The sequence below is a fragment of the Desulfopila sp. IMCC35008 genome, assembly GCF_010646885.2.
Lineage (GTDB): Bacteria > Desulfobacterota > Desulfobulbia > Desulfobulbales > Desulfocapsaceae > Desulfopila.
Genome location: NZ_CP050700.1, coordinates 3,031,272 through 3,261,957, shown reverse-complemented (window position 1 = coordinate 3,261,957; position 230,686 = coordinate 3,031,272). Strand labels below are relative to the sequence as shown.

Here is a 230,686-nt window from a genome sequence, read left to right as displayed (position 1 = left end):
ATTTTGTTGCATTTGAAATGTAATCCTTACCCTCTACTGCTCCGAAGCCACCGTCTGAAGCATAATCTTCAACACTCTCGACGGCATATGTTTTTCCTGGACTAAAGAATTTGCCTACTTCCAGGCAGAAAGTTATATAATCGTAATCTATATTTTCCGTTGAGTTTGTTCCCTTTAATATGAATTCACCACCATTATTGCTGCCATCTCGATTAACTCCTAATGTTAGTGTTATTTCGTCACTGCCAGTAGGTGTAGCATAAAGATTGGTCACAAATAAAGATGATACGAGTAGGCTAGTTGCAACAATATTGAATGTATTAAACTTGATCTTTTTCATTTCCCCTTTCCCCTATTAAATTTAATGCTCCGGGAAGCCCCCACTTCCCGAAGCCCCTCGTTTCTGATTGCAACCCTTGGTGGGTATGGATCGGTGTATCACATCAGAAACGGCCGTACTATTCCAGCGGAAGTTTTTAAGTATTATAAAACTAATGCGAATATGTTCTCTGAACAATAGGTGAAAATACCTAGTTGATACTGGAAGGTTACTGGTTTATGAATAGGATGTGTTGTGTTATCAGAGGCTTTGGCTGTTTAATAATTTTTCACTTTTTGGTTTTTTCTTTCATTTTACTCCCAGTAGTATCCTGCTGAAGGCCTGATAAGTGATTTTTCCATGTTCTGCACTGTGCGAGTTGGTCCCGTGACGGTACTTCTGCTGTTTGAAAATGTTGCGGGGCAGGAAAAATAGTTCTCGGAATTCTCCAACACTGGATGTAGACTTCCTGGGTGAAGAGACTATTTGTTTGATATTCTATTCCTTATTACGACAAGAGGAGAAACGATATGAAAAAATGGAAATGTGCGGTCTGCGGTTATATTCATGAGGGAGATTCCCTGCCGGAAGAATGTCCGCTCTGTAAGGCATCCTCGGATAAGTTTGATGAGGTTGTGGAGGACACCGTATCATCCGATTCATCTACCCGTTACTGGAAGTGCACGGTGTGTGGTTATATACATGAGGGGGCCAGTCCTCCTGACGAGTGTCCTCTATGCAAGGCCTCTTCCGACAAATTTGTGGAGGTGGATGCAGAGGGGAAGGAGATTACCGGGGCAAAACCGGTCTCGAAACCGCTACCACCGAAGAAGGATACTGCGAAAACTGGTGCAAAGAAATCATCGATCATCGCCCGGCTGAATTCAAAATTTCACCTTCACCCCATCTCTGTCCATACCCCGAACGGTGTGTTGCCGCTGGCGGTGCTCCTGCTGGCTGGGGCAATTTTCCTGCGATTGGAGACGTTCGAAAAGGCTGCCTACTATAATATGCTTTTTACCCTGGCGGTTATGCCGGTGGTTATTGGTACAGGTTTTCTGGAGTGGAGGGAGAGGTTTAACAGCACGAAGAGTTTTCTCTTTATAACCAAGATTTTCTGTGCCAGTGTGGTCACCCTGAGTTTAAGTATTCTGGTGCTGTGGCGCTTTGTTAATCCGGGTGTTGCAAGTGCTGAGTCGCCTTACAAATGGATTTATATGGGATTGGCGGTTGTTATGGTAGGGGCGGCAGGTATCGCCGGGCACCTGGGCGGGAAGTTGGTGTTCGGTTCAAGGTAAAGGACCCCTTGATTTGTGTCGATGAACCGGAAGCGGCCGCTATGGAGGCGGTCGCCATGGGGTCAGGCTTAAGCCTGACCCCGAATAGGTCGACCACGAATACCTAAACTGTTTGTTGCCTAACGGGTAGAGACAGGAAAACCATTTTTATCAAATGTCCAGTCAGCAAAGCCGAACATGTACGGATGGTCCGTTGTGCGCATCCGCCACATGTTTTTATGGTTCATCTGCAGGACCCGGCTCATGGTCGCGAAATCGAGCATCCAGCCATTTTCCCCGTGTTGAAAGAAAAAGGGGGAGTGGGCCCTGGCAGAGATGGGGTAGCGGATGATCCCAAAGGTCCCGCTGGTGAAGGTTTCATGGGGCTGTGCTTCTTGAAGTGAGCGGTATTCGTTTTCCTGCTGCGCGTCAGTAACCACCCAGTTGGCGAAGAATGTTCGGGTAGCCGGGGTGAACAGCGGCAACTCAGGGTCCTTGATATGGAGATGCAAGACCTTCAGGTAGTGCTGCAATGTAGCCTCCGGAGTGTCCTGAGGCTGGAAGAGCTCTCGGTATTCTGATTTTTCCTTGTGAACAGGCCCTGTACCTATGTCTGCTTTGATTTTTGCGCCACCCCCACCAGAGAAATATGCGAGATCCGGTAGTTCCTGTTCGGCACTAAAACTTTCCCCCTCCTTGTCCTTTTCAAGTCGTGTGATAAACAGCTCTGTTGCCGCTTCAATTCCGGCAGCTACCTTGCCAGCGCTCAGAAATGGAATCATCTGCCGCCGTTCGATATAGCCCACAAAGATATCGGGGAACACTCCCTCAAGGTCATACCCAACCTCGATACGTACTTGCTTTCCGATCGGGTCCACCAGAAATAACAACCCTTTGGCACCACCTGTTTTTTTCCCGAGATCACCGAAGATCCTGGCTGCCTCCCTGTCAATATCCACCAACTCATGGTCCGAGATGATCAACTTGAAATGGATATCAAGGTCGCGTAACAGTGCCTGGTTAAAACCTACCAGGTGTTGCCGTTCTCTCTGATTGAGCAACTTTTGCTGATCTTCCAGAAAGTCGCTTTCATTATTCTGATAACAACCTGGCAGAATCAGAAGCAGCAGGAGAAGAACAATCCGTAACAGATTCCAAAAATGGAGACGAAACATATCTCTACTCCTGCAACAAAATATACCGATTATTTCCGGGCGAGCGATTTCACCAGCACTTTGGAGTTACGCTGTAGATTATACATTTTCTTCCTGCTGGCAGGCAGCGCCTCAACCTCACTTTCCCTGAATCCCTGGCCAATAAACCAGTGGGCGGTCTGGGTGGTGAGGGTAAAGATATTCTTCATTTTCAGCTCTATACCTTTTTTTACTACATGGTGCAGCAGGGTGGCAGCGCGACCGCTCTTCCTGTACTCAGGGAGGATCGCCATACAGGCGAGTTCACCGCTGTCGGAACCATTAATCGGGTAAAGAGCGGCACAGCCGATAATCATGCTGTCTTTTTCCATGACGATAAAATGGTCGATCTCAGTTTCCAGCAATTCACGCGATCGTTTGACCAGTATCCCTTTTTGTTCAAGAGGTGAGATAAGGTTCAGTATGCCCGCCACATCCTCCACCTCTCCCTTGCGAACAAGCTCGTAGTCGTCACTATAGACCATGGTGCCGGAACCATCGCGGGTAAACAGCTCCTTTAATAATGTGCCATCTTCGGTTGATGATATGATGTGGGCACGGGGTACCCCTTTTTTGCACGCGCCATATCCGGCACGCAGGGAAAAATATGTATTGGTAGGGGCGTGGCGGTCTTCGCCTTCCAGAAACTCTTTACACTGATGGAGAGTGAGGTCACGGTAATGTGTGCCGTTTTTATCATAGATGGGGCCGTCATCGTTAAACAGGATAACTTTATCTGCACCAATCGCGGTTGCCACAGCCGTACCGATTTCGGCAAAGGAGAGGTTGAACACCTCACCGGTTATTGAGTAACCCAGCGGGGAGAGCAGGGCCAGACAGTGCGAGTTGATAATTTCTCGTATAGCTTCTCTGTCGACGGATCGTACCTTGCCGGTCATCTGGTGATCCACGCCGTCCAGAATGCCCCGGGGCATGGCGGTGATGAAATTTCCACCCCTGATCTTGATCTTGGCCCCATACATCGGCGAGTCGGGGAGGCCACTGGAAAAAAGCGCTTCCAGCTGCCACCTTGCTCCACCGATGGCTTTTAGTACATGGGGGAGATGCGCCCGTTCAGTGATTCGGGCACCCTGGTGAAATTGCGAATGGATTCCTGCAGCATTTAACTCCTGCTCGATCTGCAGACGGGCGCCATGCACCACCACCAGGCGGATACCGAGACCAATCAGCACCGCGATATCGCTTATGATGTTATCGAATCCAGGCTGGCCGAAACAGTCGCCGGGGATCATGATCACAAAGGTCTTGCCGCGATGGTCGTGGATATACGGCGTCACATTGCGGAACCATTTCAGGAAATATTCATCGTTTGTATTCACGCGAAAATATGGGTTGAGATTAATAAATCGGAAATTGCTGTAACTGTCTGATCTTATCTGGTTTCAGGTGGCTTTTCAATCGCTATCAGGAAATCCTCAAAGCAAGAGCCGGGGAAGGGGAGAAAGTTTATGGGTGGCTGAGGTAGATGGAGATCTTTTCTGACAGGAGAGGGACACTCTTTTCCCGACAGTTCTGCAGCCCTAATGGCTGCAGAACTGTGACTGGATGGGGTGACGGCATACTGATGAAAAAGTCTGCCTGCCCTTGAACCGGGAAAACTAAGCTGCAATGAGAGCTTTATGCATCAGTGTACTCATCCACAGGAAGATACGGTGTAATATCCTTCACGTAGCTTGTTTTTACATTGTAGCCGCCTTCCCGCAGGGCATTTACCGCCATTAAACCGTCCCTGGAGCCGACCCGGATCACCAACTGGGTGACACCCGGATACTCTTTTTCCGGCCAGCTCAGGATGCTCAGGATGTTGACCTTTGCATCCCGCAGGATGGCGGTAACATCGGCCAGAACCCCCATGGAGTCTTTTACCAGCACGCCGAGACGAACAGCATCATCGCTCATGCCAATTGCTTCAAGCAGGACCCTGTTGACATCCGTTGAGGTGATGATACCCGCCAGTTCATCGTTTTCCATTACGGGCAGTGAGTTAATGTTATGCTGCATCATGATATAAGCGGCCCTCTCGATAGTCGTATCGACAGATACCGTGACAACCGTTTTTATCATGATCATCTGTACAACAACCTTGTCGAGAAGGTAGTTCAATTCGTGGGTGGAAAGAGATGTGGCAGGCGAGGCCCAGGCCTGTTTCAGATCCTTATCGGAGAGTACACCGACAAGTTTGCCCTTTTTATCAACAACAAGAAGGTGGTCGACGTCTTTTGACTCAATGATATTACGGGCCTCAACCAGGCTTGTTTCCGGCAGGACCGTTACCAAGTCCGTTTTCATTATTCTGCCTATATACATGTGGAACCCTCCGGTAGGTATTTTGTTGCTGTACTTGGGTGGCAGACCGCAGGTCTGATCCCGGCAAGCCTCGGACCATATACTTTTATAGTTCTATTTTCCTATATTATAGGTGAAAACATGCAGTTGTCAAAGTAAACGAAGAGGTGCCGAAGGTTTCAGACCCTGGTGACGGGAAAGCCACCGTGTAATGGAGGTTAATTTTGTTAATCGCTAATGGGCAGAGGCCTATGAAAATTTGAAAAATACTTGCCTGAGCCCTGCTTTTCAGAGTAATCTCCTCAGGCTCTTCAAAAGAGTTTACTATATGCGAAAAAAGGCTCTCTTTAAATATGGTCCGGGCCTGTTCGGAATACAAAAAACCACCAGGAGATATTGTGACAAAGATACGTGAAAAAACAGTGTGGATGTCAGGCAATGAAGCCATAGCCCTGGGGGCCTGGGAAGCTGGCGTGAAGGTTGCTTCCGGCTATCCCGGAACTCCCTCGACGGAGATCATGGAGAACCTCTCTGGATATGAAGGCGTCTATACGGAATGGGCACCGAATGAGAAGGTGGGGCTTGAAGTTGCCATCGGAGCCTCTTTCGGTGGTGCGCGGGCGCTGGCCACCATGAAGCATGTGGGGGTTAATGTTGCTGCCGATCCGCTTTTTACAGCTGCTTATACAGGTGTTGTCGGTGGGCTGGTACTGATCAGTGCCGACGACCCGGAGATGCACTCCTCCCAGAATGAACAGGATAACAGGAATTACGCCTTTGCTGCCAAGCTGCCGATGCTGGAACCGTCGGAGCCGGGAGAAGCAAAAGAGATGATGAAAACCGCTTACCAGTTAAGCGAGGAGCTGGATACGCCGGTTATCGTTCGCATTACCACCCGGGTAGCCCATGTAAAAGGGGTGGTGGAGGAGGGGGAGAAATTACCCCCTGCCACTGAGTGCGCAGTACCCGAGGCCCCTCAGAAGACTGTCATGTTGCCTGCCCTGGCTCGGCAGCGCCGAGTGGTTGTCGAGGAGCGGATGACTCGGTGCATGGAGATGGCGGAAACCGCATCTTTTAACCGGATCGAGCAAGGGGATACCACCAAGGGATATATCACAGCCGGTGTCTCCTATCTCTATGTAAAAGAAGCGTTTCCCGAAGCGGCTGTCCTTAAGCTCGGCATGTGTTGGCCGTTGCCTGAAAAGTTGATTCGCAAGTTTGCTGACTCTGTGGATGAGCTCTATATCGTAGAGGAACTTGATCCCTTCCTGGAAAATCATATCAAGGCTATGGGGATCGAATGTAAGGGCAAGGAGGTAATTCCAAATCAGGGTGAGCTGAACACGGATATTGTCCGGCATGCAATTGCACCTGAGAAAGATCGATCATTATTTGAGTCGGTGGAGCTGCCGAACAGGCCGCCGAACATGTGTGCCGGTTGTCCCCATCGCGGCATCTTCTTTAACCTCTCACGCATGAAGGTGTTTGTGTCCGGCGATATCGGCTGCTATACCCTTGGGTTCCTGCCACCCCTCTCCGCTATGGACTCCTGTGTCTGTATGGGCGCCTCGGTAACGATCGCCCATGGAATGGTCAAGGCATTGGGTGATGAAGGACATAAAAAGGTTGTCTCTGTTCTTGGAGATTCCACCTTTGTACATTCCGGTGTGACCGGTCTTATTAACAGCGTCTATAACAACAGTGGCGCCACAACCATTATCCTCGATAACCGTATCACCGCCATGACCGGGCAGCAGAACAACCCGACCAGTGGCTACTCCATCAAGGGTGAAGCGGCCCATGAGCTTGATATCGAAGGATTGTGCCGAGCTGTTGGCGTCAAACATATTTTCGTGGTGAACCCGCACAATGTGGTCGAAACCCGAAAAGTGCTGAAAGAGGCTGTGGAGCTTGAAGAGCCTTCTGTTGTCATCAGTAAGGCCCCTTGCGTGCTGCTCCCTGAGATGAAGGAACGCAAACCGGTCAGTTACTTTACCAACCAGGAAAACTGTGTTGGCTGCATGAGCTGTATCAGACTTGGTTGCCCGGCAATCAGCTGGACAAGCTTTAAGGAAGGTGAGGCCGAGGCCAAAGGGTTCAAAAAGAAACAGAAAGGTGTATCAAAGATCGACGAGATACTCTGTAACGATTGTGGTCAGTGCGCATCACTGTGTAAGTTCGATGCTATAACCAGAAAGGAGGAAAAGTAATGGAAGCAACGGGAAATATCCTCTTTTCAGGGGTTGGTGGCCAGGGGATCCTGCTGGCAAGCGAGGTAACGGCTTTGGGATTGTTGGCCAAAGGGTATGATGTAAAGAAGAGCGAGGTGCATGGAATGGCCCAGCGCGGTGGCTCTGTCACCGCCCAGTTGCGCTATGGATCCAAGGTCTACTCGCCGCTGATTGAACCGGGGTGCGCCGATATCCAGGTCGCCTTTGAGATGATGGAAGCGGTTCGTTACCTGCCGTACCTGCACAAAGGCTCGACGGTGATCGTCAATACCCAGATGATCCTGCCGCCTGCAGTTGCCACAGGCCAGACAGAATATCCTGAAAACGTACTGGATGAGCTGACCAAAAGAGACATCAATGTGGTGCCGGTTGATGCTTTTGATATCGCCAAGGATGTTGGCGAGGTACGAACCGCCAATGTGGTGATGGTCGGGGCAATGTCGGCCTTTTTACCGATCGATGCGGATGTGTTCGAGCAGGTTATCCACAACCGTGTACCTGAAAAATTCAGGGATGTAAATGTGAAGGCGTACCATGCCGGGCGTGAAGTCGGAAACGGTTAAGCAGGGAGAGAAGAGATGAGCACCATATATTGGGAAGAGGAGATGGAAACGCTGCCGCGGGTCGGTCTGGAGTCGATTCAGCTGAAAAGGCTGCAGCGGCTTGTTCACCGGATGTATGAAAAGGTGAAACCGTACCGGGAGAAGATGGATGTGGCAGGGGTAAAACCAGCTGACATCCAGACCCTGACTGATTTAGCCAAGTTGCCGTTTACTTATAAAGATGATCTGCGCGACAATTACCCGTTCGGCCTGTTCACCGTACCGATGGACGAGTTAGTCCGGGTACACGCCTCCTCGGGAACTACGGGGAAGTCGACCGTTGTTGGTTACACTAAAGATGATGTGAAACTGTGGTCAGGCGTGATGGCCAGAGCCTATTGCTGTGCCGGTGTGACCAGTGGTGATATGGTACATAATGCCTATGGTTATGGCCTCTTTACCGGTGGTCTCGGCGCACATTACGGGGCCGAGCGACTGGGGGCAACGGTAATACCCATTTCCGGCGGCAACACCAAACGTCAGATCGGCATTATGCGTGATTTCAAGTCCACCGTTTTGATGGCTACTCCGTCCTATGCGCTGAACCTGGCGGATGCTATGGCAGAACTGGACGTTGACCCTGCCTCTCTTTCCCTGAAGGTGGGGATCTTCGGTGCTGAGCCGTGGAGTGAGAACATGCGCGAAGAGGTGGAACGAAAACTCAACCTCAAGGCTGTTGATATCTATGGGCTCTCTGAGATTATCGGCCCTGGCGTTGCCATGGAGTGTCTGACCAGCGATGGTGGTATGCATATCTTTGAGGATCATTTCCTGCCGGAGATCATCGATCCCGAAACAGGTGAAGTATTGCCGCCAGGCGAGAAGGGCGAGCTGGTCTTTACCACTCTTACCAAGGAGGCCTTCCCGCTTATCCGCTACCGCACAAAGGATATCTCACGCTTGATGTATGAAACCTGCTCCTGCGGTCGGACTTTGGTTCGTATGGAGAAGGTGACAGGACGTACCGACGATATGCTTATCATCCGCGGTGTCAACGTCTTTCCGTCGCAGGTAGAGCATGTTCTGATGGGTGTGGAGGGCGTTGAACCTCATTATCAGATCGTGGTGGAGCGTGATGGTAATCTCGATACCATGCAGGTGCTGGTCGAAGTCAGTGAGAGCCTGTTCTCCGATGAGATCAGGAGACTTGAGAAGACGTCCCAAAAGATCCAGATGGATATCAAGGATTATCTAGGTGTTACCTGCACGGTTAAGCTGGTGGAACCAAAGACCATTCAGCGCTCCGAAGGAAAGGCACAGAGGGTAATCGACAAACGGAAATTGTAGGAAAAGGTTTACGACAGCCCTGCTGTTTACTAGCTGGTTGTTCCGCATATCTCCAATATTGCGGAATAACCAGCTTGCAAACAACTGGACCACTGCAAATCTTTTCGAGAACACGACTAACTGGTAATTTTACATACTATTTTTCGTTTCATTGGTGATATACTTCGTGGAAGGCCCATACCCGATAGAAATGGGTGTGGAAACGAGGGTTAGCTGAATCAATTATAAGGAGAAGGGCAATGCGTGTAGAACAAATTGCTGTTTTTTTAGAGAATAAATCTGGGCGATTGGCGGAGATTACGTCGATTATTGCGGCAGAAAATGTAAATATCCGGGCCTTGTCGGTGGCTGATACCGCTGATTTCGGGATTTTGCGGTTGATCGTCGATGATGTTGAGAAGGCAAAAGATATCTTGAAGAGTAATGGCTTTACCGTAGGCATTACCAACGTCCTGGCGGTGGAGGTAGCCGATCAGGTGGGTGGTCTTGCCACCGTCCTGAAATCCATTGAGCAGGCAGGCTTGAATGTCGAGTACATGTATGCCTTTGTCAATAAGAGCAGTGAAAATGCTGTTCTCATTTTCCGTTTTGAGGATATGGATAAAGCGATCGATTCTTTGCAAAAAGAAGGCTATAAACTGTTGAGTGGGGCGCAGATCTGTTCCCTGTAATTACAACGTAACTCCCAAATCATCTTCATTACGGCAAACAGACTATGTACTGGCAACAGCAGGAAGAGTGCATGGAGCGTGGAGATCTGCAAAAACTCCAGCTCGAACGATTACAAAAGACCCTGACCAGAGTCTCGACTCATGTCCCGTTTTATCGCAACAGGTTCAAAGAGCTGAACCTGGATGCCACTAAAGTTACCTCTATCGAGCATCTGCGTGATTTTCCCTTTACCCTGAAGCAGGATCTGCGGGATAATTACCCGTACGGACTTTTTGCCGTGCCTCTGCGGGATGTGGTGCGGGTACACTCCTCTTCCGGGACCACCGGTATGGCCACCGTGGTGGGCTATAGCCAGGGGGATATCAAAACCTGGTCGAACCTGGTTGCCAGAGTCTTATGTGCTGCAGGGGTGACCCCTGACGATGTTATCCAGATCGCCTTTGGCTACGGACTGTTTACCGGTGGTTTTGGCCTCCATTATGGGGCAGAACGGCTTGGTGCCTCTGTTATTCCTATCTCAGCTGGTAATACCAAGCGACAGATCCAGATAATGCAGGATTTCAAGACCACTGCCCTGGTCTGCACACCGTCCTATGCGCTGAAAATGGCCGATGTGATGATGGATTTGGGGATGAACCCGAACGGTCTCTCTCTCAGGTACGGACTGTTTGGGGCTGAACCATGGTCCGAGGCGATGCGCAACGAAATTAATGATCGGTTAGGCATTATCGCCACCGATAACTATGGGCTCTCCGAGATCATGGGGCCTGGTGTTGCCGGTGAGTGCCAGGAGTGCAATGGACTGCACATTAATGAAGATCACTTCCTGGTCGAGGTGCTGGATCCTGATACCCTGCAGCCGGTTGAACCGGGCGAGATAGGTGAACTGGTTATTACAACCCTAACAAAAGAGGCCTTCCCGGTTATTCGCTACCGGACCCGTGACTTGACCCGCCTGATGACCGAACCCTGTCCCTGTGGCAGAACACTCACCCGCATGCATCGTGTTATGGGACGCTCTGACGATATGCTAATTATCAAGGGTGTCAATGTGTTCCCGACCCAGATCGAATCAGTGCTGTTTGATATCGAAGGCACGGAACCCCATTATCGGCTTATTGTGGATCGCGTCAATAATGAGGATAAATTGACGGTGATGGTGGAGGTTGTTGAGTCGATGTTTTTCGATGCCATGAAGAAACAGCGCACCCTGGTAGATACGATTAAGAAACGGCTCGCCTCTGAGCTCGGCATCGGAGTCGATGTTAAACTGGTCGAGGAGCGAACCCTCGAACGTTTTGAGGGGAAAGGAAACCGGGTCATCGATAATCGGGAGTTTTGACTGGATTCACATTTGGCGAGGGTTGAAACTTCGATATGTGCTTGTAAACAAAGGGGAAATGTATTTTTGTGCATTTCCCCTTTTGTAGTGTGAGGATAACTCTTGCCGATTGTTTTAAGGCTGCAAGCTTTCAAGATATTTAGGACATTGCTCTTCCTGGTTTTGATGTGGTTTACGAACAGTTTTACCGATTCACGGTTTTATTCCTATTTGTTGTGCTTTCCACGTCAGTAGGGTTTGAGGCGGTAGGAAAATAATGGACAGGTGGGTGTTTTACTCTGATTGGCATCTGATCTTTCAAGTTGCATAATTACTCTATTTTCAGTCTATGTTGTCTCCGCATTTTTATCGTATCCGTCATGGTCAGCTGGCAAAGTCACCAGATGACAGCTCTCAAGCCAGCAACTGGTTGCCAGCTATGCAAATGTTATGGTGGTCGTGTGGTTTGTTAAATTTTATGAGGAGCCTTTACTGCTGGAGGAAAAGTAACAGGACCTGATTGAGGCCAGTGGTTCTTTTCCTGCCGAGATATTATTGATTTTCTGCCACGTTTCCAGGGACATAAAGTTTTGCAGAGGCTGGGGTACCGTCTTGATTTTTGGAAATGTATTTTGCAACGCTACATCCCAGAGATCTGAGTAACGAAGCAGGTCGTCTGGGTAGACCACACTTCGTTCAGTTCCTTCAGGCAATGCTTCGAAAGGCTCAATAATATTGAGGAAGCCATAGTCATCTGTGAGCTCTTCTCCTTTCTCGATATTCCTAATGGCGATCTCTATTTCGTATGGCGTTGAGCAGCAGTTTGAGGCGAAACTGTGGTTGATATAGCGTCCGTTATCCCAACAAAAAATATAGTTCCCCTTATTATTACGGAAAGAGTAGGTTAATAGAATCTCTCGGAAGACCGGGGTGTAATTATCCATCTCCAAAGGTGATATTTCCCTGTCCAGTGGGTCCCTGCACCAGACGATGGTTCCGGCTGGGATCGCTTTTGATGCAAAGAGGCCCCTGCCTTTTTCCAGGCTGATGAATCTGACTTCTGTGTCTGGATGAATCATGGTTTTCTTAGTTGTCGATATTTTTCTGGAGAACGAGAGCGTTGCCGCCATCGCTGTAATAGGCCGAACGGGTGGTGGAATATTTGAAACCCATATCGTGATAGAGATTCAAGGCTGGCTGATTATGTTCCTGGACTTCCAGGGTAATGATACTGCAGTTATAGTTTTTTGCGATTGATTCTGAGCAGATAAGCAGGTTGCGGCCCAGGCCATTTTTACGGGATGAAGGGCTTACACCTATTGAATAAACGCGCATTCTATTACTGTTTTTACGCCATAAGAGAGCTATGTAACCAGCAATCTTGCTGTCTAGTTCGGCTTTTATAATCAAACCGTTTGCTTTGGTGAGCAGATACTTGAATTGTTTTTTGGTTATCCGGTCATAGGTGAACAACTCTGCTTCAAGTTCTGTCAGGCTGTTCAGATCGTCTGCCTGTGCTATTGAAAGTTCCATATCCGTTTAGCCTCTTCGCTTGGTGGCTAGGCGTCTGGTAAATTCCCGCAGTATCATGCGGTATAATTCCCGGCCAAGTATTTTGTCTTCAACCCCGTGGTCGATAGAGGGATTGTCATTTACTTCGATAACTAAAGCCTGATCTCCCACGACTTTTATATCTACCCCATAGAGACCGCGGCCTATTGGAGTTGTTGCTTTGTTGGCAACACGAATTATCTGCCTGGGCACGGTATGCACAGGAACCGTCTCCACCCCTCCGGATTTTGTTAGAAGCCCTGTCTTGTGGTGGTAGATTTGCCAGTGTCCTCTTGCCATGAAATATTTGCAGGCATAGATGCATTCCCCATTAAGCAGGCCGATACGCCAATCATAGTCAGTGGGGATAAACTCCTGAGCAAGCAGGATAGAAGAGTGACGAAACAGGTTTTCCAACTCGTTGCCATATTCTTCAGCATTGGATATTTTTTCCACCCCCACTGAGAATGACCCGTCGGGTATTTTTAAAACCATGGTGTTGCCGAGGGTCTCAGCTATTTGAGGATAGCTATAAGGTTTATTACGAAAAATGAGTTTTGAACGTGGTGCGGGAATCGAAGAATTTTCCAGAAATTCCTTAAGATACACTTTATTTGTGCAGCGAATTATTGAAGACGGATCGTCAATTACCACCATGTCAGCCTGTTCCGCCTTATGCGCCAATTTATAGGTGATGTTGTTTACAGCTGTTGTCTGCCTGATAAAAAGGGCATCGAATTCCATCAATCGACTGGAATCATCTTCGGTAATAAGTTCGGCATTGATTCCCATCTTTTTTGCTTCGTTGAGAAACATATTAATTGCTTTCTTGTTACTCGGCGGAAACTGTTCTTCAGGGTTATGGAGTATGGCTAAATCATACCGAGTTGGCTTTTTGGTACGTGGTTTTCGCCAGACCTTTTTATTGAAACCATCAAGGTGTTGCGCAAAAATATCCTGCTGATGATTATCAAGTTCATCAAGCGAGAGATTACGAATTTTAGTTATATGGAATGGCTGAGATCCTTTAATATTGACACGTAAGAGAGGGACAGTGTAGTGGTCAAAAATAAATCTACCGAGTTTTTGCAGTTTTGGGTCTTCACATTTGCCGAAAAACAGGTCGAAACTATATTCTTTATCTTCTGGGGAAGAGGATGCAATCGCCTGGCATGTACAACGCGGGAGCAGGGATTGATCAATTTTTATCATGATATTGTCGTCCAGCCGGTTGAGCGCTTCTATACTCGGTAATATCTTATGGTTACGTGCCTGAGCGAGAAGAGAGCAATAGTACCCTTCTGATTGATAGCTGAGATCAGAACAGAGGTTGATTACCATGTGCGAGTGTTGATCGAAGCCATCATGCTGTAAATAGTGATCGGCGGTAATGATGCTTTCCGAACGATAATATGGCGTCCATTTTTCGAGTGAATCGATGATAATCAGTAATGATTTCATTTTTATTGTGTTTTTATGATGAGGGTCTTGAAACGGTTGCCATATGAGCAAAAGACACGTCAGGCCCGGTCATTCATGTCGCGATATTCAAGATTTTCCCTGCCACAGTATTCTGCTCTGGGTCGAATAAGCCGGTTGTCTGACCACTGCTCAAGTATGTGAGAGGTCCAGCCGACAACTCTGCTGACGGCAAAGACAGGGGTGAATAATTCCCGGGGAAGCTCTATCGCATCGTATAGCGAGGCGGTATAGAGATCGACATTGGGGAAAACCTTGGTCTTTTCAAGAACAATCCTTTCTATCTCCTGAGTAATTTCAAAGGTATTTTTCTTGCCGGTCCAGTCTGTAACCTTTTGGGCATAATCTCTCAGTATTCCTACCCGGGGATCTTCACATCTGTAGACGCGATGGCCAAAACCCGGCACTTTTATCCCTCTGGAGAGCTTGTCGAGAATTATTTTCTCTGCATTCTCAGGTCTGTCTATCTCTTCTATCAGCTGCATCACCTCCATGTTGGCACCTCCGTGAAGAGGGCCCTTCAAGGTACCGATAGCGGAGGTTATGGTAGAGTACACATCAGACATCGTCGCCGCAGTCACTCTTGCTGCGAAGGTAGAGGCGTTGAGCTCGTGATCCGCATGTAGAATGAGGGCAGCATCAAACGCACGTTCAATGAGCGGGTCAGGTTTCTTGGCGAGCAGGGTATAAAGAAAATTGAAGGCAATTCCATGCCCGGAAATTGGTTGGACAGGTTCCAGACCTTCTCTGAGTCTTTGATGGGCTGAGATCAGTAATGGTATTCGCAGGGTAAGGCGCTGGGCTTTACGCATACAGGCGTCGAGGCGAGTGTTACCGCTATCTGGATCCCAGTGTCCCAGTGATGATACGGCGGTTCTGATGACCTCCATGGGAGTGGCAGCTTTTGGAAACATTCTCATTATCATCACGGTTTCCATGGGAAGAGACATCGAGCCGGTAAAACCATCAAGAAATGCTTGGTATTCTCTCTTTCTTGGCAGACAGCCATACCAGAGGAGGTAGGCGACTTCTTCAAATGTCGACTTTCTGGCAAGTTCCAGTGCGTCATATCCCCGGTAAACCAATTTTCCGGTCGCACCGTCTATAAAGCAGATTTCAGATTCACAGGCCACAATATCTGCAAGACCTGCCTCGGCCTGGATTGTATTCGAAAACTTCTTGTCATTTGTCAAAATGTTCTCCAGTCAGTTTGAATTTATTGGTCTGAATCGTTTGAGTAATCAAAATATGTGCCATAATGAAATCTCAGATATGTGGCTGAAGTATCGTTATAATAATGAAGTCATATAGACCGTAGATCCATAAAGAGAAACCTGTTTCTTGTATGCTGGAATATGTTGTAATATCAAAATCTTATTGTTGTGTATTATGTGGTCGAAATTTTTAGAAAATTAATTATAATTGGAATTGCAGTGAGTTGTTCGGTGGCTCTATCGCTCGTTCCCGCCGTGCTACATGTCAAGCTGCAAAAAAAAGTGGAAAAATGATTCTCTTATCTCTTGAGAAGCGGGTTTTCCGGGCAGGAAAAGAGAAAATTAATTCCTGAAAAGGTTGAATAATGTTGATACGAATGGTTCTAGCGCTGAAAGATCTGTCTCTGGAGCAGATACTTGAAGAGAGGATCTCGATTACTGACATAGAAATCGAAGGGATCCGCAATCAGGGAAATGTCTGGCGAAGGGTCGTTCAGAGTTGTGCTGATATCATTGTTATCAGCGACTCGGTCATTCCTGAACCTGTTGAATCAAGCCTCGGAGTACTGAACGCTCTGCCGGAAAACCCAAGTACTGTGATTTTACATGATATTGACTCTACTGAACTCCAGGCCGGTTTTATCGCGGCGGGGGCGCATTCTGCTCTTTATTCCGGTATTCCAGAGCATAGTCTGTTCAGTGCTCTGGAATCAACGGTGGAGGCCCGTCGTCAGCTTATGCAGCTGAAGTGGAATCAACGCCGGGTGAAGATCAAGCCTAAGATGGCAGATTTTTCGTCAAGCAGTGAGATCATGCAGCTTTTTATGGAAGAGGTTGGTCAGGTGGCCACCAGTGAGTCTCTGCTTCTGATCACCGGCGAGACAGGGGTAGGCAAGGAGCATCTGGCCAAAGTTATCCATGCTGAGAGTCCCCGGTCAGCCGGACCTTTTGTCGCGGTCAATACGGCTGCGCTCCCTGAACAGTTGTTGGAGAGCGAACTTTTTGGCCACAAACAGGGGGCGTTCACAGGAGCAACCAGATCAAGGCGCGGAGCATTTGAACAGGCCCATGGGGGCACTATATTCCTCGATGAGATTGGTGAAATGCCGCTTCATCTGCAAACAAAACTGCTACGGGTCCTGCAGGACTATGAAATTCACCCCGTTGGGGCCGAAAAACCATCCTGGGTGGATGTCCGTGTCATTGCGGCAACCAACCGTGATCTAGAGGAAGCCGTTCAAAACGGTACGTTCCGTAAGGATCTGTATTACCGACTGAGTGTGGTTCATTTACAGATTCCACCACTACGTCTCAGGATTGATGATGTCCCACACCTCACTCGCAGGTTTGTTACTGATTTTCGCCATAAAATCGGTCGTGATGTCCACCATGTTTCGGAGCAGGCCATGGAGGCCTTGTGCAAGTATGAGTGGCCGGGAAATATCAGGGAGTTGATGAATGTCATTGAACGCTCTATGCTATTATGTCGAACTGGTACGATTACTCCAGATGACCTGCCCAGTGGTATTCAAAAACGGAAAACTCATGATGAAGAAGGATTTATCAAGGGGCCGCAGGAAACATCTGAGTGGCTTGAGAAAAGCCTTATGGAAGTGGTGGGAGACGTGGTCGTTCAGACCGAGATCCGTTATCTCGACATGGTGCTGAAAAGTACCAGGGGACGTGTTAAGGAGGCTGCTGAGAAGGCAGGGATAACCTCCAGAAGTCTCTATAATAAAATGCAGAAGTACAATTTGAGAAAAGAGCTATATAAAAAATGATCTGTCATCCTGCTGCCTCAACCCCGGGAAAATAGGGATGAGGCTTTTACTGGTGCAGACTGATATATACCACTCACTGACTGGACGGGTGATAACGTCTATTTCCTTCAATGATGAACCTTTAAAAATGGAAATCAACTTCCGAGTCTATTCTTTCGATTCATCATTCAACCATCGTAATTTATAAAGATCGTTCCGCCGGCTTTCGATATTGCGGACACTGCCTTGAGAGCGCAGTTCTTTAATGAGGTCCATGTCCAGGTCGGTAATGAGGGTGGTTTCAATACCTGGCGTGGCCTCTGAGGCGATGGCATCGTGCGGATATGAGAAATCAGAAGGGGTAAAAATGGCGGATTGCGAATACTGAATACCCATCGTTTCAACTTTAGGTATGTTTCCAACACTGCCTGAGATCGCCACAAAGCACTCATTCTCAATAGCCCGGGCCTGGGCGCACCGTCGTACCCGAAGGTAGCCTGTTTTGGTATCAGTCCAGAAAGGAACCAGGAGCATTTTCATTCCTTTGAGAGTCTGTATTCTGGCGAGTTCCGGGAACTCGATATCATAACAGATCAGGATGCCGATTTTTCCTACGTCTGTGTCGAAGACCTTGAGATCATGACCTCCTGAAAATTTCCAGGAGACATCTTCATCGGGTGTAATGTGTATTTTTGTCTGGCTGTCCCATGTTCCGTCTCTTCGGCAGAGAAAACTGACGTTATACAATTTACCGTCTTCACGGAGTTGCGGAACACTTCCCGTTACAATGTTGATATTGTAACTCAGAGCCATCTCGGTCATGGCTTGACGCAGGTCTTCAGTAAACCCTGCCAGCATGCGCATGGCTTCTGCCGGATTATTTCCCTCATAGGTATGGATGAGGGGGGCGTTAAACAGCTCGGGAAAAAGGATTATATCCGCTTTGTAGTTGCTCACTGTGTTGACAAAAAACTCAACCTGCTGCATGAAGTCGCTGAATGAATCAAAACGCCGCATCTGCCACTGAACAACCCCGAGTCTGGCAATAGATTTTGTTCTGCCAATTAACTTGGTTTTTTTCTGGTAATAAATATTTATCCATTCCAAAAGCACTGCATTACCACGGGACTGGTGATCTCCCGGCCAATAATCATCAAGCAGGTTGCGGACATGAAAGTCGTTTGAGAGTTGAAAGGAGAGAACAGGGTCGTATAATTCCTTGTTCTTAACTTTTTGAATGTATTGCTGGGCGGACATTTTTTTTGCATATTTGTGATAACCCGATATCCGTCCGCCAAGCAGGATTCCCTTGAGGTTCAGGTTTTCGGCCAGCTCACGCCGTGCGTCGTACAGACGGCGTCCGAGACGCATTCCCTGATACTCGGGGTCTACAGAAACATCTATACCATAGAGATAATCACCTTCAGCGTCGTGGGACTTGAACGTGCCGTCACTGACAATCTGGTTGTAAGAGTGTTGGTCTCCGTAGAGACTGAAGTCGATGATGAGGGACAGGGCAATGGCCACCGCTGTTCCATTATCTTCAATACATATCTGGCCTTCCGGAAACTTATCGATAAGGTATTCGAGTTCCTTTTCTGTCCAGGGTGGAGCGACGCCTTTATACACTCGCTTTGATATCTCACGTAATGCATTATAATCTTCAATGCGGAGATGTCTGGTTTTCAGCTTGTGTTCAATTTCATCGATCATTGCTTTTCATGCCCCTGCGTAGAGTTCAAAATAACAATTTATCTATTTATCAGTCGTCATGTATATAGAGTACTATCTGACTTAGCATGTAATTCTGAAAGATGGAAATACAAGAGGAAAGTTTGATGCAGGCGACAATTCACCGTGTCTGGATTCGCTCTCATCTGGAATTGAATGCTATATAACGGGTTAGGACCTCTTTTCTTGTTGAATGGTAAGAACATTTCGTTAAGGTGGTTGGGCAAAAGGAGCTCGATGTCATTGATTTAATTGGAGCATAGAAGATGTTCATAAAGGAGGCTAACCAAACCTACATCTCTATTGTTCTGTTATTTTATCCGACATTTGTATTGACTTTGTCCCTCTTATCATTTAAACGCAAAACTCTCATTATTATAGATAAAAGGTGGGTAAAACTATCACCTCTTCTCGCTTACAGGTATACGAGGTGTTTGACATGACACAGGATTTTTTTAACAAAAATGAATGGAGCATAAAGAGTGCAACCGAGTATTACGGAATTGCCAAATGGGGAGCAGGTTATTTCTCCATAAGCAGTTCCGGTGATGTGGTTGTCAACCCTTCAGGAGCAGACCACGGCCCCAGTGTAAGTCTAAAGGAAGTGGCTATGGAGGTTGAAGCACGGGGGCTCTCCATGCCTGTACTTTTAAGAATTGAAAACATCCTTGGTTCACAGATTAAACTCTTGCACGAAACATTTCGCAAAGTCATACGAGAAAACAACTATCGTGGAGTATACAAGGGTGTCTTTCCCATTAAGGTGAATCAGCAGGAACAGGTTATAGAGGCTATTTGCCAGTTCGGTAAAGAGTACAACCACGGTCTTGAGGCAGGTAGTAAGTCGGAACTGATTGCTGCCATCTCCATGCTGCAAAACCGTAGTGCCTGTCTCATATGCAATGGCTACAAAGATGAAGAATTTATAGATCTCGGGCTGCATGCTATCAGAATGGGTTTTAAAGTTTTTTTCGTGGTTGAGGTTCCTGGCGAGGTTGATCTTATCATTGAACGAGCTAAGCTTCATAAGCTCAAACCAGCACTTGGTTTACGAATAAAACTGTCGACCCAGGCAGAAGGGCAATGGTCTGAATCCGGTGGTGACGCCAGCGTATTCGGCCTCTCAATGAGCCATACTATCGATGTCATAGAACGGCTTAAGGCAGTAGATATGCTCGACTGCCTGCAGTTGCTGCACTACCATATCGGTTCGCAGATTCCTAATATCAGTGATATCCGGGCCGGTGCCATGGAGGCCAGCCGTATCTATGAAGAACTGGTGTTTGAAGGTGCTCCCATGGGATATCTTGATCTCGGTGGAGGGCTTGCTGTTGATTACGACGGCTCAAACACCAATTCCCACTCCAGTCGTAATTACACCATGGAAGAATACTGCTGCGATATTGTTGAATCGATCATCACCGTACTCGATAAAAATGATATTCCTCATCCAACTATTATTACCGAATCTGGTCGGGCCATCGTTGCCTACTATTCAGTACTGTTGTTCAATGTTCTGGATATCAGTTCATTTGAACCGCCACCAATCCCCGACAAACTGCCGGTTTTTGACAACGACCTGATTGAAAACCTGATGCTTATCTACAACATGGTTTCTGAAAAAAACATTCAGGAATGTTGCAACGATGCCCTGTTCTATCGAACCCAGGCGCGGCAGCTGTTTAAGCATGGCCAGATATCCATTCGTGAACGTGCCCTTGCTGAGAACCTTGTGCAGCACACCTTGGTTAAAATATCCAGGGTATCACGGCAACTTGATCACATCCCCAGAGATGCACAGAAAATCAACAATCTTATCTACGATATATATTATGGAAACTTCAGTCTGTTTCAGTCGCTTCCTGATGTCTGGGCCATAGACCAGATATTGCCGGTCATGCCCATTCACAGGTTAAATGATGTTCCGACCCGACAGGCGATAATCTCCGATATTACCTGTGATTGCGACGGAAAGATTGATAAGTTTCCTGATATTTCAAATGAAAACAAGAGATTGATGCTTCACCCGTTAAGAGACAACGAGGAGTATTATCTTGGTGTATTTCTGGTGGGCGCGTATCAGGAAACACTCGGGGATTTGCATAATCTCTTCGGTGACACTAATGTTGTTTCAATCCATGTAAACGACGATGGCAGCTACAAGTTTATTCGCGAGCTTGAGGGAGACTCGGTTGCCGACGTACTGACCTATGTGGAATATGATCTTTCTGCCATGAAAAACAGATTGAAAGATCTGGCTGAAAATGCTATCCAGGGCGGCTTCATAACCGCCAGGGAACGTAAATCGATCCTCGCCAGTTTTGAGGAAGGATTACGGGGTTACACCTATTTCGAAAAAGAATAACAGAATGTCACTACAGACCCATTACATTTTGAGGAGAGATTATGTCACGAGTACTCATTATCGGAGCCGGCGGGGTCGGCAATGTTGTGGCCCAAAAATGTGCACTACACAAAGATGTCTTCACCGACATCTGGCTGGCAAGCCGTACCGTCACTAAATGCGATGAGATTGCAGCAAGAATTAAAGCACTTTGCAATATCGAGGTTAAAACAGCACAAGTTGATGCAGATAAAGTACCTGAGCTTGTTACACTTATCAACAAGGTCGCGCCGGTATTAGTTATAAACGTAGCCCTGCCTTATCAGGATTTGTCCATCATGGATGCCTGTCTAGAGTGCGGAGTTAACTATCTGGACACTGCAAACTATGAACCGGAGGATACCGCTCATTTTGAATATAGCTGGCAGTGGGCATATCAGGAAAAGTTTAAAGAAAAAGGATTAATGGCAGTTCTTGGCTGCGGTTTTGACCCAGGTGTCACCAATATCTTCTGCGCCTGGGCCCAAAAGCATCTGTATGATTCGATTGAGGCTATAGACATACTCGACTGCAATGCCGGGGATCACGGCCACCCCTTTGCTACCAATTTCAATCCGGAAATCAATATACGGGAAGTGACACAGGAAGTTCGTCACTGGCGAGATGGTGAGTGGATAAAAACTCCCGCAATTCTTAACGATGACTGCGTTCATTTTACCTTCGATTACCCGGAGGCCGGACCGCGTGAGAGTTATCTGCTTTACCATGAGGAGATGGAATCTTTGGTTAAGCACATCCACGGCCTTAAACAAATCCGTTTCTGGATGACTTTTGGGCAGCCCTACATCACGCACCTTAAAGTGCTCGAAAATGTTGGGATGACCCGCATTGATGAGGTGGAGTATGAAGGTAATAAGATTGTACCAATCCGCTTTTTAAAGGCTTTGCTTCCCGATCCCGGTTCTCTGGGGAGCAATTATACCGGTAAAACAGTTATCGGCTGTGTCTTCAAGGGAGAAAAGGATGGCAAAGAACTGAAAAAATATATCTACAATGTCTGCGATCACGCCGAGTGCTACAAGGAAGTGCAGGCCCAGGCCGTCTCCTACACTACAGGCGTTCCCACCATGATTGGAGCCATGATGATGCTGAAAGGGATTTGGAAAGGCAGAGGAGTTTTTAATGTGGAACAACTTGATCCGGACGTTTTCATGGAAGAACTAAATGCCAACGGCCTGCCATGGCAGGTTGTCGATTTTGACGGCAAACTTCCAGAATAGGTACCTGAAGTGACAAGCAGCAGAACAACAGTGTTTGACCGTCAGACCCTGGCTGATTTTCCTCTTGAGATCATCGGCCAGGTGCGGACACCATGCTATCTTGTGAGTGAAGACGTGCTGCACCGCAACTGTAAACTGCTCGACAGTATCCAGAAGCGGACGGGAGCCAAAATTCTATTGGCCTTAAAGGCTTTCGCTCTGCCTGCTGTTTTTCCATTGATTCGTAACTACCTGCATGGGGTCTGCGCCAGCGGTCCAATTGAGGCACGGCTCGGGCGTGAAGAATTCGGCAGGGAAGTACATACTTACGCTCCGGCCTATACATCGGCTCAGATGGAGCGCGTAATCCGGTATTCAGATCATATCCTTTTTAACACCATCAGCCAGTGGCAAACTCATCGTGATGCAATTCATCGGGCTGGAGCTGACGTCGAAGTCGGTTTGCGTGTCAACCCTGGTCATGCAGAGGTGGAAATAGATCTTTACAATCCTTGTCTTCCAGGTTCTCGCTTTGGTCTTGGACCTGAAGATTTGGAAGATGTTGATCTCGCGGGGATCTCAGGCTTGCACTTTCATGCCCTTTGTGAGCAGAATGCGGATGTCCTGGTGAGGGTTCTTGAACATTTCGAAAATCGTTTTGCCAACTATATCGACCAAATGCAGTGGATCAATTTCGGCGGAGGTCACCATATCACCCGAGCCGACTACGACGTGGATCTGCTCTGTGAAACTATCACCGCCTTTCGTAAGCGGCACAATAACATACCGGTCTACCTGGAGCCCGGAGAAGCTGTGGTGCTTAATGGTGGAGTATTCGTGGCCAGTGTTATTGATACCATGTACAATGGAATGGATATCGCTATTCTTGACTCTTCGGTCGAAACCCATATGCCTGACGTATTGGCCATGCCGTACCGACCCCACGTGGTGGGGAGTGGTGAACCCGGCGATTTTCTGCACACCTACAGATTAGGAGGGGTCTCCTGCCTGGCTGGAGATATTGTTGGGGATTATTCTTTTCCGGCTCCCCTGGAACCGGGACAACGACTTGTGCTCACTGACATGGCCCTCTATTCGTTTGTGAAAAACAACACCTTTAATGGAGTGGAACTCCCCTCGATCTACACCTGCTCCCTCACAGAAAGCACACCTAAGCTGGTTAGACATTTTGGGTATGAGGATTACAGGAGCCGAATCGCATGACACTACAGCAGTTGAACTTCCATGGTGAAGATGTTGTACCGGCCATGCCGGAAGATGCTCTGTTTCACATTATCCCAGTGCCTTTTGAAATATCTGTATCTTATGGGCGCGGCACAGCTTATGGACCAGCGGCTATCCTCGAGGCATCCCGGCAGCTTGAGCTATTCACTGGACGTAATATCCCGGCAGAACACGGCATCTATACAGTCCCTCCGGTCAATTGTAGTGGTTCCTGTGAGGATACGTTGAGGCGTATTGAAGAACAGGTAGCAACAACATTATCGCTCAAGAAAATCCCGGTAGTCCTCGGCGGCGAGCACACTGTTACCTGTGGGGTTATTGAGGCCTTCAGAAAACAACATGAAGATTTTGGAGTTATCCAGTTTGATGCCCACGCAGATCTGCGCGACAGCTATGAAGGGTCTTCTTATAGCCATGCCTGCGTAATGCGCCGCATTCATGAGAAGAATATCCCAATCTACCAACTTGGTACCCGTAGTTATTCTGTTGAAGAGCATCGTTACCGTGAAGAACACAATGTTCCATATCGCGATAGTGAAGATATTTGGAAAAATGGAACGGATCTGCTTCTTCCTGAAGATTTTCCCAACAAGGTCTTTATCACTTTTGATATTGATGGGCTTGACGGATCTGTCATACCTGCAACCGGTACCCCCGTTCCCGGGGGACTCGACTGGTATCAGGCGATGTGGTTGATTGAGGCTATTATGCAGAGTCGGGTTTGCATCGGTTTTGATGTGGTGGAACTCGCCCCTGTTGACAATCTACATGGCCCCAACTTTGCCGCAGCACAACTGGTGTATAACATGATGAGTTATCTGACCGACAGTAAGCTTAATCGGGATTATTGGCAACTCACCAGGTAATACCTTTACGTCTGGGTAGAGTTTTTCTCTTTTTACTACTTGTTTTGATTAGATATTCAAATAACGTGACTCGATTTGCGAAGGTAACATTTGCTCTTTTTTGTCTGGGTTGGACAGTCTCGTGCACTGTAGGGACGGTACAGGCCCCAAAGTCAATAGCCAAGGGGGAATGTGTCGTCTTGTTGCATGGTATGGGGCGAACCTATCGCTCGATGCAACGTTTAGAACAGGCGCTTCAAAATCAAGGGTATCATGTGGTAAACATCGACTACCCATCAACTGAATATGGAATAGAATATCTGGCTGATATGGCCGTTAGCAATGGAATTTCGGTTTGTGAAGAAAAAGGTGCAAATGTAGTCCATTTTGTTACCCACTCACTTGGTGGAATCCTGACTCGTTATTATCTCGAAAAGAACCGGTTGGATAAGCTTGGGAGGATCGTGATGCTTGGGCCGCCAAATCAGGGGAGTGAGGTAACAGATGCCCTGGAAGACCAACTGCTATATCGTTATTTTTTTGGACCGGCAGGGCAGCAGCTTGGTACAGATCCTGATAGTTTTGTAAACTCTCTTGGACCTGTTTCTTACCCCGTTGGAGTTATCGTTGGTAGTGAGGCAGCTTTCTTCGACAGGTATTTCAGTGATATTATTCCGGGGAAGGACGATGGAAAGGTTTCTGTTGAGCGAGCTAAAGTGAAAGGAATGTCAGATTTCCTTATTCTGCCTTATGCACACCCTTATATCATGGAAGAGGATGAAGTGATTTCCCAGACACTCCATTTTCTAAAACATGGCAGTTTCCTCCATCAGCGTGATTCAGATTTTGCCGGGTCTGACAACGGAGAACAGTAAGTCAGTTACTTGTTTGTCTGTTGCCCTGTTGTGAGAAGCACTCCTTTTTAGATATTGAATATAGAAAGAGCCTGTTTTAGTTGGCAAGAACCCAATTGACTGTTTGTTCTTCAAGGTGGTCATAGAAAGGGTTATAGCGAAGACGCATCAGGTTTTCTATAGGTGTTTTCAACAGATTTTTTTCTCCTCGTGGTTCAAGTTTTCCAAGTGTAAATGAGTTGCTGTCATTCTCATCCGGAATTCCATATACCGGATCATCAGAGGGGAAAGGGAGAGAAACGTGGGATAACGCATATATATCTCTGGGCCAATGATAAGGGATCGGGACTGTTTGTGTTGTCATCGACATTTGCGCCCTGTTTCTGCTCACGAGCGCACGTGTTTGAGGGGATACATTGGTTATCAGGGAAAAATTGAAAGGGAGCGGTCTTGTTTCTAGATGTGCAAATTGCGCGCTTGGATCATTTGTCAGGAAGAAGCCGGTGTCAGCTTCACGGTTTATGTCAAAAAGGACCATCTTGTGATTATTGGGGGCCAGGTGGAGCATCAGGTCGTCAGCAAGCGACTTGGGGGGGATTGTTGAATCTGCTGCTGATATGAAGGCAAGTGTTTTGGGGAAGTTTTCGATACCTTCCCCGGTATCAAGGCGGCTTATCTGGTTGGCGATCTTCCTGGTAAGCCGGTAAATTTGTACACCTGCATTTACGGCAAATGAATTATACTTATACGGATCATATTCCGGCTCAACGGAAAGCCAGGCGAGTTGCTCAAGGCCAGGTATCCTCGATAAAAGTTGTTTCCACTTTGCCAGTACCGCAAGAGGGCTGACAGATATCGCCGGAGAGATGAGGACAAGTCCAGACGGTACAGGGACGTTTTCCCCCTCTAAAGCTGACAAGGTATATTCAAGAGCTAATGCGGCACCGTTTGAATAGCCTATGATGTAAAGAGGGACATCTTTGTTGATTTCCTTTTTTAGAGATTGCATGGCGAGTCGTACAGATGCGGTGAAATCCTCCATTTCCACGTGGACGAGGCCACCAGGCGCTGTTCCATGGCCAGGAAGGCGTAATCCTAAAACGTAAACCTGTTCACGGTGAAGCTTAAGGGCAAGTGCCCGAAGGCTATAGGGCGAATCCGACAGCCCATGGAGCATCAGTACAGCGGCACGTGGCTGTTGAGTTGTAAGCTCGAATGTTGTATTCCAGTTCTTTGAAAAGGTTTGCGGGTCACTCCAGCTGCCGGATGAATATCTGTTGAGGTAGGTATGCTCTTGTTTTGGGTATTTGGACGTGATTCGAGAGCTGAGTTGGCTGAAAAGCTCTTTTTCTGATAATCTGTATTCATCTAAATTCTTTATGCGCTCCTTCCTGCCAGCAGAAAAATCAGCGTCAAGCATCTCTGTATGCCATAATTCCAGATCCGGTCGTTTGGTTTCTCGAAAAATGAGCAGACATAAGGTAACGATACAAAATCCTGAAAGCATATAAAAAAGAATGACGAATAGTTTTTTCATATTCCAGTTACCTTTTATTCAAGAGGGAAAGTATGTTTTGATGCCAGTGGAGGGCACTGAGATGGGTCCGGGGACCTCTCATAGTGTTATATAATTGATGGTGGGCCATTAAGCAAATTATCAGAATTGATTGCATATCTATTGACTTGCGACGGATCAGCTCAGTATCCAGTGGCGATTTTTCGGTGCAGGGATTCAATAGAAAACAATTTTATCTTGATCTGTTATACACATATGTAATCTGGATATGATATAGATAAATTCGTATGTACCTCACTTAATTAACATAGTATACCATCGTAGTGGTGCAATATGGTTTTGGAAAGATACCTGATTCTTGTTTTTCTTTTTGTTGTGGTCTCAATTGGCGCTGGCTGTCAGCCAAAGGTATATCTTATGCCTTCTCCCGTCGGGCTTGATCCCAGCAGTGAACTTTTCCACAATCGTGAAGATAACAAGGATGACAACCTTCTGTATACCCTCTACGCAACAAACAGGTTACCTTTTACAAAAAATAAGAAGGGTGATTTATATTCAATATTTCCATCAGATACACTGAAGTTGGGTTGGGTTGTTCACCGTGTAGGCGATGAACCAATGAGCTGGGAAGAAATCTATCAGCAGTCGCTTGCCAGAGAACGGGAAAAAGAGCTTGTTCTTACCAGTGAACATATTCGGGAAGTGGTGAATCTTGATATTGAAGATGATTTGTTCAATCTGTCGCCACAGGCCGATGGACTTTTCGATCAGATAGATGAATGGTTGGATAGATCCTTTGATAAGGACATCCTTATCTACGTTCATGGGGCAAACTGCAACTTTTATCGCGCCACTGCCCAGGGGGCACAATTCTTTCATTTTACCGGGCATAACTCTGTTGTTATTACTTTTTCATGGCCATCGGCCGAGAATATTCTCCGGTATAAAACGGATGTTGCTCACGCCAGGAAAACGATACCTGCCTTTACCAGACTGATTGAGTTGTTGGCGACGCATACCCAAGCCAGAAATATTAATATCCTGGCATATAGTGCCGGTGCTCAGGTAGTAGCTCCGGGGCTTGCAGCGTTAAGAGATCAGTATATGGATGAGCCCAGCGAGGCAGTCAAACGCCGGCTTCGTATCGGTGAAGTGTATTTTGCTGCGCCGGATACGGCATTTAAACCGTTTATTTCAAGGTATATGAAGTTTAAAGACTTGGTTTCCCGCACTACGATTAATCTTAACTCAAACGATTCTGTCCTCAAGTGGTCTACTTTTCAGAATGGTGTTTCACGACTTGGTCGACCAAAGCTTTCAGAGTTGAGTGACAATGAAATAGCCCTGCTGCTTGAGGCGATGAAAAGCACACAGCTGAATGTCATTGACGTTGGTGGATCTGAATCGCTGGAAATCGGGAGCGCTCACGATTCCTGGTATAATCATCCATGGGTAAGTATGGACGTATTGCTTCTTCTGCTTTTTAACGCCAACCCGGAGGAGAGAGGACTCCGCGAATACTGGGCGGGTGATGAAGCAAAATTGTATCGCTTTCCTGAAAACTATGATCGTGACCTTCACGATGTATTGCGTGATAATCAGGAAAGTCTTGGTGAGAAACTGCGCCTGAAAGGGCAGGGGCCGCAACAGGATTGACGGGATCGGCAGCATCCGCACGTTGGAACTGGGAGAGAAAAAACATGACTCATACATGCAGTAACAACGATAGATGGAGAAAGCCGCTCTCCATCTATCGTTGTTACCTTGTTTAGGCGCTGCTATTTAGTTCCCGTCCTAAAACGACCCTTCTGCCCAATCTCAGTGTTCCGGCTCAATTATTTATCCTCCGAATATCGTACATATGCGTGCGGTAAATAATTAACCCACGCCTCGATATTGAGCAGAATACTGAGTTTTAGGATGGGAACTATTTATTATTCAATGGCTAAATAGTAATACCTGTTAAGATCAACCAGCCCAGAATTTTTCTTGTCTGACGCGGTAAATGCGTTTTGAAACCAGTCATATACCTCCCAGAAGTTTTCATCTGCCCGGTTAACGCCGTACTTGGCAAGCCTTTTTACCAATGCATCACTCCCGTCATATGTGTCAAGAATATCGAATAAATCCGGTAGATCATTATAGTCGACAATGAGAAAATAGTTAGGATATGAACCTATAAATCCAGGAAAAAAATCAGCCCTGTCTTTGCTTGGATCAAGGAAGTGCTCTTCCCGAAACAGAAACCTGACGTTGTCGTGCCATCTGTCAATAACTGATGAGATGACGACATCACCTCTTTCAGGGACATTGGTAATTCGTATCCAGGCCACGTTGGCGTTATGGTTGGCAACGTGCCTGAAAAAAGAAATACCCGGTGCGGATACCGCAATAAACCCTGTGATTATGTCATCCAGAGAATTATACTGTGTGGGGATGTCAGGATATGATTTGCCTGCTTCCAGATAATTCAGCCCAAATACTATATCTTTCGAAATGATATGATCCTGTACCACCTTTTCAATGAACTCACGATTCGGCTCAACAGTTGCGAAAGTAGTAGCCGCTGGCATGGGGGAGGGATAGTAATGCGTTTTCTCCAGGTTAATACCGGTATACCACTTTGACATCATTGGGCGTCGAAGGTCTTCAGGGAGGAAGTCGAGGAAATAGCTTTCCCCTTCGATCCGAAGTGCATCCATATACAGCCTGGTCGCAAGTTGATGCCCTGCTGTTCCATACACATCAAAACCGGCTACCAGAGAGTAGTAGATTCGTTCAAATAGGGGATAGTCAACAACCCAGAGAGTATTGGGGAGATTGCCCAATACACCCTTCTGTACAGACGCACTGTCAAAGTGCCTGAAAACCGTGAGAACAGGAGTGTCATCAGGCTGATTACCTTTCCATATGGCCTCTACTCCCAGCCCCTTCGGATATATGGCGGCATAGAAATCCTGCCTTGCCTTATAGTAGGTTGTCGCCTTCTTATAGTGCACATTGTTTATGAGGGTTTTATACAGCTTATTGTTACTGCCATTTTCTCCGGGCATCCTCAGGTTGTCGGACTGGAGTTTGATAAACCCGGGATGCTTAACGGATAAATCATATTCCGGATCAAGAAACATGATCCAGAAATGATCATTGATAACATTTAAGGCAATCTGCCCCTTGCAGACCGGGCCGCGTATAAATGTCATGATTGTATAATGGGCATTGTCCAGCAGCCATTGATATCTGGAGCGAATTGGTATCTGTTCGTATGTTTCAAAAGGATTGGCACTTGTTGTCTTATTGTAACTTACGATGTGGGGCGGTTCTACCCAGTCTGGTGAGATAAACAATTCGTTGATGCGACTCAACTGCCCCTTTCCAAGGGGGAAAACCATATGTGTTTTGTGGACAATCGTTGAATAAATTTTCCGAAATCGATAGTAAAATGTTTCTATCCCCGGATCATCATAAGGCCGAACGGTGGCAATAATGTCAATTGCTTCTCCGGACCCTGTTCTTGAACGGACCAGTTCGAAAAACTCATTACTTCCGGTCTCAAAGGTGATGTGCGCCAGAAACAGGTGATCGTATAAATATCTCGCTGTCATCCGGTATTTGGGAGCCGGATTATTGAGAAAATCTTCCCATGTATTCAGCATTTCCTGGTCTTTCACGGAGATTGTCTTGAGTTCTTCCTGCTGTTCAGCTGTTGGTCCATGTGCCCCCTGTATCATCCAGCCGGCTATGGTATTGAACTCTTCCTGTTTGAGGGGCGGAAAACCAAATGGCATGCCACGGTTCGGGTGTTTCTTCAAAAACTTCTTGATTTCAGTACCACTTTCGCCACAGGTTAAATCGCTAGCCTCAGGAAAGTACTCTCCACTTACATCAGGTGAGACTCTTTTATGCTCAAGAAGCATATACATGGCAGATTCGTCATACGACTGTTCTCCTTCGGGCAGGACACTGAAAAAGTTTTTCTTGCGCCACTCCTGTTCGGAATGCGCATCCACCAGCAATCTGCTGGGGTCCATGGTTTTTAATCGTCCGCCATTATAAATGCTCTCTTTGCTGGCCCCGCGCTCCAGGCCATCCCACGAACTCAGTTTAAGTTGACAAGGAGAATTATAGCAGGAGTGACATACAACGCATCGCTTGACGAGAATTGGTTCTACGTCTGTAAGATAATCAATTTGACGACTGGGCGGTTCAAACTGGTAAGCGGGATGTTGCGGTGTAGGTGCGACACAACCAGCGAGAAAAAAATATAGCAATATGCTGACAGGGAACAATAAATACCGCATAATATCTCCTTGGAATGCAAATAGAGTTACGTTTCAGGTTTTCTTTTTGGCTATCAATAACTTTTTCATGTGAAAACGTAAAGTACTTGGTTGTATCTCCGGTAATCCCGTTACTCCCCCCACCGTCTCTCTTCAATCTTTCCGTGCTGGTTATAATGGGCAAGGGCGCCGTGAATGCCCATGATCCCGTTACGACCAAAATGAGCATCTGAGCCCACATCAGGGTATCGTTTCCAGTACACTTCAGCCAGTAGCCGGGTCTCTTTGAGGTCCGGTGCATTGTTTTGGATATAGTGGTTCAGGTAGAGGCGTTGCTGCCTGGTTTGGGGTGAAGTGCCGGGTGAGGTTAACAATCCCAGCAGCCAGAGGGTAGCCGCCATGACCATGACACCTGTCACCAGGATAACTTTCCAGTTTGTAATAACCAGTTTCATGGTTTGATCTCCAGGTGGAGCCATTCGCTCCAAAGAGAGCTTCCTGTCTGTCGTACGCGAACCCTGATCGGGCTCTTGGCTACCAGCCAAGTCTGCCAGTAGCGACGACTGATCGTACCGAAATCCTTTTTGTTCCCCTTTACGTCCAGTCTGCCGGTTATCTGTGACACGCCTTCGCCAGCCTGGTATTCGAGGACATAATTTTCATTTACTGATCCGCTCCATTCCAGGGTGAATCTATCCTGCATGTCGTTATAGCCATATTCTTTTCCAGTTGCAGGATAGAGCCAGTATGGTTGTTCCCCGGTTTCCGCCAAGGCTGTTTCAGACTGCCTGGCCGGCATGTGGGTACGGCTTTTAATGAGAGGGCGAAGGATGTCAGTCATTTCCCGAACACGTTCCGGATGTCTGGAGGATATATCAGTTTTTTCGTTCGGATCCTGCTGAAGATCGAATAAACGGGCCGATTCTTTACCTTCCTTCGTGATTTTCAGCAGTAGTTTATGATGTTTTATTTTCGTCGCATATTCGAAATACCTGATATTGTCCGTGTCTTCTTCGGCAAATCCGCCACTGCTGGTCATCGCTTTCCAGGGGGAGGGGCTGGGATCACGAAAAAGATCTCTGCCGGCGCACGATTTTTCGGCCTTGATGTTTAGTAAACCGAAGATAGTTGGCATAATATCTTCGTGGTTTGAATCAAGTGAAGTGTTTACCTCTTGATTCTTTACCTGAACATCCGGAGGAAGCCAGACAAAGAGAGGGAGGCGCACAATTTCTTCGTGGAGATGGCCGAGCTGGGTTGTTGAGGCATGGCCGACCAGACCACGTTCTCCATGTTCGTCACCGTGATCGGCGGTGACCACAAGTATTGTGTTATCCCTGAGGCCGCTCTTGTTCAAAAATCTCCAGAAGTCTGCAAACCAGTCGTCGAATTCCCGAATAGTACTTGCCTGGAGCTGGTGGACGAGTGGAATATCTTCCTTCTGGAAGGTTATCGACTTATAGTGGACAGCACTTTGCTTCAGAACCTGTTCCAGTCGTTGGTGTTGGTCGGCGGGAAGCCGTTTATCACGAAGATCGTCGAAGATCCCCGTTTCATATTTCTGGGGGCTGGAGTAGGGCAGGTGTGTGTGAACGTAATGGTACCAGAAAAAAAATGGCTCTTGTTCTTTTTTTCTTAACGCCAGCCAGTAAAGCGGGTTGTCTGTTTGCGGACGGACGGTCAGACCGGTATTTTTGTAAATATCCATGCCCATGAAGCCTTGGATGCCTTCTACCCTGTAGCCGAGATCCTGCATTTTCATCAGGGGCGTCTGGCGCTCTGGTGAAAGGGATTGGCCTCTTGTGTGAACCCCTGTTTCGTATGGGGAGAGTCCGGTGAGGATCGAGATGATATTGGATCCCGTCCAACCTGAAATGGCCCGGTGATTTGTGAACCGGTACCCCTCTTGGGCGATGGTGAGAAGGTTAGGTGTCATACCTGTTCCAATCCGGTCATCCCTGAGGCTTTCAACAGTGAGTATAATGACATTGCAGGGTTTGGGGGACATCAGCTCCCTGTATGCATACCAGCCAGCTGTCGCAAAGAGAGTAAACGACAGAGTAATGACGAAAAGTCTCATCCTGCTGTATGTGTGTCTGCGTGTCATCAAGGTGAGTTGCCGATTAGAAAAAGGTGTATGCTGATACCCGGGGAACGGCTACATAAAAAAGCAGGCAGAATGCTGTACCGCTGACAGCGGTAATACCATGCTTCCAATCATGCCTGAACTGATCAACATATGACGAATAAAAAACCAGTGAACCAAATAGAATCATGGATGGCCAGAGAGGAATGAAATGGCTAGCTTTATAGAACATCATGGGTATAACAAGGGCGAGCACGCCTGTCAGCAGACAGAGCAGGTAGAGGAGCGAAACAGTTGTACCTGTCCCCTTTTCACTGGAAGCTGTTTGAGGGGGCAAACTAAAAATTCCAAGACCATGCCAGATGAGCGCCCCTCCCCATGCCCCAAGAGTGTTAACACTCATGTCTCTTAAACCGTAGGTCCTTGAGGGGTGCAGCCCCTGCAGGAATTCATCATGAATGCCAAGTATAGAGGCAAAACACGCTGAGAAAAAGAGGAGCCGAATTCCGTTCAGTTTCTGAGACATGGCATAGCGAACGATAAGTGCGAGTATCATGTATTCGGCAACATGGATACGCTTTACCGGATAGTTTGGGTCAGGCAGGGCGAGTGCAGTCATGCAGATGATGATACCTGCTAACAGGAATGGTCTGCAGAGAATCTTTTTGTTCTTCTTCTGTTCCCGCAGAAAATATAAAAAACTGAAAACCGCCAGCACCAGTGTGGCGCATATCGGCAGGAGCAGCATGACCAGTGGGGGGAACAGGCCGTTGAGTGTTTTCCAGAGAGAAAACAGGTTCACATAGATCGGGATAAGCAGAATTGAGAGCGCGTATCCACCAATGGATTTCATAATGAGATAATAGTAATGCCTTTTGCGGGAACCTTTAAAAGAGCAAGACCGGGCAACTCACATTATGCAGCACATGGTTGGCCACAGAACCGAATATGACATCCCGGATCTCTCCGCCTCCTTCATGCCGGCCGATAACGAGCAGCTGGAACTCCTGCTTATTTGCAATTTTCGTGATGATTTTTCTCGGATCTCCGGTCTCCAGTATCAGCTCACAGGTAAAACCGACCTCGTGGAGTTGGGCGTGATACTTGTCGAGTAATGCTTTTCCTGATTTCATGGCATTTTTCTTGACCATATCCAGCTGAAAATCAGGAATCATCCTGTAGGCAAGTTGGTCCTGGTTGATAACGTAGAGCAGGGTAAGGTTGCGGGAAAATCGTTTGCGCAGTTCGATTATATGCTCAATAGTCTTCTGGGCAGTTGGTGAATCATCAACGGGGATAAGAATCTTTGGATCCATTTAGTCCTCCTTGGTGAATGACGAAAACTACAGGAGATATTGTTACTCTCACATAGAAAAGATTACTGTTATGTCTGTTAACTATAGCACGATTATACAACTCCTTAACCACTATTACCAAATTGGGTTATACAAAAAACGCTTTACCCTCCATATCCATAGATGAGGCGCGGCAGCAACAGCACGATGTCGGGCCAGAATGTTAAAACCAGCAGTATCGCAATCTGGATAAAAAGAAAAGGCATAACTGCCTTGGATACATAAATGATATTCCTGTCAACCGTGGCACCGGTGATATAGAGGCTGACTCCCAGCGGCGGTGTGCAGTAGCCGATACCGAGGTTGATGGTCATCAACAATCCGAAGTGCATGGTATCAATGCCAAACTTTGACAAGAGCGGCAGGAAGATCGGAGTTAGGATAAGGGTAGCCGAGATGATATCCATAAACATACCGATGAATAGCAGCAGGATGTTGACGGATAACAGGAACACCCATGGAGAAGAAATGTTCTCCACTACTACAGTGGCAATTTTGCCGGGAATTTGCTCGAAAGTGAGATATTCGCCAAATACTGAGGCTCCTGCAACGATTACCAGCAGGGTGGCGGATGTGACGGCCGAAGAGACAATGACCTTTTTGATATGGCTCACCTTCATGTCACGGTGAATGGCGATTTCCACAAAGAACGCATAAAAACAGGCAACAACGGCGGCTTCGTTAGCAGTGAACAGACCGGAATATATGCCGCCAAAGATCAGTATCGGCAAAAACAGAGCCCAGATGGATTCCTTAAGGACACTCAATGTTTCCTTTGATGAAGGGCGTTCACGCTTGGTCATGCCCATTTTTTTACATACAAAATAGGAGTAGGCAGACATGGCCAGTATGATAAACAGACCGGGAATGAAACCGGTAAGAAAGAGCGCCTCCAACTGGTCGTTGCTTACCATCGCATAGAGGATCATGGCAATGGAGGGCGGGATAATGACACCGAGAATGGGGGCTGTTGTCATCAGGCCTACGGAAAATTTTTCGTCGTATTTATTATCGATAAGGGCCGGGATCATAAAGCCGCCAATGGCAACCACTGTGGCTACGGTTGAGCCGGAAATGGCACCGAAAAATCCGCAGGCGAGTACTCCGGCCATCGCCAGTCCGCCAGGTAAGTGACCGACAAGCACGTTGGCCGTCTTGATGAGTTTCTCGACGATGGAACCGGTGGTCATGATATTGCCGCATAAAACAAAAAACATCACCACAACCAGGGCGAATTTGTCCATACTGCGATAGAGCACCTCGACAACTATCTGCGGGTCTATACCAACCAGGTAAACAAGACCGACAGTGCCCGTGAAAAAAAGAGCCATGAAAACAGGCATGGTGGATGCGAGGCAACCGAGAAGCAGGGCGAATATAAGCAGGTAGCTATTATCCATTATGCGCCGCCTCCTGTGATATCGTTTGTATCAAGCCAGTCTTCACGCATTACGATCAGGGTCCTGATAAACATCATTCCACCCATAAGGGGAAGGATGGCGTAAAATAACCATTCCGGTATCCGCAGGGTGGCTGTCAGGGCGTATTCGTCGCCGTACATCATGAGGGTCATCTGGGTACCCAGGTAGATCATCACCCCGGAGAAGATGAGCACCGCTATATGGGAGAACAGAGTGAGTGGTTTTTTCAGCACCGGTAACATCTGCGGCAGGGCGTCAATCCGTATAAGGGAACGGTTTCGGATGGCAGCAATACAACCGATATAAGTCGAGAAGTAAATAACTTTACGGACCACCTCGTCAGACCAGTAAAGGCTGTAATCGTTGGTGGCCTTTCTGAGGATGACGTTAGCCATTGCTGTTAACAGGGCGGTGGCGACTGCACAAAACAGTGACCACTCCTCTATAAAGAGAAATGTTCGGTCAATTCTGATAAAAATATTTTTCAACATACCAGTTCCGGGCGATAAAAAACAAAAAAGGGCCGATGATGCTAATCGTCATCGACCCTTGAGTATCTGTAATGCAATTTCGCAAAAACGGCTGAAAGACCCAGCCATTTCCAGGTTTGCTCTACTTGAGTGCCTCCCGTACCTTGGTCAGGTATTCAGGTCCGATCTTTTTGCTCCATTCTTCCAGGATCGGTTCGGCCTGCTTCTTCAGTTCGTCGATATCCGCATCGCTGAGCTTGTGGAATTCGACTCCTGCCTCTTTCGCTTTGGCAACCTGTGCGTCATGCTGTTTTCGGGTCAGAGCGCGTGTATTCTCACTCTCTTCCTTGATAACATTGAGGAATGTTTCCTGCAAGTCTTTTGGCAGTTTGTTCAGCCAACGCTTATTAACCAGATGCACAAAAAGTCCCTGGGCGTAATTGAGCTCGGTGAAGTTTTTGGCGATGGTGAATTTCTTGGTGATGTTACAGACAATCGCGGTGTGGTCGAGACCGGTTATAACACCTGTCTGCAGGGCTTGCGGCACATCCGGCCAGGGCATGACTGTAAACTTGAGCCCCCACGCCTTGTAGGAATCGGTATTGACCGGAGCTTCCGCAATTCTGAAATTGACATTCTTGGCATCGGCGATGGTTTTAACCGGTGTGGTGGTGGCCCAACCGTAAGGGCCATAACCGGTTACGTCGGCAACGAGCAATCCCTGCTTCTGGGCACCGTTCGCAAAAGGTTCCCACAGTTCAGGTGTGTTACGGAACGTGTCGAGCTTATCAAAGGTGTCGATGACATACGGCAGGTTGACGATTCCCAGTTTGTCAGAGACATTGGCAGCTGCAACAGAGGAGGAGAGCATACCCTGGACAGCACCGATCTTCAGTTTGGAGATAACGTCTTTTTCACCACCCAACTGGGCAAGCGGCCTGAAGTCCACATAGATACGACCGTTTGTTTGCTCCCATACCGCATCACGGATTCTATAACCCGCAGCAACACCCTCAATAACCGGGTGGGAAATGTTTGAGAGGATATAGGTGAATTCCGCTCCGCTCGGATCGAATTTCGGTTTCCAGGCGGCAAGCGGATCCTTTTTGGCTGCCGCTGTTGCCAGGGCAGGAATTGAGAGGGCCAGCAGAACAAGGGCGATAAACTTCTTCATTAACGAAATCTCCTTTTCAGGTTGTTTCCTGCTTAACTTTTTGCAATCCGAAAAGTAGCGGGAAATGGGGTAGTAAAAAGCGGTTTTCTGACCTCTATACGTGGAAATCATTACCATGATTAGTTTTGCATATCAATATTTTTAAATAAAAAAATACGGTAAAAACGGGCGTTCGGTGAATAAAATTAACCTGCAACTGTGCAGTTCTTAATCCTGTCCGAATAGTGGTGTTAACTGGCGCCAGGTCTAACAAAGATGTATCCTTATCTTTTTACGATATATTGGGTGGTTACAAACTGGTTGGTGGTAAAATAATAGTTGCGTTTACCCGGCACAGTTCAGTAGGTTGAATCGGTGATAAGTGATCTATTCAAGAACATTTGAGGAGGGAGTGATGGGTTCAATGCGAAAGATTTGGAAAACGTTCATCGTTGTCATGTGCTGTTTCTTCTTTACTGCCGGATTGGGTCAGGGGGCGGATCCTCTCGCCAAATGGCAGCCTGATTTTGATCCGAGTGGAGCGAAGTTCACCTACCTGTTGTCCTGTGTAGGGCATCCGGCAATTGAGGGTGTGGCGGTCGGTTACAAAATCCGTGACAGGGTGTGGAAGGAAACAGGCGGTCAGCTCTATGTTGATTTCAGGCCGCTCAGTCAGCTTGGTGGGGAAAAGGATGTTATCAATAAACTCAAATTTGGTGCCGTCCAGGGGATGATGAGTTCCTCTGTTGCAGCGGCCAATATCGCTCCCACATTGGGTATCGTGAATTTACCGTACGTTGTCGATACATTTGAAAAACTCGATGCGTTCCGGGCTAACAGTGAGACCTGGGAGCCGTTTCGTGATGCAGCACTGTCCAAGAATATACAGGTGCTCGACTTTACCGGTTATGGGAGTTATGGCTGGGCCACTACGAAGCCGGTTAAAAGTATGGCAGATGCAGCCGGGGTGAATTTTAGAATTGCCCAGGCACCTGTCAATATCGACTCCTACAAGGCGTGGGGGCTGAAGTTTGCTGTACTGCCCTGGCCGGATGTACCCCAAGCACTGCAGACAGGTGTAATTGATGGGCTGGATCACACTCCCATTGTCTGTAATATCTCCAAGAAATTTACCGTTGCACACTATTACACTGAGCTGAACTATGCACAGGGGCTCTACGTTCACCTGATCAATAAAAAATGGTTGAGCAGCCTGCCCGAAGATATCCGGACAACACTACTCAAGGTGGTTGCTGAAGAGAGTGAGGCGGCGAGGAAAAAGACTAAGGAGCAGCAGGAACTGCAGATTGCAGCTGCTAAAGAGGCTGGAGTCACCTTTATGACCCTGAGTGAGGCCGACGTGGATATCATGAAGGACGGCGCAGAGAAGGTGTATGCTCAATGGGCCAAGCGGATCGGCCCTGACTATCTGGGTAAAGTGCGTACTATCTTGAAATAAGGATAAATAGTCGCAAGAGAAATCCCTGGCAAAGTCTGTTTTCCGGGGTATAATTCAAAGGTCTGGTGTGCTCCTGAGTAGAGCATGTCAGACCTTTTTTTATAAATGAATTCGGGATGATCGATAGTGGTACCTCATTCCGATACAATATCTATCCGTATATCCGGAGAAAAATAATGAGAGACCATAACAGGGGAGCCGACGAACTACGACCGGTTACCATAGAAAGAGGCATACAGTTGCAGGCCGATGCATCGGTTCTGATCAAAATGGGTAACACCCATGTAATCTGTGGTGTGAGTATTGAGGAACAGGTACCCCCATTTCTGATTGGCAAGCAGCAGGGCTGGATTACAGCGGAGTACGGGATGCTCCCTTGTGCGACCAACAGCAGGTACCGTCGGGAGACCAACGGCAGATCGGGTCGTACATACGAGATCCAACGGTTGATCGGCAGAAGCCTGCGGATGATGGTTGATCTTCGGGCTCTTGGCGAGCGCACCCTGCGGGTGGATTGTGATGTGTTGAACGCCGATGGCGGCACCCGAACCGCATCGATCACCGGTGCGGCTTTGGCGATAAGGGATGCTGTTGATAAGCTTGTCCGGGATGGGCGGCTTGCCGAGAGGGTTGAAGTGGTGCCTGTTGCCGCCATTTCTGCCGGCATTGTAGATGGTACTCCCTTTCTGGATCTGGACTACAGTGAAGATTCCCAGGCAGAAACAGATGCCAATTTTGTTATGGCAGGCAACGGTAATTGGATTGAGATCCAATCGACGGCAGAAGGACAACCCTTTGCTGAAGACAAGTTTATCCAGGTGATGGGGCTTGCACGAAAAGGGATTTCCGAGCTGTTTACCCATTGGTAAGAATGACACTCTAACGTTGTTATGTCATCAGAAGAGAAGACAATTATACGCGGGACCCGTGAATGGGCTGTTGCAAATATCGACTGTTGCACCGGCTGCCCTCACGACTGCAGGTACTGTTATGCTCGTTACGATGCTGTCGTCAGAAAAAGGCAGATACCTGCTGAGTCCTGGCGGCAGTGTGTCGTGCGCCAGGAAGACGTGAACCGGACTTATCCTCTCTATGATGGGCAGGTTATGTTTCCGGCAACACACGATATCGTGCCGGAAATACTAGATGATTGCATAACGGTTATCGCACGTTTGTTGCAAGCCGGCAACAGGGTACTGATTGTCACAAAACCCCATAAGGTGTGCATCGAGCGGGTATGCAGTGAATTTTCCTCTCAAAAAAAACAGATCCTGTTTCGGCTTACCATTACCGCCAGGAATAATGAGTTGCTACAATTCTGGGAGCCGGGCGCGCCAGGTTATGAAGAGCGAAAAGAGTGTCTTCATATCGCCTGGAGCCGTGGGTATGAAACCTCTGTGAGTGTGGAGCCAATGCTGGACAGTGAGGATGTTGTTGACATGTTTCATGATCTGGCCCCGTTTGTGACGCATTCCATCTGGATCGGCAAGATGAACCGTATCGACACGAGGGTACAGGTGGCGACGGCAGAGGAGCGGGAGCAGGTAAACAGGGTATCTGCCGGACAGGATGACGCAAGAATCCGGAAAATATATGACAGATTGAAAATGGAGCCGCTGGTGCGTTGGAAAGAATCGATTAAATCGGTGGTCGGCCTGGAACTTCCGCGGGAAGCAGGGCTGGATACCTGAAGATGATTTCGGCAATATTCGATCGTAAAAAGCCTCATTAATATATGGTGTTATGGTAAAGAATATCCTTCAACGCTCAGAAGACAGCAGGAGGACACGTGCTCTCCACCGATTGACGGTGGCGCTTCTTTTTGCCGTAAGTCTGCTGAGCCTGTTTATCATCCACGAGAATGTTTCGGCAGTGTTTTGTGCTCTGGCAGGGGCTCTGCTCTATAAGGTCGGTACTGACAGGTCAGCCGGGCTGACACGTCTGCTTGGCTTGGCCCTGCAGCTTGCCGGTTCGTATGTGTTTCTTGATATTGTTTTTTATCCTTTTCAGGCGGCTTCGTTTGCCAATTATTATTTTTACGGTTGCCTGCTCATCGGCTGTTCCGCTGTTTATACTGGCTTTTGTATCGATCGATTGCAAAGTTCCCCGAAAAAATGGGAGGGGGCCTTGTCCTCCTTCATTATTTTCTGGGGTATGTGCTGGCTGTATTATGGTGGGATTCGTGAAATCAGTACGCACTCGCTTGGGGTGGGGAAGTATAATATGCTGCTTCTCTATTTTTGTGCCGTAACCATCGTCATGACTATCGTTTCAGAAAAACTGCATTGGCTGCGTCTGTCTCTTGCGCAGATTATTCTGTTACCCGCCGCTTTTGTTTGTGGTTTGTGGGGGCTGGTTGAAGTTTCCGGGTTCTATCATTTATTCGGGTCCAGAGGATGGATTGCCTGGATGGTTACATTTTTTTGTCTTTACAGGCTGTTGCATCATTACGATGGAATCTGGCCTGCAAGGCTGGTCGGTTTCTGGCATATTGGTTGTCTCTGGCTGGTCGTAATTGTTTTTGCTCATGAAGTGGGCTGGTTCTGTTTTACGAGTCTGGACCTTCCATTTTTTCTCTGTCTGTCAGTTCGTTTCGGGTTGACCATGCTTGCAGGCCTGTTTGTTCTCCTACTGAGAAATATGAAGGTCTGGCCGGTAACAGGGTACCGTAAATATTATATCTGGGGAGGGATACTCCTGCCGGCTGTGGGAATTGTAGTTCATGAGTTGGTTTTGATTCTCGGGGGATGATTGTGAACGATGTTACGTGAAAAAAGATATTTCGAGACGCATCTGAGCCGCACTTTCCATATCATATTGTTGCTGGTCCTTGTCGTTCTTCCTTTTTCGGTATATGCATCGGAACCGGAGGCGCAGATTTCCTGGGAAGATCTTTTTTTTGGACTTTTTGGTGGCCTGGCCCTATTCCTTTTCGGTCTGGATCAACTCTCGGAAGGATTGAAAAAAGCAGCAGGAAAATCACTGCAACGTTTGTTGTCAAAGCTGACAACAAACAGGGTGTCGGGGGCGCTTACCGGCGCCCTGGTCACCGGGATTCTCAACTCCTCATCTGTTACCACAGTGCTGGTAGTTGGTTTTATTTCTGCCGGGGTGATGAGTCTGCAGCAATCTGTCGGGGTTATAATGGGGGCCAATATCGGTTCGACGGTTACTGCCCAGATTCTTGCCTTCAATATTGCCAAGTACGCGCTGCTGCCTGTCGCTGTGGGTTTTTTCATGTTGTTTAACAGCAATTTGCGCGATCAGGTCCGGCATTGGGGGCTGATGATACTGGGCCTTGGCCTTGTTTTTTTCGGGATGTCGCTGATGAGCGACGCCATGTACCCGCTACGCAGTTATGAACCGTTTCTTGACGTATTACAGCGCATGGAGCAACCGATGTTGGCTATTCTTGCCGGGGCATTGTTTACGGGCCTGGTTCAGTCGTCTGCGGCTACGGTTGGTATTTCCATCGCCATGGCTGCGGGTGGATTACTGAGTTTAAACAGCGGCATCGGTCTTGCATTGGGAGCTAATATTGGTACCTGTGTTACTGCCCTTATGGCAGCCATGGGAAAACCGCCTGAGGCGGTTCGGTCAGCGGTGGTACATGTCGCTTTTAATGTTGCAGGGGTGCTGATCTGGTTGCCATTTATCCAAAAACTTGCGGAGTTGGCCATAACCATTTCGCCGAACAGTGTGGATTTGGCAGGTGCAGCAAAAATGGCTGCTGAGGTTCCTCGCCAGATAGCCAATGCAAATACTATTTTTAATGTTATTAATACTATTCTTTTTCTTCCGTTTACCGCCTTTTTTGCCTGGTTGGCCAATAAGCTGGTCAAGGATCTGCCGGAACCGGCCGCACCGATCACACCTGTCTATCTTGACGAAGCTCTGCTCGAGGTCCCTGCGATGGCTCTTGGCGCAGTTCGCAATGAGCTGACTCGAACCGCTGAGGTAGTGCAGGAAATGCTGGAGCGGTTCCGAAAAACTTTTGCCAATGCAGGTGATGCCGAACTTAAGGCCTTAATTCAAATGGATGACAAGGTCGATATCCTGGAGCTGGCTTGTGTAGAGTATCTTGGCAAGGTAAGACATTATTCTCTCACAGAGAAGGAAAGTGCTGAGCATCAGAAATTGATGACCAGTGCGGTAACCATGGAAACCCTGGCAGATGTCATTGAAACTGATTTGGTTAAATTGGTCGAAAGGGCTCGGGGAATCAATTATAAGAGAAGCGAGAGAACACGGGAACTTTTGAAGGGACTGTACTCTCATGTGTATGAGGCATTGAACCTGGTGATTGTCGCAGTTCGGGACAATGACGTAGAGGCGGCACGTGGGGTACTGGCTCTGCAATCCGGTATAAACAGGTTACAGCAGGACTTACTCATGCGAAAGTCGGAAAGGCTTGGAATGGGGATCGATATGCCCGATGCATTGACGATTGCCCGGTTGGAGGTATCGGCGGCAGATAAACTGGTCCGCATGTATAGCCTTTGCAAGAGGATTGCCAAAGCGCATCTTGATACAGAAGGGTAGTTTAATCGGATAATTGGCAGTGGCTATATGACTGTTGACAAAATTGTATGCTTCGTTAACCTTTATATGAATTAATTCATTTCCAATAATCGGTGATTGTATGACAGCACGACGGGTAGTAGTAACCGGACTTGGGCTTGTTACTCCACAGGGTACAGGGGTTGCGAAAGCATGGAAAAACATCTGTGACGGGGTCAGCGGGATCGATACCATAAACGGTTTTGACGCTTCTGAGTTTCCAGTTCGCATTGCGGGCGAGGTGAAGGATTTTGTAACCGAGGAGCATTTTGATAAAAAAGCGGCCAGGATTCTTGATCCTTTTGTCCAATTTGGCATTGCCGCTGCTCGTGAAGCGGTTGCTGAGAGCGGTTTGCAGATGACGGACGAGAACAGCCTGCGGATTGGGGCCATTATCGGTTGCGGTATGGGCGGTCTGCCGACTATCGCCCAGCAGCATGAAATGGCACTTGCCAAGGGGTACAAACGAATTTCCCCCTTCTTTATCACGCGGGCAATACCCAATATGCCATCCGGCCATATTTCTATGGATATTGGCACCAGGGGACCGAACCTGACCATAACCACAGCCTGCGCGGCTGGCACAAATGCGGTCGGAGAGGCCTATCGGCATGTGAAATATGGTATGTGTGATGCGGTTATCGCCGGGGGCACGGAAGCGGTTATCTGCCCGCTTGGGTTGGGTGGTTTCACCTCCATGAAAGCCTTGTCCAGACGAAATGACAGTCCTGCCCAGGCATCCCGGCCTTTTGACCGTGATCGGGACGGTTTTGTAATGGCGGAGGGGGCCGGTATGCTGGTAATGGAAGAGTATGAACATGCCCGGGCCAGAGGCGCAAACATTATCGCAGAAATAGTTGGTTATGGTTTAAGCAGTGATGCCTATCACGTCGCCGCTCCACCTGAGAATGGTGAAGGGGCTGTTGAGGCGATGAAGGCCGCTTTGGCAGATGGCAGCATTGAGGTGGGTATGGTCGATTATATCAATGCCCATGGTACCTCGACCCCCTTAAACGACAGGTGCGAGACCATGGCCATCAAGACAGTATTCGGTGAAGCAGCCGGAAAACTTGCTATCAGTTCGACCAAATCAATGACGGGTCATCTCCTTGGAGGTGCTGGCGGAGTGGAGTCTGTCTTCACCGCTCTTGCTGTCAGGGATCAGGTTGCCCCGCCGACCATTAATCTCAATAATCCAAGCCCTGAGTGTGATCTTGACTATGTGCCGCATACTGCGCGGGAGATGACCATAAAGGTGGCTATTTCCAATTCGTTTGGGTTTGGTGGGACAAACGGAGTTATTGCCATACAGCGATTTGATGAGTAGGCGACCAGCTTAAACACGGAGATCCCCGACACCCGTCTCGCCTATCGTGTCGTTGGAAGTCTCAGGCGTTTGCTGGTCCTTCGTATGAGAGGATCTTGCCCGGGCCAGATTTTCAAATAATCCGCTTTCCTCATTGCTGGATCCGCCGCCGATGATGGTGGATCAGGTTTCGTTCGATATCGGCAAAAGTGCAGCAGAACTGCTGCTTATACAGATTGGTATGGGTTGTGATAAAGGCAGACCGGTGGTGTCGGCCGGAAAGACACGGCTCATTGTCAGGGAGTCCACATGAACATGCAGCATGATGCAAAACCCCATCGAAGGCGTAATCCGCTGACTGGCGAATGGTTGTTGCTTTCACCCCAGAGAACCCAACGGCCCTGGCAGGGGAAGGTGGAAGATGGCACAGTGCGGTTGCGCCCGGAACATGATGAGGGATGTTACCTCTGTCCGGGCAATACCAGGATGCAGGGGCAGGTCAACCCAGACTATCCATACACTTATGTGTTTGATAATGATTTCAGTGCGCTGAATGACTGTGCAAAATACTGGAAGTGTGATGAGGACGGATTGTTCCAGTCGGAATCGTCAGACGGTACGTGCCGGGTTATCTGTTTTTCCAGGCGGCACGACCTGACACTTGCGGAGATGGATCATCTTGCCTTGACGAAAGTTGTGGAGGTTTGGAAATCACAAACCGCTGAGCTTGAGCAAAAGTATCGATGGGTACAGGTTTTTGAGAATAAGGGGGAAATAATGGGTTGCTCCAACCCGCACCCCCACGGTCAGATCTGGGCCAGTGATTTTATCCCCCAGGAACCTGCCAAGGAAGAGAAGTGCCAGGCAGAATATCTTCAACAGTATGGACGCAATCTGCTGCTCACCTATATAGAGAAGGAGTTGGAGAAAGACGAACGGATCGTGGCGGTAAACGAACAGTGGGTCTGTCTTGTACCCTATTGGGCGATCTGGCCTTTTGAGACTCTGCTTGTTCCCAGACGGCATACCTTGAGGATGAGTGGGATTGATGCAGCCCAGCGGGATGGACTGGCAGCGATCATGAAAGAACTGCTTGTTCGGTACGATAACCTGTTTAATACTTCATTCCCTTATTCGATGGGCTGGCATGGTGCACCGATGGGAGATGGCGATAGCGATCACTGGCAGCTGCATGCCCACTATTACCCTCCTTTGCTTCGCTCTGCCGATATCAAAAAATTCATGGTCGGTTACGAGATGCTTGGCTGTCCGCAGCGGGATATCCTGCCGGAGCAGGCTGCTGAGATGATTCGTTCGCAATCTCTCATCCATTACAAGCAGTTAAAGGAGTAACTCATATATGCAGCAGAGTTTAAACGTAATGGAGCTTCAATTATGCGAGAGATTCGTTCGTGAATTTGACGCGCCACCCGAACAGATCGTCACCTCTCCCGGCAGGGTCAATATCATTGGAGAACATACCGATTACAACAATGGCTTTGTCCTGCCCATGGCCATAGACCGTTGCCTGATGATGGCGGTTTCGAAGAGGCCGGATGAACTGGTGAGAATTGTCACTACCGATTTCAAGGAGAGTATTGAGTTTTCCTTATCGCACCTTGAAAAAGGCATATTCACCTGGGGTGAGTATATCACCGGATGTATTTGGGTGCTGCAGGAGAAAGGTCTTCAGCTTAAGGGGTTCGATATGGTGATAACCGGTAATATCCCGGTTGGGGCGAGTCTTTCATCATCAGCGGCCCTGGAGGTAGGGATCCTTAAAGCAGCTTCGTATAGTTCCGGCTTTAACTGGGATCCCGTTGACATGGCCAGGCTGGCACAGCGCGCGGAAAACGAATGGGTTGGCATGAATTGCGGGTTGATGGACCAGATGATCTGTGCCTGCGGTCAGCAAGGTCATGCGATCTTGATCGATTTTGCTGACCTGAGCCTTCACCCCTGCCCGCTGCCGGAAAACAGTTCCATCGTCATACTCGATACAACTACCAGGCGCGGGCTTATCGATTCGGCCTACAACGAACGACGGCAACAGTGTGACAATGCGGCAGCGGTCATGGGCGTCGCAACTCTGCGCGAGGCAGATGAGCCACTGCTGGCTGAATATAAAGGACGTCTCTCGACCCTGGAGTATGCGCGGGCAAGACATATCATCTCGGAAAATGTCCGGGTTAAGCAGGCGACGCTGGCTATGAGCAAGGGGGCCGGCAAGGAACTTGGAGAGCTCATGTACCAGAGCCATTGCAGTCTGCGGGATGATTTCGATGTGTCTGGTGAGGCGCTGAACATGATGGTTGAGTGTGCCATGGAACATCCTGCCTGTTATGGTGCCCGCATGACAGGGGCTGGTTTTGCCGGTTGCGCAGTTGCCCTTGTTGCCAAAGGGGATGAACAGGGATTTGTGCAGGAAGTTGCAACTGAGTATGAAAAACGGACGGGTGATGAACCGCGGATTTATGTGTGTGTGGCATCCGATGGTACCTCCATTAAGAAAGTGTAGAAAAAAGACATTTTTTACTGCACTTCATCATCATTGATGACCAGGAGTCGATAACAGGTTTTATAGGGCTCAGTAATCATTTCCTCTTGCCTTCCTGAAGCGGTGCGGCTTGCGAATATTCTTAATGGGGATGGTGTCCCATCGAATTCTGAAAAATTCCTGATGAATTGATGAAAAATCCGGGCTATTAACGTTAAGGAGGAAAGGATTATGCAACTGGTTATCGGCAATAAAAATTATTCATCCTGGTCCCTGAGGGCGTGGCTGCTCCCAGCCGTACATAATATTGCGTTTGAGGAAATTCGTATACCACTCGGGACCAAGGTTACCAAATCTGAAATACTTCGGTATAGCAAGGCGGGCAAAGTCCCGGTTCTTTATGACGGTGATGTGGTCGTCTGGGATTCGCTTGCCATACTTGAGTATATCTCGGAACAATACCTTGACGGCAAGGGGTGGCCGGATGATGTCTCAATGAGAGCTGAGGCCCGCTCATGCTGTGCAGAGATGCACTCCGGGTTCTTCACCTTACGTGAGGATATGCCGATGAACTGCCGGGCGAAAGGACGACAGGTACTGATATCGGAAAACCTGCAAAAAGATATAACGCGCGTCGATGATATCTGGTCTGCCCTACGGGAAAAGTATAGTGAAAAAGGTCCCTGGTTGTTCGGTTTGTTTTCCATAGCGGATTGCATGTTCGCCCCGGTTGTTTTCCGGTTTCAAACCTATGGCGTGACTGTATCTGAAACGTCTAGGATGTATATGGAAACTGTGCTCAGCGAACAACGGGTCAAGGACTGGTTGCGAGCTGGTGAGGAAGAAACTGAAAAGATAGAGGTTGCGGAAGTTGGATAGTAAGCGAAGGTAACTCAATGGATATGAGAGCCGTACTCCATGCCTTCCTGTCCGTTTTCCAGGTAGGGGTGACAGGAGTTTTCTCCAAACTTACCCTGAAAAACGAATAGTTAGGTGATGATGGTTCATGCAAAGGGGGGGGCAGGGGCAAATAGCTACATCTCAAAGTCCCATTTTTTTCTCAAGTTCAGCTATCTGCTGCTCGAGTTCCTTTCTTTCCTCTGGGCTGAGATCTTTCCTGTTGAGGGCGCGTTGCAGTCCTGCAAGTATCATTTCTTCACGATACTCTGCGCATGTGTATCTGTTGGCCTTGGGTGGTGTTTTATCATTGTCCACTTTATAACTCAATCTCCTTTGCCGTCATCCTTACCATGCAATTCCATAATTTTTTCTTTTGTTCCTCGTCAAGATCGATGTACTGGACGGCGAAAGATCCTTCTTCAGACCGGACAACCCGGCAGGAGACGGGTAATGTCGTAATCTCGTCACTGTCTTCTTCGAACGTCAGGTTGAGAGTGAGTTCATCATCAAGGGAAACGGGAGCGGAAGCATCCTGGACTGCGCAGCCACTGATCGAAATGTCGGCCAGGGTTGCTGTACCATTCGTAGTTTCAGAGTTATAGCTTATAGGCTTCAGGTTGAGGGTGAGTCGAACACCATCTCTGCGGACTGCATTTTCCAGGGTTTCCTCAGCCTCTTCGAGCGTTGAGACGGTAATCGTTTCATATCCTTGGAATTTTTCGGCAAAGTTGATTATCTGTCTAAAGATAAGGTGTCCGTCTTCAACAACTCTTACTACATACCCAACCTCGTTGGTTATAAGGTAATTCGCTATCTTCATGAAAGTCGGCAACCCGCTCAATGAGGATAAGCTGCATTTGGTAAGGTCAGTGATGACATCAAAACCGGGTTTCAGGTCGGCAACACAGAAACGTACATCGGTGTACAGGCTGTCCAGTTTCTTTTTAGTCAAACGGCCTTCGATGGTGAAGTAGAGTCTGTTCTTTTTTATGTCAGCTTTTACCGTTGCTTTTTGCATAAGTGGGTTGAGGAAACAAGGAATAAAAATATATAGTAACGGCGTCTCAATACAAGGATGTAGAACACCACCTGTTTGATTATATAGAATTATCAGCAGCAGTACAAAATATGATTTTGTTTAAGTTGGAAATGTTTTTATATGCTGTAATTACGAGTGAATGTGACCTTGTCGCTGTGGCACGAGGTCATCTTTCCGGAAGATAATGGAGAAGGTCGGCAGGAGAATCTGGAAGGAAGCTCGTGATCTCATCCGGTGAAAAATCAAGCCTGGTAAAGAGGTAATGCTCGACTTCCTGGCACTGTTCAAAGTTTTTACGAATATAGTCTTCCCTGATTGCTTCGTTGTTGCTGTACTTATCGATGATGTATTCGAGCCGTTCACGTAGTGGGACGACCTGGTCATGTTTTACCCGCTTGTCCGCATAAAAAACGAGTTCTATGGCACTGAAATAACCTTCTTTATAGGCTTTTCTGTTGAATTCGGACAGCACAACGTGGTTGGCGACAATTTCCCCGATTGTCTCGAAACCTAGTTCCCTGCACATATCTCTGCCGATATCAGCATGTTTGCAGCCTTCCCTGATGCATTTTGTTTTGGCAATATCATGCATCAGGGCACCGGCTACAACCAGAGATCTTGATGGGGGCGCAGGAGCTGATGATGCCGCATGGAGTCCTTGAAGAATAATATCGGCCACGCGGGCTACCATGAAGGAGTGCCTGCGGATATTCTCATACATGGAAAATTCTTCCATGTAAGTCAGGCAGTCGTGTATTGAGGGAATCGGTGTATTCATGACGGGAAGTGCGGGCAGGATGACGCCCTGCCCGCAGGGAACTACCTGCCGCTCAGTTCGTGGACGAACTCGACGGCATATTTTGCCTGTTCGGGTGGGGTAAACTGGTGAATACCGTGTCCCAGGTTGAAAATGTGACCATGGGCATCACGCGCATCATCAAGCAATTTTCCGATACGTTGTTTTAGTTCGTCTTTTGGAAGCAGCAGGGCGAACGGATCAATATTACCCTGAACCGCTTTTTTGCCAACTTTATAGATTGCATCCCTGATGTTAATCCTCCAGTCGAGACCGACGACATCGGCACCGGAACGGGCAGAATATTCGAGCAGGGTAGCTCCGTTATTGGCAAAATAAATAAGCGGTATTTCAAAGAGTCTCAGGCTTTCCAGGATTCTTTGTACATAGGGAAATACAAACTTTTCATAATCACAGGGCGCGAGTATACCGGCCCAGCTGTCAAACAGTTGCAACGCCTGGGCTCCGGCTTTGGCCTGGGCCTGCAGGTAGATGGTTGTTGCCGCAGTGATCTTCTCCATTAACAGGTGGAAAAGATGGGGCTGTGTATACATCATCTTCTTGGTGTCCCAGAAAACCTTGGAGCTCCCGCCTTCCACCAGGTAGGTGAGACAAGTAAAAGGCGCTCCGGCAAAACCGATAAGGGGCACCTTGAGCTCTTTCCTCAATAACCGGATTGTTTCCATGACAAAACCTGTCTCTTCATCCGGGTCCGGCAGGGCCAGGCTGTCAATAGATTCCTGGTCACGATAGGTTTTTGCAAAGACGGGGCCTTTGCCTTCATGGAAGTCGAGTGGGGCTCCCATCGCTTCCATCAGGATCAGGATGTCGGAGAAGAGGATGGCCGCGTCCATATTGAGTATATCAATAGGCTGCAGGGTTACCTCGACACAGAGCTCCGGCGATTTGCACAGTTCCAGGAAGGTGACGTTGCCTCGCACTTTCTGGTATTCGGGCAGATAGCGTCCGGCCTGGCGCATCATCCAGATGGGGGTGTAATCCGTTTTTTCACCTCGGCAGGCTTTCAAGAAGGTATCGTTCATAGTTATATATTAGATGAAATTGTGGACCCTTACGGGTTTTTCAGCATCTTTGCCGGAGTATAGCTGCAGAACGGTTCCTGTGCAAGATAATCTCCATGTATGGCGTATGATCTGGCCCGGCAGCCACCGCATACATTCACATACTCACACTGACCGCAGCTTCCCTTGTAGCTCTTGAAATCCCTCAGGTTGAGGAAAAGCTCAGACTCTTCCCATATTTTTTTGAACCGAGTGGTTTTAATATTCCCTGCGGATTTTGGGAAGTAACTGCACGGAAGCACCTCGCCGTCCACATCTATCAGACAGATTAATTGTCCGGCGAGGCAGCCCTTGGAGCCGCCAGTGGAAAACTTGAGGTTGCGTCGTTCGAACTTCTCACCTTCTTCCTTGGCTTTCTGGCGTACAATCCGGTAATAGTGGGGCGCACAGGTCGGGCGCATCAATAATTCGTTTTCCTCTTTCTCAACCTGGTAGTGCCATTCAAGGATTTCGTCATATAAGTTTTCAGGGATCAGCTCTTCCATGATGTCTTCACCGCGGCCGGTTGGGACGATCATGAACATATACCAGGCGGTAGCGCCCAGCCCTTTCACCAATTTATAAATCTCAGGAATTTCATCTTTGTTGCGGACTGTAAAAGAGGAGTTTATAAGAAACGGGATCTGATATTTGTTAAACAGCTCGATAGCGTTCATGGTCCCTGCGAACGCCCCCTTTTCATTACGAAAATCGTCGTGTGTTTCAGCTTTTGCTCCGTCAAGGCTCAACGATACCATCTTAATGTCGGCCGCCTTGATACTTTGACAGGTGTCCTCTGTTACCAGGGTGCCGTTGGTGGCCAGGCACATCCTGAAGCCGAGATCGGTCCCGTAGCGGGCGATATCGAAAACATCCTTACGAAGCAGAGGTTCGCCGCCAGATAGTACGATAACAGGGCTGGCGTAGGATGCGATGTCATCAAGAATCGCTTTTGCTTCTGTAAAGCTGAAGTCTGGATGTCCCTTAACTTCCTCTTCAGATGAGGAGCGGCAGTGGACGCATTTGAGGTTGCACCTTCTGGTTATTTCCCAGGCTATCCACTTCGGTTCAAAATCCATATACTTTCCTTATATAATGGGTGTTTCAGGGCATGCTGGTTGTTTCTGAAATAAATCAATTCAAAGATAAACATCTTATCAGGAAAAGAAAGTTGAGGACACCGGAATATACAATTCAGGGTTTGCCGACAAGAATATATTTGTTTCCTTTGTGTTTTTTCTTTGTAAATTCGGGTCGGGCGACTATATTCGGGCGGTTTCTATTCGCTGTAAACCTTTATTATTGGATTCAAATGGCGTATAGTATCTGCCCACCACCAAGACCGTGTCCATTTAAATCAAGGGATGAGTTGAACGACTGTCCCGAAATTGAATAGAAGAACCATGATTATACAACCCGTATCGAATACCTCGTCGGAAGGTGAAAAGATCATAGAAAATCTGTTAAACAGGTTTCAGGATGCTGATACCTCCTGCCAGCACGCCGTGGAAGAGATTTTACAGCAGGTGAAGGAGAATGGCGATGAGGCAGTTGCTGAGTTCAGTCGCAAGTTTGATTCGCCAAACCTGACCGTGGATCAGCTTCAGGTATCCACGGATGAACTTAAAATGGCTTATGAGCAGGTGGATGAGGACTTCCTTGCCTCCCTGGCTCTTGCTGTCGAACGCATCCAGTCCTTTCATGAGCGGGAGATGGAGGATTCGTGGCTGCAGACACGGGAGGATGGTACCATTGTCGGTCGTTTGGTGCGACCTGTCGATTGTGCCGGCCTTTATGTCCCTGGCGGGAAGGGTGGATCCACTCCTCTGGTCTCCTCGGTATTGATGAACGGAATTCCGGCAGGTATTGCCGGGGTACCACGACGGGTTATGGTCACCCCGCCGGATGAAAATGGAGGCGTCAGTCCACATCTTCTGGTGGCAGCCCAGGAAATCGGTATCACCGAGGTATTCAAGGCCGGGTCTGCCTGGGGGATTGCGGCCCTTGCTTACGGTACTGAGCAGATTCCCAAGGTGGATGTGATCGTGGGGCCGGGTAACCAGTTTGTCACCGAGGCCAAAAGGCTGGTCTCCGGCATGGTCCGGATCGATATGATAGCCGGTCCCTCAGAGGTGCTGGTGGTGACGGATGATTCAGCCAGCGTTGAGAGCGTTGCGGCTGATATGCTGGCACAGGCCGAACACGACACGCAGGCTTTGGCGGTTGTGGTGACCACTTCGCAACGGGTGGCCGATGGATTACCTGCAGAGTTGCAAAAGCAACTTACTGCACTTGGGCGAAAAGAAATTGCGGAGCAGTCACTGCGTGACAGGGGCGTAATCCTCGTCGTTGAAGAGCTGGAAGAGGCCATTGAGCTTGCTAATGACATTGCCATAGAGCATCTCGAGCTGATTATTGAGGATCCATGGGCCCAGGTGCCGTTTATCCGCCATGCCGGAGCTATTTTTCTGGGGGGCCATACTCCGGAGGCTGCTGGAGACTATATAGCCGGACCCAACCACGTCTTACCGACCATGGGCACGGCCCGGTTCGCATCGGCGCTCGGGGTGGAGACATTCCTGAAAAAGAGTTCTATCATCAGCTACTCTAAGGCTGCGCTCAAGGCGGACAGTGAGCATATTCAAAGACTGGCAAAACTTGAAGGGCTGACGGCGCACGCCAATTCTGTGGCGGTTCGGGTGAAATAGGTCGTATCGTTGAAACAGGATTTATTTACATCAACCATAGCGGATGGACTCTCCCGGCTGGAACTTTCTCTGGATAGTGCAGGTATAGGGAGACTCTACACATATTATGTGGAGCTGAAAAAGTGGAGTCGCCGGGTAAACCTGATCGCAAAAGGGACAGCTGATAAAGAAATCATAGAAAATCATTTTCTTGATTCCCTCACCCTGTTACCACTATTGCATGATGACGACCACTTGCTGGATATCGGCACCGGGGCGGGCTTTCCCGGTCTGGTACTGAAAGCTGCTATGCCCGGGTTGCATGTCACCCTGGTCGAGCCGCGACGAAAGAGGGTTACTTTTTTGAATCATATTATCCGGACAGTTGGCGTCGGGGATGTGGGCGTTTTTGAATGCAGGGCTGAAGATGACACACTACTCCCTGCTGACATGGGGGTTACCCATGTAACCAGTCGGGCGGTAACAGAGATCAGTGGCTTTCTTGACATGACGGCACGTTTTGCACAGTCCGGTGCATGTGTAATCTGTATGAAAGGCCCACGCTGGCAGGAAGAATTGGAAAATGCTGCAGAGCATATAAAAAATGGTGGTTTCAATTGTTGTGAAAAGAGGATTTTCCATTTACCCAACTCCGGTGCAGAAAGGGCACTTGTGTTGTTCACCAAGGAAAATCAAGACCATAGTGGTAGCTAAATCGGTATTGTGCTGGTATAGTTGCAAGTGGGTTAAATTAAAAGATAAATCCAGCAATATTGTGCATGTGTGTTGTGCGGGCTGGGCGTAACGAGGTAGGTTCGATGAAGAAGATAGCGGTTCTTGCAGGTGATGGTATTGGTCCGGAAGTGATGGCCGAGGCGATTAAAGTGCTCGATGCAGCACAGAAGAAATTTTCGTTTGAGCTTTCCTACACTTATGCCGATGTGGGTGGTATTGCTATTGACAATCATGGCGAAGCGCTGCCGCCTGAGACTCTCGAACTCTGTGAAAACAGCGATGCCATCCTTTTTGGTTCCGTTGGCGGGCCGAAATGGGAAAGTCTTCCTCCGGAGAAGCAGCCGGAACGGGCTGCCCTGTTGCCCCTGCGTAAACATTTCGACCTGTTCTGCAACCTGCGTCCGGCTAAGGTTTTCAAATCCCTTACTGCGGCCTGTCCGTTGCGCCCCGATATTGTCGGTGAGGGCTTTGATGTACTGTGTATGCGTGAACTCACTTCCGATATCTATTTCGGTACCCCGAAAGGCAGGGAAGGAGAGGGCGACGGTGAACGAGCTTATGATACCATGGCTTACACCCGTGGTGAGATAAGTCGCATTGCCAGGATGGCATTTGAGGCGGCCAGGATCAGAAAGAACAAGGTGACCTCAGTAGACAAAGCAAATGTGCTGACCACCATGGTTCTGTGGCGTGAGGTGGTGATGGAGATTCACAAGGAATATCCGGATGTCGAGCTGAATCACATCTATGTTGATAATGCCACCATGCAGCTTGTTCGGGATCCCCATCAGTTTGACGTTCTTTTATGCGGCAACATGTTTGGTGATATAATTTCCGATGAGGCAGCAATGCTTACCGGTTCCATGGGGCTTCTTGCTTCGGCTTCGCTGAATGCTGATAAGTTCGGGCTCTACGAACCGGCCGGTGGATCTGCTCCAGATATAGCCGGACAGGGAATTGCCAATCCAATCGCCGAAATTTTGTCTGCTGCCATGATGCTGCGTTACAGCTTCGGGCTGGATGAAGCGGCCGATGCCATTGAACGGGCGGTTGAAGCGACCCTGGAAAAGGATATCTGCACCGCTGATATCGCTGTGGATAAATCAAAGGCTGTATCAACTGCTGCCATGGGTGATGCCATAGTGGCGGCCCTGTAAAAAGAGGTCAGTACAACGATGAATTCCGCTGCAAGTGGGCTCATGCTCGTGGCCAACAGGGCATCCCGAAAGCTGGGATATAAAGTTGCCGCCCAACTCGGAATAGGTTTTAGCGAGATGGTGACCAAGGTCTTCGCCGATGGCGAGTGTTATCATGCTTTTCCGGAAGCTGTTGCCGGAAAGGATCTGGTAATTATCGGGGCGACCCATAATGAGAACTCTTTCCAGGAACTGCTCGACCTGATCCAGGGCGGCCGGTTCTGGAATGCGGCCTCCATCAACGTTATTATCCCCTATCTCGGGTACTCCACCATGGAGAGGGCCAAACCCTTCTCTTTTGAGATTCCGAAAGGAATTACCCGAGCCAGGCAGATTTTCAGGTCCCGCCCTGATTTCGTGGCCTTTGTCGATCTTCATTCCGAAGCGATAATGCATGCCCATGCGGGTGAGGTTCGGACCCAGCATGTTTGGACCGATACCCTGGTCGTGGACAAGATCAGCAGTCTCGGGTTGGCGGATTTTGTATTGGTGTCACCCGATTACGGGTTTTCCAAACGTGTCGCCCGGCTGGCCAGCTTGCTCGATTGCCCGCACACAGCTGCTGATAAGGACCGGTACGATACAGATAAAACGATTGTCAGCCAGGTTTCGAGCGTGGTGAGGGGCAAGACCGCGGTTATCTGCGACGATATGATCCGCACCGGCGGTTCAATCCTGCAGACAGCGGAGCGCTGCCTGCACGCAGGGGCTGTCGATGTGGTCGTATTGGCAACGCACCTGGTTCTGGCAGGTGAGGCGATGGAGAAGTTTCAAAAAAGTCCGGTAACCCGGGTGATTGGCTCTGACAGTTATCCGGGCCGGGAAAGTGATGATCTTATAAGTGTGTATTCGGTTGCACCTTTGTTGACAGAAGTGTTGCAGAGACACCTTCATCTTGTTTGAAGGAGAAACGGCTTATTAACCGTTCTCCGGTTTGCCTTCCAGGAATCTTTTGATGAGGATTCCTGGCCGGTCTGAAGGAAGTAATGAAGAAAGATCTCATCGCAGATCACCTGAAACATTCGCTCTTGTTTCAGGAGGTCAGTCAGGCCAACCTTGAGAAGTTTGCTGACTCCTGCCGGGTGCAGATAGTCCCTGAAGGGGACTATGTGTATCGCCAGGGGGACGTCAGTGAGGCGTTCTATGTGATCGCCCAGGGGGAGGTCGAGCTGATCATGGAGCGCGAGGACGGCAGCTCCAAGGTCGTGGGGCGTATCTCCCAGGGCGGGCACCTGGGTGAAACGGGGTTGCTCACCAAAAAAACACGTTCCGTCAGTGCCAAGGCACTTTTTGATCTGGTCCTGATCACATATGAGAGACGAATTTTTCGCTCGGTCCTGCTTGGTAATCCCCTGATCCATAAACAGCTGGTCGCTGTACTTTCCGAGAGATTGCGTGTCGCCTGGCTCGATCAGGCCGAGAGTGCGAACTCCGGGGGGAGTCAGGACCGGTCCAGTATTGATGATGTTATCCTGTTCAAGGATAAAAATATCTCCCAGATAAAACTGCGTCGACTCGAAAAGAGGCGTAAGAACATTATTAATGAGTCTCGGACGGCACTGGAAGCGCAGAATGTCATCTCAAAATTTTCGCAGAACAACGATCCTTTTATCCTGACGGGTGAATCAGGAACCGGAAAACAGATCATTGCCCGGCAGATACACGCTGAAAGTGATCGAAGCGGTGGTCCATATGTCGAGATAGACCTGCGGGAGCACGACCCGATCCTGCTCGAGAAGATGCTGTTTGGTACCGAGCAGTCCAATTATCCCTATGCCCAGGTACGGCAGGCAGGCATCTTTGAGAGGGCCTGCGGCGGGACCATTGTTTTTCTGCACATTCGACTCATGCCCCACGATCTGCAGCGCAAGATCGTGCGGGTCATCCAGTCGAGTACCTATACCCATGTGGATAGTGATCGTCCCATCGGTATGCAGTCGAGGATCGGTTTTATCTCCGTTTTTGATCTTGATCATCTGGAGAATTCAGAGAGAATTGTACCGGAATTGATGGACCTGTTCCGTCTGCAGACCTTCAGGGTGCCGTCGGTCAGGGAACGCAAAAGAGATCTCCCCCGCCTGATTGAACATTACCTGAATCGCTTTAACAGGGAGTTCGGTAAGTCCATTAAATCCGTATCGCCGGAGACCCTCGGCAACCTGATGAACTACGATTGGCCGGGGAACCTCACCGAGCTTTCCGGGGTAATGAGAAGAGCGGTGATGCTGGCTATGAAAGATGAGATCCTTGCAGATCATATCATGCTCGGATTACCTAAATCGGAAGGGAAATGGGAGTTTAACATTTTGCGGTTCCCCCTGGTGAAAAAGTTTTTCACCAGTAAATATTTTCCCGGCATCCCCCAGGCCTTTGTCGGTTTCGTACTGGCGGTCACTTTACTCGCCCTTTTTATCGGTCCCAATGAACCGGATAAAAACTTCGGTGTCATTATGAGTTGGTCCATTGGCTGGCCGCTTATGTTTTTCTCCTTCTTTTTCCTGGCGCGTACCTGGTGTTCCGTCTGTACCCTGGCAATGCCGGGTAAACATCTGCAGAACCTGGTTAAACCAAAGCGTAATACCCCTGCCTTTATTAAACGTAATTCAGGTTGGCTGATGGCCATCTTGTGTATTGCTGTGATGTGGGTGGAGATCGTCTGGGATGCCTATCGAAACCCGTACCTGACCGCCTGGATAATTCTGGCTGTGAGTATCGGTTCCTGTATTTGCAGTGTGCTCTATTCCAGGCGCGCCTGGTGCCGCTATCTCTGCCCACTGGGTGCGGTGAATGCGATATTCTCAATGCCTTCGGTGCTTGAGCTCCGCTCGAACAGGCATGTCTGCCTCAACAGGTGCCAGGAGCATAGTTGTTTTGGTGGTGGCGAGGTGAAGGGCGGCTGCCCTATGTTTCGTCACCCTTATCTCGTCGATAATAATAGAGATTGTATAATCTGTGGCGACTGTATTAAGAACTGCACCAACAGCTCTATTCATCTTAACCTCAGGCTGGCACCGCAGGAACTCTGGTCACTTGAAACCCCGCGGAGGGCGGATAGTTTCCTGATAGTTGCCCTCGGGGCGATGTTCTTCCCCTTTGCCCTCCATGAGACATTTGGCGATATCTCTCTATCGTTGACGGAGAAAATTGCCGGTTATGGCGTCGGAGTCCCTGTCTGGTTATCGGCAACTCTCATTTTCTTTGCCCTCATTCTTATTTTCCAGGCTGGATATTACCTGATGGTGCATGTTCAGGCCTGGCGTGCGAAGATGGATCAGGAATTCCTGCTGCCAATGCTGGGGTATGGATTCATACCCCTGATACTCGGTGGCTATCTTGCCGTGCATTTTGAGATGTTTGTTGATGGCGCCTGGCGGATAGTGCCTGTTATCAAGCAGTCTCTTGAATTCGAGGCCAATTTTCAGGGGAGCAGACTCCTCAGCCACGACAGTACCTATGTACTGCAGCTCTTTTCGGTTGTGGGCGGACTGCTCGCATCCATGTATGCCACCTACCGTATCATCGACCGTATCCAGACCGATGGGCCAGTCAACCCTCGTTCGCTTATCGTTCCGATGAGTTTCCTGGTTGGTATGGGTGCCCTTTTCGTCTTTATGGTGTAACTTTTCATATCTATTCTCTATTGTTACTACATATTCAGCCTGTCAAGATGAGTATGTTATATCCGCTATTTTTATCTTCCCCTCCGTTTCATAGGTCTTGGCAGCAAACTGTCTACCGCGAACGTCTCATATCCATTGTGTCGATTTGATGATAATCCATGTCTTTCCTGGCATCTATTAATCGAGTACCTTCACCACATCATACATACTGCTCACTAAAATTCAGTTCCTATGGCATTGCTTGAACTGGTGAAAATAAGGGTTAACCCTCAGTTACCAGTCCCTTTTTTTATATCTTTTCAGGAAAATATAGTGTCAGGGCTCATTTTCCCATAACCATATGATATACTTCGATGAGAAAGATTCTAAAGGTGAAAAGGGAATGTGAATTTAACAATTCAAGTAAATGGAATTATAAGAGATTAAGAGAAAACCTTCAGCAAGTGCCCGATTTTCATTTTAAATAAAGCGGGTTCTGGGAAGAGCCATTACATGAGACAACAGAGTTTATTGGTTCCTTGCATCTTCATAATGATTTTATTCGCGGTTCGTTTTGCTTCCATACCATGCCACGCTGAGGATTTGGTCCATATCGGACTTAATTACCCGGAGACTGGTGCTTACCAAGTGCAGGGGCTCGATCAGCTGCGGGCCGCCACTCTTGCTGTAGAGGAGATAAACGGCGCCGGAGGGATTCTGGGTAAAAAGGTGAAGCTGATTGTCCGTGATTCCCAATCAATGGTCGATGTGACCTATCGGAACGTGACGGAGATGATCGAAGAGGAGAATGTTTCTATGGTATTCGGCGGTTCCGCGAGCAGTGTTGCCATTGCGGCTGCCGATGTCTGTCGTCGGAAGGGAGTCATATTTTTTGGCACACTTACTTATTCCACGGCAACAACCGGGGCTGAAGGTAACAAGTACACTTTCAGGGAGTGCTATAATTCCTGGATGGGGGCAAAAACACTGGCATCCTATCTCAACGATCACTTTCCGGCGGACAAAAACAAGTATTTTTACATAACTGCAGATTATACCTGGGGACATACCACTGAAGCATCGATGCGTCATTTTACTGGTACCGATAACAGTAAAGATCATAAGAGGATAACGACACCTTTTCCAGGAGCAACAGATAAGGATTTTCGAAAGGTTATCTCGTTTGCCAAAATAATCGATCCTGATGTCCTGGTTCTTGTACTGTTTGGTAAGGACATGAGTACGGCAATCCGCCAGGCGACCATCCAGGGACTGAAGGCGAGGATGCAGATTGTGGTGCCTAACCTCACCCTGGGCATGGCCGAGAGCGGCGGCCCGAAGGTTATGGAGGGAGTGATCGGTACGCTGCCTTGGACCTGGATTGTTCCTTATAAGTATGAGTATCCCGAGGGGCAGTCCTTTGTCGAAAAATTCACGGAACGATTCGGGAGATATCCGAGTACGTCCGGTGCCTCAGCGTATACCATCCTCTATGAATACAAGGCTGCAGTTGAGCGAGCCGGTACGCTCCGCTCCGAAGACGTCATCAGTGAGCTGGAGGGACACACCTACCGGAGGCTGAAAGATGATCAGACCTGGCGAGAGTTTGACCACCAGTCTGTGCAGACAGTTTATGCGGTCAAATGCCGACCCGCCACAGAAGTGATGAAAGACAAGTACAGGCTTGACTATTTTGAGATTATCGATTTGCTGCCGGGTGAAGAGGCTGTCAGAACGCGGGAGGAGTGGAACAGCGACAGGGTTAAGGCCGACAGGCCCCTTCAGCTGGAGTAGCCAGGATTTCCCATAAACCTTGTATCGAATTGGGTTTACCCGGGCATTGCCTGGCACTTAGTATAGTCGTGTCAGTTACCAGATCATGCAGATTGTTCACCAAAGGCCAGCCCATGCTGAGTGGTCTTCAGCCGTGTTATAGACGTAAATATAGCAGATTGTGATCTGTTGCCCAAAACGTTGAAGTCAGCATCGCCTGAACTGGTGGGACATTAGGGTTAGCCTGGAGAACAATCCGGAATCAGGAAGAGCAGTTGATCACCATGCAGGAAATAACCAGACGAGGTTTTAAGACCATGTATTCAGTGAGTTTGCGATACAAGATACTTGTAGGATTTCTGTTTTCCATCATTCCTATGCTGGTCATTGTGGCTATTACCTACTTTCCCGCCAAAAAAAGTGCTCTTTTGAGCAGTCACCGGCAAATAGCCTTGATCGGAAGCAACGGTGCTGAGCAAAGCGAACTTTTCTTTAAAAGCGGGACAGCCACCTTCGCTTCCTGGATCGCGGAAGACGTGTATGGGATGGCGATTGAATTTGAAGCGATAAACGATATGGAGAAACATTTTCCGACAATGCTTGCGGAAAATCCAGAATTTCAGCTTCTTCTGTTGGCCGATGACCAGGGGCAGATAATGGGAGAGGGGGCAAGAGCGAACGGCAGTGACAAAGTCTCCCTGTCAGGAAGGGGACTGCGGAATATTAAGATCCTTAAAGACAATCCGGGAACTCCGGTTTTTATCGTCCCCGGCACGCCTTACGAGAAGGAAAATCAGGCTGGGCCGACGTTTCTCTATAAATTCAGGACAGCTGATTCCGATGGAAACCAGAATGGGTATTTTCTGGCTTATCTGAGTACTGATACGTTACGTGAAATTACTGCCTCGATCAATAGCGAACTGACAAAGAGTGGTTTTCCGAGGAGCCGGGTTGAGGTGGTTGATGTGGCAACCGGTGACGGTGTTGCCTTCGCCGGTACGCCTCTTTCGGAGGAACAAAAACAGTTCCAACCGTCTTTACGCAACATTATGAAGAGTGAGGTCGCCGGTGATATCGGCGTATATAAAACAGGTAATCGTGTGGAACATATCGTCTACTATCCGCTTGAGATACTTGTTGATTCACTTGAATCCGGGATTTTTGACCGAAATCGATTGAACCTTTGCCTGGTGGTCACTGTACAGGGTGAAGAGATTATGGCAGGAGTAAAGAGAACCTTATTCATCTCAGTCACAGTGGCCGGCCTGGGATTGCTGGCCACCGTAATACTCGGTCTGTTGACCCAGAAAACTATCACAAACCCGATTAGTAATCTGGTCAGCGTGCTACAGCAATATGCCGGGGGCAATACCGATGTACGCGCGGAAGTGAAAAGTAACGATGAGATAGGATTTTTCACCAGCGAGTTCAATTCTATGTTGGAGGAGGTCAACAACTCCGGAAAAGCTCTACAGGAAAGTGAGTCCCGTTTCAGGCAACTTTTCGATGATTTGCAGGATGCCGTTGGCAGTAAAAATTATGCTTTCCGATTTTCCTCGCAATCCCGGGATGACGATCTGGTTGCTTCCCTTAATCATATGTTGAAGACGCTTGAGGAAGCATCGCAGAGGTCTGAGGATGAGGATTGGCTTAAAACAGGAGTGACCCACCTCAGTGAAAAGGTTAGCGGGGAGCATGACCTGAGAAGTATGTGTCAAAATGTTATCACTTATATTGCCGGTTATACAAAGGCGCAGGTTGGGACCATTTTTACGAGATGCCAGGATGATGAGCAGGCTGAGAATGTCTTTGAGCTCATGGCCTCCTACGCCTATCGCAGCAGGAAGGGGTTGGCAAACAGGTTTAAAGCCGGCGAGGGGCTGGTGGGCCAGGCGGCACTTGAGAAAAAGGTGATTCTTTTTACCGATGTTCCTGAAGATTATGTCTGGATAGAATCGTCATTAGGGCAGTCGATTCCGAGGACTATCATTGTTATCCCGCTGATTCATGAGGAGGAGGTTCAGGGGGTCATTGAGCTGGGAGGCGATTTTGCCGTTGATAGCAGATTGTTAACTTTTGCCGAACAGGTCAACAGCGTTATTGGAGTTGCCATCAATGGAACTATTGCCAACGACCGGTTAAAGGTTCTCCTGGAGCAGACGAGGAAGCAATCTGAGAGATTGAAGAGCCAGCAGGAGGAATTGCAGAAAGCGAATCAGGAACTCGAGGAGCAGACCGAGACCTTGAGGGAGTCGGAAGCAAGGCTCCAGCTTCAGCAGGAAGAACTGCAAACCAGTAATGAAGAAATGGAGGAGAAAAACCAGCTGCTTGAGGAACAAAAAAGTGTGAACGAGGAAAAGAATCGAAATCTGCAAGAAAAGCAGCGTGAGATAGAGGAGAAGGCGAGACAACTCGAGCTCGCGACAAAATACAAATCGGAGTTCCTGTCTAATATGTCCCATGAGCTGAGGACACCTCTGAATTCAATCCTGCTGTTGGCGAAAATGCTGGCTGACAACGATGAGAAGAACCTCAGTGAGGACCAGATTGAGTCGGCGGCATCTATCCACAGAGGCGGACAGACGCTGCTCCATCTGATAAACGATATCCTTGATCTCTCAAAAATCGAGGCGGGACGTGTGGAACTCAACATTTCAGCCATCAGGCCAGCGACTATCAAGGCCGACTTTGAGATGGAGTTTAATCATCTGGCTAAAGAGAAAGGGCTCGATTTTAAAACAGAGATTGGCGATAATCTTCCCGATACGATAATTACAGACGTGTACAGGCTGGAACAGATAATACGCAATCTGCTTGGCAATGCCTTTAAGTTTACTGAACATGGGGGTGTTACCCTGAAAATTACCCGACCGGATTCAGCAAGTGAAATCAGCCGGGTCGACCTTGACCCCGGGAACACAGTACGTATATCGGTAACCGACACCGGTCCGGGTATTCCCGCCGATAAACGGGACCAGATCTTCGAAGCGTTCAGGCAGGTTGACGGCTCAATCAGCAGACGTCATGGCGGTACCGGCCTTGGACTTTCCATCTCAAGGGAGCTTGCCGACCTGTTGGGGGGCGAAATTACAGTTGAGAGTGAGACAGATAACGGAGCAACCTTTACCCTCTATATCCCTCAGATACTGACTGTTGTGGAGGGTGGATCGGAACCCTTCGAGGTGCCATTACCAGCTCCGGCAAAAAGGATCCCTAAAACCGAGGAGACCACGCCAGAGACCGATGCGGCCACGCCAGTGAGACCCGAGAGTCCTACAGCAATGGCACCTGAGCTGGAGGTGAAAGAGATAAATCCGTCGGAAAAACGCATGCTGATAGTTGAGGATGATCCAGAGTTCTCCTCGATACTGGCCAATTTTTTCAGGAAGAGCGGATACGAGTCCATTATTGCCCCGACTGGTGAAAAGGGGGTGAAGTATGCCATTGAATATCAACCTACGGCGATCATCCTGGATATCGGGCTGCCCGGTATTGACGGCTGGACCGTTCTTGGCGAGTTGAAAAACAATTCAGATACCAGACATATCCCCGTACATATAATGTCCGCCTATGACGATTCGCAGGAAGGGTTGAAGAAGGGCGCGGTCGGGTATCTCACAAAGCCCGTCAGTATTGATGGGTTGCGGGCTGCTCTGGGGAAGATTGAGCACGTCCTTGATAATGATGTAAAGGAGCTTCTGGTCGTGGAAGATGACAGAGATTTACGCAACAACATCCTGAAGCTGATGAGTACCCGGGATATCCATGCAACCACAGCCGAGACGGGACAGCAGGCGATGGAACTCCTTCGGGCAAACATGTTTGACTGTATGATCCTGGACCTCGGACTACCTGATATCTCCGGTTTCACCCTGCTCGATGAAATTGAGCGGGACACTTCCATTGGCCGGTTACCTGTCATCATTTATACCGGTCGCGACCTGACCATGGAGGAAACGGATAAACTTCAGAAGTATTCATCGAGTATCGTCCTTAAAAACGCACGTTCTATGGACCGACTATTAGACGAAACGGCCTTGTTTATGCACCGGGTTGAACAGGAGATGCCGGAATCTCACAGGAAAATTATCCAGGAGATAAGGGAGAAGGACAGCGGCATTAGTGGCAAAAGGGTTCTGCTTGTTGATGACGATATGCGAAATGCCTTTGCACTGAGTAAATTTCTCAAGAGCAAGGGGGTGGAGGTATCCATTGCCGATAATGGTCAAAAGGCACTCGGTCTACTCGAGAGCGAGCCTGTGCCGGACATTGTCCTCATGGATATAATGATGCCGGTAATGGACGGTTTTGAGGCGATGAAGGCCATCAGAAGCAGGCCTGAGTTCAAGGATCTTCCGATTCTCGCACTAACCGCCAAGGCGATGGATACGGACCGGGAGGAGTGTTTACGGTGTGGGGCAAACGATTATCTTTCCAAGCCCATTGACACCAAGAAACTGCTCTCAATGTTAAGAATATGGATGTATTAGCTAACAGGTTTTGTGTCGATTAGGCGGGGCTGGTGACAACTATCCTGAGCATTTTCTGTTCATCAATTGAAAGGGTGTCTGATGGATGTCGAAGAACTTGAAATTGATCTGCTGCTTGAAGCGATGCTCAAACGATACGGCTACGATTTCAGGGGCTATGCACGGGCTTCACTGACCCGGAGGATACAAAAGGGGCTTGAGGAAGCACAACTTGGCAGGATCTCGGAATTGATTCCATATATCATCCATGATCGGGAGTTTACGAAAAGATTTGTACGGAATCTCTCGGTACATGTTACGGAAATGTTCAGGGACCCACTTTTTTTCAGGTCTTTGCGGGAAAGAGTCCTGCCCTATCTGGAGACATTCCCCTTTCTCAAGATTTGGTCGGCGGGTGTGGCGACAGGGGAGGAGGTCTACTCCCTTGCTATCCTCCTCAAAGAGGAGAGGTTGTACGACAGGACGACGATCTATGCCACAGATTTCAGTGACACTGTGCTTGAAAAGGCAGAAAAGGGCATCTACTCTGCGGAACTCATAAAGAAAAGCACGCGTAATTATCAGGCTTCAAATGGGAAAGGGTCTTTTGGAGACTACTATTATGCAGAATATAAATCGGCAATTTTCGACGGTTCACTCAGGGAAAATATTGTTTTCGCCAACCATAATATTGTCACGGATGGTGTTTTTGGAGAAATGCACCTGATACTTTGTCGAAATGTTCTCATCTATTTTGACAACAAATTGCAGAACCGGGTTCTGAGGCTCTTTACCGATAGTCTGAGGGCAAACGGTTTTCTCTGTTTGGGCAGCAAAGAAACAATAGAGTTTTCTGAAGTGAAGGACTCTTTCGAACACTTCACTGAGGGGCAGAGAATCTACCAGAAAAAGAGGGGCTAGAAGGTTAAGGATGCAAGATTATGAGGCGGTGGTGATAGGTGTTTCAGCCGGAGGAATGAAGGCCTTGCGGGTTGTGCTGGCAGGGCTCGATCCCCGTTTTGATGCACCGCTGATCATTGTGCAGCACCGTATGGAATCATCAGACAATTACTTCATTACCTATCTTGATCAGCGTTGTCGTCTCAAGGTCAAGGAAGCGGAGGAAAAAGAAAAGATTACCAGGGGGATCATCTACATTGCTCCCGCTAATTACCATCTTCTGATTGAAAAAGGCGGTACATTTTCACTCACCGTTGACGAACCGGTTAAATATTCCAGACCATCCGTAGATGTTCTGTTTGAGACTGCGGCTCGCGCCTATAAAAATAGATTGATCGCCGTTATCCTGACCGGAGCCAATTCGGATGGGAGTGCGGGGATTGTTAAGGTGAAAGCTGCAGGCGGGTTGACCATTGCCCAGAATCCGGAGACTGCGCTATCACCTGTCATGCCACAGGCAGCTATAGCAACCGGGGCCATCGATTTTATTTTGGAACTTAACGATATTCCAGTTTTTTTAACTGATTTACTAGGGAGTAAATATGGTGTCAGGGATTGAAAAGACCAAGGTTCTTATTGTCGACGACATACCGGAGAATATCAAAGTCCTGGAGAACGCCCTCGCGGATCTTGATCTGGAAATTGTTTCTGCCTCCTCTGGAAATGAGGCATTAAAGGCCACTTTATACAATGATTTTTCTCTCATAATTCTCGATATCCTGATGCCGGGAATGAACGGATTGGAGGTCGCCGATATGCTCAAACAGGATGAGGCGACCTCCGATATCCCTATTATCTTTGTTACGGCAATGGACAGGGATGAGGACTATGAACTAAAGGCGTACAGTAAGGGAGCGATCGATTTCATTTATAAACCGCTTAACTTGGTCGTCCTGATCAGTAAGGTCAAGGCCTTGCTTTACCTCTACTCAATGAAGAAAGATGTTGAAAGGGCGTTTATAAGGCATGAAACAGGGAAACCCAAGATACTCATTGTCGATGATACACCGGAAAATCTCCTCGTTCTCAGGAAGCTGCTGGCCAAGCTCGAGGTGGAGGTGATTGAAGCCCGCTCAGGAAATGATGCTCTCACAAAGACCCTCTACAATGATTTTGCTGTTATTTTTCTTGATGTCCAGATGCCGGAAATGGACGGATACGAAGTTGCTGAGATCCTGAAGTCGGAGGATAAGACCTCCGGAATTCCAATAATCTTCATTACCGCCATTGACCGTGACGATACCAAAGAAATCAAGGGGTACGATAAGGGAGCTGTCGACTTCATCTTCAAACCGTTCAACGAGTTTATTCTGCTCAGCAAGGCGCGGGTATTTCTCGATATATATAAAATGCGGGCAGGACTTGAAGGGTTGGTAGCAGAAAGAACTTCTGCACTGGAAGAGACGAACAGAAAATTAAAGGACCAGATTCAAAGCAAGGAGATCGTCGAACAGGAACTACTCAAAACACGTACCTATCTTACCAGCGTGGTGAACTCAATATCGTCAATCCTGATCGGGGTAGACAATAAGGGTGTAATCATTGAGATGAACACTCAGGCGGAGAGGTGTTCTGTCCTGTCCCGGGTCGAGGCTCTGGGGAAGTCGGTTGAAGACGCGTTCCCGTTTCTTGCCCAACCGCTGCTGGAGTTGATGGAGCTGGTCGGCAACAATGAGCCGGTGGAGAAAACCAGTGTGGTGGTGGAGGTTGATAACAGGAAGATGATATACAACCTCGCAGCATTTCCCCTTGTCGGAGCAGGCAGTGAACAGGTCGTAATCCGTATCGATGATATCACGGATACAAAGGAAATGGAAAACGAGCTGAATCAGCGGCGGCATATGGAATCGCTTGGCCAGCTTGCAGGTGGGGTCGCACATGATTTCAATAATATGCTGAGTGCTATTATGGGCGCGACGGAACTGCTCGGGATTAAGATCAATGAGAATCCTGATAATGCGAAATTGATAAACAGCATAATGACATCAGTTGAGCGTGCAGCTGACCTGACGGGGAAATTGCTCAGTTTCGCAAGAAACAAGGGTGGGGAAAAGAGTTTTGTAGATATGCATCGTATTATAAAAGATACCGTAAGTATCCTGCAACGAAGTATTGATAAGCGAATTCGTTTAGTTGAGAAGCTCGACGCCTCCAAACCCACAATCATGGGGGATGATTCTGAACTGTCAAACGCGCTATTGAATCTAGCGATCAATGCCAGAGATGCTATGCCAGACGGGGGAGATTTGACTATTTCCACCATGAACATGGAAATTCATGACCTGCCTAGGAGTGAAAGGGGAGAGTTGGAGGCGGGGCAATATATCAGGATCAGTGTACTGGATACTGGAACAGGGATGACTGAAGAAGTGAAGAGCAGGGCTTTTGAACCGTTTTATACCACCAAGGAACCTGGGCAGGGTACGGGATTGGGCCTGGCAAGCGTTTACGGTACCATTAAGGCTCACTCCGGGTTAATCAGGATGGAAAGTACTCTGGGCGAAGGAAGCATTTTCACGATTCTGCTGCCCGTATGTGAGGCGGTTGAGTCCGAAAAGAAGCCAGCTGTGCAGGACGACACTGAGGTGAAACTCCAGGGAACAGCATTACTGGTTGATGATGAAGAAGTTATCAGGGCTGTAGGGGTAGATCTTCTCAGGGAGATTGGCATGAAGGTACTTACCGCTGAAAACGGTCCCAAGGCAATAGACATCATGAGGGAGAAAGGAGATGAAATCACCGTGATTCTTTTGGATATGATAATGCCGGTGATGAACGGTCCTGACTGTTACCGGGAAATCAGACGGATCAAACCGGACGCGAAGATCATCATCTGCTCGGGATATGCTCCTGAAGAGATGATTTCCAAACTTCGTCTGGAAGGACTTGAAGGTTTTATCCAGAAGCCTTTCCGACTCGACCGGCTCCGAATGGCCCTGTCTGCTTGCCTGGGAGCGCGTGGGAGAAAACCCTTTTGACCCATTTCTTCGTTATTTGCAGAAAATATATGCTTGCAATATCACTTCTATGCCTGTGCTGAATTTTCTGCAATTGTCTCGATCTGAGCCAAAATGGCAATTCTCCGACATGCTCCTAGGTAAGTATTGATTCCGATGTTCCGGGTGACCATGAGGACATGCGGGGGGGAGGGGGGGGATGAGCCCTGAAGTGCCTTGATTGCGCGTCTGGGCGATTTTGATTCTGAGCCACTATATGATTTGCTCCTGTTTCTCTCATTTGCTGTGGGGATTTTCACTTTCGCGCCACATGATATGTATCACACTCAAACAGAGTGATCTTTTTTAAAAATTATCAAAAATTACTGACTCTATTGTCATACACCTTCTTCTGAAGGTAATAACGGCAAAGGTCTCTTACGATTTCATCTAGTAGTGCAATCCCGCAAACCAGGCATTCTTGACAAGTGAGAATCGTGGAACTATATTAGCTTTACCTAATTATGTAAGGACCATATGAATTAATGGGTAATGTTAAGATACGTCACGGGCTTTACACAACAGGAAGGAGATCACATGAAACCGTCCCGAATACTTTTATGTTCAGGCACATCAAAACAAGATATTACAAGAAGAGAAGCCCTCGCTAAACTTGGTTTAGCTGTGGCGGCAATCTATATTGCTCCGACGCTTCTAACTCTAAGTGAAGCATATGCTAAATCAGGCAGTTCCGGTGGCTCTAGTGGTTCCGGTGGCAGCTCTGGTGGTTCCGGTGACAGTTCCGGTGGTTCGAGTGGTTCCGGTGACAGTTCCGGTGGTTCGAGTGGTTCCGGTGACAGCTCCGGTGGTTCGAGTGGTTCCGGTGGCAGCTCCGGTGGTTCAAGTGGTTCCGGTGACAGCTCCGGTGGTTCGAGTGGTTCCGGTGACAGCTCCGGTGGTTCGAGTGGTTCCGGTGGCAGCTCCGGTGGTTCAAGTGGTTCCGGTGACAGATCTGGTGGTTCGAGTGGTTCCGGTGACAGCTCAGGAGAATCACTTGGTTCAGATGATCGGGACAGCTTGTTCGAGGATTCATCAGACAGTGGTAATCTTTTTAATGTATTTAATGTCGAGGCAAGTTCATCGAATGACAATATTTAGCCAGTAGCTGGTTCCTCTGGAAACCTAAAGAAGCGAGATAACCTGCTTGAGTGTACAGATGAACGGGTCCATATATCTACAGTATGGCAATCTATTACAACCCGTATTTTTTAAGGGATGTGCAAATATTACTGAACTGTTGGAAGAAATCTCCCGTGGTGTCGACATTCAACGTATCGAATTAGTTCAACCAATTGTTCCTCAAATTATAATCAGCCGGGCTGCCTATTCTTATATTCGTGAATCAGCTTGGTTAGCGGCACCAGTAGTGTTCAAAGACCCAATAGATGCTGTTTGCGATCTTACTGTTGATCTAATGCACGGGCTGGTTGGGTCAATTCCCGGTGCCCTCTGCTTTCACTGCGCGGCGGTGGAGTTTGGTGATGGGTTATATATTCTGCCGGTGACTTACAGGGGAGGGAAATCGTTACTGTCAGCGTACCTTTGCTATCTTGGAGCTTGCCTTTACACAGATGACGCCCTGCTCATCACTCCTGATCAGAACGCTGGTATGGCAACCGGTTTACTTCCAAGAATCAGGCTACCTTTGCCAGACAACCTAAATGAATCGTTCAGAAATTTTGTGCGAGATCGTAGCTCTATCAGAAACATGCGGTACTGTTACCTGAAGCTTAATGACTCCGAATTGGTACCTTACGGAACAATTTCTCCCATTAAGGGCATTATCATGCTCAAAAGAGAATCGACTTGCGATCCTGTGCTGAAACCGGCTCAGCGAAAAACAGTGATTAAAGAAATAATTCTTAGGAATTTCGCCAGGGAAACGAGTCCAACAGACATCGTGGACAGGGTTACTTCATTAGTTGACAATTCCGATTGCTACCACCTCACCTACCAAGACGTGGAATCCGGAGCAAACCTCCTCATGAAAAGATTTGGTAGCCCATGAACGTGAATAAATTTAACCGGTTCCAATGGTCAAAATGAAACTCGATGATGTAACAATAATCACAAAAAGGACTCTTGATGTCAAAGAACGGTGCATAGATGACGAACTCTTACTCATGGATGAACAGGCTGGAACCATCTTCAATCTGAACTCCATCGGGGCTGCAGTTTGGCGTTTACTTGAACAACCGAAATCCCCTGTGGAGATCATACAAGTGTTGGCAGCAGCCTTTCCCGGCGTTGCAAAGAAACAAGTCGAAAAAGATGTGTACGAACTGATCGGAAAACTTAACGATATGGGGCTTGTTTTCTTACAAGCTGAACGGTAATCGCTTCAGTTGAAGGCGTTGCCTGTTCGTGTTTTAACATCCTTAACCAACTCTAGAGGGACTAATCATGTTCAGAAAAGGTCAAATCTTAAACAAGGCTATTCGTGGCCTGATTATATTTCTTATCGCAGGGTCTGGTGTCATGGCGGGCTGCACCAATCCTGTGGCTACTACTCGGTCAGTGCAAGATGCAGCTCCCCAGGGGATTCTGGACTTACCTACCTATATTCCAGGAACTGTATTTGTTTATGCAAGTGGCAGGTGGGACACTGTGGAAAATGTAGATAAAGACTCTGTGCAATGGCTGAATCACCGGGGGGATCGATCTGTCGGGAGCCACGATTTTACCTTCAGGCCCTTAAGTTGGGAATCCAAAACTCACGAAGGTACGAGGACTTTTGAACACGCTCAATTCGTTTTCGGCCGAAAGGCCTATTCCCTTTGGCCTCTTTCAGTTGGAAAAACTTCAGGATATTTCGAAATCAACAAATGGCATCCTAAAGGAGGACCGTTTAGAACTTACCGTGCATACTGGTCATGCGAAGTTGAAGGCGATGCCAAGGTGACAGTGCCAGCTGGCAAGTTCGACACATTGAAGGTGGCTTGTGCACGGTTTTCAGGGAAAAATTCAAGCAGTACGGCATTTGCACGTGAATACCGTGCCTGGTACTATGCCCCCGAGATTAACCATTGGGTTGCGTATGAAAGGGAATATCGCGGGGAGGACAGACGGGTGACAAGAAAACGCTTGGCAGCTATACTACCTGTGCTTGAAAGGGATGGTATATCAGACTCGGATAGAGTTGAAATGGATCGTTTTTTTCAGAACAGTTTACAGACTAGTCAGGAGGGTGTAACGCATGCCTGGCATTCCGGCTCCGGAGTTGTACAAATGGATATGACTCAGATGCAGACATTTCAGAGGAACGATCGAACCACTTGCCGACAATATCAACAGACCTTGATCATAGAAGGAAAAAGAGAAAAATATTATGGAGTAGCATGCAAGGGTGTCGAAAATAAATGGAATGTCCCACAGATTTAGAATTCCCGATTATCCTACACGTTATCTTGCCAAATTGAACATTTTAACGTTCTGTAATTCTTGAAACAGTACCATTTTCCCATTAAGGTGTCGGTTCAATTCTATGACAGGCATATTGGGACTATTGCCGGGAGTATGGGTGAAAATGTTGCCGTCTTGATCTTGATAGGTTTGGGTAGGCGTGTGCTGACCGGAGGATTGGACCTGGAAGACTCCTATTTCAGAGTTGTCTGAAAAAGTGAATTCTAATCACCAATCACCTGCAGGCATTCACTCCCATGGCCATAATTCACTGCCACTACGGTTTATATACTTTTTAACAAGTTCGGATGAGAGGGTTGAATCAATGCTCGCGACGAATTTGCTCAGCTTTGTTACATATATTTCCCTTATCTCAGGACTATGCTCGTACGTAAGATTTTTTAACATCTCAGCAACCTCGGCCCTTTCTCGTAAAACTGTGGCACTGTTGAAAAGCCAGTCACAAAATGCAATGGCCACATCCGGCTGGTGCGCAAATGAGGGACACTTTTGTCGTGGATGACAGCCTGTTGCTGAGGCGTGGTCTTGTGACGGTCTCATCCGGTAGAAGAGGTATATGAAACGTGGTTATCAGCAATGTGTCCATGTAAGAATCTAGCCCTTTCCTTTGATGGCCCATTGACAAGGTAGCAGTCGCAGGGGGAACTTTCTAAATTGTTCATATAGTTACAAATATCTGTAGTATGTAGATCGACTGATTTCTCAGTGTAGTAGGTACGACGTGATCTGACAAGTACCTGTTTTGAGGCAAAATAGATTTGAAATTCCTACTGTTCAGGTATTACGAGCTGGTAGCGAGTACTCACATTACAAAAAAGGGACAGATTCAGTTTAGAGCTGTTGCCCTCAATTGAAATTGGACAGTTTTTTGTTATGACAAGACCTTTGCGAATAGAAGATCCTGAGGCCTGGTATCAATTGATGAACGGTGGAAGGCGAGAGGGAAATACTTTTTTTGAGGCAGTAGAATTTGAGATGTTTATCTCCCCTCTGCAGGAGACATCTGAGATGTTTAGTCTCAGAGTCCCTGCTTATTACCTGATGTCCAACCACTACCATCTTCTTGTACAGACGCCTCTGGGCAATCTGGTTCGAGTGATGAGGCTTTTTAATGGCCTGTACGCAAACGCTTCAATCGACGAATGAATCTCGATGGTCAATTGTTTAGAGCTCAATATATGACAGCTGACCGTCAATGCATAGAATGCAAACCGATCACGTTGCCGTCAGGATCAATAACCATAGCAATAAAGCCATGTTCCCCGATGGAGAATTTCTCTTTTAAAATTTGCCCGCCATGCTCTTTGGCTCGGGCCGCTTCAACTGCACAGTCGTCACAGGCAAAATAGACCTGAGTACTGTTACCGCCTGAGGGACAGCCCTCCATCTTCGCCAGGGCACCCATAGCCCCCGGGCCGTCTTCAAGCATTGGAAACGTGAACATTTCCATGCCCTCGTTCGGCAACTCTGTCAATTCCAGATTCAACATTTTTTCGTAGAAAGATTTTGCTCTCGGCATATCCTGAACATAAATTTCAAACCAGACAACGGGATTAGTCTTCATTGCTTGCTCCTGTTTGAGAATGATATAGCAACGCGAATCACATCGCTACACTTTGCATTCGGAAAGTATTCCCGAATCCCTTGCCGTAAGGATAAACATGGCCCGTGACAACAGTATGTCAAGTTTCGTAAAGATTTTTCATTTTAGCGAGATTTTCTTTTACAGCTTGTCGCCAGCTGTCCGGTTCAATAATTTCTGCATCAGCGCCCAACCCCAGGATAAAAGCAAGGATCCAGGGATCATCGGGCAATTCGAGACGAGCAGTGATATAACCGTCTTCACCACAATCCAGCTCAGCACCTGGAAAAGAATCTTCAACCCTGGTGCGTACCGCTGGAGAAAAGCGTAGAACAACAGCCTGTGAAGGGCCATAATTAAATTGAAAAAAACGATGGATATCACCAGGGTCGCGGACGAGGAACGAGCCCTCGGCAAGGCGAGGGCCTGAAATGCGTGAGAGACGAAAAACTCTAAAATCACCTCGTAGCCTGCAGTAAGCGAGGAGGTACCAGGCGTAGCCTTTATAAATCAGTGTATGGGGTTCCACTATGCGACTGGTGCTTCTGCCGGAAGCATCTTTGTAGCTGAAAGCCAACAGGTGTGTATCGTCGACAGCCCGCTGCACTATTTGCATAGTCTGATTAGGGGTTTCCATTGGACCCCAGGGGGTGAGATCGACAACAAAAGAAGGCTGTCGCCTGGGTAGTCTCGCGTCGTCGTCTTTAGGCAGGAGACTGACAAGCATCTCAATGATCCGCTGCAAATCCTTGTGCACCATTCCCTGATTGACACCCTGCAAGGTAGAGATCATAGCCTCCAGATCCCGCGGGGTGAGAAGCTGCCGGCTCAATTTGTAGCTTTCAGGGATTGCGAGACCACCCTCATACCCTTGACTGGTGATAATTGGAATACCCGCTCCGTTCAGGGAGGCAATATCGCGATAAATTGTGCGGATCGACACCTCGAAACGCTCTGCCAGCTCCTTGGCTGTTATCCTCCGACGATTGAGAAGGAGGACAATAATCGCCAGTAATCGTTCTATCTTCATAAGACAATCTTCTACGGAAAAAAATATGAGGGGTATGTAGTAAACCAGATGTGAAAACCTTTCATATAGTCCATAATTGCGGAAAATTCATCGCTAAGAAGATCTGTAAGGAAGAGAAGGTGGCGAACTACTGTACAATTTTCGCGTTAAATCTATAATTCCTCAGTATGAGCACTGCAAAGCACCAATGGGAGCTATCTTTAGGGACACACGCTGTTGTTATAAAAATCTGTGAATTGTGCAGCTTCACGTGCATTGTCCTGAATAGTCTCGTTGGCCAAGTCAGTAAAAATTTCGCTCTGATCTCCGACTGGCCCCGTGATACCTTCTTTACTCGCGTAAAACACACCGCTTTTATACGACTGATCCAGTAAACCATCGACAAATTGTTTTGCTCCGACTTCCACTTTGTGCATTTTTCCAACCAGACACATCACTCTTATCACCAGTTTGAACATGAGCGATTTAAATGACGAAGTAGAATTCGTGACTTCTGTACCTGCTGTTCCTCCCGGACTCATAGTAATGAGTCTCACATCCGGATATTGACGGGCAAGTGAAGACATCCACAGGGCACCCATGTATTTGACCGGAGCATACGGTTTTATTGAATCCGAATGCGATGTAAAAAAGAACCCGTCTGCGATAGTTGCAAATTCATTCACTGATGAAGTGGTTAAAATCGGGCGTTCATCCATTCCTGGAATTCCCCTTGCTGCTTCTGAGCTGACATACAGCCCAACTTTGGTCAACATCTTCTGTTTCAGCAATTTTTCCGCCAGCAGGACATGCCCCAACACATTGCCTGTTTATCCAGCCTGTTCCCAGCACCAAATGAGACTGTTATTGACATAGCGACAAATTAGGACTAAATTGTGGCATAATGCATCACTTTGATGCTTGCTGCATCAAAAACAGGAGGTCATTATGGGCACTGTATCATTAAGAATAGACCAGGACTTGGCACTTCAGGCAGAGCGTGAAGCCAGAATTCAGAATAGATCAAAGGCTAAGCAACTTGAATATTGGGCAAAATTAGGGAAAGCGATTTCGTCCAAATTAGATATTACAGATGCTTATGCCGTCTCTCAAGGCATAAAAACGATCAAACTCGAAATCCCGGCAGTAGGTCAGTCAATTCCCATTGATGCCGATGCTCTGTTCAACAATCTCGAAAACGACAGACGTAATGGTCTCCTTGCTGAAAAAGTTACAGGTGCGAAAGTGTACTATGAGGCAAGTCTTGAACATCCGGGTTACCTTGATCGCGTAGATTCCATCACTAAAGAGAGACAGACAGGTTCATTTAAAAATGGTGAATTCAAGGCAATCTAATGACGAACCCGAGACAACTCTGGGTGTTAGCTGGCGGAAATGGTGCGGGTAAGTCAACATTTTACAACCTGTATCTCGCCCGATATGGCATCAGGTTTGTCAATGCGGATCTTATAGCTCAGGATTTAGATACGAAAAATCAGGAAGCCATAAGTTACCAGGCCGCAACCCTCGCTGCAAAAATCAGAGAAGATCTACTCTCTCAGGGAATTTCATTTTGTTTTGAGACTGTCTTCTCCCATCCCTCCAAGATAGATTTTCTTGCCCAGGCAAAAGCCAATGGCTATCAAATCACTCTGGTGTATATCCATTTAGTGGACTCAAGTCTGAATGAGGCTCGAGTTCGGCAGCGTGTCTCTGAAGGGGGGCACAGCGTTCCGCCAGAGAAAATTCATTCGCGGATACCAAGAACGTTGCAACACGTCAAAACCGCCCTGTCACTCGTTGAAGAAGCAAGAATAATGGATAATTCATCCCGGGATAATCCATTTCAGCAGATCATAGTGATGAAATCCGGAACCTTTGAGCTTAAAACAAATCCTCTTCCTGAATGGGCGAAAGATTTGCTCCCCACGTAAAATCAGGGGACAAATTACTTTTTTGCCAGTGAGGCTTTTCACCATGGGCAATGCCAGCTTTGCCAATATGGTCAGGTCATCTCATCAAGGGAGAGCAGTTCATCCGGCTCTTCCTCCTTCAGGGCTCGTTTATCGATAGTTTTTTCCGGAGCCCTTATCATATCGTTTGCCAGTACCTCATGGAGCTGCTCTTTGATCAGCTTTTTCAAATAGCCGTCTTTTTCCTTGTCGGACAGATACCAGCCTTTATCCTGGGGCAGGTGTCATGCCAGATCTACAGAACCTGTACTGTTTATCGTGAGGACTCTCTCAACGATATTTTTCAATTCCCTGATATTGCCCGGCCAGGAGTATTGTTCCAGCCTGGTCAACGAACTGCTGTCAATGTTGATCTCGCGGGAGAGTTTCATATGCTTTGCATATTCATGGATGAAGGCATGAACCAGGAGAGGAATGTCCTCTTTTCTTTCCCGCAGTGGCGGAAGCTTAATGGGGAAGACATTCAGCCTGTAGAAAAGGTCCTCACGAAAGTCCCCATCTTGCAGCATGTTTTCCAGAGGACGATTGGTCGCAGCGATTATTCTGACATCGACGGGGATAGACTTATTTCCGCACACCCGTTCCACCACAAGCTCTTGGAGCACCCTGGGTAAGCGGACCTGTGCCTGGGCTGACAATTCACCCACTTCATCAAGGAAAAGGGTGCCTCCATCACCCCGCCGAAGGGCCAAACCTTTTGAAGTAATAGAGATCTTATATGCTCTGCCATGCGATGAACACGACCGGGGGAGCAATGAGGCAGGCGCGATGTAGGACATATCTCTATATCAGGCATCAATGGTATGATAATGTAGTTTTGTAAGCTATAAGATAAGAGATTGTTAAAAAATGCTTACGTGTTATGGCACCTGGTTTTCTTAATGAGGATCGGTCTGGTGAAGCACCATATGAACGCTTTCTGCAAGGCTGTTGAGGGTGTATGGTTTTTTAATGTGGCTGTCCAGGCCGAGTTCCTTCATTTGCTTTACCCGTGAGACGTCTGCATAGCCAGATACAAGTATCACTTTCTGGTCCGGTTGTCTGGTGATAATTCGGCGAAATGTTTCCAGGCCGTCAATTCCCGGCTCCATTATCATGTCCAGAAGGACCAGGTCGAATTTCTTGGTTTCAAGAAGGTCTACAGCCGCCTCACCGTTCATTGCGGTCTGGACAATATAGCCGAGGTAGGTGAGAAGGGAGGAGGCAATTTCACGCTGGACATTGAGGTCATCTACTACCAGTATTGCCTGACCGTTTCCTCTTTTCAGATCGGCTGCATCATACTCGCTCTCGGAAATAATCTCTCTCTGGGTGGCTGGGAAGTATATTTTAAACTCGGTGCCTTCCCCTTCCGCGCTGTTGACCTGGATATATCCGTCGTGTTCCTTGACGGTAGACCAGACGACCGGCATGCCGAGGCCGGAACCGCTCTGCCCCATTACCTTGTTGGTGTAGAACGGTTCGAATATCTTCCCGATATTTTCTGCCGGAATACCGATCCCGTCATCCCGGACGATAAGCATGGCGTATTCTCCTTCATTTACTGAGTCGTAGCCCGGGATGGGCAGGTCCAGATATTTATTTTCCAACAGAATCTCTACAAAACCTTTTTTGGAGATTGCCTCAGCACTGTTTGTGATAAGGTTCATCAACATCTTGCCCAAATGTACTGCTGAACCTTCAATTGCAAATGGCTTTTCCTTTTCGATAAGTCGAAATGTAACGTCAGGGTAACGATTGCAGAGATGGGCGTATTCCAGGCTGTTCATATAGTCCCCGACAATAGTCGAGAGGTTAACAACCTCTTTGATCGCAACATTCTGCCGGGCCAGGGTGAGAAGATCCTGGACAATCACTGCTGCTCGCTGACCTGATTTTTTTATCGTCTCAAGTGGTTTACACATTGGATCTGACCTATCAAGATTCGTCAGCATGAGTTCCGGATAATTAATAACCCCTGAGAGAATGTTATTGAGATCATGGGCTACACTTCCAGCCAGGGTGCCGATAACTTCCATGCGCTGTGCCCGTTGTAGTTTGTCTTCCAGGTGTTTGATCTCAGAGATATCGATAAATGCTTCAAGATACTGCTGTTTTCCTTCAAGGTATATTTTGCTGACCGTTTTGAGAATCGGTTTTTGGGTACCGTCCTCGCAGATGAGGCACTGTTCATCTTGGTAGATGTCTTTGCCGGACAACCGCATGGGGCAGCTTTTTATATCTGCGCTTCTTATAAACGAGTGGCATGGTTGCCCGATTATACGTTCCCTTGTTGTGCCTATCATCGATACAGCAGACGGGTTGATATCGTGCACCGTGTATTGCTCTGAGTCGATGATTATAATACCGATGGGTAACGAGGACATGATCTGTTGGATTCGGGCTTCTCGTTCAAGCGCCTTGGTTTCGGCCTGTTCCCGTTCAATAATTTCTTTTTCCAGTAATTTATTGGTGGTAATGAGCTTTTCCTGTTCGGCCCGGAGGGCATCGGTGGACTCTTCGGCCATTATGTATCGCTTTCTGAGCATGGCACTCATGGACATCTGGAGACGGACACCGAGAAGAACAAAAATGGCTCCTAAAAAGAATATAAGAGCAACAAACAGGTCTCCAATAACGTCGGTTCCAGTATAAATTGCCAGGGATACGGCCAGGTAACCAAGCAGGAAAAAGAATGTGAGTATGTGGTGTATCCTGTTGAACCAGCTAAGGGTTCGGGCCTCACGGCTGTCGAACCCTTTCAGGAAGCGGGATGATTTCAGAGCAAAGGTAAGGCTGATGGCCATGATGATGGCACCGGCCAGGATAAGGATGACTGAAGTTGTGGAAGAAGAACTCATAAAATAAGCCGATTGTCGGTGCCTTAGTCGGATAATTGACAGTACAAGTCCTGTAAAGCAAAAAATGTGCTGTATTGAGAGTATTTACCCTTAGCTTACTTTAGATCAGTTGGCTTTTTCCAATAATTATCCAAATATTTGCCAAATACTTATCTCCTGGCACTTGCTGTATCTTCGAAGGATTTACAGACGCAACCTGAGACCGGTAGCTGAACATCAAAAGAAATCAGTTCAGCTTTTACCGGCATGGAATAGGGTTGTTAGATATTCAGTAGGTTGTTGACCCTCTTAACAGCGCAAAAATCACCGCACATGGTACAAACCTCCTGCTCCTCCGGCTGGGAGGAATTTCTGTATTCCCTGGCCTTTTCAGGATCAAGCGAGTTCATGAATTGCCCTTCCCAGTCAAGCTTGCTCCTCGACTGACTCATCTTGTGGTCGATGGTGGCTGAACCTGCCAGTCCCTTTGCGATATCTCCAGCATGGGCGGCAATTTTTGAGGCCATGATTCCCTCCTTTACATCTTCAGCAGAGGGCAGTCGTAAATGTTCTGCCGGAGTGACATAACAGAGAAAATCTGCACCATGCATGGCAGCCACCGCTCCTCCAATAGCGGAGGTTATATGATCGTAACCCGGTGCGATATCAGTAACCAGGGGGCCGAGAACATAGAAGGGAGCATTGTGGCAGAGTTTTTTCTGTAACTGCACATTCATTTCGATCTCATGCAGCGGGACATGTCCGGGGCCTTCGATCATGACCTGTACATTTCTCCGCCAGGCCCTGCGGGTGAGTTCGCCGAGGGTAATTAATTCCTGGATCTGGGGAGCATCGGTGGAGTCCTTGATAGCCCCGGGGCGGAGCCCGTCTCCGAGGCTTATGCAGACATCATGTGCTTCGCAGATGTCCAGAAGTCTGTCGAAATGGGTATAAAATGGATTTTCCTTAGCATTTTTTTCCATCCACTCAAACAGGATGGCTCCGCCGCGGCTAACCATGCCACAGAGTCTCTCATTGGTTTTCAGGCTGGTTATGCATTTGGAGGTGAGGCCTGCATGGATGGTGATAAAGTCGACTCCGTTGGCGGCATGAATCTCAACAGTTTCGAACCATTCGTCGATGGTTATCTGTTCGGTGGGTTTGCCTGTACGGGTGAGGGTGTCATAAATGGGTACCGTACCGATCATCAAAGGGATTTCCTTAACTAACCGCTTGCGGAATCCTTTAGTGTCACCAGAAACACTAAGGTCCATGATTGCATCTGCTTGATATTTCATGGCAAGATGGGCCTTGCTTAACTCTGCCTCAAAGGAGCAGGCGTCCTTTGAAACGCCAAGATTGACATTAATCTTGGTCTTTAATCCCTGACCGACACCGACAGCTTTCAGGCAGTGATGATGCTTATTTGCCGGTATAGCAATCCGACCGGCGGCCACATGTGCCAGTAACTCTTCACGGCTGATAGTTTCGTTTTCCAGGACCTGTACCATCTGGGGGGTGACAAGCCCCTTACGGGCGGCATCCATCTGGGTAGTATAGGCAGTGTTCATTATCTTTCTCCTGACTCAATTGACCATTTTGAATGAAGGAGGTGCGTATTGTATGCCCTTGAATGAACCTGTGCAGAGCGAACGGAAAGGGAAAAGAATAGAAAAGGGGAGAAGACAATAATCCTGTTTTGAACACTTTCCCTACGCCGGTGCTAACCGAATCAGGTTCCAAGGGTTGAAGCGTTCCGCTTCTCTCAGCTATAAAAGCACCCCCAGTGATTTAAACTGAGTCTATTTATTTAGAATCGACCATGTTTGTCAACGCCTATTTTATAAGGCGTTTAAAAAGGATACAGATGGTAGTTGTAACGTGAAGAGGCATAAAAAAGAAATCGGGCAAACCGTACTTCCGCTGGCTTACCCGATGGGGGGGGGCTGAGTCATGTTTTGAAAGTGTGCTTGGGGTCACACACTTTATTTATTGCATATAATGTGCCATATTGAAGTGATTGCAAAGTTCATGATAGTGTGTTTCGGGAAAAGTACATATATTCAAGATGATGTGACATAGTGGTATATCTTCACAGTGAATAAGATCAGGTGCTTTTCGATGATTCAGACATTGAATTACATAATTGAATTACTGATAAGTAACCCCGATTACGTATTTGTTGATCGGGCCTTTGTTATTGTTCGACGCAGAGTGAAGGGCGGAACCCAGTTTTCATCGGATTATTGATTTTTCTTTGCCAATTCAGGCGTCAGCCCCTATCATTTAAAAAATAGTGAACTGTTCGAAAAGGGGAGTGACTGCATGAAAAAATTACTGAAAATTGCCGGATTTCTATTTCTTGGTATTGCCGTTCTTGGCGTCGTGGCCGTCGTGGTCGTATCCAAGCTGATTGATGTGGAACAATACAAACCCCAGATTGAAGCCAAACTGGCTGAGGCAAGCGGTGTACCTGTACATCTTGGCGGCAATCTGCAACTTTCCTTTTTTCCCTGGGTGGGTCTCTCTTTTTCAGACTTGCGTATAGGAAACCCGGAGGGGTTCAGTGCTGGGGATATGGTTACACTGGCTTTATTTGAAGCGCATCTCAAGGTGATGCCGCTGCTCTCAAAAGAAGTCGTGATAGACCGTATAGTTCTCGACAGTCCCGAAATCCATTTGGAGACGACAAAGCAGGGGATAGGGAACTGGATGTCTGTGGGGAACTCATCGGGGCAGGAAGAAGTACAGGAGAGAACGGAGGAACCTAAAAGTACAGCGGATGGTTTCGGATTGAAATCACTGGTGGTCGGTGAAGTCTCCATCGTCAACGGTGCTGTAACCTTTACTGACAATGCGGCTGGAATTACCAAGAAAGTGTCGGATATCACCTTGCGGTTGACCGATATAAGTTTTGATAAGCAGATTACCATGGAGTTCAACGTGGCATTTGATGGTCAACCGTTCGGTTTGCAGGGGCAGTTCGGTCCATTGGGGGCAAATCCGGGACAGGAAGATGTTCCATTTGACATTTCTCTGCATGCGGTCGAGGAGCTAGAAGTCCAGGTGAAAGGGGTATTGAGTAATCTGTTCACAGAGCTGGGATTTAAGGTGCAGATGGAAGTTAAACAATTTTCTCCCCGGACCCTGATTGGGAAAATTGATCCTGCACTGATACCTGAAACCAGTGACCCATCTGCTCTTGGTGCTCTGGCGTTGAAACTGGATATTTCGGGCTCCAAACAGCAATTGGCAATCAACAGCGGTGAGATGAAACTCGATGATTCTACGGTTTCCTTCACTGGTGGCCTGCCTTCGGTTTCACCGCCTCATCTGGTGTTTAAAGGCCAAATGGACACCCTCGATCTCGACAGGTATCTCCCACCCAAAGGTGAAGAACAAGCTGTGGGAGAAGAAGAACAGGCTGGGACAACACCGAAGGTGGTCGATTACGGCCCCTTTCGGACACTGGTTCTTGAAAGTGCATTTAAGGTGGGTAGTTTGAAAGTGCATGGGGGACGTATTGAAAACATAGATCTCTCGCTAACAGGTCGAGACGGGCTTTTCAACCTTGAACCTCTTACCTTTGATCTCTATCAGGGTAAAGTGGAAACTATGGTGCACGTGAACGTTCAGGGGGACAAACCGAAAACAAAGCTCGACGTAAATACATCCGGAATCATGGTCGGCCCTTTGTTAAAGGATTTTGTCGATAAAGATTTACTGGAGGGTGTCCTGGAATCAAGTGTATCACTTGACCTGGTGGGCGATACACCTGAGGAGATTAAAAAGAGTTTAAACGGGTCTGGAAATCTCATGTTTCGGGACGGGGCCATCGTGGGCATTGATCTTGCGGGAATGGTGAGAAATATCCAGACAGCTTTTATCGGAAGTGGTGCACAACAAAAACCCAAAACAGATTTCGCAGAACTGCAAGCCCCTTTTGTGCTGACAGACGGCCTGTTTTCTACGGAAAATATCTCCCTAAAATCCCCGTTATTACGGATTACGGTCAAGGGCTCTGCTGACCTCGTTGAGGAAAAACTGGATATGCGTATCCACCCGAAGTTTGTGGCAACACTCGTTGGCCAGGGAGATACCTTGAAGAGGTCGGGTTTGATGATCCCGGTGATCGTCGACGGAACGTTTCAGGAGCCGGAATTCAGTCCGGATGTTGAGGAGATGGTCAAAAGCCAGGTGGTTGACGAAGGGCTGGACAAAGTACTTGAAGAGAGTGGCCTGACGGAAAAAATCGTTCCCAAAGAGCAGGTCGACACGCTCAAAAAAGGGTTGAAAAGTCTGCTGCCTAAATTCTAGACCTGATATTTCGCGAATCGGGTTAGTTACCAACCTGGAACCAGGTGGCTTGCTCGATATCGAGGCAGGTGGAAAATAATCCCACAGGTATATGGTAGATATCTTGGAGTATTGTTTCTTACTTATCGGAGAATGGAATTCTGAGCATAACGAAGGTCTCGACCAAAAGGGAAGTTTTTTAGGATGGGACGAGATAGATTGCTCGTCAAGGCGTACAGGGTGATAGAGAGAGAAAAAAGGAACGACTCTTATTTCATCCTGTGAGCTTCCCATCCTGGAGCCGATACGTTCGATCCATTCGATTGGCCAGTTCAATATTGTGGGTGACCATGATGACAGCCAGGGACCTCTTGCGGCAAAGGTCTTGCAGGAGATTAAATACCAGGTTGCCTGCGCGGGCGTCGAGGTTACCTGTCGGTTCATCTGCAAGGAGCAGGGACGGGTTCATGATAAGTGCCCGTGCAAGAGCTGTTCGCTGTTGCTCTCCCCCGGAAAGCTCCCCAACCCTATGACTGGCACGATTACCTAATTCAACCTGATCGAGCAGGCCAAGAGCACCGGCTTCTATCTCACTCCCTTTTTTACCCGCTATCAGGGCGGGCATCATCACATTTTCGAGAGCACTGAATTCCGGCAACAGGTGGTGAAACTGGAAAATGAAACCGATTGACTTGTTTCTGAATTTGGCGAGCTGTTTCTCTTCGAGCTCCGATACTGATTTTCCCTCAAAAAACAATTCGCCGGACGATGGTTCTGCGAGAGTCCCGAGGATTTGCAGAAGGGTGGTCTTGCCGGAGCCGGATGCGCCCATGATGGCTGCCATCTCCCCGGCTTTTACGGAAATATCCAGGCCGTCAAGGACTGTGAGATCCGTTGCGCCACCGGTATATACCTTTGTGAGGGCACGGGCTTCATAGAGGGCGGTCATGACAGCACCTCCGCAGGTTTGACCTTTGAAGCTTTCCAGGATGGATAGAGTGTTGCGGTCAGGGTGATGATGATGGAACTCACAGCGACGATTGTCACATCGAGCGGCAGGACCTTGATTGGTAAGGTGGTCATCGGATAAACGTTGGAGGGGAGCTCGATAAACTTGTACCTGGAGAGGATCTCACATAAGCCAAGACCTCCGAGGACCCCGAAAATAGTGCCTGATATGCCAATGACCAGACCCTGCAGAAAAAAGATCTTCATAATAGAGCCGGAGGTGGCTCCCATTGATTTAAGTATGGCAATATCCCTCCCCTTTTCCATGACTACCATGATGAGTGCACTGATGATGTTGAGTGCGGCGACGAGGATGATAAGGGTCAGGCATATGAACATGCCTATTTTTTCAAGTTTAAAGGCGGCGAAGAGATTCTGGTTCATCGACATCCAGTCCTTGATGACAAATCCTGGCCCGAGATGTTCGCCTATGACTCTGCCGACAACATCCGCCTTGTTGAGGAGGTCATATTTGATTGTCACCTCAATGCCGTGGGCAATGTCGCCTTCACCGAGGAATTTCTGAACATCCTTAATGGCCATATAGGCAAGGGTGGCATCATACTCATACATCCCTGTTTCAAAAATACCGCTTACCCGGCAGGTCTTTACCTTGGGAATAACACCCATTGGCGTCAGTGGTCCGGAAGGAGATATCAAGCGAATCCTGCTGCCGGTGGTAACCCGCAGTTCACTTGCCAGGACTTTGCCCAGGATGATGGAGGGTACCCTGGTATCCTCAACCTGATCAAGGTCGTGGATGGATCCGGAAATCATCTGCTTTGAAAGACCGAGCACGTTTTCTGCGGTTGCCGGATCGATGCCACGCAACTGGACACCGTTTCCCCCTGCACTCGAACTGACAAGCGTCTGGGCATAAAGGTAGGGTGTTGCGCCGGTTACCTCCTTTACGGTCAGGATCTGTTCACGCACCTCGTGGTACCGGGGGATGGCTCCTCCGAATTGCTGAACAATGATATGAGAATTGATACCGAGGATCTGGTTGCGCAGCCCTTCGGTGAAGCCGGAATAGACAGACAATACCACTATCAGGGCGATGACTCCGACGGTTATGCCAACCACGGAGAGGAACGATATCAGTGAGATAAAGCCCTGTTTATGTTTGGCGCGAAGATACCTCCGGCTGATAAACCATTCATACATATCAGGAGTCCTGTTCTGCTGTCTCGGACTCCGTCTGTTTTTCCTGGGTTCCTGCTTCCGGTTTAAGATGCGGGAACAGAATAACGTCGCGGATTGAGGGCGCGTCAGTGAGCAGCATGACGAGCCGGTCGATACCTATACCTTCACCTGCGGCGGAAGGCATGCCGTATTCAAGAGCACGGACATAATCTTTATCCAGCTCTGGATGGATCTCATCATCTTCACCACGTTCTGCAATCTGTTTTTCAAAACGCCCGAGCTGGTCAACCGGGTCGTTGAGCTCGCTGAAGGCGTTGGCCAGTTCCCTGCCGGTAATAAACAACTCAAAACGGTCAGTCACCGCTGGATCCTCTTCATTACGGCGGGCAAGGGGTGAAACCTCTGTCGGGTAGGAGGTGATAAAGGTCGGATCAATGAGTTTTTCCTCTACCAGCAATTCGAAAAGCTCTGTTTTGGCCTTGCCTGGTCCTGCCTGGTTTTCCAGTTTGATACCTTTTTCCTTGGCCAGGGCGATAATCGCCTCGTTGTCCTGTAGCAATTCAGCATCAAGACCACCCACTTCGATCAGGGCTTCATCCATGGTCAGTCGTTTCCAGGGAGGTGCCAGATTGACCTCTGTACCCTGATAGTTGATCTGCATAGTGCCGTTGACTTGCTCACAAATTGAGGAGATCATGTCTTCCGTCAGGTCCATCAGGTCGTGGTAGGTGGCGTAGGCTTGATAGAACTCCAGCATGGTGAATTCAGGGTTGTGGCGGGTTGAGAGCCCTTCGTTCCGAAAGTTGCGGTTGATTTCAAAGACTCTCTCGAAACCGCCGACCAACAGCCTTTTGAGATACAGTTCTGGGGCAATACGAAGGAACAGGTCCATACTGAGGGCGTTATGGTGTGTCCTGAATGGTTTTGCGGTGGCACCACCGGGTACGGGCTGCATCATCGGGGTCTCTACCTCCATGAAATCCAAACCGTTGAGGTATTCCCGAACCAGTCTGATAATCTCCACCCTTTTCCTGAATGTCTCCCGGGATTCGGGAGTAACAATAAGGTCTACATAGCGCTGACGATAGCGTGTTTCCACATCGGTGAGACCATGCCATTTCTCGGGGAGGGGCCGTACCGATTTGGCAATCATGGTGATGGAGCTTGCCTGGATTGATAACTCGCCCATCTTGGTTTTGAAAAGTGTTCCTTCAACACCAACTACATCACCCACATCCCATTTCTTGAACTGGGCGAAAAGTTCATCACCAAGTTGATCCTTTTTAACATATATTTGTATCTGACCGCTTTTGTCAGAGATATGGAAAAAGGCAGCCTTGCCGAATTTACGCATGGACATGACTCGCCCGGCAACGGAGTAGGATGTGCCTTCCTCGTCGTGTTGCTGGGCTTCAAGAGTCTGACCCTTAGGCAGGAGTTCCGCCGCTTTGTTTTCGGGCTTGAAGCTGTTACTGTATAATTTAACGCCTAGTTCGGCGAGGGCTTCGGCTTTTTCCTTTCTCTGCTGTATGGTCTGGTTGTCTTTGGTCATTACGGCTTACATCCTTGAGATATCTTCTTTCTGCACGCAGGAAAACGAGGCAGTGTCGCCCCGCCTGAAAATATCCGCTTTGCAGAATCAGGTGATTCGATAAAAAAAGCGGCAGGAATCTGCCGCGATAAAAACAAAACTCTACGTAACATTTAAGCTACCCTTAACGGGAAAAGCACATGATGTCAATTCTTTTCAAGAAGAACAAGGGTCTCAATATGGTGTGTCTGAGGAAACATATCCACAGGCTGGATTTGGCGGATGGCAAAATCGTTTTTACAGAGACCATCAAGATCCCTGCAGAGGGTTGCAGGATCGCAGGAGATGTATACCATCCTTTTTCTGCAAAGGGCGGAGAGCTCGGCGGCGAGGCCCGGAACTCCCTGGCGTGGCGGGTCGATAATGAGGCAGTCGAAACATTGTTGTTCTGCTACCAGTTTCTCACAGATCTTGTGGATGGGGCTTTTTATAAATGTGGTGTTTGACAGTTCTGCCTTCTTACTATTCTTTCTGGCGCTGCGAATAGCCGATCCCTGCCCTTCGACACCTATGAGTGATTTTCCCTGTCCGGCCAGGAAAAGAGAGAAATTTCCCATGCCGCAGTACAGGTCGAGAATGGTGTCTTCTTTTTGAATATCCGCAAAATCTACAACTTTCTCGATGAGGTGCTGGTTTTGCTCCAGGTTCACCTGGCAGAAGCCATTTAACTCCCATTCGAGTCGGTACGGCATTCCACCGATCTGAAGTTTCGGATATTCGACGGCCATATCAACAGCACATTCTTTTGGAGAGGCGGGGGTTAAGGGGAAATCATCCCCTGAGAAAAAGATTCTGTCCAGATTTGGTATGGAGAGTCGAAGCATATCGCTTTTCGCGAAATCAGCCGGCCGTGGTTTGCGGGTTTTCTTCAGCAGCAGTGTGACCATGCCGCTTTCCGGGTTCCAGCATAATTCCAGTTCCCGGCAGGTCGCAAGTAGTTTGTCCATGTCTTCCGACTCCACAAGGCGTCCCAGTACTTGATTGATTTCGGGCCGGGCAATTGGGCAGGCTGATACTGCGACAAGTCGGTGGCTATTGTGCTGCAGGTAGCCGATCATCTTTTCTTCGTTTACCTGCAGCCGGATTCTCTGCCTATAATATAAGGGGTGTGGTGCGGGCAAAGTTGGTTGAATCATGGTTTCGACCCCGGTTCCCCGGTCTCGAAATTGTCGCTTCATGAGGTCGATCAGTACCTTACGTTTAAGTTGTAACTGCAGTTCGTAGGAGGCATGTTGCAGGTCGCATCCGCCACAGGTCCCATAGTGTTTACAGGCAGGTTCGATCCTTCCCGCTGAGGGGAGTTCCGGTTCCTCCAGTTCACCAATAAGGAAGTTTTTCTTTTCCTTCTTGATTTTGGCGGTAACTCTTTCACCAGGCAAGGCATGGCGGACCATAATTTTGCGACCGTCGGGTAATTGTCCAAGTCCATATCCTTTATTGATAAAATCGGTTATTTCTATTGACTGGTGAATCATCTTTAAAATCGAGTCAGGTTGTGTAAAATGCCGCAATTATGTAAACCCTTTTTGCTATAGGGTGTGAGAAATTGTTAAACCTCTGGATATCAGTACTAATAAATTGAACGTGTATTGTCGAATCCTTTTCATATGTCTCTTTATGCTTGTACCCGCCGGAGTATTCGGTGCGGTCGGCGTTGATATCACTGTTACCGGTGTGGAGGGTGGGTTGTATGAAAACGTTCTTGCCCACCTTTCCATTTATCGGCATCGTGAAAGTGCACGTCTGACAACGGCAGATGTCAGACGGCTGCATAAAAAAGCGAAGGGTGAAATTGCTTCGGCACTTGCCCCTTTTGGTTATTACCAACCGCAGGTTGTGGGTCGTATGGAGAGGGATGGTGATACATTCACCGTTTTATATGAGGTGGATAAAGGTGAACCTGTTCGGGTGAGGAAGGTCGATATTGTTGTTGAAGGTGACGATGAGGCCAAGGATCTGCTCTTTGCCGTGCGTGAGCAGTTTCCTTTGCAGTCAGGTGATATACTTAATCAGTCCATTTATGAAAGAGGGAAAAAATCCATAATACGTACCGCCTTTAACAATGGTTATCTGGAGGCTGCATACCGGGATCAGGAACTGCGTATTGACCGAAAGAACAAGGAAGCGGATATTGTACTCAATCTGAGGATGGGGGCGCAGTTTGTCTTTGGTGAGACAATATTTGAGGAGAGCGGTGTACAATCGGAACTCCTTCGTGAATATATTCCCTATAAGAAAGGCGATCCGTATAAAACTTCGGAGCTGATTGAGTTCCAGAAGATACTCTACAGGACGGAATATTTCAGTAAGGTGATCGTTGAAGGCAGGGTCCAGGATAGACGTGAACTCGTAGTGCCGGTAAGGGTCTATTTTTCGACTCCTGAAAAATTAAATCTGTATTCCATTGGGTTAGGGTATGCCACAGATACAGGCCCAAGAGCCAGGTTTGAATGGCGAAACAAACTGTTAAATGAAAAAGGGCATACCCTGCTCGGAACAGTCCAGGTAAGTGAAACGGATTCGATGTTGGGATTTGATTACAAGGTGCCCTGGGGGAACCCTAATAACGACAAGATTGCTTTCAGTTCTTCCTACACCGATCAGATCTGGGACGATACGGAGACACGCCTGATCTCTCTTGGTATCGGACTCGAACACAATACCCGGTTTATGAGTCATGGCGGCTCTCTTGAATATCGTGATGAGGATTACAGTGTGGGACTGACCGAAGGCCATGTACGCCTGGTTGTACCAGGTTTTACCACAAACATGATTATGGCTGACAACCTGCACATCACTAAATATGGTATCCAGATATCGACGAGTGTCAGTGGGGCTGTAGAGGGTGCTGGGTCTGACGTTACCTTTGTTAAAGGCATTATCGGCGGGAAGGTCATTCTCTCACCGTTTGATGGCTGGCGGTTCATTGGACGGGGCAGTATCGGGGCAACGGTTGTTGATTCCATAGACGACTTGCCGCCGTCACTGCGATTTTATGCTGGTGGCGACCAGAGTGTACGCGGCTATGGCTACAAGGCAATCGGCCCTGAAGATGAGTCTGGTGCTGTGGTGGGGGGCAGGTATCTTGCTGTTGGCAGCATTGAGGCGGAAAAGGAGTGGAAGCAGGATTGGAGCATTGCCGCCTTTTGGGATGTGGGGAATGCCACAGATGATCTCAGCCTTGATTTCAAGCAGGGTGCGGGTGTTGGTGTCCGGTATCGACTTCCGTTCGGGCAGGTTCGGCTGGATATGGCCTGTGCCTTTCTCGAGGACGACCTGCCAGTGCGTCTGCATCTGACTGCGGGAGCAGATCTGTGAAAAAAGTTCTTGTAATAATTGTGCTCCTGGCCGTTCTGTTTTTTGGTGCAGCCGGCTTTCTGCTGACCACCGAGAGAGGCACGCGGTTTATGGTTGGTTTTGTTGACGGGATAAGCGGTGGAGCTGTTAGTGTACAACGCGTTGAGGGCAGTGTGCTCTCCGGTTGGGTCCTGGGAAATGTCTCCATAAATATTCCCTCTTTGAAGGTGGATATTTTTGAGCTGCAGATGAAGTGGCAACCAGGCCGTCTGAAAGAGAGGGAACTGGTAACCGATAGACTGGGAATTCAAGGGCTCTCCATCCGACTGCAAAAAAGTGGTGAAAGTACGTATCCGAAAAAAATCCCTTCTCTGCCGAAACCCGAGAAGCTACTGCTGCCGGTTACTCTTGTGATTGATACGATTGAGATCAACAATATGACCGTTTGGGATACAGACGGTTCTCAGTTGGCTGCCGTTGAGCACGTTCAATTCGGTGGTGGGTATCATGACGGGCGGCTGGAAGTGCAGGAATTATCCCTGTCCTCTGCCGGCAACAGCCTGGACATGAAAGGAGTGCTTGATACAGACAGGTCCTGGCAGCTTGATTTTTCCGGGAGTTGGGCCTCGGTGATACCTGATACGATCCCTACGGCCGGTTCCTTTACGGTTACCGGCACGGTTGAAAATCCTGTCATTAAGGCAGACCTGGTACAGCCCTCATCCGTTCATTTCGAGGCACGGCTCAAGAATCTTTTGGAAAAACCGCAATGGAGCGCTCAGGCCCAAGCCAATGAATTGCAGCTCGGTTCTTTTTTTTCGCCGCAGCAGGATATCGTTATCCACTCAGATGTTGATTTCAGAGGTGATCTGCAAACGTGGTCCGGAAAGGTGTCAGGGGAGCTCAGTGGCCCCGATATAGAGCGTGCGGATATTTCCCTTGATGTCGAGGGAACCAGGGAGTCCATGAAACTTGTCCGGGGAATGGTTGATACTCCGTACGGAAAGATAGAACGTTTAGAAGGGTCCCTGGAGTGGCAGGATGAACTGCGTTGGCAGGCAAGCATAGACCTGGCGGAGCTGACCCCCGGCATATTTGGTAAAAAATACGATGCGCAATTGTCTGCAAAACTCCATTCCTCAGGTGTCTATCGCCGTGACAACCCTCTTGTCGCTGAAATGCGCATTGAATCATTTAAGGGCATTATACACGGCCACCCGCTTCACGGTGAAGGAACACTCAAGGTCGCTGGTCACCAGGTAGAGCTGACTCATCTGGATATCTATAACGGTCCGGCGCATATCGCGCTTACCGGCGCGCTGGGCTACAGTCTGACCGAGTCGGCCATGCCCCTGCTCGATTGGACTGTTGGTTTGCAGCTTGCCGAATTCGACCCATCCCTGTTCCTTGATGAATATCCCGGAGTAATAGACCTGAGGGTCATGAGTCGTGGCACAATTGCACAGGGTGCGATTCAGGCTGATATCGACCTTCAGGAGTTGAGTGGTGAAGTCAGGGGCTTCCCTCTTTCCGGTAGTGGAATCGGCACGATTCGTAACGACAGTCTCGAACTGGAAGAACTGCATTTTACCAGCGGCCGTTCGGAGATCCGAATGAGTGGCAGGGTGGACGATACTCTCGGTATGTCTGTTCGTGTCCTTTCACCGGATATCGGAGAGGTCATTGCGGGGGCCGGCGGAGAGGTGAGCCTGCAGGGCACTATTCAGGGTTCCCGTGCTCTTCCTTTGGTTGATATGGAACTGCGCGGTAGCGGGTTGTATATCGAAGGCGGCCGTATCGAATCTATTATAGGAACCATGAAAGGCAGTCCTGATTTCGGGAGTGATCTTGTGTTTTCCCTTTATGCCCGGGATATCACGTCTGGTGATACTGTGATTAATGATATGGGCATACGACTCTCGGGCTCCGCTCAAAATCATGCTCTTCAGGTTACGGTCAAAAGCGGACTCCTTACTATGGTGACTGAAGGCGACGGGACATTTGACGAAGAACTGGTGTGGAACGGGATCCTGAAAAAGAGTGACTTGAAAATCAGAAACGGAGGTCACTGGAATTTGATCCGAAAGGCCAGGCTGACTGTTTCCTCTTCCGGACTATCCATGGAGGATTTCTGTTATTCCGGTACGGGTCAGCAGGAGGATATCTGCCTGCAGGGGGGATGGCAGAGTGAGAGTCAGCAATGGCAGGGGAAACTCAGGTGGAATGGGCTTAATCTTTCCAGATTTGACACCGAGCCATTTTTATCCGAACAGCTCTATGGCCGGACGGAAGGCGCGATATCTGCTGAGGGAAATTTGGAAGAGGTGTCCCTGGCCCAGGCGCATATTGGTCTTTTCGATAGCTCAATAGGCAGGAAGGGAGATAATGGTGACTGGGAGTTGGCAGATGTGGAGAGCCTGATGCTGGATGCAACCCTCTACAATGGTAAACTTCAGGGGGGACTGACAGTGCATATGGCTGATAGCAATAGCGCGGATGCAACCGTTTCCATTGTTGATTTCGGACGATTCGGCCAGGATATTCGGTTCACTGAAATTTCCGGAGCGATCAATCTCTCAGCCAATAATCTTGATTTTGTAGCTCCGTTAACGGAGTATTATGTCTATCCCTCGGGTGCCCTGACCGGCAAAATAGATCTGTTCGGAACCCTACTGGATCCGCAGGCTGCCGGTACGTTGGTGTTGCATGACGGTGTAATCGATTTCCCCACGTTTGGAGTACAGCTTGAGGATGTGGTTTTTAATGTTGTTGGCGAGAGCAATGTGCTGACTATCAGCGCGCAAGGGACATCTGGTCCCGGCAGGCTTTATGCAGATGGCAGCCTTACCTTCGGGCTCAATGATCTGTTGGGGGAATTTAATTTCGGCGGAGAAAATATCGATACCTTTCGTCTACCGGAATATGAGATCCGCGCCAATCCGGACTTACGGCTTGTTTTCGATACCGATGGCGGAGCTCTTTTTGGGACATTGTTTATTCCATATGCCTTGTTGACCCCGGAAAAGATGACCAATTCGCTCTCTGAATCAGATGATGTCGTGTTCCTTGACGACGAAGATGACAGGACGGACACCGGCTGGTTTTTTAAGACCTTGCTCGATGTCGAGTTGGGAGATGATGTGCGGCTCGACGGTTACGGCATCGCAGGATACCTGCATGGGGAGTTGCAGGTGGAGAAACTATCGGGTTCTTTTGTTACCGGCACTGGGGTGCTCACCATGCAGGATGGCCAGTTCTCAGTCTATGGCAGAACACTTGATATTGAAAGGGGACGCGTCTTCTTTGGAGGAGGCCACATTGATGATCCCGGTGTTGACGTCCGCGCCCAGAAGGTTGTCGCCGATCAGCAAGCGGGACCCAACGGTATAACCGTTGGGGTTGATGTGAGCGGGACCGCTGAGAACCTTGACTTCAAGCTTTTTTCCGACCCCTATATGGATGAAAGTGATATCCTGGCCTATATGGTAGTTGGCCGCTCCATGTCCGATACCTCCTCCGGTGATGAAAATATTCTCAGCTCTGCCGCCATGGCGCTTGGCATAAACCAGGGGACAGGACTCATTCAGGGGCTGACCTCTATCCTGCCGGTGGATGATGTCTATTTTGAGGGAGCCACATCCGGGGAACGGTTGTCGCTGGTTGTGGGGAAGAGATTGACGGATGAAATCTTTATCGGGTATGACCATAATTTTTTCGATCAGCTGGGTGAGGTAACCATCCGATATGAGCTGGGTCGGGGTTTTTATGTAGAATCGAGAACATCTGCCGATGCGACGGGCGCTGATCTGCTTTTTTCTTTTGAAAGATAACCTGTTTGGTTTTTGGGAGATAATAAGGTGACAAAACGAAACGGAAAACCGACGGTTCTGATAGTAGATGACGAGCAGGTTCATCGATTTATGCTCTCTTCCATGATCAAGGAGTGGGGGTGGCGCTGTGTTGAAGCCGACGATGGAACTACCGCAGTGGCCGCTGTGGAACAAAATAGTTATGAAGCCGTACTTATGGACATCCGGATGGCCAGAATGGATGGCCGGGAGGCATTTTCCCGGATAAAGGCGATGCAGCCAGCCTTACCGGTCATTCTGATGACGGCCTATTCCTCTGTAGATGATGCTGTTGAGATTATTAAAGACGGTGCTCACGATTACCTGACCAAACCTCTCGATTTTGACCGGCTCAGGCTGGCACTTGAAAGGGCAGTGGATCATCGGCAGGTCACAGAAAAAAAACAACAGGTGGCGCAAACCCCCCAAGAAGAGGGATTGCAAACCTCAATTATTGGTGAATCACCGGTCATGCTCGAACTGCTTGATATGATCAGCTATGTTGCGCCGACCGAAGCGACTGTTCTCATTTATGGCGAATCAGGCACAGGTAAAGAGCTGGTTGCAGAAGCCCTGCACACCAACAGTGAGAGAAAAGACGGGCCATTTGTTAAGGTCAACTGTGCGGCACTGGCTGAGAGTTTGCTCGAATCAGAGCTGTTCGGTCATGAAAAGGGAGCCTTCACCGGTGCAGAGAAGCAGAGGGAGGGCAAGTTCGTCCAGGCCGATGGCGGGACCTTGTTTCTTGATGAGATTGGTGAGACATCCCAGGCCATGCAGGTCAAATTACTGCGGGTCCTGCAGGAGCAGGAACTGCAGCGAGTGGGAGGAGAAGAAACCATCCGGGTTGATGTCCGTATCGTGGCGGCGACAAATCGTGATCTTGAGGAGGAGGTGAAGAAAGGAACCTTCAGGGAAGACCTCTATTACAGGTTAAATGTGGTGATGTTGGCCGTACCGGCACTACAAAACAGGCAAGGTGATATTCCCCTGCTCGTCGATTATTTTGTTGAAAAATTTGCCACGAAGAACAGGCGAAACGTTACGGGCATAACAAGCGAATGCATGAAGAAGCTGTCCTCTTATCCATGGCCGGGTAATGTGCGTGAACTGGAAAACGCCATTGAGCGTGGAATTATCCTTATGCGGGGTGAGGAATTGACGGAAAAAAGCCTGCCGCTTTCCATCCAGAAATACCAGGCACAGACGGAAACAACGTCTGTCAGTCAGCCGTCCTCCATCTATGAATCAGAAAAGATATTAATCCTTGGGACGATGAAAGAGACTGGGGGCAATAAGAGTGAGGCCGCCCGCAGGCTAGGTATAACACGGAAAACCCTCCAGAATAAACTCAACAAATATGACCAGGAGAGGGAAAGGTGATTTCCTTCTATATCTTTCTTCCTGATTCCCCCCTGCTGCACTGTACCCTAGCCGGAGATGGAGCAAACGTTTCAACGACCTCTATAAACCGATTCAGGCTTCCGAGGCGCTGCAAACCAGTAGTGCAGGCCCTCCACGGATAAAGTGGTTGAGCTGCAGGCTGAATCAAGTTTTTCTTTACTCTAAAGGCCGGAGCTTTCAGGATAATATAAAATTCTGAATTCCACGACTCCAAATCTTGACAATCTTTTCCGGCTACTTATTGTTCGCACAGGTTATGAAAATAGGCCGCAAACCAACAGGAATGCGGCTTTCCTGATTGATGAACATAATTCGCTGACAGTGGAGGACTGGGTGAGTAAAGAGAAGAAAAACAATGATCTTGAAGACGAGAAAACCACAATCGAGGAGAGTGTGGATTCTGAAGCAACGGTAGAGTCGCCTTCAGAGAGTGTTGCAGAAGAAGTGCAGGAGGAGGCCCAGACTCCTGAAGACGAGCTTGAGGCCGCCCGCAAGGAAGTCGCTGAGCTTCGCGACCAGTTATTGAGAACGGTCGCCGAATCTGAAAACTTCAAGAAACGGATGGAACGGGAACGTATGACCGCCCTGAAATATTCAGGTGAACAGATTTTCAGAGAGATCCTGCCGGCGGTGGACAATCTTGAGCGGGCCATTGGTCAGGGTGTGGTGGAAGGAGCTTCTGCCGAGAAGAACCTGGCCGGACTTTTGGAAGGTGTTCAGCTTACCTTGAAGAGCCTCAATTTGACTTTGGAAAAGTTTGAGGTCAAACCTGTTGAGGCGGTGGGCAAACCCTTTGATCCCAACCATCAGGAAGCACTTACCATGGAACCAAGTGATACCATTCCTGCAAACAGTGTCGTAACTGAGTTTGAGAAGGGATATTACTACAAAGACAGACTCTTGCGGGCTGCCAAGGTTGTTGTTTCCTCGGGTAAGCCAGAATAACTGCTTACAGACGCGAAAATTCAAATTGCGTTACTTGACAAATCATGGAAGATGACCACTTTAGAAGTGGTCAAACGCTATAGGTTTTTTATAAAAAAATAGGATTCTCGGAAACACATTATCCGATTTAGATTGATACAAGGAGAAAGAAGTCATGGGTAAAATTATCGGTATTGATTTGGGAACCACCAACTCATGTGTGGCAATTATGGAAGGCGGTGAACCGAAAGTTATCGCCAATGCTGAGGGCAACAGGACCACTCCGTCGGTCGTTGCGTTCGCGGATAACAGCGAGCGGCTGGTAGGGCAGATCGCTAAGCGTCAGGCGGTGACCAATCCTGAAAAAACCCTCTATGCAATCAAGCGTCTCATCGGTCGTAAGTTTACCGATGCAGAGGTAAAACGTTCCACCGACATCAGTCCTTTCAAAATTGTTGAAGGAACAAACGGCTCCGTATCCGTTGAGGTGGATGGCAAGGTGTATCGTCCTGCCGAGATCTCTGCCATGGTACTGGCCAAGATGAAGCAGACTGCCGAGGAGTATCTTGGTGAGGAAGTGACAGACGCGGTTGTTACGGTTCCCGCCTACTTTAACGATTCCCAGCGACAGGCGACAAAAGACGCCGGTAAGATTGCGGGCCTGAACGTTCAGAGGATTATTAACGAGCCGACTGCTGCATCACTTGCTTATGGTCTCGATAAAAAAGGCGAGGAGAAAATCGCCGTATTCGATCTCGGTGGCGGTACTTTCGATGTTTCCATCCTGGAGATCGGTGATGGCGTATTCGAGGTAAAGTCTACAAATGGAGACACGTTCCTCGGTGGTGAAGATTTCGATATGCGTATCGTGAACTGGCTTGCGGATGAGTTCAAGCGCGAGCAGGGCATTGATCTGCGTGGCGATAAAATGGCCCTCCAGCGTCTGAAAGAAGAGGCGGAAAAGGCCAAGATGGAGCTTTCCACAACTGTTGAGACCGATATCAACCTGCCGTTTATCACTGCAGATGCTACCGGCCCCAAACACTTGAATCTGAAACTGAGCCGTGCTAAGTACGAAAGCCTGGTCGATGATCTGGTCGAGCGTACAGCTGAGCCGTGTCGTGTGGCGTTAAAAGATGCTGGTCTTTCCCCGTCAGATATCGACGAGGTGATTCTGGTTGGTGGTATGACCCGTATGCCGAAGGTGCAGGCGAAGGTGCAGGAGATTTTCGGCAAGGCTCCGAACAAGGGGGTAAACCCGGATGAGGTTGTAGCCGTTGGTGCAGCAATCCAGGGTGGTGTTCTGCAGGGTGATGTTAAAGACGTCCTGCTGCTCGATGTGACCCCGCTTTCTTTAGGTATCGAGACTCTTGGCGGCATTACCACCAAGCTGATCGAGAAAAATACCACTGTTCCGACCAAGAAGAGTCAGGTCTTTTCGACTGCCGCCGACAATCAGCCTGCTGTTTCCATCCATGTTCTGCAGGGTGAGCGCGAGATGGCACAGGATAATAAAACCATCGGCCGTTTTGAACTGACCGATATTCCTTCAGCACCACGAGGCGTGCCCCAGATCGAGGTGACCTTTGATCTTGATGCCAATGGTATTCTTCATGTTTCTGCAAAGGATCTTGGTACAGGGAAAGAACAGTCGATCCGTATTACAGCGTCTTCCGGTCTCACTGAAGAAGAGATCGAGAAAATGACAAAGGACGCAGAGCTGCACGCTGAAGAGGACAAGAAGCGTAAGGAACTGGTTGAGGTGCGTAACCAGGCGGACTCTATCGTACATGCGACCGAGAAAAGCCTTAAGGATCTCGGTGACAAGGTTGATGATGAGACCCGGTCCAATGTTGAGAAAGAGGTTGAAAACGTTAAGGGTGTGATGGACAGTGAAGATGTTGATACCATCAAGAGCGCTATCGACGCACTCACTGCAGCATCCCATAAGCTGGCGGAATTGATGTATGCCCAGGCTTCACAGGAGAATCCTGATGCGGCTGGAGCAGAAAAAGCATCTGGAGCCGATGCTAAGAAAAAGAAAGATGACGATGATGTAGTTGACGCCGATTTCGAGGAAGTGAAGTAGTCTCGATTTCTCAACAGTTTCGTTAGCGAGCAATATGGGAGTAAGGGGATTCGTTTTCCTTACTCCCTTTTTATTTGTTTTTGCTGTATGGTATTCCAGTTACATATCTAACCTGAATTTCTCATATAGAGTGTGCTTTTGATTCTTGTTCAGTATTGCATGGCTCTCGGTATATGAGCTGTTTCAGGTCACATTTTCATGCTTAAAGTCATTTCATAGTGTGCCGTATCTTTAGAAATACTCTGGCAGTAGAAATTGTATACGATGATTACTCATCAGAAGATGAGAAAGCGACATAGCCAGAACTGAAGATGAAGTCGGGATAATTTCTTATTAACCAAAAAATCATTACGAGACAGATGAAAGTATTATCAGGTATTCAACCATCGGGGCAGCTGCATATCGGAAACTACTTCGGCATGATGCAGCCAATGATTACACAAATGAAGAGTTCGGAATTGTATGTCTTTATTGTAGACCTGCATGCCCTGACCTCCGTGCAGGATCGGGAAAAATTATCTACAGGTACCCTTGAGGCCGCTGCAGACTTCCTGGCATTGGGACTGGATCCGGATCGTTGTATTTTCTGGGTACAGTCAGACGTCCCTGAAGTGTGCGAATTAACATGGATTCTGTCAACGCTTGCACCGATGGGTCTGATCGAACGGTGTCACTCCTACAAGGATAAGGTATCCAAGGGTATAATGCCAAGTCATGGGCTGTTTTCTTATCCTGTATTGATGGCTGCCGATATCCTTCTTTTCCAGGCAGACCTTGTACCTGTCGGCAAGGATCAGAAGCAGCATTTAGAAGTAGCACGGGATATTGCCCAGAAATTCAATAACCAATTTGGTGATACATTCACAGTGCCTGAACCGGCGATAAGTGAGACAACAGCCATAGTTCCCGGTCTGGATGGCCAGAAAATGTCAAAGTCTTATGGCAATACCATTCCGATTTTTCTCAGTGGAAAACCTCTGAAGAAACGGGTTATGGCCATCGAGACAGATGCTACGCCGGTGGAAGATCCAAAAGATCCCGATGCATGTAACCTCTACCAGCTGTTGAAGCTATTTGCCACACCCCAGAGAATGTCTGAAATTAACGACCTGTATGTAAACGGTGGTGCGGCTTACGGCTATCTGAAACTTGAACTGCTGGAATTGCTGGAAGACAAATTTGCCGATGCCCGTTTAAAGAAAACTGAATTCCTTTCCGACCCAGCAGAACTCAGGTCAATCCTGGCCAAGGGAGCGGAAAAGGCTCGTGCAAAAGCGACTGTAACACTCGACCTGGTGAGGGAAAGGGTTGGCTTGAAATATTAATGCTTCCTCAGTTAATCCGACCATGGATCGCGTATTGGTTTTTTAAGTATTCTGGAGTATTTCAAAATAAGTTCCTGCAAGATTGTTAGTCTTGCAGGGTTCTCTGAATATTAGGTACAGGTCTTACTCTGCTATGTGGAAACCACTTGAATGTGTTAAGAGAGAACGGTTCTGCTATACCTGGTGAAATGCTCTTTTGTTTACAGTCTTGTTAATAAAGACGAGGTGGAATAAGTAACCCTGCAGTCTATCGAAGAGACTATGAACCGTCCATATATTCAGCTCGAAACAAAATTCAGGCAACTCGCTCAGCTTGAACACGCCCTTACCTTCCTGCAATGGGATCAACAGGTGATGATGCCGCCAAAGGGTAATGATAGCAGGGCGGCTTCTATTGCAGAATTGGTTGCTTTACATCATAAGTTGTTGACGACCAAGGAGACTGCCGATCTCATTATAGAGGCACGTGAAGAGGAGACGACACCTGAGATTTGCCGCTCACTTACAGAGATGGAGCGGACATATCGACAGTCAGCCTGTCTCCCTGAAGATCTGGTGAAGGCTCAATCGCTTGCCGGTTCGCGTTGTGAACATGGTTGGCGGAAGCAGCGCATGGGAAACGATTGGGTGGGGTTTCTCGCAAATTTCGCTGAGGTTGTTAACCTGTCCCGCCAGGAAGCGCAGGCTCGCCAGGATGACGGAGGGGATACATTCGGCACACCGTACGATGCCTTGCTCGATCTTTACTGTACAGGTGACAGCAGCGATTTTATCAACCAGGTTTTTCTTGAGTTGAAAGAGCAGTTGCCTCGTCTTTTGAACCAGGTCCTTGACCATCAGGGGCAAGATGGTGTGAAGCTGCAAGGCGATTTTCCCATTGATGCCCAGCTGGAGCTGAATAAAAAGCTGATGGCATCTCTCGGGTTTGATTTTGAAGGTGGAAGGATCGATGTGTCCATGCATCCGTTTAGCACAGGTGGGCGTGGAGACCAACGAATCACCACCCGCTTTCGGCAGACCGAATTCATGGAAGCACTCCTGGCAACAGCTCATGAAACGGGCCATTCAAGTTATGAAGGAGGTTTGCCCGAGAGGTGGGACGGGCTTCCTGTTGGGCAATCGCGGAATATGTGTATCCACGAAAGCCAGTCTCTCCTGTTTGAAAAACAACTCTTTCTCTCCAAGGCGTTCCTCGGATATTTTACCGGACAGATCCATGCTGTTCTGCCAGCTGCTACATCCTTTACTGCTGAACAGATTTGGGCGGCAAGCAGCAGGGTTAAGCCCAGCCTGATTCGAGTGGAAGCGGATGAAGTGACCTACCCGCTCCATGTTATCCTTCGCTTTGAAATAGAACGAGACTTGATCAACGGCTCTATCGAAGCTGCCGACATACCGGACCTCTGGGATGAAAAAATGAGTAGCTACCTGGGACTTTCAACGGCAGGGAATTATCGTGATGGCTGTCTCCAGGATATTCATTGGACGGATGGGTCATTCGGCTATTTTCCTTCTTACACTCTTGGCGCACTTAACAGCGCCCAGATTTTTGATGCAATCAAAAAAGCCCATCCCGACTGGCAGGAACTTCTTGGCGGTGGAGAGGTCTTGTTTGTACGTGAGTGGCTGCATGAGAAGATATGGCTGCAGGCAAGCACGATGGAATCCCAGGAGTTGATGAAGTCAGCCACGGGACAGGGAACGAATCCGGTTTTTTTCCTGGATCATTTACGTCAGAGATATCTCTCTTTGTAATTGTAAGAGATCTTCAGGGCCGGCCAGGTTTATAAACAGGGCTTTTTTATTACCGAGTTGCAAGATCAGGACTTCTTCCTTAACTCATTTAAGCAGTAAGAAAAAATATCAGAGAGCTATTGTATTGTGTACATCGTCTGTTCGATGGCAGGTGATGTTGATTGATCTGTATGTTGGTGTTCAAATACAGAAGTCCGGGTGGTGCGACTGAACTGTTTATTATTCTTAGTGATTTGAAGTTGAGTGTAGCCATGGGTTTTGATGAAAATGGATTTGTAAACTACCTGCTCTATGATGTTCTGGTTCGTAAAGGCACAGAGGTGTATTATACATACTGGGTGAAACAGTTCCTGCGGGAATATGACGCCGATGGGCTGGGATGGCAGCAGCAACTCGACAGTTTTCTTAAAAAGTTGAGAGTAGCCGGGGATTTCCAGGAGTGGCAGGCCGGGCAGGCTGAGAAGGCTGTCCGGACTTATTTCACCGGATTTAAAAATCAGCCGGAGGGCGAATCCAATCAGGGGGATCCTGGTAAACCGGTTGAAGGGAGGGTGCTGGAGGTTGATACCCTCCTGAGTAGTTTTAGAAAGATGCTGCGGAAGCAGAATTGCGGGGCCAGTACTGAGAAAATGTACCTTGGCTGGATTGAAGAGTATCTACGGTTTCAATTGAAAATTGATCCAGAAAAAGCAACATTTTCGAAAAAGGAACTTGAACAGGGGGTGTCCAGCTATATACGTTTTCTGGAAACCGAGAGGCAGGTTTCATCCTCTGTTCGGAAACAGGCCTTTACAGCTATTTTAATCTTTTTCAGCCTGGTCCTGAACCAGGATATCTCGAAGCTTAAATATCTGCTGGAACAGTAGTTGAGCTGAAGCTCTTTTCACGCCGAAAGAACTTAAAGGGGGTGACTGCTTTGCGGCAGCCACCCCCTTTAAAGCTTATGGTGTATGAGAAGTCCGGGTTAGAAGTCTACCAGCTCAACGTCAAATACCATGTAGGCATTTGGTGGAATCGGACCGCGTCCGGAGGGGCCGTATCCCAGATCCGGCGGGATAATCAGAACCCGCTTTTCGCCTTTTTTCATACCGAGAAATGCCTCATCCCAACCCTTGATGACGCGCCCCTGTCCCACAGGAAAATCAATCGGCGTGCCTCTGTCGTAGGAAGAATCAAATTTGGTACCGTCGAGCAGTTTGCCGGTGTAATGGGCTTTTACCATAACGCCGCTGGACGGTGTGGCATCTCCTTCACCTTCTGTAACGACAACGTATTTAAGACCGGAAGGAGTGGTAACGGCATCAGGCCAGTTGGTATCGATGAGGTTTAACTCTTTTTCCATGGCCTGAAGGGCTTTTTCCTTTTGATGTTTTTCGAAGCCGTCGAGCAATACGTCAAAAGCAGCCTGGTCAGACTTGAAGGCTTCTGCTTTTTTACCGACTCGGATGATTTCAACAGAGTCTATGGTATCTCCCTGTTTGATTTTGTCCACAACATCCTGGCCACTTACAACATGGCCGAAAACGGTGTGTTTGCCATCAAGCCACGGGGTGGGGACGTGAGTGATGAAGAATTGGCTGCCGTTAGTTCCCGGTCCGGCGTTGGCCATGGAGAGAACTCCTGGTTTTTCATGTTTGAGGCTCGGATCAATCTCATCGGGGAAGGTGTAGCCGGGACCGCCTGTACCGCTTCCGAGCGGGCAACCACCCTGAACCATGAAGTCTGGAATGACTCTATGGAAGGTGAGGCCATCGTAATATTTTTCACCCTTGGATTTTGCGCCGCCGCCGAGGTCTTTTGTCCCTTCTGCAAGGCCGACGAAGTTGGTAACCGTCAGGGGCGTTTTTTCAAATTCGAGAGCACAGACGATCTCTCCTTTTGAGGTGTTGAATTTGGCATACAGGCCGTCTTCCAGTTTTGATTTTGCCATCGATGATTCTCCAAAAAAGATGAATGTAAGTAGTGTGAGTACAGTCAGAAGTGACACTCTACGCATGGTTGCTCCATTTGAAAAGTGATAATCTCGCAAAATGTGGGGTTATAACCTGTCCGTGAAAATGTCTCCGGTACAGGAATTACCACCCTGCATGGTGCGAGTACGATAAAAATAAATCGTGGGAAAACAACCTGATCACGAATCTTCTGCAACAATAGTCGGTGGAATTGCTACCTGAAATGGCAAACCATTGCCGGTTGACTATCCTGATCTTTCCGGGTTAATTGACCGCGTACGGTAAGGAATTCATATGATGTCTTTAACCCTAACCAAATACCAATCTGGCCTGCCGGAGAGAAAGTTGTATATCGTTTATCAGTTATTATTGATCCTGTTGTTGTATCCCGCCCTGGTGCTGCTACTCGTTTATGTGCTGATTACGGGTAACCATCGTGAAGGCATTCGTCAACGGTTTTCACTCTATAAGCGTGTCGTTGGGAAGAAGAGCGGGAAAAGGGTTTGGTTTCACGCCGCTTCAGTTGGAGAGGTCCAGGCGGCCTCTCTGCTTATTGACGAGTTACGAAGAGTTGATGATTCGATTGATATAATTCTTACTACCATGACTATTCATGGCCGTATTTTCGCCGAATCGCAGCTGGATGATGTTACATGTCTGCTAGCACCCCTTGATCTGCCCGGCATGGTGGGGCGAGCGGTTCGTTTACTTGACCCTGACGTGTATGTCTGTCTTGAAACAGAGTTATGGCCGCTGCTGTTGCGCAAATTACATAAACAAGAAATCCCTGTTTTGATGGTGAATGGCAGGATGTCACTCAGGTCTGTACAAACGTATCATAAATACTCATGGTTCTTTAAGACAGTGCTGGCCAATTTTTCCAGGTTGTGCCTTATCAGCGAAACGGATCGTGAGCGCTTTCTGGGAGCCGGTGTCGCTGCTGAGAGTATTGAAGTGACTGGAAATATCAAGTTTGACAGGTATCTTCCCGATAATGTCAATGAATTGCAGGATAGGTATCGCAGGTTACTTGCTGTTTCCCGGGAAGAGGAGGTCTTTGTCGCCGGTTCTACTCATGATGACGAGGAAGAGCAGTTGCTGACAGTTTTCAGGGCTCTCAAAAAACGTAATAATATCATTTGGTTGCTTGCTCCGCGGCATCTGCAGCGGGTAAGCTCTATCCTGGAGATGTTTCGGCGAAATGATTGTGGTGTCGATCTGTTCAGTGATTTACAGGGTGGCAAAAAACGACAGTATCCAATTGTTCTGATTGATACCTTTGGCGATTTGTCAAAGATGTACTCTATTGCCACCTACGTGTTTTGTGGTGGCAGCCTGGTTGATAAGCGAGGGCATAATATCCTGGAACCTGCGCTCTGGGGGAAACCTGTGTTTTATGGCCCGTCGATGGATGATTTCAGGGATGGGGTAGAGTTACTTGAAAAGGCTGGCTGTGGATATACGGTGTACAATACAACCGATTTAGTGGAGAAAATAGAGCACTTCAGGGATAATCAAGGTGATTATCATCAGGTATGCCGACAGGCAGAGAAAACAGCAGGGTCTCAGCAGGGGGCAGCTGCGAGGCAGGCTGAAGTGGTTTTATCCTTTCTTTCAGGTGGGCAGGAAGATAATTAGGTCCCTTTAAGGGCCTTATCAACTACACCCTCCTCATTATGGATGGCCAGATGGTTTCGGGCCAATCAGTTCAACCTTGGTGCTGATCCTCGATGATATCCCGGGGCGGCGCGCCGTAATAGTAACAAAGTCTCCGGGTTGCGCGTCGAGCATCGCAATCCTTATATCTTCCATAGAGGATAGTGGCACGTCATTGATAGATATGATTGTATCTCCTTGCTTTAACCCGGCCTCGCCTGCTTTTGATGCGTGAGTTATCTGCTCAATCCGAATGTAGTTGCCTCCTTCCTGCTGGTATGATTCAAGCACAATTCCCATTTTTCCGGCAGTGGGAAGTTCATAGGGGCGTGACAGAAAATAATAGTCGGCCACCTGATCCATGTTGGCGGGGATGGACTCGCCGGAAAGGTTGAGTACTGAGGCTTGGTCGACATTGATTCTGCGTGCGACCCGTGGTGGAATACCGGAGTCTTTTCGGGTGTGCTGGGTACCTGCCAGAACGACCATCATTGTACCGGGATGGTTTTTGAGATAATCGGCAATATTTTTTGCCATCGTTTCATCCCAGAGTGCCTGAGCCTGAATAAAACCGGAACGTGTGCCCATACCATGGTTCCCGGCATCGTGGACCGCATAGACTTGAGACAGCCTTTCGCCGTATCCGGGTAGGTCTAAATCCCTCTCAAGTGGCAGTGCTTTTTGTAATTCTTTGCCGATCTGGTCTGTATTTCCTGTCCTGAAGACGGTGGAGACAATTCTTCTTTCCAGGTTAAGTCCGATCACTGGAATTTTCTTTTGCCGCGCCAGGGTGAAGATCTCCCGAAAGTATCGGTAATCGTAACTCCAGACAGCAAAATAGTCAGACTCTTTCAGAAAGGATTGTTCTGACATGGTGCCGTCGCCAAGTGTGTAGTTGTCCAGGGCCGGTTGACTTGATGTGGGGAACATCTCCATACCAATGGCCAGTTGCGGCACTTTTGCTGAAAGAGCTTCAATAAGCCGGAGCTGGAGTCTGTGGTCGCTGGCCGAAGTATGACTTTCACCAATATATATGACCTTCTTTTTACTGAGTTCTATGATCAGTTGATCAAAACTGTTTGAGGTCGGGACGGCCGCTCCCCGTGGACGTTCCTCAAAATGGAATGTTATTCCCTTGTCACCTGTGGCAATTTTCTTTTCCAGGATCTTGCCATTTTCAAAATAGAGTGAACTGTATTTGCCATAGTGGCCGAGCCGGTAGGCAACCGCTTTGCTTTCATGCAAATCGGTTGTATTCATGAGGACAGCGACACGATTGGGGTTGAGCGGATTGGTACGTACCTCAAGTGAAAACCCCTTTGTATTGGGGTCGTGACCACCAAAGAGGGAGCGATAGCTTTTCTGGTCTGTACCGAGAAACAGCAGGTCATGGTGGGCGAGCTCTTCGTTTGATACTTCGCTATCATGTTTGACAGTCCAGTCTCGGTGAGCAAGGTGGGATAGTATCGGCTCATATGCTGCCCTGGTTTCTGCTGATTCAGTTATGGTAAGTTTTTTTCCCGAGCCGAGAAAGCGAGACCATGAAGGTATTATTTCCGAATCTGAGAGAGTGCGCAACATGGAGTACTCCGGATCTATAGTAAAACTCATAGGGAGTTCGGGCAGTTTGAGCTCGATCCTCGTAGTTTTGTTGACGATATCTCGTTTAAAATAGTAATAACCCGTTCCGGTTGTTACCTGAATCGGTAATTGCAGGCTGTAAGGGGATTCTGTGGCTTGCAGAATAGTAAAGAGGAGCGAGGTGCCATCCACATTGACTTTCAGTTCTGCATCATGGATGAGAAGATCCGGTATATCAAGCCTGGAAAGTCTTTGGTTGAAAAAGGAGCGCAGGTTTCGGTTCGAAACATTTTCAAAAACATTTTCCAGATCATACCAGGATGCACTTTTTCCTTTGAAATCAGTATAGAATGTTTTGATGCCATCAGAAAATATTTCTGAGCCCAACAGTGAGCGAAGCTCGTGAAACAGTAACATGGACCTGGAGTAACCGACGGCACGATTACTTTTATCTCTGTCACCGGCATGGTTGGCGGAAATGAAGTTGGCCAGGGGTATGACGTTTTCCGGGTTTATATAACTAAGATAATTGATGATGTTTTCTTTCCTGTAGTTCTCTCCTTCATTTATATCCTGACGAAAGGCATGGTCTGCGAGGTAGGAAGTCAGTCCCTCGCACCAGTTACCTGCCTGCTGGTCAACACCAACTGCGTTTCCGAACCAGGCATGGACTATTTCATGACCAAGAGAGCTGTCGACGATAAACGGTAATCTCAATACGTTTTGACCAAACAGGCTAAAGGAGCCCATACTGAGTCCTGTCGGTAGTTTATTGGCCGCCACGATATAGTGATTGTATGGAAATGGGCCGATTTCCTTTTCATAGCGAAGGATGAGATCACGGCATTTTTCAAGATAGCTGTCTGCCAGCGTATCATCTTCAGAATAAAAGAGGGTATAGACAGAGAGACCGTCACGGATTTGTTTTTCCTTGATCACATAGGGTGCGGCCACAAAATGGATGGCGTCTCGTGGTGTTGAGAGGGAAGTGTATACCGTGTCGTCTATTCGCTTCAGAGGGAAGGAGTCAGTTTGGCTGATGGCATTGAAATTGATGGGTAAGCGTGCTGCAAGACGATACATTACAGGTTGGTCAGGCTGTGGATACCAGCTTGAAAGAAGGGTGATGCCGTCTCCGGCTATTCGATTGGTATGGTCATTTTGGATATTTTTCGAATAAGAAATATAAATCGTCCTGGCTGAATGATCTGCCGGTATTTCCAGAAAAACGCTGTTAAGTTGGTGCGCTTCTCTGGTTATACCGTTCTCTTGTTCGATGACGATTCCTGTAATGTCGAGCCCCCTGGTGTTGAGCCGCAGTGGTTGGTCAGCTGGCAGGCTGATCTGCGCGGTTCCGGTGAGTAGAGCCTGCTCAAGGTTGAAGGAGACCGCTAGCTGGTAGTCAGGGGGGTCAGGGCGGGCCGTGACAAATTCGGCCTGAATAAGCAGTAAAGAGGTGAGGAATATATAAAGGACGCGGTATATTGGCTTGTGGACAGTTTTCATGGCAAATAGGTTGTTGTCAGATAGTAGCGGTTGCTGTAAAAGTGTTTAACACTGGCAGACTCATCGGGCCCGCCCCAGACCTCTCTATGGAAGAGAAGATTACGTTACAGAGTAATAATGCAAGATCCTTTACGCCAAAAAAATATCGCATTGGGCAACGGCCCTGTGAAGCTGATAGCGATTAACTCACGCTATATTCATTCCTGTCTTGCCCTCTTTTACCTGAGGAATTGCCTGGAGCAAAACGGGGTATGCCGGGATCCTGAAATTTTCCAGGCGACCATCAACGATAATTATTATGAAACACTGCTCAGAATAGGTTCAGGGAAACCCCGCGTTGTTTTCTTTTCCGCTAATATCTGGAATTCGGGCCGGATCGAAAGACTTGTTCGTGATCTGCACCGATCATTAGTCAATTGTGTCTTTATCATCGGTGGTCCCCAGGCTGTTGTTTTAAGAAGCAAATTAGCCGATTCGGTATGTACGGTGGTTATCGGCGAGATAGAAGTTGTACCTGAAGAGTTCTATGAAGACCTTGCAAGGGGGAAACTGAAACCGCTATACAGACCAGCCCCTGGCAGGAAACGGATAAAACAGTTGGCATTCCCTTTTCGTGATGACGATTTCAGGGACCATTTGAAAAACAGGTATATCTATTATGAGACATCAAGGGGATGTCCCCACGGTTGCAGTTATTGTCAGTCTGCCTCTGAGAAAGGATTGTTTCATAAAGACCGGGAACAGGTAGAGCAGGAACTGACCCGGTTATTACATTATAAACCTAAAGTTGTCCGCTTTGTTGACCGTACCTTTAACGACCTGCCGGAGAGGAGCCTCGGAATTTGGCAGTTTCTTGCCGCGCAGAAAAGTGAAACCCTCTTTCATTTTGAGATTGCTCCCGATCGGTTTACCGAGGAGATGTTTACTTTTCTTGAGGGCGTTGAGTCTGGCCGGTTCCAGTTTGAAATTGGTATTCAAACGACACACGATAAAACGTTGCAGGCAATAAACAGGAGCATGGATCTTCACCATGTCCATGACATAATTGCCCGCCTGGTATCCTTGGAAACAATCCACCTGCATGTGGACCTGATACTCGGACTTCCCTATGAGACAGGCGAGACCTTTGCGGACTCTTTTCGTCATGTCTTTGCAATGGGTGCTCACTATGTCCAGATGGGATTACTGAAAATATTACCGAATACACCACTTTCGGAACAGGTTGGTGAGTTCGGATACAAGTATTGTGAAGCGCCCCCTTATTCTGTTTTGGAGAATAAATGGCTTACCCATGCTGAGATGTCGGAGTTGTACTGGTTTTGTGAATGTGTTGAAAAGTTCCACAATAACAGATATTTTGTCAGTCTGTGGGCGTACCTTAGAAAAGTGGATGAAGATATCTACTTGTTTTTTAATGAGTTATTAGGGGTGTGTCGTGGGGAGATGTTTTTTGAGCGGGCTCCCACACAGGCTTTTTTGACTGATTTGTTAATGGTGTATTGTAAAGATCGTGATGACTATGAAACCGTGGCTGATCTTCTCCGTTACGACTGGCTTCGGTGTGGTTTCCGCAAATTACCTCCAAGCCTGGTTGTTGGTGCAGGAGAAGAGGGCTCGGATGAAACCCGGAATATTCTTTATTCCGGGTTGCCGGAAAACCTGAACGGTGTTTTTACCAGCCGGGAAAGGAATAATTTCTTTAAAAAATCCGTTTTTCTTCAATTGAAGGACAATACCTGCAAAATACTTGGTATAGAATGTTGTGGAACAGGGAGGCGAATTGGGGTATTGACGGAACGTGAAGAGTCTCTGTATCGCCATAACAAGGTTGTTGTCCTGCCAGATATAGTCGCGAATATAGGTGTGTGTGAACAGTGAGGTAGCCCTGGCTTGTTAAAGACGGTTTTGGCCCGGCAAGGGGCAGTCAGACAATTTTAAAGAGAATGAGAGAACGGGATGAAGACATATAGTGTAAAGAAGATGAATGCGATTGCTGAAGAGGGATTGTCCCTTTTTACCGATCGGTTCGAGGTCTCCGAAAATGAACAGAACCCTCACGGGATAATTGTTCGAAGTTCACCTGTCGATGTTGATCTTTTTCCCTCCCTGCTTGCTGTTGCGCGGGCCGGGGCCGGAGTGAATAATATTAATGTCGAGAGGGCGACTGAAGAGGGAGTTTGTGTTTTTAATACTCCCGGTGCTAATGCCAATGCGGTTGTCGACCTTGTCTTTCCCATGCTTGGAGTATGGAAGCGTAATATCTACAGGGGAATTACCTTCTGCCAGTCGCTTAAGGATCTGAACCCTGAAGAGGTCAGTGGGGTAGTCGAACAGCGGAAATCCGCCTTCCGTGGTGAGGAAATTGCCGGAAAGAGTCTTGCGGTGGTTGGCCTGGGGCAGATAGGCATGCGGCTGGCGAACGGCGGAATTCACAGGAATATGGTGGTGCTGGGGTATGATCCGTCGCCTGCAGTTGAGAATATTCATAAACTTTTACCAGAGGTGAAAATCTGCAGTTCTTTAAAAGATGCAGTTGGCACTGCTGATGTGGTCAGTCTCCATTTGCCGCTTACGGATCGTACCAGGAATATCGTAAACACTGAATTCATAAAAAAGATCAAACCCGGTGCTGTCCTGGTCAACTATTCACGGGAGCAGATTGTTGATGAAGAAGCGGTGCTGGCGGCACTCGATAATGGGCACCTTGAAGCCTACCTTACTGATTTTCCCACTTCAGCCAATATCGGTAATGAAAAGGTTTTGACCACTCCTCACCTTGGGGCCTCGACTTCTGAATCGGAAGAGAACTGTGCACGGATGGCGGTTAAGGAGTTGTCTGCCTATCTTGAATACGGGAATGTAGTTCATAGTGTCAATTTCCCCAATATCGAGTCCACACCTTCTGACGATATACATACCCGGCTTATTGTAATTAACCGTGATGTTCCGGGGATGATCGCTTTTGTGTCCAATGTGTTTGGCACCTATGGTGTCAATATCGCCGGCTATCGCAATCAGTCGAACGGGAAGGTTGGATATAATATCATCGATGTGGAGACTCCGGTTCCGGCAGAACTCATTTCAGAGGTTGAGGCGAACAACGACGTAATCAGAACAAGAGAGATTGTGTTTAAATAATTTGAACTTTGCAGGTGTTGGGTGTTCCGTGTTTTTGGCTAGGTGATATTGGTTCTTATTTGCCGTAGTATAAAAAACATGACAGATAAGGTTATGTTATTGCATTACTATTTGCTGATTCAGCGGAAACTGTGAGTGTATGTACAAATATTTGTATGAAAAAGGGTCTTGGAATCCTCCTCCTGCTTTCTTTTGTTTAGTGTAACGTGTTGATAATATACGAACATGTATATAAAAGGCCTTTTGGCACGTGAAGTGCAATAAGAATTATGCTTTTATCTCTTCTCTCCTTTCTCCTTGAAAAGCCGATCTTGCCCCCGCATGATCGGCTTTTCATCTTTTATAGTTCCTGAATAACCCCAACTTGTTTCTTTCTTCTGCATGTTGTGTATTTGAACTTGCCCGACACTGTATATGACTTATTGTCTCGGTCATGTTGGAAAATGATCACAATAGACCGGTGTATCTATATCCTTGCCGTGATTACAGCAGTCAGCAGCTCGATCCTGCTATCGACCTGCTGATAAAAGGTATACTTGGAAATTACAATTACCGTGGGTGCACCGTACTGCTGAAACCGAATCTCATCAGTTCACGAGGGCCGGCACTTGCTTGCACCTCAAGAGAATTTATTGCCGGTGTGGCCCGGTGGTTCCTCGAACACGGGTGCCATGTGAAACTGGGTGATTCTCCGGCATTTGGCTCAGTCAGGTCGGTACTTGAGAGGCACGGTATACACGAGACACTTAAACCTCTGGATGTCGAAATCGTTTCCTTCAAAACCGTTATCACCAGAGATCTCGTTTCAGGTGCATCAGTGGAAATCGCAGCTGAGGCAATGGAATGTGATTTTCTGGTGAACCTGCCACGATTGAAGGCACACAATCAGGTGTACCTGACATGTGCGGTAAAAAATTATTTTGGTACAGTGGTTGGAATGAGGAAGGCGATGATGCATATGCGGCATGGCTCTGATCATAGTGAGTTCTCAGATATTCTGGTTCGCATCCCTGACCTGTTTCCGTCGTCTATTACCATTATGGACGCTGTGGAGGTTATGCATCGGAGCGGGCCATTGGATGGTGACCCGTTGCGGTTACAGGTGGTGGGTGCATCGCAATGTCCTATAGCACTTGATACAGCTGTTCTTCGTATGCTTGGACTTGCATCTGATGATAGTCCTTTATGGCGTGCAGCCCGCGATATGAATCATCCTGGCTGTTTTCTTGATAACATTGTATATCCGGCCCGAAACCCGGACGAGGTTGGTGAAGGAAGGTTTATACCTCCTGATACTCTTAATCCGATTCGGTTTAATCCATTGAGGCTTCTGAGTGGATTGATGAGGCGATTATCGCTTGCCTTTCATTCTTAAATATGCTGGAATAGGCGCCGGATTGTGAATCCTCAGTCCTTCCAGCTAATCTAAAGTTTAAAAATCAATAAAGTGACAATAAAGATAAGGAGTTTATTTCGTGATGTTTAACCTCAACGGTAAAGTTGCTCTTATAACCGGTGGATCCCGTGGGATTGGACGTGCCATCGCTCTTCGGCTTGCTGAAAACGGTGCAGATGTTGTTGTGAATTATGTCCGTCATAAAAAGGATGCTGCAGAAACCGCAGACCTTGTTGAAAAGTTTGGTAGAAAATGTCTTGTGGTAAAGGCGAATGTAGCGAAGCAGGATGATGTTGAAGCTATGTTCGCCGTTATAGAGAATGAGTTTGGCCAGCTTGATTATCTTGTGAGCAACGCCGCATCCGGCGTCCTCAAACCGGCAATGGAGTTGACCGAGAGGCACTGGAACTGGGCCATGGATATAAATGCTCGCGCCTTGCTTACCCTGGTCCAGCAAGGAGTGCGCATGATGCAGTCCGGTTCAAGGGTCATCGCAGTATCAAGTCTTGGGGCTATCCGGGCAATAGAAAATTATACAACTGTAGGGGCTTCTAAAGCGGCGCTTGAGTCTCTTGTCCGCCACCTGGCGGTGGAACTTGGTCCCAAGGGTATAAATATCAATACCGTTAGCGCAGGTGCGGTGGATACCGATGCGCTCAAGCATTTTCCCAACAGGGACCAGATCCTGGGCACTGCACTTGAGCGGACACCGCTGGGGCGTTTGACCACTCCGGATGATGTCGCCGATATCTCACTTTTTCTCTGTTCGGATCTCTCAGCCATGATCCAGGGGCAGGTCATTACCGTCGATGGCGGATATGCAATTCGCGGTTGAAAGAGCAGTGATCTATTCAGCGGTCAAACCGCTTGTTCTGGGATCGAATTCACCGAGGCGCAAGGAGTTCCTTGAACAACTCGGACTTGTCTTCACGGTTTACGGTCCGGAGATAGACGAGTCCGTGACTCCCGGAGAGTCTCCGGCTGCTTATGTTGAGCGTATGGCAGCTGAAAAGGTAAAAAAGGTCATGGGAATATATCCCGATCATTATATTATTGGTGCTGATACGTCTGTTTGCCTGGGAGATCGGATTCTGGGAAAGCCTGAAAGTGCCAGAGAGGCTGTACAGATGCTTATGGATCTGTCAGGCAGGGATCATGTTGTGTGCAGCGGTATCTCTATTGGCTGTCACCGGGAGCAGGTGCAGGCGGTTCTGTCGGTGTCCACCTCCGTTGTCTTTGCACCTTTTGACGAATCCGTAGCACGGGCCTATGTGGCATCAGGCGAGTCGTTGGATAAGGCCGGCGGCTACGGGATTCAAGGGAAGGGTACTTTTATGGTGGAGCGTATCAACGGCTCGTATTCGAATGTAGTCGGTCTTCCTTTGATGGAAACAGTTTCCCTGCTTACATCTCACGGTGTAATCGCTGTGAACGATACGGATGGGCCATGATGTCCAGTTGTTTGGTAATTCTTGCATAATTCCTTTTTCTCTTCTCCTTTAGATCTCTTCCGGTAACATCGACAAAACTTGACATTTATGGTTCTTGAGGGTAACAATCATTGGGGAAGCCTTTTATATTTTTAGGTTTTTTATAAATATACAAGTGTGTCAGGAAGTGGTTGCATGAGGCCACACCGCAAGGCGGAACGCCCTATATTACAAGAATAATCCATGCGCTTCCCATCAATCCAGGTTGTGAAAGGAGTGTTTTTTTGTCCGGAGTTCACCATATCTTGGATTTTGGAACAATTTTCAGTAAGATAGTAGTTGCAGACACACGCCTGTCAGGGAAATGTGACGGTGAGAGTTGCAGCTTATGAAAATGATCAGGAGTAACCATAGTCAGGAGCCTGTTACATGATTGAGGCATCTCATCAGCAGGAGTTGTTTGATACGCTGAAAGCGGTAAACAACGCCAGTGTTTCCATTCGCCTTTATCCGGCCAATTCACCGCAGATAACCAACGCTATTGAGCGCGGTTATAAGCAGTTGAAACAATTTCTGCGTAATCGCGGGACTTTTTTTCTCGCAATTGGTAGGGAGGGACCGGAAATAGGAGGGATGAATATTCCTGAAGAGACCTTGAAATCATTTGCCAATCTCACCATGTACAGGCAACTCGAGTTGCTTGGTCAGAATTGTCTTGCCATCGGTTCCGGTATAGACCGCACGACGTTCAGGAAAATTCTCGACCTTTTTGCAGCCAAAGTCGACCGCATAAAAGAAGAAGGGGGAGGAGCACGTTTTATTGCTCGTCTTGGATTAGGTAAATATTTTCCGGATGATGTTGAACAGGTTGGGGTCGCAGGTTCGGGTGGAGAACGACCCGCTCTTGCCCAGCAGGGCAAGGAGCATGCAAGAATCCCAGCTGAATATCTTAATGTGTTGTTGGGGATAGGCAGTGATTCAGATGTAATCTCCCGTGTCGGACAACTCATGTTTTCTGTCGAGAAAGGCAGTTCAATGTTGGCAGGCGCAGTGTGTGCTGTTATTGAAGATATCCTGAAAAAAGGGATCTTTGGTGCGGTGCCTGCTCTTGCTGACCTGTTGAGTAACTCAAGTCGATTCATCCCCGATGAGAACCGGGAGGCTATGGCCGAACAGACCGCGGCCAATCTCCTGAAGAGATTGAGCAATACGGGTACGGTACTTTTTTTCGCTCACCGCTTCCAGGATCGGTTTGGGGAGAGTGTCTCCTCTAAAGTGATTAATCAGGCGTCGTTTGAAGTTTTTGAAAGGGTAGTTGGGGTTTTACGGAGTAAAAGCGAAAAGTTGCGTGAGACCCAGACCAGTGAATCACCACAGTTGGTGTTTATTTCAGCTGCTCTTTCCCATTTGATGTCAACTGGGAAAGGGAAGCAGTTTCTCGGCCAGGAGAAGGCGAATACCATTCTGAAAGCAGGTGAACAGTCACGACGTGCTCAGAGGGTGCAGTCATCAGTAAAAACCCTTATGAAGGGTAACCGTGAGGTCCTTAAAAGCGATGAATTTTGTCTTCATCTCCCCATTATCGTAGAGAGGTTGAAAGGGGACGGCAGGGAGAAAGAGGTTATGGCCCTGTTGGGGGTCTTGCTTAAAGAGGTGAAGCAGAGCAGTGGGGATGACCAGGAACGTATGATCACCAGCCTGGTTAAAATTGGTGAGATTCTTGTTCAGGACAATCCTGCAATGGTTGAAGATCTTACCTTGCCACTCATTGGTTGGCTGCGGGAAAGCAAAAAGATCGATAAGAACAGTGAAAAGTGCTGTTTTGTCCTGCAGTCGCTCATGAACCATTTTTATCGGAAAGACATCTTTGACAAGGGTGACGCTATTCTTGCCACCCTGTTCAGGTTGCGTTCGGGTGCCATCGATGCACCCGCTGAGCTCAGAGCACAGGTTGCCTCGGCCCAGGATGGTGGTGTTGATCGTCAGGTCGTAAAAAAACTTCTGGAAATGACACTTGCAAATCCCAATGAGGAAGCGATGAGCCGCAGGATTACCCTGCAGGGGCCTGTCGTTTGCAGGTTCCTGGTTGAGTCTCTGATACGTGCAGAGCACAGCCAGGACAGGATGAAGATAATCGACTTGCTTACCAGGGGAGAGAAAGCCCTGGCACCGATTATTGTCGAAAAACTGTCTGAACCCATGCCGTGGTACGGGAAAAGAAATTTACTTAAGCTTCTTGGTGACAATGGCAATGAATCTCACATTGAGGTGGTTCATCCATTCCTGCAGACCGAAGACCTGCGTGTACAACGTGAGGCATTTATCTGTCTTTACAAGATCAGCGGCAAGAAACGAAAACAGGTGCTTTTAAGAGCCCTGAATGATGCCGGTGAGACTATCAAGCTGGAGATTGTCAGGGCTCTTGTCAATTTTGGTGATGTTCAGGTGGTGCATGGCTTGGGACAGGTGCTTCAGGACCATATGTACTATTCCGATGACTTCAGGGATAGCCTGCTGGCCGAAGTGTGTCGTGCGCTGGGGCATTGCCGGGTGCCGGATGCGGAGAAGGAATTACGAAAATTCGATTCACTTCGTAACACCAGGCAGGGGAAGAAAATCGGAGATAGAGTCTGGAAGAGTGTCGCGGATGGGTTAAATCAATTGGCCGAAAACCAACAGGATGAGAGAGTTCGACAGGCCCGGGCCAGCAAATTACGTAAAAACGCACTGAGCAGGGTAGGCTCTACCAGTTCTGCACAGCAGGGACGAGGAAGCATCACGGGGCTGGCTGAAGAGAGAAAAATCCAGGAACTTTTTGATAAAGGTAACATAAATCAGGCGAAGGTGCTTTTTCTTGAATTACTTACCAAAGTCCTGCGGCTGAGGAGATTCACCCAGGCAGAACAGCTCAGGGAATGGCTGCTTGCCTCTGATTCAACAGCGCTTGCGGAAGTAATAAAGGCTGCCGACATGATTGAAGAGGCTAAAATGTCCTCTGTCGATAGTGGTCATCTGAAACTATGGGCTGACTTGTTTGACACCTTGTCCAGTGAGGAGTTCAGCGCACTGTATCATAACCTGATGGTCCAGCGGTTTGATAGTGAAGCGTCTATCGTCAAGAAAGGCGAGATGCAGAATCTTCTCTATTTTATCAACTCCGGGAAGGTGAAATTGTTTTATCCCGATAAATCGGGTGAGACCCTTATCAAAACAGTGGGAAGCGGGAGTGTGTTTGGCGCCGAGACATTTTTTGGGACCTCGGTATGGACGCATTCCGCAACCGCACTTGGTCCTGTAGAACTTGCAGTTTTTACTCATAATCGCCTGGATAAACTTCGTGAGGAGTATCCGGGGATTGAAAGAAAGCTTCAGGATTTTTGTGAGAGCGAACCTCTTACACAGGACATATTTATAAAGGAAGAGAGTGACCGGAGGGATGATACACGTGTCCCTGTGTCGGGAGGGCTTGTGGCCACACTGCTCGGTGAATCAAAGCAGAGTGCAGGAGTTACCTTACAGGGAAAGATGCTGGATATCGCCACAGGTGGTCTCTCTTTTCTCATGGGTGTTTCCCAAAAGGACAATAGTCGTTTGCTTCTTGGTCGTACCGTGAAACTGACCTTGAAGACAGTCGATTCAGCTTCTCGCACTGTAGTACAGGACGGAACGATTGTGGCGATAAGACCACAGGGAGGTGCGGCGTTAGAGTATTCAATCCATGTGAAATTCAGGAAACCGCTGGACCCCGGCTATCTCGAAAAAATTGTGAAGATGTTATAGTATTTTTGGCGTCACGACGTTTCAGGAAAGATTTGTAACACCGCTTGTCCGGGCCGCTGTGAATGTGATGCAGATGATGGGAAGGAGACTTTAATGGATCGGCCTGATGATGCGGTTACCGCATTCTACCTCGATAACGTGGATGGGGAATGGCAGGAAAACGGATTCTATGTTGGTGTTTGCCCATTCTGTAAAGAAAACGGGCGCAACAAAGCAGGTAAACTTGCCATCCTGTTAAACCGTGAGTCTTTTTTTCACGGCTACTTTCGTTGTCTCTCAAAATGTGTTCCGGGCGGTTTCCCCTATTGGTTTGCGTCCCTGGCGGAATGTGATCAGACTACCGTGCCAGGGTATAACCCGGATCGGGACCTATCATCCCAGCTTCCGGATTATCCTGTAGCAAACATAAACTCAGAGGTCCTCAGTTATCATGATCGGCTCGCCGATCACCTGCTCGATTTTTTTTCAGAGAGAGAAATCACCCCACGAGATCTTCAGGAAATGCAGATAGGGTTTAACGGCCGGTACATTACCTACCCTTACACCCAGGCCGACGGTAATTGCTATTCGATACGTTGCGTGCATCCGGAAAAGGTTGATGATTATTTCTGGCATGGTGACGAGAGGTTTTCCCGAGATCCGTTTCATGTCTTCAACGTTCAGGACTTTGAACGTTGCACGGATGGTGCCATGTTTTTGTGTGAGGGCGAGGAGAACCTCCTGGTCCTGAAGCATTTGGGCTATCCAGGGGTGGCAGTTCCTTTCTACCATAATTTTGAAACCCTTGCTGCAGCAAGGTTTGAGAACATCTCTACCGTATTCCTGGTCACCAAAAACAGTGTAGAGTCGGATGCGGCAGCACGTGAATTAGCGGCGCGAATCGGTTACAAGGTCCGGCTTCTGCGGTGGCCTGCCGGTACACCACGTGGATACAGTCTGGTAGACCTGGCAAGAGACAAAAAGAAAAAGGTCGGGCAGGCAGTGAGTACGATGATACGCACCTCCAACGCCTTTTCCCCGTTTTCTTCTCCAGAACGTGAATATAGCAGGTTTATTCAGCGGCTGACAGGTCGTAGCGATTCTGCCTATACCTCTCTGCTGAGCGGTTTCGAAAGGCTTGATACTGCTCTTGAAGGTGTTCATGGTATAAATGTTATAGGTGGTGCACCGAAAGTCGGCAAGTCAGCCTTTGCTATCCAGGTAGCATCACAAATGGCTGAAAAGGGGATACCTGTTCTCTATTACGACTTTGAGAACGGGCGTCAGCAGGTGTATCAACGTATCCTCAGCCGACTCAGCAGGGTCAGTGTCAGTGATATGGCGCGCAATGATTTGCCTGAAGAACAGTTGAAATCGCTCGACAACGGTCGTCAGCGATTGAAGAGGATGTTGCAGAATTTCAGGGTGCTTAATGATCGCCAGGTGACGCCTGAACTAATGCGCAGGCACATTGACTTTATCCGTCATGAAAACCGTAGCAATTATACCACTGTTGTGATTGACAGCCTCCATAAGCTGCCATTCAAGGACCTGGCAGAGCGCAGGACCGGTATCGATGCGTGGCTGCGTCAACTGGAATCGATACGGGATGAGATGCAGGTCTCTTTTCTGGTTATTTCGGAGTTGTCCAGAGGTGACCAGAAGGCGTATACCGAGGAACCGCATCTCGGCATATTTAAGGGTTCAGGTGATATTGAGTACAGTGCTGATAATGCAATGGTGCTTTTTGAACCCCTGTCAACAGCTGATCAGGAAGAAGAGGAGCGCACCATGACCCTTTGGGTTGTGGCCTCCCGTGAGCACAGTCCAGGGCCAGTTGCAGAGTATAAGCTTGATTATCCATACTGGGGATTTATTGAGCGTCCTATGGCCTGAGCGGTATCACCTGCAGAATTTAATTATTTCACCCTGACAAAGGATGACCCCTCCGGCGTTTCCCTGTTTCTTATGGGACCGACGTTGAAGATATCAAGTTGAGATTCTGGCCTGACAATGAAAAACGCAAGTATAAAAAGTAAATACGGTGAACTTGTTGCGATCCTAATGGCTTCTGGTGTGGTCAAGGAAAAGGATATCAACTATGCGGAGCGCATCCGTGATAAGTTGACTTCACCGCAACCCCTCCTCAACATCCTCAAAGATCTCGGGCTGGTCAACGATGATAAGGTTCGTGAGATTATTCGTGAAACCAAGCACTCAATAAGGCTGGGTGACCTACTGGTGGAGTTGGGATACCTTACCGCCGATGATCTAACCGCCGCCTTCAATATCCAGCAGGAGTCAGAAAACGAACTGAAAATTGGCGAAATTCTGGTCAAATACAATTTCATTGATGGTCGTCAAATCGATCGTATCCTGTCGATTCAACTTGGTTATCCGCTGATCCAACCAACCATAGCCATGGTTGATCGTGACCTGGTTCGACGGATACCGTTTAAGACGATTGTCAAGCACCAATTCCTGCCGATACGGAACAGCGAGAGAGTGCTGCTCATTGCCTTTAATGATCCGACTGACAGTGAGGCGCTTCTCGCTGCCAGGAGGTTGTTTGGGGAGAAGATAACTCCGGCTGTCGCTGACCAGAAGGCGTTATCGGAGACCATCCGTATTCTTGAGAATGCCGGAAAGTCTGAAGCGATGGATGTGGATAGCAAGACTGTGGTCGGTATTGTCAATTCCACAATTATGGCCGCGATCCAGGAGGATGCCAGTGATATTCATATAGAGCCGATGGGAGAAAAGATCCAGGTCCGTTTCAGGATTGATGGGGTGCTCAGTCACCAGGGGGATTATCCCGGTGACATGATGCTGCAGATCAGTTCTCGGCTGAAGATCATGTGCGATGCGGATATTGCAGAGAAAAGGAGGCATCAGGGCGGTAGAATCCTGTTTGAATATAAGGATGGGCAGATTGATATCAGAGTCTCTTTTTACGTGACAATCCATGGTGAGAAGATCGTGATGCGGCTTCTAAGGCAAAAGGAAGAATTGCTTGATATCAACTATATCGGAATGGCACCGAGAATGCTGAGTCGTTTCCTGGAGGAGGCCGTCTATCAGCCGACGGGTGTTCTGCTGGTGACCGGTCCCACGGGGTCTGGAAAGACATCAACGGTCTATTCCTGTCTGCAGCATATAAAGAATCCCCAGATATCTATTATCACTGCCGAAGATCCGGTAGAATATGTGATGGAGGGGGTCGCCCAGTGTTCCATCGATACAACGATAAACAGGACTTTTGAGGAGACACTCCGGCACATTGTACGGCAGGATCCGGATGTTATCATGATCGGTGAGATACGTGATAAATTTTCGGCAGATATGGCAATGCAGGCTGCCCTCACCGGGCATAAGGTTATCTCAACCTTTCATACTGAGGATAGTATTGGCGGGTTGATTCGTTTACTCAATATGGACATTGCCCCCTTTCTGGTCTCGTCAACCGTTGTGAGTGTGCTTGCCCAGAGACTGCTCAGAAAGGTTTGTCCATCCTGTGCGACACCGGTACAACTTACCCCTTCCCAGTTGCAGCGTCTGGGCAGTGGTTTGAACGATCTTGTGGGCGGGAATTTCGTCAAAGGACGTGGCTGTACTGATTGCCGCCAGACCGGGTATAAGGGGAGGTTGGGTGTTTTTGAGTTGTTGGTGCTTGATCCTCTTGTACGAGACGCTATATTGGAGCATAAAACAAGTTATGAAATCCGGGCTATCGGGATTGAACATGCCGGCTTGATAACATTACTTGAAGATGGTCTGGTAAAGGCAGCGGCAGGTTTGACCACCGTGGATGAGGTCCTGAGATGTCTGCCTAAGCTCAGCCCACCGAGACCTCTTGCGGTGATAAGGCGATTATGTGGTGAGATTGAATAATGAATACAGCAGGTTCGTTTGTTGACGAAATAGAACGATTTGTCGAGCAGGGCAAGATCCAGCTTCCGGCCTTTCATCCCAATGCCCTGCGGGTACAGCAGGAATTGGTAAAGGATGAACCGAATATGGGGTTGGTTGAACAGATGATCGTTCGGGACCAGGCCCTTGCCGGTGAGGTGCTGCGAATAGCAAACTCTGCCTATTATAAGGGATTATCTGAGATTAAGACGGTGAAGGCTGCAATAGTCCGGCTCGGGATGCAGGAAGTGGGACGGATTGTGCTGTTGGCTGCATCCCGCAATCAGTATCGAAGCAGCGATAAGGAGATAAACCGTTTAACGGTAAAATTGTGGCAACATTCTGCCGGTTGTGGCCTGGCTGCAAACTGGCTGGCTCGACGCTGCAACTATCCTGAGCTGGCAGGTCAGGCTTTTTTTGCCGGTCTCCTGCATGATATTGGCAAATTGTTTCTTCTTACCGCCATTGAACAGGTGAAACTTCGAACTTCGGGCAAGATGACCTGGCCCCTGTTAATGGAGGTATTAAACTCCATGCATACCGGGGAAGGTTATAGCCTCATGAAACGGTGGAATATGCCGGATGAGTATTGTGAAGTAGTCCGGGACCACCATATGCCTGATATTGATCCTAAAAAATCCCTTATGTTGCTTATCCGTTTGGCCGATCTGGCTTGCAATAAACTTTCAATAGGCCTCCATACTATTTCCGATATCAACCTGGCGGCAACCACTGAGGCTAATTACCTCAATTTAAGTGAAATAGACCTGGCGGAGCTTGAAATCATGCTTGAGGATACGAAGATACTCGTCCAGTAGATGGCGAGTATCTTCTTTGGTTTTGTGAGGTTATTAAAATAACTATTCGGGAGCTTACAAGCCCGCTTGTTCCATCCATATCTGTAACGCGGCAAGCCCGGCCTCTTTTCTCTTTTGGCCGCGAAGGCGTTTGGGTACTTTCTTTTCCCAGGGCGGGAAGAGGCCAAAATTGACATTGGAAGGTTGGAAGCGTGCGGGATCGCTTTCTGTGAGATGTCGAACAAGGGCCCCCAATGCTGTTTCGGCTGGCGGGACCGTGGCTGGCAAACCGTTAATTTTCCGGACACTGTTTATGCCGGCAAGTAAACCCATTGCCGCTGATTCCACATAACCCTCTACACCGGAGAGCTGACCGGCCAGGATCAGGTCGTTTCTTTTCCTGAATTCAAGGGTTGGCAGGAGCAGTTCCGGCGAGCAGATAAAGGTATTGCGATGGATGGACCCATAACGGACAAAAACCGCATTTTCCATGCCGGGGATCATGCGGAATATTCTCTGTTGTTCCTTGTAGGTGAGTTTGGTTTGGAACCCGACCATGTTATATGTCAGCTTCTCCTTGTTTTCCTGGCGCAACTGAACAACTGCGTAAGGATCCTTACCGGTTCTCGGGTCGGGCAGGCCGACTGGTTTCATCGGCCCGAACCGGAGGGTGTCCTCACCCCGTGAGTTTATAACTTCAATCGGCAGGCAACCTTCGAAATATTTCGGCTTTTCAAAATCCTTGAGTGGCACATATTCGGCTTTTTCCAGTTCATTAATAAAAGCGAGGTATTTTTCTTTATCGAACGGGCAATTGAGGTAATCACCCGGGCCATCGTCATAGCGGGACTTAGAATAGACCACATCCATGTTCAGTGATTCAACATCGACGATAGGAGCGATGGCATCGTAGAAGGCAAGCCTCTCCCGGCCGGTCAGTTTAATAAGGGAGTCTGTTAGTTTTTCAGATGTGAGCGGTCCTGTTGCCAGGATAATCGGGTCTTTTCCGGGCTCCGGAATTGTTGATATTTCCTCCCTTACTATCTCGATATCAGGATGATCATGCAAGATTGAGGTAATCTCGCGAGCGAATAATTCCCGGTCAACAGCCAACGCTTTGCCGGCAGGTACCTTGCATTTTTCCGCAACGTTCATGATCAACGAATCACACCTGCGCATCTCCTCTTTAAGGAGCCCAACAGCTGACTCCGCATCATCAGAACGAAACGAATTGGAGCAGACAAGTTCGGCCAGATTCTCGGAGTTGTGGGCCGGACTGAAGGATACAGGTTTCATGTCGTAAAGCACAACCTTACAACCCTTCCTAAGAGCCTGCCATGCTGCTTCGCAGCCAGCCAGGCCTCCTCCGATTATGGTTATTGTCATCTTATTATCCTTATCTTTCTGTTTCACCTGAATGAGATATCAGGTTATGGGTATTCTATGGTTACAGGTACCTTGCGGCGCCCCCATTGCAAAGCATCTGAGTGGGAATCGAAGTAGAGATCAATCCGGTTTTTGCCCTTTATTGCACCGCCGCGATCTTCCACAACTCCCCAACCGTAGCCGGGTACATACATGCGGGTTCCGAAGGGGTAATACTTGGTGTCGGCGGCAATAGTTCCGTCATCAGGAAGGATGTACCAGGGCAGGATACGAAAGGGGATCATCCATGGATGGTACAGTGAATCTGTCGAGAGTAATCCAGGTTGTGGTTCATCCGGGTAGGTTCCGGCTGAAGTCTTGCCGTCGTAATAGCGACCACGATCCGACCCGGCACTGACGTAACGGTTCCAAAAATCGAGCTTAAGGTATGTCCAGCTGCCTCGTTCCCAGCTACAGCAGGAGGAGCAGCCGCAATAGGCAGTAGTCTCCATCATCCGCTTTACCGGTTGCTTGGCACAGCCTCCGGCCAGAAGAGAGATCACAAGGATCAGGAGAAGAGGGGACCGGGATCGATTCATGTTCTGTGAAACCATTTCTTAATCTCATTCATGCTGAATTGCTTGATGACAGGGCGACCATGCGGGCAGTGGGAAAAGAGGTCGGCCTCAGCCATCTTGTCAAGCAGTGCTTCAATCTCGCGGGTAGAGAGCGAGGTCCCTGCCTTGACCGCCGCACGGCATGCCATGGAGGAGAGGATCGTATCGATAATATCGCCGTTATCGCGATTGGTCGATTCACTGCCAAATTGCTCAAGTACATCCATGAGGAGTTCCGAAGGGTTGGAGCGGGAGGTTATAGCAGGAACTGCCGAAATAATAAAACTGTTGCCGCCAAACTCCCGGAGTGAAAAGCCCATATGTTTCAACTCTTCTGCGTGTTTCTCAACGAGTTGCTTCTGGAAGAGGGTGAGTTCCACCGTTTCCGGGAACAGCAGTTGCTGGCTTGCCACAGATCGGTTGCTGAACTGCGCTTGCAGCTTCTCGTAGAGTAGCCGTTCGTGGACAGCATGTTGGTCAATAACGACCATTCCGCTTGCAGATTGGCAAAAAATATAAAGATCGTCAAGTTGACCGATCACCTGTAGGCCGTGCCCCCTCCTCACCTGGGATAGGGGGAGGGGAGCAGGTTGGGACGGGCGGATGTCCGGTTGTGCAACTTTTTTTGGTTCAGCCAGGTTTTCAGGCAGTGGCTCGGCGGTAATCAGTGTAGCCGTTGAAGTTGACAGCGGTTGTTCTTCCCCGGCTGGATGTTTGCGTAGTATTGGGGAGTGCTCAGCAGCAGTATCCTTTGTTGTGATGGTAGTCTGGACTGGGGGTGTTAGGTGGGGCTGTTCCGGTTGTTGCCGGACGGAAAAAGGTTCATCCTTTACCTCAAAAGGATTTTCTGTCGGGCCTTTCTGGTCAACAGGAATTCTCATGACCCTGTCATTGTCGCCAAAGATGGCTTGTCGAAGCCGCTTTTGTTCAGCCCGCATCGCTTCGTTTACCGTTCTGGTGATGAGAAAGTGTACATCTCTGCTGTTGCGAAAGCGAACTTCGTGTTTTGCCGGATGAACGTTCACATCCACCTCTTGAGGCGGCAGGATAAGATGCAGAAGGCCCGCAGGATTCTTCCCTTTCATCAGGAAGCCCCGTAGTCCTTCTGCTACTCCATGACTCATCATCCTGTCTTTTACTGCCCTGCCGTTTACAAAAAAACGCATGCGCGCAGGGCCGTTACGAAGTTGTTCTGGTGGTATCAGAAACCCAAATGCATACTTGTCCATGCCGCAGTCCACTGAGCCCACCTTAAGAAACGGTTTGTCAAAATTGAGCAACAGTGCCAATCGTTGTTCCAGTGACTGGGAAGCGTCAAGGTAGAGTGTACGTTTGCCGTTGACTGTCAGGGAGAAGGTGACAGCGGGCTCGGCTAGAGCATAGTTTCTTACGACCTCGTCGATATGATTCAACTCTGTTCGTACGGTACGCAGGAATTTCTTTCTGGCAGGGGTGTTGCCAAACAGGTTCTTGATCTCGATAATGGTTCCGGTGCTGCACCCTGCCTCATGTACCTTGGTTAGTTTACCGTAATTGATCTCTGCCCGTGTACCGAGCTCGTTCTGGCCGGTTCGTGAGGTTATCACCATTTTAGAGACCGAGCCGATTGACGGGATGGCCTCACCACGAAAACCAAGGCTTGTAATTGCGGCCAGATCGGAGCCCTCCTGGATCTTGGATGTCCCGTGCCGTTCAAGGCTCAGTAAAACATCGTCTTCGTCCATTCCTTCGCCATTATCAATAATACGGATAAGTCGGGTACCGCCACCCTCAATTTCCACCTCAATCCGGTCTGCACCGGCATCGAGACAGTTTTCTAGTAATTCTTTTACCACTGATGCAGGTCGTTCAACAACTTCACCGGCGGCTATCTGGTTGGCGAGTTGTTCAGGCAGGATACGTATTTTAGGCATGGAATAAAAGGATTAGAGTTGCGGGTTCATTATGAAATGGTACATTGAGCGTCTGTCTTCATCCAGCAGTCATTGTTGTTCTGCAGAGCATAAATTTTTGTATGATAACAGTAAAACAGTGTCCTTGACTATACAAGGCATCTTATAAAGAATCATTTCCGGATGAACCCGGATTATATATCACTTTTACTCGTCACGTGTCAGCTCAAAAGAAGCCCGCTCAACGCGAATCACCACCCAGAAAACGTACCGTGCGGAAAAAACCGAAAAATGAGAAGCACATTATCGGCTTTTTGTTTGCAATATGCCTGTTTTTATCTGTCTTCTTGGGTGGGATGCTGTTTTCCTTAAAATCATTACACATTCCGGACCTCAGAACTGTCGCAAATTATCAGCCTCAACAGGCGTCGGTAATTTATGACAGAAATGGCAGGGTAGTGGAAAGGATTTTTACCGAGAACCGGACCGTTGTCACCCTGTCAGAGATGAATCCGCTTCTGCCAAAGGCCTTTGTAGCCGCAGAAGACGGTCGGTTTTACGACCATCCAGGGCTCGATTTTATCTCGGTATTAAGGGCGGCCATAAATAATGCCCGGGAGGGACGTCGCGGGCAGGGCGGTTCAACCATTACCCAGCAGGTGGCGCGTTCATTATTACTTACCCCAGAGAAAACCTATATTCGAAAATTCAAGGAAGCCATCCTCGCCTGGCGGATCGACACCATGCTGACCAAGGATGAGATACTCTTTATTTATCTCAACCAGATTTATCTTGGTGCGGGAGCACACGGCGTTGAGGCGGCAAGTCAGGTATACTTCGGTAAGCACGCCTCACAGCTTAACCTTGGAGAGGTGGCAATACTTGCCGGGTTGCCCCAGGCACCCAGCAGGTATTCACCCATAAAACACCTTGATCGGGCTGTTGCCAGGCAACGGTATGTCTTAAACAGAATGGCAGCAGACGGGTATATCGACGCGGGGGCGGCCAGGAAGGCCTATCATGTGGAGCCGAGGGTGCGTGAGTCGAAAGCCTCTTCTGACCCGATCAATGGATACTACCTGGATGTGGTCAAGAAACAGGCGGTGGAGCTCCTCGGAGTTCCGCTGCAAACAGCCGGAGCACGGATATATACACATCTTGATCAAGGTTTACAGGCTCATGCAGTGGAGTCGGTTGCCAAAGGTGTGCGGGCTGTCCGTGCGCGCAATGGGGCAACTGGAAATGCCCCACAGGGTGCCCTGGTTTGTATGGAGAAAAAGAATGGAAATGTCAGAGCATTGGTTGGGGGCGTCAGTTTTACTGCAAGTCCCTTCAATCGGGCTACTCAGGCTAAACGTCCTGTTGGGTCAACGTTTAAACCATTTGTTTATACTGCTGCCCTCATGGAAGGTTGGCAGCCCGGCTCGACTATCAGTGATGCTCCCATAACAATATCCGGCGGCAATAAAGGTGCCTGGCAGCCCAAGAACTATTCCGGCCTGTACCATGGTGATACCACCCTGCAGACGGCATTGGTGAAGTCGTATAACGTTGCCTCTGTGCGGTTGATGAAAAAGGTGGGTGTAAAGGATGTTCACAGGTTGGCTCAGTCGGCAGGAATCACCTCAAAAATGCCACCCGATCTCTCACTCGCTCTTGGTGCGGTGGATGTATCATTGCTTGAAATGACGGGATCGTACACCCCTTTTGTCAACAGTGGGCAGTTTGTTCAATCATCACTTATCAGTCGGGTCGAATATAACGGAACCAGTATCAAACCGCAGACAAAAAGGAGCCAGGTTGTACCTGCAGAAAAGGCGCAGCAGATGCGCAGGATGCTCGAAAAGGTTGTTTCGGAGGGGACTGGGCATCGGGCACAAGTGCTTGGGGCAGGTACTGGTGGGAAAACAGGGACCTCCGATGATAACAGGGATGCATGGTTTATTGGTTTTAACCGCAAATACCTCACCGGTGTATGGGTTGGACACGACCGCAATCAGCAACTAGGTGCCAAAGAAAACGGAGGCCGCACCGCCGTACCCATCTGGACCGATTTTATGGAGCATGCACGCTGATTCCTCAGCATAGATATTATGCAATGAGGAGAGCCCTGTTTTTTTCAAGCACCTTACCCTCTACCAGGTCTTCCAAGGCTCTAAGAAGGTGCTCCTGGCTGATCTCTGGGATGAGTCTTTCCAGGTTGAGACGGCTGAGTACGGCAATGTTCTGCATGCGTGGATCGGCAAGATCAGGGTGTTCAACCATGATGCAGCTAATACCTCTTGCCTTGCAGGCATTTTGGAGCTGCACTTTGGTGAGCTCATTCTCCTGGCCTAACCTTACCCCGAGTGGTTGCAGTACAGTATTATAATAAATGAGTGTTCCACCATCCTTTAAAGCGTAATCCATCCCCCGCAGGGCTTCATGCCTTTCAAGGGCAATAACCAGGTCAGCTTCCCGCTCCGGGATCATGGGTGAGAAAATGTTCTTGCCCAGGCGAAGATGGGAGATGACGATTCCGCCACGTTGTGCAAGCCCATGGGTGTCAACGGCTTTTGCCTCTACACCTGCGTAGTCGGCTCCCCGCAACAGGATTTCAGACAGCAAGCCTATACCCTGGCCACCCACCCCGCATATGTATATATTCAATTGTTTCATGGTCGTTTCCCGGGAGTTGCTTTATCGTTTTATCGCCTGGGCACTGCAGGTCTGGATGCAGGAACCGTCTCCGATGCACAGCTCATTGTTAACCGAAATAGAGCCATCCATGTTCCTCACGAAACTAGGACAACCAAATGTTTCTATACAGGTCCTGATGTTTTGACATGTGTCTGGGTCTATCGATACTTGATGGGTAATTTTACCTTTTGCCTTTTTTTGGTTTCTGGCAAAAAGAAGCATGCAGGGGTGTCTGGCGATGACAACATTGAACCCCTCTTCTGCCATGGCCTGAGCAATAAACTTTGTCAGTTCCTTTTGTTTGTAGGTGTCCGTTTCCAGTATTGTTTTCACCCCCATGCCTTCGAGCATTGTACGAATGGGGACTTTTTCGGTTATTTCATTGAAATTTTTTCCTGAAGCCGGGTGATCCTGATGACCGGTCATGGCGGTGGTACCGTTTTCCATAATCACCAGGGTGAGGTTATGATTATTGAAAATGGCGTTAACGATTCCGGGTAATCCTGCATGAAAAAAGGTTGAGTCCCCCAGGAAGGCGATGACCCTGCGCTCCGTGTTCAACAGAGATAATCCGGAGCCAATCGCGGTGGAGGCTCCCATACAGAGGAGAACCTGGCCTATGTTATAGGGGGTATTGTATCCCAGGGTGTGGCAGCCAATATCGGCGACGGAGATATCATTATCTTTCAACGCTGCGGCAATGGCGTGGAAGGCGCTTCTGTGGCCGCAACCCGGACACATCTGCGGTGGTCTTGCCGGAATCTCAGTACTAGTGGCCTGTAGGATTTTTGCGTCTACCAGGTTGGGCCAGGTGCTATGCAGGATTTGGCGAATCTTGTCCGGAGTGTACTCTCCGACCCAGTCAGAATAGTTGGCTTTACCGTAAATTTTGATGTCCAGGTTGTGGTCATAGGCTAGGGCCTTGATACTTCTCTCAAGGGTGTCGTCAAGTTCCTCCAGAACGAATACCTCCACGTGGCTCCTGAGAAAGTCGAGTATGGTTTGCCGGGGTACGGGGTAGACCATGGCGAGTTTAAGGATATCCGGTTGGTTATTAATGTTTCCTAGTACCTCACGTAGTGACAGGTAGACCAGTCCGGAAGTGATGATACCTTTTTTATTCCCTTGGCCCGTCAGCCGATGCAGGCCTGCTTTTGCGACCCGTTCCTCAAGCTCATCGAGTTGTCTGAGAGCTTTTTCCTTCATGGGATATATGGCCGAGACAAGAGGGATATAGGGTCCGTTTTGTACATCGAAAAGGGATACGTTGACCTTGCCGTCAGGCTGAAATGAATGAAACCGGACTTTTTCCTTGGCATGACACACATGGGTGGTGAGGCGGAGGATGATAGCCTTGCCCATCTCCTTTGATAGCCTGGCAGCCTCCAGATAATATCGATACACCTCTGATGGATCTGCAGGTTCGAAGATCGGTGTATAGCTGAGGTAGCCGTAGTGTCGGTTATCCTGCTCATTCTGGGATGAGTTGGCGCCCGGATCATCACCCAGAACAATCACCATCCCGCCTATGATGTTGAGCAGACTTAACTGTACAAAAGAATCGGCTGCGACATTAAGGCCGACGCTCTTGAAAAATACCGTGGAAAGATAGCCATTAATCGCTGCCCCGAAAGCAACTTCAGTGGCCACTTTTTCGTTAGTGGAGAATTCGAAGTAAAACGGACGGATTTCTTTTGGAACAGACTTGATCGCCGTGGCTATCTCGGGGGTTGGGGAGCCGGGGTAAGAGGTAATTACCTGGGTACCGGCTTCCACCATTGCCCGAACCAGTGCCGTGTTGCCCATGACAATCTCTGAGAACTCTTTATTACGAAGCAGCATGTCGCCCATTTTCTTCATGGGGGGCCTCCTGAAAAAACTTTGATCCTGCCTGAATGATTATCCATTTTCGATAGAATACCATGGTATCACGGAGCAGCAGTGGTAGTCAAAAGAACTTCGTTTCGACAGAGGAGTAACAGCAGTTATATTCCGCTTCGATATGGCGAAGTAAGCCCCACAGGGACAAGACGGAGTTTGAATGCACTCTAATCTGAAAGCGTTTATAAGGATCGGATCAAAATGAAGACCTGATCCTTCTACGATGGTCTGCCGAGCCTGAACCCTGTTGAAGCTTCCTTATAGATACGTTTTGTTGTCAGGGCATCGTAGACATCAGCAAGTGCCATTATTCTCGCGGCAACAGGAATATCTTCACCGGAGAGTCCTAAAAGATACCCAGAACCAACCCATTTCTCGTGATGGTGCATGGTCATTACAAATACCAGGCGCAGGCTTCTTGATGAAGATCTTCTCAGGATACCGCTGATGAGATCTCCCCCGATTTACAATGGGATTTCGTGGTATTAAACTCTTCCTGCGTCAGCTTGCCTGGTATATTCAGTATTCCGTCGGCAATACCTACTATGCCGATATCATGGAGTGGGCTGACTTTGGAAATATCGGAAGCATTCAGAATTACTATACCCATTGGATCAATAGGTGCATTCCCAGGAATTGTATCACTCGCAAAACAATTATTTCAAGGATGTCTCTCTACTGGGGAAACATTATTTATGCTCTTCCCGTCCATTCCTGTTCATCTGTTTTGCCTTTGCTTTTCTGCCTGGGCCTGTATGGCGGTAATCGCGACGGTATTGACGATATCTGCCACATTGCACCCACGACTAAGGTCGTTTACCGGCTTGTTCAATCCCTGCATGATGGGACCGATGGCTACCGCCCCGGCGGATCGCTGAACCGCCTTGTAGGTGTTGTTGCCGGTGTTGAGGTCGGGAAAAATAAAAACCGTCGCCTTGCCGGCTACCAGACTGTCCGGCATTTTCGTTCGGGCGACGGTTATATCGACTGCGGCATCATATTGAATCGGTCCCTCAATGGGTAAGTTGGGAGCCAGTTTCCTGGCTATCTCCGTTGCTTTCTTGACCTTGTCAACTTCCTCCCCTTTCCCGGACGTTCCGGAAGAGTACGAAAGCATGGCAACCAAAGGCTTGATACCGAACAGTTCGGCGGTTTTTGCCGACTCGATAGCAATCTCTGCCAGTTGTTCCGCATTCGGACGGGGATTAACCGCACAGTCACCATAAGCGAGGACACGGTCTTCCAGGCACATCAGGAAAATGGACGACATGATAGTGCTGCCGGGTTTGGTTTTGACAAATTCCAGGGAAGGGCGGACTGTGTTCAGGGTTGAGTGAACCGACCCTGAAACCATGCCATCCGCATGACCCTTGTACACCATCATGGTGCCAAAATGGGTGACACCGGACATCACATCCCTGGCATTGTCGGGGGTTATTCCCTTATGTTTACGAAGTGAGAAGTAGGTGTCCACATAGTCTTCGAAGTAGGCTGATTCGGTTGGGTTGATGATGGTAACGCTGGTGAGGTTGAGCCCAAGTGTCAGGATCTTCTCCCGGATGACATCCTCCCGCCCCAGCAGAGTGATTTCCACTGCATCACGGTGGATCAGGATTTCAGCAGCTTTTAATATCCTGTCTTCCTCACCTTCGGGTAAGACGATGGTCTGCTTGTCTGCCCGTGCTCTTTTGATGAGACTGAACTCAAACATCTTCGGAGTGGTAAAAAGGACTGAGTAGCCAATTATCCTGTTACGTAACTCCGTGGTGTCAATCCAGTTTTCGAAAAGGTTCAGTCCTGTTGCAATTTTGAGACGGTCTTCGGGTCTGATGCAGTTGTGTATTGCCTTGACCTTCATGGCGGTGGTGAAGGTGTCGTCTTGTACCATGATGATCGGCACCAGGTTGTTTAAGCCATGCAGCAGGGTACGCATGAGCTTATCGGGCTCCATATAACCTGTCAGGATAATACCGGCAATATTAGGCATATTAGAGGACCGGAACGCGGCCAGGGTGCCAAGTACAATATCAAGTCGGTCCACCGGGGTGATGATAAGACTGTCATCGGTTAATCTCGGCAGGAAGTTCCTGAGGTTCATGGCAGCAATGACAAAGCGTGAGACCGGTCTGTTTAGTTGGTTCTCACCATATATGACCTGGGCATCAAAGGTTGCGGCAATTTCAGCCATTGTCGGTCGGTCAAGTGCTTCCTCATAGGGTATTGAATAGATCAGGTCGACGCTGTCCTGTAATCCAATTTTTAGCGAGGTGATTATCTCCTGTTGCTGCTCTTCCGGGGTCCTGTTCAAGATGACGGCAAGTACTTCCGAGCCTTTATCCTTGAAGGCCTCGATACCATACCTGCAGGATTTCACCACATCCTGGGGAGAACCGCTGTGCGCATTGGCGACCATCAATACAGGGCAGCCAAGGTTGTTGGCGATTTCCACATTGAGGTCGAATTCGAGTCCCGAGGAATCACTTTCGAAATCGGTACCGAGACAAAGTACGAAATCATACTCATGTTCGAGATCGTTGTATTTATCGAGTACTCCTTCCAACAGCTTGTCGTGCTTTTTGTCACCGAGCAGATTACGCGCCTCCTGGATAGTGAAGGCGTACATCTTGTCATAATTTGTTTTCAGCTCATAGCGGCTGGCGATGAGGTTAATGATCTCATCGGCACCGTCTTTGTACCTTTCGGTGTTAACTACCGGACGGAAGAATGCAACCTTGCCGAGGTTCCTGACCAGGAAGTCCATGACTCCAAGAGTAATGAGAGAGAGACCGCTTTTGGGTTCCAGGGCCGAGATATAGAGGTTCTTGGACATGGCAGTTCGATAGGTGAAAAGAATTGATGAGGGTTGAAAATGATCGTCGAATCTATCTCTTATCCCCTTTACAATGGGATATCAATCAATAATTGGTGTTGTGAGGTGTTGCAGAAGAGGGGCAACAGAAAGGAGCAGACTCCCCCGGTGAACCTGTCAGTTGGACCGGGGGAGTGATAGATCGTTTTTTAACCGAAAATTCCTTTGAGGGTAAAGAAGAACAACATGGCCATAATGGCTCCGGCGGGCAGTGTTACCAGCCAGGAGATGATAATGTTGAGCACCACTCGAAGGTCAAGAGCACCTACCCCACGGGCCAAACCAACGCCAAGCACCGAGCCAACCAGGATATGGGTCGTGGAAACCGGTAATCCGGTTCGGGAGGCGAGAACGACCGTGGTCGCTGCAGCAAGTTCGGCACAAAATCCGCGGGATGGTGTAAGTTCTGTAATTTTCTTCCCGACTGTGAGCATAACGCGATAGCCGAGTGTTACCAGGCCAAGAACGATACCACCACCGCCAAGGAGTAATATCCAGATCGGCAAATCGGATTTCTGCATAACCTCACCGCCGGAACTGACGATGGAAACAACTGCAGCCAGAGGACCAATGCCGTTCGCAACGTCATTTGAGCCGTGGGCAAAGGCCATAGAGCAGGCGGTAAAAAGCATCATGGGGGTAAAGACCTTTTCAACACTCGCAAAATCCGATCCCTGGCTGGTTTTGACTTCTTCCTTAATATTTCTAATGAAGTACCAGCCGAGACCTGCAGTGAGGAAGCCGATACCTGCGGCGACTCCGATGCTTTGGGCAGAGTTGAGATTTACGTTGAGATGTTTCAGTCCCTTGAACAGGGTGACGAGGGAGATAATGAAACCGACAAGAAAGATGTAAAGGGGGGCATATCTCTTTGCGTTTCTGAGCGGTTGATCCGTATCGAATATGAGTTTTCTGGTCGATATAACCAACAGAAATGCGATGGTGCCTCCGATTGCCGGGGAAATAACCCAACTGGCAACAACAGAACCGACCTTACCCCATTTTACTGCTTCCGGTCCTATACCAACAATGGCAAAACCAATGAGCGCCCCAATAATAGAGTGGGTTGTCGAAACCGGCCAGCCCCTGGTGGAAGCGATCATCAGCCAGAAAGCAGCTGCCAGCAAGGCAGCCAGCATACCGTATACTAAGATTTCGGGATTGTTGGCTATTCCGGATGGGTCGATAATACCTTTACGGATAGTTTTTGTTACGTGGCCACCCGCAAGGACAGCTCCAAGGAATTCAAAGATAATAGCGATACAGATTGCTTGTCGGACGGTGACTGCACCGGCGCCAACGGAGGTACCCATGGCGTTGGCGAGGTCATTGGCACCGATTCCCCAGGTCATGTACAATCCGAAGATCACCGCCAGGACGATCAAGATGGTCCCATAGGCTGCAATAATTTCCATTCGTTCCCCCTATTTGGACAAAAACAGCAGAATGCGGTCTGCAATGTTTTCGGATTGATCGGACAGTTTCCCTACCAGTTCGATGATCTTGTACCAGAACATAACGGATACAGGGTCGAGTTGGGCTTCCATTTTAAAAAGGTTCTTTCTGGTACGATGGATGATATGATCGATATTGTGTTCGCTGCGACGAACTCGGGCGATCATTGCAGTAACCTTTTCCATTTCCCGGCCACCAAATCCAACCTCAAGCAGTTCGTCGAGCCTTTCGATCATCTCTTTGGCTTCAGAGGTGATTTCCATGGTACCTTCAAGAAGTTCATCAAGTGGCTTCTTGAGGCCTTCAGGAACAACCATCTCACGGTAGGTAACGATCTGGGAGATCGCTTCTGCGGTATCCGCAAGACTGTCCTGGTCGCTGATCAGACCGAGCAGATCTTTCCTGTCTACCGGCATGAAGAGCGAAGTAGGCATGTTGAGACGAAACGTCGACTTGATTTTGTCAGCATCGGTCTCAAGTGTGCTGATCTGGTCGGCAAGTTCCTGGATCTGGCTGCTGTTTTTCAGGTAGATAGCATCAAACAGTGGAGGAACCAGGCAGATACAGGAAAATACAATACGCATATGTTCCTGGATCGGTTTAAAAGGTGAGCGTCGGAATAATCCAGACAATGGAGTGGTTGAACGGATCGGCATGGTCGATATTCTCCTGTATTTCTGGGTTGTATGTCGCCTTGGAGGGTGCGTAGACGATTGACCTGTCGTTCGTGTTAGGGGTGCATTTATATGGTATTAGAAAACGAAGAATTTTCCCAGCGCTAGTTACTAAGTTTTGGCCGAATGTCAATGAGAAAATTCGAAATAAAAGAGAGGGGATGAGCGGTGCAATGTTCAAATCAGAGATTGTTAATAAGCTTTGTTATCGGTTCTGCCGGATAGCTTAACGGAACCATATCATTATTTATGTATTGCAGTACGCTCGGACCCTCTAAATGGGCGCTGTAAATAATATGATGATTCTTGATGCCACCGACATTCTTCCAGACTGAACCAAAGGGATCGAGAGGTGTATGGCCTACGATAAAAGGTGTTTTCTTTGGTACCCCGAGTGCTTTCCTAAAATTCTTGATGTCTGACTTATTGTATCCGCTGAGATAGTTGGGACGTTGCAGCCGGTTACGTGTAACTTCCCGGATCAGAGTCGGGTTTTCCGAGATGTGGATGAGTTGGTCGTAGCTGGCCTGGGTTCTGGGGGGGGCTGCATGGCAGCCGTAAAAATAACGAGAGGTTATAATATAGGGCAGGTTTCTGTAAAAACGTTCCATCTCTTCTGTATATTCAGCACCGCGAAGCTCAAAGAGCTGTTCACGCATGAGAACACCCTGGGAGATACCGTTTTTACTGACATCTTCGGAGAAACTGTCGTGATTGCCCCTGAGATAGAAAAAATTTTCAGGATAGGCGAGTTTGAAGGTGAAAATCAGGTCCATCATGAGGATGGATGATTCCATGTCCTCCATTTCATCATTTGTTTCTGAGTGAACGGCATCTCCCAGTATGATGATGGTAACGCTCTTCTTTTCAAGATGGAACAGCAGACAGTTTTCACAAAGTATTTTGAGCAGGTTGTCAACCTGGCCATGAAGGTCGCCGATTACAACAGGGATAGTGTCCTGATTCAGCTCAAGGATGCCACCCGGTTTACCGGAACGCGTCAGGGGACGCATTGGTTCGTGGTCCAACAGGTCGTTGGTATCGCGGATTTGCTGTAAAGCCTCACTCCGTGACCGGTGCTGTATCGAGCCACCATAGATGTTTCTCAGGGTGTAAAAGGAGTGTTGATGGGTGATGTCGACACGCTCCCGGTAATCGACATCGTCAGGACGGATCAGGGCGACGCTCTTTTCACTGTCAAGCGGGGTAAGGGTGAGGTCTCCGCGTTTATTGGTAACAGCTATATGGCGTCTACCTACATTCTTGGGGAAATTGAGGATACTGTCATATTCTTTATTGGACCTGCCAATAATAACAGTTTCCCCCACTTTTAGCCGGGCAAAGCCAATTGGTTGATCGGTAGCACAGCTGTCAGGGTTGGAGATAATCCAGTTTTTATTAACCTTCTTTTTCTTTACCCCTAGCGGGATTTCAGGGTGAAAACAGATTCTGTGACCGTTGAGGTCCATTTCAAACATTCTGCCATCGTGGGCGATAATATTAACCCCTTCGATCTTTTGCAACGTGTCGTCTATGGTTATCCATTTGGAGTCGTGCAGTCCGAACAGCTGTTTCCAGCCGTCGATGCTTTTCAGGCTTGGCCTTGGTAGTTTTGAAGTGATGGACCAGCGGGGAATGGCCGCTACTCCTTTTTCGGCTATTCGCATGGGGCGTCCATCCAATCCCAGTCGAATGTAAACATTCATACCGGCACGGTGCAGAAAAAGGGCGATTTCCTGGTACGCCTGGACCTGGCGGATGACCATTTCCTCGGTGAGATTGGTGTCGACGGGGAAGTACCCGTCATTCATTCGCTTTTCACGGCGCTCAAAAATAATTTTAGGATCGGGCAGAAGAAATTCGAATATATACCGGTTGATCCAGTTGGTCTGAAACAACCGGTCCCCATGGGGGGGGATCTTGATACGGGAGAAGTCAAACTGGAGCGGCGGAGAGGCATCAAGCCACTCACGGTCAAAAACAGTGAGGGATTCAGCTATGCCCACAAACGGAATGCCAAGATGTACTTCCCTTGGCCGGTAGATAAGAGTCGTGTCTTTCCACCATCCCTTCCTGGCCAGATCGATATACCCTTCATTAGGCCAACCACGGATCTGGTTGATATAATATGATTTCCCGGCACCCGGTGGTCCTGTGACCACGAGTTGCAGATACTCGAGACCGATAGGCAGGGCAACGCCCCTTATATCCTGGACGTCCTTGATGGGAACGAGTATTTTTTTAAGAAGATCTTCCATAATAGTTTGAGCATAGATATGAATTGGGAGATTACCTAAATCCTGAGCATGATGTCAAGCAACTATGTCATTGGTTGTTCCGTGAGCTCTGTTACGATGAAGATAAAACTACTATAGGAATAAGCGTGGAAAAACTATTTACCCTTGATGTGGATCGGGAATACCCGCTCTATGGTTTGCACCTGAAAATGGATGAATCCGCCCTTTACGCTATCAAGTTCATAAAAATGGGGGATCCTTTGCCACCACAGGTAATGGATGTCCCTGAGTCGGATATATACAGGGAGGTGTCAGACCAGTTAAAGGATTATTTTGCAGGTCGCCTGCGAACTTTCAGCGTTCCGCTTGAAATGCGGGGCACAGAGTTTCAGAAAAAGATATGGGCACTGATCTCAGAAATTCCATATGGCCAGACCAGAACATACAAAGAGATTGCTGAAGCGGCAGGCAGTATAAATCTAGCGAGGGCTGTTGGGGGAGCGGCAAATCGAAATCCAGTTCCGGTGATAGTACCGTGTCACAGGGTCGTTGGCAGCAGTGGAGCTTTAACAGGTTTTGCCGCAGGTGTAAATGTGAAGCAGTTCCTGCTTGATGTTGAGCAGGGCTATATCAGCTAAGCTTTGAATAAAGTGTGATATTATTGATGAAAGTGAAGGAATAGTCGGTTATACTAATAACAATCCCGTTTACAAAAGAGGAGAGATTGTTATGGAAATTATAGTTGGCTCTATCCCGCCGTTACCCGCTCAACCGCCCAAAACACCTGAAAAAGCGAGCCCTGTAATCCAGGCACGTCTATTGAATGTGCGACCGACCAGGAAGGGAATTGCGGGACCGTCGGGTATGGAACGAAGGAACAAACAAGGTAAGGATCCTCATAAGGGGCGAGTACTGACCATCATGGTCCCGGATTCTGATATGCTTCCTGCGGATGTGGATACACGTGAGTACAATGTTCATGTAAGGTTTGTCAGGAAATAGCAGAGAACCTTGAGCCCAAAAGAAAAAGCCCGTCGGTTCACTTCGACGGGCTTTTTTTTAGTTATGGCATTATTTATATGAAAAAGACAGCTTAGTTGGGATTCATTTGCCATATACCGCATGGGCAGGTGTCTGCACAGAATCCACAGCCTATACATTTTTCATCATCGGAAACATACTCAAACACACTCTCAGAGTCCACGAGGGTTTCCTGTCTGCTGATTGCTCCGGTTGGACAGATTGTCTCACAGAGATGACAATCTCGGCAGGAGGCACAGGAGAGGCAGCGATCGGCCTGTTCCGACTCTGTGGTAATGGTGGAAGCAGCAGATGGTTCATAGTGGGCAATAGTTATCGCCTGTTGTGGAATGAGTGGCTTCTCAAACGGTTTCCACTCTTCACCTTTAACCTTGGCGATAATGAACTCGGCAGCCTCTTTACCTGCCCCCAGGGCATTGGTGGCAAGTCCTGGACGTTCCACATCACCTACGGCAAGAACCTGCTCGTTTGAGGTAAGATGGGCCTTGTCAGTGGTTATCCATGCTGCGCCACCTACGGTCATGGTTTCCACACCTTCGGGGAGGAAGGAAAGAGCGGGTACATCGCCGATGGAGATAAAAACGGTCTGTGCCGGGATCAGGTCACCATCCGTAGTGACCAGCCCCTGATCGGTCACTTCCTTCGTCATAACCGGCCATCTGAAGGTGGAACCGAGTGCTTCGGCGGCCTCCTTTTCTTTACCAAATGCAAGTGGTTTCTGGATATCGACCAGGGTGACTTTTTCAGCTCCCAATCGGTATGCCTCGCAGGCGACGTCGCAGCCGACATTACCCGCACCGATAACGACAACCTCCTTGCCAACTTTCATGGGGGTACTGGTTTTGGTGGTTTTAAGGAAATCGAGGGCCGGAATCACCTTTTCGTGGCCAGGGAACTGTAAACGACGGGGTTCATGGGTTCCCACTGCAATGACCGCATAGTCAAATTCATCAAGGATCTTATCGAATGTATCTTTGGTGATGTCTGCGTTGAGGGTAACATCGATTCCGGGTACAGCAAGGAAACGTTTGATCTCTTCATCCCATATTGCCTGCGGTAGTCGCTCCCAGGGAATCACCTGGGCCAGTTTACCACCCAGAAATGAACCCTGTTCGTAGATGTGTGCGTCAATACCGGCACGTGCCAGCTGCCAGGCAACGTTCATGCCGGCTGGGCCACCACCGATAACCGCAACTTTTTTGTCAAGTGATTCAGCTGGCTTCGGTGGGGCGAAATGGCTGACGGCTTGCCCTAATACCTGCATGTTTATAGTGATGTCAACACCACCACGGGAACAGTTTTCCATGCAGAGATTCGGACAGACTGCTCCGCAGACTGAGGCGGGCAGGGGGGTATAGCCGAGTATCATCTCGTAGGCTTCGTCAATCTTTCCTTCACGAATGAGTCGCAGACGATCAACAGTCGGGATATGTATAGGGCAATAGAAAGTACAGGGGGCAGCTGATTCGCAGTTTGCCCACCACGGTTTTTTTCGTCGCAAATCACCTGTTACGATTACCGGGATAGGACTTCGGTCAAGTCCCGGGGCAAGATCGCGTAAAGGGTCACCCCCTAAGGCTTTGTTCCAGTGTTCGTTTCTGAATTCGGCCATAGGCATGGGACCGGACCACATGAGGGCCCGTTCCTGGGGAGTGACGGCAACAAGTAGCTGCCACTCGTCCCGCACGGTCATGGTGTCAAGCAATTCAGGCCTTTCTATGCGCTCGAGGAAGTCAACCATGTTTTCGGTCAGCCATTGCCACTGTTCGTCGCTCGGGTTGTCTAGCCGCGCATTGTTCCTGGAGTAGGAGTCGTCGATGGGGCCTCGGAAAAAGATAGTGCCACCGACCATACCGACACATGGGCGGTACCCGAGTATATTCTTACTGTTTTTTGGCTCGAATCCACATACAACCGCCGTCCCGCCGCAGTTGAATTCAGCAAAGGAGTCGCCTGTGGAACCCAATATCCACAGTTCAGGTTTTTCATATTCCGGGTTCCATTTAGTCATGGTAAGACCGCGGGCACCAATCGAGCCTCCGATGAATACCTTTCCGGCAGCCATGGCGTTACAGGCGCCGTTGGTGGCATCTCCCTGTACCGTTATTTCGGCGCCGATATTCAGGTAGCCGACATCGTCCGAGGTTGCACCTTTACAGGTGATACGGGTGCCTGGCATGCCCATGCATCCAAGTCGTTGTCCGGAGGGACCGTCAACAGTGATATGAAGACCGTCTTCATGCTGGAGACGTATGCCGATATTATGTTGACCGTAGGATTCCAGAGCGAGGGAGCTGGATGAAGCAGCTGCTTTTCTTACCAGCTTTTCAAACTCCATGGAACTGATTCGTTGGCCGTTTTGGTCAAGGCCTTTTACAACAGTCGTAGTCACTGATTACTCCTTATGTCAAATACTTCGGCGGGTAGTTTGAAAACCCGCCTCAATGATGCATAGTCTCTTGTTAGCAAATGTACTTAATCTGCAGTCTTCTGGCAGCGGCTTCATCGTTAATACCGAGGGCATCAGACATACCGATAGGAAGACTCTGGGACCGGCCAAGCGGTGCCATGATCTTTTTAACTTCGGTGTTGATCGACATAAAGACCTCTCCAACACGTTCGGCTACCAGATCGGGATCGAGCCTTCTATACAGTTTTGCATTCTGACTGGTAATACCCTTGGGGCAGATACCAACGTTACAGACGTTGCAGCGGTTTTTCTCGTTGCCTAGACAACCGGCAGCGGCCTGCATGATGTATTTACCGATGTGGACGCCGGAAGCTCCCAGCATGACAAGTGCCATACCGTTCTGGGCGACATTTCCGTTCTTGCCGATACCGCCTGCGGCGAAAAGCGGGATCTCGTTTTGTTTCCCCTGTGCGGCCAGGTCGAGATAACACTCACGGACACAGGAGGCGATAGGATGCCCGGTGGCATCCATGGATACATTGTACGCGGCACCGGTACCACCATCAATACCGTCGATCATTAAGCCTGCTGCATAGGGGTTTCTGACCAGGTTGTTCAAAACCGATTTCGCAGAGGTTGAAGCGGAAATTTTTGGGTAAACAGGAACCTTGTGATCAAAGGCCATAGACAGGGTCTGGATCATCTTCATGACACTCTCTTCAATGGAGTACAGTGTCTGGTGAACCGGCGGAGAGGGCAGGTCGACGGACTCGGGAACTCCGCGGAGTCTCGCGATCAGCTTGGACACCTTGTACCACATGAGCAATCCACCGTCTCCCGGTTTCGCTCCCTGGCCGTACTTGATTTCTATAGCCGCAGGCATGCATTGCATCTCAGGGATGGCTCTGATGATCTCATCCCAGCCAAAGTAACCGGAGGCAATCTGCAGGATAATATATTTCAGGTACGGACTTTTCAGGACCCAGGGAGGACAACCACCCTCACCGGTACACATAACTACCGGGATGCCAAGCACTTCGTTACAGTATGCCACACCCTGAAGCAGGCCGAGCCACATGTTGGGCGACAAAGCGCCAAACGACATGGAGCCGATGACAAACGGGAAAATCTCACGGGTTGGTGGAATCCAGCCGCCGTTCATCGTTTTGTTGAGGAAATCCTCCGGTGAGAGAACTCTGCCAAGGGTGGTGGTTACATTGAATTCATGCCGCCCGGCATCAAGGGCCGGATCCGTCAGCATGGAGATCCGGTCAAACATGATCCTGTCGAGCAGTGTTGCACCTTCCACATTTCTGCGGCCACCACGTTTGTTCGGTTCACCTTTACGGTTTTCAAAGAAGACAGATCTGTGCTCGTTACTGTTCGGGACTGGTATGATCGCCTCATTGGGGCAAACCATGGAGCACATGGAGCAGCCGATACAGGCGTTCTCCGGGTTTGTTTTCTGACGGATTCCGACGAATGTCCGGTAGTCGTTACCCCGTTTTTTACTCAGGATATCGAGTTTAGGCATCCGTTGCCGTCTGTATGTCAGCTGGATGGCCTCTTTCGGGCAGACAGCGGTACATTGCCCGCAGAGGGTACATCGATCTTCACGATGCTCGATGATCCATTGTAAATCCGGGTATGTTAAGCTGCTTGGGGTAACTGTAACTGATCGTGCTGAGACCATATGGATAATTCCTTTCTATCGGGTGGTATAATTACGGTATGTTCACGCATGGGCTGGAAGTCATTAGCGGGATCACGGTCAGGGACCATGGCATCAACGCCGCAGAGTTCCGAGGCGATAGCCCAGGCCCCCTCTCGTCCTCCAACGGTGGCTGGCCGGAGTTTTTTCTGGTCCATCACCAGCATGCAGGTTTCATCTGGCAGGGTACCGATCACTGCGTTGGGTCCGTCGATGATAAGTCTCTTGCAGGCGTTGCGCAGACCTTTCAAGAAATCTCCCTGGGGATGGACATCCAGTTCCTTGGAGCTGAGCGGTGTAATAATATGCTTATAGGCCTCAAGCGGGAGTTTAAGTTCTTTCAAGGTGTAATGCAGTATATGGGCAAATACCTCAGAATCCGAATGGTACCCTATATATCCTGGTTTGCCGGTGCCCAGCAACCAGTCACGGATCGGGACAAAGGCTGTATTTTCACCGTTTGTCATGGTGGCAATACCCTGGATAAAAAACGGGTGGCAGGCATAGAGATTGATACCATAATTGGTGTTCTGCCGACCCTGCGCCATACAGACCCGGGATTTGATCTGGTTATCCCAGAGACTAAGGGCGTTGCCTATCTGTAAAGGCCAGCCGACTTCTTTAATCATGGCAACATCAGGGTAAAATGAAAAAATAGTCAGGTCGTTGCCATTGGTTTCACCAATCTGCCTGAGTGCAAGCCGTGTCTGCAGCAGTTCTTCCTCGCGTTCCTCGATGGCGGACTTTTCTCTAAATCCTTCCGGCATCCTGTAGGCTCTCAGGAAATAGCGATACCTGTCCCTGGACCTGGTTTCCATCATCTCTGGTTTAAGGGAAAAACGGTGGTCGTATTTCAGTTCGTAACCACGCTCATCCATATACTCGTCGAGACGATTTTCTGCTTTTTTGGAGTGGGCGATACCTGAGAGTATAGGAAACCGCGGGTTGTATTTGAAATCTTCGAATTCCATTCCTCTGAGCAAGAGGCCGAGGCCGGAGCCGTCGTATCCTTCCTGCATGGCTTCCATTGCCTGGAGAACCTCGTATGGAGAGAACGGTTCATTCGCTGTTTTCAGGGCTAAACGACACATGCATTTCTCCTGATGTATTAATAGAAGTATGCCGGGGTAAGGCATGATTAAAGCGTCTATTGGATGCAAGCCGGGGGAATTCCAACCGGATGAACTAAGACAGATAAAAACGGGTAATGCGGTAATACCGAGGATGCATTTATAAAGAAGAATTCCCATAAAGTCAAGAAAAATGGGGGAAAGTGTGGACTGCAGGAGATTGTGCTTAATAATGTTCGGTCAAAATCAACTATTACCACTGTTTAATGTGTTGGTGGTTGGTTTTGTCGGTATGAGACCTGCATGTTGGCAAAAAAAAGCTTAAACCGCATAATATCGGTTTAAGCTTTTATCGTGTTGCGGCGGTATTCTTTCGGGAGACGGATTATTTCAGGATTCGACCGATATTTTTTACCTGGTCGACCTTCTGTTTAACCTCGGCAGCCTCTTTTATACCGGGGAGCTCATCAATGATGGATTTGGTATCATTTTCAACTTCGCCAACTCCTTTTTTAAACGAAGTTATGGCTTTACCAAGACCGTGGCCAATCTCTGGTAGTTTCTTACCGCCGAAGACAAGTACGGCTATGGCCAAAATTACTATGAGTTCTGGGGTTCCGAGACCAAACATGTGCTATTCTCCCAAACCTTCAGACAAGTGAAGAGACGGCACCTTCTCAGGCGGTCTTGTCACTATCACTTTCCTTGGTTTCATCTTCAATTTTTTTCTTTTCTTCAGATTTGGTCGCCTCTTTGAAGTTTTTGATGCCTTTGCCTATACCCGACCCTATCTCGGGAAGTTTTCCCGCTCCGAAAATAATGACTATAATAACCAGAATTACAATAAGTTCCGGCATTCCGAGTCCGAACATAAATATACCTCAGTTAATAAAAAACATACGTCTTTCACCGGTCTTGGCCGGGTTCCCATTACTAAGCCAGAACTGGAATGTAGAGTAGTATCGTTAGAAAGTCAAGCTCGTTGCATCCAGTTGAATGTCTGCCTCAAGGGCAAATTTTGCCGGCTAGACTGCGCATCTCTGCGAGCAGCTTTTCCTCATCAATAGTCTGCAGCTTCCTGTTTTTCATGACAACGCGACCGTTTATGACGCTGTGAACAACATCACTGCCACGCGCTGCATACACCAGGTGTGAAACAACGTTGTAACAGGGAGTCAGGTGTGGCTGGTCCATGTCGAGCACAATACAGTCGCATTTTTTGCCCACCTCAATAGATCCTGTCGTATCTGAAGCGCTCAGTGCATTTGCTCCGCCGATTGTAGCGCAGCCAAGAGTGGTTTCAGCATTCATTACGGTTGGGTCAAGGTTGATACCTTTGTGAACCTTGGCCACTGTTGAGATCTCCCCAAACATATCAACATCATTGTTGGAGGCAGAACCATCTGTGCCAATTGAAACATTTATCCCGGATTGCATCAGTTCTACAACAGGGGCAGAACCGGAAGCCAGTTTCATGTTCGATTCAAGGCAGTGGCTGACGTTGACGTTTTGTTCTGCCAGTAGCTCAATATCATGTGGGTCTAAGACTACACAATGGGCAGCGATCACCCTTTTGCTCAGTACACCCAGGTTTTCAAGATGCTGGACAGGCGTCCTGTGGTACCGTTCACGACAGGTATCAACTTCCGGAACGTTTTCAGAGAGGTGGATGTGCAGGTTGAGATCCAGGTCTTCAGCAATTTGCGCTGTTTTACACAGCAGGTCGGGAGCACAGGTATACACACTGTGTGGATCGACAGTGATAGAAATGAGCGGATTGTTGCGGTACTGCGTGAACATCTCATGTACATAGTTAAAGCCGTTTTCCAGCTCACCATACGACGGTGAAGGAAAATCATAAAGTACTTCACCGATCCAGGCCCTGATTCCTGCACTGTCCGCGGCCGCAGCCACCTCTTTAGCAAAGAGGTACATATCGTTAAAGGAGGTAGTACCAGACTTGATCATCTCGGCAATGGAGAGCAGGGTTGCCTTATAGACAATATCCGGGGTCAGCTTGGTCTCTGCCGGAAAGATGTGCTCCTGCAACCATGTCATCAGTGGCAGATCGTCAGCAATACCTCTGAAGCATGACATAGCCGCATGGGTGTGGGTGTTGACCAGTCCCGGCATAATCAACCCGAACGGGGTGTGCAGCCGCTCTGCCTTGGGATACCTTTTGTGTAACTCCTCATAGGGCGCTATCTCTGTAATGGTATCGCCCGTGACGGCGATGCCGTGATCAGAAAGTAGGCTGGACTGACTGGAGGTGGGTAAGAGGTATTTCCCACTGATAAGAAGGGTTGGATAAGACATTTTTCACTCTCTGAAATATTCACTGCTCAGGCGGCTTGCTATATCAGTAAGAAGTTGTTTGAGCCGGGGAGCGACCGCAGCAGCTGTGGCAATAATCTCATCAAGCAGTATGGGCTGGAAGTTATCAGGGTCGTTGACGTTGGAGACAACGGATAAACCGAGTACTTCCATGCCGGCATGCCGGGCGACGATGGCTTCGGGTACTGAAGACATGCCGACACCATCAGCGCCGCATTCTCGCAGCCAGCGAGTTTCGGCAGGTGTTTCCAGACTTGGCCCGGGAATGCAGACGTAGGTGCCTGAGAGGACGTTTTTGATGGAACAGCGGCCTGAGCTGTCTAATGCCATTTTTATAAGGCCAGGATGATAGGGCACGGAGAGATCCGGGAAACGAGGGCCCCATTCATCAATATTGATACCGCGTAAAGGATTTTCGCCGAGAAAGTTAAGGTGATCACGGATGACCATGATCGACCCCGGCTGAATTAGTGGGTTGAGCCCGCCAGCGGCATTGGTGAGAATTAATAATTGCGTGCCGAGAAGAGAGAGTACCCGTATCGGGAAAGTAACTTCTTTGGTGGAATATCCTTCATAAAAGTGGAACCTGCCCTGCAGTACTGCTACAGGCTCTCCGGCGAGGCGGCCTATAATGAGGTTACCTTTGTGACTTTGAACAGTGGAGCAGGGAAAGTTGGGAATGTCATGATAGGGGATGATACGATCGATATCGACGCTATCTGCAAAATCGCCAAGACCAGTACCAAGTTGGATTATGGTACGGGGTGAGATTGGCAATCGCGATCGTAGCCAGTCTACACTTTCTTCAACCTGTTGCCGGTAACCATCAAAATCCGTATCAGCCATGTCGCGCGTGAGTTTTCAGGTAATCCTGAATCAGGTTGGCATCACATTCCATCAGTTCACACCGTGAATCCTGCTCAAGAATACCCTCGAGCGCTTTGGGGACATCAGGCTGACGCCCTATTGCAGCATCAACGGCATCACCGAATTTCGCCGGATGGGCTGTCGCCAGACAGATCATCGGCACGCCCTGACGCTGGAATTTCCTGGCCGCGTGAACACCCACAGCGGTGTGCGGATCGAGGATGTAATTATGTTCCTTGTAAAAGTGGAGGATGGTCTCGCGGACCTCATCCTCTGTCACCCCCTTGGCATAGAAATCCCTGCAAATGTGATCTTTACAGGAGGTGAGATCAATTCTACCAGTGGCCTGAAACTCTTCCATGAGATCCCTTGTTCTTTCCGGTTCTCCATCCTGAAGAAAATAGAGATAGCGCTCAAAGTTGGAGGCAGCCTGGATATCCATGGAGGGACTGGTCGTCTGTTTGACATCTGCTGTGGAGTAGACACCATCGTTGACGAAGCGACTCAGGATATCATTTTCGTTGGTGGCCAGTACCAGCTTTCGGATAGTTCCTTCGGGAAGCATCTTTTTGGCGATATAACCGGCGAAAATGTCGCCGAAATTGCCAGTCGGTACCGAGAAATCGACGGCGGACTGGTTCTCGTGCTTTTTGATATGCAGGCAGCTGTAAACATAATAGACCACTTGAGCCAGCACCCGGGCCCAGTTGATGGAGTTGATGGCCCCGAGGTTGTATTCAGACTTGAAATCGACGTTTCCGAATATCCTCTTTACGATTGCCTGTCCATCGTCGAAAGAACCCTTGATGGCTATATTGAACACATTGTCGTCGAGAACGGTGGTCATCTGTTTTTCCTGGACCGGGCTCACCCTCTGATAAGGATGAAGGATGAAAATATTAATCCTCTCCTTGCCACGGACTCCGTATATCGCAGCGCTGCCGGTATCACCGGAGGTTGCGCCCAGAATGTTCAGCACCGAATCGTTTTTCTCCAGCAGATACTCGAACAGATTGCCGAGAAACTGCAAAGCAACATCCTTGAACGCCAGAGTCGGCCCATGAAAGAGCTCAAGTATATGCAGGTCACCGCAATGAGCCAGAGGGGTGATGTCAGCATGGTTGAAAGTGGCGTAGGATTTGTCGATGAGCTGCTGCAGGTCGTTGTTCGGAATGTCATCGATAAAACGTGACATGATCTCAAAAGCGAGCTCTGTGTATTCCATCTCTTCCCAGGTCGCAAGGGTTTCTGCACCGATGCGGGGGATGGTTCTGGGTATAAGGAGACCGCCATCTTCTGCAAGACCCATGAGAACAGCACGGGTGAAAGGGATGTGGTCGACCTGACCACGGGTACTCAAGTATTGCATAGCAAGATCGTTGGATGTTATGAGACGAGGTTATTGGGAAGAGGGTTGTCAGTTTTCTTCAGGATCAATCCGTGCGGCGTCGTGCCAGAGACCCTCAAGGTCATAAAAGCCGCGCTGTTCGTGATAAAAGATATGGACGACAACATCCTCGAAATCCAGTAGCACCCACATGCCTTCCTGAATTCCTTCCGCTCTGGAGGCCTTGACCCTCTTTGATCGCATTTCGCCTTCGATGGCCTCTGCGAGTCCCTGTACGTGACGGGTTGACCTGCCACTCATTACAACAAAAAAATCGGTAAAAGACGCGAGTCCTGTTACATCGAGGATCACAACATCTTCACCCTTCATGTCCAGCGCTGTCTGGGCGCAGACTTTTGCAATTTCAAGCCCGGTTTTGTCCCGGTGTTCCTGTTTGAGTTGTTTCATGGTTGTTACTAGTGCCTTTTTCTTGGCTGACTGTCAATTTGTTTATGCGTTAAAAATGAAATTGTTTTCGTTTTCAACAGTGAAAAAAAATAAGGTAACTCTTTGAATATCTGAATGTTAGTTTTTCTTTCGGGGTTTCCGCGGCGGGAAATCAAAGGTAATTTTCCCGTTTTTTCCAAGTAGCAGGTAGGCATCAAACGGCCTCTTCTTTTTGGAAATAAATCCCTTTATCAATTCCGTTTTACCATCTGTGAGGAGTTGGCCAATATGGGTCGGCAGAATTTCCTTGCTCAGTATTATTTTGCTGATTTTCAACCCCATTTTGCTGTCACCGTCAAGAGCAGATCCTGACATATATCCGGCAGGGGTCTCGTAGACAGGTGTATTGTCGAGCGGTGAAAGCCCAAGTGGCTGAGATTGTTTAATGGCCTCAATATCAAGATCATCTGTTGAATCAGGAAAGATAAACTCGATCTTGCTTTTGGCAAGTCGTACCGAGGCGGTGAACGGTTTGCCGCGCTTTGAACGGAAATCACTGTATGGGCCAAGCGTGTCACCCTGTATGAGGCGAACGATTTCTTCTTCCGTCATGACCCTGCCGCCGAGAATCTTGCGAATGGATATTGTGCCATCTTCGGAAACATAGGCTGTAGGGGTGCTGAAAAACTTCTGATCACCGACGGGACTGAAAGAGGCCTCCACCTGAAACTCAGAAGTCTTGAAATTCTTGACCTTATCGGTGATGGATTGAGTCAGGTCACGAATTTCCTGCATAAAGGTTTCGCGGGTGAGTTCGCCCTTGAGAATACGGTTGAGTTTATATTCCCACTCACCTGTCATTTCCGGGCTTGCGAGGACATCTATTTTCATGGCCTCAATCAGAGAGAGGAGTTCAAAGGCTTTACCGGTGGGAGCAAGTTCCTTTCCTTCACGAACCACATATTTTTCATTAATGAGTTTTTCGATGATGGCAGCCCTGGTCGCTGGAGTCCCGAGACCGCGCTCTTTCATGGCGTCGGCCAGCTCGTCGTCATCGATCAGTTTATCCGAGTTTTCCATGGCGGAAAGCAGGGTTGCTTCTGAAAATCTTGGTGGAGGTGTTGTGAGGTGTTCTTCACTCTTGACCTTCTGGCAATCGATGGAGCTCCCTTCCCTGATTGGCTGAAGCAGGTTGTCTTTCTTGCTGTCGAGAGTGACGCCGTAGATGGCACGCCAGCCTGGCTCAAGCAGGATCTTTCCTTCAGTGAGGAATGTCTCCTGTTCTACCACGGAGAGTCTTTTGGTGTTTTGGTACACTGCTGCCGGGAAAAAGACGGCGATAAATCGTTGGACAACCATCTGATAGATCTTCTGTTCCGGCTCGGACAAACCTTTTGGCAACAGGGTTGTCGGGATGATAGCATGATGGTCGGAAATCTTACTGTTATTAAAAACCTTCCTATCCTTCTTCACATAGCCTTTATCAAGTGCCATGGCAGCAAAAGTACCGTATTGCCAGTTCTGCTGGCTGGAGAGGGTCTTTTTAACTGTCTGTACATAATCTTCCGGCAGATGCCTGGAGTCGGTTCGTGGGTAGGTCAGAACCTTATGTTTTTCATACAACGCCTGGGCGAGCCCAAGGGTGTTCTTGGCCGAGAATCCAAATCGTGAGTTTGCCTCTCGTTGCAGCGTTGTCAGGTCGAAGAGCTGCGGAGAGCGCTGGGTTGTCTGTTTGCTTGTTTCCTGGATTTTGGCAGGTTTACCGGTACATTTGGCAACAATCTCAGCAGCTTTTTCCGGCTCCCATATCCGGTCAGCCCGGGAATCCGGCTTGGCCGGATCTTTCTTGAATAAAGGGTTGATCCATTTGCCAGTGTAGGCCTGACTACTGTCACCAAATGATCCCTCGAGTGTTGTATATGGTACAGGGATAAATGCATTTCTTACTTGTTCCCTTTTAACAATAAGTGATAGAGTCGGCGTCTGTACCCTGCCGCATGGGGTAAGGAAGAACCCTCCTTTACGCGAATTGTAGCCGGTGAGCGCACGTGTGGCATTGATACCGATAAGCCAGTCGGATTCAGATCGACACAGGGCTGTATCCTCGAGGGGGACCATCTCCTGATCTTCCCGAAGGCTGTCAAAACCCTTTTTGATAGAGTCGCTGGTCATTGATTGCAACCATAGCCTCTTGAAAGATTTGCGGGCCACGGAGCTGTTCCAGACATACTTGACAATATATTTGAAGATAAGTTCACCTTCGCGTCCGGCATCACAACCGTTGATTATTTCTGTAACATCTTTTCTGCGAATAAGTTTTTGCAGGGCATTGAGTTGGCCTTTCGTACCGTCGAGTCCCTTTAATGGGAATGATTCGGGTAGAATTGGCAGGAGTTCGATATTCCACTTCTGGTATGCGGGGTCAATTTCCTCGGGATAGCAGATGGAAACTAAATGGCCGATGGCGAAGGAGACAATGTATTTGTCACTTTCGTAGTGTGTCTTGTGTTTTTTGAATTTACCGGGCAGGACTTTGACCAGATCCAGGGCAACGCTCGGTTTCTCAGCAATTATTAACGTTTTTTCAGTCATTATATATTGAGGTGCGCCGGATAACGGAGGCGGCTATGGTATCTGTCCGTAGAGGACAAATACAGCTGGCCGTTCAGTGGCAAATCCTATGTAGTTGTTGATTATGTATGGAATTTCCACCCGTTATGGGTGAAAGAAAAAATCCGCTGTGGTGATTAGTGCCGGAAAATAGAAAGATGTTGTATATATGTGTGTACCGTTTGTCAAATGTATTTTCAAATTCTTTTCCATGGGTTTTTCGGAAACATGTATCAGGCTGATTACGTGTTATTCCCTAAAAACAAAAGGTTGTGTCGGCTGGATGGCAGAATTTATAAGCGGGGAATTATTTTTTTTAGTACAGCAATGAGTCAGACCCGGTTGCCAGATCAATTCCCTTGTTTATTCGGGCTTCCTGCTTGACATGGCGTGATAAGTGTGATTTAATTGTTTGTCCGAAAGACTGAAATGCGCTCTCTTCCCACGTATAGAAGCGAGTGTGGCGGATAGAAGTTGAAGTAAGGTCGTAACGGATTTCCGGCATACCGCCTGCTGATCGTGCAGGACGGCTTTGGAAAGTGGGCTCTGCCCGCTTTTTTTTATGCCTGAAACCCTGTGACCCGAATCAAGTAATAAAACCGCCGCCAAGGTGTGGCAACAAGTTATGAGCGAATTTGTAATAGAAGAAATATCAAAATATGCAGCTTCCCTGTTGCCGACTATGGGGCTTGAACTTGTCGAGGTACAGTTCAGGCGTGAAGGACATGGCTGGGTCTTGCGTATTTTTATTGATAGTGAACAGGGTATCACCGTTGATCATTGTGCTGATGTCAGCAGGGAAATCAGCGCGTACCTGGACGTTGAGGATTTGATCGATCACCAGTATAATCTGGAGGTTTCATCTCCAGGGCTGGAGCGACCATTGAAGTCTGTTGCAGATTTCGAACGCTTTAGCGGCCAAAAGGCACGAGTGAAGTTACGGGAGCCCCTCGACGGACAAAAGATGCAGGTTGGAATCATCAGACAGGTGATTGATAACGATATAGAACTGGAACTTGAAGATGGAAAAAGAGTCCGGTTTTCCTTCGACAGTATAAATAAGGCCAGGTTGTCACTCTGAAATATCCGGCAACCCGAGAAGCCTGGCGGCGGGTGCCGAAAATACAACGGACTTGCAGTTCAATGATGGAGTAAAAAATGGTATCGGAGCTAAAGCGTATAATCGACCAGATCTGTAGGGATCGGGGCTTTGATAAAGAGTTGCTGGTTGAGGCCATCGAAGAGGCGGTACAGTCGGCGGCACGGAAGAAACTTGGTAGCAGGCGTGATATAGAAGTTCGATATAACGACGAGTTTGGAGAAGTTGAGGTATTCCAGTTTCGCAGTGTCGTGGAAGTGACTGAAGATGAGCAGACCGAGATTGCCCTTGATGAGGCGCTGGCGCTTGATCCTGATGTCCAGCTTGGAGACGAGTTGGGTGAGAAAATGGAAAATATCACTGAACTTGGCAGGATAGCAGCACAGTCCGCCAAGCAGGTTATCATCCACAAGATGAAAGATGCCGAGAGGGAAGTTATCTACGAGATGTTTAAGGATCGCATGGGCGAAGTTGTAAGTGGTATCGTTCAGCGATTCGAGCGTGGTAACATGATCGTTAACCTTGGCAGGACAGATGCGATTTTACCTAAAGACCAGCAGATACCCAAACGTTCTTTCAAGCAGGGGGATCGTATTCGAGCCTACCTGGTAGAGGTACGACAGACTGCTCGTGACTCACAGCTCGTTCTCTCCAGGACCTGTGACGATTTTCTTGCTAAATTGTTTCATATGGAGGTTCCTGAAATAGCAGAAGGTATAGTCAGGGTGATGGGTGTTAGCCGTGAGCCCGGTTTCAGGGCAAAGATTGCGGTAAGTTCATCTGAGAGTGATGTAGATCCGGTTGGTGCCTGTGTAGGTATGAAAGGGTCCAGAGTGCAAAATGTTGTTCAGGAACTGCAAGGTGAGCGTATCGATATTGTCACCTGGTCCCCGGATCCTGCAAAATATGTTTATAATGCCCTGGCACCTGCCCATGTGTCAATGGTCCGGGTCGATGAGGATAATCAGTCCATGCTGGTTGTCGTGCCCAACGATCAACTCTCCCTGGCCATCGGACGACAGGGGCAGAATGTACGGCTTGCTTCAAGGTTGCTTGGTTGGCGGATTGATGTCAAGAGCGAACAACGCTGGGCTAATCTGCAGGATCCTGGCTATCAGTCTCTTCTCGATCTCGGCGGTATTGACGAATCGTTGGCCGATCAACTACTTGGCAAAAACATTTATTCTGTTATGGAACTTGCTGAAGCGACGGTTGAAGACCTGCTTGCCATCCGCTCCCTCAATGAGGCTACTGCTGCCGAACATATCGCCAACGCCAAGGCTGCAGTTGAGGCTGGCGTAGTCGTTAACAGAAAAACTCCTGTGGAAGATGAAGAGGCAGGGGGGGGAGAAGAAGCAGAAACCGCTCAGGAAGAAGCTGTTACTGAGGAGACTGCGGCAGAAGCCGAAAAAGTTGAAGAGGTGGTTGAAGCCGATTCAGCTGATGGCGACACTGAGGATAATGTTCCCCCAGAAGATGTCAAAGGAAACGTCTGAAGCTCAAGAGATAACGATTGTGCCGCAGCGAACCTGTGTCTCCTGTGGGAGAAAGACAGAAAAAACAGAACTTAAACGGTTTGTATGGGGTGAGAATTCTCCCCTTGAAGATATTCCTGGAACTGCCTCCGGCAGGGGGGCTTATTGTTGCAGGAATGAAAAATGTGTGCACAGTATGAAGGTGCAGCAGAAAAAATGGAAAAGATTATTCCGTCTTTAGGAAATAATTTTTATAATAAGCTCATAAAGTCGGGCTTATCTGTAGATAGTGCGAAGTGTTTGCATGCAGATTGCTTGAGAGTGGAAATACGGGAGTAAAGAATGAGCAGGGTGAGGATTTACGAATTGGCCAAAGAGGCCGGAATGAGCAGTAAGGCGCTGGCCGACAAGCTGATTGATCAGGGGTATGATATCAAGGGTCACAGTTCGACGGTGGATGATGAAACTGCTGAGAATATCCGTAAGACAGTACTGAAGGAATCCAATACCGAGATGGTGGAAAAAAGGATCAGTGCCTCCGAGGGGCCGACTGTTATTCGTCGTCGTTCTACTGTAATACGACGCAGACCTCAAGCAAAGCCAGAAGCTGAGGTACCTGAAGAGGAATACGCAGATGAGCCAGCACCTGCCGATACTGAATCAGTAGTTGCCGAAACTGTTGAAGACCTGGCTGCTGGTCAAGTTATGGAAACCGAAGCCCCTGTGACGCCTGCCGAACACGTTACTGAAGAAGAGGTATCTGCCGAATCCGCCACTCCCTCGGATAGTGCAGAAAGTCCCTCTCAAGATACTGAGGTTCGTGAGGATGAATCCGTCAGTGAGGATGTGCCTGTCGGTGAGGATAAAGTTGAAACAGCGGTGATTGATGAGGTGCCCGAGGTGGAGCAAGTCGAAACTCCCCAGCCTGTTGAAACGGTAATAAAAGAAGCCAATGAGGCTACACCGAAAAAGGATGATACCGTTGTCGTTGCATCTCAAAAAGAGAAGCCGGAAGAGAAAAAAGTAAAGCCGAAGACCATTACTCCTCCTCCACGTAAAGGTATGGCCCGTGTTGTCGGCACAATTGAATTGCCGAAATCAAATACTGAGTCAACTCCATCGCGACCACGAAAGAAGCACAACAAACCGTCTCCTGCCAGAAAGGTAGGACGACCAGCCCCCGGCGGGGTAGGGGGGGCTGCTGCTGCTCCGGCTGCGCCGACAAGTGAAGACGCCAGCAGGGGTAAGAAACGTGGTAAGCGTGGTAAATCGGCAGATGAGGCCGATCGCTCCCGACGTCCAGCCGGCAAAGGCAAGAAAGGAAAGAATGTCAAATTTACCCATTTTGGCGACGACTATCAGCGGGGCCATGGCGGCAAACGAGGCAAAAGGGGTAAACAGAAGGTTGAGCGGAATATTGCGCAGGTAGCGGAGATGAAAGCCTCCAAACGGCGCATAACCGTTTACGACACTATTAGTGTTGCCGATCTGGCAGCCAGGATGAGTGTGAAGGCGAGTGAGGTTATCGCCAAACTCATGGGGCTTGGTGTGATGGCTACCATCAACCAGACTGTCGACGTGGATACCGCTATGATCATCGCTGCAGATTTCGGTTATGAAGTCGAGCAGGGTATCACTGAAGAGATCGGAATCCAGATGCTTGATGAATCCCAGGAAGGTGGCGAGATGGTGCAACGTCCGCCGGTTGTTACCGTTATGGGTCATGTCGATCACGGTAAAACATCCATCCTTGATGCCATCCGGAAAACAGATGTGGCCGAAGGTGAGGCTGGCGGAATTACCCAGCATATCGGTGCTTATCATGTACGGTCGAGTGCAGGTGACGTAACTTTCGTCGATACACCTGGTCATGCTGCTTTTACTGAGATGAGATCACGTGGAGCTCAAGTAACTGATCTTGTAATTCTCGTTGTTGCAGCAGATGACGGTGTAATGGAGCAGACACGTGAGGCTATTCGCCATGCCCAGGCTGCTGATGTGCCCATCATTGTTGCGGTAAACAAGATCGATAAGGATAACAGTGACCCTGACAGGGTGAAACGAGAACTTGCCGACTTTGAACTCATCCCTGAGGATTGGGGTGGTCAGACTATGTTCTGTGAGACATCCGCCAAAAATAATATCGGGATCGATGAGTTAATGGAGTCGATTCAATTGATGGCGGAAGTGCTTGAGTTGAAAGCAGACAAAAAGAGACAGGCCAAGGGCCGCGTTATTGAGGCCAAACTCGATAAAGGGCGTGGTGCTGTAGCCACCGTGCTTATACAGGAAGGAACACTTAAAGTTGGTGAACACTTTGTCGTTGGTCGACATGCCGGTAAAGTCCGGGCCATGCTCGATGAGAGAGGACGGAGTGTGAAGTCTGCAGGACCATCTATACCCGTCGAGGTACAGGGCTTATCGGGTGTACCACAAGCCGGTGACGAATTTATCGTGGTTACCGACGAGAGAATGGCCAAAAACGTCAGTCAGGTTCGTGCCACAAAGGCACGCGAGGTTGAGCTTGGCGCCAACTCCAAGATTTCCCTGGATAAGCTTTTTGAGAAGATGAGTGAAGGGGATGTGCAGGAACTCCGGGTTGTCATCCGCTCAGACGTCCAGGGTACACTTGAGGCCTTTGCCAAGGCGGCCGAGGAGTTGTCGACCAAGGATATCAAGGTACGGGTGCTTCATGAAGGTACAGGTACCATAACCGAATCCGATATTTTGCTCGCCTCTGCATCTGAAGCGATTATTATCGGCTTTAATGTACGTCCGTCGGTGAAAGTAAAAGAACTTGCCAGCAAGGAAAATGTCGATGTTCGCAGTTATGACGTTATTTATCATGCCCTTGATGATATTCGCAAAGCGATGGTCGGTATGCTGGAACCAACTTTTGAGGAGGATGTTATCGGCACAGCTGAGGTCAGGGAAACCTTCGGGGTGCCCAAGGTCGGAACCATTGCGGGTTGTGGTGTACTTGATGGCAAGATCCAGCGTAATGCCGGGGTTCGTGTCCTGCGTGAAGGTGTGGTTGTATATACAGGCAAGATCAGCTCTCTGCGTCGATTCAAGGACGATGTTAAAGAAGTCGCATCCGGGTATGAATGTGGTATCGGGGTCGAGAACTTTAACGATATCAAGGTGGGAGATCACCTCGAAGCTTTTGTCATGCTTGAAGTAGAAGCAACCCTGGAGTAACAGCAGAAAGTGAGTATTTGGGATCCGAAACAGACAATCGATGCCATAGGGCTCGGTAAACAGGGGCCGAAGCGGTCAGATCGAGTTGCAGAAGCCATACGCAACGAACTGTCTATATTGATGCTCAGGAAGGTGCGAGACCCCAAACTGGTAAACACCAGTTTTACCAGGGTCGAAGTGACTGATGACCTGAAAATTGCGAGGGTGTTTTTTACCACTCTGGATGGTAAGAAGAAGGTTAAATCCGTTGAGAGGGCATTGCAGAAAGCAAAGGGCTTCATGCGTAGTCATATTGCTTCAACTTTAAATCTTCGTCACACTCCGGCCTTGCAGTTCAGATACGATGAAACGGTTGACAAGGTGGCAGAGATTGAATCGATTTTCCGGGAAATAGAGAATGAGCGAAAAGCAGGCTCTGAAGATACCTGAGGCAGTTCTCGACGGGGTCAGGCATCCATCCAATGTGGTGTTGCTCACCCATGTATATCCTGACGGAGATGCCATCGGTTCTATGCTGGGTCTCGCCTGGATACTTGAGAAACTTGGCAAGAGGGTCTTTTGTTTCATGGAAGAACCGGTATCGCCTCATTATACCTTTCTACCCGGGAGTGAAAAAATCCAATCCAGCTTTGATGCTCTGTGCCGGTTCGTTCAGAAAAGTGATGATGATATCGTTACCATAGCCATGGATGCAGGTGATTCGAGCAGGCTCGGCAGGTATGAAGATGAGCTGCTGGGGCACTCACATGTGGTCGTAATCGACCATCACCGATCGCATAAAAATTATGGTGATGTGAGGTGGGTCGATCCCTGTATGTCATCCAGCGGCGAAATGGTGTATGAACTCGCTTCCGTACTTGAATGTGAGGTCCCTTTTGAGGCAAGTGTTAACCTCTATGCCGCTATTTGTACAGATACCGGATCTTTCAGGTATGAATGTACAAGCGGACGTACTCTCCTAATTGCTGCTGATCTAGTTGAAAGAGGTGTTCGGCCAGAGATGATGGCACGACACCTTTATGATAATATAACCCTGCCCAGGCTAAATCTTCTCCAACGCGTACTGGGAACCCTCGAGATGTATGGTGAAGGCCAGCTTGCTGTTATCCATGTAACAGCTGATATGCTTGAGGAGACCGGTGCTACAAGTGATGACGTCGAAGGTCTTGTCGACTATCCCAGATCACTTGATAGTGTTAAAACAGCTGTCTTTATTAAGTCGATACGACAGGATACGGTGTCTGTTAGTTTACGAGCCAAAGGCGATTGTGATGTTGCCGTGGTTGCCGAGCATTTTGGTGGCGGCGGTCATCGAAATGCCGCGGGTTTTCGTTTTCGGGACAAGACACTGGACGAAGTCAAAGCTGAAGTCGTCAAAGAACTATTTTTCCAGCTCGGGCTGGTTCACTGATTGGCCGGTTGCCTGAAAGGAAAAAGATGTCTGAGTTTAAGGGTGGTGTTTTCTTAATCGACAAACCTGCAGGGTTGTCCTCGTTCGGTATTGTTCGCCGGGTCAAAAAACTGCTTGGTATCAAGAAGGTCGGACATGCAGGAACCCTGGACCCCTTTGCCACTGGTCTTTTAATAGTATGTGGTGGACGGCCTGCCACAAAGATGATTTCCTCTTTCATGGATGGGGAGAAAGAGTATCTTGCAACGCTGTATCTCGGGAGAAGAACAACAACTCTGGACCCTGAAGGTGATATTGTTGATGAAAGAGATGTCCCTCATCTGAATGAGAAGGAGATTGAACAATGTCTTTCCCATTTCAGGGGCGACTTGATGCAACGACCGCCAAGTTATTCGGCGGTTAAATATAAAGGAAAACCTCTCTACCATTATGCGAGAAAAGGGATTACAATTGAAAAGGAACCTCGCCCGGTTACAATATATGAACTCGAAAGGTGTGGAGAGAGGGGAGCTGTAGGACCAATACATCCATTGCTGAAGCTTCGGGTTGTCTGCAGTAAGGGTACATACATACGGACCCTGGCAGACGATATCGGTACGAAATTAGGCTGTGGTGCATATCTTCAGGAATTGAGGAGGACCCGTAGCGGTGTCTTCTCGGTTCAACAGGCAATTCGCGGAGACGATCTTCTAGAGCCCTCAGAATATGAAAGAGTTATGGCCGGGATGATGTCTGTGGAAGATGTGCAGAAATTATTGCAATAATCATGATTATTGGATATAAAGTCAGGTCGACTGCATTTTGGCCACTATAGATGGCCCAGCGTGTATCATGCTAAAAAAAGCAGAACAATAAGTACTTGCATTATTGATGTGTTGTGCGAATAAAGAGATTTATGGGTACGCCACCTACTCTTGAAGGTCGCCAAACAGGCTACATTATAAGATGCGGCCTCCGTGTACGAGCCTATCTACCTCGGAAGCGGGAATGAAACTGATAACTATCTTGAAGAACGATTGAGTATAAAGCTACTGGAGGACTGTTGTGGCACAAACAACCGCTAAAAAAAGCGAAATTATCGAGAAATATAAAGTTCACTCCTCAGATACAGGTTCCTCAGAGGTGCAGATTGCACTGCTGACAGACCGTATCAAGTATCTGACCGAACATTTCAAGACCCATAAAAAAGATCATCATTCCCGTCAGGGATTGCTGAAGCTTGTTGGCCAGCGCAGGAGCCTGCTTGACTATCTGAAGAAAAAAGATATCACCAAGTACAGGAGCCTGATTCAGGATCTTGGTATCCGTAAGTAGTAATAGCTGCCGCAGGCACAGATACGTTATACGTACGGCAGTGCCATTCGTACCTCAGGTCGTTTTCTTCACAGGGAAGAAATATGCGGCCTGAGGTTTTTGTTGTTGTAGGTATGAGGAAAAAGAAAATAGCATACGGGGCTGGTGGATAATCCGGTCGGAAAATGGCGCTGGGCATTTCCCTGATGCTGAACATCTGGAGAAAACATGTATACAAAAGTTGAAGCCGAAGTAGGTGGGAAAACTATTTCCATCGAGACCGGCAAAATTGCCAAACAGGCATCAGGATCTATAATAATCACTTGCGGTGAGACGGTGGTGCTGGTTACTGCGGTTGGCGCAAAGAAGGCACGCCCGGACGCCGATTTTTTTCCGCTTACCATCGAGTATCAGGAAAAGCTAGCATCTGTAGGACGTATCCCCGGTAACTATTTCCGGCGTGAAATAGGACGGCCGAGTGATCACGAAGTCCTGACCTGTCGTCTCATCGACAGGCCTCTTCGCCCACTCTTCCCAGAGGAATATGCTTGCGAAACCCAGGTTATCGCAACTGTTCTCTCTGCCGATCTGCAAAATAATCCGGATGTACTGGCGCTTACAGGTGCATCCTGTGCCGTCACCCTGTCTGACCTCCCGTTTAACGGTCCGGTGGCGGGCGGTCGAGTCGCATATGTTGACGGGAATTATATCCTGAATCCGACCAAGGATGAACTGACAGATTCAGCAATGGATATCGTCGTTGCCTGCACCAGGAAGGCTGTTGTCATGGTCGAAGGCCAGGCAGACGAACTGACTGAAGATGAAATCCTGTCTGGTATCTTTTTTGCGTATGAGCAACTTCAGCCGCTTATCGATCTACAGGAAGATTTGCAAAAGACTAACGGTCGTACCAAGCGTGAACTTACACCGATTAGTGTCGATGAAGAGTTGATGGCCAAGGTTCGTGAGATTGCCGCCAATGATATGGAGAAGGTTGTTACTACCTCCGACAAGATGGAAAGATATGACCTCTATGACGAGTTGAAGGATCGTGTCGTAGCTGAACTCGACGAAGATGGAACTCGTAAGAATGATATAGGTGAGTACCTTTCTGATTACAAAAAGGACTTGATGCGTTCGCGGATCGTTGAACAGGAGACCCGGATCGACGGTCGTAAATTTGACGAGGTTCGCTCAATCTCCTGTGAGGTTGCTTATCTTCCGAAAACTCACGGTTCAGCCCTTTTCACCCGTGGTGAAACCCAGGCCATCGTGACCGCGACACTTGGGAGCGAGAGAGATCAACAGCGTGTTGAGACACTCGGTGGTGAGGTCAACCACAAGTTTATGCTGCACTATAACTTTCCTCCCTTTTGTGTTGGCGAAGCGCGTTTTCTAAGAGGCCCTTCCAGAAGGGATATCGGTCACGGTACTCTGGCAAACAGAGGACTCTCAGCCGTTATGCCTTCAGAAGAGGATTTCCCCTATTCCGTACGGGTTGTCTCTGAGGTCATGGAATCCAACGGGTCTTCCTCCATGGCGACTGTCTGCGGTGGTTCCATGGCACTTATGGATGCCGGTGTACCCATTAAAACACCTGTCTCCGGTATTGCCATGGGGCTAATCAAAGAAGGTGAGAAGGTTGTAATCCTTTCAGATATACTCGGAGATGAAGATCACTTAGGAGATATGGACTTCAAGGTCGTTGGTACCTGTGACGGTATTACCTCTCTGCAGATGGATATCAAGATCGACGGCGTAGACCGTGAGATCATGTCCAATGCCCTTGCCCAGGCAAAGGATGGCCGTATCCATATTCTCGGTGAGATGAAAAAAGGTATTGCCGAGGCCAGAGACGACGTCGCAGATCATGCCCCGAAGTACTTCGTTCACAAGATCAACCCTGATAAGATCCGAGATATTATCGGACCTGGTGGCAAGATCATTAAGGAACTGTCTGCCGAGTACGATGCCAAGATTGAAGTCGATGACTCCGGTATGGTGAAAATGTTCACTTTGAACGGTACATTGGCCGAAGCTCTGGTTGAAAAAGTCAAAGAGATCACCGCGGAAGTTGAGATCGGTGCTGTTTATAAAGGAACCGTTAAAACCATTAAGGATTTCGGCGCATTTGTTGAAATTTTGCCTGGCACCGACGGACTTGTGCACATCTCTGAGCTTGACACCAAGCGCGTCGCGAAGGTAACTGATGTAGTGAGCGAAGGTGACACCATTGAGGTCACCGTGCTTGATGTCGATAACCGCGGTCGTATCCGGTTAAGCCGTAAGGCACTGCTTCAGGATTAGTCTTAATAGTCCTGGAATATATCATGAAGGCCGACTCCGGAAATGGGGTCGGCCTTTTTTTATTGTCTTTCATAAACGCTAACGATTTGTTATGAGCCACCTAAGGAACGTAGAGGTTGAGATTTCATGGATCGAGCCTCAATCGACCAGGGATCTTCATCTGCCAGCTTATGAAACATCCGGGTCAGCAGGTATGGATATAGAGGCAGCTATTCAATCTGAACTTATTATTGAGCCGGGTCAGATCGTGCTGATACCTACAGGTTTTGCGGTTGCCATTCCGGCAGGTTACGAATTTCAGATTCGTCCACGGAGTGGCCTGGCAGTCAAACACGGGCTGACAATCATCAACAGTCCAGGGACTATCGATTCTGATTATCGGGGTGAGGTGAAGATAGGTCTTGTTCATTTGGGAAAAGAACCATTTCGATTAAAACGTGGAGATCGGGTGGGGCAGATGATCCTGGCACCGGTTGTCACTGCAAAATGGAAAAATGTTGAAAGTCTAGATGAAACGAAACGTGGAAGTGGCGGATTTGGTCATACCGGATTGAGGTAGCAGCATGCAATTTTCAGTGCTCGGGAGTGGTAGTAAGGGAAACAGCGTCTATGTTGAAAGCAATGGTACTGGAATACTGATAGATAACGGTTTTTCAGGCAAAGAATTAGACTCCCGTTTACGTAGAATAGGCAGGAGCCTTGACAATGTATCTGCAGTCTGTGTGACCCATGAGCATAATGACCATGTTCATGGGGTCGGGGTTCTTTCCAGGCGGTGCAAAATACCTGTGTACGCTAATTCAGGAACATTCCAAGGGGCTGAGCATAAAGTAGGAAAGCTGCATAAGAGGATGGAGTTTAATACAGGTGATAAAGTGGGGATTGACGGACTTGAAGTACACTCCTTTGCTGTTTCACATGATACCGCCGATCCGGTGGGGTATGTGATAAGTGATGGTAGCCGTTATCTTGGTTATTGTACAGATACCGGTACAGTCACCCGCTTGATGGAACTTCGTCTCGCTGGCTGCCACGCACTTATCCTGGAATTCAACCATGATCCTGAAATGCTCAAAAGCGGACCGTATCCTCTGCCATTACAGCAACGTGTGCGCTCAAAACAGGGTCATTTGTCCAATGAAGATGGTGCATCCTTACTGCACGCTCTCATGCACCCGACTTTACGTTATGGGGTTCTGGCCCATTTAAGTGAAACCAATAACCTGCCACATCTTGCAATTGATGCAGCCAGTCCTTGTTTTCACACCGGATATAATGCAGAGATGGTGGTGGCGAGTCAGGGACAGCCAACGGCGTTGCTGTCCCTTTGAGATGGTGAGATCACTTTGGTAAGACGATTCGTTCTTCTTTCTTGCGCTTGGGGTTGGCTCGGTACAACACCAGGGTTTTACCGATAATCTGTACCAGGTGGCTACCGGTTGCCTGGGCCAGTTCCTGCCCCCCATCCTGTTTTTGGGTGGAGCTGTTTTTCCCTATCTTCACTTTGGCTAGTTCGCGTAGCTTTAGTTCATGGTTGATGGCTTCTATGACACCTTCTGTAATGCCTTCCTTGCCTATCTGGATAGCTGCGGAAAGAGGGTGAGCCAAGCCTTTGAGGTGTTTTTTTTGTCTACTGGTGAGCTCAAAAAGCTCTTTTTTATCTGTGTCTGACATATTAACTCGTATTATTGTTTAAGCCTGTTTCAGCATTTTTTAGCCGAACAGGTTGCTAAATATCTCATAGCCGCCAACCCAGGTTCCGATAAAGGAGCCTAGACCGGTAAATATGAAAACAAGGAAGACCCTGAGTAGTTTGTTTTGCCACCAGCCTCTGAAGGTGGCTATATCTTCACCGACAGATTCAAATTCGCGAACTACCGGTGGGCGGGTCATGACCTGGATAAAGGCTGTAACATACCCAGCCCCGATGACTGGGGTGAGACTGGTGAGCGGGGCTGCAGTAAAAGCTCCGATGGTTGTCGCGGGATGGGCAAGAGCGAGCAAGGATCCTATTGCTGCGGGTATGCCGTTCGCCAGGACCCAATAGAGCAGATTTGCCCCTGCAACACTTATTCCCTTCATAAAACCAATGGCCACAATGGAACCGATGATCATGATCGGTATGGTCCAGCCAAGTATCTTCCAACTTTTTGAAACAGGAGGAATAGTTGTTATCTCGTCGAGTGTGTTGTTGTTGTCCTTTTCAAGATATGACAGAATTCCGGCAACATGACCGGCACCGACGACTGCGACGATTTTATCACCAGGTGCCTGTTTGATTTTTTCGGCAAGGTAGATGTCTCTCTCATCGATGAGAACCCGTTTAAGATCGGGGAAGGATTGACCCATTTCATCCATCAAGCCTGCAAGTACATCCTTTTTCTTCATTTCTTCAAGCTGTTTTTCGTCAATGTCTTCCGTATCAAAAACAGAAGCCAGCAGTGAAGAGAGGAGGTACGTCTTCTTGAATAGCGAGGTTGATTTCCAGGCGCGCCTTAGGGTGATGCGAACATCCCGGTCACATAGCGAGATGGGAATATTTTCACGGTTTGCCGTCTGGGCTGCAGCCAGCAGTTCAGCACCGGGAGTGACACCGAGTTTGCCTCCAAGACGCTTCTGGTAGGAAGCCATGAGAATACTGACCAGCAGGGTAGAGAGTTGTTTGTTCTTTATAACTGTTTTGAGATCGAGTGCCTGCCATTGGTCTTTCTTGGTCATGGCCTGATATCGCTGCTCGTCGAGTTCGATACAAACACGATCGGGGGACTCCCCGATAATGACCTTTTCAACAAGATTGACGGATTCCTGGGATACGTGGGCCGTGCCGACAAGAAAAATGGTTTTCCCATCTCGTTCCACACGATGAACGTCTGAGCTATACTCGTTCACTAATTCTTCTGTTTCTGTCATGATTTATGGCTATGAGGACTGGTAGCTGGATCGACGCATGTGCAGAACAATCTCCAGACATGTTTCTTTAACCCTATTATGCGGGCATCTACACAATAGGGTTCATGATCCAAAAGGCAAGAGGGAGGTGTATCGCTAAACGAGCTTTTACCTAGACTTTCTTCAGCTTAAGCCGACTCCCCGGGTGAATAAGGTTGGATTTAAGATTGTTCCATTTTCGGATCTGAGCAGCGGAAATATTGAACTTCCTGGAAATCTTCCAGATCGAGTCTCCGTTTCTAACCTGGTACCAGTCATACTGTTCATCAGCACCGGAAGATGATGGGATTCGTTTTTTATTGTCTGATAAAATAGTGATTTGGCTGGAAACCGGTGATTGCTCGGTACTGTTTGCGGCTAAAACCTTATGAGCTTTAGCAGTTATCATTGATGCTGTTTGCGTTGTACTGTTTGCCGGGCCACCTTCTTTCTTGATGTAGAGGGCAAGTTGTTGACCTGCACGAATACGGTGCACACTCTTAAGACCATTCCAGGAGACGATCATTTCTTCAGGGACACTGTATCGAGTTGCAATTTTTGAGATGGTTTCTCCATTCTTGATCTTGTGGAGAATCAGGTTGTCTTTGTAGGCTGCTAATTGTCTACTGTCACCTTCCGGTAAGAGTTGGTACTTTACCGTACTGTAAGGGATTCGCAAATTTGTGCCGGCGACGAGTCTCTGCGAGCGCAGGTTGTTAACTTTAAGAAGTGTAGTGGTATTGATGTTATATTTCTTGCAAATTGAATGAACTGTGTCTGCATTTTTGATGGTGTGGGTCTTGTAACCGGTGCTTACATAACGATGCAATCTGTCGATATTCTTCTGAGCCAAAACCATATTGCCTGGTGGAATTTTTACGAAATATTCACTTTTATTAAGCGGAGTCTTTCCTGTTCGCAGTTCCGGGTTGAGGTCTTTTATGGTTTTAACTTTACTGCCGGCAATGAGGGCAACTGCATCCAGGCTCAGGCCCGGGCCCACCTCGAGTGATTCGTATTCAAGCGGATCCGCATAATTGATATTGGTGAAGCCGAAATTTTCCGGGTCTTTACTGATAATAATTGCGGCGATCAGTTTGGGCACATACCTTTTTGTTTCAAGACGAAGGTGTTTTTTCTGGGCGAGATCCCAGAATGTATTGACGTTATGTCGCCGCATACCCGATCTTACCTTACCTGGCCCAGCATTGTAGGCGGCGACAGCAAGATGCCAGTCTCCAAACTCCTTATACAGGTCGGATAGGAAGGCGATTGCGGCGGTGGTGGACTTCTCCAGGTCGCGCCGCTCATCTATATATTTATTAATAGCCAGATTGTATTGACGTCCCGTCGCACTCATGAACTGCCAGAGGCCTACAGCGCGGGCTCTGGAGTATGCACGCTGGTTATAACCGCTTTCGATCATGGCAAGATAGGCCAGGTCCTGCGGTAATCCGGCCTTTTTTAATTCGGCCTTCATATAAGGGAGATAACGGGTGGAACGCGCCAGCCAGCGGCTGAAGATCTTGTGCTGCCGGGTCTTGTAAAGCTCAATATACGCTTCGACTTGTTTGTTCATGACGACTGGGAAATCGTATTTGACCTCCCTGGCGTTCATTGGCTCTGTTGCTTCTGATGTTTCATGCACCCACTGACCTGTTTCGCTCAGTGCTTCCAGTTCCTGATCCAGACACACTTCCTGTTCCGACAGCACAAGTTGCATCTCAGGATCGTCGTGTTGCTGCTGAACAGGTTCCTCGACAGACCCCTGGAATTCCTTTAGCAGGTTAAGGGATTTGTCAGCTATACAACCGGTAAGAAATAAGGGAATTGTGAGGCAGGATGACAGGATAAGTAATCTGAAAAGACTCTGACGCATAAGCAACAGTAGGTAACTCCATATTAGTATCGGGCCTGATCAAATGGATTGAACCGGTCCGGAAAAGTGTATTGAGATCTGTGGCATAACTGTGTACATTCTGGTCAGTTTTTCAGCTGTCACCACACTGGACCATATTTAAAACCGATGCGTCTTGAAAATGCAAGGATTATGAAACTTCAGCAATGCAGTTTCAGCAGGAAATACAAGGTTTTTTTTGAACAGGTCACGGACCTGTTCTTTGGTTGGCAATTGTCGGAAGGAAAGGCGCGAGAAACTTATGGGAAAAAACACGTTGAATTTCCAACAGATAGTGAAACGCTCTCTGTTTAAACGAACATATATGTTGCTGTTATATCGGCAAATTGGGCAGTCATGCTAAAAAAAATATTTCTGTTTTTATTCTTTCTCTGTTTTTCTGCTGCAGTTGCGGGGGGCGGATTCCTCTACTGGCAGATCGTATTAGAACCCGGAGATGAGATCGATGCCAATAATATTGATGCCATTCTGGGAAAAGAAAGCCCCGTTTTCTATAACGACAATCAGACTCAGCTTGGGGTCTTTTTTGATAAGGCCCATCGGCAATATGTGACATTTAGCGAAATTCCAACGGATTTTGTCAATGCCCTGGTCGCGGCCGAGGATAATCGCTTTTTCAGTCATTTTGGATTTGATGTGTTCGGTATTGCTCGTGCAGCCATCAAAAACATTGAGGCAGGGAGAGTTGTACAGGGAGGCAGTACCCTGACCCAGCAAACAGCGAAAAACCTGTTCAAGCGAACAGAACGATCCTTTAAGGCAAAGTTCAAGGAGCTGCTCTATGCGTTACGTCTTGAATACCATTATCCCAAGGAGAAGATCTTTGAGTTCTACGCCAACCAGTTTTATGTGAGCGGAAACGGTCACGGACTCGGGGTTGCCGCTCGCTATTATTTCGATAAAGAACCCAAAGACCTTAATCTCGTGGAGTGTGCCTTTATTGCCGGTAGTGTTAAACGCCCCAACTATTACAACCCGTTTATAAAAAAGACCAAAGAGGCATCAGATCTGGCCAGGGAAAGGGCACGTACCCGCCTGAAATATGTGCTGGATAAAATGCTGGAGCTCGAGATGCTTGGTTTTGGAGGGTATCGCGAAGCACTTTCAAAAAATATCAATTTTAATCAGGGCCAGGTCGGTTATTCCCTCGATTATGTCATGGAGATGGTGAAAGATGCTGTTTCCGGAGAGGAGGTGACACAAGCCCTGGCCCAGCACGGTGTCAATAACGTTTCTACTTCCGGTATCCGGATTATAACCACCGTGGACAAAGATATTCAGGAGAAAACACTCCATGCCTTACGGCATGATCTCTCTAGAATCGATGTGCTGCTCAGTGGTTATGAACGTGAAGAGGTGCAACAGAGATATGCTGAGACAACCTTCAAAGGTGACCGGGAACTGACAGTGGGAGCATTTCTGTTTGGAAAGGTCGAATCATTAGGAGAAAAGGGGGAGGATTATTTTTGTACTATCGATTTTGGGAGAAAGATCGGTACAGGTCTTCTCGACAGGAGGAGTTTCGAGCGATTGGCGGAGGCTCGCGTTAAATGGCAGAAAAACCTTTGGGCCGAGTCCCGGAGCGGGGATGTAAGGTCTCTTTATGAGCAATTGCAGATCGGTGATCTGGTTTGGGTTAGCGTCCGGGGAAAAGATGAGAACGGGACCGTCCTGTTGGAGCTGGAAAAATATCCGTTAGTTCAGGGTGGTGCTCTGGTTCTGCAAAACGGTGCAATCGTTGCCATGAGCGGGGGCGTGGAAAACAGGTTTTATAATCGTGCCGTCTATGGTCACCGTACCATGGGATCTTCTTTTAAACCATTTCTGTTTACTGCCGCTTTGCAGCTGGGCTGGAACAGCAGCGACCTATTGCGAAACAAACGTGATGTCTTTGTTTTTCATAATCAACCCTACTTTCCAAGGCCTGATCATAAGAGCCCTTTTGAGCAGGTTTCCATGAGCTGGGCTGGTGTGCATAGCGAAAACGTTGCCTCCATCTGGCTGTTGGCGCATCTCTGCGATAAACTCACCCCGACTCAATTTCGTGAGGTTGCCGATTACCTCGGGTTAACTCCGCGTGTAATAGATGGCGAGCAGGAGCCTTACAGGTCTTACCGGACCAGAATTCGTGACCGTTTTGGTATTGTTATAAATAAGAGTACCTTAAAGAAAGGGGCATTCAGGAATGCTGTCAAAAACAGTGAAGCGGATTTCATGTTTGAGAACATGGTTGATCAGTTCACGTTTTTTTCCAACCTTCATTATGGCTTGAATTTTGACCAGTATAGTGAGCAGGTCAGAGAAACCGGCAATTCCGATGAGCTGACGAATACTGAATGGAATGAACTTCAATTTCGAAGAGATGTACTCGATGTGAATTATCTCAAACTTGAGCAGATTCGTGAATCGTTACAAGTCTTTCGCAGCATGGTCGAAGATCCTTTAGGCGTCTTTCAGCAGGACCTGATGGAGTCGAAGGATTTCTCCCTTCTCTATTACAATCGGTTGATTGATAAATATGTTTTTCTTCCTGCCTCCAAAGCCAAACCGGATATGGAGTGGATTTCCAGGTCACGGCTTCGGGAGCAGATTTTTGAGATGATGCCCTGGGAGCGTGATGAATTCTGGCGTGAAATACGCCTTTACGACCTTGTTTCAGTCGGTTCGTTTGATCTGCTGGCGGCGCTTGTTGAAGAGGAGTATAAGAGGTTGCAACGTTTGCCACCTTATAGTTTTGAAGTGCTTTCAGCAATTGACGATTTCAGGATTTATACCGGATTGAGGTACCTGATTAGTCTCGCCTCAAAGATGGGTATTCGTTCAAAGATGGAGCCTGTTCTTTCTTTTCCTTTAGGAGCAAACGTAACTACTTTGCTGGAAACCACCAGGATGTACGAGACCTTGGTAACCGGCAAACTGACTACATATGGTCTGTCTCCCAACCAAGAGGAGAACGACAATCTGTTGATCATTGACAGGATCGAGTCCGAGGATGGGAAACTGCTTTATAAGCCTGAGCGAAGACATGTAAAGGTACTGGATGATAAAACCAGGATCGCTCTGGGGCATATCCTGGAAAATGTCATCAAGTTCGGGACCGGCAGAAAAGCTGATAAGCAGGTACGGTTGCAGGACAGGGAGGATAAGGGGAGTGAGATTAATAGTCTTGATCTGTCTGTTCCGCTTTTAGGAAAAACCGGTACGGCGAACAGATATACCAATGCCTCATTCTATGGATATCTGCCAGGTCTTCACGATGGTGCCGAAGGGCTGACTGTTGAGGATGGGTATGCGGTGGGTGTATATGCGGGCTATGACGACAATGATCCCATGCGCAAAGGTACTATCCGTATTACCGGGTCATCCGGTGCCTTGCCTGCCTGGATAGATATTGTCAATGAATTGGTTGCCCATAACGAATACGGTTCACGAATGGATCCTGTTGATCTTTCATTTTCCGGGTTGCAACTGCAATGGGAGCAGTTAGGGCAGCAGAACCTGGCCGTCGATAAGGATAACGGCGGGATTGTACCCGAACCTGTTACACCTGTGAGTGCTGCTAACAGGTATTCCCCTTCAATTCTCACTTTTGGGGAAGTGGACACAGCTGGCAGGTATGAACCAGCCAGATATTTTGAGCCGTTCTGGAAAGTAGCCGGCTCGGGTAGCAGATAGCTGAGAGAATTGAAAAGGATCCTTTGGTTGAATTGTAAAGCACATATGGTACCATTGTCGGTAGTCTGATTATTTAATCGTCCTTGTGCCATTCTCTATTACATCTTTAAATGGACAAGGGGCAGGGTTTGTTCACTGTCATGACAGGTGGATTTCTACAGGGAAACGGGAGGGGGACATTCAGACTGGATTATTGATAGATTAAACAATCTGTCATAATGTACCGATATATCATCGATAGTGTGATTTTGTAGGTTTGGCATGTTGAACGCCTCTGTTGCTATACATGCGCAATTATATCATTAACATTCCTTGTTTTATACTTTTTATTTAGCGATAATTATGAAAAAAAACATATATATAGCTGTTGGCGTATATGCCCTGCTCGGTCTGTCCGGCTGTTACCAACCTCCGAAGCGGGTAACACCGCCACCGGCTCAGCAGCAGGTACCGCAACAGGGCCAGAATTCCCAGATTCCTGCCACTGTAATCAATACTCAGGGCGAGAATGGAGCAAAAATGACCCAGCAGCCCCGGTATCTTGATATCACTGATACACAGCAGCTTAGCCTGGAGGATGTTACCCAGGATGAAGTGCTCCCCTCTATGAGTTATGTGAATGATCGGATTTTTGAATATTCACGCAAACTCGATCGCTGGAAAGAGTTGGACAACCAATCGCTGATGGTAAATGTCAGCCAGGAAGATACGGAGCAGATGGTCCGGTGTTTCAGGAGTTTGCAAAAGGTTCTCGGTGGTTACAACGAACTGCGGGAGAGTGTTTTGAATATGACTCGGATACCCGGCTCAACAGGTGGAACCAGTCGCGTATCCATGGGGGAATTACAGAAGAAGGATATAGCTTTTCTGGAAGGTCCCTGTGGCAGATTGTTGGCGTCGGGGGAAGACAGGGCTGCCGGCTGGGAGCAACGGGAAGAGGGTGCTGATCTCGCTCAACTTGAAGCCTTGATCGCCAGGTATGCGAGTAACAAGGAGTATGAGGAGGTGGTGCAGGTCTGGCTTCAGATTCCGCAGAGCCAGCTCGACAGGGTGAGCCTTGCTGCACGACTGTCGTATGCCAACGCCTTGATGTACCTCCATCAGGAGGAGGCCGCCGCCGAGATGTATTTGCAGGTCGTCGATCAGATGTCGGCATCAAAGGAACAGTCGACGGATCTTATTTCGCTCAGAAAGATGCTTGCCGATCTCTATACTGCAAGTGGAAACTTTATTGCAGCCGAAGCACAGTACAAAAAAATATCTGGAGATTACAGCAAGGTCGGGGAAATTGAGGAGTGGTCCCAATTGCAGCTTTCTATTCTTGAAAGAAGTTTGCAGGGAAGCCCTGAGCTGACTGAATATTCGAGTCTGTTGAGGAATTATCTCGGTTTTATTCCGGAAAAGGATGGGTACAAGGTTGTTTGGCAGGCCAATAAATTTCTCCAGAGTTATCCTTATTCTGCAGTTGCCTCAAACGCTGATATTATTAAGACAACGGCCCTTGCCAGGGCAGATGAGTGGCTGAATGCTTTTCTAGCCGAGGTTGATGCTTTTGCAGGGGAGGACAAATACCAGGAAGCTGTTGATCTTTTGGGTACCATTCCCGATGATATTATAGATGAAAAGAAACAGCTCGAGTTGAAGGCGCGGATGGATGAGTTGATGTTGGCTGAGGCAGTGGACAGGGAAACCCAGAAACTTGCGAAGGTTCAGGAACTGCAGCGCAAGTGGAATAGTGGTATGCTGCTGGTAAAAGGGGAGCGGTTTGACGAAGCTATAGATATTTTCACCGAAATGCTTGGCACTGAGTATGGCGCAAAGGCTGAGGAGAAAATTGAGGAGGTGTCTTTACTTGCAGCAAGGGCAGACAGGCGGAAAGCTGCGGATCTTTTTATACGGTATACCAAGACCTCGGATATAGAAGCTCAGAAAAAGCTTCTTGTAGAGTCTCGTCGGATGTTAAAGGATATCCTGGTCAAATATCCTGAGGTGGAAATTACGGAAAAGGTGAGAGGTAATATCAAACGAGTTGAGCAGGAAATGAACAGTATTGATCCAAATCTGCTTTCTGTCGCTGATAACGGTGGTAGTTATATGTCAACCCAACCGACAGACGCTTTTGATATTCAGGTGAGCCCGGAGGCCCCTGTGCAAGAGCCATCACCGATCCTGGAGGTTCCGCTGGAAAATTGATTTTTATGCAGATATTGCTGTAGTTGAGTAAAGAGGTGTCGTCGAGGAGATGACACCTCTTTTTTTTGCAAAAGTTAAGGATTTATCCGTAATGCATCCTTGTCTTACACCAGGGTTGGTTCCTTCCTTCGCCTGTTGGGTCCATAATCCTGGGACAGGGGTTTTGCGGTAGAAATTACCGAAAACTCCTGATCTCGAATAGTGCGGGATCAGCAGGCATGCTCGTAGAGTGAAAATCGAACATATCAATCCAAGGCACAAAATCTTACCGTAAAGCATTGTCAAAACAGCAGTAATAATATGAAATGACTTATATATTTATATATGTGACTGATATTTATGAAATGTTCGGGCTAGATGTATCTTGACTCTCTGGCATTTTTCCCGGACAATTTCAGGAGGTGGTAGGCAGTTAATGCACGCACCCTGATGGTTGTTGGAGTAGGAAACGATACACCTTGTCAGGGTTATGATTCGGACTGATGTGTACGGTTTGGTTACTTTGTGCATGTGTTTCCAGATGGTTAAAAATCAAGTAATAGTAGTATCTTGTTGCTGTGCATGTTAATAATGTTTACGTGTATTGTGATTATTTATTTGATGGCAATTTTGTTTACTATTTTTTTGTTTGATGAGGTAACGGCATGACGAGCGCGGTAAAAAAAACAAGCGGGTTTGATCAGCGATTGAGAAAGCTGACAAATGAGATTCATTCAGCTTCAAGCCCGAATGCCATAATGGTAGGACTGCGCAACAAGATCCTTAAAGTCTATAATGTGGAGATGGCAACTATCTTTCTAGTAGATGCCAAGAAGGGTCAGCTCGTTTCCTGGGTCTTGTTACCGGGTGATTCACTGCGAAAGATCCGGATGCCGATCAGCAGGTCATCAATTGTCGGTTTTGTTGCGGATACAAAAACAACACTGAATATATCCAACGTTTATGACCAGGAGGAGTTGACCCGCATTCATCCGACTCTGTCTTTTGATCAGTCCTGGGATACCAAATACGGGTCGAGAACCCGGCAGGTGCTCTCAACACCAATCGTTCATCGTGATAATCTTTTAGGTGTTATCCAGTTAATGAACAAGCATGGGGGAGCTGATTTTGATGTCCAGGATGAGAGACGGATCGGTGAATTGTCAGAAACACTTGGTATAGCTCTTTTTAATCACTATAAAACCGGAAAAAAAGTTCCTCTCAGGTATGAGGAACTGGTCCGTCGGGAGATTATTTCAGCTCAGGAGATGGAACGGGCTATGGTGATCGCCACCCAGCAGGAACGAGAGGTGGAAACCATATTGATGGAAAACTTCCTGGTAGCCAAGGCTGAGTTGGGAGATGCGTTATCCGCTGTATACAAGACACGGTTCGTCGATTTAAAGCAATCCCTCTTTAACGCAAAAAAACTGGTCCCCCTGGTTGATATTGAGTTGTTAAGGAGAAACCTGATTGTTCCACTGGAAAAAAAGGATAACAGGTTGTATCTGTCAGCCAAGGATCCTGCGAACCAGGCCGAAACAGAAAAAATAAAACACGTTTTTGGGGTGGAAGAAGCTCGCTTTTTCCTCTCTTTCGGGGATGACATCAGGGAGTGTCTCGATACCATTGCCCCACCTCCTGAAGAAGAGATTGAAGAAGAGTTTGAGGACGATTTTGAGGAAGAGCAGGAGGTCATTGAGGAGGAGGTTGAATTAGATAACAGTCCTGCAGTCAAGCTCGTTAACTCGATGATTGAAGATGCCTACTACGCAGGGGCTTCCGATATTCATCTCGAACCGTATGGGGCGGTTCAGGATTCGGAGGTTCGCTTTCGGGTTGACGGGCAGTGCATCAACAAGTTCCGTATTCCCAAGCACAATGTCAAATCAGTTGTTGCCAGGGTGAAGGTAATGGCCGATCTCGATATTGCGGAAAAACGAAAACCGCAAGACGGGAAGATAAAGTTTACCACCACAAGGGCAGACAAGGTCGAGTTGCGTGTGGCGACCATTCCGACAGCGGGTGGGAACGAGGATGTGGTGTTGAGGGTGTTGGCAGATTCTAAACCGATTCCGATAAAGAATATGGTGCCCAAGCGAATCCTGGACAGACTTGTACCGCTCCTTGAGAAACCACACGGCCTCTTTCTTGCCGTTGGACCAACCGGCTCTGGTAAGACTACAACACTCCATTCTTCTTTGAGCCATATTAATACCGTCGATAAAAAAATATGGACCGCAGAAGACCCGGTTGAAATAACCCAGTATCGGCTCAGGCAGGTACAGGTCAAACCGAATATCGGATATACGTTTGCTGCTGCCATGCGAGCTTTTTTACGGGCGGATCCGGATGTTATCATGGTCGGTGAGATGCGTGATGAAGAAACCGCGTCCATGGCTATCGAAGCCTCCCTTACAGGCCATCTGGTGTTCTCCACCCTGCATACCAACTCGGCGGCCGAGACGATTGTTCGTCTCATTGATATGGGACTTGATCCCTTCAACTTTGCCGATTCACTTCTCGGTATCCTGGCACAGCGGCTGGTACGGACACTTTGTGAGGATTGTAAGGAGGAATATCATCCAAGCCAGAAGGAATTTGATCACTTGGCCCAGAGTTACGGCATCCTTTTTTACGATCAGATGCAGACTTACTATTCAGACTCTTTCACCTTGTATCGTGCAGTTGGTTGTGAGGCGTGTAATAATATCGGTTATAGGGGGCGAGCGGGTCTGTTTGAGTTGCTGGTTGCCACCCAGACCATAAAGGATATGATTATAGACAAGGCCAGCTCTGAAGAGATCAAGCAGGAGGCCATTAACGGAGGTATGACCGTGCTTCTCCAGGAAGGCTTACATCTCATCTTTGAAGGGAGGACCGACCTCAAACAGGTGATGAGCACCTGCACCGCCTGATTACTCTGTGGCGGACTATTCCTTACCCAATTTTGGTGCCGCCCTCGTTACATCCTGAAGGGCTTGGATCAATGTATCCGGGTCGAAATAGGGTGCCAAAAACATTTTGTGTTGATTGAGGACTGTTACGGCCTTTTCTGCCAGGCGTGTGGCGGGAGAAAGCGCGCCGAACTCTTGTTTTATGTAGGCACCTGCAGCGCGAATCAATGCCTGCAAGATGAGCTTTTTATCTCCGTCAGCTTTGAGCCAGGCGTGCTCGAGTACTTCATGTACCTCAAAAAAGAGCTGGAGGTCCCATAGAATAACGGCCTGGCAAAGCGGGTCATCTTCCGTGACGGCCGTTTTGTCGATTGCTATCCGGTACATGTTGAGCCGGTTATTGATATAATCCTGATAGCATGCGGGCAAGGAGGCTGGATCAAAGCTTTTGGCAATCTCCATGGCGGGGATGATGCTCATTTCCTTCAGGCAGGTGGTGAGTGATGTGGAGAGTCCATTACGTATATCCCTGCTGAGTCTGTCATTGAACGGGTCGAATTGTATTACACTCATGCTTCAACCTTTTGGCCTTCATGTTGGCGCGGATGCTGGTGACTCTTTAACATATAGTAAAGAACGGGCACTGCCATCCTGCTGATCAACAGGGAGGCAATCTCCCCAAACATGAGTGATATTGCGAGTCCCTGAAAAATCGGGTCTGCCAGTATGACAGATGCACCGACTACCACGGCAAGGGCGGTCAGCAGCATGGGCCGGAAACGAATAGCCCCCGCATCGACAACCGCCTTATCCAAGGGGTACCCTTCACGTACCCTGAGTTCGATGAAGTCAACCAGGATGATGGAGTTTCGGACGACGATACCGGCCCCGGCCATAAAGCCAATCATAGAGGTGGCGGTAAAAAATGCTCCGAAGGCCCAGTGAGCCGGTAGTATACCGACCAGGGAGAAGGGGATGGCCGCCATTACCACAAAGGGTGTCAGATAATCCTTGAACCAGCCGACCATAAGCATGTAAATAAGGATCATGACTACACCGAAAGCGATACCCAGATCGCGGAATACCTCCAGGGTGATGTGCCATTCCCCGTCCCATTTCATGGCGGGCTCCGCTTCACTGAACGGTTGATTAAGGTTGTAAAGGGTGACTTTCTGCTCTGTGCCTCCGTAATTACGTCCGTCAAGCTCAGCCAGTTTCCTATTCATTTCGAAAATTGCGTAAACAGGACTTTCAATTGATCCTGCAATATCTCCGGTCACGTAAATGACCGGTTTGAGATTTTTTCTGTAGATCGGTTGTTCCACGGGTTGGTCAGTGACGAGGACAAGTTCTCGCAACGGAATCAGCGGACCATTAGGGGACGTATGGGATTTAAGTGAGATGTTCAGGATGTTCTCGATACGGGCCCTGTAGGCTGCCGGAAGTTCGAGTACCATGTTGATCTCTTCTTTCTCTTCAGGTTGATGATAGATGTCAAAAGAGTAGCCGCTGACGGCTATCTCGATGGTTCGGGCGATCTGCTCTTCCGTGATACCGTTGATGCTCGCTTTTTCCTTGTCGACGGTTATAATTTTTCTGGTTCGTTCTTCTTCGAGGTACCAGTCGATGTCGACCACACCATCTGTTGTCAGGAAAATCTCTTTTACCGAGCGTGCCAGATCAAGACGAGCTTCCTCAGTTGGACCATATATTTCGGCTACCAGCGTTTGCAATACTGGTGGGCCGGGTGGAACTTCGGCGACGGCAACTGCGGCACCGTATCTCTCAGCAATCTTACTGATGGCAGGGCGAACACGCAGGGCAATATCATGGCTTTGCAGGTTACGTGCATGCTTGGGGAGGAGGTTGACCTGAATGTCTGCGACAGTTGGCCCGGAACGCATGAAATAGTGGCGAACCAATCCGTTGAAATTATATGGAGAGGCTGTACCCGCATACACCTGGAAGTTTACAACAGCAGGATCTTTTTTGACGACCTCCGCCATTTCAAGGGCAACTCGTGAGGTGTGTTCAAGGGTTGATCCTTCAGGCATATTAAGGATAATCTGGAATTCACTCTTGTTATCGAAGGGCAGCATCTTGACCTTCACCATGCCCAGATACACCATGGAAAATGAGCCAAGGAGTAAAAGAATAATACAGATAAAAAAGAGCATCCTCCACAGCGGATGGGCCAGTAGCGGATCCATGATCAGGTGGTAGATCCGGGTGAACCAGTCGTCGGGGCTCTTCTCCTCATGGTTGCCGTTCTTGTTGGCGCTCTTTTTTAACAGATGAGTGGCAGCCCAGGGTGTTACCGTAAAGGCGATGAGAAGCGAAAAAACCATTGCCGCAGAAGATCCAACAGGGATCGGTCGCATGTACGGTCCCATCAAACCACCGACAAAGGCCATGGGCAGGATGGCTGCAATGACAGCCCACGTCGCCAGAATAGTTGGGTTACCGACCTCAACAACCGCATCCATGGCAATTTGCGTCCGTGGCCTGCCCTCATTTTCCGGCAGATGCATATGGCGAACGATATTTTCCACCACCACAATGGCATCATCGACCAGGATACCGATGGAAAATATCAACGCAAACAGGGTAATACGGTTTAAAGTGTAGCCATAGAGATAAAAAACAAGAAGAGTCAGGGCCAGGGTCGAAGGAATAGCGAGCATGACCACCATTGATTCACGCCAACCAAGGAAAATGAGGATGAGTACTGCAACACCGAAAACAGCAATGCCCATATGAAGCAGCAATTCATTGGATTTTTCTGCAGCTGTCTCCCCATAGTCACGGGTAACTGTGATATTTATATCAGAAGGTATCAGCTTGCCTTTATACGTTTCTACTTTGTTCAGCACTTCCTCAACAACGGCTACCGCGTTGGCACCTGGTCGTTTGGCAATAGAGAGCGTAACGGCCGGTTCCATGCCTGACTGGGCGGGAGAACCGAATAGCACATAATCTGCTGGCTCTTCCGCACCATCCGTAATGGTAGCAACTTCGTCCAGGTAAACGGGTTTGCCACCATATACTCCAACAACAATCCGCTTCATCTCGGCAACGGTTGAAAGGAAGGTCCCGGTCTGTAGCATCAACTCATAATCCATCCCTTTCAAGGAACCGGAATGAGATTGCAGGTTGACCTGTTGAATACGTGGTATGAGTTCTGTAATAGTCAGGTTGCGGGAGGCAAGCAGCAGAGGGTCGAAACGAATGGAGAGTTGCCTGCGTGTTCCCCCTATTATCTTTGTTTCCGCCACGTTATTAATTGATTTTATGCCATCGTTCACCTGAACGGCCAGTCTTCTGAGCATGGCATGATCGTAGCGGTTCGAATGAAATGTCAGGGCCAGAATAGGAACATCGTCAATGGTATGCGGCTTTATTAGGGGTCTGGAGACGGTGTGCGGGATGCGATCAAAGTTTGTTGCCAGTTTCTGATTGAGCCTTACTATTGAGGTTTCAAGGTCTTCTCCTACATAAAAGCGCACGACAAGCAAACTCTTGCCGGGCATAGAGGTTGAATAGATATATTCAACACCGGGCAGCTCATAGAGAAGTTTCTCCATGGGGACGGAAAGGCGCTGTTCCACCTCCTTGGGGGTGGCACCGGGCATTGAGACCATTACATCTATCATGGGAACCTTGATCTGGGGTTCTTCCTCCCTTGGCAGCATGACGATTGCAAGCACTCCCAGCAGGATGGAGGCAAAGATAGAGAGCGGCGTGAGCTTTGAGTTGATAAATGTGGCTGCCAGGCGACCGGCAAATCCGGGAGAATGCTTAATTTGGGTCATGATATATGTAGTGTATTAAATTAGCGTAGAATGACCGGTTGCCCATCCGTAATGGTTTCCTGTCCCTCGATGACGACACGTTCACCCTCCTTGAGGCCGGAGAGTATCTCAATAGAGTCCCCATATATCTCACCGCTACGAACCAGGCGGAGTTTGGCGATGTCCTCTTCAACCACAAAAACTCTCTCCATCTGGCCGATGGGAACCAGTGCGGATTGTGGTATTGTGAGCGTTTGCACCTCCTTTGTGTTCAGGGCAACTCGGACGAACTGGCCTCCGTATAGTTTTTCGTCTGCTTCAATGTCAAGTTTAATTGGTGCTGTTCGGGTTTGAGGGTCTGCGTTGGGGGCAACTTCGGCAACACTCCCTGTTATGGTCATTTCAGCACTTGGTACCTCTACTTGCAGTTTGTCACCTTGCTTTATTTGAAAAATATAACGTTCCGGGATGTCGGTTATTACCTGCAGATGCTTGTTGTCTTCGATATTGAGTAAGGGTTTGCCGGGAGTTGCAAGATCGCCTTTGTTGACATGTTTTCTGGTTACACGACCATTGATGGGGGCCTTGATACTGGTGTATTGCTGAAATGTGAGGGCCTCTGTATAGGCAGCCTCTGCTATTTCAACGCCTTCCTGCAGGGCACGTACACTCTCTCTTGTGGCGGCTTTCTGGCTGAGTAGCTTTCTTTCCCGGTCCAGATTCCGCCTGGCCTGATCGAGTTGGGCTTTTGACTGCTGAAGCTGGGCATCAATTTCGCCAGCGCTTATTTCAACGAGGAGTTCACCCTTTTCAATTTCAGAACCAAGTACAACAGGCAGATCGATAATCGAACCGCTTACCTTGGCGGCAATTTCCACCCGGTTTACCGGTTCAATGGTTCCGAGTAGCTCTATTTGATTTCGAACCGGCTCCAGGATTGCCTGTGCGACCCTAACTTCCTGTGCTGGGAGTTGTGGTGTTGTGACACCCTTCTGGTGTTCGCTGTTGCACCCGCTTGTTGAAAGTAGTGCTGCAAGGCCGATAGCAAAAAAGATGATAGAAAGAACGGACTTCATAGTGGTGCTCCTCAAGATTATTTCCCTGTGGGATACTGATTGTTGCCGGTAACCCTTAGCAGATTTGCGATAGCGATAGAGTTTTCGGTACGGGCTGAGGCCCTGCGTGCAAGCGCATCGGTAAGACGCATTTCCATATCGATCAGATTCATTGCGAGGATAACGCCTTCCTGGAATCGCAGCCTGCTTAACTTGGCACTCTCTTTTGCAACCTCGACCATTTTCTCAGTAACCTGTAATTTTTCAAGGGATTGGTTGTGCATGATAATACCACGCTGAAGTTCAAGGCTCAGTGCCAGTCGTAGTCTGTCCCTCTCTGCTTCACTCTCCATAAGTTGTGCCTTGGCGGTGACGGTATCATGTTCTGTCCGTGCGCCGTCATACAGGGTGTAGTCAAGTCGAACTCCGGCCATCCATGAATCGCCACTCTCGTCAAGAATCATACCGTGATCAAGCCGATATTGGGCAAAGGTGTCTATGGTCGGCAGGTTCCCGGACCTGCTGGCTTCAAGTGCCGCTCTGGCAGCTTCTATACGTCGGTCTATAGCTTGAAGTTCTTGCCTTTTGTCATAGTTCATTGTCTGCGGCAGTTCCTGGCTGGTGTCGGTCGTGGGAAGGGGCAATTCGGTGTAGTTCTCAATACCCAGGATGTTCCAGAAGATCTGGTTTGTAAGCTGTAACCGATGTTCAGCCCTGATACCTTCTTCCACCGCCCGGGCTTTTTGTAATTCCAGATTCAGCAGGTCTTCACGGAGCAGATCTCCAGCATCATAGCGCGCTTTACCTACTGTGAGGGAGGCGTCTATGGCTTCAATCGCTGATTTTCTAACCTGAACCATCTCCCTGGCCTGAAGTATGGTGTGGTAGGACTTTACCACTTCAAATGCCAACTGCTGATGGGTGACGGCAAGATCTTTATCTACCGCCATACTTGTTGCCCTAGCAGCCTCTGTCCCGGATTGAATTCTGCCGCCGTCATAGAGACGGTAACGGATGCCGGCTATTAATTGCAGATCGTCTGTGCGACCAGGGTCGTTGAAATCGATGGTATTATCAAAGGCTCCCTGATTCAAGATGTTGCCAAATGAGTACATCGGATTGTCGGTCTGACTGTATTCAGCTGATAATGAGACAACCGGCAGGCTATGTGTAGAGGCGGACCTGGCCTTTGCCTGTGCTCCCTCAAGCCTTTTTAAAGCGATATGGGTCCTGGGATTATTATCGAGGGCATATTGTACGGCACCTGCCAGATTCCAGGGGGAGGGAAGTGGAGGGGGCGCTTTTCCGGTATCGGCCAGGGCGAAGCCTGAGCTGGTGAGTAGACAGACCACACCGAGTAATCGTGTCGCAAATGCTTTCATGATCGTCTATGTACCCCTTTCATATTAGATGGATTCTGTTTAATTATATTGTTAAATAGAGTAGGACGAACAGCTTCGTTTGTCAAAGTAAAAAAGACAAAAATTTACAGTACCGCACCAAAATTATTGAAAAATTCTGTGAAAAACAAAAAAGAGCTGGCAGTTTATTGCAATTGTTCTCCTAAAACCCGGACAAGTTCGTCAATATTTACGGGTTTGGAGAGATAGCCGTTCATACCAGCCCTCATGCATTTTTCCTTATCCCCGGTCATCGCAAATGCTGTTAAGGCAATGATGGGGATATCTGAGAACATATCCAGGTCCTTGTCGTTGCGAATCTTTTTCGTGGTTTCAATGCCATCCATCTCCGGCATTTGAATATCCATGAGGATACAGTTGAATCGATCCCGCTGCAGGATGTGGATAGCCTCATAGCCATCATTGGCTATGGTGACACTATGGCCGAATTTTTCCAAAATAGAGCGTATAATCTGCTGGTTAATCGGTTCATCCTCGACCAACAGTATCCGGTAGGAGTCTTTTGAAAACTGTGTTGAACAGATCAGTGGGTTCGGTGATACTGCCGGGTTGCTGCAACGGTTGGTTTGGGCCGTAAAATCAAAGGATACTTTGGTGCCACGGTTTTTACGACTCTCTATATGGACGGTACCGCCCATCAGGGTAACCAACTGTTTGACGATGGACAGCCCCAAACCGGTCCCCTTGTATTTTTTTCGATAGGAGCTTTCGAGTTGCGAGAAGGGCTCGAAAAGATCGTAACTCTCAGGGCTGGGAATACCGATACCGGTATCTGTCACTGAGCAGTGCATTATCAACCCTTCTTCCTTTCGGGAACAGTCGAGTATAATTTCGATTTCCCCTTCCTCGGTAAATTTTACCGCGTTACCCAGGAGGTTTGAGAGGATTTGGCGGAAGCGTATCGGGTCGGCAACGATCTTTTCCGGGACAGATTCTGCAATTGAGATAGTGAAGTGGATAATTTTGCCGGCTGCTATCGTATTAAAAGAGGAGATCATTGAATGTAACAGCTCATGCGGCGAGAACAGTTCGTTGCGGATGGTTATCTTGCCTGCCTCGATCTTGGAGAAATCAAGGATGTCATTGATAATGGTCAGCAGGCTGTTTCCTGATTTGAGTGCTGTTTCGACCAGGTCCCGCTGTTCATTCGAGAGAGGGGTCATACCAAGAAGTTGCAGGGTTCCGAGGACCCCGTTCATCGGTGTCCTGATTTCATGGCTCATATTTGCCAGGAATTCCGATTTCGCTCGGTTTGCTCTGTTTGACTGGACTTTTGCAGCCTCAAGTTCCAGCATAATTTCTTTTCTGCCGGTTATATCACGAGTAACACCAATGATACCATTAAAGGTACCGTCAACACCCCAGAGAGGAGAGGCGATGCTCTCTATCCAGATGGTGGTGTTATCCGATTTTTCCAGTTCGACCTCCCAGTGTAAGGGAACTACGCCGGTTTTGAGAGGTATTTTCCTAAACTCTTCAAAAAGGGGGGATTCCAGAATTATGGAGCGGTAGAGCAGCACCATTGCCTGCTTTGGATCAAAGCCGGTAAGGTTCATAACAGAGGGGCTGATATATTTTGGCCTCAGCTCGGTGTCCGTGGTCCAGATGACGTCATGTACATTATCTGCGAGTAGCCGATAGAGGTGTTCACTTTCTAGCAAGGCCTTCTCTGCCTTTTTTCGTCCAGTAATATCCCTGGCGCCGGCCAAGACGAGCCTCTCTCCTTCGACCTCAATCAGCAGTGACGTTATTTCGACGGGAATTTCCTTGCCGTCTTTAGTAAGGTGTGTGGTTTCACAGCTGGCCCAGCCGTCTCTTTCCAGAATTTTGAGGACCCCCCTGGCCTGATCTTCACTTTGCTTTGCATTAAGGTCGCCAGGGGTGAGTTCAAGAAACTCCTCGAGACTGTATCCCATCCTGCGGATAGCCTCCTTGTTGACGTCCAGGAATGTGCCGAGAGGTTGATCGGGAGATTTGGGGTAAAACACATACATCGCATCGGTGGCATAATTGAAGTATTTCCGATAGCGGTTTTTGCTCTGACGCAGTTGGCTTTTGGTCTCAAGTCTTGCTGGCTGTTGATCACGGTCCTGCTCTGGCGGCGTGTGCTCGAATGCTTTCAGCCTGGACTCAAGTTCAGCGATTCTTTTTTCAGCTTGCAGAAGTTTTTGACGCAGTTTCTCATTTACCATTGGTGGTGCGGGATGTACATCAGTGGTGGATGACTTATTCATCGGTTGGATATCTGGTAGTCTCTCTGTAACTTTGCGTCGTTATAATAAATATCCCTGCAGAGTGGAGCTAATTAACTGGCAGAGAAAAACAACATGATTGAACTGCCCTGTTGTCAATGATTCCAGATTACTTCCAGAAAAGATGGTACTTCATCACCTCCTGTAGAGTCAATTGAAAAGAGGCGGAAGGTTGCTGGGCCCTTATTGCTACAGTGAAAATAGGAATAAGTACTAATGTATTTTAAGGTCTTTTGGAGGTCTGGTGGTTTCCGGGGCGGCTGTAAAGAGGAAAAGGCCTGTAAGAAGCGATGCGCAAACCAGGACACAGCCGATGAGTATGAGGGCGTACTCGAAACTGAATCGCTCAGACAATATCCCGATTAAAGGCCCAAGTATTGAGAAACTTATACGGATGATAAGGCTGCGGATAGAGAGGACAGTTGCCCGTATTTCAGATCCGCAATAGTTATTGGTGAGATCCTTGAGTACCGGGGTGGCATAGCCCCTGATAGCGTAAAAAAGGATGAGGGATACAATGCCGGCGATAAGAGGCAGCAACCCGAGAAGTATGTATCCTGCCGGAATATAAAATATGACAAGGAGAAGAGAGTTCCTGTATCCGAGGAGTCTTCTCGTTTTATGGGCCACTGCTGCAACCAGGGCGACGGTAAGGTTCAGCAATACCCACAGAGGGGTGATTGACACTTCATCCAGGCCGTTATAGACAAAATAGACCTGGGAGGTCCAGGCCATGCAGAGAGTGCCGGTGCCGATGACAGAAGAGAGCAGGATAGTGGCACTCAATTTCCTGTTGATAAAGATGGATTGATGGCAAATCGACAATATCTGCATAAGGCCAGGCCTCTCTTTCAACGTCTCCCTTTTGGGTTCAACCAAGAGAAGAGAGGCGGGTATGGCAAGTGAGGCGATCACCATCTGGCCGATATAAACGCCTCGATAGCTTATGAATGCAGCGATCAGACCACCACAAACAGCAGCGATGGTCTCCGCAAAATTACCGAGTGAGGTGATGCGTCCTTCGTATTGAAGGTATCTGTGCTGGTTCGATTCTGCCGCGAGACTGTCATAGAGAAGGGCTGAGTCGGATCCTGAAATAAAACTGCCCCCCAGGCCCAGAATGATTTCGGCCACAAGGAAATGACTAAAACCCGATGAAAGACTGTAGATGCCAAAACCTATTGTACCAAGAATTGCCCCGGCAATAAGTGATGTTCTGCGCCCGATCACATCAGCCATATAGCCGGAAGGAATCTCGAGAAAGGCAACACTGAGTGAATACACAGCCTGCAGGGTATAGATGTCGAAATCATCAAGCCCGTTTTCCTTGTAATAGAGGGCGACGACAGGCATGATAAGCATCAGCCATTTCGAAAGCTTAATCAGGTAAAGATTGTATATGTTGGTCTTGACGGTGCGGCGCATCAATGGTCACAAAAGAAAAAAGGGTTGTCCCGGGTGCGGGACAACCCTGATAATAGGCTACTTTGAAAAATTGCTAATTCGACTCGAATTTGGACAGATAAGCGTACACTTCGAATTTCCTTTTTTTTCAGAACAGTAAATCCGATGAGGAGTTATGAGATGTGTTCGAGGCCCGGTGCCGGGAATCTTGAACAGAGTTCTTTAATTTCGGCAGCGGTCTGTTCAATGAGCTCATTATTATCTATATCGGCCAGTATCCTGTTGATTTTCTCTCCGATGTAGACCATCTCCTGTTCCTTGAATCCTCTTGATGTTACGGCACTGGTGCCGATGCGAATACCACTGGGATCGGTTGGCTTTCTTTTATCAAAAGGAACGGCATTATAGTTTGTTACAATTCCGGCTTTATCAAGGGCCTTTGCTGCTCTTTTGCCACCTATACCCTTATTGGTAAGATCGATAAGCATAAGGTGGTTGTCGGTGCCACCAGTTACTAAATTGAAGTTATTGGCCAGCAGGCTGTCTGCCAGTGAACGTGCATTTTGCACCACCTGAACTGCATAGGACTTGAACTCGTCTGAGGCGGCTTCCTTCATTGCTACTGCAATGGCGGCGGTGGTATTGTCATGGGGGCCACCCTGGATTCCCGGGAAGACTGCTTTATCGATGGCAGCGGCGTGTTGTGCCTTACACAGAATCATGGCACCCCGTGGCCCGCGTAATGATTTATGGGTTGTTGTCGTGACCACATCCGCATGGAGAACGGGTGAAGGATGGGCTCCTCCGGCAACAAGACCTGCAAAATGAGCCATGTCAACCATGAGGATAGCTCCGACTTCGTCAGCTATTTCCCTGAACTTCGCAAAGTCGGGGATACGTGGGTAGGCGGAATGACCGGCAATGATGATTTTTGGTTGATTGTCTATGGCAGTTTGCCGGATTGTATCATAGTTTAAAAGGCCTGTCTCCGGGTCTAAGGCATAGGAGCATGCATGAAAATACTTTCCTGAGATGGAGACCGGTGAACCATGGGTCAGGTGACCGCCGTGGGGCAGGGCCATGCCCAGGATTGTGTCTCCTGGCTTTATAAAGGCAAGGTAGACCGCAAGATTAGCAGGGGATCCTGAGTACGGTTGTACATTTGCGTGCTCTGCGCCGAAAAGATCCTTGGCACGTTGGATGGCTATATTTTCTACCAGGTCGATAACTTGCTGGCCTTCATAATAACGTCTGCCTGCATATCCTTCGGAATATTTATTGGTCAGGACCGAACCTGTCGCCTGAAGCACCGGAAGGGAGACATAATTCTCAGAAGCGATAAGCCTGATTTTATCAGCCTGACGCTGTTCTTCCTGTTTTATAAGGTTATATATTTCCTGATCCGAAGCGAGTAATTCTTGCATGTGTTCTCCTGTAATCGATCTGAAGCGGAAAGAACTAATAGAAAATCCGGTAAAGACAGATTGTCCAACTATGTTTAATTTATGTCTGTGTCGGGTGGTGAACAGCCCAATATACCCAAAACAATGGTGATTGAACAGGGGAAAATGCAGATTGACCATTAACTTTTTCTGATTTGGAGAGGGGTAAAGTCTTTAATGCAGGTGTTCTATGGTAGTTGCAGATTGTCGTTATTGTCAGTGAAAAATAGTGGTCGATTTATAGTAGCATCAGGTATCAATTGCGCTACAACTCATTTCAATTAAAAAGGTTTGAAGAATGAATGTAATAATGGATTTATGCATAGTCCCGCTCGGGGTTGGCGTTTCCGTGTCGAAATATGTGGTGGCCTGCGAGAAGATTATTAAGGAGGCCGGGCTCAACAGTTCTCTCCACGCTTATGGCACTAATATTGAGGGTGAATGGGAAGCGGTTATGAGAGTAGTTAAGAAATGCCACGAAGAGGTACATGCGATGGGTGCCCCAAGGATAACCACAACCATTAAGATGGGAACTCGGACTGATCGCGACCAGAAGATGGCGGATAAGATTGCCAGTGTTAAAGAAAAAATGGGCTGAGGAGTCAGTCATTGCCTATTGCAATGTGTTTTCTGATGAATTCATCGATACGGGGTACGGTTTTTTGCAGCAGGTCTTCACGTTCAAGATAGGGGCATGGATCATCGTACGGAAATTCTCTGCATTGCCTGGGTCTGGCAGTGTGGATTGAGCAACGGGCTCGCATTCTATCGTTACTGAGGAAAATGCACGACCCGTCTTTTCGTACCTTGAAGGTGTTTTTGCCATCCATATATAGTTTACGTACCTCGCCGTCAGTTATGTTAAAATGGATGGCGATACGGTTGATGTCAATTGCATCAAGGTAGAGTGTGGAGCTTTCCAGCTTATAGCAGCAATATCCGGGGCAGTAGTTGCAGTAGATCTTGTTAGTGGCAAGGCAATAGGGCAGATCTGCTGACTCATCAGGTGGGGTTGGCATGGCCTTTATGTTCCTGGATCGGGTGCAATACATAGAGGTGTGGTACCTTCCCTGTATGCGAGCGTCCTGAAGGGATGATTCCCATTCTTTGAAAAGGTGAAATGTAATCAAATGTTTATTTGTATATTCAGTAGATACATCGAAGCGCTGAATTCTACAACAGGAATCTCTAGATTCAAGATCCCGTTCTTCTGGAAAAGGTGGTGAGAAGTGATGGGGCTTATAGACACTCACTGCCATATAGATATAAAACGTCATTTTCCTGATTTTGAAGCCGTACTGGAAGAGGCATGCAGGGCCGGTGTAAGTGACATGGTGCTGGCGGGTGTTCACCGGACAGGGTGGCATCGGCTGCTTGAGTTGTCGATTCAGCGCAGGTATCTCCACGCTGCCCCAGGTCTTCATCCGATATATATGAAATATCATCATAGCGACGACCTGAAGGAATTATCCCGTATTACTGAGAAAGGTGGCGTGGTGGCTGTCGGGGAGATTGGTCTTGATTATCAGGTGGATGTCGACAGGGCTATTCAACAGCAATTGTTTGAGGCTCAACTCGATATCGCATCAAAGGCTTCACTCCCGGTACTTCTCCATGTGCGCAAGGCTCACGACCAGGCGTTGGCCACATTGCGGAGAAAGCGTTTCTCCGGTGGAGGCATAGTTCATGCCTTTAACGGGAGTTTGCAGCAGGCCGAACATTATATCGGTTTGGGTTTTATGATTTCTGTATGCGGAACAATCACCTATGAGCGATCCAGGAAGATTAGAAGGGTTGCTTCCGAGCTACCGCTCTCGTCACTGGTTCTGGAAACGGACTCACCCGATATCCCACCTGCACAACATTATGGGGAAAGGAACTCACCGGCATACCTCCCTGAAGTTTTAGGCGCTCTGGCCCGTTTACGAGCTGAGGATGTGGAGGAGGTTGCCACCTTAACCACGGCAAATGCACGGAAGATCCTCATCTTGCCATAAAACGTCTAACCTTCTCCCTATTTCGATTGGTGGTGTTGCTATTCAATGAAATAGCCTTATTAATTAGATGGAGTGATAAAATACTGTCAATCGTTGTTTTGTGATGGTAAAGTGTGTTAGGAATTGGCTTCGGAAAACATCGCTGATAGAGGGTTTACCCTGTCATACGATTAGTACTCAAAATAATACCCTCAATCCGGGATATGTGTGCCCCCAAGGTATCCAGATTCTCTGGCATATGAGGCTCGAATATATCAGGAGAACGATATGGCGTCTGGGCTTGAACTTGATCTGAAAGAAGACCGCCAGCATTTACGACTGCATTATAATGCCGATGTTGAAGTGGAAACATTGGATAGACGGTTTCTGACGGGGAAACTGAGGGATATCGGGTTAGACAGCCTGTACATGTTTACCCGTGATCGGAAGGAAGATTTTCTGGTGAACGGGGAAAATGTAAAGGTCAAGGTGACCATGCGTCGGGGGCAGAGCAAACTTACCCTTGATATGGAGGCACGGGTTGCCCGCCTTGACGAGAATGGTCTTGCCTTGAAGTTTAACCATTTTCTCAAATGGTGGCCGATCTTTGTGATGTTTCCTCCTTCTGAGTCAAACTGAGTTCCCGCAAACGCTTCCTTACGCTATAGACATATTATATCGAGGTTGTTCATACTACCAGCCTCTCAATGATCCTGTAGTTGTTTCCGGAGGCTATGGCGTGTTGTGCCCCTTGAATAGTCATACAGTATGTCTCCTTCTTTACAACTCTGCCACAATGGCATCGTCTGAATCCGTTACATATGCAGGTAAATCCCTGTAATCCTTTAATTGAACAAGAAAGACAGACTGAAAAATTCATCGATACGGGACATCTGAACATTTCTGAGATGATACTGTTGCAGACAATTGCGTTCCTCCTTGTATCCATCATTTTCCTGTTATCATAATACGTTATATTTTAGTATATACAGATGACAGGCTTCGAGTGGATGCTGGTCTGATTGTGTTAAAAAGGAGGAGGTGGATGTAATTGAATGAATCATACGATAATAAACATGCACTCAGGCAGCTTGAGATAATTTTTAACTCTTCTTCTGACGGTATCTGGACTTGTTCGGACCTGCCTTCATGAATTTAACAATTGTTACAACAGTGATAAAACAATAAGTCCAGCAGGCATCAAGTGGCTTCAGTCCTATTCTTTTCCCGGAAATATTCGGGAATTGAGGAGTATCATCGAAAATGGAGTCGTTTTCAGAGAGAGTAACCATCCTTGATGGCTTTATTGAAACTAGTATGGAGTCAATCCCCAAAGGTGAATTTAGTATTGTGGTTGGTCAGCGTAGGAGCGTGTCCAGTTCTCTAATTTTTATCACTTGAGCTTGATCTGGTTGAGAAGGAATGTTTTGAAAAGGCACGCAGAGAATGTTCCACGACGAGAGAGATGGCTTCAATGCTTGGAATCAGTCAGCCATCTGTTGTGAGGAAGCTACGGAAGCATAACCTCAGCTGACGGGTAACTCTCTCATCTTGATTCATGATTGAATCAAAATCGATCGTCAAGTCCCTTTTTCTGCATGATGAGTTCAATTCATTCATTGATTCAATTATGAATCAGCGGCTAGGGCCAGTTATTCCTACATCATCGAAAAATCATGATTCGATAATGTGTCAGATAGTCCTGGCCGCTATTGCTCGTGTCTTTATATGTCACGTAAAAACATATATATACGGTTATTTGTTTGAAGTGGAGCCCATTTTGCAAATTTAAAAAGCAATCAGTGGCAGGCCAGCACTAAGACTCTTTGCTGTGGTTGGAAAAACGGAGATCAGGGATAGTGTTCATGAGCCAGATAGAGGGGGCACCAACGGTGGAAATCCTCTTGCGAGTGAAGCCGCTCTTGCTGTACTTGATATCATCTAAGATGGAAATATTCTTGAAAAGGTACGAGAAACCTGAAAAACACCTCGTTCCGCCTTTCTCCGTTTTCAAGAGCGCAATGATAGTATCGGTGAAATGCGTGGTATCGGCCCAATGATAGTATTGGAACTCGTACGAGACAGGGAAGAAAAAACACCGGCTTCTGAGAAGGCTCGATCACCGGATAACTATTGTTATAATAGGTGCTTGTCATCCTGACTAGCAGTACCTATGGCAATGTTATACGTTTTTTAATGCCACTCGGTATTACGGATGAGCAACTACGTGTTGGAATTAATATACTTCAGGATGGGTCTGATGCTTTGGGTAATGTGGACAGCTATGAATCGTGCCCATACTATTGAGAATAGGCAATGAGTGTAAGGTAATGAGAAATAAGATAGTGAAGGAAGTGAGTAGGTTTGTTTTCAGGTATCAAGAAAGCGATAAAATATCGACAAGTTGGGGTGACCCAGTGGTTGGGTTTGCATCAGCTGCAGATCCACTCTTTGAGGAGTTGAAAAACGTTGTGGTTTCAACTCATACACTGCCTCGTGATCTGTTACCTGATGCCCAGACGGTGATTTCCTTTTTCCTGCCGTTTTCGAAGTCTATTGCCGCAACCAATATCAGGGGGAAAATGAGCTCTCCTGAATGGGCTACCTGCTATGTCGAAACAAATGAGCTGATAAAACAACTCGGTTATCACCTGCACGAAGTCCTCGAAAAAGCCGGTGAGAAATTGGTAGCCATCCCTGCAACCCATAACTGGATTGAGGATAAACTTGTCAGTAACTGGTCCCATAGGCATGTGGCGTTTATTGCTGGTCTTGGGAGGTTTGGCCTCAATAATATGCTGATCACGGAAAAAGGGTGCAGCGGTCGTATCGGGAGTCTGATTACCACCGGTGCGATACCTGCGGATAAGCGTCCTGAAATTGAGGCATGTCTCTACAAGTATGAAAAAAGCTGTAAAAAATGTGTGCAAAAGTGTGTGAACGAGGCCCTTTTCAAGGATTCGTTTGATCGATTTAAGTGTTATGCGCAATTGCTTGAAAATGTTGAGGAATATAAGAATGTCGGTTATGCCGACGTGTGTGGCAAATGTCTGGTTGCGGTACCGTGTACTCATAATGACCCGGTTAAACTAAAGCTGAAGGCAAAGAACTGAACAAATAGGCATACCAGGAATCTCCAAAGTGAGTAGAAAGCAATATATATGAAAACATTAGATATCAGGCAGTTAAAAGCATGCCAGGCCTTTGCAGGCGGTGAGTGGATTGAGGCTTCAGACGGTTCAACTTTTGATGTTCTTAATCCTGCCAGTGGGGATGTTGTAGCAACGTGTCCCGATTTGAGCAAATCTGAGGTCGCCGGTATCATTGTGAAGGCCGAGATGGCGTTCCAGGGATGGCGAATGACAACCGTAAATGAGCGATCGGTGGTTCTGCGCAGGTGGTATGAGCTGGTGATGGAGCATCAGGAAGAACTTGCGCGGATTATGACCGCAGAGCAGGGACGCCCTATCCGGGAAGCCCGTGCCGAAGTTGCCTACGGGGCCTCTTTTATCGAGTGGTTTGCTGAAGAGGCAAAAAGGACTTATGGCGACATTATCCCGTCAGGAGCCAATGACAGACGGCTGGTCACAGTGAAGCAACCTGTTGGTGTGGTTGCGGCCATCACGCCATGGAATTTCCCGAATGCCATGATTACCAGAAAAACTGCACCCGCCATTGCTGCCGGTTGTTCCATTATCGTCAAACCAGCCAGGGAAACACCATTATCAGCCTTGGCGCTTGGGTATCTGGCTGAGAAAGCGGGTATTCCGGCAGGTGTTGTCAATATTGTCACAAGTGCCAACAGCAGGGAGACAGGGCTTGAATTGACCACAAACCCGATTATTCGCAAGGTCACTTTTACGGGCTCAACCCAGGTGGGCAAAATCTTGCTTTCACAGGCCTCTCAGACTGTGAAAAAAGTCTCAATGGAATTGGGGGGCAACGCGCCTCTTGTCGTTTTTGATGACGCGGACCTGGAAAACGCAGTAAACGCTGCCCTGGCATCCAAATTCAGGAATTGTGGGCAGACCTGCATCTGTGCCAACAGGATTCTGGTTCAGGAAGGGGTATATGATGAGTTTGTTGAACGCTTTTCTTCAAAAGTTAGTTTGCTCAAACAGGGAAACGGTATTGAGGAGGATACAGATCTTGGCCCTCTTATAAATAAGTCTGCAGTATCGTTTGTTCAAGAATTGGTTCATGATGCCAAACAGAAAGGTGCGACGGTTACGGTTGGTGAGCATGTATCAGATAGTGTGACCGGAACCTTTTACCCTGCAACAGTTTTGAGAGATGTCCCAAGATCTGCACGCGTATTTAGGGAAGAAATATTTGGTCCCCTTGCTCCCATTTTCAAGTTTAGTAGTGAACAGGAGGCGATTGAATTAGCCAATGATACACCATATGGCTTGGCCGCCTATCTGTTTACTGAGAATATTGGACGAGCCTGGAGGGTTAGTGAGGCTCTTGAATATGGTATGGTAGGTGTGAATGAAACAGCAATATCCTCAGAGGTTATCCCATTTGGAGGGGTCAAGGAATCAGGGCTTGGGCGTGAGGGTTCAAAATACGGGATGGATGAATATCAGGAGATAAAACTAATATGTATGGGCAATATTTAACCTGACAGCCTCCTTTATAGTCTTTTTTTATCGATATGCTTCCTTCCTCCTGTATTTAATTTCTAAAATAGAAGCATATTGGTTCTCCAGTTGCTCGTCTTCGTTTTCGATCAGTTGCTGTTAGTAGCTACAGAGGGCGTTGCAATGATAGATCTTCTGGTTACGAAGCGTAGCCCGGATATTTCAGTTTTCGGTTTTTTAAGTAGGGAAGCAGGAGATTCAGGAATTGTTTGAAAAAGAAACCCGTTTGATGATCCGAGTCTCATTGTGGTATTGTCGAACGAAAAGAGGGGTGTTGTGTTATTGGTCCAGTAACTTCAAAAGAGTTTCATCAGGCCCCTTACTCTCCGCTTCACGAACGCGCTCACCGGGGTTTATCCGAGAAGCACGAGAATCGTGTGAGCGAATCCTGAATACAGATGGTTCAAAAAAACCAGCGTAGCCTGAGTTCTATTTTATTCTGGTTCATTTTCTCACCATATTCGCTGTTCTCGCCACCGCCAAGTATGGAAAAACGCAATCTTATTTCCCAGTTTGTTATACCGGTGTAGAGTAGCTCTGGTGTAATTGAGTAACTCTGGTCATCCAGGTTGTAAATCATAGTCAGGGCCGGAGTAAAATACAGTATATCCCCAGGCTCTTTCAGAGAAAAGCGGGCATAGATATAGTCAGTTCCAAGAAATGGCCTGGTATAACCCTGCTGGCCGAGCTTAATTGCTCTTCTCAAAATATCGTCTGACCCGCTTTCACTATATTGGGCCTCGCCCATAGTTACCATACTATAGAACATATCAAGTTCTTCACTACTGTATCCGGCTCCGTTATGATAATATTCGATGATAGAAGTAAGGTTGAATTCATTAAGGTAGCGAAAGCCTAACAGTACCGAATGGGCTGCATCCTGTATTTTGTAGGAATCTCTTCCCTCTTCAAGGTAGACCTTCTCCAAATCTGAGAAATAAGCGTATTCTCCGTGAATTTCAAAGTTTGTTGTGATATTGCGTGAAAAATCTATGCCAAACCTGGTGGACCTGGAGTCACCTGTATAGAAAAGTAAGTCAATATCTGTATCCAAATACAGGAGGTAGAGCTTGGCCCCCAGGTTGAGATTATCCTGCTGGCCGAAGTCCTCATTCACATTCTCGGAAACCGGTAATATAACTGTTGTCAGAGCGAGCGTTTGCAAATCACCGGCATAGCTTCTGATGATTTCCCCTTCTGCAGTGATATATCCCTCGAGAGCTTCATCTGGATTGTTGGGGTCTTTCATCCTGTTGATAAAACCAACCGGGTTCCAGGCATAGCCTTTGCCCCACTTGTAGGATTTTTTACCAAATGAGCCGTTAATGTGATTGGTTGGCTTGAGGGAAGCATATGCCTCAAACACATCGGTGTAATCATCCCACTCATCTTCCGTATAATACCCTGACGCACTGAGCAGCCAGTTTAAAGAAACTATATCCTTGACATAGGAGCCGTTGAGTTGCAGGGACGCAGATAGGCGATCCACCTGATCAACAGGGTCGTCGTAACGGTTCAGCAAGGCCAGGACCCCTTGCTCGTTCAGATTGATCTGCTCCCACTTAAACTCGGCGTAACCTCCGGCCTCGAATGATTTCTTTTCAAACTCCTCAACATCGAAGCTGAATTCGTCAGCTGTGGAAAAAGTTGGACCGCAGGCTTGACCTATTCCTAAAAGCAAATAAAGAAAAAATCTGAACTTGAGACATGAAAATATTCGCTGCATCATCAACGAAGCTCGTCAATCCTCGAGAGAAAATTCAAGGAGAAAACTTCATCTGCCAGTTCCCTTTCCGTAATCTTGGCAAACAGCATCACCGACTTATATCCCTTATGTAAAGGACTGTCAGTCTCCATCATTGATGGTCGTACCACGCCGCCTCCAAAATCCTTGATTTTGGAGTAATGTAAAGTCTTGATGAGCATACCACTTGCGGCATAACATTCTATATTGACAGGCAGCAGGGTTCTTGTGTCCACCGTCATTTTGAGACTGTCATACGCGACCGAATTGTTTTTGGCTTTGAGATCCAATAGGTAGTGATTTCCCTGTTCTGTCATTTCAATCGCATCATATTCTGCGCTGAAATCGAGTCGAAGAATGTCAGAATTATTAAAGATACCACCTATGACTGACTGAAGGCTTGTAATGCGAATCGGTTTCCCGACATTCGGGATATACAGCCACATGTTTTCGCCAAGCCGCAGGGTGGAGCGACCCTTTTCAGAAGCTGGCGAGATAAACAGGGCCACCATTTTGTCCTGTCCTTTTTTCACTGTATAAAGAACAAATTCTTTTTTTTGGCCATCTGGCTCTATATTGATAAGTTTACGGTACATCTCATAGGTACCCGGCTGCATATTGTTGTCTACCTGCTGCAGAACTGCAGCAGGTTCCATTGCTGATATATTTCCAGCAGGGAGGAGGAGCATATACATCAAACCAAGAACTATACTAAAGATTTTATTCATCATATTCTCCTTATTTGTATTAAACATGGCGAAGAGCTTCAATGGGATCCATTTTCGATGCTTTCCATGCCGGCTGCAAACTCCCTATCACGGCAATAGCAATGACAATAAGTGAAATAGTTACAATATCAGACAACTGGATAGCCGGAGAAAGTATGAGGCCTTTTTGCCTGCCAAAATCAAAGCTGACCTCCGCCATGTTAATGCCCCATATACCAATCAGGCTCACGACAACCCCGAGCAGGGTCCCGAAAACACCAAGCAATAGCCCTTCGGTAAGAAATAGCCAAAGGATTTTTGAGGGGTCTGTGCCTATTGCGGCAATGGTACCAATTTCATTAATCCGCTCATAGACAGCCATCACCATAACATTCATGATAGCAACAAGGACAATGGCTACCAGCATAATTTTGATAAAAAAAGTCATAAGGTCAATCATGCGGGCGATGTTGAAAAAGGGAGTCAGTTTTTTCCAGGTATGGACCTCGAAAACAGGTTTGTCCATTTTGTTACGAAATTCTCCAAGTGTTGCCTGCAGTCCGCCATAGACAAGATCGAGCTTGTCCATACCTTTTAGTCGCACGGCAATCTCGCTAACCTCTTTACCATTCAGGCGCAGCAAGGTGATAGCATCTTCAAGATGAATAAACCCATCACGGCCTCCTGGCCCGGAAATGCCTTCTAGGATGCCACGAACCGTAAATGACTGGCCATTAACCGAACCATCCTGGTTAGTGGCCACCAGGACGATTCCATCACCAACTTTTATTTTCATGCCCATGGCAATGAGTTCCGGAACAAGAATCTCACCTTTCTTGAGCAGTCCCTCCTTCTCACCTTTGATAATACGATCCTTTAACAAGGGTACGGTTCGCATCTCCATTTGTGGATTAACTGCATTGAGCCTGATGTTTGTGGTCTCCTTGTAGTTACTGAACATTGCACCTAACTTGATACGAGGAGAATATGCTTCCACGGCCTCGTTACCATTGAGCACCTGTTCGACCTTTGCCGCCTGCTTCGCATTAAGGTTACGATTGAGCGGCAGGCTGTCGATAGAGGAAAGATACCCTTTCCGATGGATTTGAATGTGACCTAGCATAGAGTCGGTGAGTTGACCGATCATCATTGTTTTAAAAGAACCGGAAACTGAGATAAACAGTAACACCGCCACAACTCCAAGGGTTATGAGCATGGACGTGAGCAGGGTTCTTCTACGATAACGGCGCAGATTCCTGGCAGCGATCTTGAGTATATTAAGCATGACGACCCTCCAACTTGTTCCCATCCAACAGTTTGCCGTCTTCCAGCGTGAAAATCGTCTCAGCGTTGGCGACGATTTTGGGATCATGGGTTGAGAAGATAAAGGTTGTGCCGAAGTCATCACGCATTTGCTTCATCAGGGAAATAATCATCATTGCAGTCTCCCTGTCCAGATTTGCTGTTGGTTCATCAGCAAGAACCAGTTCAGCCTGGGTGACCAGAGCCCTGGCTACAGCAACCCGCTGTTTCTGCCCCCCTGATAGTTGATGGGGGTATTTGTGCGTTTGCTCTGCCATACCTACAGCGACAAGCATTTTATCAACCTGCTGCCTGCGCTTGTCAACTGGCCAATTCTGTACCATCTGCAAGGGATATTCGATGTTTTCAAAAACAGTGAGTACCGGGATAAGATTAAAATCCTGGAAAATGAAGCCGATGTGTTTCCCCCTGAAACGTGCTGACTCCTTTCGGTTGAGAGCATTTACATCCTGACCTGCAACTTTAAGATTACCGTGAGTGGGAGGGTCAAGGCAGCCGATCATGTTAAGTAGTGTACTTTTACCACTTCCTGAGGGGCCAACAAATGAAACAAATGATGACGGTTGTATTGTAAAATCGACACCCCTGATTGCGTTAACCGGTATTTCTCCGGAAAAGTATGTCTTTTCCAGTGATTCTGCTTGTACAAGTGACATATGCTCTCCCCATCGGCAAATGTAATGTTTAACTGCTTACTTCCTCCCAACCGTAGCTTTTTGTACTGTCCTCACGACACTTATGAATCTGACATCTCAGATTATTGTGCAATTCACGTTCCACAAATATGGCGAGAGATATGTGTTAGATATTGTACGATAAAAACAATATCTGTAAATTTCAGCGTAGCTCAAGACTGTCCAGGTGGGTATTCCTTTCGCAGGTATCCTTCAAGACCGGGTAATACTTCCACACCACGTAGTGGTAACTTTAAGAGAAGGATCCTGCCCCGCAAGTTGAGTCAATCATCAGGTTGTTGATAGAAAACGACATTTGGGAATCTATCGATCCTTCCCGGGTAGTCTTTCTCGGGATATCGATACCACCTTGCCTATATGCAGGCGACAGGGTATCAATAGAGCAAATGTGTAATCTTACAATTGCAATATGTGAGGTATGGAGTGATGAAACAGAACTTTCCGGCTGAATATAAGAAAACGGTATGCCCGCTCGATTGCCCGGACAGTTGCGGCATATTGGCTAAGGTGGTCGATAACAGGGTTGTATCCTTAAAAGGTGACCCGGATCATGGTTACACCAATGGCGTTATCTGCCGTAAGATGCGTAGCTACAATGAGAGGGTGTATGGCAAGGACCGGCTTTTGTATCCCATGGTTCGAACGGGAGCCAAAGGGGCGGGTGAATTTCGCAGGATATCCATGAGGGAGGCGATCGCACTTTTCGCAGCAAAGCTCAAGGAAACAAAAGAGCAATTTGGCGGCGAAGCCATCCTCCCGTTTCAGTATGCGGGCAATATGGGAGTGTTGAACCGTAATGCCGGATACGGACTCTATAATAAACTTGGTACCAGCAGAATTATCGAGACGATCTGCTCTGCTGCGGCTGGGGAAGGATGGTCTCTTCACTGTTCATCAATACCGGGTAGTCCACCGGAAGTTGCAGAGGTGAGCAGCCTTATCGTTGCCTGGGGTATAAATGTTCGGGTGTCCAATATGCACTTCTGGCAATACATTTCCAAGGCCCGTAAAAATGGTGCGCAACTGGTTGTTATCGACCCGTACCGAAATGAGACAGCCAGGAGCAGTGACTTGCACCTGAAGGTATTGCCGGGCGGAGACAGCGGCCTGGCACTGGGGGTCTTGAAGTTCCTGCTTGAGGAAGAAAAAATCGATCGACAGATGCTGGTAGAACAGACCACCGGCTTTGCCGAGCTTGAAGCGTATCTGCAGAAAGAGTCATGGCACCAGATATATAAGGTGTGTGGCCTTGAAAAAGAAGTGATCGCGTCTTTTGCTTCATTGTTGAAAGACAACCCAGCAACATTTATTCGAATCGGCATAGGGCTCAGCAGGAATTCACGCGGTGGCATGAGTGTGCGAGCTATTGTCTGTCTGGCCGCGGCTCTAGGCCTTTTTTCCGGTCAAACAGGACAGGGGGTGCTGCTGTCATCAAAGGCATATACCGGGGATACCGATCGATTGCGATTTCCGGAACTGGCCGAAAAAGAGACACGTTTAGTCAATATGGCGCATCTTGGTCACGCCTTGACAACCCTTGAACCACCGGTCAAACTCCTATCTGTCTATAGTTCCAATCCCCTGACGGTGGCACCGGACAGCGGTATGGTGCGTAATGGGTTGATGCGGGAAGATCTTTTTACCATTGTTCACGAGCAGGTTATGACTCCTACTGCCCGCTATGCAGACCTGGTTATCCCTGCGACTACGTTTCTGGAGAATAAGGACCTGTATACAGGTTATGGCCATTTTTACCTGGGATGTGTGGATCGGGTTATTGAACCGGTCGGAGAGGCTGTGTCGAATTTTGATTTATACCAGCTGGTTGCAAGAGAGCTTGGTTACATAGATGCACCTTTCAGCCAGACTGTCGAACAACGCTTGAGTGAATACGTCTCGACCATGGAGGGGCTCCCGGAGAATTTTGAATTTGATCCGGATAATCCGGACGGCCGTTGGTATCAGTCATCCAGGCAGCGAGTTGGTCAGTCGGCAATGGAGATGTTTCAGGTTCCTTTCAGGTTTTCTGCTCATGTGAAACAGGGCATATCGTCCATTCCCTGCCTGTCGGAAGGGGATGAATTTGATGATAAGGATCTCTGTAGCCGTTTCCCCTTGAAACTAATCATTCCGCCCCATGCCGATATGCTGAACTCTACATTCGGTGAAAGGTATAGTGGAAATGTAGGGGAGGTGTTGATTCACCCGGATGACGCTGATAAATATACAATAAGCGACGGTGAAAAGGTGATTTTGCAAAATTTTCGAGGTAAAACAGTACGGTGTGCAAAGGTCAGTAGCGACACCCAGCCAGGATTACTCGTGGCAGAGGGCCTGTATTGGCAAAGCGATGATCAGAGCCCGGGCATTAATGTGCTGACCTCGCAGAAAACCACTGATATTGGTGCCGGCCCAACATTTCACGAGTCGAGGGTGGCTATCAGGCAGTTAGGGGAGTTCCAAAGCTTCAGGGAGGTCCCTGAATAGAAAAAAGCCATAGGATCATGGCAGGATGTTAAATCGAGTCAAAATCGATTCATGCTGCATATGGCGCCGGATATGGGAGTGGAATGTTTTTTCAGTCTGTGTGGGGATCTTATCAAGAAGCTGCACCAGGGATATTGTATTGATTGCATTCTGGGTTGGAGTGGTGATCGGAACTATAGTGCTGTCACGGATCTCCCGCCAGACCATATGTGAAGATGTCAAGGCCAGGCCCATGCCAAGCTTAACGCAGCGGAGATTCGCCTGGTGGCTTTCCACCATCATGACGATGCGTGGTTTGGCTGCAGTTATTTCGAAGTGATGTCTGAACCAGTGACGGAGAAACATGTCGTCATGCTCGTCTGATATGAAATCCTTACGGATCAGGTTCTCATAAGTGTGATTACCTCGGATTTCCCTGTCGTAGTATTCCCTTGAACAGACAAGCGTTAGTTCTTCATCGATGAGCGGGTCCATACTGTAGAGATCACTACGGGAGTCTGTCAGGTGCAATGAGGCCAGAACCAGGTCGATAATGGCAAAATCGATATGACCGTTTTTCAAGGACTTTAAGAGGGTATGCGATTCATCCAGCCCTATTGAAAAAGAAACACCAGGAAATTTTTGCCTGAATGCGTGGCAGATTCCCGGTAGATATGCCTGGCCGAATTCATATGGGGCACCGAGGCGAATCAATCCGTATGGACTGTCAGCCGGATGACGGATCTGCCTGAGGGTGTCGGGTAAGGTGGTCAGAAACGGCTCGAGCTTGTTGAATAACTGCTCCGCTGCAGAGGTTGGGATAAGTTTTTTGTGCGTGCGGGTAAAAAGCTGTACATCAAGCTCGTTTTCGAGCTTTTGCAAGTGCTGGCTCACAGCAGGTTGTGAAAGGTTAAGCTTTTTGGCAGCGTTACTGACACTATCCAGCCTATATACAGTATAAAAAATACGAAGTCGGTTCAGGTCTGTTTGCATAATTGATACTTATTCAGAGGATTATTTATATATATTATACTTATTACTTCGGCTCTGCTACTGTGGCAATCCTCAATGCAAAAATATCTCGTTTTAATTTTATATATAAGGGCCGAACAGTATGAATAAGTTAACAATTAGAAGGGTCGAACGAAACGATGTAGAGAGTTGTGCCACACTGGAAAAACTCTGCTATTCAGAGATCGAGGCCGCTACCAGGGAATATCTGGCAAAACGGATAGAGGTCTATCCCGACGGGTTCTATGTAGCTGAACTCGATGGCCGCATCATAGGCATGATTAACAGTGGAGCTACCCACAAAGACGACATTACCGATGAGGAACTAAAGAACCTTGTCGGGCATGTACGAAATGGTAAAAACGGGGTAATCTTTTCCCTGGCCGTTCATCCCGAATTCCAGCTACGGGGTATCGGCAGAAAATTGATCGAGAAGATCATCAGGGTCCTTGAGGAGAAACAGAAGCAGAAGGTCGTACTGCTATGCAAAGATGATCTTATTGGCTTTTATTCAGCCCTTGGTTTCAGTTATGGGGGGCGCTCCAGATCTAACTTCGGCGGTTTTACCTGGCATCAGATGTACTACGAACTGCCTCTCCCAGCTTGGATGATAACCCAACACCACAACTCGGCTTCGCTTGAATTCTAGCCCGAATTATTCATCAGTTCAGGCAGTATCGGTTTCGAGTTTTCTGGCAGTGAATCATAGTAGGCGAGATACACTGTTACAATACTGAAGAAGGTGCTGCCACATGGGCTGACCTTTGGTGAACATCGTGTTCGACTAGGTAATTGTACCAAAATGCAATGGGCTGGTACAGGACCAACTCGACAGATGTTCATGAGAAATTCGGGCTGATCAGCCGGGTCCGATAGTCATTCGGTTGTAATTCTCTCTGCAGAGTTGTCTCGCCAGTCGTGTTGACAGCAGTCCGCTGGCTGAATAATTGTTCTGTTTTCTATCGACCGGGTGACTATCGGTATTTTTATATATGACCTGTATTGATGACGTGTAACGGAAATTACAATGGAAGCAGGTGTTTCTATAATATCAAGGGCTTTGCTGCTCTTTTTTGTTCTCGATCCATTCGGTAACATTCCCGTATTGTTGTCTATGCTTAAAGAAGTGGAGACGAAGCGAATGCGGGCTATTATCATACGGGAAGCCTGGTACGGTCTGCTCATTCTGCTTGCGTTCCTGTTTATTGGTGGTCGATTTTTGCAATTGCTGCATCTTGAAGCAGGGGCTGTAGGGATAGCGGGAGCCATTATCTTTTTTGTAATCGGAATCCGTATGATATTTCCCGGAGAAGGGTCGAATCTGTTCGGTCTTTCCGGAGAACCGCTGGTTGTGCCGATAGCAATCCCTATGATTGCAGGTCCTTCGGCCTTGGCGACATTACTGGTTCTGAGTGAATCAGGCTCATCGTCAATACTTGAAACCTTACCTGCCTTATTGCTGGCCTGGGTGCTTTCTTCTGGCATTTTGTTGTTTGCGCCATTTCTTTTCCGGGTACTCCACGAGAAAGGATTACAAGCCATGGAAAAATTGATGGGCATGATCCTGCTGATGATGTCTGTTCAGATGTTTATTGATGGTGTCCGCTCAGTAGTGGTTTAAGGCTGCGTTCAACCGTTGAGCAGTTTTCTTGTACTCTCTTCTGAATTGTGGTTTATAGTTTCCGGCGAAAGGAACTCCTGAAGCAATACTTCCATTATTCCGAATATGAGAGCCAGGTTTATGAAAGAAGGTCAAACGATTGAGGGGTGGGTGGTTGAAGAGGAAAAGGTACTGCTGAAGACCTCAGTTGCAACTATAAAGTCAGGCCCGGTCAAATGCTGTCGAAGTGGGAGGGAAAAGGAATTCTTCCTGTTTGATTTCCCGGACTGGGTCAATGTTGTTGCCGTAACACCTGACAATAAGTTGGTTATGATTCGGCAGTTCAGGTATGGCTCCCGCCGATCAGAGATAGAGATCCCCGGTGGCATGATAGATCCCGGTGAGGATCCGGTCACTGCTGCGTGCAGAGAGTTGCAGGAGGAAACCGGCTATGTCGGCTCTGCCCCTGCTATAATCGGCAAGGTGTGTCCCAACCCCGCCATACAACGAAATTTCTGTTATACGGTTCTGGTCAGGGATGTTCGTAAAACCACCTCCCGCAGACTTGATGAGATGGAAGATATCGAATGTTTTCTTCAATCGTATGAAGAGGTTGAAGTACTTGTAAAGAACGGGACGATTAATCATGGCCTGGTATTGAATGCCTTGATGTTTTGCAGTTTTAGTTTTTCGGGGCGACGATGAAACTGGGGACACATATAAACTCAACTTTCCGAGTTGAGGGATACGTGTGAAGTCATCCACTCAAGCAACTGAAAATATACACATTTAGCAACAAAACCCTTTCATTTCAGGATATACTGGTTTCTCCAAAAATATTAATAAGATCAAGAAAGAAGTGCGAGAAACGGATCTCACCAGACAAAACCAGGAGCAACAAGAAGTCCAAAAAGCTGCAAGGCCGAATAGGCTCATGTATTGACGGGCATAAAATCTTCATATTCCTCAATAATTGCGGGATACGTAGATTACGAGGAGTATCGCCCCTGGCAATTATCACTGCGATCTTTCATCTGCCCCTTGAGGGGAATACCTTTTACAGAGGCATGGTAGTAACCAATGATAGTTTGCCTTTGAGCAAGAATGCTGCTTATCAGTTGCAGAAAAACCCACGCCACAATTGAAGGAAGTTCCTGCTGAACCTGGGGGGATGGGTTCAGCTTTTTTCCTCTGGATTTTATCGTGTTCTCTTCTGCCAAAGAGAGCAAAAGGGTGCATGAGATATAAAAAATTGGATACGAGAACTTGTGGTTACCACACTTCGTGGATTTACCATTTCTTTACTGGAGTTTTCAGATTACAGAGTGTATGTGTGCTACAACGTAGGAGGTTGATAACTGGGGATATATCCATAGTGAAAACAACTGTCACAAAAACGTATGTCCAACCCGACAATACCGCACTTTGGGTATGTCCTGAATGTGGTTTTCAGAAAAGTATCCCTATCAATAGATATCGCCATAAAAAGCACCAAATAAAGATTCGATGCAAGTGTAATACTTAGTTTAATCTCTTTCTTGAATTCAGAAGGTTCTTTCGAAAAGATGTCAACCTTGCTGGTGAATGTACGATTATACCCGGAGACGGTGAGAGTAAAAAGGTCATATTGACCGACCTTTCAATGGGTGGAATGTGTATTCAAGTGGGTTGTGCAGAGTTCTGCACAGAAGGCGTTCGAGGGATTGCAATGTTCACCCTTGATGATCGCCATAAAACTGAAGTAATAAAGAAATTTGTTGTCAAATCGACTATCGGGAACCGGGTACATTGTGAGTTCTTCAAAGATATAGAATACCAGAAGGAATTAGGCTTTTACTTAAGGAAATAGGCCGATTCTGAATTTATCAATATAAGTACTTGAGAAAACATCATGACACTGACAAAAGCTGATCTTGCAGAAGCCGTTTACAAAGAACATGAAACGATAACCAAGAGGGATGCGGTTAGGGCCGTTGAGTCATTTCTTCGCTTATCAAAAAACATACTCATTGCAGGTGATGATCTGCTTATTAGTGGCTTTGGGAAATTCAACGTGAAGAACAAAAAACCTCGAAAGGGCAGGAATCCGCAAACCGGTGAAGATTTCATATTGGATGCCCGGCAAGTTGTTACTTTTCATCCTTCTGGCTTATTAAGAACCAAAGTGAATGAAAGCTAATATCACCCATCGTGGTATGAAAGCGAATAGAGAGTTAATGATTTTTGGAGTAACCCTGGCAGTCGTGGTGGTCACCATTATCGTCTGGACCCTGAAACCCTGGTGGGCCGGAACGATGTGAGTGCAGGTTTCTTAAAGATCATCCTGAACAACCCTTTCTTTGAGGTGCCAATAGCTACATTTTGGGTGATTAATAGACATAACATCTCTGGCCTGTTACTCCACTTCGGCAACAGTCTGATGCATGATTATACTTCTCCTATTGTTCAACGTGTCTGTTGCTACGTTTTTTCAGAAATGCAGTTTCGACTATCACTCTATCATTCGGCAATGAGACCGAAGCTATCATAACCGTAGTACGCTGTATCACCTACAACTTCAAGATCTATAGCCTGACCGTCAGCGGAACCAAGTTCACCATCTTCATACTTTATTGGTTCGAAGACTTTAACGATCTGCATATTGTTGATGTCAGTAACATCAACAACACCAACTCCATTGGGACCACAGGCGAGGACCGCATAGAGCTTACCAGTTGCTGGGTCGTCCCAGAGTTCAATACCTGATGCGGTACCGAGCAATGGATCGCTTTTGCTGTATCCTATATTGCCGACAAAAAAACCACTATGAACATCGGTAGGGTCTTTAGTGGTGTCGTAAATGGTTAGCCCATTGGTACCGTCCGCAACATAAGCATAGTTACCAATGAACTCGGCGTCATAGGCGTGATCCTGATAGTTGAATTTCTTAACTACTCCCCAATCGGCATTGTGTTCAAAACTCTCGTCAATACGCAGTTTCATCAACAAGGGAGCGCCAACCTCACCATACCCTGCTTCAATATCTGCAATACGCACGCGACGGAGACCGTTGCCTGAACAGAGCACCCATGTGTATTCCCTGTTTGGATCTCCTCTCAATGACCAGGCAGAATGAACTTTCTCGAAATGTATACATGTCAACGAGTGACCAATAAATAAATTACCGAATGACGGTAACTATTACTTGACTCATAAAATATGACAGTGTATTGATACAGTAATGATACAGTATTAATGAGGTGAGAGTATGTATAGTATTGATCGAGACTCTGACGTGGCATTGTATGTGCAAATACGTGATGCTATTGAGAATGCGATAAAAGAAGGGCGGTTGAAAGTCGGGGACAGATTGCCTTCGGTGTCAAGTCTGGCCAAAGAAATTGGCGTAACGCAGGCAACTGTAAGGAGGGCATTGCAAGATCTCACTGAATCCGGCCTGACAGATTCTCACGTTGGACGTGGTACTTTTATTCGTGAAAAAAGTGATGGTGAGGACAGGGGGAATGATCATAAACGTTCTGAGTTTTCACAACCGTATCGTAAAAATGTTGATGAACTAAAAATATCGGCTGCAAGACGAATGCGTACAGGGGTGAGTAAGGCACTGTACGATATTATGCCCTTAGCCCATAAACCGGGTGTTATCCAGTTGACCAGAGGGGTCCCGGATCCGGATCTTTTACCGGAGGGGTTTGTTGACGAAGTGTGCCGGGAACTTTTGTCCAAAGGTGATAAACATCTGGTTCAGGCGACAGAACCGCAAGGGATGTATGCCTTGCGTGCAGAGATTGCACGAAGGGAGAGTGAGAGAGGTGTGTCGGTTGGGCCAGACCAGGTGCTCATAACAAACGGTGTGAGCCAGGCAATTTCCTTGGTAGGGCAGTCACTTCTCGAAAGTCCGTATGATCTTGTCCTTGAGAGTCCAAATTTTCTTGGTGTGGCAAATTCATTCTCGGCAATGGGGCACTGGGTGGAGACCGTAAGGCGTGATAACAGTGGTCCGAATATGGAACAACTTGCCAGGATGTCGACAGGGGCACCGAAACTTCTCTATGTCTGTCCGTATGCTCATAATCCGACCGGTTTGAACATGACGACAGCGAGAACATTAGAGCTCGTTCGGTGGGCACGGGACACATCAGGGTTAATTTTAACTGATGAGATATTTCGGGATCTCCGGTTCAGGCCGTCGGATACCACAAGTCTGCTCAGAGAGCTGGGTGCGGAACAGACAATTGTTGTCAATTCACTGTCGAAGACCGTCATGACCGGTATGCGACTGGGATGGGTAATCAGTTCACCTCAAAGGATTAAGGAGTTGACAGGCTTGAAAAAACTTATGGATCAGGCCTCTCCGACACTTATCCAGGCAATGGCTCTGTCTATTTTCAAGAGTGGCAGGTATGAGGGCCTCGTTGGAACTCTCCAGGGAGTGTATGAAAAGCGTACGAACATCATGCACAAGGCACTCAAGAGATATATGCCCCAGGAGGTTACATGGTCGAAACCGGAGGGAGGTTTCTCGATGATGCTCGAATTGCCAAATGGCTATTCGAGCGTGGCCTTATTGTTGTTTGCAGTGGAGAAAGGTGTCTCCTTTTTGCCTGGGCCGCTTTTTGATATTGATCATCGCTATGTTAACGCAATGCGTCTGAGTTGCGCCTGGTCTGATGAACATGAAATAAAGGAGGGCGTGCAGTTGCTTGCAGATGCGGTTGGCGAATTTATCAGCAAGCCTCCTGAAGACTCAGGATTAAGCGGTCTTGGCGGATATCAGTGATTGTGGCAAATGAATACTATTGGGGGATTTTATGGATTATACAGTGGAGCCGCTGGTTGGAGAGGATGTCCAAAAGGCTGTCGAAATCTTTAACTACTATATAGAAAATAGTTTTGCGGCATATCGTGAAGAAAAAATAACTGCGGACCATTACAGGGCAATTATAGAGAGCGCCGAGGGGTATCCTAAGGTTTCTGTACGTGACCAAGAGGGTACATATGTCGGATTTGGCCTGTTGGTACCCCATAAACCAATACCAGTTTTTTCACACAGTGCCAACCTGATCTGCTTCCTTTTGCCACAGGCAACCGGTAAGGGGCTTGGCAAGATGGTCCTTGATTACCTGGAGCGAGAAGGGGTGAAGAGGGGGATACAAATTATTCTTTCTTCTATCTCTTCAAGAAATCCGGAGAGCCTCAGGTTCCATTTGAAAAATGGCTTTACTGAATGCGGGAGATTTCAGGATGTCGGTAAAAAGAACGGGAAGTTCTTTGATATTGTCTGGATGGACAAGCATCTGGATAGCTCTTCTCTTCATGCAGTTGAGAGGTTTGTTGGATGATTAGTATAGAATGCGAGGAGATCTGATTATGAATTATTTTACGGTAGAAATGATGTTGAAGGAAAGGCGCGAGGATATGTTGCGGGAGACCAAGAGATTGCGAATGATTCGTGAATATGAGAAATCCATGCAAGGTCGAAAAAGAGCGTTTGGGTTATATGTTGCAGAACTATTGATTTGGCTCGGCGAAGGCATCAGGGAAAGATATGCCAGGAAGATGGAATTACCTTCAAATTGTTAATATAATGAGGGTATAATATCTCGGTATATGTAGGAGTATTATTCATTGGATGATAATAGATAGCTGAACAGGATAGCTATTATTAATTCTACTAACAGCGCCGTCGTGAAGGGGGATACATGGTTACATCCATCATTCTTATTAAGGCTGAAAGAACGACAGTAAATTCTATCGCCGAACAGTTGGTCGAGCTGGATGGTATTTCAGAGGTTTATTCGGTAAGCGGCAAGTACGACCTGATTGCTATCGCCCGGTTGAAGACCAATGAGGAACTTGCTACTCTGGTGACGGGCAGGATGCGTGATATCGAAGGAATTGTCAACACAGAGACTATGCTTGCCTTTAAGGCGTATTCCCGGCATGATCTTGAATCAATGTTTTCTCTTGGAATGTAAAGTACCTCCTATCCCCGAAAGACCATTTTATACTATGCTTTTCTTCAAATTCATCAGATGGTCCTGTAGGGGAAGGTCCCTGTAGTTTTCCTTTCTCCGTTCTGGAGAATCAGCCACTGTTTATGCTATAATGATCTAATATTTCAAAATGTGGAAAGGTATACTCGTAATATCGGCATGTTGACTTTGGGCTTGGCTGTTAGTCCGGGGTGATGATTGACTGGTCGTGAGTATACCTGATGGTGTGAAAAAGAAATATCAGCTGCAGGAGGACTTTTTCCATGCCATTGTCTGAATTTGAACTTCGCAAGATCAATAAACTCATTTCCTCTTTTTGTGCGAAACGGTCACGATCCGAAGGAGTAAACCGGTGTGATATAACCTATCGGGTGCTCGATGACGAGGTGTGGATGTTTGAGCGCCGTCCCCGCTGGGATAACCCGAATGAGTGGAATGAATTTGCCTTTGCCAGGGCAAAGTGCGACATGGACACCCGGATGTGGACCCTGCTCTGGCAGGACCAGAATCTCAATTGGCATATTACGGCTGGACTGCCACCTACACGAAGCTTTGAGAGAGTAATTGAGCATATTGATTCCAACGAAACAATGCTGTTCGTTAGCTGATGAGGTCCTTTGGTTGTACGGACATCCCGTCATGATTTTCAACGGTTTACAAGAAGGTGTTTTAAGGGTAATACCGTTTGCAGGATGATCCCCAATAGAATGATTTTTCTTGTGGGGTATGGGGTGTCGGATGCTAGCATGATTCTCTCATTAACATTATGTCGATGTTTGCCAAAAGGTTAGCGCATGCGGTGCCTTCTTCGGCAATATTTTAGCAGTAGGTATAACTTATCATAATCTACTGTCAAAACGATGCATTAGGCTCCGCCTGAACTGATGAGAAAGTTGGGCTGGGGGAATAATCCGGCCGGAAAGATGTGATTAAATTTGTTTGAGCAAGGACTATATTATGATTAATCGTTCGGCATTGCTGGTTCGGTTAAAGCAGCCTTTTATCGACTGGATCAACGAGACCGATCCCTCTGATACCAGGGTAAAGCTGACTGCGGAAGAGGCTAATGAGGATCGTACGGTATACCTCATTGATGAAGATGAGACCGAGTTTGTTGATAAATGGTTAGATCTTAACTTCAGGCAGGTCTTTGAATGTGAGCTTGAAGACTGGGTTGTTGATACCGAATTATGGCCACATGACCTGACGAGGGAGCTGTTTGACGAGTGGTGTCTTGTTGAGTGTCATACGGTGGTTGTGGACACTGTCGGCTCTCCCATTGTGGAAGACGATATGTAGAAATTGTGTTGTGGCTTCTCGCTTCTCATGGTTTGTGCGAGTAAAGACAAAAGGCCCGGCTTCCCTTCGAAAAGTATAGGGAAGCCGGGCCTTTTTTATCGTGCAGCTGGTGGTTGTCGATTACTTATCAGCAAAAAACTTCTTTGTTTCTGAAACAACAACCGGAGTCAATAGCAGCAGTCCGATGAGGTTAGGTATAGCCATAAGTCCGTTCAGGGTGTCTGAGAGGTTCCAGACAAAGCTCAGCTTGGCGACCGCACCAAGTCCGATAAAGCATATAAAGACGATGCGGTAGGGAAGAATTGATTTTACCCCAAACAGGTACTCAATTGATTTCTCGCCATAGTAGCACCATCCGAGCATGGTAGAGTAGGCAAAAAGGATAATTCCCAAGGTGACAACGTATGCCCCACCAGGCATCCCCGCTGCAAATGCTTTGGTGGTAAGTTCGGCACCTGTATCACCGCTTGACCAGAGACCAGTGAGAATAAGAACCAGGCCGGTCATGGTACAGACTATAATGGTATCGATAAATGTCTGAGTCATGGAAACCAGCGCCTGGGTAACCGGGTGTTTGGTCTGGGCAGCTGCAGCAGCGATAGGAGCGGAGCCGAGACCGGATTCGTTGGAGAATACACCGCGGGCAACACCGAAGCGAATAGCCATCATAATTGTGGCACCCGCAAAACCACCTGTAGCGGCCGTGGGATTGAATGCCTGTTTGACGATGAAGGCAAGGGCAGCTGGAACGCCGCTGATATTAACCAGGATAATATACATTGCACCGATCACATAAAGCACAATCATGATGGGAACAAGAATACTGGTTACACGACCGATGGACTTGATACCACCGAGAACGACTGCGGCAGTACAGATCATCAGCACAATACCGGTAGCGAGGGGCGGAACAGAGAAGGTCGCTTCGACTGCATCGGCAACTGAGTTCGATTGGACCATGTTGCCGATACCAAAGGCGGCAACGGAGGCAAAAATGGCGAAAACGGCACCAAGCCAAGGCAGGTTGAGTCCTTTAGAGATGTAATACATGGGGCCACCGCTCATCTCGCCATTCTCGTCTTGTACCCTGTACTTGACGGCCAAAACGGCCTCTGCGTATTTGGTAGCCATACCGACGAGACCGGTAATCCACATCCAGAACAGAGCACCGGGACCACCAACGGCGATAGCTGTTGCCACACCTGCGATATTACCTGTACCTACAGTTGCCGAAAGGGCTGTCATCAGGGCCTGAAAATGAGTGATATCGCCAGGTTCATCACCTTCTTCCTTCCTTTTGACAAGTGCCAGCCAAAGTGCATGACCCAACTTGGTGAACTGAAGTCCGCGCAGGGCAATGGTGAGCCAGAAGCCAGTACCGACCAGTAGTATCAGCATGGGGGGACCCCAGGCAAATGCGTTAATTTTGCTGACCAGGGCGTCAAGGGCTGCGATGAATTCCATATAACCTCCTCGTACTATATGTATTTGGGTTTATGACCCGGTTGTAGACAGGGGGTGGGGCCTGCCTGAAAACTCTAGAGGTACTCTAATGGTATACAATCTGGACCGACTATATTCGATATGAAAAAAAAGGAAAGAATAAATTGCGGAATCGTGACTATTTGGCCATATAAATGCGATAAATGTAGTAATGATGAAGGTAAGTAGCGGTAAAGCTAAAATAATACAAAATTGAAGTTGCTGTAATTTTTCTAGAAAACACGGTCAAATAGTGATGGTCCATAAAAAAACATATCTTCTATCCGGTCACGGGAGTGAAAAAAAGAGAAAGGTATTGAGCTTCTGACCTCCCTGCACTACTATTGAAACTCTATGATATCTTTTATTGTTTCCCTAACACCTCTTTCATGCAGGTTGTTTTATTTTATTCAGTAGAGGGTCGAAATAATGCCGACTTCACAACATTGGGCTGATAGTTATGTTGAGCGTACGGTCTCTTCACAGGAGGCCATTGAGAGGATCAATTCAGGTCAAAGAGTTTTTATCGGCTCCGGTTGTGGTGAGCCACAGGAACTTGTCAGAGCTCTGACGAACAGGGCTGACCGTTTTAGCGGGCTTGAGGTTTTACGGCTTTTGACCCAGGAGACAATCTCTCTTGCGGCAATTGCTGACCGGACACGGGATGCAAGTTTGAACATCCGCACTATTTACTTGGGTGCGACTCGATCGGCGTCGATTGCCCAGCACCGGCGATTCATTACGCCAATGAATATGTCTGAGGTGCCGGCGCTTTTCACAACCCGTAAATTACCACTGAATGTGGCCCTGATTCAGGTTTCGCCTCCTGATGATTTTGGCTGGATGAGTCTTGGCATAAGTGTGGATGTAACCCTTGACGCCGCACGCTCCGCTGATTTTGTAATTGCCCAGGTGAATCCGCGGATGCCGAGGGTTATGGGGCAAAGCTTTATCCATGTGAACTACGTCAATCTCTTTGTGGAGCATGAAGAGGACATGTTGTCGGTTCCCTATACGAGAGTATCTTCGGATGTGGATAAGCTGATAGGTCAGCATATAGCACGATTAATCGAAAATGGCTCAACCTTGCAGATTGGGCTTGACGCCGCCTCGCAGGCAACACTTCAGGCATTGTCTGACAAGGAGGACTTGGGCGTTCACTCCCAGTTTCTCACAGATGATATCATGCATCTTTACGCTCGAGGCAATATCACCAACCGGTTAAAGGGGTTCAATGACGGGAAAATGGTTTCCTCTATGGCGGTGGGGAGTCCTGATCTATATGAGTTTCTTAACGACAATCCGGCGGTTGATTTCCACCCCTCCGATTATGTGAATGATCCGTTTGTTATATCCCGCAATAACAGGATGGTATCACTGAATGTTGCTCACACTATTGATCTCACCGGTCAAATGTCAGCAGAGGCCTCGGCCAATACAAGATTTGCAGGAATTTCTGGTATCCCAGATTTTGTAAGGGGGGCAAAACGTTCACCGGGAGGTAAATCCATATTGATGATCCGTTCCACCAGTACCGATGAGGATGGGACGGTGAAATCCAACATTGTCCCCTCTCTTGGGGATGTGGTGGTTGTCGTTCCACGTGGTGATGTGCACTATGTGGTTTCAGAATTCGGGGTGATCAACCTGTTTGGAAAAAGTCTACAGGAGCGTGTCATTGCCCTTATCTCCATTGCCCATCCCGACTTCCGTGAGGAGCTGTTTGAGGCGGCAAAGATAAGAGGCTTGATCGGTGCTGAAAGATCACTTGGTGAGGCTGTAAAAGCGGTGTATCCTGTTCGACTTGAACAGGATATTGACGTGGATGGAAGACGGGTCTTTATCCGGCCTTCAAAACCTGTTGATGAGCGGCGCATTCAGGAGCATTATTACAGCCTGCCAAGTCCGGATGTGTTGTCCCGCTTCTTCTGCCAGAAGAGTCATTTCACCCGTGCCGATGTGGAGATGCGCTCACAGACTGATTATGTGAATGCCTTGAGCCTGGTGGCGGTGACCGGCGAGTTTGGTTTTGGGCGGATAGTTGGCGTCGCAGAGTCGATTCGCTTGCATAATTCGAACCTTGCGGAGGTCGCATTCTCAGTCAGTGAGGATTTCCAGGGCAAAGGCCTGGGTAAATTGTTTCTCAAAAAGCTGGCTGAGGCAGCACGCGAGAGTGGCCTTGCCGGGTTGATTGCTTTTACCTCTCCCTCGAACCAGGGAATGATTCGCCTGTTTCAGACCTTGCCCTATAAGGTGAGTAAGAAGCTTGAAGATGGTGATCTGCTATTAACCTGCAGGTTTGACGAGATGGCGTAACCAGCCTAGAAATTATGGGTTTGTGTAGAGGGAGTATGGCAGATTCAGCAAAGAGTAAAAAAAAGGTAAAGGGTCGTGTTATTGTTATCACCGGAGATGGTAAGGGTAAGACCACTTCCGCCCTGGGGACTGCTTTCAGGGCCCTTGGGCACGGGCATAAGGTGTGCGTGATCCAGTTTGTTAAAGGAAAGGGAAGCTACGGTGAGCGGATTATGGCAGAGCAGTTCGAAAACCTCGATTGGTTTATCTGCGGTAAAGGTTTTCTCTTTAATAAGGAAAAGCTGGACGAAGATAAAAAAGTGGCCGAGGAAGGATTTGAAATGGCCAGGAAGAAGGTCGAAAGCGATGAGTACGACCTGATTATACTTGATGAAATCACCTACCTGCCGACTTATAATTTTCTTGATGTCGAAAGAATTGTTGATTTGATTAAAAATAGACCGGAGCGGCTTTCTGTTATCTTAACAGGGAGAGGGGCACACGATAAACTTATCGATTTAGCCGACACAGTGAGCGTTATAGAGCCTCATAAGCACGCATTTGAAAACGGCGTCAAAGCTCAGAAGGGCGTCGAGTTTTAGTACATTCCATTCATCATTGCAGTGGCCTTTCTGCCGGTCCTGGTGCTTTGTTTTCAGCGGTATGCGCGTTGCCAATATAGTTCCAGTGCCAGGCCTCCCATGGATAGCCTGACTCGTTTATGCGCGGATAGGTCTCCTTAAATCCGTACTTCCAGGCATTGTCTTGCAGCCACGTGTAGGTCAGAAGTTCCGCAAATTCCCAGTTGCTCGGATAAAAATCTATCGCTGTGCCCAAGGCGTGTTGTGAATATCCCGGTGGCGCTACATAGCGTATCACGTCCTCGTAATTCCTCCCCTCTCTCATCATTCGCGTAAAGATTCTCATCTGGTAATTGTAGCTGCGGAAGCCTGAATTGACGGTAAGGTAGACCCCATCTTCCTTGGCGGCATCCATAAGTACTTGGAGTGCATCCCGGGCATTTTTTTCAATATAGATCTTGGTACCGTTATGGGTGTGTGCCTTTGATATCATACGAAAATCGATGGCAGCCGGTGACGGTGCTGCTATTCGGTTCCCTGACCACGGTTCAGGGATGGGGTAGGTGTTTCCATCGATCTCAAAGGTTTCAAGTTGATCAGTACTTTGGGGGAGAGAGGGTTCTGATGCCAGGCATGATAGGCCTGAGACAGGGAGGAGCAAAAGAAAGATAATAAATACTATAAAGGTTTGGTGCATGATGTGATATTGCGTTTTCAGCAGTTTTGAAGGAGGTGGTTTGTCAGGTGTTGTTTGGGTGTTGTGAACTATGTCGTATCGTGAGTTGTTGTTTTTACATTAGGTTTGTTTTATGCAAAATGGAAAAACATTTTTTGTACATGAGGGTCATGAGTTGAAAGTAAGGACTATGTTTACAGTGTTCCGCCACGAACTTCAACCTGGAATGTATGATGAATGTAACCTTGAGAAAGAAACTGTTCGTGACCTTGATGGGGGCAACTGTATTCCCCATCCTTTTGAGTTGAATAAACTTATCGGGAGATTCTGCTACTAGCCCGAAATTATCATCAATTCAGGCGGTACCGTCCCAGGACGGCCTTTGGTGAACAGTATGTAACGTCTTGTAATCGATGCAAAACTGTTAGATGTCTCGTGATGAGCTGGATAAGAACCAAATTGACGCATAGTTCATGAGACGTTTGGTTTGCTCTGTTTTGGTATCACGAAATCTTAGGCCGGAACCCCAAAAGGGAGTTGCGTTATCGCATCTCCCTTTTTTTGTTATACCAATTGAGAACTTTTACAGGGGTGGTTAATCCACCTGGTGGAATATTTTTCCTAATGCTTTACAAACCGGACACTTTTCCGGAGGATTACCTAGTTCAATATACCCACATACCGGGCAAAGATAAAAGTCGGTTACATCCATATCTTTACCGCTCTTCACGGCCTCAAGCGCCTTCGTATAAATCTGGGCATGAACTTCTTCTGCATCAACCGCGAATTTAAACATCGTCTTTGCCTTGTGTCCGTCTGCTACAGCCTGGTCAACCATTGGGGGATACATCTCAGTGAACTCGAAAGTTTCACCGTCGATAGCAGCCTGGAGGTTGTCAGCTGTGGAGGCGATTGCCTCAAGAGCCTTAAGGTGTCCTTCAGCATGGATTCTTTCGGCTTCAGCCGTAGTTTTGAAGAGTTTGGCAATATTGGTGAAACCTTCTTTTTCTGCCTTCTTTGCAAATGCCTTGTATTTCTGGTTGGCCTGGCTCTCTCCTGCAAACGCTTCCTTTAAATTGTCGGTTGTCGTCATGGCGCTCTCCTTTTGGATGCAATGTTTAACAGAATTGCTGGTTAGGGAATACCTGCTGCATGAGGCAGATATGATGTGGAAGTCCAGCTCATTATACAGAAAACAACATCCCTTGAAAAGAGGGGAATAATATCTGTGGTCTTCTTTTACTGCTGTAAGCAGGCTCTGTCGTCGTCCGTTGTATAAATGATTTACTTCAGGAACACGGCGTTGTTGAATGAGCATTTGAAGGTTGAGCTTTTAAGTATTTAGACAGTTGGCGTGAAAGGTCCGGTTAGAATCTGAAAATTCTTATTCTGATTTATGAAATACAGACTACATTATTGTCGTTATGAGCGGTGGCGTATGTTTCTGTTGTGGGAAATGTGCAATGTTGGTTCTTGCGTTATTAAGTGTTTATTGTTGTCTGGATGGCAGTTACTGCGTGTCGCCAGCTCGTTTGACAGAAAATTACATGCATATCAGTGTCCTGGCCTGATTTGTCGGCGTCCGGCATACACTTTTCCTGGAGTGAGTGTTGACGTAAGAGTGTAATCTCTCTCTAACATATGGGCGGCCCGGGCACATGTTGAACATTTTGACCATTTGTCGTCAATTTATCCAATATAAAATTCGCTTATGCATGGATGAAGTCGTTCTGATAGAGGGGTGGAGTCGTAAAAAGAATGAAAAACAACGCATGCTAAATGTTGATTTTTCTCGCTTTACGGGGTAAAGCTATCGTATTATTTTCGGTGCTGGAATATTACTGACTATATCCAGCATGCCCGTTGCATAACGATTTTGCACTAGGTGAATGTTCAGTGGGAATACGATCTGCCCCATTGAGTTTCTCGGAGCATCTTCTAACTTCATGCCGGCCGGCTGAAGGTGTGGTTTCGTGTTGCCTGTTCCCCTTGGCCAGCCTCATTCCCAGATTCTGTATACAAGTCCTTGACCATTCGAGGATTTTTGATTTAGAAAGATGTGTTGGAGTATCTTTCTTGCTGGAATTGTTACGATTTGGTAGTAGTTCATTAAATGATTTAGGAAATCGTTCAGAGGTTTCCGTTTACGAAAAAAACAAGCATAAAGTCACTACCCGATTTCTACATCCTTGCAGGTTGAATTTCGTTGGTAATGTGAACGAATGGACATGTAAATGAATGACACAATGAATACAGCCTGTACCGTAAAATTTCTTCCTCACGACCGTGAAGTTGTTGTCGAAAAAGGCGATACTCTCATCCGTGCAGCACTGCAAGCGGGTGTGCATGTTAATGCGTCGTGTGGTGGTGGCGGGGTTTGCGGAAAGTGCAGAGTGCGGATTGAGGAAGGGACTGTTGCAGGCGGAGTCAGTGAACGACTGGATAGTGCAGAAGTTGAACAGGGTGACCGACTGGCATGCCTTGCCAGAGTTGAGGGTGATGTAACTGTCAGGATACCTGTAGAGTCGAGCGTAGATGCTAGTGTCCTGAATCAGCAGGTACCGCCCAGGCGAACGGCTTCTATTACAAAGGTCGACTTTGAATCCCTTAAGGAAGAGGGTCTCTTCCTGGCCCCGGTTGAAAAAGTTTACCTGGAGATGACACCTCCGGATGCGCAGAATAATATGCCGGATGTGACCCGTCTTATTGGAGAACTGCAGAACAAGGCCGATTTCCATAAACTTGAGCTGACCATTCCTTTTATTCGTAAATTACCTGTAGTGTTACGTGAAGATGAATGGAAGGCAACGGTAACCCTGGTAAGGCCGGTTCGGGAAGGTGGCAAGACGCTGATAACGAATGTTCAACCTGGTGATACTACTGCAACTAATTATGCTATCGCCCTTGATATCGGTACTACGACAGTATACGCCCAGCTGATCGACCTGACGACCGGAAGCTGCCTTGGAGAACATGGAGATTTTAACGGTCAGATCAGTTATGGCGAAGATGTAATTACCCGAATAATTTATGCGGAAAAAGGAGAAGGCCTGCAAACTTTGCAGAGGGTGGTAGTTGCGACCATAAATAAAATACTTGGACGCATATTTAAGGAAACCGGTATTGATAAGGATAATATCTCGACAATAACCATTGCCGGCAATACCACGATGACCCAACTACTGCTGGCAATCAATCCGAGTTTTCTCCGCAGGGCACCCTATGTCCCGGCGGCAACACTGTATCCGCCCTTTAATGCGGCCTCCATTGGTATTGATCTGGATGAGCATGCCCTGGCCCTGGTATTTCCGCAGGTTTCCAGCTACGTTGGCGGCGATATCGTTGCAGGTATTATGGGGACCGGTTTATACCAAAATGAAGAGCTGACCCTGTTTCTTGATATCGGCACCAATGCAGAAATCGTGATTGGTAACCAGGACTGGCTCGCGTGTACAGCCTGTTCTGCCGGACCAGCCTTTGAAGGTGGTGGTATTGAATTTGGAATGAGAGCGGCTCCAGGTGCAATAGAAGATTTTCTCATAGATCCCATAACGTGGGAGCCGATGATTGTTACCATCGGAGATAAGAGACCGAAAGGTATCTGTGGCTCTGGCCTGCTTACTATAGCAGCGATCATGTTTGAGATGGGTGTTATTAATAACAGTGGTAAATTCAATCGTGATCTGGATACAGATCGTATTCGAAAGAGAAATGATATCTGGGAATATGTGCTGGTCTGGGCTGAAGAGACAGAAATTGAGAGGGATATAGTCCTTAACGAACTGGATCTGGAAAATCTGATTCGGGCCAAGGGTGCAATATATTCAGGTTGTGTGACCCTGCTCGAGGAGGTGGGGCTGCCGATGGAGGCAATCGACCGCATTATCCTGGCGGGTGGATTTGGCAGTTATATTGATCTTGAGAAAGCTATAACCTTAGGTTTGCTACCGGAAATCGATGCGGAACGAGTAGCATACATTGGTAATGGGTCGCTGCTTGGTGCCCGGATGAGTGCCCTGACAAACAGAATTCGACAGGATGTTGTCGATGTAACGCGAAAGATGACCAATTTTGAGCTATCGGAAACACCCTCTTACATGAATAACTACGTGGCGGCGATGTTTATTCCCCATACGGAAATTGAACAATTCCCACGAGTGAAAGAGCGACTTGAAGCACGAACCAGATAAAACAAAAAAAACAGATAACGACCGAGGGGTAACGATGAAGAATTCGTTCGAATCGGCATAGGAAAGGAGAGACGATTTATCGGGATGAAATGACGAAAGTCACTTGTTTTTATTTTTAAGAGTTTGTTTTGAAAAAGGGGAAGGTTGAGTGCGGTGATTACAACCTTCAGGAAAAAAAACTCACCATTAAGGAGGCAAAAGTGGGATTTGAAATGAAGAAGGAATCCTATTCCGGTGGCATTAGAGAAATTTCCATAGGCAAAGGAGACACAGCTATCACGCTGGGTGGAGAGACAAGTTTTCCTTTTTACACGTTTGAAGGTGATATGCCCAATAAGCCTGTTATAGCCATGGAAATCTGGGATATGGAGCCGGATGATTGGCCAGAGGCTGCAGTTGCTCCTTTTAAAGATGTGATTTCCGACCCTGCTGCCTGGGCCAAAAAATGTGTCGACGACTATGGCGCTGACGCTATTGTTTTGCAGCTGAAAAGCACTGATCCAAACGATAAGGATACCAGTCCGGAAGCCGCAGCAGAAACCGTTAAAAAGGTTCTTGGTTCAATTGATGTCCCGCTCATCGTCTGGGGTTCAACCAACCCTGAGAAGGATGAAGAGGTCATGAAGGCTATTGCCGAGGCGGCGGAAGGTTCAAATCTTGTTATGGGTCCGGTTGAGGAAAAGAATTACAAGGGTATAGGTGCCGCGGCCATGGGGTATGGCCACGCAGTTATTTCCTCTTCCCCGATCGACGTCAACCTGGCGAAGCAGGTAAATATCCTGCTGGAGAATCTCGGTATGCCGATGGAACGTGTCTTGGTCGATCCGACGACCGGTGGTCTGGGATACGGTCTTGAGTATACATATTCAGTCATGGAGAGACTCACCCTCGCAGCGATGACCCAGGGAGATGAAAAACTCCAATATCCGATGGTCAATAATCTCGGAAACGAGATTTGGAAATGTAAGGAAGCCAAGCAAACTGTTGAAGAAGCCCCTCTTCTTGGTGATCCTGAGAGACGTGGTATTCTGATGGAGGCCGTCGGAGCTGTTTCCTACCTTATGACCGGTTCGAATCTATTGATAATGAGGCATCCTGAAGCTATCAGGATGACCAAAGAATTCATCGACGCCATGAGTGAGGGTGCTTCATTGAAGGACTCTGCTCCACTAAAGAAACTTCTTGGTGATGTTGAGGTTGATTTCGCAGCCCTTGCTCCGGAACTAGATCTGACCATTGAAGAAGAAAAGAAAGCAGCACCAGCCAAAAAGGCGGCACCGAAGGCAGCTGAAAAGCCAGCCGCAGCCGCTGCACCAGCCGCTCCGAAGGCTGAAGCCAAGCCTGAGCCGAAGAAAGAGGCTCCAGCGGCTCCGGCAGCTGATCCTGAAGCGGATGCAAAAGCCAAGGCCGAGGCAGAGGCTAAGGCGAAAGCTGATGCAGAGGTAAAAGCCAAGGCGGATGCAGAAGCAAAAGCTGCTGCTGAGGCCAAAGCAAAGGCAGATGCAGAGGCTAAGGCTGAGGCCGATGCCAAAGCGAAGGAAGAGGCTGAGAAGAAGGCCGCTACCGAGGCATACGAGAAGAGAGAAGCTGAAGAAGCTGCTCTCAGGGCTCAGCGTGCTGCTGAGCGGGCCAAGCATGCAACTGCTCCAGAAACCGTGGTAGAAGAGACTCTTACTGCGGCAGCTACCCAGCTCACCGTTCAGGAGAAAATTCTGGAAATGTTAAACCGTTTCCATAAGCGATAATAGCTATTCAATAAAGGTAAATCTGAGCAAGCGAATTAAGCCAAGAATTTACTTGAGGAGGTAACTCTGATGGCAGAAGCAAAAAAAGCACCCGCAAAAGCTCCGAAATTAGCAGACCCGATGGAAGCTTCCATAGAAGTTTCAACCCAGGAAATGATCCGTCGTGCCCAGAAACTAGAGATTGAAACAGTTTTTGACAGAGCGGTCACCATGAAACCTTGTGCAATTGGTATTCAGGGAATCTGTTGTAAAAACTGCGCAATGGGACCATGTCGCCTGCCACTGCCAAAAGGCGGTGTAGAGGGTGAGGATACCCGTAAAGGCCTCTGTGGTGCGACACCAAATACTATAGCAGCAAGAAACTTTGCCCGAATGATAGCGGCAGGTTGTGCAGCTCACTCTGATCATGGTCGGGCTGTTGCCGAAACCTTTTTAGCTGTAGCTAGAAAAGAGACCACTGATTACACAATCAAGGATCCTGCAAAATTGATCCAGATTGCACCCTATTTTGGTGTTGCAACTACCATCGAAAAAGACGGTGAGACCCTGGATAGAGATATTGATGAAATCGCCTTGGGCGTTGCTGTTGCAGCAAATGCTGAGTTCGGTAAGGTTGGAGGCACTCTCTCCTACTTGAAAAGAGCTCCCCAACCCCTGCAGGACAAGTGGAAAGAGCAGGGTGTTGAGCCACGTGCCATCGATCGTGAGGTCGTGGAGATTATGCACAGGACCCATATGGGCGTAGATCAGGATTACAAAAACCTGATGAAGCAGGGAACTCGTGCATCTCTGGCTGATGGCTGGGGTGGCGCGATGATCGGAACCGACCTGCAGGATGTCATGTTCGGTTCACCATCACCGCTGCAGTCCGAGGCTAACCTGGGCGTCATGAAGGAAGATCATGTCAACATCATTGTTCACGGTCATGAGCCACTGCTTTCCGAGATGATTGTAGCAGCCTGCCAGTCGCAGGAAATGATTGATTATGCAAAAGAAAATGGTGCCAAGGGAATTCAGCTGGCTGGTATCTGCTGTACCGCCAACGAAATTCTCCAGCGCCATGGCGTACCGCCCGCAGGAAACTACCTGCAGCAGGAACTGGCAATCATTACCGGTGCATGTGAGGCAATGGTTGTCGATGTCCAGTGTATTTTCCAGAACCTGGCCAACGTTGCAAAATGTTTTCACACCAAACTGATAACCACCCATCCGATCGCCAAGATGGAGCAGGAAAATGTCATGCACATCGAGTTCGACGAGCATTACGCTATGCAGGATGCCAAGCGTATCGTCAAACTGGCTATCGAGAACTTCAAGAATCGTGGCGCAGATGTCATGATTCCGCAACACAAGGCCAAGCAGATTGCAGGTTTTGGTGTTGAGTCCATCAAATATCATCTTGGTGGTTCTTTCCGTGGAGATTATTTTACACTCAACGACAATATTATCAACGGCCGTATTCGTGGTATCGCTGGTGTTGTTGGTTGTAACAATGCCCGTACCAAGCATAATGAAGAACACATCACCATCATTAAAGAACTTATTAAAAATGATGTAATAGTTCTGACCACCGGTTGTAGCGCCATTACTGCAGCTATTCACGGTCTGCTGACCCCTGAGGCAGCAGCAGTTCATTGTGGACCTGGACTCGCTGAAGTCTGTGAGACTGTCGGAATTCCACCTGTCCTGCATCTTGGGTCCTGTGTAGACAACAGTCGAATCCTGCTGGCAGCCACTGAGGTTGTAAAAGCTGGAGGTCTTGGCAACGATATCTGCGACTTGCCGGCAGCCGGCAGTGCACCTGAATGGATGAGTGAAAAGGCAATTGCCATCGGGCAGTATTTCGTGTCTTCAGGAGTGTACACCGTATTCGGTTATAGTCTGCCTGTTGATGGAGCGCCTGTATTCAGGGATCACCTGTATAATGGCATGGAAGAACTGTATGGTGGTAAGTGGGATTGTGAGCCGGATCCGATCAAGCACGCTCATAAAATGATCGCTCATATTGATAAAAAGCGTAAAGAGCTAGGTATTGATAAAGCCCGTGAGAGGGTTCTTATGGATATGGCTGACAGGCAAGCCCTTGGAATGGACTAACCTTCGACCAATAGTGAATTCGTTATTAATTATTATCCTCAAATAAGGAGGAAAGCATGTCAAGATTAGTAGCATTTGCAGCGATACAGGGTGGTTATAAAGTCGTATCTCAGGTGGAAGGTGAGTTGGAAAGAGCACTTCAGACCTATGATGCATCTACTAAAGTAGGATTCGGCAACACTGCGTATTATCTTCCGGTTATTTATTCTTTGACCGGTATGAAAGTTGAGACGCTGGAAGATCTGAAAAAACCTTTGGAGTTCGCACGTGGTTTATTGCCACCGCACCTGAAAGGGGCCAATCATCTTCCCTATCTCGGACCCCTGCTTGATGCTGGTATGGCTGGAATTTTTGCCTACGAGATCAAGGAAGCAATTCGGATGTTGAATGATCCTGATTTCTATATCCTCCAGGAAGATCCGGATATAGACGCCGGAAAAATCTGGGTTGGACCTGCGGACGATACCATTTTAAGAAAGCGTGGTGTTGAGTTTGTTGATGGTTCTGCTCCTGGTTTTGCAGCGATTGTCGGTGCAGCACCTGACGCTGAGACTGCCAAAATGATTATTGAAGACTACCAGAAGAAGAGTCTGTATATCTTCTGTGCCGCAAACCATAATGGCAAGACCGCTATTCAGCAGTGTCTTGATGCCGGTATGCAGGTAGGTTGGAATACCCGTATCGTACCGTTCGGGCCGGATATTTCTTCAGCTGTCTTTGCACTCGGTTTTGCCAATAGGGCAGCTATGGCATTCGGTGGGGTTCAGCCAGGTGATTATCGCAAAATGTTGATGTACAACAAAAACCGTATCTTCGCCTTTGTTAATGCCCTTGGTGATGTTGGAACAGAGTGGGCTGTTGCAGCTGCAGGTTGTGTCAACTGGGGCTTCCCGACACTGGCCGATACTGATATTCCCGAGATCCTGCCGACTGGTATCTGTACCTACGAGCACGTTGTCGCCAATGTTTCACACGACGAAATCTGTCAGAAGTCCGTTGAAGTTCGTGGTCTGAAGATTAATGTCACCGAGATCGACATTCCGTGCGCATTTGGTCCGGCATTCGAGGGTGAACGTGTTCGTGGCGGTGACCTGTTTGGTCAGATGGGTGGTGGTAAGACCCAGTGTACTGAGCTTGTAAAAATGGCCGAGATGAACGATATCGAGGATGCCAAGGTTGAAGTTATAGGCCCGGATATTGGCGATATGAAAGAGGGCGATACCTTACCTCTGGGAATTTATGTACAGATCGCCGGTCGTGAATTTCAGCCTGATTTTGAGCCGATCATGGAACGTCAGATCCATCACCTGATCAACTATATCCAGGGTATCATGCATATTGGTCAGCGTGACATCTCCTGGGTACGTATCAGTAAAGCTGCCATCGAGAAAGGTTTTACCTTGAAGGATATCGGTGTTGTACTGCATGCGAAATTTCATCAGGATTTCCAGAAGATCGTCGACAAGGTACAAATTACACTTTTCACCAATAAAGATGATGTTGACAAATTAACGGAAAGAGCGCGTGCGGAATATAAGACCCGTGACGAACGTGTCGACACCATGACAGACGAAGATGTCGAGACCTTCTACTCGTGCAGCCTGTGTCAGTCTTTCGCACCGAGCCATGTGTGTACCGTCAGCCCGGAACGTACCGGACTTTGTGGTGCTTACAACTGGATGGATTGTAAAGCTTCTTTTGAAATCAATCCTACCGGCCCGAACCAGCCCATTCAGAAAGGTAAGGTTCTCGACCCGGTACTAGGTCGTTTTGAGGGTGTCGATGAGTTCATTAAAGGTGCCTCCAAGGGTGCCATTGATACCTACAACTTCTACTCAATGGTCCAGGCGCCGATGACCACTTGTGGTTGTTGCGAGTGTATTGCAGCTATGCTGCCAAGCTGTAACGGTATTATGACAGTTGGCCGTGATTATGCAGGTGAAACACCTTCTGGTATGAAGTTTACCACCCTCGCCGGCGTTATGGGCGGTGGTGCTTCTTCACCTGGTTTTGTCGGTCACTCCAAATTCAACATTACCCAGAAGAAGTTCATTCTTGGCGATGGAGGTCTCCTCCGTATGGTATGGATGCCAAAAGCGCTGAAAGAGGAACTGTATGATAGGCTCAATAAACGCGGTGCCGAAATGGGTGTTGAAAATTTCGCTGACCTGATTGCTGATGAGACCGTGGGTATTACTGAAGAAGAGATTATGCCATGGCTCCAGGAAAAGGGACATCCTGCCATGAACATGGATCCTCTGATTGGCTAGAGCACACTGCGGCCAGCCCGCTCATTAGGTGAGTGTGGGCTGGCCGGTTTCGATATTTACATAAGGAGAACCAACTTATGGCGTTAACAGGTATACAGATATTTAAACTGCTGCCAAAAACCAACTGTAAGGAATGCGGTGTGCCAACCTGTCTGGCCTTCGCAATGAATCTTGCTTCCGGTAAGGCCGAGCTCGATTCATGTCCATATGTGTCCGATGAGGCTCGGGCCGAACTTGCAGAGGCATCAGCACCTCCGATTCGTCCTGTTGTAGTAGGTAAAGGTGTTCGTAAAGCGACAACCGGTGGTGAGACGGTTCTTTACCGTCATGAAAAAACATTTTTTAACCCGACTATGTTTGCCGGGACTATCACTTCTGACTCCGCAGCCGCAGATGTTGAAGCAAAACTGAAGGCATGGAATGCCTTGCAGTATGAACGTGTAGGTTTTAACCTGCGTCCTGAGCTGGTGGCATTAAAAGATGTCAACGGTGACAAGGATGCCTTTGCCGCTCTTGCAAAGCTCGTTGCCGAAACATCAGAATTCAACCTCATCCTGATGAGTGAGGATGCCGCTGTTATTGGTGCGGGTGTTGATGGGTGCGGATTTAAGCGCCCGGTAATATATGCAGCGACAGAAGCTAATGCAGATGATATGGGCAAAATAGCTCTTGATAACGATCTGCCGCTTGCTATTAAAGCCGATTCCATTGATGCTATCATTGCTCTCAGTGATAAACTGACCGCAATGGGTCTAAAAGATCTTATCATCGATACCGGAACCCGTGAACTTAAGCAGGCCCTTGAAGATCAGGTTGCCATCCGAAGATCGGCCCTGAAAGACGGAAACCGTTCTTTAGGTTTTCCGACTATCGTTTTCCCGTCAGAGATGACCGACAGCCCTGATATGGAAGCACTCGTTGCCGGTATGTTTGTAGCCAAATATGCGGGTATCGTGGTCCTGTCAGAGTTTACCACTGAGGTTATTTTCCCACTTCTGCTTGAAAGGTTAAATATCTTCACGGATCCGCAACGACCAATGACGGTAACAGAGGGTATTTACCCGATTGGTAATCCTGATGAGAATTCACCGGTAATGGTTACCACTAACTTTGCCCTTACCTACTTTATTGTTTCAGGTGAGATTGAGGCGAGCAAGGTACCTTCATGGCTGCTTATTAAAGATGCCGAGGGACTCTCTGTGCTTACAGCATGGGCTGCTGGTAAATTCAGTGGCGACGATGTCGGTATGTTTGTCAAGAAGTGTGGTATCATGGAGAAGGTAAAGCACACTGAACTTATCATTCCGGGCTACGCTGCCGCTATCGCTGGTGAGGTTGAAGAAGAACTTTCCGGCTGGACCATAACTGTTGGTCCGAGAGAATCAGCCCACCTGGCTGGTTTCCTTAAAGCCAGATAGTACGAACAGTAAAATTACAGCAGGGTGAAACTCATCCTGCTGTGTGGTAAACTGACAGGGCGGACGGAAGAACAATGACCGCCCTGATTTTTTAATGTATAGGGATGTTGACTACGAACTAAGCAACGGAGGAGTACAATGATTCTATTTGGTGAGAGCTTGAATGTTATTTCTACAAAGATAGGAAGAGCATTCAAGGAGCGTGACCCCAAACCGATCCAGGAAGAAGCCCTAGAGCAGAAAGAGCTGGGTATGGATTATATTGATATCAATCTGGGGCCGGCAAAAAAAGACGGGCATGAGTTAATGCCATGGGTCTGCCAGGTGGTACAGGAAGTTGTGCCCGAGATTCCTTTGCTGCTTGATACTTCTAACATTGCAGCCATCGAGGAAGGACTCAAGGTTGTTAAGCCATGTGCAAAGCCACATATTGTAAACTCCATCATGGCCCGTCCGGAACGGTATACCGAGATGCTGCCAATGGCTGCCAAGTATGAGGCAGACATTGTTGCTCTTATGTGGGGACCTGATGGACTGCCGCGTGATGAGAATGAGCGAGCAGCACTTGCCGTAGAACTGCTTTATGCGGCCAATGAAGCTGGTATCCCTAACGAGAAAATATGGGTTGATGGTATTGTGACTCCGGTAAATATTCAGCAGCAGCAGTGCATGAGCTTGCTGAACTTCCAGATGATGCTGGAAGATATAGCCCCCGGTGCAATGTCAACCTGCGGATTGTCGAATATCTCCAATGGACCGCCTGTCGAGCTGCGTCCGATCCTGAACACCACCTTTATGGTCATGCTTGGTCGTTACGGCATGAAGTCTGTTAT

At 48.0% G+C, this 230,686-nt stretch carries 180 protein-coding genes and 1 riboswitch (2 of these 181 only partly in view); of the genes, 103 read left to right on the top strand and 77 right to left on the bottom strand.

The genetic code is table 11. The features are described 5' to 3' along the window. Positions 1 to 340 carry the start of a PEP-CTERM sorting domain-containing protein gene (locus GA520_RS14225; RefSeq protein WP_163338254.1) on the bottom strand. 380 nt of this gene lie to the left of the window's left edge, so only the first 340 of its 720 coding nucleotides appear in the window; its start codon is at positions 338 to 340; the stop codon falls past the left edge of the window. A 509-nt stretch (positions 341 to 849) separates the two neighbouring features. On the opposite strand from GA520_RS14225, the gene GA520_RS14220 reads away from it, so the two are divergent. After that, positions 850 to 1,617: a rubredoxin-like domain-containing protein gene (locus GA520_RS14220; RefSeq protein WP_163338255.1), complete on the top strand. Its 768-nt coding sequence runs from the start codon at positions 850 to 852 to the stop codon at positions 1,615 to 1,617. A gap of 119 nt (positions 1,618 to 1,736) precedes the next feature. On the opposite strand, the gene GA520_RS14215 is transcribed toward GA520_RS14220, so the two are convergent. From GA520_RS14215 to GA520_RS14205, 3 genes are all read right to left on the bottom strand, one after another. Continuing rightward, positions 1,737 to 2,771 (bottom strand): TPM domain-containing protein, encoded by a 1,035-nt coding sequence (locus GA520_RS14215; protein ID WP_163338256.1) that lies wholly within the window; start codon positions 2,769 to 2,771, stop codon positions 1,737 to 1,739. A 29-nt stretch (positions 2,772 to 2,800) separates the two neighbouring features. Continuing rightward, positions 2,801 to 4,129, bottom strand: coding sequence for an amino-acid N-acetyltransferase (gene argA, locus GA520_RS14210; protein ID WP_163338257.1), 1,329 nt, complete (start codon positions 4,127 to 4,129; stop codon positions 2,801 to 2,803). A gap of 298 nt (positions 4,130 to 4,427) precedes the next feature. After that, positions 4,428 to 5,117, bottom strand: coding sequence for a CBS and ACT domain-containing protein (locus tag GA520_RS14205; protein ID WP_163338258.1), 690 nt, complete (start codon positions 5,115 to 5,117; stop codon positions 4,428 to 4,430). A 407-nt stretch (positions 5,118 to 5,524) separates the two neighbouring features. On the opposite strand from GA520_RS14205, the gene iorA reads away from it, so the two are divergent. From iorA to GA520_RS14180, 5 genes are all read left to right on the top strand, one after another. Continuing rightward, entirely contained in the window at positions 5,525 to 7,306 is a 1,782-nt protein-coding gene (iorA, locus tag GA520_RS14200) for an indolepyruvate ferredoxin oxidoreductase subunit alpha (RefSeq protein WP_370362799.1), read from the top strand. Further along, positions 7,306 to 7,890: an indolepyruvate oxidoreductase subunit beta gene (locus GA520_RS14195; protein WP_163338260.1), complete on the top strand. Its 585-nt coding sequence runs from the start codon at positions 7,306 to 7,308 to the stop codon at positions 7,888 to 7,890. Before iorA ends, GA520_RS14195 begins: the two co-directional genes overlap by 1 nt. Before the next feature lie 15 nt (positions 7,891 to 7,905). Beyond that, positions 7,906 to 9,216, top strand: coding sequence for a phenylacetate--CoA ligase (locus tag GA520_RS14190; RefSeq protein WP_163338261.1), 1,311 nt, complete (start codon positions 7,906 to 7,908; stop codon positions 9,214 to 9,216). Positions 9,217 to 9,455: 239 nt separating this feature from the next. Next, complete coding sequence (locus GA520_RS14185; RefSeq protein ID WP_163338262.1) at positions 9,456 to 9,887, top strand: ACT domain-containing protein; 432 nt, start codon at positions 9,456 to 9,458, stop codon at positions 9,885 to 9,887. A gap of 44 nt (positions 9,888 to 9,931) precedes the next feature. Next, positions 9,932 to 11,230, top strand: coding sequence for a phenylacetate--CoA ligase family protein (locus GA520_RS14180; RefSeq protein ID WP_163338263.1), 1,299 nt, complete (start codon positions 9,932 to 9,934; stop codon positions 11,228 to 11,230). A 455-nt stretch (positions 11,231 to 11,685) separates the two neighbouring features. Here GA520_RS14180 and GA520_RS14175 read toward each other — a convergent pair whose 3' ends face one another. Genes GA520_RS14175 through GA520_RS14160 form a run of 4 tightly spaced genes read right to left on the bottom strand, consistent with a single transcriptional unit; the run spans position 11,686 to position 15,432 of the window. After that, entirely contained in the window at positions 11,686 to 12,288 is a 603-nt protein-coding gene (locus GA520_RS14175; RefSeq protein WP_163338264.1) for an SET domain-containing protein, read from the bottom strand. A gap of 7 nt (positions 12,289 to 12,295) precedes the next feature. Continuing rightward, on the bottom strand, positions 12,296 to 12,742 hold the full coding sequence (locus tag GA520_RS14170; protein WP_163338265.1) for a GNAT family N-acetyltransferase: 447 nt from the start codon (positions 12,740 to 12,742) through the stop codon (positions 12,296 to 12,298). 6 nt (positions 12,743 to 12,748) lie between these two features. Then, positions 12,749 to 14,221, bottom strand: coding sequence for a RimK family protein (locus GA520_RS14165; RefSeq protein ID WP_163338266.1), 1,473 nt, complete (start codon positions 14,219 to 14,221; stop codon positions 12,749 to 12,751). A 59-nt stretch (positions 14,222 to 14,280) separates the two neighbouring features. Further along, complete coding sequence (locus GA520_RS14160) at positions 14,281 to 15,432, bottom strand: citrate/2-methylcitrate synthase (protein WP_205749276.1); 1,152 nt, start codon at positions 15,430 to 15,432, stop codon at positions 14,281 to 14,283. Between the two features lie 386 nt (positions 15,433 to 15,818). On the opposite strand from GA520_RS14160, the gene GA520_RS14155 reads away from it, so the two are divergent. Next, complete coding sequence (locus GA520_RS14155) at positions 15,819 to 17,234, top strand: sigma-54-dependent Fis family transcriptional regulator (protein WP_163338267.1); 1,416 nt, start codon at positions 15,819 to 15,821, stop codon at positions 17,232 to 17,234. 147 nt (positions 17,235 to 17,381) lie between these two features. On the opposite strand, the gene GA520_RS14150 is transcribed toward GA520_RS14155, so the two are convergent. After that, entirely contained in the window at positions 17,382 to 18,926 is a 1,545-nt protein-coding gene (locus GA520_RS14150; RefSeq protein ID WP_163338268.1) for a bifunctional GNAT family N-acetyltransferase/carbon-nitrogen hydrolase family protein, read from the bottom strand. Positions 18,927 to 19,383: 457 nt separating this feature from the next. Here GA520_RS14150 and speA point away from each other — a divergent pair, with 457 nt between their 5' ends. From speA to GA520_RS14125, 5 genes are all read left to right on the top strand, one after another. Then, entirely contained in the window at positions 19,384 to 21,309 is a 1,926-nt protein-coding gene (gene speA, locus GA520_RS14145) for a biosynthetic arginine decarboxylase (RefSeq protein WP_163338269.1), read from the top strand. Between the two features lie 41 nt (positions 21,310 to 21,350). After that, complete coding sequence (locus GA520_RS14140) at positions 21,351 to 22,568, top strand: saccharopine dehydrogenase family protein (RefSeq protein ID WP_163338270.1); 1,218 nt, start codon at positions 21,351 to 21,353, stop codon at positions 22,566 to 22,568. Positions 22,569 to 22,598: 30 nt separating this feature from the next. Next, on the top strand, positions 22,599 to 23,771 hold the full coding sequence (gene nspC / locus GA520_RS14135) for a carboxynorspermidine decarboxylase (RefSeq protein ID WP_163338271.1): 1,173 nt from the start codon (positions 22,599 to 22,601) through the stop codon (positions 23,769 to 23,771). After that, entirely contained in the window at positions 23,768 to 24,658 is an 891-nt protein-coding gene (gene speB, locus GA520_RS14130) for an agmatinase (RefSeq protein ID WP_163338272.1), read from the top strand. Before nspC ends, speB begins: the two co-directional genes overlap by 4 nt. Positions 24,659 to 24,870: 212 nt before the next feature. Continuing rightward, entirely contained in the window at positions 24,871 to 25,512 is a 642-nt protein-coding gene (locus GA520_RS14125; RefSeq protein WP_205749277.1) for an alpha/beta hydrolase, read from the top strand. A 76-nt stretch (positions 25,513 to 25,588) separates the two neighbouring features. Here the strand turns inward: GA520_RS14125 and GA520_RS14120 are convergent, their stop codons facing one another. Then, on the bottom strand, positions 25,589 to 27,028 hold the full coding sequence (locus GA520_RS14120) for a carboxylesterase (RefSeq protein ID WP_163338273.1): 1,440 nt from the start codon (positions 27,026 to 27,028) through the stop codon (positions 25,589 to 25,591). Positions 27,029 to 27,340: 312 nt separating this feature from the next. Here GA520_RS14120 and GA520_RS14115 point away from each other — a divergent pair, with 312 nt between their 5' ends. Continuing rightward, the gene (locus GA520_RS14115) at positions 27,341 to 28,663 is read left to right on the top strand and encodes an alpha/beta hydrolase (protein ID WP_163338274.1); all 1,323 of its coding nucleotides are present in this window, start codon (positions 27,341 to 27,343) and stop codon (positions 28,661 to 28,663) included. 278 nt (positions 28,664 to 28,941) lie between these two features. On the opposite strand, the gene GA520_RS14110 is transcribed toward GA520_RS14115, so the two are convergent. From GA520_RS14110 to GA520_RS14075, 8 genes are all read right to left on the bottom strand, one after another. After that, complete coding sequence (locus GA520_RS14110; protein ID WP_163338275.1) at positions 28,942 to 31,305, bottom strand: fatty acid cis/trans isomerase; 2,364 nt, start codon at positions 31,303 to 31,305, stop codon at positions 28,942 to 28,944. 110 nt (positions 31,306 to 31,415) lie between these two features. After that, on the bottom strand, positions 31,416 to 31,739 hold the full coding sequence (locus GA520_RS14105; protein ID WP_163338276.1) for a DUF1302 domain-containing protein: 324 nt from the start codon (positions 31,737 to 31,739) through the stop codon (positions 31,416 to 31,418). Next, positions 31,736 to 33,391, bottom strand: coding sequence for a sulfatase (locus GA520_RS14100; protein WP_163338277.1), 1,656 nt, complete (start codon positions 33,389 to 33,391; stop codon positions 31,736 to 31,738). The genes GA520_RS14105 and GA520_RS14100 overlap by 4 nt, the downstream gene beginning before the upstream one ends. A 16-nt stretch (positions 33,392 to 33,407) precedes the next feature. Then, positions 33,408 to 34,223: a VanZ family protein gene (locus GA520_RS14095; protein ID WP_163338278.1), complete on the bottom strand. Its 816-nt coding sequence runs from the start codon at positions 34,221 to 34,223 to the stop codon at positions 33,408 to 33,410. 34 nt (positions 34,224 to 34,257) lie between these two features. Then, positions 34,258 to 34,686 carry a universal stress protein gene (locus GA520_RS14090; protein ID WP_163338279.1) on the bottom strand — a complete coding sequence of 143 codons (429 nt, stop codon included), beginning with the start codon at positions 34,684 to 34,686 and terminating at the stop codon, positions 34,258 to 34,260. 143 nt (positions 34,687 to 34,829) lie between these two features. After that, positions 34,830 to 36,125 carry a TRAP transporter large permease gene (locus tag GA520_RS14085; protein ID WP_163338280.1) on the bottom strand — a complete coding sequence of 432 codons (1,296 nt, stop codon included), beginning with the start codon at positions 36,123 to 36,125 and terminating at the stop codon, positions 34,830 to 34,832. Continuing rightward, positions 36,125 to 36,637 carry a TRAP transporter small permease gene (locus GA520_RS14080; protein WP_163338281.1) on the bottom strand — a complete coding sequence of 171 codons (513 nt, stop codon included), beginning with the start codon at positions 36,635 to 36,637 and terminating at the stop codon, positions 36,125 to 36,127. Before GA520_RS14080 ends, GA520_RS14085 begins: the two co-directional genes overlap by 1 nt. Before the next feature lie 121 nt (positions 36,638 to 36,758). Continuing rightward, complete coding sequence (locus tag GA520_RS14075; RefSeq protein WP_163338282.1) at positions 36,759 to 37,790, bottom strand: TRAP transporter substrate-binding protein; 1,032 nt, start codon at positions 37,788 to 37,790, stop codon at positions 36,759 to 36,761. A gap of 394 nt (positions 37,791 to 38,184) precedes the next feature. Here GA520_RS14075 and GA520_RS14070 point away from each other — a divergent pair, with 394 nt between their 5' ends. From GA520_RS14070 to GA520_RS14025, 10 genes are all read left to right on the top strand, one after another. Beyond that, complete coding sequence (locus GA520_RS14070) at positions 38,185 to 39,228, top strand: TRAP transporter substrate-binding protein (protein ID WP_205749278.1); 1,044 nt, start codon at positions 38,185 to 38,187, stop codon at positions 39,226 to 39,228. Positions 39,229 to 39,404: 176 nt separating this feature from the next. After that, a complete protein-coding gene (gene rph / locus GA520_RS14065) occupies positions 39,405 to 40,097 on the top strand; it encodes a ribonuclease PH (protein WP_163338283.1) in 693 nt (230 codons plus the stop codon). 21 nt (positions 40,098 to 40,118) lie between these two features. Beyond that, positions 40,119 to 40,919, top strand: coding sequence for a radical SAM protein (locus GA520_RS14060; RefSeq protein ID WP_163338284.1), 801 nt, complete (start codon positions 40,119 to 40,121; stop codon positions 40,917 to 40,919). 52 nt (positions 40,920 to 40,971) lie between these two features. Further along, a complete protein-coding gene (locus tag GA520_RS14055) occupies positions 40,972 to 41,979 on the top strand; it encodes a hypothetical protein (protein WP_163338285.1) in 1,008 nt (335 codons plus the stop codon). Positions 41,980 to 41,988: 9 nt separating this feature from the next. Next, complete coding sequence (locus GA520_RS14050) at positions 41,989 to 43,770, top strand: Na/Pi cotransporter family protein (RefSeq protein ID WP_163338286.1); 1,782 nt, start codon at positions 41,989 to 41,991, stop codon at positions 43,768 to 43,770. A gap of 100 nt (positions 43,771 to 43,870) precedes the next feature. Next, entirely contained in the window at positions 43,871 to 45,115 is a 1,245-nt protein-coding gene (gene fabF / locus GA520_RS14045; protein ID WP_163338287.1) for a beta-ketoacyl-ACP synthase II, read from the top strand. A 151-nt stretch (positions 45,116 to 45,266) separates the two neighbouring features. After that, on the top strand, positions 45,267 to 45,407 hold the full coding sequence (locus GA520_RS14040; protein WP_163338288.1) for a hypothetical protein: 141 nt from the start codon (positions 45,267 to 45,269) through the stop codon (positions 45,405 to 45,407). Next, positions 45,404 to 46,447, top strand: coding sequence for a UDP-glucose--hexose-1-phosphate uridylyltransferase (locus GA520_RS14035; protein WP_163338289.1), 1,044 nt, complete (start codon positions 45,404 to 45,406; stop codon positions 46,445 to 46,447). Before GA520_RS14040 ends, GA520_RS14035 begins: the two co-directional genes overlap by 4 nt. 7 nt (positions 46,448 to 46,454) lie before the next feature. Then, the gene (gene galK, locus GA520_RS14030; protein WP_205749279.1) at positions 46,455 to 47,612 is read left to right on the top strand and encodes a galactokinase; all 1,158 of its coding nucleotides are present in this window, start codon (positions 46,455 to 46,457) and stop codon (positions 47,610 to 47,612) included. Between the two features lie 210 nt (positions 47,613 to 47,822). Beyond that, entirely contained in the window at positions 47,823 to 48,470 is a 648-nt protein-coding gene (locus tag GA520_RS14025) for a glutathione S-transferase family protein (RefSeq protein WP_163338290.1), read from the top strand. A 162-nt stretch (positions 48,471 to 48,632) separates the two neighbouring features. Here the strand turns inward: GA520_RS14025 and GA520_RS14020 are convergent, their stop codons facing one another. From GA520_RS14020 to GA520_RS14000, 5 genes are all read right to left on the bottom strand, one after another. Further along, complete coding sequence (locus tag GA520_RS14020; protein ID WP_205749287.1) at positions 48,633 to 48,806, bottom strand: hypothetical protein; 174 nt, start codon at positions 48,804 to 48,806, stop codon at positions 48,633 to 48,635. A 1-nt stretch (position 48,807) separates the two neighbouring features. Then, complete coding sequence (locus GA520_RS14015; RefSeq protein ID WP_163338291.1) at positions 48,808 to 49,509, bottom strand: PilZ domain-containing protein; 702 nt, start codon at positions 49,507 to 49,509, stop codon at positions 48,808 to 48,810. 187 nt (positions 49,510 to 49,696) lie between these two features. Then, on the bottom strand, positions 49,697 to 50,251 hold the full coding sequence (locus GA520_RS14010) for an HD domain-containing protein (RefSeq protein WP_163338292.1): 555 nt from the start codon (positions 50,249 to 50,251) through the stop codon (positions 49,697 to 49,699). A 98-nt stretch (positions 50,252 to 50,349) separates the two neighbouring features. Next, positions 50,350 to 51,369 (bottom strand): uroporphyrinogen decarboxylase, encoded by a 1,020-nt coding sequence (hemE, locus tag GA520_RS14005; RefSeq protein ID WP_163338293.1) that lies wholly within the window; start codon positions 51,367 to 51,369, stop codon positions 50,350 to 50,352. A 29-nt stretch (positions 51,370 to 51,398) separates the two neighbouring features. Continuing rightward, the gene (locus GA520_RS14000) at positions 51,399 to 52,466 is read right to left on the bottom strand and encodes a radical SAM/SPASM domain-containing protein (protein WP_163338294.1); all 1,068 of its coding nucleotides are present in this window, start codon (positions 52,464 to 52,466) and stop codon (positions 51,399 to 51,401) included. Between the two features lie 324 nt (positions 52,467 to 52,790). On the opposite strand from GA520_RS14000, the gene hisD reads away from it, so the two are divergent. The 15 genes from hisD (at position 52,791) to GA520_RS13925 (ending at position 74,371) form a co-directional block, all read left to right on the top strand. Next, positions 52,791 to 54,095 carry a histidinol dehydrogenase gene (gene hisD, locus GA520_RS13995; protein ID WP_163338295.1) on the top strand — a complete coding sequence of 435 codons (1,305 nt, stop codon included), beginning with the start codon at positions 52,791 to 52,793 and terminating at the stop codon, positions 54,093 to 54,095. Positions 54,096 to 54,104: 9 nt separating this feature from the next. Next, complete coding sequence (gene rsmG, locus GA520_RS13990) at positions 54,105 to 54,788, top strand: 16S rRNA (guanine(527)-N(7))-methyltransferase RsmG (RefSeq protein ID WP_163338296.1); 684 nt, start codon at positions 54,105 to 54,107, stop codon at positions 54,786 to 54,788. Between the two features lie 104 nt (positions 54,789 to 54,892). Further along, positions 54,893 to 55,966, top strand: a complete 1,074-nt coding sequence (leuB, locus tag GA520_RS13985) for a 3-isopropylmalate dehydrogenase (protein ID WP_163338297.1) — start codon at positions 54,893 to 54,895, stop codon at positions 55,964 to 55,966. A gap of 18 nt (positions 55,967 to 55,984) precedes the next feature. After that, positions 55,985 to 56,908, top strand: a complete 924-nt coding sequence (locus GA520_RS13980; RefSeq protein WP_163338298.1) for a ribose-phosphate pyrophosphokinase — start codon at positions 55,985 to 55,987, stop codon at positions 56,906 to 56,908. Between the two features lie 83 nt (positions 56,909 to 56,991). Beyond that, positions 56,992 to 59,625: a sigma 54-interacting transcriptional regulator gene (locus GA520_RS13975; protein ID WP_163338299.1), complete on the top strand. Its 2,634-nt coding sequence runs from the start codon at positions 56,992 to 56,994 to the stop codon at positions 59,623 to 59,625. A gap of 531 nt (positions 59,626 to 60,156) precedes the next feature. Further along, on the top strand, positions 60,157 to 61,398 hold the full coding sequence (locus tag GA520_RS13970) for a substrate-binding protein (protein WP_163338300.1): 1,242 nt from the start codon (positions 60,157 to 60,159) through the stop codon (positions 61,396 to 61,398). A 263-nt stretch (positions 61,399 to 61,661) separates the two neighbouring features. Further along, positions 61,662 to 65,867, top strand: coding sequence for a response regulator (locus GA520_RS13965; RefSeq protein WP_240910151.1), 4,206 nt, complete (start codon positions 61,662 to 61,664; stop codon positions 65,865 to 65,867). 81 nt (positions 65,868 to 65,948) lie between these two features. Beyond that, the gene (locus GA520_RS13960) at positions 65,949 to 66,767 is read left to right on the top strand and encodes a protein-glutamate O-methyltransferase CheR (RefSeq protein ID WP_163338301.1); all 819 of its coding nucleotides are present in this window, start codon (positions 65,949 to 65,951) and stop codon (positions 66,765 to 66,767) included. 10 nt (positions 66,768 to 66,777) lie between these two features. Beyond that, entirely contained in the window at positions 66,778 to 67,365 is a 588-nt protein-coding gene (locus tag GA520_RS13955) for a chemotaxis protein CheB (RefSeq protein ID WP_163338302.1), read from the top strand. Beyond that, positions 67,349 to 69,784, top strand: coding sequence for a response regulator (locus GA520_RS13950; protein ID WP_163338303.1), 2,436 nt, complete (start codon positions 67,349 to 67,351; stop codon positions 69,782 to 69,784). Before GA520_RS13955 ends, GA520_RS13950 begins: the two co-directional genes overlap by 17 nt. A gap of 555 nt (positions 69,785 to 70,339) precedes the next feature. Continuing rightward, complete coding sequence (locus GA520_RS13945; protein WP_163338304.1) at positions 70,340 to 70,900, top strand: hypothetical protein; 561 nt, start codon at positions 70,340 to 70,342, stop codon at positions 70,898 to 70,900. Between the two features lie 58 nt (positions 70,901 to 70,958). After that, on the top strand, positions 70,959 to 71,810 hold the full coding sequence (locus tag GA520_RS13940) for a hypothetical protein (RefSeq protein WP_163338305.1): 852 nt from the start codon (positions 70,959 to 70,961) through the stop codon (positions 71,808 to 71,810). Between the two features lie 25 nt (positions 71,811 to 71,835). After that, on the top strand, positions 71,836 to 72,138 hold the full coding sequence (locus GA520_RS13935) for a PqqD family protein (RefSeq protein ID WP_163338306.1): 303 nt from the start codon (positions 71,836 to 71,838) through the stop codon (positions 72,136 to 72,138). A 67-nt stretch (positions 72,139 to 72,205) separates the two neighbouring features. Further along, complete coding sequence (locus tag GA520_RS13930; protein WP_163338307.1) at positions 72,206 to 73,183, top strand: hypothetical protein; 978 nt, start codon at positions 72,206 to 72,208, stop codon at positions 73,181 to 73,183. 915 nt (positions 73,184 to 74,098) lie between these two features. Further along, positions 74,099 to 74,371: a hypothetical protein gene (locus GA520_RS13925; RefSeq protein WP_163338308.1), complete on the top strand. Its 273-nt coding sequence runs from the start codon at positions 74,099 to 74,101 to the stop codon at positions 74,369 to 74,371. Between the two features lie 46 nt (positions 74,372 to 74,417). Here the strand turns inward: GA520_RS13925 and GA520_RS13920 are convergent, their stop codons facing one another. The 3 genes from GA520_RS13920 to GA520_RS13910 form a co-directional block, all read right to left on the bottom strand. Continuing rightward, on the bottom strand, positions 74,418 to 74,789 hold the full coding sequence (locus tag GA520_RS13920; protein ID WP_163338309.1) for a VOC family protein: 372 nt from the start codon (positions 74,787 to 74,789) through the stop codon (positions 74,418 to 74,420). Positions 74,790 to 74,907: 118 nt separating this feature from the next. Continuing rightward, positions 74,908 to 75,837 (bottom strand): YafY family protein, encoded by a 930-nt coding sequence (locus tag GA520_RS13915; RefSeq protein ID WP_163338310.1) that lies wholly within the window; start codon positions 75,835 to 75,837, stop codon positions 74,908 to 74,910. 200 nt (positions 75,838 to 76,037) lie between these two features. Then, complete coding sequence (locus GA520_RS13910; protein WP_163338311.1) at positions 76,038 to 76,637, bottom strand: hypothetical protein; 600 nt, start codon at positions 76,635 to 76,637, stop codon at positions 76,038 to 76,040. A 127-nt stretch (positions 76,638 to 76,764) separates the two neighbouring features. Here GA520_RS13910 and GA520_RS13905 point away from each other — a divergent pair, with 127 nt between their 5' ends. After that, on the top strand, positions 76,765 to 77,172 hold the full coding sequence (locus GA520_RS13905; protein WP_240910152.1) for a ParD-like family protein: 408 nt from the start codon (positions 76,765 to 76,767) through the stop codon (positions 77,170 to 77,172). Beyond that, the gene (locus GA520_RS13900) at positions 77,172 to 77,750 is read left to right on the top strand and encodes a zeta toxin family protein (protein ID WP_163338312.1); all 579 of its coding nucleotides are present in this window, start codon (positions 77,172 to 77,174) and stop codon (positions 77,748 to 77,750) included. Before GA520_RS13905 ends, GA520_RS13900 begins: the two co-directional genes overlap by 1 nt. A 71-nt stretch (positions 77,751 to 77,821) precedes the next feature. On the opposite strand, the gene GA520_RS13895 is transcribed toward GA520_RS13900, so the two are convergent. The 4 genes from GA520_RS13895 to thiC form a co-directional block, all read right to left on the bottom strand. Further along, positions 77,822 to 77,959 carry a hypothetical protein gene (locus tag GA520_RS13895; RefSeq protein ID WP_163338313.1) on the bottom strand — a complete coding sequence of 46 codons (138 nt, stop codon included), beginning with the start codon at positions 77,957 to 77,959 and terminating at the stop codon, positions 77,822 to 77,824. Positions 77,960 to 78,013: 54 nt separating this feature from the next. Then, a complete protein-coding gene (locus tag GA520_RS13890) occupies positions 78,014 to 78,568 on the bottom strand; it encodes a sigma 54-interacting transcriptional regulator (RefSeq protein WP_163338314.1) in 555 nt (184 codons plus the stop codon). Between the two features lie 99 nt (positions 78,569 to 78,667). Continuing rightward, positions 78,668 to 80,629 carry a response regulator gene (locus GA520_RS13885; RefSeq protein WP_163338315.1) on the bottom strand — a complete coding sequence of 654 codons (1,962 nt, stop codon included), beginning with the start codon at positions 80,627 to 80,629 and terminating at the stop codon, positions 78,668 to 78,670. A gap of 260 nt (positions 80,630 to 80,889) precedes the next feature. After that, positions 80,890 to 82,179, bottom strand: coding sequence for a phosphomethylpyrimidine synthase ThiC (thiC, locus tag GA520_RS13880; protein ID WP_163338316.1), 1,290 nt, complete (start codon positions 82,177 to 82,179; stop codon positions 80,890 to 80,892). A gap of 120 nt (positions 82,180 to 82,299) precedes the next feature. Then, positions 82,300 to 82,403, bottom strand: a riboswitch (TPP riboswitch). 530 nt (positions 82,404 to 82,933) lie between these two features. On the opposite strand from thiC, the gene GA520_RS13875 reads away from it, so the two are divergent. Beyond that, positions 82,934 to 84,925, top strand: a complete 1,992-nt coding sequence (locus tag GA520_RS13875) for an AsmA family protein (RefSeq protein ID WP_163338317.1) — start codon at positions 82,934 to 82,936, stop codon at positions 84,923 to 84,925. 253 nt (positions 84,926 to 85,178) lie between these two features. Here GA520_RS13875 and GA520_RS13870 read toward each other — a convergent pair whose 3' ends face one another. From GA520_RS13870 to GA520_RS13855, 4 genes are all read right to left on the bottom strand, one after another. Next, a complete protein-coding gene (locus GA520_RS13870; RefSeq protein ID WP_163338318.1) occupies positions 85,179 to 85,853 on the bottom strand; it encodes an ABC transporter ATP-binding protein in 675 nt (224 codons plus the stop codon). Then, on the bottom strand, positions 85,850 to 87,076 hold the full coding sequence (locus GA520_RS13865) for a lipoprotein-releasing ABC transporter permease subunit (protein ID WP_163338319.1): 1,227 nt from the start codon (positions 87,074 to 87,076) through the stop codon (positions 85,850 to 85,852). Before GA520_RS13865 ends, GA520_RS13870 begins: the two co-directional genes overlap by 4 nt. 1 nt (position 87,077) lies before the next feature. After that, the gene (gene lysS / locus GA520_RS13860) at positions 87,078 to 88,607 is read right to left on the bottom strand and encodes a lysine--tRNA ligase (RefSeq protein ID WP_163338320.1); all 1,530 of its coding nucleotides are present in this window, start codon (positions 88,605 to 88,607) and stop codon (positions 87,078 to 87,080) included. Positions 88,608 to 88,792: 185 nt separating this feature from the next. Next, positions 88,793 to 90,121, bottom strand: coding sequence for a class I SAM-dependent RNA methyltransferase (locus tag GA520_RS13855; RefSeq protein ID WP_163338321.1), 1,329 nt, complete (start codon positions 90,119 to 90,121; stop codon positions 88,793 to 88,795). A 142-nt stretch (positions 90,122 to 90,263) separates the two neighbouring features. Between GA520_RS13855 and GA520_RS13850 the strand changes: the two genes are divergently transcribed. The 8 genes from GA520_RS13850 (at position 90,264) to GA520_RS13815 (ending at position 104,154) form a co-directional block, all read left to right on the top strand. Continuing rightward, a complete protein-coding gene (locus tag GA520_RS13850; RefSeq protein WP_163338322.1) occupies positions 90,264 to 91,964 on the top strand; it encodes an autotransporter assembly complex family protein in 1,701 nt (566 codons plus the stop codon). Further along, a complete protein-coding gene (locus GA520_RS13845; protein ID WP_163338323.1) occupies positions 91,961 to 95,773 on the top strand; it encodes a translocation/assembly module TamB domain-containing protein in 3,813 nt (1,270 codons plus the stop codon). The genes GA520_RS13850 and GA520_RS13845 overlap by 4 nt, the downstream gene beginning before the upstream one ends. A 27-nt stretch (positions 95,774 to 95,800) precedes the next feature. Continuing rightward, positions 95,801 to 97,174, top strand: a complete 1,374-nt coding sequence (locus GA520_RS13840; RefSeq protein ID WP_163338324.1) for a sigma-54 dependent transcriptional regulator — start codon at positions 95,801 to 95,803, stop codon at positions 97,172 to 97,174. Between the two features lie 354 nt (positions 97,175 to 97,528). Beyond that, positions 97,529 to 98,140, top strand: a complete 612-nt coding sequence (locus tag GA520_RS13835; protein ID WP_163338325.1) for a nucleotide exchange factor GrpE — start codon at positions 97,529 to 97,531, stop codon at positions 98,138 to 98,140. A 154-nt stretch (positions 98,141 to 98,294) separates the two neighbouring features. Then, positions 98,295 to 100,208 carry a molecular chaperone DnaK gene (gene dnaK / locus GA520_RS13830; RefSeq protein WP_163338326.1) on the top strand — a complete coding sequence of 638 codons (1,914 nt, stop codon included), beginning with the start codon at positions 98,295 to 98,297 and terminating at the stop codon, positions 100,206 to 100,208. A 359-nt stretch (positions 100,209 to 100,567) separates the two neighbouring features. Continuing rightward, on the top strand, positions 100,568 to 101,533 hold the full coding sequence (gene trpS / locus GA520_RS13825; protein ID WP_163338327.1) for a tryptophan--tRNA ligase: 966 nt from the start codon (positions 100,568 to 100,570) through the stop codon (positions 101,531 to 101,533). Positions 101,534 to 101,794: 261 nt separating this feature from the next. Next, on the top strand, positions 101,795 to 103,288 hold the full coding sequence (locus GA520_RS13820) for a carboxypeptidase M32 (RefSeq protein WP_163338328.1): 1,494 nt from the start codon (positions 101,795 to 101,797) through the stop codon (positions 103,286 to 103,288). Between the two features lie 170 nt (positions 103,289 to 103,458). Beyond that, complete coding sequence (locus GA520_RS13815) at positions 103,459 to 104,154, top strand: phage integrase N-terminal SAM-like domain-containing protein (protein ID WP_240910157.1); 696 nt, start codon at positions 103,459 to 103,461, stop codon at positions 104,152 to 104,154. 98 nt (positions 104,155 to 104,252) lie between these two features. On the opposite strand, the gene GA520_RS13810 is transcribed toward GA520_RS13815, so the two are convergent. Beyond that, the gene (locus GA520_RS13810) at positions 104,253 to 105,218 is read right to left on the bottom strand and encodes a peptidylprolyl isomerase (RefSeq protein WP_304511336.1); all 966 of its coding nucleotides are present in this window, start codon (positions 105,216 to 105,218) and stop codon (positions 104,253 to 104,255) included. Positions 105,219 to 105,534: 316 nt separating this feature from the next. On the opposite strand from GA520_RS13810, the gene GA520_RS13805 reads away from it, so the two are divergent. Then, on the top strand, positions 105,535 to 106,878 hold the full coding sequence (locus GA520_RS13805) for a 3-deoxy-D-manno-octulosonic acid transferase (RefSeq protein WP_163338331.1): 1,344 nt from the start codon (positions 105,535 to 105,537) through the stop codon (positions 106,876 to 106,878). A 36-nt stretch (positions 106,879 to 106,914) separates the two neighbouring features. Here GA520_RS13805 and GA520_RS13800 read toward each other — a convergent pair whose 3' ends face one another. Further along, positions 106,915 to 109,983 carry a ChaN family lipoprotein gene (locus tag GA520_RS13800; protein WP_163338332.1) on the bottom strand — a complete coding sequence of 1,023 codons (3,069 nt, stop codon included), beginning with the start codon at positions 109,981 to 109,983 and terminating at the stop codon, positions 106,915 to 106,917. A 117-nt stretch (positions 109,984 to 110,100) separates the two neighbouring features. Between GA520_RS13800 and GA520_RS13795 the strand changes: the two genes are divergently transcribed. The 9 genes from GA520_RS13795 to GA520_RS13755 all read left to right on the top strand — a co-directional run bounded on the left by GA520_RS13795 (position 110,101) and on the right by GA520_RS13755 (position 124,433). Beyond that, complete coding sequence (locus tag GA520_RS13795) at positions 110,101 to 111,861, top strand: B12-binding domain-containing radical SAM protein (RefSeq protein ID WP_163338333.1); 1,761 nt, start codon at positions 110,101 to 110,103, stop codon at positions 111,859 to 111,861. Positions 111,862 to 111,939: 78 nt separating this feature from the next. Then, positions 111,940 to 113,121: a 3-phosphoglycerate dehydrogenase family protein gene (locus GA520_RS13790; protein ID WP_163338334.1), complete on the top strand. Its 1,182-nt coding sequence runs from the start codon at positions 111,940 to 111,942 to the stop codon at positions 113,119 to 113,121. 433 nt (positions 113,122 to 113,554) lie between these two features. Continuing rightward, entirely contained in the window at positions 113,555 to 114,496 is a 942-nt protein-coding gene (locus tag GA520_RS13785; protein ID WP_163338335.1) for a DUF362 domain-containing protein, read from the top strand. A 103-nt stretch (positions 114,497 to 114,599) separates the two neighbouring features. After that, a complete protein-coding gene (gene fabL / locus GA520_RS13780; protein ID WP_163338463.1) occupies positions 114,600 to 115,352 on the top strand; it encodes an enoyl-[acyl-carrier-protein] reductase FabL in 753 nt (250 codons plus the stop codon). Continuing rightward, positions 115,336 to 115,968 carry a nucleoside triphosphate pyrophosphatase gene (locus GA520_RS13775; RefSeq protein WP_163338464.1) on the top strand — a complete coding sequence of 211 codons (633 nt, stop codon included), beginning with the start codon at positions 115,336 to 115,338 and terminating at the stop codon, positions 115,966 to 115,968. Before fabL ends, GA520_RS13775 begins: the two co-directional genes overlap by 17 nt. Positions 115,969 to 116,376: 408 nt before the next feature. Continuing rightward, the gene (locus GA520_RS13770; protein WP_163338336.1) at positions 116,377 to 119,727 is read left to right on the top strand and encodes a cyclic nucleotide-binding domain-containing protein; all 3,351 of its coding nucleotides are present in this window, start codon (positions 116,377 to 116,379) and stop codon (positions 119,725 to 119,727) included. A gap of 93 nt (positions 119,728 to 119,820) precedes the next feature. After that, positions 119,821 to 121,602 carry a DnaB-like helicase C-terminal domain-containing protein gene (locus GA520_RS13765; RefSeq protein ID WP_163338337.1) on the top strand — a complete coding sequence of 594 codons (1,782 nt, stop codon included), beginning with the start codon at positions 119,821 to 119,823 and terminating at the stop codon, positions 121,600 to 121,602. A 117-nt stretch (positions 121,603 to 121,719) separates the two neighbouring features. Next, positions 121,720 to 123,597, top strand: a complete 1,878-nt coding sequence (locus GA520_RS13760; protein WP_163338338.1) for a GspE/PulE family protein — start codon at positions 121,720 to 121,722, stop codon at positions 123,595 to 123,597. Continuing rightward, entirely contained in the window at positions 123,597 to 124,433 is an 837-nt protein-coding gene (locus tag GA520_RS13755) for an HDOD domain-containing protein (protein ID WP_163338339.1), read from the top strand. The genes GA520_RS13760 and GA520_RS13755 overlap by 1 nt, the downstream gene beginning before the upstream one ends. 54 nt (positions 124,434 to 124,487) lie before the next feature. On the opposite strand, the gene trmFO is transcribed toward GA520_RS13755, so the two are convergent. From trmFO to mutL, 3 genes are read right to left on the bottom strand one after another with little or no spacing between them, the layout of a single operon-like run. Continuing rightward, on the bottom strand, positions 124,488 to 125,798 hold the full coding sequence (trmFO, locus tag GA520_RS13750) for a methylenetetrahydrofolate--tRNA-(uracil(54)-C(5))-methyltransferase (FADH(2)-oxidizing) TrmFO (protein WP_163338340.1): 1,311 nt from the start codon (positions 125,796 to 125,798) through the stop codon (positions 124,488 to 124,490). Between the two features lie 44 nt (positions 125,799 to 125,842). Then, positions 125,843 to 126,391 carry a 3D domain-containing protein gene (locus GA520_RS13745; protein ID WP_163338341.1) on the bottom strand — a complete coding sequence of 183 codons (549 nt, stop codon included), beginning with the start codon at positions 126,389 to 126,391 and terminating at the stop codon, positions 125,843 to 125,845. Then, complete coding sequence (gene mutL, locus GA520_RS13740; RefSeq protein WP_163338342.1) at positions 126,373 to 128,307, bottom strand: DNA mismatch repair endonuclease MutL; 1,935 nt, start codon at positions 128,305 to 128,307, stop codon at positions 126,373 to 126,375. The genes GA520_RS13745 and mutL overlap by 19 nt, the downstream gene beginning before the upstream one ends. A 251-nt stretch (positions 128,308 to 128,558) precedes the next feature. Between mutL and GA520_RS13735 the strand changes: the two genes are divergently transcribed. Then, positions 128,559 to 130,361: a penicillin-binding protein 1A gene (locus GA520_RS13735; RefSeq protein ID WP_304511335.1), complete on the top strand. Its 1,803-nt coding sequence runs from the start codon at positions 128,559 to 128,561 to the stop codon at positions 130,359 to 130,361. Positions 130,362 to 130,377: 16 nt separating this feature from the next. Here the strand turns inward: GA520_RS13735 and GA520_RS13730 are convergent, their stop codons facing one another. From GA520_RS13730 to GA520_RS13700, 7 genes are all read right to left on the bottom strand, one after another. After that, on the bottom strand, positions 130,378 to 130,944 hold the full coding sequence (locus tag GA520_RS13730; RefSeq protein ID WP_163338344.1) for a 2-oxoacid:acceptor oxidoreductase family protein: 567 nt from the start codon (positions 130,942 to 130,944) through the stop codon (positions 130,378 to 130,380). Positions 130,945 to 130,965: 21 nt separating this feature from the next. Beyond that, entirely contained in the window at positions 130,966 to 132,825 is a 1,860-nt protein-coding gene (locus tag GA520_RS13725; RefSeq protein WP_163338345.1) for a thiamine pyrophosphate-dependent enzyme, read from the bottom strand. A gap of 239 nt (positions 132,826 to 133,064) precedes the next feature. Next, positions 133,065 to 133,241, bottom strand: coding sequence for an HD-GYP domain-containing protein (locus GA520_RS13720; protein WP_163338346.1), 177 nt, complete (start codon positions 133,239 to 133,241; stop codon positions 133,065 to 133,067). Between the two features lie 323 nt (positions 133,242 to 133,564). Continuing rightward, positions 133,565 to 135,676 (bottom strand): phosphate acetyltransferase, encoded by a 2,112-nt coding sequence (gene pta, locus GA520_RS13715; protein ID WP_163338347.1) that lies wholly within the window; start codon positions 135,674 to 135,676, stop codon positions 133,565 to 133,567. A gap of 188 nt (positions 135,677 to 135,864) precedes the next feature. Next, a complete protein-coding gene (locus GA520_RS13710; protein ID WP_163338348.1) occupies positions 135,865 to 137,130 on the bottom strand; it encodes an inorganic phosphate transporter in 1,266 nt (421 codons plus the stop codon). 9 nt (positions 137,131 to 137,139) lie between these two features. Next, entirely contained in the window at positions 137,140 to 137,826 is a 687-nt protein-coding gene (locus GA520_RS13705; RefSeq protein ID WP_163338349.1) for a TIGR00153 family protein, read from the bottom strand. Between the two features lie 200 nt (positions 137,827 to 138,026). After that, the gene (locus tag GA520_RS13700) at positions 138,027 to 140,102 is read right to left on the bottom strand and encodes a metallophosphoesterase (RefSeq protein WP_163338350.1); all 2,076 of its coding nucleotides are present in this window, start codon (positions 140,100 to 140,102) and stop codon (positions 138,027 to 138,029) included. 125 nt (positions 140,103 to 140,227) lie between these two features. Here GA520_RS13700 and GA520_RS13695 point away from each other — a divergent pair, with 125 nt between their 5' ends. After that, positions 140,228 to 140,719 (top strand): methylated-DNA--[protein]-cysteine S-methyltransferase, encoded by a 492-nt coding sequence (locus GA520_RS13695; protein ID WP_163338351.1) that lies wholly within the window; start codon positions 140,228 to 140,230, stop codon positions 140,717 to 140,719. A gap of 91 nt (positions 140,720 to 140,810) precedes the next feature. Beyond that, a complete protein-coding gene (locus GA520_RS13690; RefSeq protein ID WP_163338352.1) occupies positions 140,811 to 141,083 on the top strand; it encodes a hypothetical protein in 273 nt (90 codons plus the stop codon). A gap of 91 nt (positions 141,084 to 141,174) precedes the next feature. Here GA520_RS13690 and GA520_RS13685 read toward each other — a convergent pair whose 3' ends face one another. The 11 genes from GA520_RS13685 to GA520_RS13635 form a co-directional block, all read right to left on the bottom strand. Continuing rightward, the gene (locus tag GA520_RS13685) at positions 141,175 to 143,514 is read right to left on the bottom strand and encodes an FAD-dependent oxidoreductase (protein ID WP_205749281.1); all 2,340 of its coding nucleotides are present in this window, start codon (positions 143,512 to 143,514) and stop codon (positions 141,175 to 141,177) included. 70 nt (positions 143,515 to 143,584) lie between these two features. Next, positions 143,585 to 145,225, bottom strand: coding sequence for a glutamate synthase-related protein (locus GA520_RS13680; RefSeq protein ID WP_163338353.1), 1,641 nt, complete (start codon positions 145,223 to 145,225; stop codon positions 143,585 to 143,587). Beyond that, positions 145,183 to 146,334 carry a glutamine amidotransferase family protein gene (locus GA520_RS13675; protein ID WP_163338354.1) on the bottom strand — a complete coding sequence of 384 codons (1,152 nt, stop codon included), beginning with the start codon at positions 146,332 to 146,334 and terminating at the stop codon, positions 145,183 to 145,185. Before GA520_RS13675 ends, GA520_RS13680 begins: the two co-directional genes overlap by 43 nt. 364 nt (positions 146,335 to 146,698) lie before the next feature. Continuing rightward, positions 146,699 to 146,944: a twin-arginine translocase TatA/TatE family subunit gene (gene tatA, locus GA520_RS13670; RefSeq protein WP_163338355.1), complete on the bottom strand. Its 246-nt coding sequence runs from the start codon at positions 146,942 to 146,944 to the stop codon at positions 146,699 to 146,701. 46 nt (positions 146,945 to 146,990) lie between these two features. Next, complete coding sequence (tatA, locus tag GA520_RS13665; RefSeq protein ID WP_163338356.1) at positions 146,991 to 147,185, bottom strand: twin-arginine translocase TatA/TatE family subunit; 195 nt, start codon at positions 147,183 to 147,185, stop codon at positions 146,991 to 146,993. Positions 147,186 to 147,318: 133 nt separating this feature from the next. Beyond that, the gene (locus tag GA520_RS13660; RefSeq protein WP_163338357.1) at positions 147,319 to 148,629 is read right to left on the bottom strand and encodes an amidohydrolase family protein; all 1,311 of its coding nucleotides are present in this window, start codon (positions 148,627 to 148,629) and stop codon (positions 147,319 to 147,321) included. A gap of 3 nt (positions 148,630 to 148,632) precedes the next feature. After that, positions 148,633 to 149,493 carry a purine-nucleoside phosphorylase gene (locus tag GA520_RS13655; protein ID WP_163338358.1) on the bottom strand — a complete coding sequence of 287 codons (861 nt, stop codon included), beginning with the start codon at positions 149,491 to 149,493 and terminating at the stop codon, positions 148,633 to 148,635. Beyond that, positions 149,486 to 150,883, bottom strand: a complete 1,398-nt coding sequence (gene thrC / locus GA520_RS13650) for a threonine synthase (RefSeq protein WP_163338359.1) — start codon at positions 150,881 to 150,883, stop codon at positions 149,486 to 149,488. The genes GA520_RS13655 and thrC overlap by 8 nt, the downstream gene beginning before the upstream one ends. A 48-nt stretch (positions 150,884 to 150,931) precedes the next feature. Then, positions 150,932 to 151,309: a ribosome silencing factor gene (rsfS, locus tag GA520_RS13645; RefSeq protein ID WP_163338360.1), complete on the bottom strand. Its 378-nt coding sequence runs from the start codon at positions 151,307 to 151,309 to the stop codon at positions 150,932 to 150,934. Between the two features lie 117 nt (positions 151,310 to 151,426). Next, positions 151,427 to 153,880 carry a DNA topoisomerase III gene (locus GA520_RS13640; RefSeq protein WP_163338361.1) on the bottom strand — a complete coding sequence of 818 codons (2,454 nt, stop codon included), beginning with the start codon at positions 153,878 to 153,880 and terminating at the stop codon, positions 151,427 to 151,429. 334 nt (positions 153,881 to 154,214) lie between these two features. Continuing rightward, the gene (locus GA520_RS13635) at positions 154,215 to 154,403 is read right to left on the bottom strand and encodes a hypothetical protein (protein ID WP_163338362.1); all 189 of its coding nucleotides are present in this window, start codon (positions 154,401 to 154,403) and stop codon (positions 154,215 to 154,217) included. Positions 154,404 to 154,523: 120 nt separating this feature from the next. Here GA520_RS13635 and rimP point away from each other — a divergent pair, with 120 nt between their 5' ends. The 11 genes from rimP (at position 154,524) to GA520_RS13585 (ending at position 166,015) form a co-directional block, all read left to right on the top strand. Beyond that, complete coding sequence (gene rimP, locus GA520_RS13630; RefSeq protein WP_163338363.1) at positions 154,524 to 154,979, top strand: ribosome maturation factor RimP; 456 nt, start codon at positions 154,524 to 154,526, stop codon at positions 154,977 to 154,979. A gap of 77 nt (positions 154,980 to 155,056) precedes the next feature. Further along, complete coding sequence (gene nusA, locus GA520_RS13625; protein ID WP_163338364.1) at positions 155,057 to 156,493, top strand: transcription termination factor NusA; 1,437 nt, start codon at positions 155,057 to 155,059, stop codon at positions 156,491 to 156,493. Then, positions 156,441 to 156,713, top strand: coding sequence for a YlxR family protein (locus GA520_RS27195; RefSeq protein WP_370362781.1), 273 nt, complete (start codon positions 156,441 to 156,443; stop codon positions 156,711 to 156,713). The genes nusA and GA520_RS27195 overlap by 53 nt, the downstream gene beginning before the upstream one ends. Positions 156,714 to 156,814: 101 nt before the next feature. Continuing rightward, a complete protein-coding gene (infB, locus tag GA520_RS13620; RefSeq protein WP_163338366.1) occupies positions 156,815 to 159,673 on the top strand; it encodes a translation initiation factor IF-2 in 2,859 nt (952 codons plus the stop codon). A 9-nt stretch (positions 159,674 to 159,682) separates the two neighbouring features. After that, positions 159,683 to 160,102: a 30S ribosome-binding factor RbfA gene (gene rbfA / locus GA520_RS13615; RefSeq protein WP_163338367.1), complete on the top strand. Its 420-nt coding sequence runs from the start codon at positions 159,683 to 159,685 to the stop codon at positions 160,100 to 160,102. Continuing rightward, positions 160,071 to 161,084, top strand: a complete 1,014-nt coding sequence (locus GA520_RS13610; RefSeq protein ID WP_163338368.1) for a bifunctional oligoribonuclease/PAP phosphatase NrnA — start codon at positions 160,071 to 160,073, stop codon at positions 161,082 to 161,084. Before rbfA ends, GA520_RS13610 begins: the two co-directional genes overlap by 32 nt. Positions 161,085 to 161,110: 26 nt before the next feature. Further along, positions 161,111 to 161,848: a tRNA pseudouridine(55) synthase TruB gene (gene truB, locus GA520_RS13605; RefSeq protein WP_163338369.1), complete on the top strand. Its 738-nt coding sequence runs from the start codon at positions 161,111 to 161,113 to the stop codon at positions 161,846 to 161,848. Between the two features lie 280 nt (positions 161,849 to 162,128). Further along, positions 162,129 to 162,398 carry a 30S ribosomal protein S15 gene (rpsO, locus tag GA520_RS13600; RefSeq protein WP_163338370.1) on the top strand — a complete coding sequence of 90 codons (270 nt, stop codon included), beginning with the start codon at positions 162,129 to 162,131 and terminating at the stop codon, positions 162,396 to 162,398. A 207-nt stretch (positions 162,399 to 162,605) separates the two neighbouring features. Next, on the top strand, positions 162,606 to 164,684 hold the full coding sequence (gene pnp / locus GA520_RS13595) for a polyribonucleotide nucleotidyltransferase (protein ID WP_163338371.1): 2,079 nt from the start codon (positions 162,606 to 162,608) through the stop codon (positions 164,682 to 164,684). Positions 164,685 to 164,775: 91 nt separating this feature from the next. Further along, positions 164,776 to 165,243 (top strand): dUTP diphosphatase, encoded by a 468-nt coding sequence (gene dut, locus GA520_RS13590; protein WP_163338372.1) that lies wholly within the window; start codon positions 164,776 to 164,778, stop codon positions 165,241 to 165,243. Positions 165,244 to 165,247: 4 nt separating this feature from the next. Further along, positions 165,248 to 166,015, top strand: a complete 768-nt coding sequence (locus tag GA520_RS13585; RefSeq protein ID WP_163338373.1) for an MBL fold metallo-hydrolase — start codon at positions 165,248 to 165,250, stop codon at positions 166,013 to 166,015. A gap of 10 nt (positions 166,016 to 166,025) precedes the next feature. Here GA520_RS13585 and yhbY read toward each other — a convergent pair whose 3' ends face one another. The 3 genes from yhbY to GA520_RS13570 all read right to left on the bottom strand — a co-directional run bounded on the left by yhbY (position 166,026) and on the right by GA520_RS13570 (position 169,491). Then, on the bottom strand, positions 166,026 to 166,358 hold the full coding sequence (yhbY, locus tag GA520_RS13580; RefSeq protein WP_163338374.1) for a ribosome assembly RNA-binding protein YhbY: 333 nt from the start codon (positions 166,356 to 166,358) through the stop codon (positions 166,026 to 166,028). A 39-nt stretch (positions 166,359 to 166,397) separates the two neighbouring features. Next, positions 166,398 to 167,594, bottom strand: a complete 1,197-nt coding sequence (locus GA520_RS13575; RefSeq protein WP_163338375.1) for a TraB/GumN family protein — start codon at positions 167,592 to 167,594, stop codon at positions 166,398 to 166,400. A gap of 151 nt (positions 167,595 to 167,745) precedes the next feature. Further along, positions 167,746 to 169,491 carry a LysM peptidoglycan-binding domain-containing protein gene (locus GA520_RS13570; protein ID WP_240910159.1) on the bottom strand — a complete coding sequence of 582 codons (1,746 nt, stop codon included), beginning with the start codon at positions 169,489 to 169,491 and terminating at the stop codon, positions 167,746 to 167,748. A gap of 375 nt (positions 169,492 to 169,866) precedes the next feature. On the opposite strand from GA520_RS13570, the gene GA520_RS13565 reads away from it, so the two are divergent. The 3 genes from GA520_RS13565 to GA520_RS13555 all read left to right on the top strand — a co-directional run bounded on the left by GA520_RS13565 (position 169,867) and on the right by GA520_RS13555 (position 178,295). Next, the gene (locus GA520_RS13565; protein WP_163338377.1) at positions 169,867 to 173,205 is read left to right on the top strand and encodes a transglycosylase domain-containing protein; all 3,339 of its coding nucleotides are present in this window, start codon (positions 169,867 to 169,869) and stop codon (positions 173,203 to 173,205) included. Positions 173,206 to 173,547: 342 nt separating this feature from the next. Continuing rightward, positions 173,548 to 175,398: a hypothetical protein gene (locus tag GA520_RS13560; protein WP_163338378.1), complete on the top strand. Its 1,851-nt coding sequence runs from the start codon at positions 173,548 to 173,550 to the stop codon at positions 175,396 to 175,398. A gap of 644 nt (positions 175,399 to 176,042) precedes the next feature. After that, positions 176,043 to 178,295, top strand: a complete 2,253-nt coding sequence (locus GA520_RS13555) for a GspE/PulE family protein (protein WP_163338379.1) — start codon at positions 176,043 to 176,045, stop codon at positions 178,293 to 178,295. Positions 178,296 to 178,310: 15 nt separating this feature from the next. Here the strand turns inward: GA520_RS13555 and GA520_RS13550 are convergent, their stop codons facing one another. The 7 genes from GA520_RS13550 to glyA form a co-directional block, all read right to left on the bottom strand. After that, on the bottom strand, positions 178,311 to 178,847 hold the full coding sequence (locus GA520_RS13550) for a DUF309 domain-containing protein (protein ID WP_163338380.1): 537 nt from the start codon (positions 178,845 to 178,847) through the stop codon (positions 178,311 to 178,313). Next, a complete protein-coding gene (locus GA520_RS13545) occupies positions 178,844 to 182,086 on the bottom strand; it encodes an efflux RND transporter permease subunit (protein WP_163338381.1) in 3,243 nt (1,080 codons plus the stop codon). The genes GA520_RS13550 and GA520_RS13545 overlap by 4 nt, the downstream gene beginning before the upstream one ends. Before the next feature lie 20 nt (positions 182,087 to 182,106). Continuing rightward, on the bottom strand, positions 182,107 to 183,141 hold the full coding sequence (locus GA520_RS13540) for an efflux RND transporter periplasmic adaptor subunit (RefSeq protein ID WP_163338382.1): 1,035 nt from the start codon (positions 183,139 to 183,141) through the stop codon (positions 182,107 to 182,109). A 17-nt stretch (positions 183,142 to 183,158) separates the two neighbouring features. Next, on the bottom strand, positions 183,159 to 184,502 hold the full coding sequence (locus GA520_RS13535) for a TolC family protein (RefSeq protein ID WP_163338383.1): 1,344 nt from the start codon (positions 184,500 to 184,502) through the stop codon (positions 183,159 to 183,161). A 164-nt stretch (positions 184,503 to 184,666) separates the two neighbouring features. Then, a complete protein-coding gene (locus tag GA520_RS13530) occupies positions 184,667 to 186,775 on the bottom strand; it encodes a PAS domain-containing sensor histidine kinase (RefSeq protein ID WP_163338384.1) in 2,109 nt (702 codons plus the stop codon). A 231-nt stretch (positions 186,776 to 187,006) separates the two neighbouring features. Then, complete coding sequence (locus GA520_RS13525; protein WP_163338385.1) at positions 187,007 to 188,218, bottom strand: MFS transporter; 1,212 nt, start codon at positions 188,216 to 188,218, stop codon at positions 187,007 to 187,009. Positions 188,219 to 188,370: 152 nt separating this feature from the next. After that, positions 188,371 to 189,621 (bottom strand): serine hydroxymethyltransferase, encoded by a 1,251-nt coding sequence (gene glyA / locus GA520_RS13520; protein ID WP_163338386.1) that lies wholly within the window; start codon positions 189,619 to 189,621, stop codon positions 188,371 to 188,373. Between the two features lie 316 nt (positions 189,622 to 189,937). On the opposite strand from glyA, the gene GA520_RS13515 reads away from it, so the two are divergent. Then, complete coding sequence (locus GA520_RS13515) at positions 189,938 to 190,237, top strand: MTH1187 family thiamine-binding protein (protein WP_163338387.1); 300 nt, start codon at positions 189,938 to 189,940, stop codon at positions 190,235 to 190,237. Between the two features lie 4 nt (positions 190,238 to 190,241). Here GA520_RS13515 and GA520_RS13510 read toward each other — a convergent pair whose 3' ends face one another. Continuing rightward, positions 190,242 to 190,658, bottom strand: coding sequence for a YkgJ family cysteine cluster protein (locus tag GA520_RS13510; RefSeq protein WP_163338388.1), 417 nt, complete (start codon positions 190,656 to 190,658; stop codon positions 190,242 to 190,244). A 213-nt stretch (positions 190,659 to 190,871) separates the two neighbouring features. On the opposite strand from GA520_RS13510, the gene GA520_RS13505 reads away from it, so the two are divergent. The 5 genes from GA520_RS13505 to GA520_RS13485 all read left to right on the top strand — a co-directional run bounded on the left by GA520_RS13505 (position 190,872) and on the right by GA520_RS13485 (position 196,237). After that, positions 190,872 to 191,636 carry a TatD family hydrolase gene (locus GA520_RS13505; protein WP_163338466.1) on the top strand — a complete coding sequence of 255 codons (765 nt, stop codon included), beginning with the start codon at positions 190,872 to 190,874 and terminating at the stop codon, positions 191,634 to 191,636. Between the two features lie 267 nt (positions 191,637 to 191,903). Next, on the top strand, positions 191,904 to 192,254 hold the full coding sequence (locus GA520_RS13500) for a PilZ domain-containing protein (protein WP_163338389.1): 351 nt from the start codon (positions 191,904 to 191,906) through the stop codon (positions 192,252 to 192,254). A gap of 1,226 nt (positions 192,255 to 193,480) precedes the next feature. Further along, positions 193,481 to 193,675, top strand: coding sequence for a hypothetical protein (locus GA520_RS13495; RefSeq protein ID WP_163338390.1), 195 nt, complete (start codon positions 193,481 to 193,483; stop codon positions 193,673 to 193,675). 270 nt (positions 193,676 to 193,945) lie between these two features. After that, a complete protein-coding gene (locus GA520_RS13490; RefSeq protein ID WP_163338391.1) occupies positions 193,946 to 194,728 on the top strand; it encodes an epoxyqueuosine reductase in 783 nt (260 codons plus the stop codon). A 48-nt stretch (positions 194,729 to 194,776) separates the two neighbouring features. Further along, the gene (locus GA520_RS13485) at positions 194,777 to 196,237 is read left to right on the top strand and encodes an NAD-dependent succinate-semialdehyde dehydrogenase (RefSeq protein WP_163338392.1); all 1,461 of its coding nucleotides are present in this window, start codon (positions 194,777 to 194,779) and stop codon (positions 196,235 to 196,237) included. Between the two features lie 424 nt (positions 196,238 to 196,661). Here GA520_RS13485 and GA520_RS13480 read toward each other — a convergent pair whose 3' ends face one another. Genes GA520_RS13480 through GA520_RS13465 form a run of 4 tightly spaced genes read right to left on the bottom strand, consistent with a single transcriptional unit; the run spans position 196,662 to position 200,688 of the window. Continuing rightward, positions 196,662 to 197,987 carry a hypothetical protein gene (locus GA520_RS13480; protein WP_163338393.1) on the bottom strand — a complete coding sequence of 442 codons (1,326 nt, stop codon included), beginning with the start codon at positions 197,985 to 197,987 and terminating at the stop codon, positions 196,662 to 196,664. Beyond that, positions 197,987 to 198,697, bottom strand: a complete 711-nt coding sequence (locus GA520_RS13475) for an outer membrane lipoprotein-sorting protein (RefSeq protein ID WP_370362798.1) — start codon at positions 198,695 to 198,697, stop codon at positions 197,987 to 197,989. Before GA520_RS13475 ends, GA520_RS13480 begins: the two co-directional genes overlap by 1 nt. A gap of 52 nt (positions 198,698 to 198,749) precedes the next feature. Further along, on the bottom strand, positions 198,750 to 199,994 hold the full coding sequence (locus tag GA520_RS13470; protein ID WP_163338394.1) for an FtsX-like permease family protein: 1,245 nt from the start codon (positions 199,992 to 199,994) through the stop codon (positions 198,750 to 198,752). Then, positions 199,987 to 200,688 (bottom strand): ABC transporter ATP-binding protein, encoded by a 702-nt coding sequence (locus GA520_RS13465; RefSeq protein WP_163338395.1) that lies wholly within the window; start codon positions 200,686 to 200,688, stop codon positions 199,987 to 199,989. The genes GA520_RS13470 and GA520_RS13465 overlap by 8 nt, the downstream gene beginning before the upstream one ends. Positions 200,689 to 201,153: 465 nt before the next feature. On the opposite strand from GA520_RS13465, the gene GA520_RS13460 reads away from it, so the two are divergent. Next, positions 201,154 to 203,214 (top strand): molybdopterin-dependent oxidoreductase, encoded by a 2,061-nt coding sequence (locus GA520_RS13460; protein ID WP_163338396.1) that lies wholly within the window; start codon positions 201,154 to 201,156, stop codon positions 203,212 to 203,214. Between the two features lie 15 nt (positions 203,215 to 203,229). On the opposite strand, the gene GA520_RS13455 is transcribed toward GA520_RS13460, so the two are convergent. After that, on the bottom strand, positions 203,230 to 204,186 hold the full coding sequence (locus tag GA520_RS13455) for a LysR family transcriptional regulator (protein WP_163338397.1): 957 nt from the start codon (positions 204,184 to 204,186) through the stop codon (positions 203,230 to 203,232). Positions 204,187 to 204,307: 121 nt separating this feature from the next. Here GA520_RS13455 and GA520_RS13450 point away from each other — a divergent pair, with 121 nt between their 5' ends. From GA520_RS13450 to GA520_RS13430, 6 genes are all read left to right on the top strand, one after another. Further along, on the top strand, positions 204,308 to 204,853 hold the full coding sequence (locus GA520_RS13450; RefSeq protein WP_163338398.1) for a GNAT family N-acetyltransferase: 546 nt from the start codon (positions 204,308 to 204,310) through the stop codon (positions 204,851 to 204,853). 378 nt (positions 204,854 to 205,231) lie between these two features. After that, positions 205,232 to 205,825: a MarC family protein gene (locus GA520_RS13445; RefSeq protein WP_163338399.1), complete on the top strand. Its 594-nt coding sequence runs from the start codon at positions 205,232 to 205,234 to the stop codon at positions 205,823 to 205,825. Positions 205,826 to 205,945: 120 nt separating this feature from the next. Continuing rightward, the gene (locus GA520_RS13440; protein ID WP_163338400.1) at positions 205,946 to 206,509 is read left to right on the top strand and encodes an NUDIX hydrolase; all 564 of its coding nucleotides are present in this window, start codon (positions 205,946 to 205,948) and stop codon (positions 206,507 to 206,509) included. Between the two features lie 886 nt (positions 206,510 to 207,395). Further along, complete coding sequence (locus GA520_RS27190; protein WP_163338469.1) at positions 207,396 to 207,653, top strand: hypothetical protein; 258 nt, start codon at positions 207,396 to 207,398, stop codon at positions 207,651 to 207,653. A 42-nt stretch (positions 207,654 to 207,695) separates the two neighbouring features. After that, entirely contained in the window at positions 207,696 to 207,983 is a 288-nt protein-coding gene (locus GA520_RS13435; protein WP_163338401.1) for an integration host factor subunit alpha, read from the top strand. Continuing rightward, positions 207,973 to 208,104, top strand: coding sequence for a hypothetical protein (locus GA520_RS13430; protein ID WP_255494355.1), 132 nt, complete (start codon positions 207,973 to 207,975; stop codon positions 208,102 to 208,104). Before GA520_RS13435 ends, GA520_RS13430 begins: the two co-directional genes overlap by 11 nt. Before the next feature lie 199 nt (positions 208,105 to 208,303). Here the strand turns inward: GA520_RS13430 and GA520_RS13425 are convergent, their stop codons facing one another. Beyond that, on the bottom strand, positions 208,304 to 208,870 hold the full coding sequence (locus GA520_RS13425) for a hypothetical protein (protein ID WP_205749282.1): 567 nt from the start codon (positions 208,868 to 208,870) through the stop codon (positions 208,304 to 208,306). Between the two features lie 181 nt (positions 208,871 to 209,051). Here GA520_RS13425 and GA520_RS13420 point away from each other — a divergent pair, with 181 nt between their 5' ends. The 6 genes from GA520_RS13420 to GA520_RS13395 all read left to right on the top strand — a co-directional run bounded on the left by GA520_RS13420 (position 209,052) and on the right by GA520_RS13395 (position 213,099). After that, positions 209,052 to 210,584 (top strand): PLP-dependent aminotransferase family protein, encoded by a 1,533-nt coding sequence (locus GA520_RS13420; protein ID WP_163338402.1) that lies wholly within the window; start codon positions 209,052 to 209,054, stop codon positions 210,582 to 210,584. A gap of 31 nt (positions 210,585 to 210,615) precedes the next feature. Then, a complete protein-coding gene (locus GA520_RS13415; protein ID WP_163338403.1) occupies positions 210,616 to 211,146 on the top strand; it encodes a GNAT family N-acetyltransferase in 531 nt (176 codons plus the stop codon). A 28-nt stretch (positions 211,147 to 211,174) separates the two neighbouring features. Further along, positions 211,175 to 211,387, top strand: coding sequence for a hypothetical protein (locus GA520_RS13410; RefSeq protein WP_163338404.1), 213 nt, complete (start codon positions 211,175 to 211,177; stop codon positions 211,385 to 211,387). 119 nt (positions 211,388 to 211,506) lie between these two features. Beyond that, positions 211,507 to 211,782: an Lrp/AsnC family transcriptional regulator gene (locus GA520_RS13405; RefSeq protein ID WP_163338405.1), complete on the top strand. Its 276-nt coding sequence runs from the start codon at positions 211,507 to 211,509 to the stop codon at positions 211,780 to 211,782. 281 nt (positions 211,783 to 212,063) lie between these two features. Next, on the top strand, positions 212,064 to 212,408 hold the full coding sequence (locus GA520_RS13400) for a DUF3024 domain-containing protein (RefSeq protein WP_163338406.1): 345 nt from the start codon (positions 212,064 to 212,066) through the stop codon (positions 212,406 to 212,408). Positions 212,409 to 212,757: 349 nt separating this feature from the next. Beyond that, a complete protein-coding gene (locus GA520_RS13395) occupies positions 212,758 to 213,099 on the top strand; it encodes a hypothetical protein (protein WP_167528815.1) in 342 nt (113 codons plus the stop codon). A gap of 120 nt (positions 213,100 to 213,219) precedes the next feature. Here GA520_RS13395 and GA520_RS13390 read toward each other — a convergent pair whose 3' ends face one another. Then, positions 213,220 to 214,563 (bottom strand): sodium:alanine symporter family protein, encoded by a 1,344-nt coding sequence (locus GA520_RS13390; protein ID WP_163338407.1) that lies wholly within the window; start codon positions 214,561 to 214,563, stop codon positions 213,220 to 213,222. A gap of 447 nt (positions 214,564 to 215,010) precedes the next feature. On the opposite strand from GA520_RS13390, the gene GA520_RS13385 reads away from it, so the two are divergent. Next, entirely contained in the window at positions 215,011 to 216,897 is a 1,887-nt protein-coding gene (locus tag GA520_RS13385) for a bifunctional acetyl-CoA hydrolase/transferase family protein/GNAT family N-acetyltransferase (RefSeq protein WP_163338408.1), read from the top strand. A 35-nt stretch (positions 216,898 to 216,932) separates the two neighbouring features. After that, the gene (gene cobO / locus GA520_RS13380) at positions 216,933 to 217,478 is read left to right on the top strand and encodes a cob(I)yrinic acid a,c-diamide adenosyltransferase (RefSeq protein WP_163338409.1); all 546 of its coding nucleotides are present in this window, start codon (positions 216,933 to 216,935) and stop codon (positions 217,476 to 217,478) included. 13 nt (positions 217,479 to 217,491) lie between these two features. Here the strand turns inward: cobO and GA520_RS13375 are convergent, their stop codons facing one another. Together GA520_RS13375 and GA520_RS13370 are read right to left on the bottom strand one after the other, a co-directional pair. Next, positions 217,492 to 217,950, bottom strand: coding sequence for a D-alanyl-D-alanine carboxypeptidase family protein (locus GA520_RS13375; RefSeq protein WP_163338410.1), 459 nt, complete (start codon positions 217,948 to 217,950; stop codon positions 217,492 to 217,494). A gap of 778 nt (positions 217,951 to 218,728) precedes the next feature. Beyond that, entirely contained in the window at positions 218,729 to 219,226 is a 498-nt protein-coding gene (locus tag GA520_RS13370; RefSeq protein WP_163338411.1) for a rubrerythrin family protein, read from the bottom strand. A gap of 1,141 nt (positions 219,227 to 220,367) precedes the next feature. Between GA520_RS13370 and GA520_RS13365 the strand changes: the two genes are divergently transcribed. The 6 genes from GA520_RS13365 to GA520_RS13340 form a co-directional block, all read left to right on the top strand. Then, on the top strand, positions 220,368 to 222,323 hold the full coding sequence (locus tag GA520_RS13365; protein WP_240910154.1) for an ASKHA domain-containing protein: 1,956 nt from the start codon (positions 220,368 to 220,370) through the stop codon (positions 222,321 to 222,323). A 128-nt stretch (positions 222,324 to 222,451) separates the two neighbouring features. Next, positions 222,452 to 224,068, top strand: a complete 1,617-nt coding sequence (locus GA520_RS13360; RefSeq protein WP_240910155.1) for an acetyl-CoA decarbonylase/synthase complex subunit delta — start codon at positions 222,452 to 222,454, stop codon at positions 224,066 to 224,068. A gap of 69 nt (positions 224,069 to 224,137) precedes the next feature. Further along, the gene (gene cooS, locus GA520_RS13355) at positions 224,138 to 226,165 is read left to right on the top strand and encodes an anaerobic carbon-monoxide dehydrogenase catalytic subunit (RefSeq protein ID WP_163338412.1); all 2,028 of its coding nucleotides are present in this window, start codon (positions 224,138 to 224,140) and stop codon (positions 226,163 to 226,165) included. A 56-nt stretch (positions 226,166 to 226,221) separates the two neighbouring features. Further along, positions 226,222 to 228,435: an acetyl-CoA decarbonylase/synthase complex subunit alpha/beta gene (gene acsB, locus GA520_RS13350; protein ID WP_163338413.1), complete on the top strand. Its 2,214-nt coding sequence runs from the start codon at positions 226,222 to 226,224 to the stop codon at positions 228,433 to 228,435. A 77-nt stretch (positions 228,436 to 228,512) separates the two neighbouring features. Beyond that, positions 228,513 to 229,853 carry an acetyl-CoA decarbonylase/synthase complex subunit gamma gene (gene acsC, locus GA520_RS13345; protein ID WP_163338414.1) on the top strand — a complete coding sequence of 447 codons (1,341 nt, stop codon included), beginning with the start codon at positions 228,513 to 228,515 and terminating at the stop codon, positions 229,851 to 229,853. A 138-nt stretch (positions 229,854 to 229,991) separates the two neighbouring features. Further along, positions 229,992 to 230,686, top strand: partial view of a dihydropteroate synthase gene (locus GA520_RS13340; RefSeq protein WP_163338415.1) — the 5' portion only. It continues 196 nt past the right edge of the window; only the first 695 of its 891 coding nucleotides appear in the window; its start codon is at positions 229,992 to 229,994; its stop codon lies beyond the right edge, outside the window.

Excerpts from the sequence above, each read along its gene's own strand:
- GA520_RS14220 (WP_163338255.1), top strand. The coding sequence starts at position 850 with ATGAAAAAATGGAAATGTGCGGTCTGCGGTTATATTCATGAGGGAGAT.
- GA520_RS14215 (WP_163338256.1), bottom strand. The coding sequence starts at position 2,771 with ATGTTTCGTCTCCATTTTTGGAATCTGTTACGGATTGTTCTTCTCCTG.
- GA520_RS14205 (WP_163338258.1), bottom strand. The coding sequence starts at position 5,117 with ATGTATATAGGCAGAATAATGAAAACGGACTTGGTAACGGTCCTGCCG.
- iorA (WP_370362799.1), top strand. The coding sequence starts at position 5,525 with ATGTCAGGCAATGAAGCCATAGCCCTGGGGGCCTGGGAAGCTGGCGTG.
- GA520_RS14195 (WP_163338260.1), top strand. The coding sequence starts at position 7,306 with ATGGAAGCAACGGGAAATATCCTCTTTTCAGGGGTTGGTGGCCAGGGG.
- GA520_RS14190 (WP_163338261.1), top strand. The coding sequence starts at position 7,906 with ATGAGCACCATATATTGGGAAGAGGAGATGGAAACGCTGCCGCGGGTC.
- GA520_RS14185 (WP_163338262.1), top strand. The coding sequence starts at position 9,456 with ATGCGTGTAGAACAAATTGCTGTTTTTTTAGAGAATAAATCTGGGCGA.
- GA520_RS14180 (WP_163338263.1), top strand. The coding sequence starts at position 9,932 with ATGTACTGGCAACAGCAGGAAGAGTGCATGGAGCGTGGAGATCTGCAA.
- GA520_RS14175 (WP_163338264.1), bottom strand. The coding sequence starts at position 12,288 with ATGATTCATCCAGACACAGAAGTCAGATTCATCAGCCTGGAAAAAGGC.
- GA520_RS14170 (WP_163338265.1), bottom strand. The coding sequence starts at position 12,742 with ATGGAACTTTCAATAGCACAGGCAGACGATCTGAACAGCCTGACAGAA.
- GA520_RS14165 (WP_163338266.1), bottom strand. The coding sequence starts at position 14,221 with ATGAAATCATTACTGATTATCATCGATTCACTCGAAAAATGGACGCCA.
- GA520_RS14155 (WP_163338267.1), top strand. The coding sequence starts at position 15,819 with ATGTTGATACGAATGGTTCTAGCGCTGAAAGATCTGTCTCTGGAGCAG.
- GA520_RS14150 (WP_163338268.1), bottom strand. The coding sequence starts at position 18,926 with ATGATCGATGAAATTGAACACAAGCTGAAAACCAGACATCTCCGCATT.
- speA (WP_163338269.1), top strand. The coding sequence starts at position 19,384 with ATGACACAGGATTTTTTTAACAAAAATGAATGGAGCATAAAGAGTGCA.
- GA520_RS14140 (WP_163338270.1), top strand. The coding sequence starts at position 21,351 with ATGTCACGAGTACTCATTATCGGAGCCGGCGGGGTCGGCAATGTTGTG.
- speB (WP_163338272.1), top strand. The coding sequence starts at position 23,768 with ATGACACTACAGCAGTTGAACTTCCATGGTGAAGATGTTGTACCGGCC.
- GA520_RS14125 (WP_205749277.1), top strand. The coding sequence starts at position 24,871 with ATGCAACGTTTAGAACAGGCGCTTCAAAATCAAGGGTATCATGTGGTA.
- GA520_RS14120 (WP_163338273.1), bottom strand. The coding sequence starts at position 27,028 with ATGAAAAAACTATTCGTCATTCTTTTTTATATGCTTTCAGGATTTTGT.
- GA520_RS14115 (WP_163338274.1), top strand. The coding sequence starts at position 27,341 with ATGGTTTTGGAAAGATACCTGATTCTTGTTTTTCTTTTTGTTGTGGTC.
- GA520_RS14110 (WP_163338275.1), bottom strand. The coding sequence starts at position 31,305 with ATGCGGTATTTATTGTTCCCTGTCAGCATATTGCTATATTTTTTTCTC.
- GA520_RS14105 (WP_163338276.1), bottom strand. The coding sequence starts at position 31,739 with ATGAAACTGGTTATTACAAACTGGAAAGTTATCCTGGTGACAGGTGTC.
- GA520_RS14100 (WP_163338277.1), bottom strand. The coding sequence starts at position 33,391 with ATGACACGCAGACACACATACAGCAGGATGAGACTTTTCGTCATTACT.
- GA520_RS14095 (WP_163338278.1), bottom strand. The coding sequence starts at position 34,223 with ATGAAATCCATTGGTGGATACGCGCTCTCAATTCTGCTTATCCCGATC.
- GA520_RS14090 (WP_163338279.1), bottom strand. The coding sequence starts at position 34,686 with ATGGATCCAAAGATTCTTATCCCCGTTGATGATTCACCAACTGCCCAG.
- GA520_RS14085 (WP_163338280.1), bottom strand. The coding sequence starts at position 36,125 with ATGGATAATAGCTACCTGCTTATATTCGCCCTGCTTCTCGGTTGCCTC.
- GA520_RS14080 (WP_163338281.1), bottom strand. The coding sequence starts at position 36,637 with ATGTTGAAAAATATTTTTATCAGAATTGACCGAACATTTCTCTTTATA.
- GA520_RS14075 (WP_163338282.1), bottom strand. The coding sequence starts at position 37,790 with ATGAAGAAGTTTATCGCCCTTGTTCTGCTGGCCCTCTCAATTCCTGCC.
- GA520_RS14070 (WP_205749278.1), top strand. The coding sequence starts at position 38,185 with ATGGGTTCAATGCGAAAGATTTGGAAAACGTTCATCGTTGTCATGTGC.
- rph (WP_163338283.1), top strand. The coding sequence starts at position 39,405 with ATGAGAGACCATAACAGGGGAGCCGACGAACTACGACCGGTTACCATA.
- GA520_RS14060 (WP_163338284.1), top strand. The coding sequence starts at position 40,119 with ATGTCATCAGAAGAGAAGACAATTATACGCGGGACCCGTGAATGGGCT.
- GA520_RS14055 (WP_163338285.1), top strand. The coding sequence starts at position 40,972 with ATGGTAAAGAATATCCTTCAACGCTCAGAAGACAGCAGGAGGACACGT.
- GA520_RS14050 (WP_163338286.1), top strand. The coding sequence starts at position 41,989 with ATGTTACGTGAAAAAAGATATTTCGAGACGCATCTGAGCCGCACTTTC.
- fabF (WP_163338287.1), top strand. The coding sequence starts at position 43,871 with ATGACAGCACGACGGGTAGTAGTAACCGGACTTGGGCTTGTTACTCCA.
- GA520_RS14040 (WP_163338288.1), top strand. The coding sequence starts at position 45,267 with ATGATGGTGGATCAGGTTTCGTTCGATATCGGCAAAAGTGCAGCAGAA.
- GA520_RS14035 (WP_163338289.1), top strand. The coding sequence starts at position 45,404 with ATGAACATGCAGCATGATGCAAAACCCCATCGAAGGCGTAATCCGCTG.
- galK (WP_205749279.1), top strand. The coding sequence starts at position 46,455 with ATGCAGCAGAGTTTAAACGTAATGGAGCTTCAATTATGCGAGAGATTC.
- GA520_RS14025 (WP_163338290.1), top strand. The coding sequence starts at position 47,823 with ATGCAACTGGTTATCGGCAATAAAAATTATTCATCCTGGTCCCTGAGG.
- GA520_RS14015 (WP_163338291.1), bottom strand. The coding sequence starts at position 49,509 with ATGCAAAAAGCAACGGTAAAAGCTGACATAAAAAAGAACAGACTCTAC.
- GA520_RS14010 (WP_163338292.1), bottom strand. The coding sequence starts at position 50,251 with ATGTATGAGAATATCCGCAGGCACTCCTTCATGGTAGCCCGCGTGGCC.
- hemE (WP_163338293.1), bottom strand. The coding sequence starts at position 51,369 with ATGAACGATACCTTCTTGAAAGCCTGCCGAGGTGAAAAAACGGATTAC.
- GA520_RS14000 (WP_163338294.1), bottom strand. The coding sequence starts at position 52,466 with ATGGATTTTGAACCGAAGTGGATAGCCTGGGAAATAACCAGAAGGTGC.
- hisD (WP_163338295.1), top strand. The coding sequence starts at position 52,791 with ATGATTATACAACCCGTATCGAATACCTCGTCGGAAGGTGAAAAGATC.
- leuB (WP_163338297.1), top strand. The coding sequence starts at position 54,893 with ATGAAGAAGATAGCGGTTCTTGCAGGTGATGGTATTGGTCCGGAAGTG.
- GA520_RS13980 (WP_163338298.1), top strand. The coding sequence starts at position 55,985 with ATGAATTCCGCTGCAAGTGGGCTCATGCTCGTGGCCAACAGGGCATCC.
- GA520_RS13975 (WP_163338299.1), top strand. The coding sequence starts at position 56,992 with ATGAAGAAAGATCTCATCGCAGATCACCTGAAACATTCGCTCTTGTTT.
- GA520_RS13970 (WP_163338300.1), top strand. The coding sequence starts at position 60,157 with ATGATTTTATTCGCGGTTCGTTTTGCTTCCATACCATGCCACGCTGAG.
- GA520_RS13965 (WP_240910151.1), top strand. The coding sequence starts at position 61,662 with ATGCAGGAAATAACCAGACGAGGTTTTAAGACCATGTATTCAGTGAGT.
- GA520_RS13960 (WP_163338301.1), top strand. The coding sequence starts at position 65,949 with ATGGATGTCGAAGAACTTGAAATTGATCTGCTGCTTGAAGCGATGCTC.
- GA520_RS13955 (WP_163338302.1), top strand. The coding sequence starts at position 66,778 with ATGCAAGATTATGAGGCGGTGGTGATAGGTGTTTCAGCCGGAGGAATG.
- GA520_RS13950 (WP_163338303.1), top strand. The coding sequence starts at position 67,349 with ATGGTGTCAGGGATTGAAAAGACCAAGGTTCTTATTGTCGACGACATA.
- GA520_RS13945 (WP_163338304.1), top strand. The coding sequence starts at position 70,340 with ATGAAACCGTCCCGAATACTTTTATGTTCAGGCACATCAAAACAAGAT.
- GA520_RS13940 (WP_163338305.1), top strand. The coding sequence starts at position 70,959 with ATGAACGGGTCCATATATCTACAGTATGGCAATCTATTACAACCCGTA.
- GA520_RS13935 (WP_163338306.1), top strand. The coding sequence starts at position 71,836 with ATGGTCAAAATGAAACTCGATGATGTAACAATAATCACAAAAAGGACT.
- GA520_RS13930 (WP_163338307.1), top strand. The coding sequence starts at position 72,206 with ATGTTCAGAAAAGGTCAAATCTTAAACAAGGCTATTCGTGGCCTGATT.
- GA520_RS13925 (WP_163338308.1), top strand. The coding sequence starts at position 74,099 with ATGACAAGACCTTTGCGAATAGAAGATCCTGAGGCCTGGTATCAATTG.
- GA520_RS13920 (WP_163338309.1), bottom strand. The coding sequence starts at position 74,789 with ATGAAGACTAATCCCGTTGTCTGGTTTGAAATTTATGTTCAGGATATG.
- GA520_RS13915 (WP_163338310.1), bottom strand. The coding sequence starts at position 75,837 with ATGAAGATAGAACGATTACTGGCGATTATTGTCCTCCTTCTCAATCGT.
- GA520_RS13905 (WP_240910152.1), top strand. The coding sequence starts at position 76,765 with ATGGGCACTGTATCATTAAGAATAGACCAGGACTTGGCACTTCAGGCA.
- GA520_RS13900 (WP_163338312.1), top strand. The coding sequence starts at position 77,172 with ATGACGAACCCGAGACAACTCTGGGTGTTAGCTGGCGGAAATGGTGCG.
- GA520_RS13890 (WP_163338314.1), bottom strand. The coding sequence starts at position 78,568 with ATGTCCTACATCGCGCCTGCCTCATTGCTCCCCCGGTCGTGTTCATCG.
- GA520_RS13885 (WP_163338315.1), bottom strand. The coding sequence starts at position 80,629 with ATGAGTTCTTCTTCCACAACTTCAGTCATCCTTATCCTGGCCGGTGCC.
- thiC (WP_163338316.1), bottom strand. The coding sequence starts at position 82,179 with ATGAACACTGCCTATACTACCCAGATGGATGCCGCCCGTAAGGGGCTT.
- GA520_RS13875 (WP_163338317.1), top strand. The coding sequence starts at position 82,934 with ATGAAAAAATTACTGAAAATTGCCGGATTTCTATTTCTTGGTATTGCC.
- GA520_RS13870 (WP_163338318.1), bottom strand. The coding sequence starts at position 85,853 with ATGACCGCCCTCTATGAAGCCCGTGCCCTCACAAAGGTATATACCGGT.
- GA520_RS13865 (WP_163338319.1), bottom strand. The coding sequence starts at position 87,076 with ATGTATGAATGGTTTATCAGCCGGAGGTATCTTCGCGCCAAACATAAA.
- lysS (WP_163338320.1), bottom strand. The coding sequence starts at position 88,607 with ATGACCAAAGACAACCAGACCATACAGCAGAGAAAGGAAAAAGCCGAA.
- GA520_RS13855 (WP_163338321.1), bottom strand. The coding sequence starts at position 90,121 with ATGATTCACCAGTCAATAGAAATAACCGATTTTATCAATAAAGGATAT.
- GA520_RS13850 (WP_163338322.1), top strand. The coding sequence starts at position 90,264 with ATGCTTGTACCCGCCGGAGTATTCGGTGCGGTCGGCGTTGATATCACT.
- dnaK (WP_163338326.1), top strand. The coding sequence starts at position 98,295 with ATGGGTAAAATTATCGGTATTGATTTGGGAACCACCAACTCATGTGTG.
- trpS (WP_163338327.1), top strand. The coding sequence starts at position 100,568 with ATGAAAGTATTATCAGGTATTCAACCATCGGGGCAGCTGCATATCGGA.
- GA520_RS13820 (WP_163338328.1), top strand. The coding sequence starts at position 101,795 with ATGAACCGTCCATATATTCAGCTCGAAACAAAATTCAGGCAACTCGCT.
- GA520_RS13815 (WP_240910157.1), top strand. The coding sequence starts at position 103,459 with ATGTTGGTGTTCAAATACAGAAGTCCGGGTGGTGCGACTGAACTGTTT.
- GA520_RS13810 (WP_304511336.1), bottom strand. The coding sequence starts at position 105,218 with ATGGCAAAATCAAAACTGGAAGACGGCCTGTATGCCAAATTCAACACC.
- GA520_RS13805 (WP_163338331.1), top strand. The coding sequence starts at position 105,535 with ATGATGTCTTTAACCCTAACCAAATACCAATCTGGCCTGCCGGAGAGA.
- GA520_RS13800 (WP_163338332.1), bottom strand. The coding sequence starts at position 109,983 with ATGAAAACTGTCCACAAGCCAATATACCGCGTCCTTTATATATTCCTC.
- GA520_RS13795 (WP_163338333.1), top strand. The coding sequence starts at position 110,101 with ATGCAAGATCCTTTACGCCAAAAAAATATCGCATTGGGCAACGGCCCT.
- GA520_RS13790 (WP_163338334.1), top strand. The coding sequence starts at position 111,940 with ATGAAGACATATAGTGTAAAGAAGATGAATGCGATTGCTGAAGAGGGA.
- GA520_RS13785 (WP_163338335.1), top strand. The coding sequence starts at position 113,555 with ATGTTGGAAAATGATCACAATAGACCGGTGTATCTATATCCTTGCCGT.
- fabL (WP_163338463.1), top strand. The coding sequence starts at position 114,600 with ATGTTTAACCTCAACGGTAAAGTTGCTCTTATAACCGGTGGATCCCGT.
- GA520_RS13775 (WP_163338464.1), top strand. The coding sequence starts at position 115,336 with ATGCAATTCGCGGTTGAAAGAGCAGTGATCTATTCAGCGGTCAAACCG.
- GA520_RS13770 (WP_163338336.1), top strand. The coding sequence starts at position 116,377 with ATGATTGAGGCATCTCATCAGCAGGAGTTGTTTGATACGCTGAAAGCG.
- GA520_RS13765 (WP_163338337.1), top strand. The coding sequence starts at position 119,821 with ATGGATCGGCCTGATGATGCGGTTACCGCATTCTACCTCGATAACGTG.
- GA520_RS13760 (WP_163338338.1), top strand. The coding sequence starts at position 121,720 with ATGAAAAACGCAAGTATAAAAAGTAAATACGGTGAACTTGTTGCGATC.
- GA520_RS13755 (WP_163338339.1), top strand. The coding sequence starts at position 123,597 with ATGAATACAGCAGGTTCGTTTGTTGACGAAATAGAACGATTTGTCGAG.
- trmFO (WP_163338340.1), bottom strand. The coding sequence starts at position 125,798 with ATGACAATAACCATAATCGGAGGAGGCCTGGCTGGCTGCGAAGCAGCA.
- GA520_RS13745 (WP_163338341.1), bottom strand. The coding sequence starts at position 126,391 with ATGGTTTCACAGAACATGAATCGATCCCGGTCCCCTCTTCTCCTGATC.
- mutL (WP_163338342.1), bottom strand. The coding sequence starts at position 128,307 with ATGCCTAAAATACGTATCCTGCCTGAACAACTCGCCAACCAGATAGCC.
- GA520_RS13730 (WP_163338344.1), bottom strand. The coding sequence starts at position 130,944 with ATGAAACAATTGAATATATACATATGCGGGGTGGGTGGCCAGGGTATA.
- GA520_RS13725 (WP_163338345.1), bottom strand. The coding sequence starts at position 132,825 with ATGAAGAAAATGGGCGACATGCTGCTTCGTAATAAAGAGTTCTCAGAG.
- GA520_RS13720 (WP_163338346.1), bottom strand. The coding sequence starts at position 133,241 with ATGACCATGCACCATCACGAGAAATGGGTTGGTTCTGGGTATCTTTTA.
- pta (WP_163338347.1), bottom strand. The coding sequence starts at position 135,676 with ATGTCCAAGAACCTCTATATCTCGGCCCTGGAACCCAAAAGCGGTCTC.
- GA520_RS13710 (WP_163338348.1), bottom strand. The coding sequence starts at position 137,130 with ATGGAAATTATTGCAGCCTATGGGACCATCTTGATCGTCCTGGCGGTG.
- GA520_RS13705 (WP_163338349.1), bottom strand. The coding sequence starts at position 137,826 with ATGCCGATCCGTTCAACCACTCCATTGTCTGGATTATTCCGACGCTCA.
- GA520_RS13700 (WP_163338350.1), bottom strand. The coding sequence starts at position 140,102 with ATGGAAGATCTTCTTAAAAAAATACTCGTTCCCATCAAGGACGTCCAG.
- GA520_RS13690 (WP_163338352.1), top strand. The coding sequence starts at position 140,811 with ATGGAAATTATAGTTGGCTCTATCCCGCCGTTACCCGCTCAACCGCCC.
- GA520_RS13680 (WP_163338353.1), bottom strand. The coding sequence starts at position 145,225 with ATGGTCTCAGCACGATCAGTTACAGTTACCCCAAGCAGCTTAACATAC.
- GA520_RS13675 (WP_163338354.1), bottom strand. The coding sequence starts at position 146,334 with ATGTGTCGTTTAGCCCTGAAAACAGCGAATGAACCGTTCTCTCCATAC.
- tatA (WP_163338355.1), bottom strand. The coding sequence starts at position 146,944 with ATGTTTGGTCTCGGAACCCCAGAACTCATAGTAATTTTGGCCATAGCC.
- tatA (WP_163338356.1), bottom strand. The coding sequence starts at position 147,185 with ATGTTCGGACTCGGAATGCCGGAACTTATTGTAATTCTGGTTATTATA.
- GA520_RS13660 (WP_163338357.1), bottom strand. The coding sequence starts at position 148,629 with ATGTCTTATCCAACCCTTCTTATCAGTGGGAAATACCTCTTACCCACC.
- GA520_RS13655 (WP_163338358.1), bottom strand. The coding sequence starts at position 149,493 with ATGGCTGATACGGATTTTGATGGTTACCGGCAACAGGTTGAAGAAAGT.
- thrC (WP_163338359.1), bottom strand. The coding sequence starts at position 150,883 with ATGCAATACTTGAGTACCCGTGGTCAGGTCGACCACATCCCTTTCACC.
- rsfS (WP_163338360.1), bottom strand. The coding sequence starts at position 151,309 with ATGAAACAACTCAAACAGGAACACCGGGACAAAACCGGGCTTGAAATT.
- GA520_RS13640 (WP_163338361.1), bottom strand. The coding sequence starts at position 153,880 with ATGACTGAAAAAACGTTAATAATTGCTGAGAAACCGAGCGTTGCCCTG.
- GA520_RS13635 (WP_163338362.1), bottom strand. The coding sequence starts at position 154,403 with ATGCCGGAAATCCGTTACGACCTTACTTCAACTTCTATCCGCCACACT.
- rimP (WP_163338363.1), top strand. The coding sequence starts at position 154,524 with ATGAGCGAATTTGTAATAGAAGAAATATCAAAATATGCAGCTTCCCTG.
- nusA (WP_163338364.1), top strand. The coding sequence starts at position 155,057 with ATGGTATCGGAGCTAAAGCGTATAATCGACCAGATCTGTAGGGATCGG.
- GA520_RS27195 (WP_370362781.1), top strand. The coding sequence starts at position 156,441 with ATGGCGACACTGAGGATAATGTTCCCCCAGAAGATGTCAAAGGAAACG.
- infB (WP_163338366.1), top strand. The coding sequence starts at position 156,815 with ATGAGCAGGGTGAGGATTTACGAATTGGCCAAAGAGGCCGGAATGAGC.
- GA520_RS13610 (WP_163338368.1), top strand. The coding sequence starts at position 160,071 with ATGAGCGAAAAGCAGGCTCTGAAGATACCTGAGGCAGTTCTCGACGGG.
- truB (WP_163338369.1), top strand. The coding sequence starts at position 161,111 with ATGTCTGAGTTTAAGGGTGGTGTTTTCTTAATCGACAAACCTGCAGGG.
- pnp (WP_163338371.1), top strand. The coding sequence starts at position 162,606 with ATGTATACAAAAGTTGAAGCCGAAGTAGGTGGGAAAACTATTTCCATC.
- dut (WP_163338372.1), top strand. The coding sequence starts at position 164,776 with ATGAGCCACCTAAGGAACGTAGAGGTTGAGATTTCATGGATCGAGCCT.
- GA520_RS13585 (WP_163338373.1), top strand. The coding sequence starts at position 165,248 with ATGCAATTTTCAGTGCTCGGGAGTGGTAGTAAGGGAAACAGCGTCTAT.
- yhbY (WP_163338374.1), bottom strand. The coding sequence starts at position 166,358 with ATGTCAGACACAGATAAAAAAGAGCTTTTTGAGCTCACCAGTAGACAA.
- GA520_RS13575 (WP_163338375.1), bottom strand. The coding sequence starts at position 167,594 with ATGACAGAAACAGAAGAATTAGTGAACGAGTATAGCTCAGACGTTCAT.
- GA520_RS13570 (WP_240910159.1), bottom strand. The coding sequence starts at position 169,491 with ATGCGTCAGAGTCTTTTCAGATTACTTATCCTGTCATCCTGCCTCACA.
- GA520_RS13565 (WP_163338377.1), top strand. The coding sequence starts at position 169,867 with ATGCTAAAAAAAATATTTCTGTTTTTATTCTTTCTCTGTTTTTCTGCT.
- GA520_RS13560 (WP_163338378.1), top strand. The coding sequence starts at position 173,548 with ATGAAAAAAAACATATATATAGCTGTTGGCGTATATGCCCTGCTCGGT.
- GA520_RS13555 (WP_163338379.1), top strand. The coding sequence starts at position 176,043 with ATGACGAGCGCGGTAAAAAAAACAAGCGGGTTTGATCAGCGATTGAGA.
- GA520_RS13550 (WP_163338380.1), bottom strand. The coding sequence starts at position 178,847 with ATGAGTGTAATACAATTCGACCCGTTCAATGACAGACTCAGCAGGGAT.
- GA520_RS13545 (WP_163338381.1), bottom strand. The coding sequence starts at position 182,086 with ATGACCCAAATTAAGCATTCTCCCGGATTTGCCGGTCGCCTGGCAGCC.
- GA520_RS13540 (WP_163338382.1), bottom strand. The coding sequence starts at position 183,141 with ATGAAGTCCGTTCTTTCTATCATCTTTTTTGCTATCGGCCTTGCAGCA.
- GA520_RS13535 (WP_163338383.1), bottom strand. The coding sequence starts at position 184,502 with ATGAAAGCATTTGCGACACGATTACTCGGTGTGGTCTGTCTACTCACC.
- GA520_RS13530 (WP_163338384.1), bottom strand. The coding sequence starts at position 186,775 with ATGAATAAGTCATCCACCACTGATGTACATCCCGCACCACCAATGGTA.
- GA520_RS13525 (WP_163338385.1), bottom strand. The coding sequence starts at position 188,218 with ATGCGCCGCACCGTCAAGACCAACATATACAATCTTTACCTGATTAAG.
- glyA (WP_163338386.1), bottom strand. The coding sequence starts at position 189,621 with ATGCAAGAATTACTCGCTTCGGATCAGGAAATATATAACCTTATAAAA.
- GA520_RS13515 (WP_163338387.1), top strand. The coding sequence starts at position 189,938 with ATGAATGTAATAATGGATTTATGCATAGTCCCGCTCGGGGTTGGCGTT.
- GA520_RS13510 (WP_163338388.1), bottom strand. The coding sequence starts at position 190,658 with ATGCCAACCCCACCTGATGAGTCAGCAGATCTGCCCTATTGCCTTGCC.
- GA520_RS13505 (WP_163338466.1), top strand. The coding sequence starts at position 190,872 with ATGGGGCTTATAGACACTCACTGCCATATAGATATAAAACGTCATTTT.
- GA520_RS13500 (WP_163338389.1), top strand. The coding sequence starts at position 191,904 with ATGGCGTCTGGGCTTGAACTTGATCTGAAAGAAGACCGCCAGCATTTA.
- GA520_RS13495 (WP_163338390.1), top strand. The coding sequence starts at position 193,481 with ATGAGCCAGATAGAGGGGGCACCAACGGTGGAAATCCTCTTGCGAGTG.
- GA520_RS13490 (WP_163338391.1), top strand. The coding sequence starts at position 193,946 with ATGAGAAATAAGATAGTGAAGGAAGTGAGTAGGTTTGTTTTCAGGTAT.
- GA520_RS13485 (WP_163338392.1), top strand. The coding sequence starts at position 194,777 with ATGAAAACATTAGATATCAGGCAGTTAAAAGCATGCCAGGCCTTTGCA.
- GA520_RS13480 (WP_163338393.1), bottom strand. The coding sequence starts at position 197,987 with ATGATGCAGCGAATATTTTCATGTCTCAAGTTCAGATTTTTTCTTTAT.
- GA520_RS13475 (WP_370362798.1), bottom strand. The coding sequence starts at position 198,697 with ATGTATATGCTCCTCCTCCCTGCTGGAAATATATCAGCAATGGAACCT.
- GA520_RS13470 (WP_163338394.1), bottom strand. The coding sequence starts at position 199,994 with ATGCTTAATATACTCAAGATCGCTGCCAGGAATCTGCGCCGTTATCGT.
- GA520_RS13465 (WP_163338395.1), bottom strand. The coding sequence starts at position 200,688 with ATGTCACTTGTACAAGCAGAATCACTGGAAAAGACATACTTTTCCGGA.
- GA520_RS13460 (WP_163338396.1), top strand. The coding sequence starts at position 201,154 with ATGAAACAGAACTTTCCGGCTGAATATAAGAAAACGGTATGCCCGCTC.
- GA520_RS13455 (WP_163338397.1), bottom strand. The coding sequence starts at position 204,186 with ATGCAAACAGACCTGAACCGACTTCGTATTTTTTATACTGTATATAGG.
- GA520_RS13450 (WP_163338398.1), top strand. The coding sequence starts at position 204,308 with ATGAATAAGTTAACAATTAGAAGGGTCGAACGAAACGATGTAGAGAGT.
- GA520_RS13445 (WP_163338399.1), top strand. The coding sequence starts at position 205,232 with ATGGAAGCAGGTGTTTCTATAATATCAAGGGCTTTGCTGCTCTTTTTT.
- GA520_RS13440 (WP_163338400.1), top strand. The coding sequence starts at position 205,946 with ATGAAAGAAGGTCAAACGATTGAGGGGTGGGTGGTTGAAGAGGAAAAG.
- GA520_RS13435 (WP_163338401.1), top strand. The coding sequence starts at position 207,696 with ATGACACTGACAAAAGCTGATCTTGCAGAAGCCGTTTACAAAGAACAT.
- GA520_RS13430 (WP_255494355.1), top strand. The coding sequence starts at position 207,973 with ATGAAAGCTAATATCACCCATCGTGGTATGAAAGCGAATAGAGAGTTA.
- GA520_RS13420 (WP_163338402.1), top strand. The coding sequence starts at position 209,052 with ATGTATAGTATTGATCGAGACTCTGACGTGGCATTGTATGTGCAAATA.
- GA520_RS13415 (WP_163338403.1), top strand. The coding sequence starts at position 210,616 with ATGGATTATACAGTGGAGCCGCTGGTTGGAGAGGATGTCCAAAAGGCT.
- GA520_RS13410 (WP_163338404.1), top strand. The coding sequence starts at position 211,175 with ATGAATTATTTTACGGTAGAAATGATGTTGAAGGAAAGGCGCGAGGAT.
- GA520_RS13405 (WP_163338405.1), top strand. The coding sequence starts at position 211,507 with ATGGTTACATCCATCATTCTTATTAAGGCTGAAAGAACGACAGTAAAT.
- GA520_RS13400 (WP_163338406.1), top strand. The coding sequence starts at position 212,064 with ATGCCATTGTCTGAATTTGAACTTCGCAAGATCAATAAACTCATTTCC.
- GA520_RS13395 (WP_167528815.1), top strand. The coding sequence starts at position 212,758 with ATGATTAATCGTTCGGCATTGCTGGTTCGGTTAAAGCAGCCTTTTATC.
- GA520_RS13390 (WP_163338407.1), bottom strand. The coding sequence starts at position 214,563 with ATGGAATTCATCGCAGCCCTTGACGCCCTGGTCAGCAAAATTAACGCA.
- GA520_RS13385 (WP_163338408.1), top strand. The coding sequence starts at position 215,011 with ATGCCGACTTCACAACATTGGGCTGATAGTTATGTTGAGCGTACGGTC.
- cobO (WP_163338409.1), top strand. The coding sequence starts at position 216,933 with ATGGCAGATTCAGCAAAGAGTAAAAAAAAGGTAAAGGGTCGTGTTATT.
- GA520_RS13375 (WP_163338410.1), bottom strand. The coding sequence starts at position 217,950 with ATGATATCAAAGGCACACACCCATAACGGTACCAAGATCTATATTGAA.
- GA520_RS13370 (WP_163338411.1), bottom strand. The coding sequence starts at position 219,226 with ATGACGACAACCGACAATTTAAAGGAAGCGTTTGCAGGAGAGAGCCAG.
- GA520_RS13365 (WP_240910154.1), top strand. The coding sequence starts at position 220,368 with ATGAATGACACAATGAATACAGCCTGTACCGTAAAATTTCTTCCTCAC.
- cooS (WP_163338412.1), top strand. The coding sequence starts at position 224,138 with ATGGCAGAAGCAAAAAAAGCACCCGCAAAAGCTCCGAAATTAGCAGAC.
- acsB (WP_163338413.1), top strand. The coding sequence starts at position 226,222 with ATGTCAAGATTAGTAGCATTTGCAGCGATACAGGGTGGTTATAAAGTC.
- acsC (WP_163338414.1), top strand. The coding sequence starts at position 228,513 with ATGGCGTTAACAGGTATACAGATATTTAAACTGCTGCCAAAAACCAAC.